The sequence below is a fragment of the Egbenema bharatensis FJBBOT/2019 genome (assembly GCF_048077055.1).
GTDB lineage: Bacteria > Cyanobacteriota > Cyanobacteriia > Elainellales > Elainellaceae > Egbenema > Egbenema bharatensis.
Map to the genome: position 1 here is coordinate 2158358 of NZ_CP182236.1, position 230686 is coordinate 2389043.

At 50.8% G+C, this 230686-nt stretch carries 185 protein-coding genes, 2 tRNA genes, 16 pseudogenes, 1 CRISPR repeat array and 1 riboswitch (2 of these 205 cut by a window edge); of the genes and pseudogenes, 93 read left to right on the plus strand and 110 right to left on the minus strand.

Going from position 1 to position 230686, the window contains the following annotated elements:
- A protein-coding gene (locus tag ACM1PF_RS10110; RefSeq protein WP_416676956.1) for a hypothetical protein crosses the window boundary here: on the plus strand, positions 1-9 show its 3' portion. The gene continues 132 nt to the left of window position 1, outside the view; the window shows 9 of its 141 coding nt (coding positions 133-141); the start codon falls outside the window, past its left edge; its stop codon occupies positions 7-9.
- 39 nt (positions 10-48) lie between these two features.
- Here ACM1PF_RS10110 and ACM1PF_RS10115 read toward each other — a convergent pair whose 3' ends face one another.
- The 9 genes from ACM1PF_RS10115 to ACM1PF_RS10155 all read right to left on the minus strand — a co-directional run bounded on the left by ACM1PF_RS10115 (position 49) and on the right by ACM1PF_RS10155 (position 14296).
- The gene (locus ACM1PF_RS10115; RefSeq protein WP_416674348.1) at positions 49-3186 is read right to left on the minus strand and encodes a response regulator; all 3138 of its coding nucleotides are present in this window, start codon (positions 3184-3186) and stop codon (positions 49-51) included.
- A gap of 50 nt (positions 3187-3236) precedes the next feature.
- Positions 3237-5717 (minus strand): methyl-accepting chemotaxis protein, encoded by a 2481-nt coding sequence (locus ACM1PF_RS10120; RefSeq protein ID WP_416674349.1) that lies wholly within the window; start codon positions 5715-5717, stop codon positions 3237-3239.
- A 61-nt stretch (positions 5718-5778) separates the two neighbouring features.
- Positions 5779-8601 carry a CHASE4 domain-containing protein gene (locus ACM1PF_RS10125; RefSeq protein ID WP_416674350.1) on the minus strand — a complete coding sequence of 941 codons (2823 nt, stop codon included), beginning with the start codon at positions 8599-8601 and terminating at the stop codon, positions 5779-5781.
- Positions 8602-8661: 60 nt separating this feature from the next.
- Positions 8662-9240: a chemotaxis protein CheW gene (locus ACM1PF_RS10130; protein WP_416674351.1), complete on the minus strand. Its 579-nt coding sequence runs from the start codon at positions 9238-9240 to the stop codon at positions 8662-8664.
- A gap of 7 nt (positions 9241-9247) precedes the next feature.
- On the minus strand, positions 9248-9604 hold the full coding sequence (locus ACM1PF_RS10135; protein WP_416674352.1) for a response regulator: 357 nt from the start codon (positions 9602-9604) through the stop codon (positions 9248-9250).
- Between the two features lie 3 nt (positions 9605-9607).
- A complete protein-coding gene (locus ACM1PF_RS10140) occupies positions 9608-10057 on the minus strand; it encodes a response regulator (RefSeq protein ID WP_416674353.1) in 450 nt (149 codons plus the stop codon).
- Between the two features lie 47 nt (positions 10058-10104).
- Positions 10105-10821 carry a hypothetical protein gene (locus ACM1PF_RS10145; RefSeq protein WP_416674354.1) on the minus strand — a complete coding sequence of 239 codons (717 nt, stop codon included), beginning with the start codon at positions 10819-10821 and terminating at the stop codon, positions 10105-10107.
- A 916-nt stretch (positions 10822-11737) separates the two neighbouring features.
- Positions 11738-13681 (minus strand): M48 family metallopeptidase, encoded by a 1944-nt coding sequence (locus ACM1PF_RS10150; protein WP_416674355.1) that lies wholly within the window; start codon positions 13679-13681, stop codon positions 11738-11740.
- Between the two features lie 27 nt (positions 13682-13708).
- Positions 13709-14296 carry a LemA family protein gene (locus ACM1PF_RS10155; protein ID WP_416674356.1) on the minus strand — a complete coding sequence of 196 codons (588 nt, stop codon included), beginning with the start codon at positions 14294-14296 and terminating at the stop codon, positions 13709-13711.
- 277 nt (positions 14297-14573) lie between these two features.
- Between ACM1PF_RS10155 and ACM1PF_RS10160 the strand changes: the two genes are divergently transcribed.
- Positions 14574-15683, plus strand: coding sequence for an S-(hydroxymethyl)glutathione dehydrogenase/class III alcohol dehydrogenase (locus ACM1PF_RS10160; RefSeq protein ID WP_416676614.1), 1110 nt, complete (start codon positions 14574-14576; stop codon positions 15681-15683).
- On the opposite strand, the gene ACM1PF_RS10165 is transcribed toward ACM1PF_RS10160, so the two are convergent.
- Positions 15680-15904, minus strand: coding sequence for a hypothetical protein (locus ACM1PF_RS10165; protein ID WP_416674357.1), 225 nt, complete (start codon positions 15902-15904; stop codon positions 15680-15682). The two genes, ACM1PF_RS10160 and ACM1PF_RS10165, sit on opposite strands and share 4 nt — an antisense overlap.
- Positions 15905-15991: 87 nt before the next feature.
- On the opposite strand from ACM1PF_RS10165, the gene ACM1PF_RS10170 reads away from it, so the two are divergent.
- Entirely contained in the window at positions 15992-16723 is a 732-nt protein-coding gene (locus tag ACM1PF_RS10170) for a hypothetical protein (RefSeq protein WP_416674358.1), read from the plus strand.
- A 155-nt stretch (positions 16724-16878) separates the two neighbouring features.
- On the opposite strand, the gene ACM1PF_RS10175 is transcribed toward ACM1PF_RS10170, so the two are convergent.
- The 3 genes and pseudogenes from ACM1PF_RS10175 to ACM1PF_RS10185 all read right to left on the minus strand — a co-directional run bounded on the left by ACM1PF_RS10175 (position 16879) and on the right by ACM1PF_RS10185 (position 19166).
- Positions 16879-17295: a YidH family protein gene (locus ACM1PF_RS10175; RefSeq protein WP_416674359.1), complete on the minus strand. Its 417-nt coding sequence runs from the start codon at positions 17293-17295 to the stop codon at positions 16879-16881.
- 68 nt (positions 17296-17363) lie between these two features.
- A complete protein-coding gene (locus ACM1PF_RS10180; RefSeq protein WP_416674360.1) occupies positions 17364-17762 on the minus strand; it encodes a YidH family protein in 399 nt (132 codons plus the stop codon).
- Positions 17734-19166: pseudogene (locus ACM1PF_RS10185) on the minus strand (MFS transporter). Before ACM1PF_RS10185 ends, ACM1PF_RS10180 begins: the two are co-directional and overlap by 29 nt.
- Before the next feature lie 204 nt (positions 19167-19370).
- Here ACM1PF_RS10185 and ACM1PF_RS10190 point away from each other — a divergent pair.
- From ACM1PF_RS10190 to ACM1PF_RS10200, 3 genes and pseudogenes are all read left to right on the plus strand, one after another.
- Complete coding sequence (locus ACM1PF_RS10190) at positions 19371-19844, plus strand: TspO/MBR family protein (protein ID WP_416674361.1); 474 nt, start codon at positions 19371-19373, stop codon at positions 19842-19844.
- Between the two features lie 537 nt (positions 19845-20381).
- Positions 20382-21562: pseudogene (locus tag ACM1PF_RS10195) on the plus strand (RtcB family protein).
- A gap of 355 nt (positions 21563-21917) precedes the next feature.
- Positions 21918-22118, plus strand: a complete 201-nt coding sequence (locus ACM1PF_RS10200; RefSeq protein ID WP_416674362.1) for a hypothetical protein — start codon at positions 21918-21920, stop codon at positions 22116-22118.
- A gap of 228 nt (positions 22119-22346) precedes the next feature.
- Here ACM1PF_RS10200 and ACM1PF_RS10205 read toward each other — a convergent pair.
- A pseudogene (locus tag ACM1PF_RS10205) lies at positions 22347-23038 on the minus strand (acyltransferase).
- 1067 nt (positions 23039-24105) lie between these two features.
- Entirely contained in the window at positions 24106-24843 is a 738-nt protein-coding gene (locus ACM1PF_RS10210) for an ABC transporter ATP-binding protein (protein ID WP_416674363.1), read from the minus strand.
- A gap of 577 nt (positions 24844-25420) precedes the next feature.
- On the opposite strand from ACM1PF_RS10210, the gene ACM1PF_RS10215 reads away from it, so the two are divergent.
- From ACM1PF_RS10215 to ACM1PF_RS10225, 3 genes are all read left to right on the plus strand, one after another.
- On the plus strand, positions 25421-25669 hold the full coding sequence (locus tag ACM1PF_RS10215; RefSeq protein WP_416674364.1) for a hypothetical protein: 249 nt from the start codon (positions 25421-25423) through the stop codon (positions 25667-25669).
- 372 nt (positions 25670-26041) lie between these two features.
- Complete coding sequence (locus tag ACM1PF_RS10220; RefSeq protein ID WP_416674365.1) at positions 26042-26515, plus strand: type II toxin-antitoxin system VapC family toxin; 474 nt, start codon at positions 26042-26044, stop codon at positions 26513-26515.
- A gap of 3 nt (positions 26516-26518) precedes the next feature.
- Positions 26519-26746, plus strand: coding sequence for a hypothetical protein (locus tag ACM1PF_RS10225; RefSeq protein WP_416674366.1), 228 nt, complete (start codon positions 26519-26521; stop codon positions 26744-26746).
- Between the two features lie 145 nt (positions 26747-26891).
- Here ACM1PF_RS10225 and ACM1PF_RS10230 read toward each other — a convergent pair.
- The 4 genes and pseudogenes from ACM1PF_RS10230 to ACM1PF_RS10245 all read right to left on the minus strand — a co-directional run bounded on the left by ACM1PF_RS10230 (position 26892) and on the right by ACM1PF_RS10245 (position 35453).
- Positions 26892-29296, minus strand: a pseudogene (locus ACM1PF_RS10230) (single-stranded-DNA-specific exonuclease RecJ).
- Entirely contained in the window at positions 29289-30668 is a 1380-nt protein-coding gene (locus tag ACM1PF_RS10235; RefSeq protein ID WP_416674367.1) for a cytochrome P450, read from the minus strand. The pseudogene ACM1PF_RS10230 and the gene ACM1PF_RS10235 overlap by 8 nt, the downstream one beginning before the upstream one ends.
- A gap of 93 nt (positions 30669-30761) precedes the next feature.
- Positions 30762-34133, minus strand: coding sequence for an efflux RND transporter permease subunit (locus tag ACM1PF_RS10240; protein ID WP_416674368.1), 3372 nt, complete (start codon positions 34131-34133; stop codon positions 30762-30764).
- 54 nt (positions 34134-34187) lie between these two features.
- Positions 34188-35453, minus strand: coding sequence for an efflux RND transporter periplasmic adaptor subunit (locus ACM1PF_RS10245; RefSeq protein WP_416674370.1), 1266 nt, complete (start codon positions 35451-35453; stop codon positions 34188-34190).
- Between the two features lie 242 nt (positions 35454-35695).
- On the opposite strand from ACM1PF_RS10245, the pseudogene ACM1PF_RS10250 reads away from it, so the two are divergent.
- A pseudogene (locus ACM1PF_RS10250) lies at positions 35696-36579 on the plus strand (LysR family transcriptional regulator).
- 70 nt (positions 36580-36649) lie between these two features.
- On the opposite strand, the gene ACM1PF_RS10255 reads toward ACM1PF_RS10250, so the two are convergent.
- Positions 36650-37120 (minus strand): DUF29 domain-containing protein, encoded by a 471-nt coding sequence (locus ACM1PF_RS10255; protein ID WP_416674371.1) that lies wholly within the window; start codon positions 37118-37120, stop codon positions 36650-36652.
- A gap of 61 nt (positions 37121-37181) precedes the next feature.
- A complete protein-coding gene (locus tag ACM1PF_RS10260; RefSeq protein WP_416674372.1) occupies positions 37182-37655 on the minus strand; it encodes a DUF29 domain-containing protein in 474 nt (157 codons plus the stop codon).
- Positions 37656-37761: 106 nt separating this feature from the next.
- Here ACM1PF_RS10260 and menD point away from each other — a divergent pair, with 106 nt between their 5' ends.
- From menD to ACM1PF_RS10280, 4 genes and pseudogenes are all read left to right on the plus strand, one after another.
- Positions 37762-39537 (plus strand): 2-succinyl-5-enolpyruvyl-6-hydroxy-3-cyclohexene-1-carboxylic-acid synthase, encoded by a 1776-nt coding sequence (menD, locus tag ACM1PF_RS10265; RefSeq protein ID WP_416674373.1) that lies wholly within the window; start codon positions 37762-37764, stop codon positions 39535-39537.
- A gap of 305 nt (positions 39538-39842) precedes the next feature.
- Positions 39843-40298 (plus strand): RrF2 family transcriptional regulator, encoded by a 456-nt coding sequence (locus tag ACM1PF_RS10270; protein ID WP_416674374.1) that lies wholly within the window; start codon positions 39843-39845, stop codon positions 40296-40298.
- A 100-nt stretch (positions 40299-40398) separates the two neighbouring features.
- Positions 40399-41361: a cysteine synthase A gene (gene cysK / locus ACM1PF_RS10275; protein WP_416674375.1), complete on the plus strand. Its 963-nt coding sequence runs from the start codon at positions 40399-40401 to the stop codon at positions 41359-41361.
- Between the two features lie 36 nt (positions 41362-41397).
- Positions 41398-41580: pseudogene (locus ACM1PF_RS10280) on the plus strand (LysR family transcriptional regulator); the annotation flags it as partial.
- On the opposite strand, the gene ACM1PF_RS10285 reads toward ACM1PF_RS10280, so the two are convergent.
- Positions 41545-41706: an SDR family NAD(P)-dependent oxidoreductase gene (locus ACM1PF_RS10285; protein WP_416676615.1), complete on the minus strand. Its 162-nt coding sequence runs from the start codon at positions 41704-41706 to the stop codon at positions 41545-41547. The pseudogene ACM1PF_RS10280 and the gene ACM1PF_RS10285 sit on opposite strands and share 36 nt — an antisense overlap.
- A 494-nt stretch (positions 41707-42200) precedes the next feature.
- Here ACM1PF_RS10285 and ACM1PF_RS10290 point away from each other — a divergent pair, with 494 nt between their 5' ends.
- The gene (locus ACM1PF_RS10290) at positions 42201-42401 is read left to right on the plus strand and encodes a hypothetical protein (protein WP_416674376.1); all 201 of its coding nucleotides are present in this window, start codon (positions 42201-42203) and stop codon (positions 42399-42401) included.
- 137 nt (positions 42402-42538) lie between these two features.
- Here the strand turns inward: ACM1PF_RS10290 and ACM1PF_RS10295 are convergent, their stop codons facing one another.
- The 10 genes from ACM1PF_RS10295 to ACM1PF_RS10340 form a co-directional block, all read right to left on the minus strand.
- On the minus strand, positions 42539-42835 hold the full coding sequence (locus ACM1PF_RS10295; RefSeq protein ID WP_416674377.1) for a type II toxin-antitoxin system RelE/ParE family toxin: 297 nt from the start codon (positions 42833-42835) through the stop codon (positions 42539-42541).
- Positions 42820-43005 (minus strand): hypothetical protein, encoded by a 186-nt coding sequence (locus ACM1PF_RS10300; protein WP_416674378.1) that lies wholly within the window; start codon positions 43003-43005, stop codon positions 42820-42822. The genes ACM1PF_RS10295 and ACM1PF_RS10300 overlap by 16 nt, the downstream gene beginning before the upstream one ends.
- 330 nt (positions 43006-43335) lie before the next feature.
- The gene (locus ACM1PF_RS10305) at positions 43336-43629 is read right to left on the minus strand and encodes a hypothetical protein (RefSeq protein ID WP_416674379.1); all 294 of its coding nucleotides are present in this window, start codon (positions 43627-43629) and stop codon (positions 43336-43338) included.
- 853 nt (positions 43630-44482) lie between these two features.
- A CRISPR array of direct repeats spans positions 44483-47445; the repeat unit is 36 nt; unit sequence GTTTCCATTAATTCGACTTCCGAAGAAGTCCGCGAC.
- A 280-nt stretch (positions 47446-47725) separates the two neighbouring features.
- The gene (locus ACM1PF_RS10310; protein WP_416674380.1) at positions 47726-48547 is read right to left on the minus strand and encodes a hypothetical protein; all 822 of its coding nucleotides are present in this window, start codon (positions 48545-48547) and stop codon (positions 47726-47728) included.
- 239 nt (positions 48548-48786) lie between these two features.
- Entirely contained in the window at positions 48787-50775 is a 1989-nt protein-coding gene (locus ACM1PF_RS10315) for an RAMP superfamily CRISPR-associated protein (protein WP_416674381.1), read from the minus strand.
- Positions 50723-51349, minus strand: a complete 627-nt coding sequence (locus ACM1PF_RS10320; RefSeq protein WP_416674382.1) for a hypothetical protein — start codon at positions 51347-51349, stop codon at positions 50723-50725. Before ACM1PF_RS10320 ends, ACM1PF_RS10315 begins: the two co-directional genes overlap by 53 nt.
- Before the next feature lies 1 nt (position 51350).
- A complete protein-coding gene (locus ACM1PF_RS10325; RefSeq protein WP_416674383.1) occupies positions 51351-52307 on the minus strand; it encodes an RAMP superfamily CRISPR-associated protein in 957 nt (318 codons plus the stop codon).
- Positions 52304-53494 (minus strand): type III-B CRISPR module-associated Cmr3 family protein, encoded by a 1191-nt coding sequence (locus ACM1PF_RS10330; RefSeq protein WP_416674384.1) that lies wholly within the window; start codon positions 53492-53494, stop codon positions 52304-52306. Before ACM1PF_RS10330 ends, ACM1PF_RS10325 begins: the two co-directional genes overlap by 4 nt.
- Before the next feature lie 3 nt (positions 53495-53497).
- Positions 53498-56107 carry a type III-B CRISPR-associated protein Cas10/Cmr2 gene (gene cas10 / locus ACM1PF_RS10335; protein ID WP_416674385.1) on the minus strand — a complete coding sequence of 870 codons (2610 nt, stop codon included), beginning with the start codon at positions 56105-56107 and terminating at the stop codon, positions 53498-53500.
- 58 nt (positions 56108-56165) lie between these two features.
- On the minus strand, positions 56166-56729 hold the full coding sequence (locus ACM1PF_RS10340) for a hypothetical protein (protein ID WP_416674386.1): 564 nt from the start codon (positions 56727-56729) through the stop codon (positions 56166-56168).
- Between the two features lie 149 nt (positions 56730-56878).
- Here ACM1PF_RS10340 and ACM1PF_RS10345 point away from each other — a divergent pair.
- A pseudogene (locus tag ACM1PF_RS10345) lies at positions 56879-57417 on the plus strand (Uma2 family endonuclease).
- Between the two features lie 37 nt (positions 57418-57454).
- On the opposite strand, the gene ACM1PF_RS10350 reads toward ACM1PF_RS10345, so the two are convergent.
- Positions 57455-57760, minus strand: a complete 306-nt coding sequence (locus ACM1PF_RS10350; protein WP_416674387.1) for a hypothetical protein — start codon at positions 57758-57760, stop codon at positions 57455-57457.
- A 92-nt stretch (positions 57761-57852) separates the two neighbouring features.
- On the minus strand, positions 57853-58584 hold the full coding sequence (locus tag ACM1PF_RS10355; protein ID WP_416674388.1) for an alpha/beta fold hydrolase: 732 nt from the start codon (positions 58582-58584) through the stop codon (positions 57853-57855).
- Positions 58585-58601: 17 nt separating this feature from the next.
- On the opposite strand from ACM1PF_RS10355, the gene ACM1PF_RS10360 reads away from it, so the two are divergent.
- Positions 58602-58730 carry a hypothetical protein gene (locus ACM1PF_RS10360; RefSeq protein ID WP_416674389.1) on the plus strand — a complete coding sequence of 43 codons (129 nt, stop codon included), beginning with the start codon at positions 58602-58604 and terminating at the stop codon, positions 58728-58730.
- Between the two features lie 32 nt (positions 58731-58762).
- On the opposite strand, the gene fldA is transcribed toward ACM1PF_RS10360, so the two are convergent.
- The gene (fldA, locus tag ACM1PF_RS10365; protein ID WP_416674390.1) at positions 58763-59278 is read right to left on the minus strand and encodes a flavodoxin FldA; all 516 of its coding nucleotides are present in this window, start codon (positions 59276-59278) and stop codon (positions 58763-58765) included.
- Between the two features lie 615 nt (positions 59279-59893).
- Positions 59894-61162, minus strand: coding sequence for an RNA polymerase sigma factor (locus ACM1PF_RS10370; protein WP_416674391.1), 1269 nt, complete (start codon positions 61160-61162; stop codon positions 59894-59896).
- Between the two features lie 259 nt (positions 61163-61421).
- On the opposite strand from ACM1PF_RS10370, the gene ACM1PF_RS10375 reads away from it, so the two are divergent.
- The 6 genes from ACM1PF_RS10375 to ACM1PF_RS10400 all read left to right on the plus strand — a co-directional run bounded on the left by ACM1PF_RS10375 (position 61422) and on the right by ACM1PF_RS10400 (position 64597).
- On the plus strand, positions 61422-61778 hold the full coding sequence (locus ACM1PF_RS10375; protein WP_416674392.1) for a YciI family protein: 357 nt from the start codon (positions 61422-61424) through the stop codon (positions 61776-61778).
- 17 nt (positions 61779-61795) lie between these two features.
- The gene (locus tag ACM1PF_RS10380) at positions 61796-62296 is read left to right on the plus strand and encodes a VOC family protein (protein WP_416674393.1); all 501 of its coding nucleotides are present in this window, start codon (positions 61796-61798) and stop codon (positions 62294-62296) included.
- Between the two features lie 51 nt (positions 62297-62347).
- Complete coding sequence (locus tag ACM1PF_RS10385; RefSeq protein ID WP_416674394.1) at positions 62348-62779, plus strand: YciI family protein; 432 nt, start codon at positions 62348-62350, stop codon at positions 62777-62779.
- Between the two features lie 59 nt (positions 62780-62838).
- Positions 62839-63249, plus strand: a complete 411-nt coding sequence (locus ACM1PF_RS10390; RefSeq protein ID WP_416674395.1) for a VOC family protein — start codon at positions 62839-62841, stop codon at positions 63247-63249.
- 27 nt (positions 63250-63276) lie between these two features.
- A complete protein-coding gene (locus ACM1PF_RS10395) occupies positions 63277-64005 on the plus strand; it encodes a DUF899 domain-containing protein (protein WP_416674397.1) in 729 nt (242 codons plus the stop codon).
- A 76-nt stretch (positions 64006-64081) separates the two neighbouring features.
- Positions 64082-64597: a DUF1579 domain-containing protein gene (locus ACM1PF_RS10400; protein WP_416676616.1), complete on the plus strand. Its 516-nt coding sequence runs from the start codon at positions 64082-64084 to the stop codon at positions 64595-64597.
- Between the two features lie 61 nt (positions 64598-64658).
- On the opposite strand, the gene ACM1PF_RS10405 is transcribed toward ACM1PF_RS10400, so the two are convergent.
- The 4 genes from ACM1PF_RS10405 to ACM1PF_RS10420 form a co-directional block, all read right to left on the minus strand.
- Positions 64659-65060, minus strand: a complete 402-nt coding sequence (locus tag ACM1PF_RS10405) for a WxcM-like domain-containing protein (RefSeq protein ID WP_416674398.1) — start codon at positions 65058-65060, stop codon at positions 64659-64661.
- 28 nt (positions 65061-65088) lie between these two features.
- Complete coding sequence (locus ACM1PF_RS10410; protein WP_416674399.1) at positions 65089-65493, minus strand: VOC family protein; 405 nt, start codon at positions 65491-65493, stop codon at positions 65089-65091.
- Between the two features lie 149 nt (positions 65494-65642).
- Entirely contained in the window at positions 65643-66140 is a 498-nt protein-coding gene (locus ACM1PF_RS10415) for an anthrone oxygenase family protein (protein ID WP_416674400.1), read from the minus strand.
- A 17-nt stretch (positions 66141-66157) separates the two neighbouring features.
- Positions 66158-66790, minus strand: coding sequence for an FMN-dependent NADH-azoreductase (locus tag ACM1PF_RS10420; RefSeq protein ID WP_416674401.1), 633 nt, complete (start codon positions 66788-66790; stop codon positions 66158-66160).
- 355 nt (positions 66791-67145) lie between these two features.
- On the opposite strand from ACM1PF_RS10420, the gene ACM1PF_RS10425 reads away from it, so the two are divergent.
- From ACM1PF_RS10425 to ACM1PF_RS10435, 3 genes are all read left to right on the plus strand, one after another.
- Positions 67146-70772, plus strand: a complete 3627-nt coding sequence (locus ACM1PF_RS10425) for a PAS domain-containing sensor histidine kinase (protein WP_416674402.1) — start codon at positions 67146-67148, stop codon at positions 70770-70772.
- Entirely contained in the window at positions 70769-71215 is a 447-nt protein-coding gene (locus tag ACM1PF_RS10430; RefSeq protein WP_416674403.1) for a response regulator, read from the plus strand. Before ACM1PF_RS10425 ends, ACM1PF_RS10430 begins: the two co-directional genes overlap by 4 nt.
- A 311-nt stretch (positions 71216-71526) precedes the next feature.
- Positions 71527-73065, plus strand: a complete 1539-nt coding sequence (locus ACM1PF_RS10435; protein ID WP_416674404.1) for a hybrid sensor histidine kinase/response regulator — start codon at positions 71527-71529, stop codon at positions 73063-73065.
- A gap of 63 nt (positions 73066-73128) precedes the next feature.
- Here the strand turns inward: ACM1PF_RS10435 and ACM1PF_RS10440 are convergent, their stop codons facing one another.
- The 3 genes and pseudogenes from ACM1PF_RS10440 to ACM1PF_RS10450 all read right to left on the minus strand — a co-directional run bounded on the left by ACM1PF_RS10440 (position 73129) and on the right by ACM1PF_RS10450 (position 77618).
- Positions 73129-73569 (minus strand): MAPEG family protein, encoded by a 441-nt coding sequence (locus tag ACM1PF_RS10440; protein WP_416674405.1) that lies wholly within the window; start codon positions 73567-73569, stop codon positions 73129-73131.
- Between the two features lie 83 nt (positions 73570-73652).
- On the minus strand, positions 73653-74579 hold the full coding sequence (locus ACM1PF_RS10445; RefSeq protein WP_416674406.1) for a helix-turn-helix domain-containing protein: 927 nt from the start codon (positions 74577-74579) through the stop codon (positions 73653-73655).
- Positions 74580-74633: 54 nt separating this feature from the next.
- A pseudogene (locus tag ACM1PF_RS10450) lies at positions 74634-77618 on the minus strand (cation-translocating P-type ATPase).
- Positions 77619-78063: 445 nt separating this feature from the next.
- Here ACM1PF_RS10450 and ACM1PF_RS10455 point away from each other — a divergent pair.
- Positions 78064-78297 (plus strand): hypothetical protein, encoded by a 234-nt coding sequence (locus ACM1PF_RS10455; RefSeq protein ID WP_416674407.1) that lies wholly within the window; start codon positions 78064-78066, stop codon positions 78295-78297.
- Positions 78298-78309: 12 nt separating this feature from the next.
- Here the strand turns inward: ACM1PF_RS10455 and ACM1PF_RS10460 are convergent, their stop codons facing one another.
- On the minus strand, positions 78310-78459 hold the full coding sequence (locus ACM1PF_RS10460; protein ID WP_416674408.1) for a hypothetical protein: 150 nt from the start codon (positions 78457-78459) through the stop codon (positions 78310-78312).
- A gap of 137 nt (positions 78460-78596) precedes the next feature.
- On the opposite strand from ACM1PF_RS10460, the gene ACM1PF_RS10465 reads away from it, so the two are divergent.
- Positions 78597-79577 (plus strand): ABC transporter ATP-binding protein, encoded by a 981-nt coding sequence (locus tag ACM1PF_RS10465; RefSeq protein WP_416674409.1) that lies wholly within the window; start codon positions 78597-78599, stop codon positions 79575-79577.
- A 21-nt stretch (positions 79578-79598) separates the two neighbouring features.
- Here the strand turns inward: ACM1PF_RS10465 and ACM1PF_RS10470 are convergent, their stop codons facing one another.
- Positions 79599-79910, minus strand: a complete 312-nt coding sequence (locus tag ACM1PF_RS10470) for a hypothetical protein (RefSeq protein ID WP_416674410.1) — start codon at positions 79908-79910, stop codon at positions 79599-79601.
- Between the two features lie 664 nt (positions 79911-80574).
- Positions 80575-81438, minus strand: coding sequence for a type I methionyl aminopeptidase (map, locus tag ACM1PF_RS10475; protein WP_416674411.1), 864 nt, complete (start codon positions 81436-81438; stop codon positions 80575-80577).
- 151 nt (positions 81439-81589) lie between these two features.
- Between map (ACM1PF_RS10475) and ACM1PF_RS10480 the strand changes: the two genes are divergently transcribed.
- Together ACM1PF_RS10480 and ruvA are read left to right on the plus strand one after the other, a co-directional pair.
- Positions 81590-81754, plus strand: coding sequence for a ribbon-helix-helix domain-containing protein (locus ACM1PF_RS10480; RefSeq protein WP_416674412.1), 165 nt, complete (start codon positions 81590-81592; stop codon positions 81752-81754).
- A 206-nt stretch (positions 81755-81960) separates the two neighbouring features.
- Positions 81961-82587: a Holliday junction branch migration protein RuvA gene (gene ruvA / locus ACM1PF_RS10485; protein WP_416674413.1), complete on the plus strand. Its 627-nt coding sequence runs from the start codon at positions 81961-81963 to the stop codon at positions 82585-82587.
- A 109-nt stretch (positions 82588-82696) separates the two neighbouring features.
- Here ruvA and ACM1PF_RS10490 read toward each other — a convergent pair whose 3' ends face one another.
- Entirely contained in the window at positions 82697-83548 is an 852-nt protein-coding gene (locus ACM1PF_RS10490; protein WP_416674414.1) for a superoxide dismutase, read from the minus strand.
- A 616-nt stretch (positions 83549-84164) separates the two neighbouring features.
- Here ACM1PF_RS10490 and ACM1PF_RS10495 point away from each other — a divergent pair.
- A complete protein-coding gene (locus ACM1PF_RS10495) occupies positions 84165-84392 on the plus strand; it encodes an excalibur calcium-binding domain-containing protein (protein ID WP_416674415.1) in 228 nt (75 codons plus the stop codon).
- A gap of 37 nt (positions 84393-84429) precedes the next feature.
- On the opposite strand, the gene ACM1PF_RS10500 is transcribed toward ACM1PF_RS10495, so the two are convergent.
- Complete coding sequence (locus ACM1PF_RS10500; RefSeq protein ID WP_416674416.1) at positions 84430-85704, minus strand: DUF389 domain-containing protein; 1275 nt, start codon at positions 85702-85704, stop codon at positions 84430-84432.
- A gap of 135 nt (positions 85705-85839) precedes the next feature.
- On the opposite strand from ACM1PF_RS10500, the gene petN reads away from it, so the two are divergent.
- Positions 85840-85929 (plus strand): cytochrome b6-f complex subunit PetN, encoded by a 90-nt coding sequence (petN, locus tag ACM1PF_RS10505; RefSeq protein ID WP_416674417.1) that lies wholly within the window; start codon positions 85840-85842, stop codon positions 85927-85929.
- 49 nt (positions 85930-85978) lie between these two features.
- Positions 85979-86125: a hypothetical protein gene (locus ACM1PF_RS10510; protein WP_416674418.1), complete on the plus strand. Its 147-nt coding sequence runs from the start codon at positions 85979-85981 to the stop codon at positions 86123-86125.
- Between the two features lie 149 nt (positions 86126-86274).
- Here the strand turns inward: ACM1PF_RS10510 and ACM1PF_RS10515 are convergent, their stop codons facing one another.
- Positions 86275-87939, minus strand: a complete 1665-nt coding sequence (locus ACM1PF_RS10515) for a DUF2079 domain-containing protein (RefSeq protein ID WP_416676617.1) — start codon at positions 87937-87939, stop codon at positions 86275-86277.
- A gap of 107 nt (positions 87940-88046) precedes the next feature.
- A pseudogene (locus ACM1PF_RS10520) lies at positions 88047-89098 on the minus strand (dipeptide epimerase).
- Between the two features lie 340 nt (positions 89099-89438).
- On the opposite strand from ACM1PF_RS10520, the gene ACM1PF_RS10525 reads away from it, so the two are divergent.
- The 4 genes and pseudogenes from ACM1PF_RS10525 to ACM1PF_RS10540 all read left to right on the plus strand — a co-directional run bounded on the left by ACM1PF_RS10525 (position 89439) and on the right by ACM1PF_RS10540 (position 95469).
- Positions 89439-91379: a hypothetical protein gene (locus ACM1PF_RS10525; protein ID WP_416674419.1), complete on the plus strand. Its 1941-nt coding sequence runs from the start codon at positions 89439-89441 to the stop codon at positions 91377-91379.
- Positions 91380-91500: 121 nt separating this feature from the next.
- A pseudogene (locus tag ACM1PF_RS10530) lies at positions 91501-93080 on the plus strand (NAD(P)H-hydrate dehydratase).
- A 191-nt stretch (positions 93081-93271) separates the two neighbouring features.
- Positions 93272-93862: a hypothetical protein gene (locus ACM1PF_RS10535; RefSeq protein WP_416674420.1), complete on the plus strand. Its 591-nt coding sequence runs from the start codon at positions 93272-93274 to the stop codon at positions 93860-93862.
- Positions 93863-94275: 413 nt separating this feature from the next.
- Positions 94276-95469: a DegT/DnrJ/EryC1/StrS family aminotransferase gene (locus tag ACM1PF_RS10540; protein WP_416674421.1), complete on the plus strand. Its 1194-nt coding sequence runs from the start codon at positions 94276-94278 to the stop codon at positions 95467-95469.
- Here the strand turns inward: ACM1PF_RS10540 and ACM1PF_RS10545 are convergent.
- Positions 95442-95762, minus strand: a complete 321-nt coding sequence (locus ACM1PF_RS10545; RefSeq protein ID WP_416674422.1) for a hypothetical protein — start codon at positions 95760-95762, stop codon at positions 95442-95444. The genes ACM1PF_RS10540 and ACM1PF_RS10545 overlap by 28 nt on opposite strands.
- On the opposite strand from ACM1PF_RS10545, the gene crtB reads away from it, so the two are divergent.
- From crtB to ACM1PF_RS10565, 4 genes are all read left to right on the plus strand, one after another.
- Positions 95757-96656 (plus strand): cyanoexosortase B, encoded by a 900-nt coding sequence (crtB, locus tag ACM1PF_RS10550; protein ID WP_416674423.1) that lies wholly within the window; start codon positions 95757-95759, stop codon positions 96654-96656. The genes ACM1PF_RS10545 and crtB overlap by 6 nt on opposite strands.
- Positions 96657-96877: 221 nt before the next feature.
- Positions 96878-97279 carry a photosystem II protein Psb27 gene (psb27, locus tag ACM1PF_RS10555; RefSeq protein WP_416674424.1) on the plus strand — a complete coding sequence of 134 codons (402 nt, stop codon included), beginning with the start codon at positions 96878-96880 and terminating at the stop codon, positions 97277-97279.
- 233 nt (positions 97280-97512) lie between these two features.
- A tRNA-Gly gene (locus ACM1PF_RS10560) sits at positions 97513-97583 on the plus strand.
- 79 nt (positions 97584-97662) lie between these two features.
- Complete coding sequence (locus tag ACM1PF_RS10565; protein ID WP_416674425.1) at positions 97663-97977, plus strand: hypothetical protein; 315 nt, start codon at positions 97663-97665, stop codon at positions 97975-97977.
- A 146-nt stretch (positions 97978-98123) separates the two neighbouring features.
- Here ACM1PF_RS10565 and ACM1PF_RS10570 read toward each other — a convergent pair whose 3' ends face one another.
- Positions 98124-99098 carry an SDR family oxidoreductase gene (locus ACM1PF_RS10570; protein WP_416674426.1) on the minus strand — a complete coding sequence of 325 codons (975 nt, stop codon included), beginning with the start codon at positions 99096-99098 and terminating at the stop codon, positions 98124-98126.
- 190 nt (positions 99099-99288) lie between these two features.
- Between ACM1PF_RS10570 and ACM1PF_RS10575 the strand changes: the two genes are divergently transcribed.
- Entirely contained in the window at positions 99289-99687 is a 399-nt protein-coding gene (locus ACM1PF_RS10575) for an ArsR/SmtB family transcription factor (protein WP_416674427.1), read from the plus strand.
- Positions 99688-99709: 22 nt separating this feature from the next.
- Here the strand turns inward: ACM1PF_RS10575 and ACM1PF_RS10580 are convergent, their stop codons facing one another.
- Positions 99710-99814 carry a cytochrome b6-f complex subunit PetM gene (locus ACM1PF_RS10580; RefSeq protein WP_416674428.1) on the minus strand — a complete coding sequence of 35 codons (105 nt, stop codon included), beginning with the start codon at positions 99812-99814 and terminating at the stop codon, positions 99710-99712.
- Positions 99815-99928: 114 nt separating this feature from the next.
- On the opposite strand from ACM1PF_RS10580, the gene pdxA reads away from it, so the two are divergent.
- From pdxA to ACM1PF_RS10595, 3 genes are read left to right on the plus strand one after another with little or no spacing between them, the layout of a single operon-like run.
- Positions 99929-100993 carry a 4-hydroxythreonine-4-phosphate dehydrogenase PdxA gene (gene pdxA, locus ACM1PF_RS10585; RefSeq protein ID WP_416674429.1) on the plus strand — a complete coding sequence of 355 codons (1065 nt, stop codon included), beginning with the start codon at positions 99929-99931 and terminating at the stop codon, positions 100991-100993.
- A gap of 32 nt (positions 100994-101025) precedes the next feature.
- Positions 101026-101238, plus strand: coding sequence for a hypothetical protein (locus ACM1PF_RS10590; protein ID WP_416674430.1), 213 nt, complete (start codon positions 101026-101028; stop codon positions 101236-101238).
- A gap of 38 nt (positions 101239-101276) precedes the next feature.
- Positions 101277-102161 carry a DUF4382 domain-containing protein gene (locus ACM1PF_RS10595; protein WP_416674432.1) on the plus strand — a complete coding sequence of 295 codons (885 nt, stop codon included), beginning with the start codon at positions 101277-101279 and terminating at the stop codon, positions 102159-102161.
- 138 nt (positions 102162-102299) lie between these two features.
- Here the strand turns inward: ACM1PF_RS10595 and ACM1PF_RS10600 are convergent, their stop codons facing one another.
- The 7 genes from ACM1PF_RS10600 to ACM1PF_RS10630 form a co-directional block, all read right to left on the minus strand.
- Positions 102300-103970, minus strand: coding sequence for an FAD-binding domain-containing protein (locus ACM1PF_RS10600; RefSeq protein ID WP_416674433.1), 1671 nt, complete (start codon positions 103968-103970; stop codon positions 102300-102302).
- A gap of 125 nt (positions 103971-104095) precedes the next feature.
- A complete protein-coding gene (gene cysW, locus ACM1PF_RS10605) occupies positions 104096-104908 on the minus strand; it encodes a sulfate ABC transporter permease subunit CysW (RefSeq protein ID WP_416676618.1) in 813 nt (270 codons plus the stop codon).
- Positions 104909-104972: 64 nt separating this feature from the next.
- A complete protein-coding gene (gene cysT, locus ACM1PF_RS10610) occupies positions 104973-105815 on the minus strand; it encodes a sulfate ABC transporter permease subunit CysT (protein WP_416676619.1) in 843 nt (280 codons plus the stop codon).
- Between the two features lie 278 nt (positions 105816-106093).
- The gene (locus tag ACM1PF_RS10615) at positions 106094-107143 is read right to left on the minus strand and encodes a sulfate ABC transporter substrate-binding protein (protein ID WP_416674434.1); all 1050 of its coding nucleotides are present in this window, start codon (positions 107141-107143) and stop codon (positions 106094-106096) included.
- Positions 107144-107401: 258 nt separating this feature from the next.
- A complete protein-coding gene (locus ACM1PF_RS10620; protein ID WP_416674436.1) occupies positions 107402-108328 on the minus strand; it encodes an alpha/beta fold hydrolase in 927 nt (308 codons plus the stop codon).
- A gap of 48 nt (positions 108329-108376) precedes the next feature.
- A complete protein-coding gene (locus ACM1PF_RS10625; RefSeq protein ID WP_416676620.1) occupies positions 108377-109996 on the minus strand; it encodes a sensor histidine kinase in 1620 nt (539 codons plus the stop codon).
- Positions 109897-110859: an MASE1 domain-containing protein gene (locus ACM1PF_RS10630; RefSeq protein WP_416674437.1), complete on the minus strand. Its 963-nt coding sequence runs from the start codon at positions 110857-110859 to the stop codon at positions 109897-109899. Before ACM1PF_RS10630 ends, ACM1PF_RS10625 begins: the two co-directional genes overlap by 100 nt.
- A gap of 299 nt (positions 110860-111158) precedes the next feature.
- Between ACM1PF_RS10630 and ACM1PF_RS10635 the strand changes: the two are divergent.
- Positions 111159-112777: pseudogene (locus ACM1PF_RS10635) on the plus strand (bifunctional pantoate--beta-alanine ligase/(d)CMP kinase).
- A gap of 332 nt (positions 112778-113109) precedes the next feature.
- Positions 113110-113856: a GDSL-type esterase/lipase family protein gene (locus tag ACM1PF_RS10640; protein WP_416674438.1), complete on the plus strand. Its 747-nt coding sequence runs from the start codon at positions 113110-113112 to the stop codon at positions 113854-113856.
- Positions 113857-114088: 232 nt separating this feature from the next.
- Here the strand turns inward: ACM1PF_RS10640 and ACM1PF_RS10645 are convergent, their stop codons facing one another.
- The 10 genes from ACM1PF_RS10645 to ACM1PF_RS10690 all read right to left on the minus strand — a co-directional run bounded on the left by ACM1PF_RS10645 (position 114089) and on the right by ACM1PF_RS10690 (position 124175).
- Positions 114089-115045, minus strand: a complete 957-nt coding sequence (locus ACM1PF_RS10645; RefSeq protein WP_416674439.1) for an SPFH domain-containing protein — start codon at positions 115043-115045, stop codon at positions 114089-114091.
- 176 nt (positions 115046-115221) lie between these two features.
- Positions 115222-116157 (minus strand): ornithine carbamoyltransferase, encoded by a 936-nt coding sequence (gene argF / locus ACM1PF_RS10650; protein WP_416674440.1) that lies wholly within the window; start codon positions 116155-116157, stop codon positions 115222-115224.
- Positions 116158-116289: 132 nt separating this feature from the next.
- On the minus strand, positions 116290-116982 hold the full coding sequence (locus ACM1PF_RS10655; protein ID WP_416674441.1) for a hypothetical protein: 693 nt from the start codon (positions 116980-116982) through the stop codon (positions 116290-116292).
- A 12-nt stretch (positions 116983-116994) separates the two neighbouring features.
- Positions 116995-119595, minus strand: a complete 2601-nt coding sequence (leuS, locus tag ACM1PF_RS10660) for a leucine--tRNA ligase (RefSeq protein ID WP_416674442.1) — start codon at positions 119593-119595, stop codon at positions 116995-116997.
- 357 nt (positions 119596-119952) lie between these two features.
- Complete coding sequence (locus tag ACM1PF_RS10665; RefSeq protein WP_416674443.1) at positions 119953-120534, minus strand: Uma2 family endonuclease; 582 nt, start codon at positions 120532-120534, stop codon at positions 119953-119955.
- A 96-nt stretch (positions 120535-120630) separates the two neighbouring features.
- Positions 120631-121830 (minus strand): sodium:solute symporter family transporter, encoded by a 1200-nt coding sequence (locus tag ACM1PF_RS10670; protein ID WP_416674444.1) that lies wholly within the window; start codon positions 121828-121830, stop codon positions 120631-120633.
- Positions 121830-122132, minus strand: a complete 303-nt coding sequence (locus ACM1PF_RS10675) for a hypothetical protein (RefSeq protein WP_416674445.1) — start codon at positions 122130-122132, stop codon at positions 121830-121832. The genes ACM1PF_RS10670 and ACM1PF_RS10675 overlap by 1 nt, the downstream gene beginning before the upstream one ends.
- A 64-nt stretch (positions 122133-122196) precedes the next feature.
- Positions 122197-122296, minus strand: a riboswitch (TPP riboswitch).
- 104 nt (positions 122297-122400) lie between these two features.
- Complete coding sequence (locus ACM1PF_RS10680) at positions 122401-122988, minus strand: Uma2 family endonuclease (protein ID WP_416674446.1); 588 nt, start codon at positions 122986-122988, stop codon at positions 122401-122403.
- A gap of 159 nt (positions 122989-123147) precedes the next feature.
- A complete protein-coding gene (locus tag ACM1PF_RS10685) occupies positions 123148-123750 on the minus strand; it encodes a Uma2 family endonuclease (protein WP_416674447.1) in 603 nt (200 codons plus the stop codon).
- 337 nt (positions 123751-124087) lie between these two features.
- Positions 124088-124175: transfer RNA gene (locus tag ACM1PF_RS10690), tRNA-Ser, on the minus strand.
- Positions 124176-124442: 267 nt separating this feature from the next.
- On the opposite strand from ACM1PF_RS10690, the gene ACM1PF_RS10695 reads away from it, so the two are divergent.
- The 3 genes from ACM1PF_RS10695 to ACM1PF_RS10705 all read left to right on the plus strand — a co-directional run bounded on the left by ACM1PF_RS10695 (position 124443) and on the right by ACM1PF_RS10705 (position 126519).
- On the plus strand, positions 124443-124811 hold the full coding sequence (locus tag ACM1PF_RS10695) for a 2Fe-2S iron-sulfur cluster-binding protein (protein WP_416674448.1): 369 nt from the start codon (positions 124443-124445) through the stop codon (positions 124809-124811).
- Positions 124812-124875: 64 nt separating this feature from the next.
- Positions 124876-125436, plus strand: a complete 561-nt coding sequence (locus ACM1PF_RS10700; protein ID WP_416674449.1) for a thermonuclease family protein — start codon at positions 124876-124878, stop codon at positions 125434-125436.
- A gap of 147 nt (positions 125437-125583) precedes the next feature.
- Positions 125584-126519, plus strand: a complete 936-nt coding sequence (locus ACM1PF_RS10705) for a serine hydrolase (protein WP_416674450.1) — start codon at positions 125584-125586, stop codon at positions 126517-126519.
- Between the two features lie 107 nt (positions 126520-126626).
- Here ACM1PF_RS10705 and ACM1PF_RS10710 read toward each other — a convergent pair whose 3' ends face one another.
- Both ACM1PF_RS10710 and ACM1PF_RS10715 read right to left on the minus strand, forming a co-directional pair.
- On the minus strand, positions 126627-127265 hold the full coding sequence (locus ACM1PF_RS10710; RefSeq protein WP_416674451.1) for a hypothetical protein: 639 nt from the start codon (positions 127263-127265) through the stop codon (positions 126627-126629).
- A 367-nt stretch (positions 127266-127632) separates the two neighbouring features.
- Entirely contained in the window at positions 127633-129621 is a 1989-nt protein-coding gene (locus ACM1PF_RS10715) for a protein kinase domain-containing protein (RefSeq protein WP_416674452.1), read from the minus strand.
- 568 nt (positions 129622-130189) lie between these two features.
- On the opposite strand from ACM1PF_RS10715, the gene ACM1PF_RS10720 reads away from it, so the two are divergent.
- Positions 130190-130540, plus strand: a complete 351-nt coding sequence (locus ACM1PF_RS10720) for a hypothetical protein (RefSeq protein ID WP_416674453.1) — start codon at positions 130190-130192, stop codon at positions 130538-130540.
- A 60-nt stretch (positions 130541-130600) separates the two neighbouring features.
- Complete coding sequence (locus tag ACM1PF_RS10725) at positions 130601-131890, plus strand: metallophosphoesterase family protein (protein WP_416674454.1); 1290 nt, start codon at positions 130601-130603, stop codon at positions 131888-131890.
- 407 nt (positions 131891-132297) lie between these two features.
- Here the strand turns inward: ACM1PF_RS10725 and ACM1PF_RS10730 are convergent, their stop codons facing one another.
- The 3 genes and pseudogenes from ACM1PF_RS10730 to ACM1PF_RS10740 form a co-directional block, all read right to left on the minus strand.
- Complete coding sequence (locus ACM1PF_RS10730; protein ID WP_416674455.1) at positions 132298-132639, minus strand: ribulose bisphosphate carboxylase small subunit; 342 nt, start codon at positions 132637-132639, stop codon at positions 132298-132300.
- A gap of 74 nt (positions 132640-132713) precedes the next feature.
- Entirely contained in the window at positions 132714-133127 is a 414-nt protein-coding gene (gene rcbX / locus ACM1PF_RS10735) for a RuBisCO chaperone RbcX (RefSeq protein WP_416674456.1), read from the minus strand.
- A 124-nt stretch (positions 133128-133251) separates the two neighbouring features.
- Positions 133252-134681, minus strand: a pseudogene (locus ACM1PF_RS10740) (form I ribulose bisphosphate carboxylase large subunit).
- Between the two features lie 1330 nt (positions 134682-136011).
- Here ACM1PF_RS10740 and ACM1PF_RS10745 point away from each other — a divergent pair.
- The 4 genes from ACM1PF_RS10745 (at position 136012) to ACM1PF_RS10760 (ending at position 140754) form a co-directional block, all read left to right on the plus strand.
- Positions 136012-137274, plus strand: coding sequence for a hypothetical protein (locus ACM1PF_RS10745; RefSeq protein ID WP_416674457.1), 1263 nt, complete (start codon positions 136012-136014; stop codon positions 137272-137274).
- A gap of 256 nt (positions 137275-137530) precedes the next feature.
- Positions 137531-137710, plus strand: coding sequence for a 30S ribosomal protein S21 (gene rpsU / locus ACM1PF_RS10750; protein WP_190504446.1), 180 nt, complete (start codon positions 137531-137533; stop codon positions 137708-137710).
- Between the two features lie 335 nt (positions 137711-138045).
- Positions 138046-138474, plus strand: a complete 429-nt coding sequence (locus tag ACM1PF_RS10755; protein WP_416674458.1) for a photosystem I reaction center subunit II PsaD — start codon at positions 138046-138048, stop codon at positions 138472-138474.
- 111 nt (positions 138475-138585) lie between these two features.
- Positions 138586-140754, plus strand: a complete 2169-nt coding sequence (locus tag ACM1PF_RS10760) for an Eco57I restriction-modification methylase domain-containing protein (RefSeq protein WP_416674459.1) — start codon at positions 138586-138588, stop codon at positions 140752-140754.
- A gap of 140 nt (positions 140755-140894) precedes the next feature.
- On the opposite strand, the gene ACM1PF_RS10765 is transcribed toward ACM1PF_RS10760, so the two are convergent.
- Complete coding sequence (locus ACM1PF_RS10765; RefSeq protein ID WP_416674460.1) at positions 140895-141131, minus strand: hypothetical protein; 237 nt, start codon at positions 141129-141131, stop codon at positions 140895-140897.
- Between the two features lie 439 nt (positions 141132-141570).
- On the opposite strand from ACM1PF_RS10765, the gene ACM1PF_RS10770 reads away from it, so the two are divergent.
- The 4 genes from ACM1PF_RS10770 to ACM1PF_RS10785 all read left to right on the plus strand — a co-directional run bounded on the left by ACM1PF_RS10770 (position 141571) and on the right by ACM1PF_RS10785 (position 145287).
- Complete coding sequence (locus ACM1PF_RS10770) at positions 141571-142977, plus strand: DUF2157 domain-containing protein (protein ID WP_416674461.1); 1407 nt, start codon at positions 141571-141573, stop codon at positions 142975-142977.
- Between the two features lie 57 nt (positions 142978-143034).
- On the plus strand, positions 143035-143703 hold the full coding sequence (locus ACM1PF_RS10775; RefSeq protein WP_416674462.1) for a GDYXXLXY domain-containing protein: 669 nt from the start codon (positions 143035-143037) through the stop codon (positions 143701-143703).
- A gap of 118 nt (positions 143704-143821) precedes the next feature.
- Complete coding sequence (locus ACM1PF_RS10780; RefSeq protein WP_416674463.1) at positions 143822-144619, plus strand: radical SAM protein; 798 nt, start codon at positions 143822-143824, stop codon at positions 144617-144619.
- Between the two features lie 41 nt (positions 144620-144660).
- Positions 144661-145287, plus strand: a complete 627-nt coding sequence (locus tag ACM1PF_RS10785) for a 4Fe-4S single cluster domain-containing protein (protein WP_416674464.1) — start codon at positions 144661-144663, stop codon at positions 145285-145287.
- Here ACM1PF_RS10785 and ACM1PF_RS10790 read toward each other — a convergent pair.
- Both ACM1PF_RS10790 and ACM1PF_RS10795 read right to left on the minus strand, forming a co-directional pair.
- A complete protein-coding gene (locus ACM1PF_RS10790) occupies positions 145250-149176 on the minus strand; it encodes a PAS domain S-box protein (protein WP_416674465.1) in 3927 nt (1308 codons plus the stop codon). The genes ACM1PF_RS10785 and ACM1PF_RS10790 overlap by 38 nt on opposite strands.
- A 124-nt stretch (positions 149177-149300) precedes the next feature.
- Positions 149301-149432: a hypothetical protein gene (locus tag ACM1PF_RS10795; protein WP_416674466.1), complete on the minus strand. Its 132-nt coding sequence runs from the start codon at positions 149430-149432 to the stop codon at positions 149301-149303.
- A gap of 128 nt (positions 149433-149560) precedes the next feature.
- On the opposite strand from ACM1PF_RS10795, the gene ACM1PF_RS10800 reads away from it, so the two are divergent.
- The 3 genes from ACM1PF_RS10800 to ACM1PF_RS10810 all read left to right on the plus strand — a co-directional run bounded on the left by ACM1PF_RS10800 (position 149561) and on the right by ACM1PF_RS10810 (position 153694).
- Positions 149561-149866: a hypothetical protein gene (locus tag ACM1PF_RS10800; protein ID WP_416674467.1), complete on the plus strand. Its 306-nt coding sequence runs from the start codon at positions 149561-149563 to the stop codon at positions 149864-149866.
- 5 nt (positions 149867-149871) lie between these two features.
- Positions 149872-150612, plus strand: a complete 741-nt coding sequence (locus tag ACM1PF_RS10805; protein ID WP_416674468.1) for a class F sortase — start codon at positions 149872-149874, stop codon at positions 150610-150612.
- 535 nt (positions 150613-151147) lie between these two features.
- The gene (locus ACM1PF_RS10810) at positions 151148-153694 is read left to right on the plus strand and encodes an HD family phosphohydrolase (RefSeq protein ID WP_416674469.1); all 2547 of its coding nucleotides are present in this window, start codon (positions 151148-151150) and stop codon (positions 153692-153694) included.
- 194 nt (positions 153695-153888) lie between these two features.
- Here ACM1PF_RS10810 and ACM1PF_RS10815 read toward each other — a convergent pair whose 3' ends face one another.
- The gene (locus tag ACM1PF_RS10815) at positions 153889-155214 is read right to left on the minus strand and encodes a trypsin-like peptidase domain-containing protein (RefSeq protein WP_416674470.1); all 1326 of its coding nucleotides are present in this window, start codon (positions 155212-155214) and stop codon (positions 153889-153891) included.
- A gap of 484 nt (positions 155215-155698) precedes the next feature.
- On the opposite strand from ACM1PF_RS10815, the gene ACM1PF_RS10820 reads away from it, so the two are divergent.
- Together ACM1PF_RS10820 and ACM1PF_RS10825 are read left to right on the plus strand one after the other, a co-directional pair.
- Complete coding sequence (locus tag ACM1PF_RS10820) at positions 155699-156853, plus strand: pentapeptide repeat-containing protein (RefSeq protein WP_416674471.1); 1155 nt, start codon at positions 155699-155701, stop codon at positions 156851-156853.
- A 181-nt stretch (positions 156854-157034) separates the two neighbouring features.
- The gene (locus ACM1PF_RS10825) at positions 157035-157832 is read left to right on the plus strand and encodes a hypothetical protein (protein ID WP_416674472.1); all 798 of its coding nucleotides are present in this window, start codon (positions 157035-157037) and stop codon (positions 157830-157832) included.
- Here the strand turns inward: ACM1PF_RS10825 and ACM1PF_RS10830 are convergent.
- Positions 157750-158619, minus strand: coding sequence for a class I SAM-dependent methyltransferase (locus ACM1PF_RS10830; protein WP_416674473.1), 870 nt, complete (start codon positions 158617-158619; stop codon positions 157750-157752). The two genes, ACM1PF_RS10825 and ACM1PF_RS10830, sit on opposite strands and share 83 nt — an antisense overlap.
- A 399-nt stretch (positions 158620-159018) precedes the next feature.
- On the opposite strand from ACM1PF_RS10830, the gene rsgA reads away from it, so the two are divergent.
- Both rsgA and ACM1PF_RS10840 read left to right on the plus strand, forming a co-directional pair.
- On the plus strand, positions 159019-160086 hold the full coding sequence (rsgA, locus tag ACM1PF_RS10835) for a ribosome small subunit-dependent GTPase A (protein WP_416674474.1): 1068 nt from the start codon (positions 159019-159021) through the stop codon (positions 160084-160086).
- 63 nt (positions 160087-160149) lie between these two features.
- Complete coding sequence (locus ACM1PF_RS10840) at positions 160150-161571, plus strand: bifunctional folylpolyglutamate synthase/dihydrofolate synthase (RefSeq protein ID WP_416674475.1); 1422 nt, start codon at positions 160150-160152, stop codon at positions 161569-161571.
- Between the two features lie 23 nt (positions 161572-161594).
- Here the strand turns inward: ACM1PF_RS10840 and psb35 are convergent, their stop codons facing one another.
- The 4 genes from psb35 to ACM1PF_RS10860 form a co-directional block, all read right to left on the minus strand.
- Positions 161595-161786, minus strand: a complete 192-nt coding sequence (gene psb35 / locus ACM1PF_RS10845; protein WP_416674476.1) for a photosystem II assembly protein Psb35 — start codon at positions 161784-161786, stop codon at positions 161595-161597.
- Positions 161787-161910: 124 nt separating this feature from the next.
- Positions 161911-164241 (minus strand): transglycosylase domain-containing protein, encoded by a 2331-nt coding sequence (locus ACM1PF_RS10850; RefSeq protein ID WP_416674477.1) that lies wholly within the window; start codon positions 164239-164241, stop codon positions 161911-161913.
- 488 nt (positions 164242-164729) lie between these two features.
- The gene (gene chlG, locus ACM1PF_RS10855; protein WP_416674478.1) at positions 164730-165728 is read right to left on the minus strand and encodes a chlorophyll synthase ChlG; all 999 of its coding nucleotides are present in this window, start codon (positions 165726-165728) and stop codon (positions 164730-164732) included.
- 211 nt (positions 165729-165939) lie between these two features.
- Complete coding sequence (locus tag ACM1PF_RS10860) at positions 165940-166428, minus strand: hypothetical protein (protein ID WP_416674479.1); 489 nt, start codon at positions 166426-166428, stop codon at positions 165940-165942.
- 82 nt (positions 166429-166510) lie between these two features.
- On the opposite strand from ACM1PF_RS10860, the gene aroA reads away from it, so the two are divergent.
- Entirely contained in the window at positions 166511-167857 is a 1347-nt protein-coding gene (gene aroA / locus ACM1PF_RS10865) for a 3-phosphoshikimate 1-carboxyvinyltransferase (RefSeq protein ID WP_416676621.1), read from the plus strand.
- Positions 167858-167955: 98 nt separating this feature from the next.
- Here aroA and ACM1PF_RS10870 read toward each other — a convergent pair whose 3' ends face one another.
- A complete protein-coding gene (locus tag ACM1PF_RS10870; protein ID WP_416674480.1) occupies positions 167956-168129 on the minus strand; it encodes an HNH endonuclease in 174 nt (57 codons plus the stop codon).
- A gap of 189 nt (positions 168130-168318) precedes the next feature.
- Between ACM1PF_RS10870 and ACM1PF_RS10875 the strand changes: the two genes are divergently transcribed.
- Positions 168319-168843 carry a DoxX family protein gene (locus tag ACM1PF_RS10875; protein WP_416674481.1) on the plus strand — a complete coding sequence of 175 codons (525 nt, stop codon included), beginning with the start codon at positions 168319-168321 and terminating at the stop codon, positions 168841-168843.
- Position 168844: 1 nt separating this feature from the next.
- Here the strand turns inward: ACM1PF_RS10875 and ACM1PF_RS10880 are convergent, their stop codons facing one another.
- A complete protein-coding gene (locus ACM1PF_RS10880; protein WP_416674482.1) occupies positions 168845-169156 on the minus strand; it encodes a hypothetical protein in 312 nt (103 codons plus the stop codon).
- Between the two features lie 403 nt (positions 169157-169559).
- Here ACM1PF_RS10880 and ACM1PF_RS10885 point away from each other — a divergent pair.
- A pseudogene (locus tag ACM1PF_RS10885) lies at positions 169560-170334 on the plus strand (ABC transporter permease).
- A 4-nt stretch (positions 170335-170338) separates the two neighbouring features.
- Complete coding sequence (locus tag ACM1PF_RS10890; protein ID WP_416674483.1) at positions 170339-171241, plus strand: ABC transporter ATP-binding protein; 903 nt, start codon at positions 170339-170341, stop codon at positions 171239-171241.
- A gap of 228 nt (positions 171242-171469) precedes the next feature.
- On the opposite strand, the gene ACM1PF_RS10895 is transcribed toward ACM1PF_RS10890, so the two are convergent.
- Positions 171470-173551 (minus strand): S-layer homology domain-containing protein, encoded by a 2082-nt coding sequence (locus tag ACM1PF_RS10895; RefSeq protein ID WP_416674484.1) that lies wholly within the window; start codon positions 173549-173551, stop codon positions 171470-171472.
- 133 nt (positions 173552-173684) lie between these two features.
- On the opposite strand from ACM1PF_RS10895, the gene ACM1PF_RS10900 reads away from it, so the two are divergent.
- Positions 173685-173879 carry a hypothetical protein gene (locus tag ACM1PF_RS10900; protein WP_416674485.1) on the plus strand — a complete coding sequence of 65 codons (195 nt, stop codon included), beginning with the start codon at positions 173685-173687 and terminating at the stop codon, positions 173877-173879.
- On the opposite strand, the gene ACM1PF_RS10905 is transcribed toward ACM1PF_RS10900, so the two are convergent.
- Entirely contained in the window at positions 173860-175287 is a 1428-nt protein-coding gene (locus tag ACM1PF_RS10905) for an NADP-dependent isocitrate dehydrogenase (RefSeq protein WP_416674486.1), read from the minus strand. The genes ACM1PF_RS10900 and ACM1PF_RS10905 overlap by 20 nt on opposite strands.
- Positions 175288-175584: 297 nt before the next feature.
- On the opposite strand from ACM1PF_RS10905, the gene ACM1PF_RS10910 reads away from it, so the two are divergent.
- A complete protein-coding gene (locus tag ACM1PF_RS10910) occupies positions 175585-176250 on the plus strand; it encodes a response regulator transcription factor (RefSeq protein WP_416674487.1) in 666 nt (221 codons plus the stop codon).
- A gap of 94 nt (positions 176251-176344) precedes the next feature.
- On the opposite strand, the gene map (ACM1PF_RS10915) is transcribed toward ACM1PF_RS10910, so the two are convergent.
- A complete protein-coding gene (map, locus tag ACM1PF_RS10915; RefSeq protein ID WP_416674488.1) occupies positions 176345-177169 on the minus strand; it encodes a type I methionyl aminopeptidase in 825 nt (274 codons plus the stop codon).
- A gap of 936 nt (positions 177170-178105) precedes the next feature.
- Between map (ACM1PF_RS10915) and ACM1PF_RS10920 the strand changes: the two genes are divergently transcribed.
- Positions 178106-178507, plus strand: coding sequence for a hypothetical protein (locus ACM1PF_RS10920; RefSeq protein ID WP_416674489.1), 402 nt, complete (start codon positions 178106-178108; stop codon positions 178505-178507).
- Positions 178508-178627: 120 nt separating this feature from the next.
- On the opposite strand, the gene ACM1PF_RS10925 is transcribed toward ACM1PF_RS10920, so the two are convergent.
- A complete protein-coding gene (locus tag ACM1PF_RS10925; protein ID WP_416674490.1) occupies positions 178628-179062 on the minus strand; it encodes a DUF2188 domain-containing protein in 435 nt (144 codons plus the stop codon).
- Positions 179063-179290: 228 nt separating this feature from the next.
- Between ACM1PF_RS10925 and ACM1PF_RS10930 the strand changes: the two genes are divergently transcribed.
- The gene (locus ACM1PF_RS10930) at positions 179291-179875 is read left to right on the plus strand and encodes a Uma2 family endonuclease (RefSeq protein WP_416674491.1); all 585 of its coding nucleotides are present in this window, start codon (positions 179291-179293) and stop codon (positions 179873-179875) included.
- Positions 179876-179886: 11 nt separating this feature from the next.
- Here the strand turns inward: ACM1PF_RS10930 and ACM1PF_RS10935 are convergent, their stop codons facing one another.
- The 9 genes and pseudogenes from ACM1PF_RS10935 to ACM1PF_RS10975 form a co-directional block, all read right to left on the minus strand.
- Positions 179887-182166, minus strand: a complete 2280-nt coding sequence (locus tag ACM1PF_RS10935; RefSeq protein WP_416674492.1) for an amino acid permease — start codon at positions 182164-182166, stop codon at positions 179887-179889.
- Positions 182167-182237: 71 nt separating this feature from the next.
- The gene (locus ACM1PF_RS10940; protein WP_416674493.1) at positions 182238-183779 is read right to left on the minus strand and encodes an Nramp family divalent metal transporter; all 1542 of its coding nucleotides are present in this window, start codon (positions 183777-183779) and stop codon (positions 182238-182240) included.
- 893 nt (positions 183780-184672) lie between these two features.
- On the minus strand, positions 184673-187348 hold the full coding sequence (locus ACM1PF_RS10945; protein ID WP_416674494.1) for a condensation domain-containing protein: 2676 nt from the start codon (positions 187346-187348) through the stop codon (positions 184673-184675).
- Between the two features lie 287 nt (positions 187349-187635).
- Positions 187636-188631, minus strand: coding sequence for an NAD(+) synthase (gene nadE / locus ACM1PF_RS10950; RefSeq protein WP_416674495.1), 996 nt, complete (start codon positions 188629-188631; stop codon positions 187636-187638).
- Positions 188632-188751: 120 nt separating this feature from the next.
- On the minus strand, positions 188752-190737 hold the full coding sequence (gene asnB, locus ACM1PF_RS10955) for an asparagine synthase (glutamine-hydrolyzing) (protein ID WP_416674496.1): 1986 nt from the start codon (positions 190735-190737) through the stop codon (positions 188752-188754).
- A 30-nt stretch (positions 190738-190767) separates the two neighbouring features.
- Complete coding sequence (locus tag ACM1PF_RS10960) at positions 190768-192285, minus strand: class I adenylate-forming enzyme family protein (protein ID WP_416674497.1); 1518 nt, start codon at positions 192283-192285, stop codon at positions 190768-190770.
- A 38-nt stretch (positions 192286-192323) separates the two neighbouring features.
- A complete protein-coding gene (locus ACM1PF_RS10965) occupies positions 192324-192593 on the minus strand; it encodes a phosphopantetheine-binding protein (protein ID WP_416674498.1) in 270 nt (89 codons plus the stop codon).
- 213 nt (positions 192594-192806) lie between these two features.
- A pseudogene (locus ACM1PF_RS10970) lies at positions 192807-193789 on the minus strand (glycosyltransferase family 2 protein).
- Between the two features lie 177 nt (positions 193790-193966).
- Complete coding sequence (locus ACM1PF_RS10975; RefSeq protein WP_416674499.1) at positions 193967-196684, minus strand: condensation domain-containing protein; 2718 nt, start codon at positions 196682-196684, stop codon at positions 193967-193969.
- 1312 nt (positions 196685-197996) lie between these two features.
- Here ACM1PF_RS10975 and ACM1PF_RS10980 point away from each other — a divergent pair.
- The 5 genes from ACM1PF_RS10980 to ACM1PF_RS11000 all read left to right on the plus strand — a co-directional run bounded on the left by ACM1PF_RS10980 (position 197997) and on the right by ACM1PF_RS11000 (position 203121).
- Positions 197997-198998: a helix-turn-helix transcriptional regulator gene (locus tag ACM1PF_RS10980; RefSeq protein WP_416674500.1), complete on the plus strand. Its 1002-nt coding sequence runs from the start codon at positions 197997-197999 to the stop codon at positions 198996-198998.
- 20 nt (positions 198999-199018) lie between these two features.
- The gene (locus ACM1PF_RS10985; RefSeq protein WP_416674501.1) at positions 199019-201655 is read left to right on the plus strand and encodes a TonB-dependent siderophore receptor; all 2637 of its coding nucleotides are present in this window, start codon (positions 199019-199021) and stop codon (positions 201653-201655) included.
- Between the two features lie 68 nt (positions 201656-201723).
- Complete coding sequence (locus ACM1PF_RS10990) at positions 201724-202113, plus strand: hypothetical protein (RefSeq protein ID WP_416674502.1); 390 nt, start codon at positions 201724-201726, stop codon at positions 202111-202113.
- Positions 202067-202738: an iron-siderophore ABC transporter substrate-binding protein gene (locus tag ACM1PF_RS10995; protein WP_416674503.1), complete on the plus strand. Its 672-nt coding sequence runs from the start codon at positions 202067-202069 to the stop codon at positions 202736-202738. Before ACM1PF_RS10990 ends, ACM1PF_RS10995 begins: the two co-directional genes overlap by 47 nt.
- Positions 202735-203121 carry a DUF1636 family protein gene (locus ACM1PF_RS11000; protein WP_416674504.1) on the plus strand — a complete coding sequence of 129 codons (387 nt, stop codon included), beginning with the start codon at positions 202735-202737 and terminating at the stop codon, positions 203119-203121. The genes ACM1PF_RS10995 and ACM1PF_RS11000 overlap by 4 nt, the downstream gene beginning before the upstream one ends.
- Positions 203122-203214: 93 nt before the next feature.
- Here the strand turns inward: ACM1PF_RS11000 and ACM1PF_RS11005 are convergent, their stop codons facing one another.
- Positions 203215-203817 carry a Uma2 family endonuclease gene (locus ACM1PF_RS11005; RefSeq protein WP_416676622.1) on the minus strand — a complete coding sequence of 201 codons (603 nt, stop codon included), beginning with the start codon at positions 203815-203817 and terminating at the stop codon, positions 203215-203217.
- Between the two features lie 543 nt (positions 203818-204360).
- On the opposite strand from ACM1PF_RS11005, the gene ACM1PF_RS11010 reads away from it, so the two are divergent.
- The 10 genes from ACM1PF_RS11010 (at position 204361) to ACM1PF_RS11055 (ending at position 216182) form a co-directional block, all read left to right on the plus strand.
- Positions 204361-205032 carry a hypothetical protein gene (locus ACM1PF_RS11010; protein WP_416674505.1) on the plus strand — a complete coding sequence of 224 codons (672 nt, stop codon included), beginning with the start codon at positions 204361-204363 and terminating at the stop codon, positions 205030-205032.
- Positions 205033-205095: 63 nt separating this feature from the next.
- Positions 205096-207069: an ATP-binding protein gene (locus ACM1PF_RS11015; protein WP_416674506.1), complete on the plus strand. Its 1974-nt coding sequence runs from the start codon at positions 205096-205098 to the stop codon at positions 207067-207069.
- Entirely contained in the window at positions 207062-208579 is a 1518-nt protein-coding gene (locus ACM1PF_RS11020; RefSeq protein ID WP_416674508.1) for a DUF1802 family protein, read from the plus strand. Before ACM1PF_RS11015 ends, ACM1PF_RS11020 begins: the two co-directional genes overlap by 8 nt.
- A 101-nt stretch (positions 208580-208680) precedes the next feature.
- Complete coding sequence (locus tag ACM1PF_RS11025; RefSeq protein WP_416674509.1) at positions 208681-209490, plus strand: Uma2 family endonuclease; 810 nt, start codon at positions 208681-208683, stop codon at positions 209488-209490.
- Between the two features lie 128 nt (positions 209491-209618).
- Positions 209619-210185, plus strand: coding sequence for a Uma2 family endonuclease (locus ACM1PF_RS11030; protein WP_416674510.1), 567 nt, complete (start codon positions 209619-209621; stop codon positions 210183-210185).
- A 203-nt stretch (positions 210186-210388) separates the two neighbouring features.
- Positions 210389-210664: a hypothetical protein gene (locus ACM1PF_RS11035; RefSeq protein WP_416674511.1), complete on the plus strand. Its 276-nt coding sequence runs from the start codon at positions 210389-210391 to the stop codon at positions 210662-210664.
- Between the two features lie 17 nt (positions 210665-210681).
- Positions 210682-211425 (plus strand): AraC family transcriptional regulator, encoded by a 744-nt coding sequence (locus ACM1PF_RS11040; protein ID WP_416674512.1) that lies wholly within the window; start codon positions 210682-210684, stop codon positions 211423-211425.
- A 106-nt stretch (positions 211426-211531) separates the two neighbouring features.
- Positions 211532-214078: a TonB-dependent siderophore receptor gene (locus tag ACM1PF_RS11045; protein ID WP_416674513.1), complete on the plus strand. Its 2547-nt coding sequence runs from the start codon at positions 211532-211534 to the stop codon at positions 214076-214078.
- Between the two features lie 4 nt (positions 214079-214082).
- On the plus strand, positions 214083-215114 hold the full coding sequence (locus tag ACM1PF_RS11050; RefSeq protein ID WP_416674515.1) for an ABC transporter substrate-binding protein: 1032 nt from the start codon (positions 214083-214085) through the stop codon (positions 215112-215114).
- Between the two features lie 69 nt (positions 215115-215183).
- On the plus strand, positions 215184-216182 hold the full coding sequence (locus ACM1PF_RS11055) for a sucrase ferredoxin (RefSeq protein WP_416674516.1): 999 nt from the start codon (positions 215184-215186) through the stop codon (positions 216180-216182).
- A 53-nt stretch (positions 216183-216235) separates the two neighbouring features.
- On the opposite strand, the gene ACM1PF_RS11060 is transcribed toward ACM1PF_RS11055, so the two are convergent.
- From ACM1PF_RS11060 to ACM1PF_RS11070, 3 genes are all read right to left on the minus strand, one after another.
- A complete protein-coding gene (locus tag ACM1PF_RS11060) occupies positions 216236-216670 on the minus strand; it encodes a hypothetical protein (protein WP_416674517.1) in 435 nt (144 codons plus the stop codon).
- Between the two features lie 119 nt (positions 216671-216789).
- Positions 216790-218142 (minus strand): cytochrome P450, encoded by a 1353-nt coding sequence (locus ACM1PF_RS11065; protein WP_416674518.1) that lies wholly within the window; start codon positions 218140-218142, stop codon positions 216790-216792.
- Positions 218139-218840, minus strand: coding sequence for an HAD family hydrolase (locus ACM1PF_RS11070; protein WP_416674519.1), 702 nt, complete (start codon positions 218838-218840; stop codon positions 218139-218141). The genes ACM1PF_RS11065 and ACM1PF_RS11070 overlap by 4 nt, the downstream gene beginning before the upstream one ends.
- Before the next feature lie 262 nt (positions 218841-219102).
- Between ACM1PF_RS11070 and ACM1PF_RS11075 the strand changes: the two genes are divergently transcribed.
- Entirely contained in the window at positions 219103-219747 is a 645-nt protein-coding gene (locus ACM1PF_RS11075; RefSeq protein WP_416674520.1) for an L-threonylcarbamoyladenylate synthase, read from the plus strand.
- Between the two features lie 44 nt (positions 219748-219791).
- Here the strand turns inward: ACM1PF_RS11075 and ACM1PF_RS11080 are convergent, their stop codons facing one another.
- From ACM1PF_RS11080 to phoU, 4 genes and pseudogenes are all read right to left on the minus strand, one after another.
- Positions 219792-221036 carry an S-layer homology domain-containing protein gene (locus ACM1PF_RS11080; protein ID WP_416674521.1) on the minus strand — a complete coding sequence of 415 codons (1245 nt, stop codon included), beginning with the start codon at positions 221034-221036 and terminating at the stop codon, positions 219792-219794.
- Positions 221037-221225: 189 nt separating this feature from the next.
- Positions 221226-221876 carry a flavin prenyltransferase UbiX gene (locus ACM1PF_RS11085; RefSeq protein WP_416674522.1) on the minus strand — a complete coding sequence of 217 codons (651 nt, stop codon included), beginning with the start codon at positions 221874-221876 and terminating at the stop codon, positions 221226-221228.
- Between the two features lie 73 nt (positions 221877-221949).
- Positions 221950-224385 (minus strand): ribonuclease R family protein, encoded by a 2436-nt coding sequence (locus ACM1PF_RS11090; protein WP_416676623.1) that lies wholly within the window; start codon positions 224383-224385, stop codon positions 221950-221952.
- Positions 224386-224855: 470 nt separating this feature from the next.
- Positions 224856-225508: pseudogene (phoU, locus tag ACM1PF_RS11095) on the minus strand (phosphate signaling complex protein PhoU).
- 296 nt (positions 225509-225804) lie between these two features.
- On the opposite strand from phoU, the gene psaM reads away from it, so the two are divergent.
- Positions 225805-225912 carry a photosystem I reaction center subunit XII gene (gene psaM / locus ACM1PF_RS11100; protein ID WP_416676624.1) on the plus strand — a complete coding sequence of 36 codons (108 nt, stop codon included), beginning with the start codon at positions 225805-225807 and terminating at the stop codon, positions 225910-225912.
- Between the two features lie 330 nt (positions 225913-226242).
- Positions 226243-226836 (plus strand): slr1601 family putative cell division protein, encoded by a 594-nt coding sequence (locus tag ACM1PF_RS11105; RefSeq protein ID WP_416674523.1) that lies wholly within the window; start codon positions 226243-226245, stop codon positions 226834-226836.
- A 109-nt stretch (positions 226837-226945) separates the two neighbouring features.
- On the opposite strand, the pseudogene ACM1PF_RS11110 reads toward ACM1PF_RS11105, so the two are convergent.
- The 3 genes and pseudogenes from ACM1PF_RS11110 to ACM1PF_RS11120 all read right to left on the minus strand — a co-directional run.
- Positions 226946-227970 (minus strand): annotated as a pseudogene (locus ACM1PF_RS11110) (ABC transporter permease).
- 419 nt (positions 227971-228389) lie between these two features.
- A complete protein-coding gene (locus ACM1PF_RS11115; protein ID WP_416674525.1) occupies positions 228390-230060 on the minus strand; it encodes an ABC transporter substrate-binding protein in 1671 nt (556 codons plus the stop codon).
- 330 nt (positions 230061-230390) lie between these two features.
- Positions 230391-230686 carry the end of an SDR family NAD(P)-dependent oxidoreductase gene (locus ACM1PF_RS11120; protein WP_416674526.1) on the minus strand. Its footprint extends 517 nt past the window's final position, so the window shows 296 of its 813 coding nt (coding positions 518-813); its start codon lies beyond the right edge, outside the window; its stop codon occupies positions 230391-230393.

Below are 230686 nucleotides of genomic sequence, written 5' to 3' on the forward strand. Positions count from 1 at the left end.
GAGGGTTGAAATGCTTCTTTTTCGGCTTCATTAAGCCATACAAATCCATCAATTGCTCTGTTGAGTCAGCAGTTCTACTTTGTTGATTAACTCTACAGTCGAAAACCCTTTCGTTAAGTAATCCGTTGCGCCAAGCCGCTTTGCTTCCGAAAACCATTCCTCTGATAACCGTGATGAAACCACTAGAATGGGCATTTTCATTTCAGCCTGACGACAGCGATCGGTTAACGTGAACCCATCCATGTTGGGCATTTCAATATCGGTAATGATCAGGGTTGGTGTATGTTTTTGTAGCCAGTTCCAGGCTTCTAGCCCGTCTGAGCAGGTGTGGGTCGTATAACCATAGGCAGTCAGGCTGGCTTCAATGCGGCGACGGATCAGGGCGGCATCATCCACAATCAAGATCGCGGATACGGTCTCTTCGGCTTTGGGAAGAGCAGGGGATAGCGTACGCAAATGAGAGGGAACTGACCTGGGTTTGAGAACGCGATCGGCAATGGTGGCAGCATTCAGGACGGGTATCAGGGTGCCATTTGCCTGCAAGCTGACCCCAATCAGTCCCTCTGGAGCAATTAAGGGAGACGGGATTGGGCTGATTAATAAATTTGACTGACCGAGCAGTTCATCTGCAACCAGCCACAAGCTCTGCGCACTGTCTGTGGGAGTAACGGCGACACAAACTGCTGTATCAGGAAGCGATCGTGGTGCAGTGTGAGGCTGCCAGTACTCTAATAAATCCAGGGCAGGAGCTGAACCGCTTTGATCCGTTACCATCCAGGTGGCGGCGATCGGCACTTCGCTGGGCGTATCGGAGGTGGCTTGAATCGACAGGGTATCGAATAGAGTGGTGGTTTTAATTTCCTCCGTCGGCAGGGCGAAGGTGCGGTTTCCGGCTTGCAACAGCAGACAGGAGACAAGTAAGTGAGGCACAGGAACCTGGAGATTAAAGGTGGTGCCCTGCCCAGGTACGGTATCCAGGCTCAATTTCCCTCCCAGGCGATCGATTTGGGCGGCGATGACATCCATGCCGACCCCCCGTCCTGCCACCTCCGTCACCTGCGTTTCAGAGCTAAACCCTGGCTGACAAATCACTGCCAGCAATTCAGAGGGAGTTTGGGTTTGGGTCAGGCGGAGTCCCAGGGATTTGGCTCTGGCGCAAATTGCCTCCGGGTTCATGCCCCGTCCATCATCCCGAATTGAGAGTTGAAACGCATTCCCCCGCCGCTGAAGGGCAATCCAGATTGTTCCCTGTTCCGGTTTCCCCTGGGCAAGGCGTACTTCGGGAGATTCCAGCCCATGGGCATAGGCATTGCGAATGAAGTGTAGTAGGGCAGGTTCCAGGTGGCGAAGGGTGCTGACATCCAGTTCGATCGATTCTCCTTCGATCTGCAATTGGGCAGGTTTACCAAATCGAGTGATCAGGTCGCGTAGAATGGCTCTTGCCCGGAATCCGAGGCGTTGGAAAGGCAACCGCCGAGAATCTTCCACCGTTGTTTGCAGCTTGAGGAGATTAGTATCCAATTGCAGCAAACCTTCCGCCGTTTGTTGAGCCGTTTTTTCAGCTTCCGCTCCCAGTTCTGCCAGGCGCAGGCTGGTCTCCAGGAGCCGATTCAGGGTTGTATAACCCTGGCGATAACGTTCTGGAACGGGCCCCTTTCGGGTTCGCCGCAGATCATCCAGAAGGGCATAATCATCTTGAAGTTGTCGCAGACTGGTGATGTACTGTGATCCTTCCTGGGCCAGCGTGACAAGCTGCATAATTTGAGTTTGCAGGGTTTGGTAAAATCCCCTGGCGATGCGGCTAGCCAGTAGTGTCTCAACCAGGTGCTGGGCAGACTGATCCAACTTTTGCAGGGTTACGGGAATCTGTACGGAATCTGCTGGAGTCGTGGGTTGCGGCGGGGCAGAAGTCTGCTGGCGTAGGGGTTGTGCCTCAGCGTTTAGCCAGTTGGGATTGCTGAAGTCCGGTAAGTTGGACGATGCTTCTATTGATGCAGATAAAAATTCAGAGCCAGGGGTTGATTCCGATTCATGGAAACGTGCAAAGAGAAATTCAGAGCCTTCAACAGATGTTGACTGGAATAGGTCTTCAACAGCATCAAACTCAGGGTCGATCGACGGTTCTGCTACAATCAACTCATCCACTGCGGGTAACTTATCCAAAAAAGACCCGATCGCAGATAACGGGTCTGTCTCTAATGCAGAACTGAATTCAATCAATGAGTTCTCTAAACTGGAGTATTCCGGTTCGATCGCTCCTTCCTGTTCGGGTTCAGAAAGGAGTAAGTTGAAATGATTTGTACCGGAATCATGCCAGTCTGAAGTTTGGGTGATTGAATTGGTTTCCCCTTGGATAGCTGTATCCGATTCTGTCTCATTCTCAGGAACGTCCAGCAGCTCAAACTCAAACGCTACGGCTTGTCCCCCTTCCCTGGCGCAGTCCTTCAGGGCATGAAAAAAACGTAGCCATTGCGATCGCCAAATTTGGTTATAGGGACAATCCAATAGGATGGTGGTTTGCTCAAGCAAATCTGCCCAACCTGCGGCCAACTTCAGGTCATTGCCGATTGTTTGTAGTTGGCTGATAGTTTGCTGCGCTGTATTGAATAGCAGGTCTGTCACTTTGCCCTGGTCAGGGGTGCGCTCCAGCGCAATTTCCAGATCCAGAACCACCAGATCCAACCCTTGTTCCGCAAATTCTTGATGGAGTTGATTTTGGGCATTCCAGGTGGGGAGATATTGCGCTCGAATGTGTTGATGCAGAACTTGAATGCGGTTGAGGGTGGGTTCAATGGGAGCGATCGGCAGTTCATCGCTAGAAAGTTCCAGAGTTCCAGATAGCAACTCTCCCGCCTCCAGCAAAATCTGACTCAGTTGGCCATCGCTCAGGGAGGGCGCAGGATGAAGATAGCGCAGATCGGACAACACATCTTCTAATGCTGTGGATACTGCCACAATCGTCTCTGCTGCGATCGTCACAGCCCCCCCCTTAATGGTATGGATACAGCGATAAAGTTCCTGAATATCTTCTGCCCAGGCAGAGGGTTGGAGGGCTTGAGCAAACTGGCTATATCGCTGTAGATAGTGCTGGACATCGATCGCAAACAGTCCGCGTAGCTCTTTTTGTAATTCAGCATCCGCGATAATATCTGGGTGCTGAGGAGGATCAACGTCTGGAATTGTCATGGTAGATCTATTAGGTCTGACTTAAGGACTGAACGGATAAGGGCGGGATATCAGGCGGAATTCAAAGGAGTCTGGTTGGACAATGTCCCATTCATCAGCAGAGGAGGAAATTCCTCAGGAGCAAGATCCTGTTCTAAATCTTGTTCTAAATCTTGGGTTTGAATCACGGCAGGTGGCACCTTGAAGAAAGCAATCTTTTGCAGCAGTAATTGAGCCAGTTGCTCCATCACCTGGGCTTGTTCTCTGGTGATGTTGGACTGGCTGGACGTTTCTGCCGCGATCGCTGAGATGGTTTGAATCGATTGTAAGGTCGCCTGTACCATTTCCACGATCGCCTGACTGGACTGGGTCACTTGTTGGCCCATCTGAGCAACTTCCTGGGTCGCAGCCTGAATTTTTTGGAACACCTGACGCGACTGATCAACCCCAGCCGTAAAGCCATTTGCCTGGGCCGCAATGGTTTGGGCATCGTATTCCAGACCTGATACTACGGTTTCAACCTGATTGGTACGTTGCTGCAACTGAATCAGGTTTTGATTGGTTTGGGAGGCTAGATCATTAACCTGAATGGCAATCTGTTCAAATTCGCGGGTAATGCTCATAAACTGAGCTGGATCCTGTTGCATGGAAGCCCGATTGGCGAGCATCGTGGCATTGACTGCTAATACACGGGTCATCGCCGCGACGCGCTTCTGATCTTTCGTAAATTGGGCAGCCTGTTCCATATAGCTGTCCAGGGTTTGGGTGCGTCGGAGGATTTGGTTTGCCCCCTGCTGAAGAACTTGAATCCCTGCGGCAATGGTGGTAATTTCCTGGTTCCCCTGGGTCAGCTCCATCTGAGTAGACTGCATGGTGTCATTGGCGATCGCTGCCTGCGCGACCGTATCCTGGGCCAGGACATTCACCCTTTCCATCAAATGCTGAACCTGGGCCACCGATCGATTTTGCTGCTGGGCATTATCAGCCACGATCACCGCTAGCTGTTCCAGTTGGGTCGCCCCCTGGGTGACTCGTTCAGTACCAGCCCAAACGATCGCCATCACCTGTCCGAGCCGTTCAATCAGGCGGTTGAGCGTATCCCCCAGCAAACCAGTGACATTGGGGTTAACCTCCGCCGACACAGTCAGATCTCCCTCTTCCACCGCTGCTACAACCTGCAACAGGTGAGAAACTTCTGCCTGCAAGGTACGGCTTTCTTGCTCGGCAATTTTGGCCTGTTTAACCTGCTCCTCGGCTTTCACCGTGCGGATCACCTCCTGGCGCATGCGGGCTTCATTCGCTTGCAGTTGGGAGAGCAAGTTGAAGAAAGCCACCGTCACCTGATCGATTTCGTCCTGATGGGACTGCATGGCCAGCGTTTGGTCTGTCTCAGCTAATCGATTGCACTCATGGAGAATCGGGCGAAGCCGTCGATTGAGCGATCGAACGGTCAGTATCACAATCAGGGCAATGAACAAACCCGCTCCTAAAACGCCGCTGGCAATAATCAGGGCGATGGAGCGAAATACAGCCTGGTACGGCACATAGGCAACGGCAATCCAATCGTTCTGGTTTAACCGTTCATAAGCCCAATAGCCCTGCTCTCCCTCAATGAAGCCCGATGGTTCAGTCATTTGTTCCCAAACAGCCGCTAATCCTGGGATGGATTGCAGGCTCGTATTGTTTTGATCTGCCAGAGTTTCCCCTGCCAGGTTTTGATCTGCCATTTCCTCGGCCAGAGTTTCTGGAGCGGAAACCACCTGCCCCGCCTCAGTCAACAAGACCATATATCCGGCACCATACAAAACCGGGTCGTTGATTTGAGCATCAAAAGCCGTATCATTTATCTCAACAAACACCGTCCCTAACCACCTTTGAGCAGTGGCGATCGGCGTATAGTAAGTGGCTTGCAAAGCTCCCTCTGGCTCAGGGGATGCCCAGGTAGCTTGTTGAGCCAGAAAATAGGTTTGATAGCGATCGGTTTCTGGATAAAAGGAATCGGGCTGAGTTTCGTTGATGAAGCGGATATCCTCGTAGGGTGGCGATAGTTGTAAGCCAGGTTCGCCCGGCGCTCCAGAGTGCAGTTGATAATGGGTAAAAAACCACTGTTCCCCGGACAAGAGGCCGTTTTCACTTTGTCCCATTCCTACCCCCACCACAAAATCAGGACGCTCCTTAAATGCTTCAAAGAGCAACCGCCGATAGGTATCCGGGTTTTCTACATTGCGGGCATGGAGCGTTAATGTGCTGGTGCGGAGGGTATTTGCAAAGATTTCTGCCTGTGCCAGGGTGCCATCAAAGCTATGCACATTGTCCGTTAAGACCTGCCGAATCTGTTCCTCCGATTGATATTTCACCGTTTCGCCAAACAGGAACGCAGTTCCTCCAATCCCAGCCAGCACTCCACCCATGATGGCAATGAACAACTTGGTGCCAAAGGAATTGAATCGAAGCCGTCCCAGATGCGGCGATCGCTGTACCGGGGCAGAATCTCCTTGGCCTGAAATTGAATTCGAGGTAGATAATTTTGGATCTTGGGGTGTGGACATCATAAGCAAGCCAGCATGGATGGTAGAAATCTACAGTTGAGCGGTGAATCGAAGCCATGAACGATCAGGCATGGGAGAAAGGAATTGAGTTGGATTGAGGATCTTCCAGAGTGGGGTGATCTTCGTACAGGGGTTCAGTGTGATTAATTAATTTGGTTTCTACAGAGTTCATTTCCGGTTCGGGTGGTGAGTCAAAGTCTTGAATCGATTCAATTTCAATCGTCGCAGTTTCGATCGGAGATGAATCAATCCAATCTTGTTCGCTGTAATCTTCGGGATAATCTTGTCTAAGCTGCATTTTTCCATTCCGATCGCCAATCTGGGGGAGTTGGAAAAACTGCACTGTTTGCAGGAGTTGGGTGGTTAATTCATCAATCCGCTGGGATTGCTCCTGGGAAATTAAGGTTAGGTCAGCCGTATCGGTAACGGTCTCTGCGATCGCCCGTACCACCTGGGCAGTAGACTGAGCGGATGCCACAATGCGCTGGCTAAATTCAGCGACCGCTTCCCCCGTTTGAACCGTATCTGCGGTGACGGACTGCACCGTACCAAACACCCGATAGGACTGTTGCACCCCCTGGGTAAACTGGCTGACCAGTTCCCCTAGCCCCTGCACACTCTTGTCGATGACTGAGAAGACCGTATGAATTTGACTGCTGCGCTGTTCCAGGGTGGATAATCCCTCGTTTGTCTGTTCTGCCAATCGTCGGACTTGCTCGGCGATCGCTTCAAATTCGCGGGCAACCACCACAAACTGCCGGGGATCACGTTGTTCAGAGGCACGGGCAGCCACCAGGGATGCATTGAGCGATAGGGTTTGAATTAAAAAGGCCACCTGGCCCTGATCCTGGACAAATTGATCCGTCAGTCCGACAAATTCCCCCAACGTCTTCATTTGCTGCATGATCTGATCCGTGCCGTCTTGCAGGACATCAATCCGCTGGGTCAGGTTCGTGATCGCAGTTTGTTCCTGCTCGATCGTTTTTGCCGCAGTTCGCAATGCTGCGTTGGAGGACTGCACCTTAGCCGCAGATTCTTGGGCCGTTTGTTCGACTCGCTCAACCTCCAGGAGAATCTGACTCACTGCCTGAGCCTGCTGTTCAGCATTTGTGGCGATCGTGGCCGCTAACTCTTTCTGTTGGTTGGTACTGCTGGCAACCTGTTGAGAGGCATCGAGTACCTGATTCAGCACCTCAGCCAATCGTTCAATCAACTGATTCAGGATGTCCGATACTAATCCCGTAACCCGATCGCTCACCTGCGCCTGTACCGTCAGATCCCCCGATTCCACCAGCGATACCGTATCCAAAATTTGTCCTACTTCCGACTGTAACGTTTCGCTTTCCAAGGTCAGAGCCATTAAGTTAGCGATCGAATAAACGAAGGTTCGTTCTTCCGGCTGCCAATCGCGTCTTGTTCCAGTTTGCTCGCAGCGAATCATGCCGACTCTGCGTCCAGCAATTTGAATTGGGACATCCAAAACTGATTCCGACGATGTGATCGAGTGATGATTAATTGCGGGATCATTAACTGCATCATCCTGAGTCGCCTCGAAGGATTGGAGCGTCTCTGCCTCGGAGAGGAGCATTCCAGTGGTGTGCTGCTGAGTGACCCGATCGTACGAGTCTAAACAGGTCAACTGAGGCTGATTGTCGTTGGATAACCAGACGCTTACCCGATCGATATTCAGGGTGTCTGCTGTGGCTTCTACAACAATTTTGACCGCCTGGACGAAATTGCCCTGAACGAGCGATTCATCATGGGACAGTTCAGCGATGGTGCGGTTTTGTCGCTGGAGCTGCGCCGCATTTTCCTGAAGCGTGGTTTGGAATTGCTGGAGCTGATCCAGGACAGAATTAAAGGTAATGGCTAACCCGGCCAGTTCATCTTCGCCCTCCAGAGTCACCCGCGTGGATAAGTCGCGACTGCTCCCGGCTTCGCTGACTCCTTGATTCAGGCGCGCCAGTCGAGAGAGTACCGATTTTTCCAGAAACAGCAGGATGAAAAAACTGAAGGCAGCACCTGTCAGCCCGATCGCCAGGATGAGATAGCGCAGACTCGTCTTTCCCTGAAGATAAATCGATCGGGGTTCAGCGACCTGCACCAGGGAAATTGGTTCTCCATGCAGATCCTCCAGCAAAGCATAGCCTGCAATGTGCTCTCGGCTGGAAGGACGAACAAAAACAGACGATGCGGCATTTGAATCAGACAGAGCCTGGTAGGCCCGTTGCAAATCCTCCGTGAGTTGAGGTGCATTCACGGGTTCAATGCTGATTCTGGGCAGTCGGGTCAATTCAGAAATCTCTTGAATATAGGATGGATTAATGTAGCGTCCCACAATCAAGCTGCCGCGAATTGAGCCTGTCGGGACACTTCTTGTAATGGGGTTAGAAGTGATCAACATCAGACCTTCAGGAAGTTGAATCAGCCCCATCACTCGGCTGGATGAGTCAGGGTGAGTGGTCAATGGGCCAGGTTTCTGAAGCTGTCTGAGTAATTCGGCAGAAACAGGGACTTCTTGCCGCTGATCTAAATCTGCTCCCTGGGCGTACACGATCTCACCTGAGGAGTCAACGTATACGATCGCATTCAGTTCCAGGTCAGCAATGTGCAAATTGACAAAGTTGGCTTCAATATAGTCCGGGTTGCGATCGACAATGAACTCGTAGGTATCATCCCAACGTCCATAATCAAGGGCCTGGCGGGACAGGCTGTTGAGCTTTCCCGATAGAGTATCCAACACGCGCTGAACACTCTGATTCATCTGCTGGTTCTCCAGTTCGGCATAACTGCGGTTGAACAGCACATTAGAGACAGCATAAAAACTTGCAGATAGACCCACAAGCCCCACACCCAGAATCGAGAGGATTTTATTTCGTAGTTTCATGGGATACCCCAACCATTACTTGACTTAATCTAAAGATCTGAAACGGTTCTTCTTCCCTGTTTAATCCAGTCGCATGGTTTCACCTTCTCGCGGTTGCCAGACGGTGGGTGGAATATCGTCTGGTTGAAAAGGACGAATGGGTCGATCGAATCGAGCGGCAGCCTCATGGTTCAGTTGATTCTGGGGCAGGCTACCGATGACCCGATCAACCACCATTCCTACGTTGGCCAAGGGTTGAACGGTCGTGTTCAGGTGCACCACTGAGAGGGATTCTTTCATCAGTCTGGGAGACGGTGCAGCAGACTGTTCTATAATTCCCCCTTGGGGCGTTTGGAGCAGGGGAATGATTTTGCCCTGGTGATGCACAATCCCTAAAACCATAGAGCCGTAGAAAGGCAGGGGCAACACAGTCGATCGCTCAATCACCAGGATTTCAGCCACCCACTGCACAGGAAAGATAATGGGCTGAGGGCCGACTTTGGTCAGGATATAGCGATCTTGCAAATATGATGCTGAATCCGCACCAGAGCCAGTTCCAGAGCCAGTTCCAGAGCCAGTTCCAGAACCAGTTCCAGAACCAGTTTCAGAATCATCTGGCGTTATGGGTAAGTTGAGCGGTGTCGTGGTCGGTATATCCATTCCAGGTCTAGATCCTCTGTAAAGCTTGCTCAAGACGATCGCGGTTAATGGGTTTGGTTAGGTATTCATTGGCTCCGGCTCGTTTTAGCCCATAGTTGATTTCCACAGACGTGCGCTTGCTGGAGTAGAAGATCACGTGCTGTGTGGCAGTGCGCTGATTCGATCGCAGTTCGCGCAGAAACTTATAACCATCCTGGTTTGGCATCACAATATCCAGGAAAACAGAGGCATAGTCGCCCGTTGCCAGCTTCTCCAGTGCGCCCGTCGTACTCTCGCAGGAGTCAACCTGATGCCCCATCTCTTCCAGAACTGATTCTAAAAACCGTCGATCGACTGCACTGTCGTCAACAATCAGAAATCGCATGATTTACCTCTCTTCCGTGAAACTTGTTTTCTGTTGGTTGTGCATTGGCAATGGCGCTAACTCCTCCAGCAGCATCCGTAGTTCCATTTGAAACTGCGGCACTTCCTGGGGCGTTAAAGGTTTGGTCAAAAACTTGCAGCCGCTCCACTGAGCCCGCCAGTTGTTGGAAAGAGTTTTCTCCCCAGTTAACATAATCAAGGGCACTGCTGCTAATCCGGGTTGACGACGAATTTGCTTAACTAACTCAAATCCATTAATGTTAGGCATATTAATATCCAGAAAGATCAGAGCTGGATTCGCACAAAGCATCATCTGCAATGCCGTTTTCGGATTTTGCGACAGTTCCACTTGATACCCCCAATGGGTCACTAGGCTCTTGAATTGCTTCAGAATCAGGGGGGAATCATCCACAATCACAATTTTGGGAGCGGTATTGCCTTCAGGCTCTTTCAAGGAAACCAGTCTGTTACTAATTAGTTGGGCAAATCCTTTAGCAACCTCTAAACGATCTTGGCCAGGAATGCGGCAATCTCATTCAGGTTTTTTGTACCGGGAACCAGTTCTTCTAAACGCTGCTTCTGTTCAACGGAGAGATAAGACTGGGCGATCGCCTCTGAGTTCAGAACTGGAATAGAGTCCATCGAAGGAATTTGGCTGCGCAATCTTCTCCAGAGATGATGTCGCCTTTGAGCTTCTGCCAGTAATTCCTGCAACTCAAATCCCGTATTCAATACAAATCCATCCAATTGAACTGAGGGTAAAAATTGTGCCTGCCCCGGATATTCAAACAAATAGGTATCAAAGTCCGCCAAAATTTTTAGGCGTAGGGACTGGGTCACTTCCTCAAGGGTGATCAGGTTCAACTGGTATAGTGCATTGAGCAACTCTTGGGGGATAGAAAGTTTGGAGTCAGAAGCTTTAAAGATTAATTGCTGCTCTAATCTAGCAACGCTGTGTTTAGCACCATTGCTGCGTAATCGGGGAACGTACCGCTGAAATACCTTCAGCAGGCTTTGCCAGGACAGCGGTTTATCTCCCGAAAAAATGACCTGACCTTGCTGCACTGACAGATACAGGGAATTAGCCTGATGCAGTGGGTTCGTCGCAAGAAATTCAAATAGCCAGTAGCCGGTCAGCATTCCCTGGGAAACCTGACTGAGTTTATGAGATAGCTCCTGCGCTTGAAAAACAAAGCGTTCTGTAATTGGCGCTTGCATAGTTGTATAACTGGGGAGAGGCAATAATGAATATAAAAACACCTAAGCAGCAACATGCCCTTCCCAAGGAAGCCCTAGAGAGTTAGAAAACTATTTCTGAATAGCCAATCCGAAAACCCGCGAGAGTTTTCAAGAAACCTGAACCCTGCATCAGGTGAAATTAGGTAGGTGAAATTTTAACAGATAGGTAACTTTACTCTATAAAACAGCCATTAGTAGCCAACTAAAAAACAGTAGCTTACAGTTAGTTGTTCAATAGAGACTACTTTTTATAACTAATTAATCTAGGCTCTCCTGGAATCTTTGGGATCAGGAAATGGAATCTCCTTGGAGGGTGAGCAGCTTGCCCGCGCAGGCTGGACGCCTGCAACACGGTTTCCACCATCATTCTGGGAGGAGCTTAATCTAGGGATAGTTGCTTTGCGGAAAACTCGAGAGCGGTAGTGCACAATCGCAGGAGATGCATTAACCCTAAATTTTGATGATTTAGATGCGTTAACCCTGAATTTCAGCGATTTAGCTAAGTTTGCTCATTCTCTGCAATCGTACCTCCAAACAGGTGTAAAAGCTAGTAACGAACTTGTGGTTCAAGAAAACTTTAAAATGGTCTGTGACTTCTGCTTGGACTGATACTAATTTTCTATAAAGTTGCACAAAAATTGCACAAGAATTGCACATTTTGCCAAACCCTCCTAAGGAATGCGAATTTAATAATCTGGAATTCTTGTGGGGTGGGCATCTTGCCCGCCCAGTCAGCGAAGTAAAACATTGCACAGGTTATTTAATTCATGATCTAAGGGATCTGCTATTAAATGGCATCCCAATTTTTGAAAAAACGGTTATAAGGGTACACTACTTTGCGCCCCTAACGAGTATGTTATTTTGCCGCATCCCCCTAACCTCTAGATGATTGCTTTTAAACACGGAGAAAAGGCGGAATGGGACAGTCCAACGTAATCACGATCGCCCTCAGTAAATCAGCTTCCTGAACCGTGACTTTTTGATCGAGTAAAACCGTGTGGGCGCAGGCATCAACGATCGCTTGTTTGAGTTTTGGGGAAGCCGTACTCAGGCGTTGGAGACTCTGGTTCAGTGTACTGAAATTACAGGCGGGTGGAGCATCTGGTAATTCAAGTTTGCCCGCACCGGGCAGCCGATACAGCCCCGATCGAAAGGCGTAGGTAATGGCATCTTGACCCGTTTGACCGACCTGGGCCAGGGCAGACAGCAGCAGCAGGCAATCTGTCCAGATGGATTCCAGTTTTGTATGCTGCATTGAATGGGTTGCTTTTGAGTGGCACGGTTTGAGCCGATGGAACAAAACCAGATACACCACAAAATCATTCAGCGACCAGCGACCCGCCGCTTTCGCCAATGCATTCATGCACTTGAATAGTTTTTGACCGTCTGCAACAGAGGATTGACGCAGTGCAGGAACGGTGAGATCCAGCAAGGGCAACCGCATTCGAGTATCTAAACTGCGAATAATTTGGCTGAACTTCAACACATCTTCAACCATCTGAGCTGATTCAAATTGTAGTAACCAATTTTTCTGTTTTTCCTGAATTTCTGAATCTTCCAGGTTCATTAAAAGGGCATAGACGATCGCCGTTGCCTGATATTGATTGTGTAATCCAGTGCGAATTTGATCTGGCAATTGATTTAACCAGACCTGGGTTTGGGCAAACTGTTCTGGCGTAACGGTTCCCACCCTGGCTAACATCTGTTCCGGTGTCACCTGAATCAGGTTCGATCGCGGCTGTTTTGAAGATACCGAGGATTGAGCCGATCGGACTGTAGGACTCCCTGTGGCCAATCCCATCACAGCCGAAGCTCCCGCCTCATTCAAAAGTGAGCTGACGGTAGGGGCTGATGCTGCATAGCGTCCTTCCAGGGATTGCAGCTTGCGAATGCGCTGGCTTAAGGGGGGATGGGTGGCGAAGAATTCACCCAGAAAATTGAATTTAATCGCACTACCGAAGAATAAATGGCTATTCGCTTCGGCATAGGGAGAATGAATTAAGGCACCGCCCGCATGGTTGGAAATTTTTAATAAGGCTCCGGCAATTCCGGCTGGGTTGCGCGTAAACTGCACGGCTGAGGCATCGGCTAAAAATTCGCGCTGACGAGACACTGCACTTTTGATCAGGCGACCGCAAACTAAGCCAATCCCTCCAATCACAATCAAGGCACATCCAAAGGCCAGCAGTGGGTTCCCCTTTTCCTTCGATCGAGAGCTTCTACTACTGCGAAACAAGATCCGCCCGATCACGTAAATCATCAAAATTCCATGCAGTAAACCTACCAGATGCAAGTTCAACCGCATATCACCATTCAGAACATGGCTAAACTCATGCCCAATCACGCCTTGCAGTTCATCCCGATTCAGCAAGTCCAGCGTGCCACGAGTCACACCAATCACAGCATCATTGGCCGTAAATCCAGCCGCAAAGGCATTAATTCCCGCTTCGTGATCCAGAACGTATACCGCCGGAACTGAAATTCCAGCCGCGATCGCCATTTCTTCAACTACATTCAGGAGTTGCTGCTCTGCCGGATCAACCGTACCAGGAACCACCAATCGCCCCCCTAAATCCTGGGCAATTACCTTTCCCCCTTGCCGCAGGGAGACTAGCTTGTAGAAGCTGCCACAGCCAATTACAGCGATCGTGGGAACGGCAACCAGCACAAAAATGTCAAGATACCAGAGAAACGGCATATTTCCCTGGAATGCAACACCGAATGCGAATAGGGCTGCAATATAGATGGTAATAACCATGCCCACGACCGCGACGATAAACAGCCCCAACAACACTTTAGTGTTCTGACGAGCGCGATCTTGATGCTCGAAGAAGTTCATAGGTGAATGACTGGTGAATAGCAATATTTAGAACGATACGCGAGGATTCGATCGCACTTCTGGGGAGGCTGCCTCTAGCAGATCTGCGATTGTAAAGTTGAACATTCCAGCGATGATATTACTGGGAAACACTTCGCGCTTGGTGTTGTACAGCGTGACTGCATCGTTGAATGCCTGACGTGCAAAGGCAATCCGGTTTTCGGTAGAAGTCAATTCTTCCATCAACTGGGTCATGGTGCGATCGGCTTTCAGGTCGGGATAGGCTTCCGACAGTACAAACAACCGCCCCAATGCGCCAGTCAAAGTCGCTTCCGCCGATTCCAACTGCTGCATTGCATCCGCATCTCCTGGACGCTGAGCCGCCCGACTGCTAGCCGCTAAGGCCGTATTTCGCGCGGTAATGACTGCTTCCAGGGTTTCCCGTTCGTGCTTCATGTATCCCTTAGCGGTCTCAACCAGGTTAGGGATGAGATCGTAGCGTCGCTGAAGCTGAACATCGATTTGAGTATAGGCATTTTTATATCGGTTTCGCAGCGTTACCAACCTGTTATATGCATCGATCGCAATGAAACCGATCACCAGTACCAACGCGATTAAAAAAATGACAAGTCCCATCGTGCTCCATCCTGAATATCAATTGAGAAAACTAGGGTGCGTGTTACGACTGATCGCTCAACCTGTTTCCAGCAGCAGTGATGCGATCGCATCAGCTCAAGCGAGCAATCCTTTGTCCCTTAGTGTGCCCGAACAGGTTGCCAATCTAACTCAGGTAGCTCCGGCTCCTACTCTTACATTTCAATTAAGACTGCCCAATATCTCTGGCAAATGTGGGATAGTCAAAATCTAAAGTACCTGATCAATTGTTCAGAGAATTTGAGGACGGAGCGAAATGATGGATGTTAAAGCAGCCGTTGCCTTTGAAGCCGGAAAGCCATTGAGCCTGGAGACCGTGCAGTTAGAAGGGCCGCAAGCCGGGGAAGTGATGGTGGAAATTAAGGCAACCGGAGTCTGCCATACCGATGCCTATACCCTGTCGGGACGTGACCCAGAAGGACTGTTTCCCGCCATTTTAGGCCATGAAGGAGCCGGAGTCGTGGTGGAAGTGGGAGCCGATGTTAAGTCGGTCAAACCGGGTGATCATGTGATTCCGCTCTACACGCCAGAATGCCGCAACTGTAAGTTTTGTCTCAGCCAAAAAACGAATTTGTGCCAGGCAATTCGATCGACTCAAGGTAAGGGACTGATGCCCGATGGAACCAGCCGGTTTTCCTTCAACGGCTCGATGATTCATCACTACATGGGCACCTCCACCTTCGCCAACTACACGGTTCTGCCGGAAATTGCCGTCGCCAAAATCCGCGAAGATGCCCCGTTTGAAAAGGTTTGCTACATCGGCTGTGGCGTGACAACCGGAGTGGGAGCGGTGGTGAACACAGCTAAGGTAGAACCCGGTGCGAATGTGGTGGTGTTTGGGCTGGGGGGCATTGGGCTAAATGTGATTCAGGCTTGCCGCATGGTCGGAGCGAACAAAATTGTCGGAGTGGATATTAACCCGAAAAAGCAACCCCTGGCGGAAAAGCTGGGCATGACTCACTTTGTTAATCCCAAGGAGGTAGAAAGCGATCTGGTTCCCTATCTAGTGGAACTTACCGATGGCGGAGCTGATTACAGCTTTGAATGTATTGGCAATGTCAAGGTGATGCGCCAGGCTCTGGAATGTTGCCACAAAGGCTGGGGAGAAAGCATCATTATCGGCGTGGCAGGCGGCGGCGAAGAAATCAGCACTCGTCCCTTTCAACTGGTGACGGGTCGCGTCTGGAAGGGATCCGCCTTTGGGGGAGCCAGAGGCCGCACCGATGTTCCCCAGATCGTGGACTGGTACATGGACGGCAAAATCAACATTGATGACTTGATTACCAATGTGATGCCGATCGAACAGGTGAATGAAGCTTTTGATTTAATGCATGATGGAGAGGCGATTCGGACGGTATTGACGTTTTAGAGGGTGAGGAGTGAGGAGTGAGGAGTGAGGAGTAGGGAGTGGGGAGTGGGGAGTGGGAAGTGAGGAGTGGGGAGTGGGGGGTGGGGTGAGACTGTTCTCTTGTGGGGTGGGCATCTTGCCTGCCCAGTCCATGCCCGTAGCGCAGGCATCTTGCCTGCCAGTAAGCTGTTGTGAGGTAGGTCTTGCTTGCCCAGTCTTTCATTTCTAAGCTCTGGTGACAAGATTCGATCGAGATGCGAGATGATAGGAAGGAATCGGCAAGATCACCATCCCGCGAGAAAAAATCCAGCAGCCAAATTTGTATCCCCATGTCTACTACCCCATTCCTGATTCCACCGATCGATCGCCTTAGGTTTACTGCCCTGTATGGAGTACTGACGATCGGACTTTGGGTAGTGTTAGGAACACTGTTTTCGGTGCCGCCCCTCAGCCTGATTCCAAATCCAGCCATTCAGGTCGCCGTTCATGCGTTGGTGACAGGATTGGGGGTGGGTGTGGGGCAGTGGTGGGTGTTGCGATCGTATCTTTCTGATTGGAAGTGGATCATTGCAACGGCGATCGGTTCCAGTCTAGCGGCTTTGACCCAGAACCTCTGGTATACGGCCCTACTGCAAACGTTGGAACAGCCGGAGTCAGAAAGTTTTTTAGACATTTTCGTTAATTCTCCCCTGGGCATTCTAGTTCCCTTACAGGGAGTAACGATTCTGGCGTTCTGTCTGTGGTTAGCAGGGGCGCAATGGTTAGTTCTCCGCCGTTACGTCCGATCGTCCCTCTGGTGGGTGATAACGCCTCTGATTAGTATGGTGTTGACGTGGTTGATTTTGTTGATTGCGTTAATCTTCTATGCAGTTGTAGGAGGACAGTTTTTATCCGATCGGGTGCTGTTTCCAGGTCTGTTGGGAGCGGTTCAAGCTTTGATGTTGTGTCGTTTTCACTATCAGGAAGCAGTCCTCCCGGAGCAGGCAGCCGCAGACTATGAACAGGAAGGGGTAGAGAAGCCCCCTACCCTTTTGGGGTTTATCCTGCATCACGTTATTTAGCGTTGTCCTGTTGAGTATTTCCATGCAAGGCTTCCTATCCTGGTTTGGGGTTTAAATATCCTATCTTGTGGGATGGGCATCTTGCCTGTCTTACCTCTATTCGATCGAAACTTGACTACTATTCTTGTGGGATGGGCATCTTGCCTGTCTTACCTCTATTCGATTGACACAATGGCGAAAATTGCCGCGATCGTTACAATCCCAAACAAAATCACTGAACTGGCCATAATCAAGAATAAATCGGTGAATCGTTCAGCACGATATAAATAATTTTCTCGCTCCAGGTATCGAATGGTTCTGTAATAAGTAATCACCGCCATACTCAACATAAATAACCCAAAACCGATCGCCCCTAAACCAATCGTCTCCGAGACGAGTTCATTCACAATCGGCGCATTCTGAGGGAACGTTTCGCTGATGGCGTTAAAGATACGCTCAAAGGCAATTCCAAATCCGATGAGAACGATCGAATTCTGAATCCAGCTTGTAATCGTGCGTTCGGCAGCAGCCCGGTTTCGTTCCTTGGCTAGCTCATTGGTGGGGTTAATCGGGCGATCGGGTTGCAGAGACATGGAACAGGTTTGAATTTAAGACTGGTATGGGGGAAACGATGATTGCAAAAGGTGGGCAATGCCTAACCCTACTGAAAAATTGCTCTGAGTAGAATGCCGATGAAGGCATAGATACCAATGCAGCCCAGGGCGATCGCTACGATTACGCCGAGGGAAGGACGAGATTTGTAAATGTAAATTTCGTTGCGCTGGAGCCGACGTAATTCCTGTTGATGCTGGATGACCGCCATGATCATCGCATAGGTTCCCAGGGCAACAAAGGCTAACCCCAGGATGCGGGAAAACCGGATAGGATTAATGGTTTCATCAATTTGTAAATCCCGAATTGCAGTGACGATGCTCTCAATCCCGAAGCCAAAACTAATCAGAGCCAGACAGGTGCGAATCCAGGCCATCAAAGTGCGTTCAGCAGCAGCTCGATTGCGCTCTTTGGCTAATTCAGCTTGAATGTTGGGCGGGTTGCTCATGGTGAGGCGGGTTGGTTTCCACTCGAAAAGTATAGGTGATTCCAGCGGCAATCACACAGGAAATGGCTAACAGGAGCAACAGAGCCAATGCACCGATCGCCTGCTGTACTAAAGGTAAGGCAAATGCACCCAAAACGGCTCCAGCTTTGGCAAAGGCAGCCGCAAATCCCGCTCCGCTAGCTCGAATGGAAGTAGGAAACACTTCTCCTGAGAGCAAAAATGTAGTGGCATTGGGGCCGGCATTCATGGTGAGATTGAAAATGAAAAATCCGGCAAACACCAGGGGAATTGTCCAACCTATGTCTGCAATGCTAGAAATCGCCAGAACACTCAGTCCGATCGCCATGCCCAGAAAGCCAGCAATCTGAAGCCGAATTCGCCCCACCCGATCGATCAACAGCACGGCCATTAGAAATCCCAGGATCAAAAACACATCCACGATCGCTGACCCCTTCGCTGAAGCCATTTCCTTAACGATAAAGTTTTCCTGGCTAGCAAAGGCAAGGGTGCCAATAATCGCAGGGGTAAAAATGCCAATGCCGTAGGTCGAAATATCCTGAAGAAACCAGGGGACAGACGCAAAGATCGTATTGCGGCGATATCGGGCTGAAAACAGCGCACCGTAGGACAGGCTGGGTTCTTCCTCTGGTGGGTCGGTTTCCGGCGTGAGGGCGATCGGTTCATTCAGCAAAATCGAGGCAGCTTTGGAGGCTTCATCGTAGTCCCCTCTGGCAATGTAGTAACGCGGACTTTCCAGGAGAAAGCTAAACCGCAGCATCGCCACACCGATCGCCAAAATCAGCCCCACCCCCAACATCCACCGCCAAGCATAGGCGATCGCCATCTGGGTTGAATCGGGGTAAGCCACCTGAAACCAATGAATCACGGTGAGTCCTGTGATTGCTCCCAACAGGGCCCCAACCGCCTGAAAGGTAAAGGCACCAATCACCATTCGTCCCCGCAACCGCGCCGGAACATTTTCAGTAATGTAAGCCACGCTGATGGGATAGTCTGCGCCAATCCCAATTCCCACCAAAAATCGGAACGCAATCAACGAAGCTGCATTCCAGGCGAAGGCCGTTCCTGCGGTGGCAATGACAAAAATCGCCACATCCACCAGCAGCATTTTCTGCCGTCCCACGCGATCGGTAATGGGGCCCAGGGTCAGGGAACCCACTAATGATCCAGCAATGGCCGCCACTGCCACTGCTCCGATCGCCGCTGATCCTAAATGAAAATCGCGCTGAAGGAAGGGCAGGGCCACACCAATGATGAAAAAGTCAAACCCATCCAGGGCAATCAACCCAGCGGACAGGCCCAGAGAAACCACATGGGACGGGTAATCTCTGAGGCATCGAGTCGCTGCGTAAACGATCGGGAAGCATCCATCGGTGCGGCAGTCATTTCCGGTGTCCTTCAACATACTACAGGTTGGTCAAAACCAATCTCTCAAAACGGAGACATAAATTGTTAACTGGGTTACTCAATCTGCCTTTTATTGTTAACGATGAAATCTACCTCAGGTTGCATCATGATAGTAATTCTGATCGCTATTATGGGAGAAATACCTCCTCTAAGCGTTAAATGCAGTCTGTGCCGGAGTGAGCCATGCTAAATCCCTGGATCGTCATCGGCGGAATCACATTACTGGTTGCCCTGGGCAGCTTCTTGATTCGACCGCGTGACCTTCCCTGGGCTGCAAAACTCGATCGCCCCGGCTGGCTGTTTTTTGAGCCTGCAATTCCCTTCATCTGGACAGTCATTTTCATTTGTGGAGCCTGGTCTGCCGTTTTGGTTTGGCAAGCAGAACCCGGCAGTCTCAAAACCTGGGCTTTAATGGGATTATATTTGCTGGTTGAAATCATTACGGTGGCGTATATTCCCGCTACGCTGAGATTTCGTAGCCTTAGTGTGGGCACGGGGTTGGGCGGCTTGGGTGTGCTGCTGGGATTCATTCTGACCTTTCTGGTTTGGCCAGTTTCTCAACCTGCGGCTCTACTGCTTTTACCCTATCTGCTCTGGAGTCCGATCGGCACCTACACCACAGGTCGGATGATTGATCTCAATCCAGAGGAAAGTTAACTGCCGTGAAATGGCAATGACATCAGCAATTTTGCATCGCTGAGAGCCTTGATTGATCGTAGATTGCTCGTAGGGTGGGGTGCCCATCAGCCTTAACTCAGCGACATTCCACCGTAACTTTATCCCTCAAGAGCATCCTTTTTGCGTCTTAGGATGACTCAGATCTTGCACCGGATTATCCCACCCGCTCTGCAATAAGTTGCGGGACAATGACTCAAACCCATTGAAATGGGTTGAAAGCCTCCTTTGTTAATGGTTTGAGTCCGTTTAAACGGACTTCAGCGATTAGCCCTGAATTGATTCGAGGGCGAGGGATTGGGAAAGCAGCAAAATGTGAGATTGCCTATTTGGCTTGTCCAGACCATCCATTGATTAAGGGTGGACAATGCCATACTACAATTGTAGTATATCAATAGGTGTTTTTGTAGTATGGTCTGACTTTCATGAACCGCTTCCCGCCTCCAGTGCCATGCTGTATCGATAGCATGATTAACTTCCGCAAAATGTTGTAAAAACCTTGTCAAAGGATACGAAACAATGCCTTACCAACCCTTGCCTCTATCCACTTCTGTTCCAGTTTTGTCCTGGGCTGGCCATGAGTTGGGCCTGAAGAAATGAAAATGGCGAAGAACGTTGCCTCTCTGCCCTTCGTCCACAAACACGTTGCCCTGATGCCGGATGTTCACCTGGGTAAAGGCGCGTTAGTTGGATCTGTCATCGCCACGAAGGAAGCGATCGTCCCCGCAGCGGTTGGGGTGGATATTGGTTGCGGGATGTGTGCAATCAAGACTCCCTATCACGCCGATCGACTTGACGGGAAGCTGAAGCAAATTCGTTTGGATATCGAAAAACAGATTCCGGTGGGATTCAACGAAAATAAGGCGATCGACAAAGAAGTCACCCACTGGCAAAACTGGAACCAGTTTAAAGATTTGCATCCAGGGGTGCAGCATCTGGAGTCGAAAGCTCTGAAACAAATGGGTTCTCTGGGAGGTGGGAATCACTTTATTGAATGCTGCGTTGATGCCGATGATCAGGTCTGGCTCATGCTGCATTCTGGTTCTCGCAACATTGGGAATATGCTGGCCCAACGCCATATTGAAACGGCTAAAAATCTGGCGAAATTGGCTGGATTGAAATTGCCCGATCCAGACTTGGCGCACTTCGTTCAGGGCACACCAGAATTCGCTGCCTACTGGCGAGATCTGCAATGGGCCCAGGATTATGCCCTGTACAACCGGGTGGTGATGATGAATCGGTTCAAGCGGATTGTGGAACAGCATTTGGCTGGAGGTAAGCCCTTCAAGCCCGCGATTCAGGTGAACTGTCACCACAACTATGCGGAACGAGAAGTCCATTTCGATGAGTCAGTTTATGTGACGCGGAAAGGCGCAGTGCGGGCCCAGGAAAATGATTACGGGATCATTCCGGGTTCAATGGGGGCAAAATCCTTCATCGTTAAAGGTAAAGGAAATGCTGCCAGCTATTGCTCTTGCTCCCACGGAGCGGGACGGTTGATGTCTCGTGCCAAAGCCAAGAAAACCTATAGCCTGGACGATCTAATTCAGCAAACCGCAGGGGTGGAGTGCCGCAAGGATGCTGGAGTTCTGGACGAAATTCCAGCTGCCTACAAACCGATCGAACAGGTGATGGATAATCAGTCTGATTTGGTGGAGGTGGTGGCCACCCTGAAGCAAGTGCTGTGCGTTAAGGGCTGAGGTTGTTGATATTACAGCTTTCCATTAGAACAGCAAAAAATTACCGGGATACGCTTGATATTTTCCAGGCGTATCCCTTATGCTATTGCGATGCTGGTTTTTCTGCCGAAGAGGAGCCAGTTCATCCACCCGCTTAAGGTGAGGTCTTGACGCTGATTAGGGAAGTGTCCAGCAACCCTAACCAGCTAACCTGACTCTCTGCAATACCAGAGAGCTAGGCTGTGCTGATTGTAGATCATCGTATCGAAAATCGATCGCCTCGCTGTTTCAGTAAGGAGTCTGGGGGCTGTTCCTGGAACGATTCCCCACACCTTAAGCTTTTCTTCCCTTACATCATCTCAGCGAGGAACTAAATATGTCTTCAGAGTTCAACGAACTGCTGCCCATCGCGCAAGGCGATCGGGTACAAATTTGGATTATCGGCACAAGAGATCAGGTCATTTTCACCATGAACGAGTGCTATGTCAGAAAACTGGCAACCGATCGAGTTCAGTTCACCCCAATCATCCCCGCACCCTTCGCCACCGGAAAATACATGACGGTTCTGGTGCGATAATTCCCATTCCTGAACAATTCCAACACAACACGGGCGATTCACGAATCGCCCCTACATCTCTTGTGGGGTGGGCATCTTGCCCGCCCATTCAACAACCTCTTGTGGGGTGCCCGCCCATTCAACAACCTCTTGTGGGGTGCCCGCCCATTCAACAACCTCTTGTGGGGTGAGCATCTTGCCCGCCCATTCCCCTACCCTTCCTGTAGGATAGGCATCTTGACTACCCCTTCAACCAACCTGGTGAGGATTGATCGGTTTCTCCTGATCATGGGTTGACTTGATCACCTTAGCGGGCACGCCTACAGCAACAGAATGAGGTGGAATACTTTTAGTCACAACGGCTCCAGCCCCAACGATGCTACCCTGTCCGATCGTCACTCCATCTAAAACTCTAACCCCACTCCCCAACCAACAATCATCTTCAATCACAATTCCTTCCCGACTTAAACCATAGGAGCGGTGATTGTTAGCATAAATTCCAGTATGAGCAGCAATCAAACAATTTTTGCCAATGGAAATATGCCCTGGGCCTGCCATACAAACATAGGGACCTAAATAGGCTCCATCTCCAATTTCAATCCGGCAATCTGGGCGGCTGTTCTAATATCTACACCTCGATCGAGGCAAACGTCACGCCCGATGTGAAGCACACTATCAGGGTCATAAATATTAAGCACAACATCACGAAGAATCTTTGATCTATCCCCAATCTCAATGGATTTGGCCCCTAATACATCTACTCCGGATTGGATGTACACTGATTTGCCTAAATGAGCAAAGATGGGGCGATATATTTGCCCCCGTAACAAACAACCCAAAGGACGCGGAATCCATCCGATTAGATTGACTAAGCTTTGTTCTACCAGACGAGACTGGCGAGACAACGTTTTCTCCGGGGCAGGGGCTTCTACGGTATTCATCATTTAATAGTTCCTAATTATTAGATAGCGAAATTTTGGAGAATGAACCCGGTATGGTGAATTGATTACAAATTAAGAAAGACTGGTTTGGGCACTGAAGAATAAAACTTCTTAGAATCAATGGCAAGGTAATCAGCTAAATACAAGCTGTTTAACCCGTTGTTTCTAGTTGATTTACAGAATGGATACAGTCCAGTACTTCTAATTAGGTAACGCTTGCTTTCGGGATATAGTGGAAACTGAGCCAAACCGATATAAAACTACTGAAATCCAATTTTTAATTCGGTAGTTAGAAAGTCAAAGAACTTGTCTAGCTCAAAATAGAAGAACAAACTGGCGATCCCAATGTTTCTTCGATCCTGTTTAGGATAAAACAGGTGAAAGTTCAATTTTGTGCAAGCGTTAAGAGGATGTTTTAAAAGTCCTGCTGTTGGAAGCAAACTGTTTTAGATCTCCCTAAATCCCCCTTAATAAGGAGGACTTTGAGTCCGGTTCCCCCTTTTTAAGGGAGCTAGTAGACCTCGGCAGCAATACGCCCCCCTTTCGTAGTGCAGGCTTCCAGCCTGCGCGGGCAAGATGCCCGCTCTACGGTTGCTCAATTCACGCTCGCTTCTACTAGGAGGATCAATGTGCCTAAAGACAAACAGATAACTTATTCAAGCATCCTGTAGTAATGAGAGAAAAGCGACCCTACCAAACTCATTTCATATCATCAGCTTTCCATGAAATGAATTCCGCTTTCTCGAAATGCCAAAAATGACTAAAAAGCCTATGGTGGTGTTTCACCTACTTCAGCCATAACGTTGAAATTGACCATAGGAGCAAACAAATAAGCACTACCTCGGTCAAGCCACCGTAACTCCTGTGTCCAGTTTTTTCTATAACACTTCATAGCTGTGGGTCAACTGGAGCATTTCAAAACGTTTTTGAACCCTGGCAATCAAGGATTGAACAGAGATCTCTTCGGATCATAACTCGAAACCACTAGCCTGGGGGTAAATTTTATGTGAAGCAACCCAGACTGCACGCGGTAGTTCGTTCCCTGAAAAACAATTTTGATGAAACTTTCAACAAAGCCTGCCCTCTTCCAGATGCAAGACCCGATCGGCCAACTGAGTGAATCTCGCATCGTGGGTTGCCATTAAAACAGTGGACTGGTGCTGGTGAGCCAATTCCTTCAGGTGCTCTACTACGGTAAACCCGTTGCGGCTATCCAGGGCAGAGGTGGGTTCATCAGCAAACAAAATCCGGGGTCGTCCCGCCAACCCACGGGCGATCGCCACCCTCTGCTTCTCACCGCCCGACAAACTGCGGGGTAGCTTGGCTGCCTTACTGGACAGACCCACTTGATCCAGCAATTGTCGAGCTTCGCGGCGAGCCGTCGCACGGGTGAAGCCCTTCATTCTTAACGCCAGTTCTACATTTTCCAGGGTAGTCAATGCTGATAACAGGTTGAGATCCTGAAAAATGAATCCGACCTGCTGAAGGCGCAGTTTGGCTGTATTCCCTTTCGCGCTGTGGAGGATGTCCTGCCCCAGAAGGTAAACCTGCCCCGCAGTGGGAGTCAGAATTCCCGCCAGAATGAATAACAGTGTCGTTTTGCCGACCCCAGACGGCCCCATCAAAAACTGGAGGGTGCCCTGTTCCAACTGCAAATCAACCCCGTTTAGAACCCGAAATGTCTCCCCTCCCGTCTGAAACTCCATCACAATCCCTTGAGCCACGATCGGATAGCGCAGGCGATCGGATGGGTTCAGAACGAGAGATGATTCAGATTGAATTGGGCTTTGCGGATTTACTAGCATGGCTCAACCCGCCCATTTAGATACTGATTTGATGTTGATTTGTTGTAGCCCAAGATCTTAGACAACTAACACAAAACAACCGATCATTAAGGGCAAAATGCCTCTAACTCCAGCTTACAGCGATTTTCACTAAACGAACCTCTCTCCTCAATTCCGCCAACAATTCTCAGCATGAGAATGATTATTACTCAGGCATCTGTTGTCAGACCGTTGTTTAGATCATCGGGCTTAAACGCTTCAAACGGTCATAACCTCAGTACAAGTATTTCAAAATGAAAATTGCTGACCGTAACAATTGTGACTTGATTTGCTCGATCGATTAATGCTACGCTCATCGGCTATAGCTATCTTTTGGGTTGCACAAACCTGGGGGATAGCTGGACGACCTGGAGACGAAATTCTCTAACGGAGGTCAAGCGCGCCTCGCAAGCAAAACGCTTAACCTCCTGACCCAGACTACCGAGGCTAGTCCAGGCTAGGGTGTATGATAACACCCGATACCTGTCGCTTGCCCTGTCTGAACGAGGGCTAGTCTCTGGGGTTTCTTCAAACCCTGGAATAAGGAGATTTACAAACCATGTCCGACAAACTGTTCGGTCTGCCTCCCGCAGGCGATCGGCTGATTTCCCCTGCCCGGCGATCGGTCAAAATCCTGATGATTGGGCAACCCAATGATGTGGAAATCACGATCGCGCGTCTGTATCAGTGTGACTTCTGCCGCGTCGAAGATTGGTCACGTCCCCTACCCTTCTCGCAAATCCAACAGGCTACCACCAAAGAACCCGGAGAGATTATGAGGATTTATGTGCGATCGATGACGCTCTAAGCCAGGGCGCACAGCGGTGCAGCCCCTACCATTTTTATTGCACTCTTGTGGGGTGGGCAGCGTTTCGACTGGGCTCAAGCCGAAGTCTTGCCCGCCCTGTCAGCAAAGTGAAGCGATCGCACCCATGATTCAATCTGCATTCCTGAAGTTATCCTGTTTGTGTTCTCAAGGGCGATCGGATTTTGGGTGATCGTTAAGTAGTGCTTATGTCTTAAGTGCTATATCTTTTGCCTACGTGCTGACCCTGAAGATTTACTGAGGCGATCGGCATAACACCCCTCTACGGCAGCGTACATGTACTATAACGCCATGAGTTCAGCCCGATGGTAACTTTTTCGGATAAAAGCAAATGTAGTTGTGAGTTAAATGAATATGAGCGAGACTGTCTACATTGAAACCAGTATCTTGGGATACCTTACTGCTAGGTCAACCAAAAACCTGATCCTGGCTGCAAATATGGAGATAACCAAAGATTGGTGGGAATTTCGCCGAAACACTTTCATTCTTTACACCTCGGAGGCTGTTCTAGATGAAGTGGCACAGGGGGACGCGGGGATTGCTGCTCAACGACTGGAGATTCTGCGTGATTTTCCCTTGCTGGCATTGAACCAGGCAGTACAAGATTTAGCTGCACAATTTCTCGCTCGAAGTAGCCTTCCTCCAAAGGCAAAGGTAGACGCGATTCACATTGCCGCTGCTACCATACACGGCATGGATTACCTGCTAACCTGGAATTGCAAACATATTGCCAATGCCCAAATCCAGGGAAAGTTGGCGGAGATTAGTCTCGATTTCGGCTATGTGTTGCCTGTTCTCTGCACGCCAAACGAACTGATGGGAGATTAGATTATGTGGAAAGATGAAATTGTTGAAGAAATTCACCAAATCCGCGAAGCATATGCAAAGTCTTTCAATTATGACCTAGATGCAATATTTGAAGATTTACGCAGGAAGGAAGCTGAAAGCGGTAGAGAAGTTGTGAGTTTGTCGCGGAAGCGCGGTCTAACAACACGTTGGAGCGGACGGGCGAGAGATCTTGGTGGCGATGCGGAGAGTGCTAGCCGCCGCTCAACTTAGCCGTTAAGCAGCATCAGCGATCGCATGGGTACAGAATACGGGTTCCAAACGTTTGAAGTGCTGAGACTGGATGTTTGAGTAAGAATTATTCTCATACTGAGAACTGCTGTCTTCATCCTCCCTCCTCCCTCCTCCCTCCTCCCTCCTAAAACCTACCCAATATTGCCTGAAGCGTTCTAACCGGGGCTTCGTAAAAATATCGCTGTTGAAACTGTTCTTCCTGGATCACCTGGAGAAATTGTTCGATCGCCTCATTTTGGGGTGTTGCCATTACTCCCTCGATCGGTTGCCAGGTGATTAAAATCTCGGTATCGGCATCAGTGGTATCCGTCACTTGAAATCCGAGGGACTGTAATGCCTGAAATCCCACCTGAAGCGATCGATCGCCAATGCTGAGTTTATCCTGAAGTTGCATTCGCATTACTGATTTTCCAGTACGGCTGAGATACTTGGCGATTCCAACCAACTCTTGCCACACATCGGTCGGAGCGATGGCGATCGGTGAAGGATAGGCAAGTACCAACGGTTGGTTGGGCTGAATCTGCTGCATCCAGGTTTGTAGATCCCGCCAGCTTCCAGGGCATTGTTTCACCACTAAAGCGTCCTGAGTCGGTACAACCGGATCGACCTGACCCCGGCAATCAATCATCCAATTCCCTGGGGGAGTGATGGGCATTATTCCCGATTCAACCGATCGCAGGGCAATAAGCCGCACTTCATAGCGTTTTTTGTAGGTATTGAAATCCAGTTCCACGATCGCATCACAGGATCCGTCTGGCAATTCATCCCGGTAATGTTCCCACCACACCCCCGGAAATCCTTGAGACACCGACTCATCCCACAGTTCAAACTCGGTTTTGATGTAGCGAACTTTTCGCCCCTTCCAGTCCTGAATATTGCGGTTCCCGGCATTTTTAAACCAGCAATTCTGAATCAGCAACCTGGGAACCGGATTCCCCATGCCATAGGGTTCCAGCAGTTTTAACTCCCGAAACAAATCCTGTCCCAACTCTGCTACCGTTACCGTCAGATCTACCGATCGCATGGCCCCTGGAGCCAGTCCCATCTGGCTCTCCAACTCCCGCAACTGCCGATCGATCGCCTCTGTGAACAGGGACAGGTTCTCCTGGGGTAAGCTCAATCCCATTGCCATCGGATGTCCGCCAAAACGGTGGAGCAGGTGGGACTGTTGGGCCACGAGCTGGTAGAGGTCGATCGGGAAGATGGAGCGGGCGGAACCTTTTAGGAGTGAGGAGTGAGGAGTGAGGAGTGAGGAGTGAGGGGGGAGGGGGGAGGAAGTAAGGGTAGGGGCGATTTGCAAATCGCCCTCGGAGGGAAGGGGGGAGTCGAGGGTGAGGAGGAGGGTAGGGCGACCGTATTCCTGGGCGATCTGTCCGGCGACGAGTCCCAGAATGCCGATCGACCATTGGGGATCGAAGAGGACGATGACGTGGGTGGTGGAGAGATCCTGTTGGTTGAGCTGGGTTTTGACCTGTTGGACGACTTCTCGCTGGAGGGATTTGCGGCGGGCGTTGGCCAGTTCGGTGTCTTCGGCCAGTTTGCGGCAGCGATCGGCATCCTGACTGGTGAGGAGTTCCACACAGAAATGGGCATCGCCATGAATCCGGCTGATGGCGTTGATCCGGGGGCCAATGCCAAAGGAAATGTCGGTGGGTCGATCGCCAGTGCGTTTGCAGAGCTCCAGGAGTTTGGCGATACCGGGACGGGGGGAGGCTTCCGGGTTTGATTCTGTTGTAATACCTGAATGCCCCTTTGGGCTAAGTAACGACAGTCGCTCGTCAGATTAACCAGATCCGCAATCAAGCCGATCGCCACTAAGTCCAATAAGCTTTCCAGGGGACGATCGGGGACATCGGGCAGGGTGGTATAGAGGGCTTCCACCAGCTTGTAGGCGACTGCTACACCGGACAGGTGCGCCAAAGGATGGTCTGAGGGTAAGGCGCGAGGGTTAATGATCGCTGTGACGGGAGGGCGAGTTGGGGATAGGGTGTGGTGATCGGTGATGATCACGTCAATCCCTAACGTCTGGGCGTAGGTCAGCTCTTCCAGGTTGGTGCTGCCCGTGTCGCAGGTGACGATCAGGGAGCAGTTCTGAGCGGACAGGCGATCGAGTCCTGAAATCGATAACCCGTGGGATTCGCTGAGGCGGTTGGGAATAAAGTAGGTCAGATCTGGCTGGGGAAAGAATTGGCCCAGTCCATCCCACAGGACGGCAGTGGACGTGATCCCATCGGCATCAAAATCTCCCCAAATGGCGATCGTTTCTGCGGTCTGGTAAGCCTGAACTAATCTTTTGACTGCCCACTGCATCTCTTCCCCAAATTCAAAGGGGCTGGCGGGTTGATACAGGTCGGGATTCAGAAATCCGGGCAGTTGGTTTACCGCTCGAATGCCTCGCTGCCAGAGGAGTTGCGCCGTATAGGTTCCGATCGTGGTTAGCCCTAAACATTGGCACTGTTGTTGAACTGCCTGCAAGAAAGCCTCAGGCGGTTGGGCGGGCGGATAAATTTGCCATTGTGGTTCAACCATAGGCCGGTTCAGCCAGTGCTTTGGGTTGAGAACAAACTCCCTGCATTACCATTCTGACTCCCCTTGCTGGAGCCAGCGTTACCCCTCGACGACGGGGCACTTCCGGCTGTTGATCGGCTAATTTCAGCTCATAGTTCAGGGCGATCGTTGCCAGTGCCAACTTCAGTTCGTAGAGTGCCAGGGCTTCCCCCATACATCGCCGCACACCATTGCCAAACGGGATAAATTCATAGGGGGAATATTTGCGTTCCAGGAAACGGTCTGGGCGAAATTCCTGGGGGTTTGGATAGAGATCGGCTCGTTGGTGGGTCAGGTACATGCAGCCCATAAACAGCGTTCCCGCATCAAATGAGTAGCCCATCATTTCTACAGGTTCCTGGGCCTTGCGGGGAAAGGTCAGCATGGCTACCGGCGATCGGCGCAGGGTTTCCTGGCAAACTGCGGTGAGGTAGGGCAACTGGGCCAGGGCGATCGGCTCCAGGGTTCCGGCACGGTGCAATTCATCCAGTAGTTTCGCTTTGACCTCCGGTAGACGGTGTATCCAGTACAATCCCCATGCTAATGCTGTTGCCGTAGTTTCGTGCCCAGCCAGCAGCAGCGTCATCAACTCATCGCGCAATTCCTGCTCACTGAGGGATTCACCGTCTTCATCCCGCGCTTCTATCAGCAGGGAAAGCATGTCGGTGCGATCGGGGTCTGGCTTGGCCCGACGATCGCGGATTTCCGCATAGAGCAACTCATCCAACTGATTTCGCAACCGCAAAAACCGCCCCCAGGGACTCCAGGCTCCCCAGTCTTTCTGGAACCCCTGGAAAAACAGCAGTCCAGAGGTCAGCGGCGAACTAAACTGATCGGTCATAGGGATCAGCAGTTCCCGAATCGCATCCGCGCGATCGCCCGTTGACAGCCCAAACACCACCTCAAAGATGACCTGTAGTGAAATCGCCTGGGTCATTTTCCGAGCGGTAAAGGTAGAACCCATCGGCACCTGGGACATTACCTCCTGGGCAATCTGACAGATAGACTCGCCATAGGTACGGAGCCGATCGCCGTGGAACGCAGGCATGACTAACTGACGGCGTTTTTTGTGGTTTGTACCATCCAGCATGATCGATGAGTTGGCCCCAATCATCGGCTCTAAAATGCAATTGGTGTCCCCTGGAGCAGTGAATAACTTGCGATCGTTCGACAAAATGAACTGCATTGCCTGGGGATGGCTGGTCAGAACGACTTCATTACCAAAGCCGACTCCCTGGCTTTTAAAAAAATCAGGATAGCCGTGATGGTTTTTCTCCAGGTAGCCGACGGGATCAAACACCCACTGGAGGCACTGGACAAACACGGGAGTTTTGGGTTCCTCAATTCGTTTCATGGTTCTTCTCGCCGAAGATAGGGTTAGAGCGATCAGGGAACTATAGATACTAGTGTATTCCTATCCCGATGGGCCGCAATTATCCCTACCTGATCATCGCTTCACCAGATCAGACGATCGACTCTGCTGCACCCGTGCCAACAGCTTCCGGCGATAGCCCGTCCAGCGCGGATCGTGGAACAGGGTATAGAAACAGGGAATCAGGAACAGCGTCAGTACAGTAGCCAGGGATAATCCAGAGAAGACCACCACCCCCAACGGCTGCAAGAATTCTGAGCCTTCACCAATACCCAACGCCAGGGGAAACATCCCTAAAACTGTGGTGATTGTCGTCATCAAAATCGGCTGGAGTCGTTCGGGAGCCGCCTTGAGAATGGCCGTCTGGTGATCCACCTGCTCCTGCTGCCGGATTTGATTAGCTAATTCCACCATAATGATGGCGTTGTTGACAACAATTCCTACCAGCAGCACCGCCCCCACCAGCACCGTTGCCCCGATCGCCGTCTGGGTGATAAACAAACCGAGAATTCCGCCTGCCAGCGCGAAAGGAACCGTCACCATAATCACCAGGGGATCGACCAGCGAGTTGTACTGTACCGCCATCACCACGAACACCAGAAAGGCCGCCAACCCGCCCAACACGACGATCGCCGACTGAATCTCCCGATTACTCTCCGCACTGGAACTGGGTAGCACCGTCACCCCCTCCGGCAATTCGATCGCCTCCAACACCTCCTCCACTTCATCCAGAGCCGCCCCCAGACTGGCTCCATCCACCAAATTTCCTGCAATCAAAAACACCTGCCGTTGATTAATCCGCTGAATTTCTCCGGGTGCTTCCCCCGTTTCAATCTGGGCTACATCCCCCAGCCGGACTAAGCGATTGCCATTGGTGAACAGCGGGAGTTGACGCAGTTGAGTCGGACGCTCGATCGTCTGTTCCGGTAAGCGCACCCGGATATCCACCAGGCGATCGCCCCGCTGAAGTTGGGTGGGAACCGACCCTTGAATCGCCGTCTGAACCGTATCGCCAATGTCCTGAGCCGTCAGCCCCAGGGTGGAAGCCCGTTCCCAATCGGGACGAATCTGTACCTCTGGTTGGGGTTGGTCGGCATCGGGACGATATCGGGCTAAACTCGCTTGCTCATCCAGGGCAGACAGCAGTTGGAATCCGGCTCTCCGTAAAGTTTGCTCATCTTGACCTTGCAGGGCTAAATCGATCTCAGCTCCCCGAATCGGCGAGTTGTTCAACACCAGTCCCCGCACCGATTCAGGAATCAGTCGTAATCGAGTCTCAACTAAATTAAGCTGATTCAGTTCACGGCTCATGCGATCGACAAACGAAGTGACGTTGGTTCCCGGTTGGAGGGTAATCGTACTGGAACCGCGCAGGGGATTTTCCGTGGTGTTGCTGCCAAACAGAAAGCCGCCTGCCGTAGAGAAGACATATTCCACCTCCGGCTGTTCCACCAGGAGTTGATCCACGGAATCCATCACCCTGCGGTTTTCTGCCAGCGTGGTTCCCGGCGGAAATTGGGCAAACAGGCGAGCCTGTCCCGTATTAATGCTGGGCAAAATTTCCTGGGGAACCTGATTGACCATCAACAAACTGCCCCCCCCCAGAATCAACACCGCCAGACCAATCACCCAGACTCGTCGCTGAATCACCCTTGCCAGTAATCCGGCATAGTTGCGCCGCAAACCCTCCAGCCGTTGCCGAAACTGTCGCAGTAGCCAGAACTCGCTGACTCCACTCGACCAGCGCACCGCCAGTAAGCGGGAGGTCAACATCGGCACAACCGACAGGGCAACCACCAGGGAGGCCGCAACGGCAAAGCTGATGGTGAGAATTAGTTCGTTAAACAGCAGGGACACAAAACCGCCGATTAACAGGAAGGGCAGAACCGCCACCAGGTTAGTTGTCGTAGAGGCAACGAGGGCTGATTCGAGTTCCTGGCTGCTTTGTTCAGCGGTTTGAAGGAGAGAGGCGGGAAATTCGGTAGGGGCGATTCGCGTTCGCATAGCGTCTCCGAAGGAGTTATCGCCCCTACGAGAGGTCGAATGGGAGTGGTTGCCATTGTTACCGTTCATCCCATTACCGTTTGTGCCATTACCGTTCGTCCCGTTGCCGTTCGTTCCGCCGTTTGTGCCATTCCCATTGCTAAGGCGATCGGTTTGGACTCCCATCACAATACTTTCCAGCATCACGATCGAGTTATCCACCACAATCCCCACACCCAGAGCTAATCCACCCAGACTAAAGACGTTGAGCGACAAGCCGAATACTCCCATCAGAAGAATAGCAATCAGAATGGCTAGAGGAATGGAAATGACAATAATTAAAGTCTGACGCAGCGAACCGAGAAAGAGAAGAACTGCGATCGCCGCTAATCCAGCTCCCATCAGCCCCGCCGTTGCCACGTTAGCAATGGAACTTTGGATAAACCGCGATTCATCCAACGTCGGAATTAGGGTGATTTCCTGGGGAACATTGCCCGCACGTCTCAGTTCTTCAATGCGACGCTTCACCCCTTCCACCACCTCGATCGTATTGGCATCGGGTTGTTTCTGCACGCTGACTTTCACCGCAGGTTCGCCATTTAAGGACACAAACACCTGCTCCTCTTCCGTGCCGTCCACCACCTGGGCAAAGTCCCGCAGATACACCCGCTGTGGATTCGTTGCCCCAGCCGTTCCCTGATTGCTATTCACCTCAAAGGACAGATTACGAATCTCATCGGCGGACTGGAAGCGTCCCACGGTGCGGGTCAGGGACTCGGAATCACTGCCCCGAATCCGTCCCCCCGACACATCCACATTGCGATCGCGCAGTTCATTTAAAACATCGGTCAGTCCCACGCCCAGGGCTTGCAGGCGGTTCAGATCCAGATTCACCTGAACTTCCTCCTGGACTCCCCCCGATACATCCACACTGGCAACTCCAGAAACGACTAAGAGTTCCCGCGCCAGTTCCTCATCGGCAAACACCCGCAGGTCTACTCCTCGTAGGGCTGGAGAGGTCAGAGCAAACTCATATACCGGAAGCTGCGACGGGTCAAACTTGAATAGTCTCGGTTGTTCGATCGTGCTGGGTAAATTGCCTCTGGCTCGGTTCAGCGTTGCCGTTGCATCGTTTAGAGCCTGATCCACATCTCCGCCCGGACGGAAGAATAGGTCAATGCTGATTTGCCCTTCTCGCGTTTGGGAATAGATTTGCTCCACGCCATCGGTGGCCGCCAGGGCCTGTTCCAATGGCCGGGTCACTTCATCCACCGCCACCTCCGGGGAGACTCCCGGTGCATCCACCCGTACTCCTATTCGGGGATAGGTGATGGAGGGTAGGAGATCAACGGGTAGGCGCGACAGAAAAAAGACACCCAGCACAATGGCGGTTAGAGTCAGCATCAGGGTGCCAATGTGCCGACGGATTGCGATCGAACTGACACTTACTCTGGAGGAGGTCATAGGAAGTAGGAAGAGGGAAGAGGGAAATAGGAGTCGGGAGTCGGGAGTCAGGGGTCAGGGGTCAGAAGACAAAATGCTGGTGCGAATGGGTTCTCCGTCTTCCAGGGGTCTACCACTCCGGGCGATGTAGGTTTCACCTGGTTCTAAGCCCGATCGAATTTCGACACGACCGTTGGAACGATCGCCCACCTGTACCGATCGGGCCACTGCAATGGTTTCCTCGCCGTTTTGCTCCAGGACGAACAGGGTGGAGTTTTGCTCGCCTGCGGCAGGTTGTGAACGATCGCCTGCGGCTCTGAGGGCAGATTCGGGGATGACGATTCGGGCTGCCTGATCGGATTGAAATTGCACTCTGGCTAATAACCCGCTTCCCAGTTGCGCGCCAGGGTTGGGTAGGGTAATTTCGACGGGAATTAGACGGGCAGTCGGATCGGCAGCTGGGGAAATCCGCGTCACCTGACCGCGAAATTCTTGATTGGGGAAGGCATCAAACTGGACTTGCACCAACTGTCCGGCTCGCACGGCCGATCGCTCCAGTTCCGATACCTGAACGATCACTTTCACCTCGCTAAAATCCCCCAGCTTCAGGACTTCATCCCCTGGCTGCACCAGGTTTCCCGGTTCCGAGGTGCGCTCCAGTACCACACCGTTGATGGGGGAGATTAAGGCACTAAAATCTCGTCGTTCCAGTCCTTCAGAAACGGCGGCCTGCTGGGCTGAAACCCGTCGCTGGGCTGCCGTTACGGACTGCTGGCGGGTTCGCACTCGTTCTTCCGCCGATCGCAGGATCTGTTCCGCCGATCGCACGGCCGTTTGGGCTTGTTCGGTTTCCTGTTCCGTTACGGCCCCCTCATCCAACAATCGCTGTAATCGATCGGCATCGGCTTGAGCCTGTTCTAACCGAACTCGCGCTTCTTCCACCTGGGCCTGGGCATCGCTGACTTCCGCCTCCGCTCTGGCCACCTCAGACTCCAGGGCCGCTAATTCTGATTCCGATTGACTCAGCAAAATCGTCAGCAGCCGATCGTCTAATTGTCCCAATACCTCACCCTGACTGACCGGATCGCCCACATCTACGTTCAGGTTGATTAAGCGTCCTTCTGCCTGGGAACGCAAAGCCACCGATCGCACGGGTTCGGTGGTTCCGGTATAGCTCAATGGTTCATCCAGGGAACCCGTTTCAGCCACCGCAGTTTCCACGGCAACGGCTCCTCCACCCCGTTCTCCACTGGTACTCTGGGATTGAGCCTGTACTTCTCGATCGGGTAACAGGGCACAACCCGTTGTGGTGATGAATCCCACCGTAGCTAACCCAGCCATGACTACTGAAAATCCACGATCGGATCTCCGCCAGGGGAAGCGGAAATGCGGCAATCGCCAGCGTGAAATCTGAAAATCTGGTTTAAGCATTAACTTTTGTTAAGCTGCCTTCAGCTTAGTATTAACAGGACTTCGGGTAGAAAGCAAATCACACTTAGGGTAGAGTTTCTAAAGTCTTGCTTAAATTTTAAGGGTCATTGCAAAAAATGCACTAGCAAACAGTGAGCTAACCACGGGTGATGATCGAACTCCGGCATTTACGTTACTTTATCGCTGTGGCTGAAGAATTGCACTTTGGGCGAGCCGCGGAAAAGCTGCATATGGCTCAACCGCCCCTGAGTCAGCAGATTCGGCAGTTGGAGAATGAGTTGGGCTTTCAACTGTTCTATCGCACGAAGCGGAGTGTGGCGCTGACGGAAGCGGGGCAGGTATTTTTAGGAGAATGTCAGCGGATTTTTCGCCAGTTGGAGCAGGCGATTCAGACTGGACGACAGGTAAGCCGGGGAGAAGTGGGGCAGTTGGTGATTGGGTTTGTCAGTTCCGCCACCTACAATGTGCTGCCGGAAATCCTGCGATCGTTTCGTCTGGACGTTCCCGATGTGCGGCTGGAACTCCATGAGTTGACCACCGATCAGCAGGTGCAGTGGCTCCTGGAGGGACGGATGGATGTAGGATTTATTCGTCCGCCGGTGGATGAGTCGCGGTTGAGCCTGCTCCCGGTGATTCAGGAACCCCTGGTCGTTGCCCTGTCAGAGTTCCATCCTCTGGCAAACCAGGACACCGTTTCCCTATCCAGCCTGCTGCATCAACCGTTCGTCCTGTTTCCCCGCCCCTTGCGCCTGGATTGTACGACCAGATCATCAGCCTCTGTCATCAGGGTGGATTCAGCCCCAATGTGGTGCAGGAAGCCATTCAGATGCAAACGATCGTCAGTCTGGTGGCGGCGGAAATGGGCATTGCCATCGTCCCTGTGTCTCTGCAAAACCTCCAGCGGACGGGTGTAGTCTACAAACCCTTGCAGGAACCAACCCCCCAGGCGGCGATCGCCTTAGTTTGGCGACAGGAAGATACCTCGCCAACGGTGAATCGATTTCTGGCGATCGTGCAGGAGTTAGTGGAGGAGTAAGGGAGGACTGAGGGAGGAACAGTCTGGCGATCGACTGAGTGGACTGCCAAGAAAAGTGGGGGGATGGGAGCTATTTCGGTTGCCAGGGGAGCCAATCTTCATCCAGGGCTTGTTCCAGGGTAAACTCAGGCTCCTGGGGAATGAAAGCGGGTAACTCGATCGCCCGAAGCAGATTTTTTCTGGCTTTTTGATAGGAAGACAAAAACGTCTCGCTTAAAAACGGCTGGAGGCTAGGGCTATCTTTAAGAATCAACTCAATTTCTGAACGAAAATTATTAATTTCCAAGATCCAGCCTCTGAAACAGCGTTCCCGCTCAGATTCCCAGTATTTAAGCTTGAGAAGATGCTCACAGAGTCGTAGCAGATAACTTGATATCGCCCGCCTGTCGCTTTTACCCAAACTTTCGATCTCCTCAATTAAATTTTCCAGGTCAAGATTGTTGAAATCCTTTTCCCGTAGCTGCGCCACCGTTTGTTCTAGCCAAAGTTGGTAATCAGTGTCATACAACGAGGCTGATTTTAGGTTAACTTCTGACTGCATGATCAATCCTCCTTGGATTGGCGATCGCCCCACTCACAAGAAATATACGCCCACCTTGAATCTATTCTGGTTGCCAGGGAAGCCAATCTTCATCCAGGGCTTGTTCCAGGGTAAACTCAGGCTCCTGGGGAATCAAATGGGCATCCAACTCACTCGCAGCGAGGAAGAGCTTTCTACCATTTTTGTATTGTTTAGTGAAAACATCTGGCAAAAATGACTTCAAGCTGGGACTCGCTTCCAACTCTTCCTGAATTTGGAGTCTGAAGTTAATGATTTCCCGTTTCCATCCTCGCAAGCACATCTCTCGTTCCGATTCCCAGTATTGGATCTTGAGCAAATGTTCACACAATCGCATGAGGTAGCTGGAAACTGCATGTTTTTGGCTCCTTCCCAAACTTTCGATCTCCTCAATTAAATTTTCCAGGTCAAGGTTGCTGAAATCCTGGGCTTTCAACTGGGCAACGGTTTGATTGAGCCAGAGTTGATAGTCTGTGTCATATAATGCGACGGATTGGGGTTTGACTTCAGGTTGCATGATGGGATGCCTCTAATCGGGATCTCCTAAACTCTATTGAAATATCGCTATTGCAATATCGCTACACTCATCGAAAAAACTGTGCCTGTGCCACGCTTCAACTGCTATGTCAATTCAGTTTACTAACGTCAATTCAGTTTGGGCATCCATTCTAGTAGAAACCCTGTATCGCTTAGGGTTAACCACCGCGATCGTCTGCCCTGGTTCCCGTTCTGCTCCGTTGACCATTGCCTTGGCCCAACATCCTCAGATTGAAGCAATTCCGGTTTTAGATGAGCGATCGGCCGCATTTTTTGCCCTGGGAATGGCCCGTCAAACTCATCGGCCTGTGGCTTTGATCTGTACCTCTGGAACGGCAGGTGCGAACTTTTACCCGGCTGTGATTGAAGCGAAGGAAAGCGGTGTGCCCTTGCTGGTGCTGACGGCCGATCGTCCTCCAGAGTTGCGGGCCTGTAATGCAGGGCAGGCGATCGATCAGCAAAAGCTCTATGGTTCCTATGTCAATCATTACAGCGAACTAGCTCTGCCCGATCTTGCGCCAGATTTACTAGGCTACCTGCGCCAAACGGTGATTCAAGCCTGGGAACGATCGCTCTATCCAACTCCGGGCTGTGTGCATCTCAATATTCCATTCCGTGAACCCTTAGCCCCCATTCCCCAGGCAGAAGCTCAGGCATTGGGCGATCGGTTTGATGAGTCAGAATTTTTTGCAGCGATCGAAGATGGGTTGACCCAGGAACGGGCTGAGTGGCAGGAAACGGCAAAGCTTCAGGCTCTGGTGTCTCAAGTGGAACAATCCGATCGCGGGATTGTGATTGCGGGAGTGGCTCAATCTGGATCGCCGCAAGCCTACTGTCAGGCGATCGCCCATCTGGCCAAATCCTTGGGAGTGCCAGTCTTGGCGGAGGGACTGTCTCCGGTGCGGAACTATGCCAATCTTAATCCCTACTTGATTTCCACCTATGACTTAATTTTGCGCAATGAAGGCTGGGCGGAATCCCTCGCACCGGATTGGGTGATTCGAGTCGGGGAAATGCCCACCAGTAAAGAGCTACGGCAATGGTTGAGCCGAACGCTGCCCCGACAGTGGGTCATTGATCCGGGCGATCGCAACCTGGATCCGCTCCACGGTAAAACGATCCACCTGCGGCGATCGGTGATGCAACTGGCCGAGGATCTATCGCTTCAGGTGCAAACTCCCAGCCCCTATCTCACCCACTGGTGTGATGCAGAAGCTCACGTCCGTCAGGCGATCGACCCGACCTTTCAGGAGCTAGAATCCCTGGTGGAAAGTAAAGTGGCGTGGTTACTTTCCCAGCATCTACCCACCGGAACCCCCCTGTGGATTGCCAACAGTACCCCAGTGCGGGATGTGGAATGGTTCTGGAAACCTGGAAATACGCAGGTGCAACCGTTTTTTAATCGGGGAGCCAACGGGATTGATGGGACGCTCTCCAGCGCATTAGGCATGGCTCACTATCGTAGTGGCGTATTGCTCACCGGGGATCTGGCTCTGCTGCACGATACCAACGGTTTTTTGCTGCGCCCTCAGTTTCAGGGCCATCTGACCATTGTTTTAATCAACAACAACGGCGGCGGGATTTTTGAGCTATTGCCCATCGCTCAGTTCGAGCCCCCCTTTGAAGAATTTTTTGCCACTCCCCAGGCGATCGACTTTGCCCAACTCTGTGCCACCTACGGCGTGACCCACGAAGAAATTCAGTCCTGGAAACAGTTGATCCAACGGCTGAACCCGCTTCCGACCAATGGCATTCGGGTTCTGGAAGTTCGGTGCGATCGCAAGGCCGATGCGGGGTGGCGCAAAACCGCTTTGAAGCAATTTGCCCAGAATTCAATCCAGAATATTAATTCAGGATATTAATCCATTGCCGATCCCCTGGCTCAACTCGCTGCCGCAAATTTTTCTTCATCCTTTACAAAAAGCACCACCAGCAACCTGCACTGTCCTCTACCATTGCAGCTAGAAAATAATTATCACCATTTAGTCAATCAAGTTACCGTATTTTCCAATTTAGATGGCATAATAATTAAGTTCCTTCTAAAGAACTTAAAACCGATCGACAAATCGTACTTAAGGTAAAGATCCCAATTGTTCAGACCCATAGAGGCGACTTGCTCTGCACACCCAGGTGGATTCGTTGCTGTGACTATCCGCTTGCGGTTCTAATGATTGACTTTCCAGTGGATACTATTGCCGTGGAACTCTCAGCCCGAATTGAGTATGCCCTGCTTGCCCTCCTGGAAATGGCAAGCCGTCCCGATCGCAGAGAACCAATCAAAATCAACGAAATCACTGCGAATCAACCGATTCCTGACCGCTACCTGGAACAGATCCTCACCAGTTTGCGGCGCGGTGGCATTGTCCAGAGCCAGCGAGGAGCCAGGGGTGGCTATATCCTGACGCGGGAACCCTGGCAAATTACCCTGCTGGAAGTGGTCAGTTCCATTGAAGGCGATCGCAAGGAGAAAGGCTCGAATTCCAGCATTGAGCGAGATTTGGTCAATGAAGTCTGGCAACAGGCGGATGATGCCTTTAAAGCTATCCTCAGTCGGTACACGCTGGAGGATCTTTGTCAGCGACGCAATGACCAACTGCAAGTCAACCCGATGTACCACATTTAGAACGGGTTAAGAATCGGCTTTTGTCCGGGAGATTGGTCTATAAGTTTTGCATTGGAACATGGGAAACCCAAACGAAACTCAGAAGAAAAGGAAAACTGTGATGAAAATTGCCAATGATATTACAGAGCTGATTGGACACACGCCCCTGGTTCGGCTCAACCGCATTCCCCAGGCAGAAGGTAGCGTCGCGCAAATTGTGGTGAAGCTGGAAAGTATGAATCCGGCGGCTTCGGTGAAAGATCGGATTGGGGTCAGCATGGTGCTGGAAGCAGAACGGACAGGGCAAATTCAACCGGGAAAAACCATCCTGGTGGAGCCAACGTCGGGGAACACGGGAATCGCTCTGGCAATGGTGGCTGCGGCACGGGGCTATCGGCTGATTTTGACCATGCCCGATACGATGAGTTTGGAACGGCGGGCCATGCTGAAGGGGTACGGGGCAGAACTGGAACTCACCCCTGGCATGGAAGGGATGCGGGGAGCAATCCGGCGGGCGGAAGAGATTGCAGCCAAAGCACCCCATGCCTTGATGCTGCAACAGTTTAGCAATCCGGCTAATCCGAAAATTCACCGGGAAACGACGGCTGAGGAGATCTGGCAGGACACCGATGGCCAGGTGGATATTTTGATTTCAGGAGTCGGAACGGGGGGAACCCTGACGGGTGTAGCAGAGGTTTTAAAGTCCCGCAAACCCTCGTTTCAGGCGATCGCCGTTGAACCCGCTAGCAGTCCGATTCTCTCTGGCGGACAACCCGGATCCCACAAGATTCAGGGGATTGGAGCCGGATTTGTACCGAAGGTGCTGCGGACAGACTTGATTGATGAAGTGGTGCAGGTCACGGATGAAGAAGCGATCGCCTTTGGACGACGGTTAGCCAGGGAAGAGGGGTTACTCTCTGGAATTTCCTCTGGGGCAGCATTGGCAGCAGCGATTCGAGTTGGTCAACGACCGGAGAACGAAGGGAAGCTAATTGTCATGGTGCAGCCCAGCTTTGGCGAACGCTACCTCAGTACGCCCTTGTTTAAGGATCTGGAAACACCGGAGCCAGCCTTGGCGCGGTAAACCATCCAATTAACAGCGGGAACGATCGCAGTCTAAATGTCTTTAGAACAGTTGCGGATTTTTTGCGGTGGTAGGGCATCAACCCTTTACCCGTGCGGCTGAAGAACTGTATATCACTCAACCTGCTGTCAGTGCGGCGATCCAGAGTTTAGAAAGAGTTTGGAAAAGGAATACAGCATCAAGCTATTCCATCGGGTGGGTCGTCGCATTGAAATCACTTTTGATGTCTGTAATTGCAACCTTTGCCCCTTCTTTAGCCAACAGTGTGCAAGTGGCTTTACCAATACCAACTGCACCACCCGTAACAATCACGATTTTATTCTTAACTCGATTCATGACAATCATCCGTTATTTATGTACATAACTAATGCTGCTGCATACAGTTTGTTTTTCTTAAATGCTTGAACTAACGACTGTAAGTCTCATCCGTCTTTAGCATGATTTGAGTAAGGGCTTTCTTGCGGTCTCAAGAAGCTTAAAGGGTGTTTTGCGAACCAATCTCTCTACAAAGTTTCATCAAAAAGTATTGGGATACGCTTGATCTTCTCCCGGCATATCCCTTATGCTATTGCGATGCTGGTTGTTTCGACGAGAAGGAGCCAGTGAACCCATCCGGCTTAAGGTGAGGTCTGCGCTGATTAGGGAAGCTAGCAACAACCCTAACCAGCTAACCTGACTCTCTGGTACAAGCAGAGAGCTAGGCTGTGCTGATTGTAGATCATGTATCGACAATCGATCGCCTCGCTGTTTCAGTAAGGAGTCTGGGGGGCTGTTCCTGGAACGATTCCCCACGCCTTAAGCTTTTCTTCCCTTACGCCATTTACAGCGAGGAACTAAATATGTCTTCAGAGTTCAATGAACTGCTGCCCGTCGCTCAAGACGATCGGGCCCAACTTTGGATTATCGGCACCCGCGATCAGGTGATTTTCACCATGAATGAGCTTTACGTCCGACGAGTCGCAACCGATCGGGTTCAGTTTACCCCCATCATTCCGGCTCCCTTTGCGGCTGGAAAGTACATGACGGTGTTGGTGCGTTAGTGCAAGGAGGGAAAAACCTAAAAGATAGGTGAGGCATGAAAATCAAATAACCGGAAACTCCTGTGGGGCGGGCAGCGTTTCGTCTAAGCTCAAGCCGAAGCCTTGCCTGCCCAGATTCAGAACGGTTAATAAACAGACTAAAGTTCAAGGCTCTGTTGAGATGAATGCCAAAAGCGCACAATACTGATAAGCTTCTTGTCTTCGTCAACTCTGTAAACAATTCGATATGGCTTCAGAATCAGTTGCCGAATATTGGGATTGTCGAACTCAGGCACTTTCTGCCCCCTAAACGGGAACTGACTCAACTCCTTAGTCTTTGCAAGCAGACTTTGCCCTACCTTCCTTGCAGAATTTGGATTGTCCAAAGCAATATATCGGACAATTGATTCCAGATCTCCAACCGCTTTTGGAGAAAATATTATGGTGTAGTCCACGCTTCTATCATGCCCTCAACCGCCTCGACGGACACCCCTTGTCCCTGATCAATCTCATCCAAGCCCTCTTTAACCGCAGCGATGAACTCGATTTCCTGAAGAATTTCACGGAGCGTTACTTCGGAGGGCAAACGGTTCAGAAGTTCAATGACTGCTTCTTTATCACTCATTGCAATTCACGGTCTTGGTGGATGGATAGTCCAAATTTTAGCGCACTTCTCGTATAGCTTGCAGAAGTAACCCGATCGCCTTCAGTCCGTGTATCACAATTTTTGTATCATTCTCTGTCGGCTTCGATTTTCCGATCGCCCGCAGATCGATCGCGGGCTACCTGAACAAGTCTGAGCAATCAGACTGAGGCAGGGTTTCAGTCCATTTGAATGGACTTGATTTTATAGCCCGCCATTCATTCGCGGGTGGTGTGGCGGGTCAGCCAACACAGTGAAATTTACAGATCGCTACAAGTTATTTGATCCGTGATCCCTGTGGTCTGGCTCACATCAGGCTACTGGCGTTACAGATTCATAAAGCTCTTTCCCTGCTTCTCCCTCAAACCATTCATCTTCGTTTACTTCCTCAATCCATTCCGCCAAGGCTTCATCCTCCAGCCATTCCATTAACGCTTCAGGGGTAGTGTTAAGTAAATTCGCCAAGGTAAAGACTGAAACCTTTGGCTGGGCATCAAAAAACAAGACCCCAGGAATCTGCTCGCGCTGGATAAATTGCAGCAGTAATTCAGGTTCAGTTCCTAAAAGCGATGCGGAGGTTGTTAAATCCAGTGTCAGACGAGGCATGGGAAGGGTTTGGGTATGGATATGCTTAAAAACTATTGTAGTTGATGCTTAGAGGGAAGGAGGAAGAGAGAAGAGGGAAGAGGGAAAGAAGAATGAACCCGATCGCCTTCAGTCCGTCTGTCACAATTTTTGTGTCATTTCCCTGTCAGCTTCGATTTTCCGATCGCCACAGATCAATCGCAGGCTACCTGAACCAGTCTGATCAATCAGGCTGAGAGGGAGTTTGAGTCCATTTCAATGGACTTGCTTTCATAGCCCGCCATTCATTCGCGGGTGGTGTGGCGGGTCAACAGGCACAGTAAAATTTACAGTTCCTCCGATCGCCCATTCACTTCTCCATTCCAAATCCGATCGCTGTTCGTTCTTTAGAAGATGTTTTAAAAGTCCTGCTGTTGGTAGCAAAACGGTTTGGATCCCCCTAAATCCCCCTTAATAAGGGGGACTTTGAGTTCGGTTCCCCCCTTTTTAAGGGGGGTTAGGGGGGATCTAAGGTGCCCAAAAGCACAACAGAAAACTTTTCAAACACCCTCTTATTCTAAAACCGATCGCCCATTCACTTCTGGATTCCAGACTCGATCGCCTAATTATCCTTCTTTTTTCTTTTCTTCCGACCTCCCTCTTCAATCTTCACACTTTCAAAGCGTTTCCATTAAGTCAACTTCCGAAGAAGTTTTGAGAGGCAAACCCTGTAACAGGTGCCAAGAACGGAGTGTTTCCATTAAGTCAACTTCCGAAGAAGTTTTGAGGTTCCTTCACTCGTTGACGTGATGCTTAGCCTTCTGGGGTTTCCATTAAGTCAACTTCCGAAGAAGTTTTGAGAAGTGGTCGATTTTGCAAACGAGAACAACATCACGTTTCCATTAATTCGACTTCCGAAGAAGTCCGCGACTTGAACGAAATAAAAAAATCACAGCGCAGAGAAAGCAACAACGGGTTTCCATTAATTCGACTTCCGAAGAAGTCCGCGACAGTGGTAGCACTCAGTTATCATCCAGGAGTATTGGTAACGTTTCCATTAATTCGACTTCCGAAGAAGTCCGCGACCCTAGTAGAGAACGCGGCAAGTTTCGCCAATGGTAATACGTTTCCATTAATTCGACTTCCGAAGAAGTCCGCGACGTGATCAGTTCCTTAGGGAGAGTTAACCCTTTATTGCGTTTCCATTAATTCGACTTCCGAAGAAGTCCGCGACTCAAGCGTGACCCATCGGGCGGAACCATCCTGCTCAGTTTCCATTAATTCGACTTCCGAAGAAGTCCGCGACAGAGGTAAACGTAACCGACCAAGAGGCACAGTATGGACTTGTTTCCATTAATTCGACTTCCGAAGAAGTCCGCGACTTCATCAATGGACAGGAACAAATGCACGAGCAACAGTGTTTCCATTAATTCGACTTCCGAAGAAGTCCGCGACTTGTTTGTAGAGATTCCAGAGAACAGTCAAGGTAGATTGTTTCCATTAATTCGACTTCCGAAGAAGTCCGCGACTTGTTGTTCCTAGAATTTCTCAGGGAGAACGCACATAAAGTTTCCATTAATTCGACTTCCGAAGAAGTCCGCGACTGGCATCGTCAAACAGTTGACCCGAACGCTCGTACTCATGTTTCCATTAATTCGACTTCCGAAGAAGTCCGCGACAGGTGATTGAGTACGGTGTTCGTTCGTCCGGTGCTGGGTTTCCATTAATTCGACTTCCGAAGAAGTCCGCGACACAGGCAAGGACAAAGCTCTTAGCCGCGCTGAACGTGCCGTTTCCATTAATTCGACTTCCGAAGAAGTCCGCGACTTGGGGTTGTCAACACCTGCCGCCGATACTTTGTCACGAAGTTTCCATTAATTCGACTTCCGAAGAAGTCCGCGACCCTGTATCTATACAATCTTGCATTACAGGGTTAGAGGAGGTTTCCATTAATTCGACTTCCGAAGAAGTCCGCGACGAATCGCTGTATGAGTTGGCGATCGAGTTATTTGTTGAGTTTCCATTAATTCGACTTCCGAAGAAGTCCGCGACGAGTTTATCGGGCGGAAATGTAGGCAAGTCGTGTGTTTTGGCTGGTTTCCATTAATTCGACTTCCGAAGAAGTCCGCGACCGAGGTACACATTGGGAAGATATGGGATATTACCGGTTTCCATTAATTCGACTTCCGAAGAAGTCCGCGACGGCTTCTATGGACGATTGGGCGGACTGGATGAACCGCAGGTTTCCATTAATTCGACTTCCGAAGAAGTCCGCGACTCAAGACCTACGGCTCTGGTGTGCTGGGCACTAACCGAGTTTCCATTAATTCGACTTCCGAAGAAGTCCGCGACTCTTCCGTAATGACCCTAATGCGGATCTATACGTTATTGATGTGTTTCCATTAATTCGACTTCCGAAGAAGTCCGCGACAAGGGGCGAAGAAGTACGGTGAGTACAACTACCTACTCGTTTCCATTAATTCGACTTCCGAAGAAGTCCGCGACCAATCAGTTCTAACCTGGATGTTATGTGTGATTGGGGTTTCCATTAATTCGACTTCCGAAGAAGTCCGCGACTGAGGTTGAAGCCGTCCGGCAAACCCATTGCGCGAATCAGTTTCCATTAATTCGACTTCCGAAGAAGTCCGCGACCCCTTCATCACTCCAGTAACCGATGCATGGTGTCATGCTGTTTCCATTAATTCGACTTCCGAAGAAGTCCGCGACAGAGAAGATGCCCTACTGTGGGCGCAACGTCAACACATAATGTTTCCATTAATTCGACTTCCGAAGAAGTCCGCGACGAACTATTACCCAACGGACACCCTCCAGCCAAGTACTGTTTCCATTAATTCGACTTCCGAAGAAGTCCGCGACGGAACCATACAATCATGCCAGCTATAAATAACCCCTTGGTTTCCATTAATTCGACTTCCGAAGAAGTCCGCGACTTCTAGGGGATATCCTGACCGAGACTATGCAAGAACTCAGTTTCCATTAATTCGACTTCCGAAGAAGTCCGCGACGCTTCAGCCAAGGAGCTGTACTTGGCGCAGCAGATCTCGTTTCCATTAATTCGACTTCCGAAGAAGTCCGCGACAGTTGGGGTCGATGTTGTATGAGGAAGTTGAGGAAGGAGCGTTTCCATTAATTCGACTTCCGAAGAAGTCCGCGACCCTCAAATCAGTGTTTTGTATGATGTCCGCCCCCAGGTCGGTTTCCATTAATTCGACTTCCGAAGAAGTCCGCGACTAGAAGGCATGGTTTTTACGTTTGTATAAGTTGAGTTGATAGTGGTTTCCATTAATTCGACTTCCGAAGAAGTCCGCGACTTTATCTAGGGAAGATACCTGGACAGAAAACACTTTTGTTAGTGTGTGTTTCCATTAATTCGACTTCCGAAGAAGTCCGCGACCCGGACTATATACGCACGCGCTTCCCCCCGTCGCCGCTTCACAGTTTCCATTAATTCGACTTCCGAAGAAGTCCGCGACTCAGCATCCTGATGGGGCGCACAACCCAAACAACTGGAGTTTCCATTAATTCGACTTCCGAAGAAGTCCGCGACAAGTGTGGTGAGCCAAAGGTGGGCGTGATCAGTATGGTTTCCATTAATTCGACTTCCGAAGAAGTCCGCGACAACAAATCCCCGCATTGTTTGACGTTGAGTCTGATTTGTTTCCATTAATTCGACTTCCGAAGAAGTCCGCGACGATGGTCTAGATGTCAAAGTGTTTCGACTACTCAAAAGTTTCCATTAATTCGACTTCCGAAGAAGTCCGCGACATCCTCATGTCAAGCACTACTGATCCTCTCATCCCAGTTTCCATTAATTCGACTTCCGAAGAAGTCCGCGACCCCTGGCTCCAGGAGCCTGGCCACCCCTACATTCTAGACCCGGTTTGCGAGGCTCATTTATCCATTCGCAATAAGCCCGGTTTTTTTCCAACAAGCCCACCCCCCGATCGCCCAAAACCCTTGATTCATCAGGCATCGAGGCTCCCGACGAAACAATCAGCCTTTCAGCCATTTTGCTTGAGCCTCGCAAAGCGATCGACTTTTCCCGGTCTAACCCTCGATCCGTTCCTTCCCAAACCATCTGCTTCCTGGCTCCCCTCATCCTCACAGGTGCGATCGGTTAGTACTGCGATCGACTGGGATTGCGATCGGCACTCGCAACAAAGGCTCCGTTTGCCGCATGACCTAAAAGCGTTACCTGATTGTTCGCAGGTAGTACATATACAGACTCAAACTTTGGATCATTCAAATAACCGACAATGCCACGTACATATACTACCAAAACTGCATAATTCGGCAATATTTTTCGCAATTCATCAATTTGCTGTTTAACTTGTTTTTCGCTCTCATCAACTAACCAACCTTTTTCTGTTAGCTTGACGACACGCTCCCCCTGATCATTTTCCCAGTTTTGGGCATCAAAAATCACCACATCAGATGCGGTTTCAGAACGCCTTACTTCCCTGAGTCGGCTACAAAATGATACCTGACGAAACCCACGATTTCTGACCAGAAAAAATTCAGGTGGTTCCTGACTGCCATTCGGCAAATAGTAGTCCACCAGCGTTTGCCCAATCACCCGCTCCGTCCGCAAACTCAGCTCCCAGAAGCGAAACTCCTCCTGAATTTTCGCTTGAATATGGCGATCGAGTTCCTCCCTCACCATAGTGCTGGCCACCACCTTCGCATCCTCAAGATTATTCTTAAAAAACCAAACCAACAGCGCACCAATAATCCCTAGAAAACCTAGAAAAGCACTGTTCATTCTGAGGATAAACTCTAGCTGTCGGGCCAACACCTCCGAATCAATCTGTCCCACTTGATTAGACGCTGGAGTTAATCTTACCGAAACAATAATGACCGCCACAGAAGCAAAAATGACCAAACCAAGCGTAAACCACTTCAGCCAATCAGGAATCGTTGCTTGATTCTTTGTACGCATAGAAAAAACCTATTAAATCAACTATTTTGTCAACATTTTGCTAAGGAACGCGAATCAAATGACCTGACCTTCTTGTGGGGTGGGCATCCTGCCCGCCCAGTCAACCAGTTGGCGAATGACCTGACACTCTTGTGGGGTGGGCATCCTGCCCGCCCAGTCAACCAGTTGGCATGATTGCCCAGATGACTTCATCCACAATCCCCAATCTCAAGTTGTGACTTCATCCACATTCCTCAGTCTCAAGTTTGAGCAGGAGCAGGAACACCAAATAAATGCTGAGAACCTTCTATCCCCCCTAAATCCCTGAGAAATTGATAGCGATCGGGATGATAGCCCTGAGCCGTTTGTCCACCCAAAAACAAACACACCACCTCTTGAGTCTCGGTTTCCACCGTTGGATGAGGGACATCGACTCGTCGAATGCTGACCCAGGAACAAAAAGATGACTTTGATCCACCAGCCGCCGCTTTACCCCCCACATCAGGATTGCGTTTGTAGTTTCTGGGTGGCTTAGATTCCGAAGTCTTGTAAACAAGATCCAAACCTTTTCCCCGCGTTTTCTCAGAAGAAGTCACCGTCCACTGAATGACAGACGAGCGTTGTGCTTCACCGCTGGAACTTGGGTTAGACTGCTGCTGCCCTGGACGTGCTCCCCGTGCAAAAGCCATTGAACGGCTCATCTGCTGATTTCCCCGGCTTGAGCGTGTGCCATCAAAATCGATCGGCTCCTCAGTTGGCCCTGGCACTGCAAAAACCGCGCAAGTCTTGGGTGAAAACACTTCAGCAGCTAGATTGTCCGGCTCACCCCGATCGCCCCACTTTGCCCGCACTGCCTCAACCCATCGATCATAAAGCGCCTTCCATTGATCCTGGTTGAGTCGCAATTCATCAAGGTGGGAGTCACCAACTTTGCTGAAAACCAAGTGGGTTCCCCTGGAATATTTCTTAGAATTCCCGTTTCTATCTTTTCCCATGAAAAAGTGTAGGGGTCTACGCCACCCGCGCCCCACCCCCCCTACACTCATTGCGATCTGCACGATCGGCAATAAAACCGATTCCAAAATATCCGCAGGCGCACTCATCTGAATCTGCCCTTTCCAGATATAAAAATCAGGGTTGGGTTGCTTTGAGCTTGATCCGCCCGACGATTTTGACTCCTCCAGTTTTGACGACTCCCCCCAAGGCGCTCCCGGTTTCCTGGGCAACAACTGAATCCGCACACAGCCCTGACGATGTTTGCCATCTTCGGTTGATTCAAGCGTGCCAAACAAACCCTCCAAAATCACCTTGGCATTCCTTTCCGCCATCACCCCCAGCAAAAAGCGCAACGTCCACGATCGCAGCCATCCCCGCCAATGGGAAGGTCGCAGTTCTATCTGTCTTGGAATTGCCCCTTCAACCCCCTGGGAGTACAGCGTAAAATCAAAACGTTGAACCGGATGAGTGGGATCAGGCGCAGAGGTTGTGTCCTGTGCAGATTCCAGCATCCCGTATCCTGATGCCGTGCGTCCTCCCAATCCATGCTCCGCCAATGCTTGCTCAATCCATCCCCAGACCGTATTTACCGCTTCAGGACTGGCTTTCCCAGGAATTCCACGAATCGCAACCGTGAAGGGAACAGGGGTTAATCCATCACCCAGGGCATACAGCGCATGGGGCGCAGGCTGTTCACTATTATCGTGATAAACCTGAAATTTCTCCTGAGGATTCACCACATCAATGGTTAAAGGGTGGGTTTGATCGGGCCAGGCATCCAGAAACACAATCTTTCCAGGCATGATCTGATCATTCACCTGCTGTCCCAAAAGCCGGATCGCCTCCCTGCGAAGTTCAGGACGCTGCATCGCCCACGCCCGCACAATGCCCCGAATGGCTGACCCTGGAATGTACCCATTGAGCTTTAATGTCCTGTGCTTCTTCACCAGATCGTTCAAATCACCAAAATATTCTGGAACCGCTTCAGACTTTTCATTGATAGGTGGCGGTAGATGATACTGAAATCGATCCACATTGTTTTGCGATCGCCAATCAAACCGTCCACAGGGTTCAGCCGCCGAAACGATCGTTTCCAGATTAGGAAACGGAAACGAACCCACCTTCGCCCGCCACGCCAGCGTAAACGTACCTCGCTTAAACAGATGGGGCGATCGGTCTTGATGCTGTTGCTGAAGTAACTCAACCAGCAGAGTTTCCGTCTTCGGTGCCTTGTTTCTCGGGGGGTTGTTCATCCGTCTCCTCCTGACAGGCTCTCGCCCAAAAATTCCAATGATTCGCTAGCTTCATTCCCTGTCGCCACTTCACCATGTATCCCTTCGGGTCTTCTGTAGACAAGGTATAGGTCACATTCATCAACGCCTGGCGAGCTGCTTTCTCCTGTTTAGGTCTTACTTCATCCCCACAGACTAACCGCCACAGCAGCGGAGTCCACATCGGTCGAATCCGCTCCCGAATTTTGCCCTCTCTCGCGTGTCTGACATAACCCACCGCTGAAAGCAACCCAAACACCCGCAAATGTTGAGCCAGTTGCACTACAGCCGTGACATCTTCCTTTTTAAGAAACTCAACCTGTTTATCCTTCAAACACTCCTGAATATGACCATAGGCTGCCAGGCTCATCTGTTCCGGTTGCAACGGTTGCAATGCTGGAGCCGCTTCGGGAGCAGGGGTCGTCGGATGGGGAGGCTGAGGTGGAGTCGCGCCAGCAGGGGTTGGCACAGGTGTTGCAGCACTCGATAATTTGTCCGTCATGCGGTTGCTGGGTGTGGGTGAATTTCCTTGCTTATACTTATTTTTCTTGCCCATCTCAACTCCCTGCTACCGTTGGCATCGATCGCTCCACTGCTGAACCCGCTTCAGTTTGCCCCTCAATCCCCTGGCTATTTTCAGGACGACTCTGATCCGTCACCCAGCCCTGCACCCAACCGCGCCCAATATTAGCCTGGCCACCCACTTGAAATAGCGCATTCACCACAGACATCAAGACCTCATGATCGCTTTGCCGCACAGGCGTATCTTTGCGGTAGCCCCAGGCAAAATACAGAATGGCATCTCTGGGAATGCAGATATCCGTCCAAAACACCTCGGCTGATCCAGGCTGAGTTTTACCGTTTGTGCTGTCCTCTGGGGTTAGCTTATTGCGGATTTGCGTCCACAGCGCGTGTTCCATCAACACATCAAAATCATCATCCGGCAAAATAATCCGACACTCATCCCAGGTGGATTTTACTTCCCCCTCCAGCGATGAGGCCCATTGAGGCAGATTTGTTGCTTCACGCAAACCATTCGGCATTGCTCCCACTGTAATTTGAGAATCCGCCACCCAATAAGTCCCTGTGCGCGTTCCAACTGGCGTGTTCGGCAACGTGGGTAAAGCCTTTCCCTGACCCGACAGCAACGCATGATCTCGAATCAGCGTATGACAACTGACCCAGGTAAAGGCATCCCCCTTCCCCTGCAACTCCATCGTCCGCATCGGCACCCAGAGCAACCGCGCATCCCCAAACCAAACCTGATGAACCCCCATATTCCCAGTGCTAGTATCTAACTCTTTCCCAAACAGCCGATCGGCGATCGTCCTTGCCTCTGGATCTCCACTGAAATTGACCTCATCCCGCAAACACCCCCGCAGCGATGAACCCGGCAGATAGGGAAAATTGGTATGCGTTTCTCGCACAATATCCAAAATATTGCCTAAATCCCCCTCACCACCGGGATGAAGTGGTGACAACGCATACAAATAACCTAATCGCAATCTACTCATGATTTTCTAGTTCCCCACAACAATTTTCCATAATTCAGCGTTTCAAACATCTCCCTCTGCCGACTCTGACCTGGCAACAATCGCCGCACTTCCGGCAACTCCTCCCCAAACACATACACCGTCCCTGGCGGCACAAACGCCCGTTGCGGCAACAGCCCAAACTCCGCCACAGCCTGCGCTGGATCATCCGGATTGCGTCGTCGCCACACCTGCCGCACCCCACCCCACAACAGTTGCTTATCCCCCACATACCCCTGCACCAATCCCTGCCACTCGTGAGGACAAAGCCCATAGATCGGATGATCCGCCTCCACCTGAGCCAAACCCGGAGTCAGCACATAGGCAAAAGATGAACTCGGATCAGGCTGCTCATAGGCTTGCAACCGCCGCCACGGCTCCGGCTCCGAAATGGGAGACACGATCGCCCGATGTCCCTCTCCCCCCAACCGGACGATCGCCGCTGCATCCTGACTCAGTTCACTGATCTGCCTTGCCCGTTCCGGCTTCAGTCCCTCCAGCCCCACCATAAACCCCCACCCCGAACGCAGCCGCACCGCCACTTCTGTAAAATAACCATCCGCATCCAACACCTGCCGCCGATCGGATTCCATTTGAATGTGAGGCAGAATTTGCCCATCCCACGGATCACCACAGACCCAGCAAGACTGATCACAATCCGCCGTTTTACCCAGCTCCGCACCCGCCAAATAATCCGCCAGTCGATCGGCCCGCATCCAGGGCTGAGGCTTACCGCACACCACTTGTTCCCTCGGTAGTAACGGTGGCCCCATCGGAGCCACTCCACCCCCAAATCCCAACGATTGCTCCTGGGTTCCATTCCACGCCTGCAACCGCACCAGCGACTCCCACGGAGCCGATGCCCGCTTCTGATCTGGCTTAGGTTCCGCCTCTCCCTCCCGCCGCGACTGCACCCCGATCAAATCCTTGGGAGTGGCCAACCAGAGCTGCTCATTGCCATCGCAGAGAAACGGCCCCAAAAACCTTAAATCCTGCTGTTTGTCTGGCTTCTTGTCACCATAATCCGGCAGGAGCGATCGCATCGCCTGAAACACCGTAATCGGCATCGGTGGAAACAATCCCTTAGCCCAGGAACCCTCCCCCGGACGAAACGGCTTGGCTTCCCGAAACAACAGCACATCAATGGGCGTAATCCGAAACCACTGCATCCCCTATTCTCCTTCTGCGATCGGTTGTTCTGAAGGGTCACTGCCTGTCTGGAAAGCCTTCACCCAGCCTTGCCGCTGCACCCGCTTATCCACCCAAAACGCCGTAAACCGCAAGATTTTTCCCAGATCCGCTGCCGTTGCCCCGATCGGTTCCGCGTCAGGTTGGGACACAGAATTCGCCCACTCAGCCCAGTCCGTCAGCCAGTCTTGAATTGGGGCTTCCAACTCCTTAATTTTCAGGTCTTCATCCCGTCGCGCCATAATCACCTTAGCTGCCTCGGCAAACAGGTGGGGATGCTGCACATCGACTCGATTTGGGAGTTCCTCCGACAGGCGATAGAGTACCGGACTGAGGGCTTTCTGGTAATGTTGTGCAAAGGCCCACCATCGCTCCAGCAAAGTCCCCTTCATCAACGCTTCCAGCACATTGCCGCTGCCATAAATCACCCGAAAACAGATACCATCCTTCCCCGGCATCTCCTTCGCTCGATCGCCCTCCGCCGTCCACAAATTCTCCAGCACCGTCGGCAGGGGCACACTCTTATGAGCAATCACCACCCCCATACTCATCGTGGCGGTATTTCCCATCGTGAACAGCGGTCGTTTCGGCACACCTTCCAGAGGGGGGGCAACCCTGCGTCGCCAGTAGCCATCCCCATGATCAAATTCATCAAAAGGATCTGCTGCACCACTCCAGGCTGCCCGCAGCGATCGCAAATAGTCCGGCAAATCCTCCAGGGGCAATACCGCCATCACATCATCCCCACCGCTGTAGATCACCTTGCCACAACAGCGTTTTTCTGTGAGGTAGGGGACCAGGCGATTGGAAAAGTCCAGCAAAGCCCGATTCAAACCAATGTGCGTTGCAGGGCCCATCCGCTTCTGGGTTCGTTCCAACTCTCGATAGGCCTGGGCGATCGGCCCATCGAATCCAGCCGTATCCACATTCACCAGATACTTTTCATACTTCTCCAACTTGCTGCCAGAGATATACTGCCCCATCCCATCCCCATCCGCCAGCACAATCACCCACCAGTCCGACGGACTGCCTTCACCGAAATGATGCTTTTGATGGGTGCGCTCCACTAATCCCCGCAAGACCTGCGTTTGAGAACGGTCTAACCCCAAATCCTCAGCCAGCCACTTACTGGAAAACATAACGCCATTGAGATAACCTCGTTTCTGCCGATCAGGATTAACCTGTTGATCGGTCTTGGGAATGTTCCCCAGACTAATGCAGGCAATACGCCGAAAAATTCGCCTGTAGCGATCGCCGAATTGATTGTGGATAGCTGACTCCAGATCAGAACAATACCTACGAGTCATCTCAGAATTCTCATGAATGAACCGGGCCGCCGCGATCGAACTGAGGTTAGGAAACCGGACAAAGCGATCGTAGAGAAACCGCTCCACATGGTCAATTTGTACACGCTCCAATAGTTTTGGGTGGGTTTTGAGGCGTTTAATCGTTTGGCTAACTGGAATTCCCAATGACTCTGCGGCATCCCCATAAATCCACGCCATTCGCTTGGTCAGTTCCAGCGCATTCAACCGCTCCGAACCGCTGAACAACCCTGAATACGCCCTCGCCATTAACAACCAAAACAACCGCATCGACCCTTCCGGAACCCCTGCCCCCTCCCGGAAATCCTGCTCTGCTCCGCGCCGCGCCAGCTTGCGATAGGTCAAATTAGGATGCACCGCACTGTACTGTCCCGAAATCGTCGATCGCTCCCCCGGTGCAACAGGAATCTGCCAGACGCGGGTATTCTTCACCGTTTGGATGCAAACCCGTAATCGCTGCTGAAAACTGCCCCACCAGGTTCCCACATTCAGTTGGTCAAAAGCCACTTCTTCTGCTGAGTTGGGAATCTCTAACCAGGCTTGAGAAAGTTCCGTTTGCGCCTGTTTCCAGTTCGAATCAAATTTAGTCCCATTTTCTTCAGCCCCATTTTTGCAGATTGCCAGCGGTTGCGCCGGATCACCCAGAGGCACTGCTGCCCAGTAGGGTTCCCAGGCGTGCTGAAGCTGCATTTCCCACAGCTTGCACCATTCCCAACCGGGATAAGTAGCGTGATCAAATTGATTCCGCCGCGATCGCCACTTTTCTAAATCCTTTCTGTACGGGGCTTCGCGTTCATCTTCGCGCAATCCGTCCTTAATCTCATTCCAAAATTTCTCCCACTGCCCCTCCAAAATCTTCTCCGCTTCCTGGCTCACCGTTTCCCGAATGTGATCGCGGACTTTTCTGCCGATCGTCTTCCATTCTTTTTTCAGTTCCTCAGCCAGTTGATTTCCCAATTCCTCAGCCTTCTCCTTCCCTGGGATCAAAGCCGTAATCACATTCGGAAAACCTGCGGTACTGAGGCTGGTAGAAACCTTTTCGTTGAACCGTTCTACTGGCGTTCTCTGATGCTCATCAATCCCTTGGAAACTTTCCCGCAACACCGTTGCAAAATCAGTATCACCTTCCGCTACCTGTTTCAGCCAAAACGCATCCAGAATATCCTGCCCCCACAGCGACGGCACGATCACCGCATCCGGCCCATACGCCTGGGCAATGTGCCAGCACAACCGGGCACTGAGGTAGTGCAGCAGATAAGATCCAGCCAAAAGTCAAGAAATTTGCGAGAGGCTTTGATAAAATCCTGGATGGGTGAAAAGGTGAAAATCAGCAAGTAAGGATGGGCAGGAGCTTCCTCCTCTGTCCAATTTTCCGGAAAGCGGGCCCCGTCAGGGCAGAAACCGTAGCCTGATAGCTGTGGAGCGGGCAGTCCGGCAAGACCAAATGGGCAGGATACAGTAAGCCATCGGATAACTCACCGGATTGAGCCTTCAGCCCCAATTCCGGGAAAAACCGCCAGAACCACCAGAAAACCTTTTGCGCGTCGGATTCCTGGCGAATTTCGTCTGGAATCTGTTCCAGGCTGAGAGATTGCATCGATCCAACCTTTCCCACCTGCCCACTAATGGGATGGCGAATCGGGATTTCTGCACCCTCGCCCTCTGAGGAACTGCCACAAGCATGAAGATTCACGCGATCGCTGGAAGCAGCAATGTCTTTGGACAATCCTGCACCATTCTGCGCCTGCCACCATTGATCCAACTCAGCCAGAACATCAGTGTTCTCATCCTGGAAACAGGCTAACTGACTCAACCCATCCAGAGAAAATTCATAATCCGTCAGAACTTGAAGCAGGGCATAGAGCTTACGCTGATAGACAGATAAGGGCATGACAAACCAACAGGAACCGAAACAGCAGGATTCGCCAGAATCTTTCCCGTTGTAGGACTAGAATATGAAAAAGTGGAGAATTCTTAAGGCTATATTTACATCCACCGCCAGCCCAGACACAAACAGTAACGTTTCCTGGAGATGACACCATGCAATCCCTCTCCGCATCCCCCCTCGCAGCGTTTCTCTCCCAACCCAACATTGAAGCATCTCCAGCCTGGGAATTCATTAATGGACGAGCCGTCCAAAAGCCCATGCCCACCCTATTTCACTCCCGTCTTCAGCGAAATTTGGTGAATTACATCAATCACTATACAGATGCGTTTGAAGCGATCCAGGAGTTACGCTGTCTGGTTTCCTCCGATTCCCCCGTTTCGGATATTTCGATTCCATCGATCGGCTTCCCGATGAAGATGGGCCTCTAAATGGCGCACCCGATTGGCTGATTGAGATTCGTTCGCCTAATCAAAGTACGCTGGACTTGCAAACCAAAATCCTCCACTGTCTCAGCAATGGCACTCAACTGGCCTGGTTAATTGACATCGATCGCCAACAGGTTTGGGTTTGGCAGGAAGATGACTTGCCGATCGTTTACGCAGGAGACAGTCCGTTACCGATGCTGGGAATTCCTGCTCTGACCGTAGATGCGGTGATAGAGATGACAACCAGAAAAGCATGGCGACTTTAAATGACTTCTTTAGTGAACGTGAAACAATTGAGTTCTACTAAGAAGGTGGATACACTTGCTTACAAGATTTAGAACAGCTTGGAACGGGATGAAGGGATGGCTCAAAATCACGACAGTCGATCGCCGTTTCCGTCAGAGCCGTATGGGGATGAACCGTACATTTTAGATGATAATTTCCCGTGAAATAGACACAGCGATGGCAGGGAACCCGATGGAGTCGTTTAAGTTGTTCCACTCCCGCCTGACAGGTTCTCCAGAATCGCCAGACGGATGCGATCAGCAACGACCAGGCACAAATCATCAGGATTCCCGCCGGAATCGGTTGAGATACCTGTAACAGCATTGGAGTCACCAAAATGTCATTCTCCCAAGTGAATGGATTGCTTGTGTTACTACGAATCGGTCAGCTTTAAACCGGGCTAACGTTGAGTCAGGTTAGCTTTGAGCAGGCACCAGAGCCGGAGACAGACCGATCGACTGCCAGAAATCTAGAAGTTGCTGGGCAACCTGTTGCGGTTGAAAATAGTGAAAAAAGTAATAACCATTTGGACATTGCCAGAGCCGATCGCCATCCTTCAGCCAGCTCCACCATTCATTAAACTGATTTAGTCCAGCGATCGCATCATTCGCGCCCCCACAAACAATTAAGGGAACAGGCGCATTCATGGGGGGAATGCTGACTCGTTGCCAGAGGCTATGGGGTGATAGGGAGGTCGCCAGGGCCTGATCCAGAATTTTTGCAAGCACATCCGTCATGACTTTAGATTGTTTGCCAAATAGCGTATAGACCATTTGGGCCAGCAAAACTTCTCGGCCACAGGGCATCATTTCCCTCTGAACATAATAGTGAGCCTGCCAGTCTACCGCCGGATGGACTCCAACGGAAAGTAAGGAAAGCGATCGGATCTTTTCAGGATATTTTCGAGCATACATTAAGCCCAATAATCCACCTGTGCCATGTCCTACTAAGTGGATAGGAGATGTTTCCTGGGAAAGATAATCATCCAATAAATTAAGTGCATTTCGCAGCGAACAGGCTTCATCCAAAGTTTGCCGATACTGCCACTCAGCCACAGTCGTCTGTTGGGACAAAACCCGCAATAGAGGTTGATCAAATCCTCTCAAGTTGGGACTAACACTTAACCAAAGTACATCAGGCGCAGTCATTCATTACTCCTTCCAGTATGAAAATTGCGATCGAATCGCATTCAGTTCTTTCCACTTCCCATTCCCTGACTGAATGGGCAGGCAAGATGCCTACCCCACAAGACCCTACCCCACTCCCCACTCCCCACTCCCCACTCCCTGACTGAATGGGCAGGCAAGATGCCTACCCCACAAGACCCTACCCGACTCCAAATTCCTGCTTCAACTGCGCCACCCAGGTTTTAACGCGCTCATCGGTTAGATCGGATTGGTTATCTTCATCGATCGCCAGTCCCACAAACTTGCCGTTGCGTACTGCTTTCGATTCGTTGAAATCGTAGCCATCCGTTGACCAGTATCCAACCGTTTTGCCACCCAGTTCGGAGATTTTTTCTTCCAAAATTCCCATTGCATCCTGGAAATTATCGGCATAGCCAATCTGATCGCCTGCGCCAAAATAAGCAACTTTCTTGCCGCTAAAGTCGATCGCATCTAGCTCCTCATACAAGCCTTCCCAGTCGCTTTGGAGTTCCCCAATGTTCCAGGTGGGACAACCGACGATGATGCAGTCGTATTCGCTAAAGTCATCGGTATCGGCACTTGAAACATCATGGAGTGTGACTACGCCATCTCCCCCAAATTCCTGTTGAATTTGCTCGGCAACGGTTTCTGTGTTGCCAGTTTGAGTTCCGAAAAATAATCCAATCTTAGACATTTCAACGCTCTCTTTCTGAATAATTGATCATTCGTCCTGGACTTCTCATCTTCCAAAATGGGCATCTCCTGCCGACAATCTGGACAGAACCAGTAAACTCGCCCCTGGCTGGCGTGGCGTAAAAGTTTGGCTGAACAGCAAGGACATTGACTCATGATGATCTGGCTCATGATAATTTTTGCCCTCCTCAACACCCCGATCGCCCGAATGCATCCCTGAAATCACCATTATTTTGTCCATATCCTGCCAGCGATCGCCGCCGCAGGGAAATTGGACTCCAGGATTCCTCAGACTTTCACGATATGGAAAATGCTATAGATTCCCAAGAAGGTGAGTCAGACACGCACTATCAGCCCACTGGAGGATCTTTGCCTCCCAGATAGTGGGTGAAGCGATGGTATGGGTCATATCAGTCTTACCTCATTTTCATAGAACCCTCGAAGATGCTTTCCGAAACCTTTGTTGAAAATAATTGTCATTAAAATCGACGCAAATGTAAAGGGGTAAATGAAAATATTTTTCATCTAATGCGCAGTTCACCTGAGAATACCTGAATAGTTGTTCATATCGAACAATGGAGTGAGGGCGATCGATGCATCTTCTGCAAAAGAGGAGCTATGACTCCTGATTCAATGGCATTACTTCACGTAATCGACGTTCCAAAAAGCGACGCTCACTATCATTCGTCACCAGGGCTAATGCTCGTTTGTAGTTCTGGGACGCTGCCGTGAATGCTCCAACCCGCCGCAGTAAATCCGCACGGGTCGCGTGAAACAGGTGATAACTGTCCAGTTCTGGAGCAAGTTGATCAATTAATCCCAATGCTGCTTGAGGACTCTCTGCCATTGCGATCGCCACAGCTCGATTTAAGGTGACGATGGGCGAAGGCTGTAACTGTTCCAGTACGGCATAGAGCTGCACAATTTGTGCCCAGTCTGTTTCTTCGGCTCGGGTTGTCTGACAGTGGAGGGCGGCGATCGCCGCTTGTAGCGCATACACTCCCGTTCCACCTCGCAATGCTTCTTCCACCAGGGGCAACGCCTCGGCAATTTGGGGGTGGTTCCAGCGACTCCGATCCTGATCTTCCAGCAAGATCAGATCGCCTGCCTGATCCAGACGGGCATCGCGCCGTGAGTCGTGGAGTAACATCAACGCCACCAGGGCGGTCACTTCTGAGGGGGGCTGGGGTGCCAGCAATTGCCGCATCAACTGCCCCAGACGAATCGCTTCGGTGCAGAGATCCGCCCGCACGATCGACTCTCCTTTGGTTGCCGCATAACCTTCGTTAAAGATGAGGTAGATTACCGCCAGCACTGCCTCAATTCGAGGAGCGAGATCGGTTGTTTCTGGCACTTTGTAGGGAATGCCTGCATCTCGAATTTTGCGCTTAGCCCGGACTAACCGCTGGGCCATTGTTGCAGTCGGAACGAGAAAGGCACGGGCAATTTCGTCGGTTTCCAGTCCACCCAGCATTCGCAGGGTCAACGCCACCTGAGTTTCGATCGCCAGTGCGGGATGGCAGCAGGTAAAGATCAACCGCAGGCGATCGTCGGGAATGTCGTCGCCCTCGTAGGTGGGTGCTTCGCTGGAGGGAATCAACCCCGATGTGGCGTACCACTCCAGTTTTTCAGTTAGTCGCGTTCGTCGTCGCAGGCGATCGATCGCCTTATACCTTGCAGTGCGGATAATCCAGGCGCGGGGCAGATCGGGAATACCGCTGGTTTGCCACTGATTGACTGCTGCTGTAAAGGCTTCCTGGGCTGCTTCCTCCGCCAGATCAAAATCTCCGACCAGCCGAATCAGGATAGCGACAATGCGCCCCCATTCAGCCCGATACACCGAGGCGATAGCCTGAGCCACATCTGATTTTGGGGTTGAAGTCATTGTCATAAAACGACATAAAAAATCTTGGACAGGGTGTCGATTGGGGCGGTTCCCGTTCGACTCACTTACAAAGGGAATACAATGATCATAATTAAGTACAGAAGTACTAAAGGTTAAGTTTTTTAAGCGGTGTCGATTGGAGCCGTTTCCATTCGACTCATAGATAGAGAAAGCAAAGCTCGATCGAACTCAACAAAAAATTTTCAGTCACGTGTCGATTTGAGTGATTCCCATTCGACTAACTCACAAAGGAGGCCACATGAAATATTTGCTGCTGATCTATATGAACGAAAACGCCATGAACGACACCGAGCGGGAGCATTGCTATGGAGAATCGACCCAACTCGCCCAGGAACTCCACACCAAAGGACAGTTTCTGGCATCGGCTCCCCTCCATCCCGTGGCAACGGCAACCAGTGTTCGCGTTCGTGAGGGTAAATCGCTTGTAACCGATGGACCCTTTGCCGAAACCCGTGAACAGTTGGGCGGATTCTATCTGGTCAATGCCCAGGATTTGGATGAAGCCATTGCGATCGCCGCCCGCATCCCCGGTGCAAAAGTTGGCACCGTTGAAATTCGCCCTGTGCTTGAAATTGCGGGTTTGCCAGAGCATTGAACATAAGGAGAACCTTCATGCAAAACCATCACATGATTACACCCTGTTTATGGTTTGACGATCAAGCCGAAGCCGCCGCTCAGTTTTATACGTCGGTTTTTCGCAACTCAAAGATTCTAAACATCTCCCGTTATGGGGAAGCTGGACAGGAGATTCACGGCAAACCCGCCGGAACCGTCATGACTGTTAGCTTTGAACTCAATGGTCAGCCATTTACAGCCCTGAACGGAGGGCCGACCTTCAAATTTAACGAGGCGATTTCCTTCCAGATCTTTTGCGACACCCAGGAGGAAGTGGACGATTACTGGCAAAAACTGTCTGCGGGTGGAGATGAAACCGCCCAACAATGCGGCTGGCTCAAAGACCAGTACGGGGTTTCGTGGCAAATTATTCCTCGCATTCTGATTGAGTTGCTCAACCACTCCGATGCAGCAACCGCTCAAAGGGTGACAACTGCCATGCTGCAAATGAAAAAGATCGACATTGATGAACTCAAGCAGGTCGCTGCGAGTCAGTGATCAGCACACCAGAGCCATCCAACATACAACTACGCAATAGGAGATTTCACAATGAAAGTCATGGTCTTTGTTAAAGCAACCCAGGACTCCGAAACTGGAGCCATGCCCAGCGAACAGCTTTTGACTGAAATGGGACAGTACAACGAAGAGTTAGTCAGGGCAGGTATCATGCTTGCTGGTGAGGGACTTCACCCTAGCTCAAAAGGGGTGCGAGTTCACTTTTCAGGAAGGGATCGCACTGTCATCCAGGGGCCCTTCACGCCAGCGCAGGAGCTAGTTGCAGGGTACTGGCTGTGGGAGGTGGACTCCCTGGAAGAGGCGATCGCCTGGGTGAAACGCTGCCCCAACCCAATGCCAGGAGACTCCGAAATTGAAATCCGTCCCGTCTTTGAAGCAGAGGATTTTGGTGAAGCCCTGACCCCCGAATTAAGGGAGCAGGAAGACCGCATTCGCGCCCAGGTTGAAACACGATCGCAAGAATAATTTCATCTGCAAATGATCCGCTCATCAAAACGCAGAGTTGATGACTCAAGGAGAACCCCATGCAACTCAATTCTTACCTGATGTTCAACGGCAACTGTGAGGCTGCATTCAAATTCTACGAACGATGTCTGGGTGGCAAAATCACCATGATGATGACGCACAAAGAAGCACCTTCCGCAGAAGATGTCTCACCGGAATGGCATGACAAAATCATGCACGCCTGTCTTGAACTGGAAGATCGCCTCCTGATGGGATCGGACTGTCCACCAGGTTATTTTGAACCACCCCAAGGTTTTTATGTGCAGGTGAGCGTACCCGAACCAGATGAGGCAGAACGCATTTTTCACGCCCTGGCAGAAAACGGCAACGTAAAAATGGCGATCGCGCAAACCTTCTGGTCTGTTCGCTTTGGCATGTTAATTGATCAGTTCGGGATACCGTGGATGGTCAACTGTGAGCAAGTCGTTTGAGCCTTTTATGATTCATGGAGATTTACAATGATTCAGAACGCAATTGCCCATCCAAAAGTCGTTGAAAGAGATGAGTGGCTGACGGCTCGTAAAGCATTACTGGAACACGAAAAAGAGTTGACTAAGCAGCGCGATCGCATTAACGCCGAACGACGCAGGCTACCGATGGTCAAACTTGAAAAGGAATACACCTTTGCAGGATCAAACGGTTCTGCCAAGCTCACTGATTTGTTTGAAGGACGAACCCAGCTGATCATCTATCACTTCATGTTTGCGCCAGAGTGGGAGAAGGGCTGTATGGGCTGCACAGGCTTTGTGCAATCCCTGGGCGATCTTTCCATGCTGAATCAACGTGACACGACCTTTGCGTTAGTTTCCCGTGCTCCGCTGCCCAAACTGGAAGCCTACAAGACGCTGAATGAATGGACGCTTCCCTGGTATTCCTCCTTTGGCAGCGATTTTAACTACGATTTCCACGTCACCCTAGACGAAACCATTGCGCCCATTGAATACAACTATCGAGACAAAGCAGAGTTAGAGCAACGCAATGGCCCGAATGTGATGCAGGGTGAGAGCCACGGACTCAGCGTTTTCTTCCGTGTGGGTGACGATCTGTTCCACACCTACTCAACCTATGGTCGTGGCGTTGAATCCCTCACCGACAGTTATAGCCTGCTGGATATGACTCCCTACGGACGGCAGGAAGACTTTGAAGATTCACCCCCTGGGTATCCGCAGAAGCCAACGTATGGGTAGAAAACCTGATCCAGCCCCTTTTAAGTTAACTCTACTGCGATCGCAATCCTCCATTATTCACTCCAAGGAGATCAAAATGGAAACGATTCAAACCGAACAAACTTCAACCATGCCTGCTCAACCGCAAAAAGCACATCACTGGCTCCAGAAACTCGTCGGTGAGTGGATTTATGAAACCGAAGCGCTGATGGGCCCCGATCAACCTCCGGTCAAATCAACCGGAACAGAAACGGTACGTTCCCTGGGTGGACTCTGGATTCTGGCGGAAGGACAGGGTGAAATGCCCTGCACTGGGACTGCAACAACGCTGATGACCCTGGGTTACGATCCCCAGAAACAGCGATATGTCGGCACCTGGATTGGGTCAATGATGACGCATCTCTGGATATATGATGGTGAACTGGATGCGTCTGAAACGGTGCTAACCCTGCACAATGAAGGGCCAGCCATGTCAGGTGAAGACAAGATGGCAAAATACAAAGATGTGATTGAGTTCAAGAGTGACGATCATCGAGTGATGACCTCCTACATGTTGCGCGATGATGGGCAGTGGCAGCACTTTATGACCGCTCATTACCGACGACAGCAATAAGACGGAATCGTTGCTGCTCCTTGAAGATGCGATCGCTCAACGAGTCAATCAATGACTTGGCTCAGGAGAGCGATCGCGTCTGGGTTCCTTCACCGGGCGTGATAAATAACACTGAACTGGGAGTATAAACCTTTGCCGTATGCCATACTCCGCGTGGCACCAAAACATACTGACCAGGGGTGTTGAGAGACACGATTTCTTCACCTCCATCCTGCTCCAGGACGAAATCAATTTGTCCAGATAAAAGGCACACAAATTCCTCTCCAGCAGGGTGTCTTTCCCAACTATCCCAGTCCTGCTCAAATGTGTAGTGGGAAATCAACCGCTTTCCCTTAAAGTCTCCAAATTGCTGTTCTAGCTTCTCATAGAAGCGATCGCTGACTGCAATTGGAATTGCATTGTTGGCATCATCAATCACAACAAAAGTTGAGTTGATATGTTGTGGAGTTAGTTCACTCATCATTCGATAACTCTGTTGCAGTAATAAACAGCTAGCCGTTGGTTAAATCAAAATGAGGATTCCACGCGATTTCCCATAGATACCCATCTGGATCAGCAAAATAGCCAGAGTAGCCACCCCAATCGGTATTTTGCCCTGGTTTAAGAATAGCGGCTCCTGCGGATTCTGCCTGTTGCAGAATGCGATCGACTGCTTCTTTTGATTTCACATTGTGTGCCAGAGTAAACCCAGGAAAACCATTGCCTGCATCTGAAACGTGAGCATCGGCTGCAAGTGCCTCACGGGGATAGAGAGCCAGCCAGGTTCCTCTCAGATTTAAAAACGTCACGCCCTCAAACTCTTCTTTCGTTGGTAAACCCAACCCCTGCTTGTAAAAGGCAGTGGAACGAACAAGGTCAGATACTCCCAGCGTAATCAGGCTGATGTAGGGTTCCATAAATCATGCCATCGCTTTATTTGATACGTTACCTTCAGCTAAGCCCAATGTTATTCTCCTTCATCCAGCAATGGCTAACGACAATCGATGAATGGCAATTAAATTAGTATGCGCCCAAAAATCGTATGTTCAGGTGAACTCATCGAACGCTACAGGTTTGGTGGGGCGTTAGTTGCCATTGTAAATAAGGCGGCTGCGATAAATGCAGCGATCGTCCGCACATGGTTCCAAAACGTCCAGTCGGTCAGGTATCTGGCCCACAGATCTGCACCTTCTGGACTGTCGGGGTTGGCAACAGCCAGCGCATCGTTGAGCGGGACATTAAACACCATTGTCACTCCAAAACAACCCATCAAGTAGAACAAAGCACCGACCAGCAAATAGACCGTACCGGGTTGTTGCCACCGAAGGAGTGAAGAAACCATTAAAACCAGACAAACGACACCCGTACCTAAAAATGCAGCCATAAACCAGGGGTTAATCACCGTGATGTTGATGGATTGCATCGCAGCAATTCCCTGGGCGGATTGTTGTTGCGCCAGAGCCTTCATCACAAAGGTTGAGAAGGCAAAGAATACTCCTGCGATTAGTCCACATCCAAGGGCTGCAAGCAGTTTCAAAACATACAGGTATTCAATCATTACCATACTCGGTCTTTACTCCTTTATGCCGCAACCAATTCAGTAATTTTGTGATGAGCCTTGGCGATCGACTCTGCTAACTTGTTCTCGCCATATTCACTCTTCTCAATGTGAATGAAGGTAATATCCGTGATGCCAATGAATCCAAAAACTGCCCTGAGGTAAGGATCATGATGATTCATCTTCTCGTATCGTCCACCGGGTTCAAAACCTGAATCTCCCCGTGCTTCAATGACAAACATTTTCTTGCCCAGCACCAAAGGTTTGTAAACATGGGCAGCGTCATTGGGTTCAAAGTCAACGGTACGCCCAATGCGGACAATCTGATCGATATACGCCTTAAAACCACTGGGAACGCTGAAGTTATACATCGGCACCCCAATGACGTAAATATCCGCTGCCAGAAATTCATCGACCAGTTGATCACTGAGGCGAATCGCTTCCTGAAGTTGAGGCGTATATTGTTCGGGAGATGAAAAGGCGGCTGCAATCCAGGTTTCATCGACATGGGGAATGGGATTGCGCCCCACATCCCGGTAGGCGATCGTATCGTTGGGATGGTGCTGTTGCCACTGTTGGACAAACTCACGAGTCATACGGCGAGAATGGGAACGTTCCCCACGCGGACTTGCATCGATGTGTAGTAAGTGTGCCATTTGTTCCTCCTAATTCATCAATTGATTCCTCCAGACACTTTTAGATTAGGAAAACACACGCACGCTTCGCTATCTAATTCTTGCTGCACTATCACATTCTTGAGATGAGTTACAAGCAGCAACAGTCCAAGGATTTGTCCTGCGATCGCCCGGATACACAATATCAGTATCCTCATGCTCACGAGTTGCTTTGCATGATCAGTAGATCTAAAATGGGTTCATTTCACAGTGAACCCTGGGGTTGATCCCCCTTTTTCAAGGGAGGCTAGGGGGGATCTAAACAAGGTTTGTGATCGACTGAAATTAGCATTGATATTGCGATCGACCCTCCATTACTCCTTCTGCAAATCCCATCATGGCCAGTACCCCTTTCCCAACCGACCAGATCAACTTGCTGGATAAAATTCTAGCGGCTTCAACGGATCACATCTACATTTTCGATCGGGCAGGACGATACCTCTATGCCAGTCCAACAGGGCTGGCCGTCCTGGGGCTACAGGCGGAGGAGATGCAGGGAAAAACCTGGCGCGAACTGAACTTTCCGGCGGAGGTGATGGAACGCCATGATGCTCAGCGGGAATCCGTTTTCCAGACTGGTATTCCAATTACAGGAGAAACCTATTTTCCGACGGTGCAGGGGCTAAGGTACTACGAATATGTCCTCTCTCCCGTGCTAGAAAACGGTGGCCAGATCGATGCCGTTTCGAGTCTGGTTCGAGATATCACCCAACGCAAACAGTCCGAAGCAGCATTGCGCCAATTGACTGAAGCGTTAGAAGCCAGAGTCACGGCAAGAACGGAAGAGTTAATGACACTGAATCAGTTGCTTCAGGAGGAAATTGCGGAACGTCAGAAGGTAGAGCAGGCATTACAGGAAAGCGAGATGCGCTTTCGAGCCTTAATCGAAGCTATATTTGAGGGCATTATCGTTCAGGAAAACGGCCAGATTTTGGATGCTAATCCGGGGTTTGCTGTCATGTTCGGCTATTCCCTGGAAGACGTGATCGGCAAATCAGCCGTTGATTTTCTCACGCCTGAATCCCTGGAACTGGTTCTGCACCATACCGCAATTCACTACGAGTCTCCCTATGAAGTGACTGGAATAAAACAGGATGGCACCCGCATCTATCTGGAGGTCGTTGGCAAGCAGAGCCTCTATCAGGGACGGAGTGTGCGCGTTTCGGCATTGCGAGATATTACAGAACGGAAACAGGCAGAACAAGCGTTGCGGGAAAGTCAGAAGCAGGTGCAACGGCAATTAGCGGAAATTGAAACGATCTATCAATCCGCACCGATCGGGTTAAATGTCTTAGACACAGAACTTCGCTTTGTTCGGATTAATCAACGGTTGGCTGAAATCAATGGATTACCTGTTGAAGCCCACATTGGTCGCAGTGTTCGAGAGGTATTACCCGATTTAGCAGATACCGCAGAACAACTGTTACGCCCAATTTTGGAAACGGGAACCCCGCTCCTGAAGGTCGAAATTACGGGGGAGACTCCTGCCCAACCGGGGGTACAGCGGGTCTGGTTAGAGAGCTTTTTACCGATTAAGGATGGCGATCGCATCATCGGCATCAATACCGTTTGTGAGGAAATTACAGAGCGCAAGCAGGCTGAAATTGCTCTGAGAGAAAAAGAACAACAGTTGCAGCAACTCAGCGACTCAATGCCGCAAATGGTCTGGATCAGCAATGCCCAGGGTGAGACGGAGTACGTCAATCGCCAGTGGCTTGAGTATTCGGGGTTAACGCTGGAACAAAGTTGCGATGCCCAAAAGTTGGCGGAATTTCACCATCCTGACGAAGTTCAGACGGTATTTGAACAATGGGCGATCGCCCGTGCAGCCCAACAACCCTTTGAGATAGAAGCCCGATTGAGGCGAGCCGCTGATGGTGTCTACCGCTGGTTCCTGATGCGAACCGTACCCGTGTTGGATGATCAGGGGCAGGTGCTGCGCTGGTATGGGACTTCCACCGATATTCACGATCGCAAACAAGCAGAACAGGCATTACGCCATAGCGAGCAACAGTTGCAGATCGCATTGCAGGCAGCAAAAGCCGGAGCCTGGATCTGGGAACTGGAAACCCAGCGTTTGTACTGGTCAGAGGAATGTTACCGGGTGTTTGGTCTGGAACCCGGAAGTGTCGAACCATCCTATGAGAAAGCGATGAGCCAATTGCACCCCGACGATCGGGAATGGGTTGAGCGAGAAACGGCAGAAGCGATCGCTCAGGGCAAAAATACCAATATGGAGTACCGAATTCTGCGGACAGATGGCACCGTCCGATGGGTGACTGAAATCGGGCAAATGTTTTTTGATGAATCGAACCAGCCCGATCGCATGGCAGGGATCGTAATTGATACGACGGAACGCAAGCAGATAGAGGCTGAACTGCGTCAACGAGAAGAACTCTATCGTGCCCTTGCCCACAACTTTCCCAATGGGGCGGTTCACATTTTTGATCACGACCTGCGATACTTGCTGTCAGACGGAACCGAAATGCGAAAGGTGGGTCTGAGTCAGGAACAACTGGAGGGGCATCTGCTCTGGGACGTTCTCCCCCCGGAAACCAGTGCCGTTTTAGAACCCCTCTACCGGGCAGCGTTGGCAGGGGAACCCACCTGTACAGAGTTGTCCTTCGCCAATCAAATCTATCAACTCTACACCCTGCCCCTGCGGGATGAGACAGGTGAGATCTTTGCCGGTTTAGCAATGACTCAGAACATAACACTGCTGAAGCAAGCAGAGCAGACCCTCCGCACCGCCCGAGATGAACTGGAACGGCGCACCCAGGAGTTAGAGGAAGCGAATCGGCTCCTGACCCAACGGGAGCGGGAATTCCGGACATTGGTGGAAAATACACCGGATGTGATTACTCGCCACGATCGGCAATACCGTTATCTCTATGTTAATCCCGCCAGTATCCGAGTGACTGGCATCGCGCCCCAGTTTCTCCTGGGCAAAAAACCGTCTGAGTTGGGCTACCCCCAAGCCATGACTCGATTGTGGGAGGATTCCCTGGAGAACGTGTTTGTTACGGGAGAGATGCGAATTGATGAATTTACGGTCACGAGCCGGAATGAACCGAAAAGTTACCAGGTCTATTTCGTTCCAGAACGGGAAGCTGGCTATTCGATTGCCTCCGTCATTGCGATCGCCCGCGACATCACCCAACTCAGACAAGCTGAAGCATCAGCCCGACAATTGGCAGAAGAGTTACGGCGTTCTAATCAGGAGCTAGAACAGTTTGCCTATGTTGCCTCCCACGATTTACAGGAACCGCTAAGAGCCGTTGCAAGTTTTACCCAACTCCTGGCGAACGAATACAAAGAACAACTCGATGACGATGCTGAGATGTACATCGAGTTTATTGTGGATGGCGCAACCCGGATGCAGCAATTGATCAGAGATTTGCTTGCCTACTCCAGGGTTGGTCGTTATGAACTGCGACTCCAAGCTGTCGATTGCAATGTCATACTGGAACGAGTCAAAAAAGATTTACAGGTAGTGATTTCTGAGCATCAAGCCACGATCACCGCAGATCCTCTACCCACCCTGACGGCAGACCCCAACCAAATGGCGAATCTCCTACAAAACTTGATTAGCAATTCCCTGAAGTACCGCAGTGAAGCAGATCCACGGATTCATATTTCAGCCAGAAGCTATACCGTAGAAGCAACCAGTGATTTGAGCGATCCTGGCTCTTCGCGCTTGACAATCGAACCTGTAGACCCTGAAGTATGGTTATTCTCTGTTCAGGATAACGGCATTGGGATTGAGCCTCAGTATGCGAAGCGTATCTTTGGTATCTTTCAACGCCTGCATGCTAGCGATGAATATTCTGGCACCGGACTAGGATTAGCCATTTGCCAAAAAATTATCGAACGACACCAGGGACGCATTTGGGTTGAGTCCCAACTGGGGCAGGGAGCAACCTTCTTCTTCACAATTCCCCGCGCTATGAAGGACTCACGATGACAACCCACGTCCGATTACTCACAATTCTGCTCGTTGAAGACTCTAGAAGCGATGCCGTTCTGATTCGGAGAACGTTAAGAGGCAGTAAGTTTTTAAACGAATTGCATCTAGTGCGAGATGGGGTTGAAGCCAGCGACTTTCTGCACCAAAGAGGGAAATATGTGGATGCTCCTCGCCCTGATATAATTCTGCTGGATTTAAACTTGCCAAAGAAAAACGGTCGTGAGCTTCTGGCTGAAATCAAAGCAGATGAGAATTTGATGACGATCCCCGTCGTTATTCTGACCACCTCCTCGGACGAAGCCGACATCCTGAGAAGCTATCAACTTCGCGCTAACTGCTACCTGGTGAAGCCCGTCAATTTGGAACAGTTTGTTGAGGTAGTCAAATCCATTGAGCATTTCTGGTTTGCTTTGGTTGAATTTCCCGTTGAGCAAAGTTAATACTTCTTTGACTTTGCGTTATCCCTATAATCTGGGGGAAAGATAACGAAAGGTCTGTAATTATTTAATTTATATTCAGAGAAATGTACTATTTAAAATGGACAGTAGATAAATAGTTTGTACTATTTTGTAAAGAATGAAGAAAAATTCGATGCAGGAGGTTAAACAACCGTAGCGTAGGCATCTTGCTTGCGTAGACTGGCAGTCGAAACAATGGTTCTACGGTTTTTCTCTACCCTTTTGAAACAGGGTTACATTAAACAATCTTAATTTTTCGGCTTAATTTATTTACATACATAGGTAGTCAATTCATGAATACTGATGTGATTTCTGCTCTATTAGTGGAAGATAATCCTGCAGATGTTGCTTTATTGATGAAATTGCTGCAACACAATGATGCAAAATCCTGGCAAATCACCCATGCCAAACGCCTGACATCGGCACTGGAGCATTTGCATAACACTGAATTTGATGTGATTCTCCTTGACCTTTCGCTTCCAGATTCTCAAGGCTTTGAAACCGTTACCCAGGTGCAAACTGCCTTTCCTCATCTCCCCATCATTGTGCTCACAGGGTTACAGGATGAAGCGTTTGCTCGCCAGGCCGTGGCTCAGGGTGCCCAGGATTATCTGGTTAAAGGGCAAGTCTCGGCAGACCTGCTATTGAAGTCAGTCAGCTATGCGATCGAACGGGCCCAGAACCTGAGACGGCTTCAGGAGAGTGAAAATCGGTTTCGTGAAGTCTTTAACCAGTCCTTTCAGTTCATGGGGTTGCTCAGTCCCGATGGGGTAGTTTTAGACATTAATCAGGTGGCTGAAGAAAGTGATTTTGAACCTGAGCGTATTCTCAACCATCCTATTTGGGAAGCCCCCTGTTGGCGATCGAGTGAAAAATCCCAGTCCTGGTTGCAAGAAGCGGTGCTGAGAGCCTCGCAGGGTGAAACGGTGCATTCAGAGCTTCAGGCTTACACATCAAAAGGTAATGTATGGTGGTTCGATATTTCCATCAAACCCTTGAAAAATCAGCATGGTTGTATTGCTTTGTTAATTGCAGAAGGACGAGACATCAGCCAACTCAAGCGAGCCGAGGCAGAAATTCGGCGTTCCCTTGAGAAAGAAAAAGAACTGAACCAGATGAAAAATTGTTTTATTTCAATGGTTTCCCATGAGTTTCGTAATCCCATAGCAGCAATCAAATTTGGGGTTGATTTTTTGGAAGGTTATGATCTACCAGCAGAGCAAAAAGCACGCTGTTTTGAACGGATTCATGATGCGATTGATCAAACGCTTCATTTACTTGATGAAGTTCTCTTACTCGGTCGCACGGAATCTGGACGGGTTGAAGTTGAATGGACTCGGCTTGAACTCAAAGAGTTCTGCCATGAAATTGTCGAAGCTTTTCAACTCACCGAAAATTCCTCTCACCAAATCCTTTTTTCATCCCAAAGCGATTGTACTCAAGCCAAAGTAGATGCGGGTCTATTGCGGCATATTCTGGACAACTTACTCTCCAATGCGATCAAATATTCCAGTGCAGGCAGTGTAATTCGTTTCACATTAGATTGCCAGGGCAACCAGGCTCAGTTTTGTATTCAAGACCAGGGGATCGGTATTCCCCAGCAAGACCAATCAAAGTTGTTTGAGGCATTTCATCGGGCTGCAAATGTCTCTGGAATTCAGGGAACTGGATTAGGTCTAGCGATCGTTAAACGATGTGTAGACCTGCAAAAAGGGCAAATTTATTTTGAAAGTCAGGAAGGGATTGGCACGACTTTCACCGTCATTCTCCCACGCAACTTGATACAACTGGAACACGAGGGTGTGAAAGAAGCTGTTTGCGAGGCAGAATGAGAGCGGATACAGGCAAATTGCCTCGCTGATACCTGGAATTTGCGGATTGTAGAGTTAGGCTGATTACAAGATTGTCAGAATGAGCAAACTGATCAAGCAACTAAATTGAACTGCCAGGCTGAATACTCGCAGCCTTGGATCTGCACCGATAATATGAACAATAGAGTGCAAAAGCCGGAACGTGATATAGAGGCTGACCAGCAAATCAACGCGACCTCCAGATGCCCCGCGTATGACCAGGAGAAAAACGACTCCCAGATACAGCGGCAAATTTTCAACCAGGTTAGCCTGAACCCGAAACAACCGCCACATCAGATTGTTATCGTCGATCGTTCCAAAATCTTTAGGACTGCCTCCTGCCGCTAAATGCCGGATTCTCACAGCCAGTAAAAAAACCACCACTGCGATCGTCCAGAGCATAAAAATCACTAATCCCCATAGTGGAACAGTCATGGGGGAAATGGATAATGGCTGGGCGATCGCAAAACTTTGTTCAAATAGCATCTCTCTTTCCTCATCGAATCTGCTTCTACTGTAGGAAGTGGGTGCCGCAAGACTCTAGAAAAAAGTTGCGCAGGTTTGGAAGATTATTGCGATCTTTCTGAAACCGATCGAGCCTGTACGAGTTGCCTGGGCGTAACACCGATAATGCGTTTGCAGTAGCGTGTTAAATGACTTTGATCACAAAATCCGGTTCTGATAGCGATTTCAGCAATACTGAGATTGCTATATTGCAATAAGTTTTTTGCTTGATTTAACCGACACTGCAAAATGTATTGATGGGGTGTGATTCCCATACTCTGCTTAAACAAGCGGAGGAAGTGGTAAGGACTGATCTGGGCGATCGCTGCGATCTCATCCAATTTCAAATCTTGATGCAACTGCTCGCTAATATACTCCTTCACCCGTGTTAACGTCCCTTGAGGCAAACCACCGGAGAAATTGGAGCGTTGGGGTCGAGTCACACAATAGTTTCTCAATAAGTGAACAGCCAGTGCTGTTTTCAAGCTATCGATCAGCAAATGACTGCCCATGCCTCCGATCTCGGCTTCTGCTTTGAGAGTCAACAAAATACTTTGAATGAACGGATCCGACTCACTCATAAACTGGGGTTCTAATTCGATGTGGTCAGGATTGACCCAGTCCTGTCCAATCTGTTTGAGCAGAACCGGGTCAACAGCCAGAACCATAAATTGAGCGGGAGTGTCCCAACTACAGGAATGGTTGATTCCAGCGGGAATAATTGCAATGTCTCCCGTCCCCCGGCGTTCGCGCGATCGTTTGCCATCTAGCGATCGCATTCCCGGTGCATTTTGATGACCAGCTACCCCACAAGCCAGTACATGCAGAGTGTGATGGTGCTCATCGGTGGCAAAGGTCGGTTGCTGGTGCAGTTCAAGGTGCAACCCATTCCAACCCAAACTCCTCAAAACAGCAGGTTGAGGAACGATCTGATCCGATGCACGCTCCTGGTAATAATCCAGCCGTTTGACCGATAGCTTGTGTGCGCTCATGACCTGCCCCAGCTAAAGGATGTTTCCATTCTGCCTGATTTTTACCATCGCCAGTCAGGTTTTCGTCCTGGCGAACACAACCGCTTTCCGCAGTTCCTCAGCCCCCAGGATCAGGGGTGGACAGACCAGCAAGACTAACCATTGCCAGGGAGCTAAAGGCGCAGTCGAAAAAATATGATTCAGAGCCGTGCTATTGATAATGAGCAAGACTAAAATCCATTCGATCGCAATTCCTAGCCAGATCTGCGGATTGGAAAAGAAGCCAGTTTGGAGAATGGCAGTTCGTTCTGAGCGGCAGGCAAAGACATTCCCCGTTTGACAGGCCACCACCGCTGCCAGGGTCATGGTTGTCGCCTGTAGATAAATTGCTAGCGTTGCAGCATCTGCGGCATGGGTCAGAATACTGGGAGTCACGGCTTGTAATTCAGTCAATCCATACCCGTTGCTCCACCACACCCCAAAAAAAGCAGCCATTGCCAACATAGCTTCTAGAGGGCCTAAAAAGCCGTAGGCGTGAAGGAGAAGTGGAGTATCGAGCAGGGGCTGGGATTTTTTGCGGGGAGACTGCTGCATGGTTCCGGGTTCTGCGGATTCTGCCCCCAGGGCCAAAGCTGGGATCATATCAGTTCCTAAATCGATCGCCAGAATTTGCATGATCACTAAAGCGGGCGGAATTTTGAGGGCCACCATGAACAGGAACGGAACCAGTTCTGGAAGATTGGATGCCAGGATATACGTCATGAACTTGCGAATGTTCTGATACACAGCCCGGCCCTGTTCAATGGCAGTGACGATCGAGGCAAAATTGTCATCCGTCAAGACAATATCCGCCGCTTCCCGTGCCACATCCGTTCCGTTCATTCCCATCGCCACCCCAATATGGGCTGCCCTCAGTGCTGGTGCATCGTTGACTCCATCCCCCGTGACTGCCACCACCTCCCCAATATCCTTGTAAGCTTGAACCAGTCGCAGCTTGTGTTCAGGTGACATCCGGGCAAACACCAGACCCGATCGATACTTCACAATCTGGCGCAGTTGAGCATCGGACAAATGCCCCATCCCTTCCCCCGTTACCACCCGCACTGAGTTTGTGACCAGCCCAATCTTTCGGGCGATCGCCTCTGCGGTCAGTCCATAATCCCCCGTCACCATCGTCACCTTAATTCCTGCCGAATGGCACTGGGCAAGGGCAGATTCCACCTCTGGACGGGGTGGATCAAACATCGCCACTAAGCCAATGAAGGTCAGGTTTTGCTCCAATTCCTGCGATCGCCACTCCAGCATTTCACTGCCTCCTGGACGCACCGCTACCCCAAGTACCCGAAATCCCTGTTGAGCCAGCCCATCATTGGCCGCTACAATTTCTTGACGATCGCTGGGAGTCAGGGTGGACAGGGTGCCATTCCGCACAATCGCCGTACAGTGGCGCAACACTTCCAGGGGTGCCCCTTTGGTAAATGCCAGGTTGAACCATGCCTCGCGCCACAGGTCAGCCGGGAGATCTAACAGCCGCTTCCCCGATCGCCCGTCCAGCACTACGGTCATCATTCGTCGTCGGGAATCGAAGGGTACTTCCCGCAGTCGGGGCAGTTGAGCCTGCAATATTTCCAGATTGAGTCTCGCTTTGGCCGCTGCCACCAGTAAAGCCGCTTCGGTGGGGTCGCCAATTTCCTGCCAGCGACTGGGGGTAGTCAGGTGAATCAGGCGGGCATTGGAGCAAAGGGCTGCTCCGGTGAGCAGGAATTTCACCTTCCAGGCGGCTGTGAAGTCTTCTGGGATCTGCACCCGTCCGATCGTTGGATCATAGCCTGCCCCGGTCACTTCAATCAGGGTGGGGGCGATGCTGGGGTGGCTTGGGGGGATTGGCGGGAACGATGTTTCGTGGCCATCGACATTCCCTCGATCACCCCCTCGATCGTCTGAAGGGAGCCAGGGCAACCAGAGATACTGCACCGTCATTTCATTTTTGGTTAATGTTCCGGTTTTGTCTGTACAAATGACAGTGGTGGCACTCAGGGTTTCTACCGCCGACAGCCGACGCACGAGGGCATTGTGTCGCACCATCCGCCGCACGCCGATCGCCAGGGATAAGGTAACAGTCGGCAACAAACCTTCTGGAACCAGAGCTACAATAATCCCGATCGCAAAAATGAAGCTTTCTCAAACCTCCATACCCACCAGAAAGGATGTGAGCAGGAACACCAAAATTCCCATACTGAGGGCGATCGCAGTAATGACTCGAACCAGGTGAGCCACCTGTATTTCTAATGTACTGGGTTCCCGTTTCACCACCATAGTCAGATGGGCAACATGACCGAACTCCGTTTGGGCACCTGTGGCATACACCACGGCAACACCGCGCCCGGAGGAGACCGTGGAACCGGCCAATACAAGATTGGGAATTTCTGCTAAATTCACGGGTTCCTGTAGCGCATGTTCCCCCGACGGAATCGTCTGGCCCGATCGGATGGCAGCCACTTTACGGATACTCACGGGATGGGCGTTGCGGGCTACGGGCAGGGATTCTCCAGTCAGCACTGATACATCCAGGTACAGGCTTTCAGCGGATACTAAACGGGCATCTGCCGAAACGCGATCGCCCTCCTCCAGTTGTATTACGTCCCCACGAACCAGTTCTCGTGCCGGAAGCTGTTTCAGTTCCCCATCCCGGTACACCTTCACCTGCATCGGCAAGACATTTTTGAGGGCAGACAATGCCTGCTCCGCCTGATACTCCTGCCAAAAGCTGAATAGGGCATTAATCCAGATCACCGCCCAGATCGCCCAGCCCAACTGGGGGGTGCCCGAAACAAACGCCAGAATTCCCGCTACCCACAGGAGTAAGGCCATAAAGTGGCGCAGTTGATCGGTAAACCTCAACCAGAGGGGACGATGGGGTGGTTCGGGCAGTTCATTTGCGCCAAACTGAACGAAACGTTGATAGGACTCGTGTTCTGATAATCCCTTCGAGCGGGTGCCCAGAACTGAAAAAACAGCTTCAGCGGCCAGCGTCCAAATTGGTTGATGGGATAATTCCATAGATTCCTGCCTTAGATAGCAGTGCTCCAAATGAGTTAATTTAATGGTTTAATCTGTGGTTCTGGCTTTTACGGGATGCAGCCGTTACGTTTTGATTCAGGGGATTTAACCTGGCGATCTGATTGAATCGGCATATGCGATCGCTCCGGAGTAAAAACAATAAATGATTTTTGTAAGTTAATAGGGGATGAGCAGCCAACAGTGACTCATGAAGTGCTGTCCCAGCTTTGATATTTGAACGCTAGCAGAAGAATTTGAGGTTTTGGTGAAGTTCTCAAAATTCGTCACGGGTGGCACTAAACCATTCAGCTTCATGTAATGGATTCTTGCCCTGATGTTGATTCTCACCCTGACGTAAATTTATGCAAACTTCTGACGATCAGCCGAGCACTTTGTAACAATGAATACAGAATAATCTTGAGCAACTCAGTTGGGAGCTGACGTAATGGGACGATACCTGACCCCAATCCAGCCTGAACCTTATCCTGAGGGTCGATCGCCCCACCCGAACCCATCCGCAATCTGGGTCAAGTTAGCAGTATTACCCAATTCCTATAGCCACGATCGCGCCCTGCTGTTGTGCCGTCATGGAGAGGATGAGTGGTATGCCTGGGTTCCCGATCACGGTGAAATTATTCTGCACCGCAGCGAGTTTTTTGTAGAAGCGGATTGGAATTGAGGGGGCTGAGTGCTAGAAGAGAGTCAACAAATAGGACAAATCCTGCGGGGCGGGAATCATTTCGCCTCGAAAGTCTAAAATCTGGACAAGCAAAAGGTAGGCAATCCCCAAAAACAGGGCAATCACCCCAGTAATTACTGCTACCAGTTTTGAACGATCCATATCTGACAGCCTCCTGACCGTGCCTTGCTCAATCTTTCTTGACCTTCCTATGCTCTACACTGACACAAAATTGGGCAAGATTTGGATAAAAGAGTGGTAGTCTCTAGAGACTTTTGAGCATTGACCTTAAATTACCCATGAACATTGCACCTCAATCCTCAACCAACTTTACCAAAGCCGATCGCCCGCTCCTGGTGCAAACATCTCACTTGAAGAAGGTTTACCGTACCGGATTCTGGCTGAATCAAAAAGTGGAGACGCTTCAGGACTGTTCGCTACAAGTCCATCAGGGCGAAACCTTTGGGTTATTGGGCCCCAATGGGGCTGGTAAAACAACGCTATTGAAAATTTTATTGGGTATTGTTCGTCCCACGTCAGGGAGTGGGCTACTTCTGGGAAAACCCCTGGGCGATCGCCAGGTGAAGCAGAAGGTGGGATATCTGCCGGAGAACCCTTATTTTTATGATTATTTAACGGGCTGGGAGTTTTTGCGCTACGCGGCGGATTTGTTTCAGATTCCCTCCGAAGTCCAGCGACGACGCATTCCAGAGTTATTAGAACTAGTGGGGCTAGCCCAGTCTGCCGCCAAACGCAAGCAGCTCCGCCAATACTCCAAGGGGATGTTGCAGCGAGTCGGGATGGCCCAGGCCCTGATTAATGATCCAGAGTTGGTATTTTTAGATGAGCCGATGTCGGGGTTGGATCCCCTGGGGCGATACCAGATTCGAGAAATTATCCTGTCGCTGAAAGGGCAGGGCAAAACGATTTTCTTCAACAGTCATGTGCTGTCGGATGTGGAGAAAATTTGCGATCGCGTCGCTATCCTGGCTAGGGGAGAATTGCTTTGTGTCGGTTCCTTGAATGAATTGCTGGGAACGGCTGACCTGTACCAAGTTCGGGTAAAGGGGGGAAATCCCGATATTCTTCAGCGATGGGTTCCCGATGGAGAATACATAGACACCCACTGGCAGGGACATCTTCAGGGCGATCCCCAGGATTTTCTGGCCAGTCTGGAATTAATGGGTGCAGAGTTACTCAGCATGAATTTGGCTCGAACTTCGCTGGAAGAATTTTTTGTGCAGCAGTTGCGGCAACGGGGGATCTTTACGAGTCGATAGGGATTGGTGAAATCAAAACAACTAAAGACCCAGCCAGAGCAAACCCACTAACCCCATCAATCCCAGCGATCGTCGGAAATAGTTCACCCCCTGAAAGAGTTCTTGCCAGGCCCAGGTAAACAAAGTACCAAAGGCGATCAAACCGAATGCCGTCTGAACGGTTCCACTGGGGAGGATGAAGTAAATCAAGGTTGCAAATGATCCCACTAAAACGGGTAAGTTGGGCGGTTGAACGATGACAATATGGCCTTCACTGTCCCGAAAAAAGCGATCGAACAGCGTCGTTTGCCGCGCTTCAAGTTTTTCCAGATCACGATTTAATTGAGATGACATTGGCTCTTCCTGAAAGACGATTATTACTTTGCGGCAAAAATTGCCGACCCCGTTTGCCTCTTGCCCCTTGACTGCTGATTCCCTTTGAAGGGTGGTTGAACGGATGCCAGAAGCTACTGAAAGCTAATGTTAAGATCGTCCCGTCCGACAGCGCATATACCGGGCGTTAGATTCAGTTTGAGCGAATGTGCCCTTGATAACAATAGTGCAGAAATAGTGCAAAAATAGCGCACGTTTTAAGCGGGAAAATAGTGCAAAAATAGTGCACGTTTTAAGCGGTAAATGGGTCAATACTCTGTCTAATCTAGTTCCGATGGGCGATCGCAATCCATTCTGTGCCGGAGTGAATTGTTGAGTTTGGATGAAGTTTTCCCTAGGTTAGAAAACCCCAGTGAAATACCTGCTATTCTAACTTTAGATAGATGACCGATATACCGAACCCCATATACCGAACCTCCCCTGCGCTTCCCCTTATTAAGCAGGGGATTATTATTTGTGCTCCAGAGCATGTGCGCCCGTCCCTAGCATCACTTGCCGATAATGGGATTCAACTGAATGATGGGATCGTTCTCCGCCCCTATTCAAGGGGTAATGCCGTAAGTCCTGATGCAGGGTACTGGTATCCACAGTCAGCCCCTGATCCCGATCGACGATGGGCTGACCCTTAATCCACACCGCTTCCACTCCGTCTGTGGGTCATCTCAGCACCAACAGTTGTATGCGTCAAAATTTCAGCTCCTTCTTCCGTCACCGCGATCGTGTGCTCAAACTGGGCAGACCATTTCCGGTCTTTTGTGATCACCGTCCAGCGATCGGGTAAAAACCGCAGCTCATGGGTTCCCTGATTCAGCATTGGTTCAATGGTGAAAACCATGCCAGGACGCAATTTTAGCCCTCGTCCGCGGGTGCCGTAGTGGGGCACAGAGGGTTCCATGTGAAACTGTTTGCCAATCCCATGACCCACCATATCGCGCACAACGGAAAATCCATTCGCTTCGGCGTGGGCTTGAATCGCTGCACCAATATCCCCCAAACGTGCTCCAGCCTTCACTTGAGCAATGCCCCGCATCAGGCATTCCTGGGTTACGTTGACGAGCTTGCGAGCGGCGGCTGAAGGGTTGCCCACCAGGAACGTCCGAGAGGTGTCGCCATAGTAACCCTCCAAAATCAGAGTGACATCAAGATTGACAATGTCTCCATTCTGGAGGATTTGTTTGCGGTGGGGAATCCCATGACAAACCACTTCGTTGACGCTGGTGCAAATGGAAGCCGGAAAGGGAGGATGTCCGGGTGGGGTATAGCCCAGTTGAGCACTGATCGCTCCGTGGGACTGCGTCCATCGTTCTGCTTCGTCGTTTAATTCCAGAGTGCTAATGCCCGGTTGCACCAGGGATTCCAGGTGGTTAAGCAAGGCTGCTGCCAGTTTTCCTACCCGGCGCATTTTCTCCAGTTCTCTGCCAGAAAGTAGCACGATCCCTCTTGGGGCAGTGTCAGGCTTGAGGTCAGCCAGGGAAGGCGATCGATCCATAACCAACTCCTACGGTTCGCAGTGATTTGCTAGCACAGCATAGCACAGCATGATACTAAATAGTACAGCATGGTACAGCGTGGATCGTGCTACCCCATTCTTCGTATACTGGTAGCAGTAGGCTGTTCAAACCATAGGACTGGCAGGCGGTATGGGTGGAAAAACAGAACTCGATCGAGTGGTCGCTTATGTTCCTCCAGAATGGAAGCAGGAGCTAGAGAATTGGGCGGATGCGGAAGAGCGATCGGTTTCCTGGTTGGTGGCAAAGTTGATTGATAAGGCGTTGAAAGAGCGTCGGGTTAGGGTGGAGGACTGAGTGCTGAGGACTGAGGACTGAGGACTGAGGACTGAGGGCTGAGGGTGGAGGGCTGAGGGTGGAGGGTGGAGGGCGCGGTGGAGGTGAGGTTTACAGGGCTGAGGAATTGAGTTTCTGTAGTGCAGGCAGCGTTTTGACTGAGTGCTCAAGCCGAGGTCTTTTCTGCCTGAGGGATTGGGGACGAACTTTTTATTAAGCTGGCTTTCATGATTAGTTATCTCAAAGGGAATGTTGCCGGAATTTATCGAGCCAGCAGCAGTCGAGTCATTTTGACCCTGGATGTGAATCAGGTGGGCTACGATTTGCAAATTACGCCGCGTCTGATGCAGGAACTTCCGGCGATCGGTGAAACAGTCCAGGTGTTTACCCATCTGCAAGTTCGGGAAGATCAGATGGTGCTGTTTGGCTTTGGCGCAATGGCGGAGCGAGATTTGTTTCGGCAACTGGTCAGCGTCAGTGGTGTGGGGCCGCAGTTAGCCATGGCCTTGTTGGATGCCCTGGGGCTTCAGGATGTGGTGCAGGCGATCGTTTCTAGTAACACGCGGCTGTTGTCTAAAACCCCTGGAGTCGGGGCGAAAACCGCAGAACGAATTGCCCTGGAACTGAAAACCAAACTGGCAGAATGGCGAGTCCAATCAGGTCTGAGCACGGCTCCTGATGCCGCTCCCATGAGCAACGTTCAGGAAGATGTGGAGATGACTCTGCTGGCGTTAGGCTACACCAATAGCGAAATTACCAAAGCATTAAGAGCCGTCGGACAACAAACGGCTCTAGCGAAAACTGCGGATGCAGAAGATTGGATTCGGGAAGCGATCGCCTGGTTAAGTCAATAGGAAAATTGAACCTGGCATTCCTGTGGGGTGGGCAGCGTTTCGACTAAGCTCAAGCGTTCGACTGATCTCACGCCGAAGTCCGAAGTCTTGCCCGCCCAGTCAGTGATCCTTAACTCCCCTGTCCCTGCTCATAGCGACGGTTGATTTCTTCCCAGTTGGCCACATTCCACCAATTGCTCAGGTACTCACCCCGCTGATTACGATAGCTGAGGTAATAGGCGTGTTCCCAGACATCATTTCCCATAATCGGATAATCCCCCTCCATGATGGGCGGATCCTGATTCGGAGTACTGGTAATTTCCAGTTCATTCGCATCGTTAAGAACCAGCCAGACCCAACCACTGCCAAAGCGATCGGCTCCTTCTTCCTCAAAGGCTTCCTGAAATTCTGCAAAACTGCCAAAGGTTTGGTTGATGGCTTCCGCTAAGGCTCCCGTAGGCTCTCCGCCGCCCTCTGGACTCATGATTTGCCAGAACAGGGTGTGATTAACGTGACCACCCCCATTGTTGCGAACATCCTCACGAATCTCTTCAGGAACGGCATCTAAATCTCGCAGCATTGCTTCTACCGTTTGATTTTGCAGATTGGGATAATCCGCCAGGGCTTCGTTCAGGTTATCCACATAGGTTGCATGATGGCGATCGTGGTGTAGCTCCATCGTTTCGGCATCAATGTAAGGCTCCAGAGCATCATAGCTGTAGGGTAGAGGCGGCAATTCCGCAGGGGATGCGCTCAGTCCTCCTTCAGGGGTTTCGGTTGGAGCGGGTTGCGTCTGAGGCGTGGGAGTCGGTTGCTGTTGAGCGGTTGTGACGGGCTGGCAGGAGAGGATGAATAATGTGAAGATGCCCCCAATTCCCAGCAATGTCAGCGATCGGCGTAGAAAGCGAGATAAATGGTACCACCCACTTCGTCCTACGGAGATTCCAAGCAGGGAAGGTTGGGCTTGTCGTTTTCTGGTCATAGGTTATCCGTCTTAATTCATGATTTTGATTACTGTTGGTTACTACTGGTTGCTACAGATGATTACCAGAGAACCAATCCTGGAATCGATCGTCATGCAGTGTAGCTCATCAGAATCAATAATAAGGATCAGCGATCAGAATGCCTGAGGAAACTAGAACAGACACCTTCAGGAACATAAATTACCAGTCTAATGACCAGCTAAATTCCCAAACGTTTCTGAAATTAATCTGAAATGAAACTATCCGACAGTTGGTAAATTTGCTGATCAGGTTTAGGGCTAATGGATGCTTGAAATAAGTTCGTTACAGCGAACGTTTTGTAAGTAAAGAATAAACTCTTGAGTAGACAGCCTGATCAGCAGAGCTAACCCATGATTTAACAGACTGATTGTCCGACAAATCAATAAGTTGGACTCTAGAAAATGATTCCTTAAACTCCGTTATCGAGCGTTGTTGAATCATCTTACTTTTCTCAAGCTAACGTATCCCATCGCCGGAGCTATATATCCTAAGAAGGAAATCATTGATCGTGCTCAAGGCTACATCTCTGTGTAGAGGTAATGGACGATTGCGCACATTGAGTTAATATGCACATTAAATAACTTTTCTCCGCCTATGCGCTTTTTGATTGGATTCCTGGTATCACTTCTGATCTCTGGACTGGTTGTTGTACTGCCCACTCAGGCTCAGAGCAATTGTAGCCCTGCCTACCCTGATGTCTGTATTGCCCCTCCCCCGCCGGATCTGAATTGTCCTGATATTCCTTATCGCAACTTCCGAGTCCTTCCCCCCGATCCCCATCGTTTCGATCGCGATCGAGATGGAATTGGCTGTGAAACATAAATTACGGCAGCTTCTTGACAGCAGCATTCTTTACCCGCTATGAATTGCCTTCCAGAACCGTCACATTTACCAACGGCATCACATTAAAATCTGCCTGCAATTGCTGTTGAACCGCTTGAGTAATGCGACTCTGAATTTCGGCATCCGGCAGGGTAACGTCAGGGCGACGTTGCACATAAATCACGCACAGCAGCGTATTTTGTCCTTCAATCTCCGGTCGCGTGAATCGCACATTGGCTTCCACCAGGTCTGCAACTCCAACCTCCTCGATCACATTCTGCACTTCTGCATTGGCCCGTTGAGCCTGACTTGATCGCTGAAGATCGGGAGAATGGGAAAACTGCCAGACCAGCATTCCCGCAAGGGCGATCGTACTGAGGGTAAGGGCAAGCTTAAATACCCCTGGCTTACCCCGTTGGTAGCGGGTTCCCTGCGAGGTCAATCCAAACAGGCGAAACAGCAATGTGGCAGCGACATTAATGCCAAACAGTTGCAGCAGCAGCAGAAACACGCCATTTACCACCATATCCCAGCGGCCGATCGCCCCTGCCATGCCAATAATTCCGGCTGGAGGAGCCAACGAAGCTGCTACCAACATTCCCGTTGCTGCCCCGGATACCAGACTGCTGCGATCGGATTGGACTAAATTAATCGCTCCGGCGGCTCCGGCGGCTAAGGGTAACAGGACTGCAACCGCAGAAATCTGGCTCTGCTCAATCATCAAGCTGGTGGGAATCTCCTGCTGCAAAATCAGGCTCAGTCCCGCCGCCACCAGAGTTGTCAACAACAGTGCGGCTCCGTAGCGCAGCAAACTTCGCCAGAGATGCCGATAATCCCCTCGCGCTGTTGCGATCGCCACATTCATGGCTGGCCCGGCAAAGGGAGCAATTAGCATGGCCGCTACTAAAAGGTATTGTGTATTGGTAAACAGTCCAATCCAGACGACCACCCCAGCCAATGCTGCATACCCCAAAAAGCCTTTCCAGGAGCCAACGCTCTGCAATCCCGACAGAAATACCTCGATCGGGCTGCGTTCCTCCACATTTTTGACCTGGTGAGGGGCAGAATCAGCAGGCGGATAAAGTGCCATGATTCCCGTCGGCAAAAACGAAACGTGCAAGTTGGGCAAGTCCTCCAGTTCAGCCAGGAGCGACTCAACCTTGCCATTAGAAACATGGATCAATACCAGATCGATCGCATCCTCGGCATCTGTCCCTTCCAACTGAGCTAAATTAATCCCGTCGCAGGATTTAGCAATTTTCAGAACCGTTTTTCCGTATCCCTGAGGCACTTGAACAAATAGTTGACGCATTTTCCGACTCTGATTGCTGCATGGTCAGACCTTCCTTTCTCTCCTATAATGCGCCTCTAATCGACCGTTCTCCTCCCCCTTTTGCTCTATCATTAGTTTTGTAGCGATTGAATCATCACGTTTTAGCAACAACCTATGGATATTTTGACGCTTGGCTGGGTCGGACTTTTAGTGGTTTTCACCTTCTCCATTTCCCTGGTCGTATGGGCCCGCAACGGCTTCTAGGAATCTCTGATTTTTTCCCATTTCTTAGCACTGAGCACTCAATCCCGCTATGGAAAGCACCTTCTTGAGCATCCTGGCAATGCTCGCTCTGGGGCTGTTAGTTGCAGTTTCAGGGGGAGTTGCCTACTTAACCGCAGTCGAATGGCGCGATCGACGCAGACGCGATCGGGAAAGTAAAGAAGCTCGTCGTCGATAGGTTTGATGAACGGGTAGGGGCGAATTGCGATTCGCCCTTACAAAAAGTCGGGAGTTAAAAACGTTCGATCGATTGTGATTGTCTTCTAACTCTTAACTCTTGATTGCTGACTCCTGACTCCTGACTTCTGACTTCCTACTCCTCACTCCTCACCCCTCACTCCTCACTTCCAACTGCTGCTCCACTTCCTGCCGAAACGCAGTCCATTCAGCCAGTGCGGCTGGATCAGACTCTGCTTGGAGCTGAAGCAGAACGACCCCATCATTAAATCCCACAATGCCGTAGCGTCGATCGCTCATGCGGGTTACATCGGCAATGCCGCGTCGTAAGCTTTCCCGATAGTCCGCAAAGGCTGCCTCATGCTGCTGGAGATACCACAGGTCGGCGATGGCATACTCCACCCGCACATCTTCCCCTTCATCGTTAATCAGGCGAATCCGCGGAAAGCGCAACACCTCCCGGCGGTTCGATACATGGGCAACAATGTGATCGGTGGCGGTAATACTGGCGTTGTCCGGAACCTGAGCCAGGAGCGATCGAATGGCCTGGCTGTGCTGCCACTGGCGTGGCGGAGAGACATAAACCCAGGGCTGAAACGAGTCAGGAATGGCCCAGGATAGAGCACGATTGGGATTGGCTGTCACCGTGAAGAACAGGGACAGAATCAGGCAAATTGTCCAGATCCGGCGAAAGGGGCGATCGAAGCGGTGAGGATGGGCGGCCCACCAGAGAATCGTGCCGTAGAACAGGGCCGGCACCAGCGTCAGGGCATAGCGCAAGTGGAGGGAGAGGGCCACAAAATCCTGCTGGCGAATCAAAATTTTCAGTAACGGAAAGCATACCAGCGCCCAGGCACTCCCTGAAATCATGGGAATAAACGCCAGGGGAACCCACTGCCCCAACAGGTAGCGAACGGTTTTGCCAAAGGGCGTAAAGATTGAGACAAGCAACTGGACTGGATTGGTCAAAATGCCCCAGATCACATCCAGCGTTGAGGCTTCTTCCCCCTCGACAAAATGCCCAAATTCCTCAATCATGAACCGCTGCGACACATCATCTGAAAACAGCGGCATGATCAAATTCGTCAATGCCAGCATGTAGCCCAGACTCAAGCCACACAAGCCCAAGCCCAACCAGGGAAAGCGACGGCTGATGAGAAAATAAAAGCCAATGCCAAACAGCACCACGCCACTATCTTCCCGGACAACCAGAGTCAAAATCGCAAATAGCCCCACCCACCCCCATTTCCGCTTCTCCAACGCCAGCAGCAGGGCAAAGATATAGAGCGGAATTTGGCAAATGTCATGGAAATTCGCCAGCGTAGGACTGATCACTGCGATCGCCGCAAAGTAGCTGACCGTAATCCAGGCGGAGAGGCGAGGAGGATGATAGTGTCGGGCCAGGGCGTAGAGGACAAATCCGGCTGCGGTCACCAACGTCACCTGAAGGATCGAGAGTCCTGCGGGAGAGGGAAATAGGGCATAGAAGGGTAGCCACAGCATCAAAGCGGGCGTAAAATGCTGTCCCAGCCGGTGATAGAACACCTCCGCCACCTCTCCCTGGCGCACCGCGATCGATTCCGTGGAAGACAGCGAACTTTCAAACCATCGCCCATGCAGGCTGTTCCAGAACACCTGATTAAAAATGCCCTGGTCAAAGGACACGAAGGTGGGAAAAAAGTTATAGAACCGATATAGTGCCAATCCGCAGCAGATGACCCAAAACAGCACCGCCACTTTAATTACCCACCGCAGTTCCGGTTCCTTCAGGGCAGGCTTCAGGGCAGATTGTTTGAGGACATTTTGCAAAAACATGGGCAAGAATTTAAAGAAAGGTTGCAGCAGGCAGATTTTAAAGTAAAGAATAAGCGATCGGTTCCTTCTTGCCTAGCGGCGGTTATCCAGTTTCACGACTTGAAGCTTCACGATTCCTGGCGTAATTCAACGCCCAGACCCGGCAATGCATTGGGCATCAAGCATCCCGCCTGCATTGTTGCCCCTGTAAACGGATCATCCTTGAGGTTCAGGTGGCTATCGAGATCCAGATGGTGGGCGAAGGGGGCAAGCTGGGCAGCAGCCGTGTTGGATAGGGCCGTATCCGAGTAACAGCCAAACATAATTTGCAGCCCGCAGGCCTGGGCCGTATGGATCATCCGCAATGCCTCCGTGAGTCCACCGGATTTCATTAACTTGATATTGATACCATGCACCCGATCGGCGAGCTGAGGAATATCCTGACTGGTAAAGCAGCTTTCATCCACAAACAGCGGTAAGGGAGATTGACGATAGAGGGTGGGCAAATCCGCCTCCTGTCCCTGGGGCAGGGGTTGCTCAATGTAGGTCATTCCCTGTTCCGCCAACCAGTGGCTCATGGTGATTGCATCCGCCAGCGACCAACCCCCATTGGCATCAACGCTAAACTTGGCATCGTTCGGCGCAACTTCTTGCACCGCCCGGAGCATCGCCTGATCTGCCGCAATTCCCGCTGGACTGCCCAACTTCACCTTGACTGCTTTTACGGTTGTCACGTCCAACCATTGCTGCATTCGCCGTTGGGCCGCTTCCGGGGAACTAATGCCGATCGTCACAGAAGTCGGCCAATCTGCTGGCGATCGAGTCCCCACAGTTGCCATAAGGGTAGACCCACTCGTTTTCCCATCCAGTCATGCAAAGCCAGATCCAACGCTGTATGAACCGCAGAGAGTAGGGGAACATCCTGCAAGCGGCGATCGATGGCCTGGCGATCGAAGGGAGTCAGATCAGATAACTTTGGGGCGAGGGGCTGGAGTTGGGCCAGCAAATCCTCAGTGGTTTGGGGCGTACCCCCCACGGAAAAGGGGGAGGCTTCCCCCCAGCCTTCAATCCCATCCTGTTCCAGCCGCAGCCACAAATTAGTGGAATGGGATGAAGTGCCCCGGCTAATCGTCAGGGGAACCTGTTTGTGAACCGTGAACGTCTGAATGTTAATTTGCATAGCGGCTATTTTAGATGGAAGTTGTTCGGGCTGCACGCAAAGCAAGGGAACCGGCATGGAGTCGGGTATAGCTCTAAATCCGGTATGGTATGATCGCTGCGATTTATCTATTCACATCTTGCAGCTTTCCCAATCCCCCGCCCTCGAATGAATTCGGGGCTAATCACTGAAGTCCGTTTAAACGGACTAAAACCCTTAATAAAGAAGGCTTTCAACCCATTTCAATGGGTTTGGGCCATTAGCCCGCAATTCATTGCAGGGCAGGTGGGATAACCCGGTGCAAGATCTGAGTCTAATTATCTATCGCTGATTCATTAACAGGTGACAGAGTGAGGAGTGCATGAAGCTAAATGTTCGCTACCTACAAAATCGGCTGGTAAAACAGCCCGATCGCACTGCCTGTGTGCTGATCTTCATCACCTGTCTTCTGGTTTATTTAGCCAATGGACACTTTTTTCTTGGCTCAAATGATAATGTGCCCCATACGCTGCTGGCTTTTAATTGGTTAGAAAACCAGACGCTGACCTTTGATAATTTTCGGGATAGCTATTTGTTTGGCGGGACTCGCCCTTATTACTTTGCAGAGGGAATTAATGGTCAATTGACTTCCCGCTATCCGATCGGCACCTCCCTGCTTTCCTTCCCGCTTTATGTTGGGTTTTACCTGTACCTCAAGCTGGTCAGCTTGGTAGATACTCTGGCATCGGGTGTGCCTGGCGATCTGCTAGATGTCACCAGCCAGGAATTTTCCAGGTATCGCACTGGCTTTAGTAAATTGGCTGGAGCCATATTGACAGCTCTGGCTACCGTTTTGTTTTACCTCAGTGTTCGGCTGAAATTTAGTGGGATAGTCTCCTCGATCGCCACCTTTACCTTTGCCTTTGCGACGGCCAGTTGGGCGTTAAATTCTCAAGATTTACGCCAGCATACTGTTTCTAACCTCGTTGTTATTATTATCATTTTGTGTTTGTTGAAGGCGAATCGAACCGTTGGCAAACATCGCAGAATTCTGTTATTTTTAGCGGGAATATTTTGTGGTTTGTTACCCGGCGTACGGATTACCAGTGGCATCTTCTCAGCCGCTGCCTTTTTCTATACCCTTTTCATCTTTCGTAAGGAATCCATTTTCTTTCTGCTGGGGCTGCCGACCGCTTTAATTAGCTTTGCCTGGAATGCGTACTTTTTTGGCATCGACAACATGATTACGGGAGGGTATGTTTCCCAGTTGGAAATTCGCCCGTCCCCCTACCGCTTTGAACTGGGCCATTTTTTGGAAGCCTTTTTTGGCATGACGATCAGCCCCAGTGAGGGATTTTTTGTTTATTCACCCGTCCTCCTCTTTGCATTGCCGGGAGCCTATCAGGTCTTTAAACGGCGATCGCACCCCGATGAATTACTGCTGTGGGGAATGACCCTAGCTAGTCTGGGTCTATTCATTCATTTCTGCTTTTATGGTTCCTGGATGGGGGGAAGCGGTTCCTATGGCAGTCGGTTTCTGACCGATACGATCCCAGTCGTCAGCTTTCTGGTGGCTTACCCCCTGGCAACCATCACCCGCCGCTTGATTGAACGCCCCAATCCCGTCACCAAAGCCGTTTTTGTCACCTTCCTGGTCAGCCTGCTGGTTTCCACCCTGATCCAGGCGATCGGCGTATTCAGCAACACCGACTGGGGGATGTCCCCAATTCCCCTAGGAACCGATCAAAGCCGCATCTGGCATGTTCGAGATAGCCGCATTGAACGTCATACCAGAAATTTGCTGGCTCGCATCCACAATCCCATTCAAGATCGAGATGCCTATGTTGAGAATTTGTCAGGAAATCTAGAAGACCTGGAAATGGCGATCGGTAATCGTCCATTTGGTGACATTGACGAACCCATTGAAATTCGGAGCCGCCAACGCCGACTGTTTAAAGCCACCCTGACCAATACTGGGGCATTCAACTGGTATGGCTATCAAACGGGAATGTCAGGTCTTGGAGAAACCAAACTCAGAGTTCGTTTTATCGAACAGGGCAGCGGAGAAGTGCGCGGTGTGCTAGGAAGAACCCTCGGTCTTTCCGGAGTGACTCAGCCGGGTGAGCAAACGACAGCGATCGGTCGCATCACCTTCCCCAACCGTCCAGGCAACTACGAAATGCAGTTTGGCTTGATCGCTGCTGGTTTGAATAATCGCCTGATCGAAGACCGTCCCCCACTCTACACGGTAGATGTTGTCGTGTCTCCCAGGGATGGAGAGCAACCGGCAACCGTTGAGGGTGAGGAAATTGGGGAGGAGTAAATTTCCAATCCGGGAATCCTAATCCTTAACTCATCCTTTTCCCCGATGCGAACCCAAAATTAATCAGGAAAATGGGAGGAAGAATACCAACCAGCAGTTTAATCAGGCAAATTCAGCAATGATGTCCCAAGTTCATCTGTCCCCTCTTGTCAACGTCCAAACTCGATCGCAATGGCTCCAACGATTTGTCGTGACCGCAGAGCAAATGGGCCGCATTGAGGAACAGGTTTTTGAGGCGGGAATGCCCGTGGCTGCGTTGATGGAGAAGGTGGCAGGGTTATTGACCCAACGAATTCAAGCTCTATATCCTCGATCGCAAGCTCCTCGTGTGGGAATTCTGGTTGGCCCAGGACATAACGGCGGAGATGCGTTGGTGGTGGCGCGAGAACTTCATTTCCAGGGTTATGCGGTCAAGATTCATCAGCCATTGCATAAAGCCAAAACTTTGACGGAGAGCCATGCCCAGTATGCCGCCAGCCTCTCCATTCCGTTTGTCGATAAAATTGATGCGCTGGAAGACTGCAATCTGTTGATTGACGGACTATTTGGCTTTGGCTTGACTCGACCCCTGGAAGGAGAAATGGCGGCAATGGTCGATCGCCTCAATCAGGGGTCAATACCAGTCATCAGCATTGATTTACCCTCTGGGATCCATACCGATACAGGAGCCGTATTAGGAACTGCAATCTGTGCCACCCATACCCTGTGTCTGGGTCTGTGGAAGAAAGCATTTCTCCAGGAGCAGGCCTTATCCTACCTGGGGCGCTCGGAATTAATTGACTTTGGCTTGCCCCTGGCAGATATCAATGCCGTTCTTGGAGAAATGCCTGCCCTCCAGCGGATTACGCCAGAATTTGCGCTCCAAACCTTGCCGCTATCCCGTTCTCCCAGCACTCACAAATACAAGCAAGGGCACTTACTGTTAATCTGTGGTTCCCGTGCCTACATGGGAGCAGCCCTGTTAGCTGGACTTTCTGCCCGATCGAGCGGTGTAGGAATGTTGTCGATCGCAGTTCCCGAATCCCTGCGGCTGTTGCTGATTGGTCAATTGCCGGATGCCTTAGTGATCGGTTGTCCAGAAGATGAAAAAGGAGCGATCGCCCAATTACCAGCGGACGTGGATCTGAGTAAATACACCGTAATTGCGGCTGGGTGTGGCTTAACTCAGGGCGCAACGGCAGTAATCAAGCAAATTCTGGCCAGCGATCGTCCCCTACTATTGGATGCCGATGGACTGAATATTCTTGCTCAGTCAAACACCATTCCAACCCTACAAAAACGCCAGGCTCCTACGGTTCTCACACCCCACCAGGGTGAATTCAAGCGATTATTTCCTGACTTAGCGGAAATAGACGATCGAATCACAATGGTTCAGAGGGCAGCCAAGCACAGTGGCGCGATCGTATTGCTGAAGGGAGCCAGAACCATCATTGCCAGCCCTGAAGGGAAGACCTGGCTGAACCCTGAAAGTACCCGGCCCTGGCGCGGGGCGGGAGTGGTGATGTTTTGACGGGGCTAACGGGGGGCTTGCTGGCTCAAGGGATGATGGAAGAACTGCACCCCGAAGCAATGGTTGTCAGCGCAGCATGGTGGCATTCCCAGGCGGCAATTCTGGCGGCAAAGGAACGATCGGAAATCGGCGTGGATGCTTCAACCTTGATTGATTATTTGATTCCAGGATTACCAAAGCACACTCACTAACAGAAAAAACAGAAAAAACAGAAAAATTTGGCAGGACAAAATCCCTACCCTCAAATCCCGACTTGGGGAACGGGGAGTTCTGCTTTATTATTTAGTCATAGGAAAAATTGCATCTCAGTTGATTCGTGTCACACTTGTAACCGATTTGACCTGGGATGGGCACACTCAGTAAGACGATCGGTGGGTGAGTGATGAATAAACTCAAGTTTTGGGCCAGTATCGTATTAGGAGTCGGATTGCTTTGCCCGGGACAATCTGCCTCTGCGCTGCCTGGACAAACCATTGAAGAAGTTGCTGCCTGGATTCAAGCCCATCCCACGCTGCAACCCGCCAGTGGTGAAACCCTTCTGGTACGAAAATCGGATACTCCGGCCCGGCGCTTTGTGTTTGAAGCCCTGACCGTTTCCCCCGGTCGAGCCGAACCGGACAGAAGTGGCTTGATTCGGATGGAGCAAATGCTGTTTTTCGATCGCATTAACGGAGTCAGCCGATCGCGCCTGGAAAACTCCCTCCAGGTGATTTACGATGCCGATGTGTTTGAAGATTATCAGCGGGCCAGGGTCGTCTACCGCTACCCCACCCCTGAACATTTCAACGCGGCCCAAAATCGGCGTAGCCCTCTCCTCGAATCCCTCCAGGGGGAAGTCCGTCGAGGTGAACGGTTTGCCTACTGGTTGGAAATCGCTCAAATTGAAGCCGACACTGCCTACAGCGGTCAGATTACTGTGTTTTTAATCGAAGACATCGAGAAGTTGGTTTTAGAGTTGCAGAGTCGGGAATAGGCGAGGGCTGAACCAAAGCGAGTTCACGGAAGTTGGACAATTTGCATCAATGGGATGCTTTCTTGAAAAACTCAGTCAGTCAGCATTTGTTTTACAAACTCTTTATTGATCACCCATGCAAAAGTTTAGAGTCGATCGCCCATACTAAAATAGCCCCTTCAAGTTACGGATTGCTGAGCCATTGGAGAAGTTAGATCTGCTTTTGCAATCGGTAATCGGTAATTGGTAATTGGTGATTGGTAATCGGTAATTGGTAATCGGTAATTGGTAATTGGTGATTGGTAATTGGTGATTGGTAATTGGTGATCCAGTATCAGCGATCATCACCTTCTCGCAATTTTTTGCCTTATCCTCCCGATCGACTTCCTCCGCCCCCGCCCCCATCCCCACCTTAATTTGAGGGCCTTTTTCCTATGACAAATTCAGATATGATCCATTCCAATCCTGTTCCGTTTGTAGATATGGCGGCACAGCATCAACCGATTCAAGCGGAATTAGAGCAAGCGATTCAAACCGTTGTCCAACGCGGTGACTATGTTCTGGGGCGAGAGGTGGCTGAGTTTGAGTCACTCTTTGCTAAAGCCTGCGGTGTATCTCAGGGAGTGGGAGTGGCCTGTGGCACCGATGCGATCGCCCTGGGGTTACAAGCCTGCGGGATTGGTCAAGGCGATCAGGTGATTTTGCCTGCCAATACGTTTGTCGCAACCTTGATTGGGGTTCTCCGCACTGGGGCAACTCCTGTATTAGTGGACTGCGATCCTCAAACCGCCTTAATTGATTTAGCGGCTGCCGAACGAGCGATTACCCCCTATACTCGCGCCATTGTTCCCGTCCACTTATACGGACAAATGGTTTCTCCGTCCCACTTACTGGAGTTAGCGGAAACCTATAACCTGCTGATTTTTGAAGATGCGGCTCAAGCGCACCTGGCGGAACGAGAGGGTTATAAAGCCGGATCGATCGGTACGGCTGCGGCCTTTAGCTTCTATCCCAGCAAGAACTTAGGCGCGTTTGGCGATGGCGGCATGGTTGTCACCAGCGAAGAAATTGTGGCTCAAACCGTTCGATCGCTCCGCAACTATGGCGCAACCCGCAAATATTTCCATACCGATTACGGCACCAATAGCCGCTTAGACACCTTACAGGCTGCCATCTTAAAGACAAAATTACCCCATTTAGCAGGTTGGAACGCCGATCGCAATCGTGCTGCCCAACTCTACGATCGTTGGTTGGAACCCCTGGCGGAATACGGCATTTTCCCGATCGAAAATCATTGTGGGTCAGGGCACGTTTATCATCTTTATGTGATTCGCGTGAGCGACTTTTGTGGGTGCGATCGGCTGCGCTTACAGTCCGGTTTAGCAGATATGGGAATTCATACCGGCATTCACTACCCCATTCCCTGCCACTTACAACCCGCGTTTCAGCATCTCGGCTATCAGCCAGGCGACTTTCCCTATGCTGAAGCCCTGTGCGAAGAAATCCTGTCTCTACCCATGTATCCCGGCATTACCGAAGAACAGATCACGCGAGTCGTTTTTGCCATTCAAACCATAGTGAAATCCTCCATTGGACAAGCTTATCCCCCCGCGATCGATGCAGCGTAAGCAACACCTGTGAGGTGAGACTCTTGTTGCCCCAACCTCTTGTGGGGTGGGCATCTTGCCCGCCCAGCCAGCAAGGCAGAATGATTAACCCAGCCTGCTTTGCGACCGATCGGCTTCCCCTGGGAATTCTGTAGATAGGGCTTTGACAAAGATGAAGTGTGGGTCAATCCTGCTGCGGTTCGCCTTAAACGAGGGACATTTTCCCGTCCGCTCTCAGTCAGGGTTGAATGCTGCACTTTTCCTGGATGAATCGGGTCATCGTCCTGCTGTCCTCTATTCTTTGATCTATGCACATCCTTCCCAAACGGTTCTTCCTATCCGATCGCCATCTGCCTTATTGGATCATCCTGGGATTATTGATGCTCCTCTATACGCCATTGTTGCTGCACTGGAGCGAGGGTTGGCTGAACAAAAGCATTAGCATTGAACATGAATATTTTAGTCATGGGCTGATTGGCTTACCCTTCGCAGTTTACCTGAGCTGGCTGAACCGTGAACGCTGGCAGCAGTTATCCCACCAAGTTTCCCCGATAGAGTCGATCGCCGGACTCCTGCTGGTGCTGGTGGGACTGTTGCTGTACCGGGGCAACCTGCCCGACTTAATTAATTTATCCCTGCCTGTGATCCTGACTGGACTCTGCCTCTGGTTCAAAGGATTACCCGGACTCCGCCTCGAGGCTTTCCCCCTGCTGCTGGTTTTCCTGGCTGCACCCAACTCAATTCCCTACCTGCTGGCTCCCTACACCCTGCCCCTTCAGCAATTCATCGCGGGCATGGCTGGATTTATCTTGCTGCAATTGGGGATGGAAGTGCGAGTTGAACAGATCTATTTGTTTGTCAACGATCGCATTGTAGAAGTTGCGCCCTACTGTGCTGGGTTGAAAATGCTGTTCACCAGCTTTTATGTTGGTCTGATGCTGCTCTACTGGACGGGCGTTTGGCAAAATCGATCGAAAACCAATATTTTCCTTGCCGGAATTCTCATCATCAGCATCACTGCCAACATTCTTCGCAACACGCTCCTCACCTTCTTCCACGGCACGGAAATGGATCAAGCCTTCCACTGGCTCCACGATGGCTGGGGCGGCGATCTCTATTCTGCGGGAATGCTGGGGCTTTTAATAGTGCTGATTCAGGCGATCGATCGCTGGCAGTCTCCCATAGAGGCAGAACCCGAACCCGATTAACACCCCTGACTCCCGACTCCCCATTCCTCACTCCCCATTCCCCACTCCTCACTCCCCACTCCCCACTCCTCACTCCCCACTCCCCACTCCCCACTCCCCAAAATCTTCCTACCCTGCCTGTCCCCCGAACACGATACAATTTGCAATAAATCCTTGATCCCCGACAGCAAATCATGCTGGGATCAATGGAAACTCTGGTCACGCTCCCTTGCTGAGGTTATATGAAAAAGATTTTGTCACGGGTATTTGCCCTGGTGCTAGTGGTAGTGGTGGGTTTGACAGGATGCTCTGCCACAACTGAAGCTGGTTTAACTGGAAATTACCGTCAAGACACTTTGACCCTGATCGAAACCCTTAGAGGCGCGATCGAACTTCCAGATGACTCGCCTGATAAGGCCTTTGCCCAGTCAGAAGCCAAACAGCAAATCAACGACTTCATCTCGCGGTATCGCCGTGATGGCTCGCTCCTGAAGCTCAGTTCGTTCACTACCATGCGAACGGCACTGAATTCCCTGGCAGGACACTACACCTCCTATCCCAACCGCCCTGTTCCTGAAAAGCTTAAAGTGCGGTTAGAGCAAGAGTTTCGACGAGTTGAATCGGCTTTGCAGAGAGAAGTATAGCCCTTTCGCAGTGAGTGGTTTGTCGATCGAGATTCAATGGGTCAGACGGTTGGAGTATCCCTATCCAGGCTCTGATGCATTGGTTGAACGTTGGCAAGCCACTGGTTTTTAGAAAGTGCAGGTTTTTAGAAAGTGCGAGAAAAAAATTTTGGCTTTAGGGTAAAGCTATGCTATTCTAGGTAAGGCTTGATTCGATTGAGTGGATAGCTCAGTTGAACGGTCGTATCAGTGATGCGGGCATAGTTTAGTGGTAAAACCTTAGCCTTCCAAGCTAATGATCGCGGTTCGATTCCGCGTGCCCGCTTAAAAAATCTTTAAGAGCAAGCACCCAATGGTGAAGTAGGATGGCGGTATCTATAATACCCCGGCGTATCCAGTGACAGATGCCGCTCGGTATCTGCGTATCCCGATTGGTACTTTGCGTTCCTGGCTTAACTCGATCGGGTCAGCTTGCCATGCGGGAAACCTTGAAACGCTTGCTTACCCATGTTGACTGGAACGCCGAAGGGATTGCGAGCCGCTTTTTTCCTGTGATTGAGTTAGTGCCTCAACCCGGAAGCGACAGGATCATTCTCCTTGACCCCTCCATCCAGTTTGGTAAACCTGTGAGTGCTGGGCAAAACCTCACCCGTCAGCAAATGGCAGACTTGTTTGTGAATGTTCTGGAAAAGTTGGAGAAGCGTACTCAAGGTAATTAGCCCCCCTTCATTGCCAAAATCTATAAAAACGGTAGGGTAACAGTCTGGAGAAATCGGACTCAACGGCTGAAATTTCTCAAATGACAAGACTGAACCCTCCGAGTCTTAAGCCGGTTTCTGAGCAATTTTGAGTACAGCTTATTCAACTATTTAAACAAACTGCGCTTTTTGGCTTTCTTCTTGGCCTTTTCCCGCTCGTACTCTAGCTCCTTCAGTTTCTTCATAATTCGCCCAAAGTACTCTTGCAGGTATTCCTCCAGGGTGGTGGTGTCGTTGGGATCCAGACCAAACACCGCATAGGTTTCATCCATAGACGCTGTGAGCGGCCGACCCGATGCCACTACTTCACTAAAGGCCAACCGATCGGCCAAATTCCAGCCCCACTGGAAGAAGCGGGCAATCTTTTCCACCGATCGCAGCAAGCCCGTCGGCATGCGGGTCATTTTTGCATCCTGCCCAGACAGACGTTGACAGAGCCGAATAATTTCCTGAGCACTCCACGCCCGGGAGCCCACCACAGGAAACGATCGATTCACCGTTTCAGGAACCTTGAGTGCTTGAATGGCAAACTTCGCAATGTCCTGGGTATCCATGTAGGCGATCGGCGAACTTTCCCCCATGACCCAGACGGCCTGCTTCTCCAGAATCGGAATTGCGTACTGCCCGATTAGCCCCTGCATAAAGCCGCACGGTCTGAGGATGGTGTAATTTAGCCCAGATTCCATCAGAAACAGCTCGGTACACCGCTTGATTTCCATCAGGGGAACTTTGGGATATTGTTCTGCATCCAAAATTGAGATGAAGATATAGCGATCGACACCAGCCGCCTTTGCGGCCTGAATTAGAGACACCTTTCCTTCCCAATCCACCTGTTTAATACTCAGGGAATCGGTTGGACGGGTTGTTGCAGCATCGATCACTGCCGTGACTCCCTTGAGGGCAGGCGGTAATGTGTCAGGTTCGCAAAGATCGCCCAGCACCAACTCGGCTCCCCACTCCTTCAAAAAAGCTGCCTTACGCGAACTCCGCACCAGACATCGCACACGGTATCCCTCGTCCAGAGCGCGACGAGCAATCTGCCTTCCTAACGTCCCAGTGGCTCCAACTACGAGTATTGTCATGAGGGATTCCGTAACAATTTATTAACTTTATTAAGATATACCAGAAATGGGGCTGTTCTTCGACCCTTCCAGGAATAGTTACATAAAAAATTGTTACTCTGGGAATGGCTGCGCTCCGATTTTCGCAACGAATATTCGATCGCTGGACGCTTCCCATTACCCTTTTTGTTGTCGCTATGTTTGATTTCCTATGACTTCTGCCCCTTTACCCAACCATAAACGCAGCGAACAATCGCCTAATTGCGAAGTACAGCATCCGGTTGACATTAACAGTGTGAGGCAGCTTCACGGGGAAATTCTGAGCGTTAACAAAGCACAACGGATGGCGGAGTTCTTTAGCCTCTTAGGAGATGCAAACCGCCTGCGGATCTTGTCTGCGCTGGCCAAACAAGAATTGTGTGTATGCGATCTGGCTGCTGTCGTCAGAATGAGCGAATCTGCCGTGTCTCACCAGCTTCGGGCTTTGCGGGCATTACGGCTCGTGAGCTATCGCAAGCAGGGGCGAAATGTGTTCTACTACCTAAAAGACAGCCACGTTCTCAACTTGTATCGAGAAGTGGCTGAACATTTAGATGAACCGGAAGATTAGATCAGCCAGCAAGGGCTTTAGTTTACTCTTCGCCGCCTTGAACTTTTAACATCACAAATCCCACTCCCAATCCAATCAGGACGAGCACAAAGGATAAAACGGCTGTACTAAAAATTTCTCCACCCATTACGCGATCCTCTACAAACGTTAATCAGTACAAGACAAACCAATACAAGCAAACCAAATAAACTCAACGAGTCTGTATAAATCTTAAAGCAGTTTGGTCTTCTCCTCATCGCAAATGACAACAACTCAAACTGGATTTCGTTCGCAGCTAGCGATCACCGTGGGTGATCCAGCAGGCATTGGTGCAGAAGTTATCTTGAAGGCTCTTGCGGATCCTGCCTTGATGGCAGTCTGTGATTTCACGGTCGTAGGTAGCCGATCGGTTCTGGAGCAAACCTATCAGCATCTCAGTGACCAGGATTTATCGTTGGTTCATCCTGCCCATCTGAATGTGCTGGATATTCCCATCGATTTATCCATGATTCAGGTGGGGCGAGGGAATGCTGCCAGTGGGGAAGCGAGTTTTCGTTACCTGGAAACTGCGATCGACGGAACGCTGGCAGGTCAATTTCAGGGCATTATCACGGCTCCGATCGCCAAGTCTTCCTGGAAAGCGGCTGGGCATGAGTATCCGGGGCAAACGGAGTTACTGGCGCAGAAGGCGGGTGTAGAGCGATTTGGGATGTTGTTTGTGGCGCAATCACCCTACACAGGATGGATGCTGCGAACCCTGTTGGCGACGACCCATATTCCCCTGCGGCAGGTTGCAGACGCTCTGACCCCTGAATTAATGCAGAATAAGCTGGAATTGTTGCTGGACTCTTTGCGGCAAGACTTTGGGATTACTGAACCGCGAATTGCGATTGCTGGATTAAACCCCCATAGCGGTGAACTGGGGCAACTGGGCCGCGAAGAAGTAGACTGGCTGCTGCCCTGGTTGGAGGCGGTGCGCCAACTGTTTCCCCAGGCTCAGTTAGATGGATTGACTCCTCCCGATACGCTGTGGGTTCGTCCGGGGCAAGCCTGGTACGGTACAGCAAACCATCCACCGGCCCATGATGCTTACCTGGCGCTATACCACGATCAGGGATTAATTCCAGTGAAGCTGATGGCGTTCGATCGCGCAGTGAATACCACGATCGGTTTGCCCTTTGTCCGCACCTCCCCGGATCATGGCACGGCCTTCGATATTGCCGGACAGGGGATTGCTGATGCTACGAGCTTCAAAGCGGCTCTGCAACTAGCGATCGACCTGGTGCAGTATCGAGTTGGACAGGAACGTCCCCTGGTTCCCTCTTAAAGGCGATCGTCGTTTCCCGTAGCGTAGGCATCTTGCCTGCCAGTCAAAGGATTGCCCAACCCAGAACCTTTGTACGGCAAGAACCCTTGCGGGGCACAGAACTTTTGCACAACATAGAACCCTTGCCAGATATTGAACCCTCGATCGCCCTATCCCCCCCAAGAGCATTGAATCTCTGGGAGAAACGCGGTTTACTAACCTATGGCTTTAACCTCCCAGGTGAAACGGAACCCAGTAAAAGTTAGGGTTTGGGAGCCTTGTTGTCGTTTTAAAGTTAAGACGAATGAAAAAGCAAATTTTTCAAGCAAGTTTGGCCATTGCCATGCCTGCTCTACTCATCGGCTGTGGCCCCACTCAGGACACTGCAACAACGGATACGACGGAGCCGGATGTTGCCCAGACTGAAGTAACAGAAACCGCAGAAACAGCTGACACTGGTGATTTACAAGCCTACGCCAACGGAGAAGAACGGCCTCAGGTCGGCTTTACCTCAGCCGATGGATGGGATCTCACCTTTGACCATATTTACGTTCATCTTTCGGACATAAGTGCCTATCAGATGGATCCGCCCTACGACTACACCTCGCAGGAAGCAATCCAGGATGCCGAAGTAGAGGTCAGTTGGGAACCTACCACCGTTGATCTGGTAACGGGGGATGAGGATGATCCAACGGTGCGGGTCGGTGAGGTAAGTAACGCCCAACCCGGGCACTACAACGCAATTTCCTGGCGGATGGCTCCGGCTCCCGATGGCCCTGCTGAAGGCTATTCCATGGTGATTATCGGCACGGGGGAACGAGATGGGGAAACCGTTGATTTTGTCTTGAACATCGATCGAGAATTTGCCTACTCCTGCGGTGATTTTGTTGGGGATGAGCGCAAGGGCTTTCTGGAAGCAGGCGAAACGGCTGATGTGGAAGCGACCTTTCACTTTGATCATCTCTTTGGGGAAGGCTCTCGATCGCCCGATGATGCACTGAACGTTTCAGCCTTTGGGTTTGAACCCCTGGCCGCTCTGGCAACCGATGGTCGGATTGAAGCCGATCTAGATACCCTGCAAGCGGCTCTCCCGGTTGAGGATTTTGCCCGACTGGAATCTTCGCTCGTCGAGTTGGGTCATGCGGGGGAAGGTCACTGCTACGAAGCCATTTCTGGACAGACCAGCTAACTGCAACCTGGCGTTAGGGTTGTACTCTATTGGATTCCTGAGGATTGTGAATTCATAACCTGTCAATCATTCTGCTTTGTGGACTGGGCGGGCAAGATGCCCACCCCACAAGAATTTCAGATGGTTCAATTGGCATTCCTAAGGGTTCAGCAGATCCAACTGGATAAAAGGCGACTCGGATTTCTGCCGCTTAGAGGAGCGGGAACGGGTAGATTTCTGGGTATTCCCCTTGCGAGGGGGGATATTCACATGGGCCACAAACCACGATCGCAGGTTTTTGGCTGGTTCACCCTCCAGTCCATCCAGATCCAGCGGAGGCGGAAACAAATCAGGCTGCGAAACCGTTGCCCAGCCGACTTCGCTCTGAAAGCGATCGGCCCCAAAAGGGGTTAACTCATCGGGAATTCGGGCTAAATAGGGCAGAATGTTTTCCTGGTGGAGGAATGGCTGACGCTGGTGCTCTAATTGCTGAACGCGACGCTGGCGGGCGGTGCGGTAGGTCAGAATGGGGGAAGAATAGTCCTTCAGGGGTGGGGGAGAACCCAGTTGTTCGGGCGGTAAATGGGCAACTTCGGGAACCCATTGTTTGATGAATAAACCATCGGGATCACAGCGATCGACTGCGACCTGCTCCGGGTTGTAAATCCGCGTCCAGGTTTTATCCACACAATGGGTGACTCCCGCCTGCATGGCCCACTGGTAGTGATCGATCGGACAATCGCCATCAATCAGGTGACGCATGAAGTGCAACGCCCCGTACCGCCAGTCCATGCCGAGTAAATTGCTGAGAAAGCTCGCATAGAGAGCCCGAGTCCGAAAGTTAAGCTGCTTCCAGCCGCCAGTTGCTTGCAAGCATCGGGCCGCTGCATCCACGATCGGAAATCCGGTTTGCCCGGTCTGCCAGGCTTGATAAAGCGCTTCATCAAAGTCCCAGCCCTCTTCATCAAACACTGAGTACAGCGATCGTAATTCTAGCTGCGGCAGGTAACGAAACCGTTGAGCAAAACCACTGCCCCAGCGCAACCGGGAAATTAACTGTTTTCGACTGAGTTCTGCTTTGGCGGTGGGTAATTCTTGATTCTGAGCGATGTGAACGCATTCTCGCACGGAAATCGCGCCGAACTTAATGTAGGGACTTAGCCCAGTGGTGGCCTCCGCGATCGGATAGGACAGTTGCCAGTAGTAGCGATCGACTTTTTCAGTCAGAAACTCCGCCAAACACTGCCGCGCTGCCTCTGCACCCCCCGTTGGAATGGCCTTGCGATCGGCGATTAAACCCAGTTCAGTCAGCGTCGGCAATAGTTGACTGGGCAGGTCGGGCGGAACATGGATTTGCTGGGGAGAGGGAATCAACGGGGACTGCATTTCGTTGAACCAAAAGCTGCGGTAGTCGGGATAGGGCAAAAGCTCCCCTGTCCCTGCCGTCGGTTCAAACCAGCGAATTTTTATCTGCCGTTCTGCTAAAGCTCGATTTAACCGCGCATCCCGGACTCGTCCATAAATCCGCTCATAGTCGAGATAGGCATAAATCCCCTCGGCTTCGGTTTCCTGCACCAACTCCGGCAACACCTCCACCGGATCGCCCGATCGCAAAATCAGCCGTCCACCCCGCGACTGCAACGCCCGATCGAGGGCTGCCAGACAGTCCAGCATGAAGGCAACTCGCGCCGAAGCCGTCTCTGGATGATGCAGCAGGGCCCGATCGAAGATAAATACCGGAATCACCGCTCCCCGCAGGGCAGCCCGATACAGCGGTGCGTGATCCGTAATCCGCAAATCTCGACGAAACCAGACGACGGTGCGATTCATCAATGGGGGCGATCGAGGCAGTCCATGAGAGGGTCATGAACTAATGTAACGCTTTTGGCATTGGGATGGAGAAGGCGGGTCTGTGGGGTGGGCATCCTGCCTGCTGATTCCATCCAAAACGATCGCTACTTGCTGTCTTTCTTGCTGTCTTTCTTGATGCCCGTTTTTCGTTCCAAAACTTCCTTCAATACCAGGGTAATGACGGCTAAACAAGCCAGCAAAACAGCAGCCGTATAGGCAGACTGAGTATGGTACTGCTTATAGGCTTCCTCGACAAATAGCGGGAGCGTTTGAGTTCTCCCCGCAATACTGCCTGACACCACCATCACCGCTCCAAACTCACCCATCGCCCGCGCATTGGTCAGAATCACCCCATAGAGCAAGCCCCAGCGAATGGTGGGTAACGTTACCTGCCAGAAAGTTTGCCAGTCGTTTGCTCCGAGCGTTTTAGCCGCTTCCTCCTGCTCCGGCCCCATTTCCTCTAATACCGGAATCACTTCCCTGGCAACAAAGGGCAGAGACACAAAGGCCGTCGCCAGCACCATCCCCGGTAACGCAAAAATCACCCGAATATCCATCGCCTGAAGCAACGGCCCAAACCAGCCATTGCGACCATAGAGCAAGACCAGCATCAGTCCAGCCACCACGGGCGAAACGGAGAAGGGGAGGTCAATCAGGCTAAGCAGCAACGTCCGACCCGGAAATTTGTGACGCGCGATCGCCCAGGCAGCACAGAGTCCAAATACGGTGTTAATCGGGACGGTGATTGCAGCCAGGATTAAAGTGAGCCGCACCGCCTGAAGAAACGTTCGATCGGTAAAGGTGCTGAGAAATCCGCCTAACCCACCCTGAAACGCCTGCACAAACACATTGACTGCCGGAATCAGCAGTACCAAACTCATGTACAGCACCGTAAACCCGATCAGAACCGACTTCATCCAGGGACGGGCTTTCACTTTCTTCAGCCGTCCTGCGGGTGTAGAGGCTGGAATTGGAGGAGTGCTAAGAGCCATATCGTCGTCCCCACGCTTGCAGTAAATTAATCGCCAACAACATCAACAACGACACCAGGAGCATGACCGAACCAATCACCGTTGCCCCAGCGTAGTCATATTGCTCCAACCGCTGAAACACCAGTACCGGAGCAATCAAGTCTCGAAAGGGAATATTAGAAGCCACAATCACGATCGAGCCATACTCCCCCACTGCCCGCGCAAACCCCAGTGCCACCCCAGTCAGAACCGCAGGCAGCAACGGCGGCAGCACCACCCGCCAGAAGGTTTGAAACTGGGATGCACCCAACGACCAGGCCGCTTCCTCCACATCCACTTCCGTTTCCTGCAACACGGGCTGCACCGTCCGCACCACAAACGGCAGGGAAATAAACAACATCGCCACAAACACCCCCAACCGCGTGAAGGCAATTCTCACCCCAAACGGGGCAAACAACGAACCAATCCAGCCCGTTTCACTGTACACCGTGGCGATCGTCAAACCCGCAACAGCCGTTGGCAGGGCAAAGGGCAGATCCAAAATCGCATCCAGAAACCGCTTCAAGGGAAAGTCGTAGCGAACCAGCACCCAGGCAATGATCATCCCAGCCACCCCATTCATCCCCGCTGCCAAAGTCGCCGTTACAAACGTTACATTGTAGGCAGAAAGGGCGATCGGGCTAGTGGCAATACTCCAGATCTCCGTTGCACTGAGCTGACTGGCTCGCAGGGCCAGGGCAATAATCGGCAAAAACAGCATCACCGTTAAGTAAATCCAGGTGACCCGCCAGGGCCAGGAGGGCAATTTGAATTTAGACGATCGGGTTTGACGAACGGGTTGGGTTGGAGTCATGGGCAGTAGGGAATGGGGAATGGGTAGGGGCGCATTGCTATGCGCCCGAAGAATGGGTAGGGACAAATAGCCATGCGCCCGAAGGAATGGGAAAGAGACAAATCGCCATGCGCCCGAAGAATGGGGCAGAGACAAATCGCCATGCGCCCGAAGGAATGGGGCAGGGACAAATCGCCATTCATTCATCGAGATTTGCATCTCTTGGGGGGTGGGCATCTTGCCCGCCCAATCATATCCCTGAGAAATAGAATCCAAAATCCAAAATCTAAAATCCCAAATCACGATCGCCCTATTTCTGCCTGAATCTGATCAAAAATACCTTGATCGGCAAAGAATTTCGCCTGTGCTGCATTCCATCCGCCCAGATCCTCGATCGTGAACAGGCGATCGACTTTGGGGTACTGATCGGCGAATTCCTGTTCCACCTGCGGATCAACCGAACGAAAACCGGCACTGGCAAATTCCCGTTGGGCTTCGGGGGTGAACAGGTATTGTAAGAAAGCTTCTGCTACTTCACGGGTGCCGTGGCGATCGACGTTGGCATCCACGACAGCAGCGGGACAGTCGATGGAAATATTGACATCCGTAGGAACGATAAACTCTAAATCAATGCCATTTCGGCGAGCCAGAATCATCTCATTTTCGTAGTTGATCAACACATTGCCCTGACCCTGAGTGAAGAAAGCATCACTGGATTCGCGGGCATCCCGGGTGAGGGCCGGGGCATGGCGAAAGACTTCCTTGGTGAAATCCAATGCCTGCTCCTCAGTTCCTCCAGTCTCAGTAATGGCACCCCACAGTGCCAGGAAATTCCACCTCGCTCCGCCGGAAGTTTTAGGATTTGCCGTGACGATTTGCACATCTTCCCGCGTCAAATCGGCCCAACTCGTAACGGGTTGCGCCATGTTTTCACGGGTCACCAAGGCCACCACCGATCGCTGGGCAACGGAATTGTAGGGGGCTTCCTGCTGCCATCCGGGTTCAATCAAACCAGTCTCCTCAATCCGCTGCACATCCAGCTCCAACGCCAGGGAGACAATATCTGCCGGTAAGCCATCCACCACAGCACGAGACTGCGACCCCGAAGCCCCATAGCTGTAGTTAAAAAATACATCCTGGTTATGCTCCGCCTTCCACTTAGCGGCAAACTGGGGAATGATGTTTTCGTAAGCCGATCGCGTCACCGCATAGGACACCAGGGTTAGCTCCACACTGCGCGGCCCATCTCCTGCTTCCGGCGCACTACAGGCGGCGATCGACCAACACATTCCCAATCCCAATAGAAAAAGGGCGATCGACCGTTGGAGCGATCGTTTGAACACACCCATTCCTTTCAGTAAATTAACCCTTTGCCAACCCATTTTGCCAACCCATACACCAACTCGTTCGACCTACGCCCACATCAACGCCCCGGACTGAATAGGCAAAACGCCTGTTCACCAGTATCCAGCAACCCCACTGGTAGGGTGGGCACTGCCCACCGTTCAGGAAGATGGGACTTCACCATTTCTCTGATCCAGCCTACCTTATGAATTGCGCAAAAGTACAATAACCCCATCAAAAAACCGGGCTTTGCAGAAGATTGCCTAAACCCGATCGCCCACCAGGGATTGTTGGCGAATAAAGCTCAGAATGTAATCTGCGGTTGTCTGAGGTTTCTCTAAGTGGGGCACATGGCCACAGTTCTCAATCCAGATCAGCTCACTCTGGGGAATGGCCTGTTGGAATTTCTCGGCATCGGCGGTGCCTAAAATTCGATCGTTTTGCCCCCAGAGAATCAGGGTTGGGGACTGAAGATGGGCCAGTTTGTCTCGAAACGAGGTATAGCCCCCACTGCGGGTAAAGTTAATCAGTGCTTGCTGCCAGCCCGGTTGCTCCAGGTGAAGGGCCGCACAGTACTGAGCATCCAGGGAGGCCAAGCTGGGATCATGGTAGGCCTTGAGGCTAATGCTTTGACGCACTTTGGGATTGCGCAAAAAGGCCGTGGCCAGGTAGCCCAGGGGCGGAATCAGAAATTTACCCACAGACGGCCCGACGGTAAATCCAGCACTGTCGATTAAAATCAATTGACTGACCGCTTCCGGATAGGTCAGGGCAAAATCGATCGCCGCCGCTCCCCCCATCGATGCTCCCACCAGCACCACAGGTTGTCCGATCAGATGTTCCCAGGTGGCGTAAAGATGGGTTTTGATAGCTGCTGGATCGAGGAGAAGTTGGGGCACTCGTTCGGTGAAGCCAAATCCCAGCAGGTCGATCGCCCAGGTTTCTGTGTGGTCAGCCAGGAGAGGCATAAGCCGTCGAAATTCCAGCATGGAACTGTCGAAGCCGTGGAGGAACAGAATGGGAAGATTCTGGCTCTGATTTTGAAGCTGAGCCGATCCCTGCCGCACAAAGGCCGTGGCGATCGGGTCTGGACTGAGGGAAGTCGAAATCGCTTGCTGCTGAATGGCTTGCACCAGGGCAATGGAGGTGGGTTCAGTCAGGCGATCGGTGGAAAGGGAGAAACGGGTCATAGGTCAATGATGAGGATGCGAGGCTGCGAACTACCACAAAGCAACCTATCACAAAGCGGGGGATGCCAACGGTAGGGTAAACCAGAATTGTGAACCCATGCCGAGCGTACTGTCTACGCCAATCTCACCTCCATGAGCCGCGACAATTTGCTGGCAAAGATATAACCCCAAACTTAATCCAGTCAATTGCCGTTCTTCCGTCGTCCCCATCCGCAATTCAAACAGCCGATCGCACTGGCTGGGACTGATTCCTTTCCCATCATCTTCCACGATGCACCGCAGGCTGTCTCCTTCTATCACTGCCTTTAACGTAACCGTAACTCCCGGCGGATTATGCTTCACGGCATTCACCAGCAGGTGGCGGAAAACCCGTTCCAGTTGCGGGCGATCGCCAGATACCGGGGGTAACGCTTCAGGGAGTTTGTTCACAAAATGGGCTTCATTTAGCTCAAACAGCGGTTTGAGATCAGTGGCAATACTTTCGACAAAGGGCAGCAGATCCAGTTTGCTGGCTTCAACCGTGATCCCTTCCGTTTTATTTTTGTAGGCTTCCAGCAGGGAGTTGAGCTTACAGAGTTGAATTTCTCCAGATTGGGTCATGCGTTCCAGCAAACCGCGCGACATGGCAATGCTGTCACCGGGCTGATTTTGCAGGTTTTTCAGCACCATCAAACTCCCCATGACGGTAGTGCGCAGGTCATGGGCAATGGCATGGATCAACACATCCCGCAGGCGGTTTAACTCCTGCAATTCCGCCATATTTTCTTGCAGTTGCAGGGTTCTTTCAGTGACCTGATTTTCTAAATTGGCATTGAGATTCTGGACTCGCTTATAGAGTTGCCCCTGCTGAATGGCGATCGTCACCTGAGTTCCCAACTGTTCCAATAGCTCCACTTCCAGGGGTTGCCATTGGCGCGTCATGGTACATTGATTCACCACCAGCACACCAAACAGGTGAGGATTTCCCCCGTCAGAATGGACTTCGGGATTCTGCTCCATCAGGCGGTTGAGAGCCGGACAATCGCTAGTGTTCAGAACAATGGGAACGGCAATGCCAGCTTTTACTTGAAAACGATCGTGGTATTGCTTCAGGAAGGGAGAAATAGCGGATTGAGCCGTATCAGTTGCTACGCAGATTGCGTCTTGGGTGAACATTGCCTGCAATTCTTGATAAGCCTGAGTATCCGTCGTCCAGCCGATCGTGGAAGCCCAGCCCGGCACAATCGACTCTGCCACCACGCTACCCTGCCCCTCTCGATCAAAGCAGCTAAAGAAAACGCGATCGGCATGGAGAAATTGCCGCACTTCTTCCACCGTCGTCTGCAAAATGTCTTCCAGATCGAGCGACTGTCGGATCCGCATGGCCATTTCACTTAGCAAATGGTTGCGGGCTGCGGTCAGACGCAATTGGGCTTCGACGGACTGTCGAGTCGCCATGACGGCCGCCAGAATGAGAGCGGTAATCGTAATCACCCCAATGAACGCCTGCAACAGCAACACAACCTGGCTTGAATCAACTGCTTTCGCCACAAAGGGGCCACGCTCCAGAATCGTGCCGCTGATGGCAATCACGGAAAGAATAAAGCTGCTGAGAATGGTTCGGACTTGCCCAAACCGCAGAGCCGCCCAAATAATGAACGGAATCGGCAAATACTCCAGGGGATACATGGCGATCGCCTGCCAGGCTGGGAATGGAACACAATCCAGCTCACGGCGATGAAGGAAGAGAGCCAGATCCATTTTTCTAACGCAGACGGGCGATCGGTTCCTGTGATGAAACCACTGCAATAATCTGCACTCAGACCCGATGCGTACCCTGATTTAACCCATCGAGAATCCAAACCTGCAAACTTAAATTGATATTGATTCGCCCAATGCTGAAGTGCCAGCAGCGAGGGTGTCAGGATCAAAATGCCCATACCGTCCCCCAACCATATCGTCCACCAGTTCTGAATACTCTGCATCCAGCTCAGGTTCGCTACCCAGGAATACGTCGCTGTCCCGATCGTGGCATTGATCATCGGCGTGACAAAAACTGCCAGACCCACAAAACCCAGGACATCCCGCAACCGATCCATTGATAAACAAAATCCGAATCGCTGAAGCAGCGTAACTCCAATTACAACTTGCAGTGCACTACCCAGAGTTGATCCGGCTGACAGCAGCCAGGGCACTCCCAACGCAGCGTTTAAGCTCAATACTCCCAAAGCGACTCCAATTCCTGCCCAGCGTCCCTGCCACAACAATGCAGCAAAGGCAATTCCAGCAGGTGGCCAAACCGGGGAAGCTAATGCTCCCAGTTGCAAGATGGACAGGGATGCTCTCGCGGTTAGAAAATAGGCAAGGGCAATCAAGCCATTCACAAGCAAAAATCGCCAGAGTTGAATTCGGTTCACGGTCTTTCTGGGTGCATCATTCGCAACATGGGTGGAAATGCCAAACTGCATAATATTTCCTACATCCTGCATCCTGCTGGTTTTCGGATTCGCCACAGTAAGCGTGACGGGAGTACATATGAACGGGTGAGCCATCGTTTTCAGGGCAGTAACCCGATATACCTAGGGTGGCGTATGAGCCAGTTTTCTAACGTCCTCCAGTTGGATGAACTGCGGGTGGCAAAGGGGTGAGGAGATGAGGAGGTGAGGAGAAAAGGGGTATGCGGGTATGCGGGTATGCGGGTATCCGGAAAAATAACGTACCTCGTAGGGGCACACAGCAGTGCGCCCTTACTGGACAACGGGACAACGGGACAACGGGATACCAAAGCAGGGAATTTGGGGATTTTGTACACTATCAACGGAGGCTTGTGTCAAATTTGGGGGAAGGTTCGGTGCGCCTATTTACGACGGGGGCTGGGTTGCGCTGCTATCTCAGGCTGAATCGATCGCGCCTGGAACAGTCTGATTCAGCTCAGATGGTGAGCGTGGGGTTAGTGCCAACGATGGGTTCTCTCCATGCTGGTCATTTAAGCTTGATTCATAGAGCCAGGCAAGAAAATGATTGGGTAGTGGTCAGTATTTTTGTCAATCCCTTGCAGTTTGGCCCCAATGAAGATTTTCAAAAATATCCCCGGACGTTGGCAGCCGATCGCGCCCTCTGTGAAGCCGCTCAAGTCGATGCAATTTTTGCCCCAACGACCGCCGAACTCTACGGCACCGACCTCCCTCCAGCTCCAGAAAAAATTACGCAAGTCCTGCCGCCAGCCAGTATGATGGCGGAATTGTGCGGTCGATTTCGCCCAGGACACTTTCCAGGTGTTACAACAGTGGTCATGAAATTATTCGCTGTGGTGCAGCCCGATCGCGCTTACTTTGGTCAAAAAGACGCTCAACAACTGGCAATCTTGAAGCAAATGGTAATGGATTTGAATGTACCGGTGGAAATCATTGTTTGTCCGATCGTCCGGGAGCCGGATGGGCTGGCCATGAGTTCACGCAACCAGTACCTTTCTCCCGAAGAACGATCGCAGGCAACGGTGCTATACCGCAGCCTCAAGCAAGCAGAACAAGCCTTTCAGCAGGGTGCGACTCTCCGCGAAGAGCTAATCGATGCGGTGAAATCTGAACTTTCTACTGTGCCAGCGATTCAACCTCAATACATTGAACTTGTACACCCTGAGACTATGTCCCCTTTAGAGCAGATCGAAGATACCGGACTCCTGGCTGTTGCCGCACATATTGGTTCCACGCGACTCATTGACAACATCCTGCTGAACGCCCGTAAACCAATCCTGGCGATCGATGGCCCGCCGGAGCAGGTAAATCCACTGTGGCTCGGCGAGTGGCCCAGGCATTGGGTTTGCTGTACCTGGATACGGGAGCGATGTATCGGGCAGTCACCTGGCTTGTCCTGGAATCGGGAATTTCCGTAGAGGATGAGGCAGAAATTGCAGAGTTAGTCAGCCAATGCGAGATTATCCTGGCTTCAGATATTGGAACTTCTGATCCCGGAGAACGGCCCCAGAACCCACTCCCCACTCCCCATGTCCGGATCAATGGACACGAAGTGACTCAGGCGATCCGCAGCCATGCCGTTACCGCCCAGGTGTCTAAAATTGCGGCCCAGGCAACGGTTCGTAAAGAGTTGGTGAAACAACAGCAAGCTTACGGACGGAAGGGGGGCATTGTGATGGATGGGCGGGATATCGGTACCCATGTTTTTCCGGATGCGGAGGTCAAGATTTTCTTAACCGCGTCAGTGGCAGAACGGGCCAGACGACGGCAGCAGGATTTACGCAACCAAGGACAGCCTCCGATCGCCCTACCCGAGTTGGAGCGTTCGATTCAGGAGCGGGATTACCTGGACACAACTCGGCCCATCTCCCCCCTGCGGCAGGCTGAAGATGCGATCGAAATTCAAACTGATGACCTGACGATTGATGAAGTTGTCGCTAAGATTGTGCAACTTTATCAGCAGAAACTAGCAACCCTGGCAGGCGATCGGCTATAAAGTCGGAAAGGCCTTGCTTTGAGTCTGTATTCTTGCGGGGTAGTTAATTCGCATTTACAAACCTGAGATTTTTGTCTCGTTTCGTAACGATTACTAAGAATTGCAAAGCTACCCCGGAGAGTGCTACAGTCCGATTTGATGTCATCACACATCTGATCTGAACCCGTCTGACCAAATGCGTCTGATCTGAACTGAATCTGATGCAATCAGCAACCCTAACCAGGTCTGATGCTGTCAGTGAACCTGGCCGAGCGCAACTTTAATGTTGGCTGGAGCAGGTATGTTGGCTGGAACAGGTTAGATACCGATCGTCCTAGATTCTACGGATTGATATGCAAACACTGGCTACTGGCTCTGAACCGCGATTTTCCTCCGGTGAGTCCCGATCGACGGTTATACCCCCTCACCCCTTAAGGCTCCTGGCATTGGGCGACAGCCTGATTTATGGATTTGGCGATCCCGAAGGAGGTGGATGGGTAGAACGATTACGTCGTCGGTGGATGTCGCCAGAGCAGCAGGGCCACGTCTTATATAACCTGGGAGTACGGGGCGATAAGGTAGAGCAGGTTTCCCATCGTCTGGAGCATGAGTTTCGCCATCGGGGAGAGCTACGACACCGGGTTCCCGATGGCATTATTCTCTCGGTGGGTGTGAACGATTCTGCGAGGCTCAGTCGCCCTAATGGTCGCAACTTCACCGACTTTGAAGATTTTCAAACTAATCTGCAAATTCTGCTCGATCGGGCTCAGCAACTCTGTCGAGTGTTGTTTGTGGGCATGACTCCGGTTGATCCGGTTCAAATGCCCTTTTCTGGCTGTCTGTATTACAACCACGACGATCAGTACCGCTACAAAGAAGCGACCCGTTTGGCTTGCCAACAGCGACAGATTCCCTATCTGGATATTTTTGACCTGTGGCTGGCACGGGGGCAGGACTGGTGGCAACCTCGCCTTTCCTCTGATGGCTTACACCCCAATAGTGCTGGGTATGCTGCACTGTTAGAGGATGTGCTGAATTGGGACGCAGTACAGAGATGGATCGAAGGATCTGCTCTAACCACACCGTTGAATGCTGCTTAGGGGCGTTTCGCGCCCCCCCTACCGAATCTGTAAACGTCATTCTGAAGTTGATATCATCTGTGCGATCGTTCAGCCTGGTTGACTGGGCGGGCAAGACTTCGGTTTGAGCTCAGTCGAAACGCTGCCCACCCCACAAGAAGTTCATCCATAAAGGGTCAGTCTAGCCCACAAGGGGCAAGGTGCTTGCCTTACAAGGATTTAAAGATTTTGGGTTAATCATGTTCTCCAGGGTTTAGGACTGTTCGGCTTCGTCGCTGATGATCGATCGAATCCCTTCTACCGTGGCCGGAATGCTGCGGGGATCCATGAACATCACCTTACTGCTGGAGCTGGTGCCGATTGTGGTTCCCATGTCGATGTACTGCTGGGCCATGAGGAACTGAAGGGCTTCCCGGGCATTGGGGTCTTCCTTCAGGGTTTTGGCAATCACTTGCAGCGCTTCTGCGGTGGCCTGGGCCTTCAAGACCTGGGCATGGCGGGCAGCCTGGGCTCGAAGTACTATCGCTTCCTGCTCCGCCTTTGCTTGTAAAATCACTGCCTTTTGCATGGCTTCTGCCTCCAGCACCTGGGCATCGGCTTTCCCTCTGGCACTGTTCACAGCAGAATCTCGATCGCCTTCTGAGGTGAGAATCGAAGCTCGCTTCCGCCGTTCTGCGGACATTTGTAGCTCCATTGATTCCTGAACTGCTTTGGAGGGCACGATGTCCCGCAGCTCAACCCGCGTCACTTTAACGCCCCAGGGATCGGTGGAAATGTCCAGTTCCCGCAGCAAGACTTCATTAATTTCAGAGCGAGCCGTAAAGGTCTGATCCAGTTCTAGCTTGCCCATTTCAGCGCGGATCTGGGTTAGAACCAGGTTAACCATCGCCGCCTGGAGATTTTCGACTTTGTAGTAGGACTTTTCCAGGTCAACAATCCGCCAGTATACGACCGCATCAACCGAGATGGAAACATTATCACGGGTAATGCACTGCTGGGGCGGTACATCCAGCACCCGTTCCCGAATGGTGGCTTGAAAGGCAATCCGTTCGACAAAGGGGACAGTAAATCTCAGTCCAGGTTCCAGCTTGCGATTGTAGCTGCCCAACCGTTCAATCAACGCCTCATTTCCTTGATTAATGACACGAACTGAGCCAGCGAGGCCGGTTCCGCCCAGGACAAGAATCACCAGGGCATAAATAAAGTCCATATAGACCTCCAATAATTAACTTATGGCGATCGGGGGCAGCAGGGGCAGTGGATAGCAGGTTTAAGTCCATCCTAATCCAGTCCACCACAGACCTCCCATCATAAATTTAAGAAACGACTGGAGACTAGTATTCCCATAATTTGCAACAATTAGCCGATCGCCCTATTCCCCAAGCCCTATCCTCCCAGTCCTAAGACACTGGCTAACAGAGCCTTCTGAGCGTGCATTCGATTCTCCGCCTCATCCCAGATCCGGGATTGTGGCCCTTCCATAACGCTATCGGTAATTTCTTCACCCCGATGGGCCGGGAGACAGTGGAGGACGATCGCCTCTGAATCCGCTAAACCCAGGATGTGATCATTAATTTGATAGGGCTGAAATACTTTCATGCGATCGGCGGCTTCCTGCTCCTGGCCCATGCTGGCCCAAACGTCGGTATAGAGAATGTGGGCATCTTTAGCGGCGGCTTCTGGATCGGTCAAGACTTGCACCTCAGTGCAATCGCCTGCAATGGTTTTCGCTTTCGCCACAACTCCAGCATCCGGTTCATAGCCTGCCGGAGCAGCAATTCGGACATTCATTCCGGTCAGGGCACAGCCGAGCAGCAGGGAATTAGCCATATTATTACCATCGCCAATGTAGGTGAGGGTGCGTCCCTTCAGGCTGCCAAACTCTTCCTGAACGGTTTGCAGATCTGCCAAGACCTGACAGGGATGTTCCAAATCGGTGAGGGCATTGATCACAGGAATTTCAGCGTAACTGGCAAAGGTATCCAGTTCAGCCTGCTCAAAGGTGCGAATCGCCAATACATCTACGTAGCGATCGAGGACACGGGCAGTGTCGATGGTGGGTTCACCCCGTCCCACCTGAGTCACGCTCACATTCAGATCAAGCACCTGTCCACCCAGTTGGTACATCGCTACAGAGAAGCTAACGCGGGTGCGAGTTGATGCCTTGGTGAAGAGTAATCCTAATACTTTGACACTCTTACACTGGGGAGCTACCTTGCCAGCCTTCATGTCGGCCGCTAACGTCAGCAAGCCCTGAATTTCATCGGCACTTAGATCCGCCATGCTCAATAGATCTCTGCCGTTTAATGACGCTACGCTCATTCGTCTCTCAGCTTATGAATGGGTTTATGAATGGATAATGTCTTAAAACCCTAGCAGATTTCCCTGACCTGGCGTAGTGCAGTGGGTAACGAACGTTCATTTAAAGCGTTTTCTGAAATGCTTTCCTTCGCCTCAATCTGCAAATTGGAGATTTTCTAAAACAATGCTCGATCGCGGTTCAAACCCATCACCATACTCGATCGGATAATGGGTGACGACATAGAAGGTGTAATCCCCCTCTTGCCCGATATAGATCGAACCGACCGACATCTCTGAATTTTGATCCCTATGCTGGTAAATCAGCTTTTCCGTTGCCCAGGGATAGCTGACGATGTTGGTGCGATCGACCAATTCCCACTGATTGTTCACCAGTAGCCCCTGCTCACCTAATACTAAGTCCTGGATCGCTTCCAGACTCACCGAGCGATGGGGGAAGAAAACCTTGACATACGCTTCGTCATCTTTGGTTCCAGTCGGGCTGAAGTAAAATTGTGCGATCGTGGATTGATGAGATTCCGATTGAGCCACCTCTGGGGTAAATCCGGACACCGGATAGTAGGTCGTAAACGGCAGTGCATCCTGCTGAAACAGTTGCAGCTCCATCTGGGTTGCCTGTCCTTCTAGATTGACGGTGACAATTTTGCGGCTGGAGCGGGCCCTGCCGCCATGAGGACTGGAGCCATTGGACTGCCCAGGATTTGAGACGATCGGCTCGGTTGAGCTAATCGGAGGATACAATTTGCCATTCTGAAGCGACACGCAAGCCGTTGTGGCAGTCAGCATCGCGCCAAATAATAGAGCATGTCTAGTATTGCGGGATTTCATTTTACGTCTCCGCTATCCCTCAATCACAAAGTTCACCAACTTGCCGGGAACCACAATCACCTTCTTGATTGCTTTTCCAGCAATGTAACGCTGGGCCAGGTCAGATTCCCGCGCATACTGCTCTAGTTCCTGACGAGAAGACTGAGCCGGAACCTGAATTGTTCCCCGTGTCTTACCCATGATCTGAATCACCAGCGAGATCTCATCCACCACCAGGGCTTCTGGATCGGCCAGACACCAGGGCTGTTGATGCACCGAATCAGCATGACCCAAACTATGCCACAATTCCTCGGACAGGTGGGGTGCGAAGGGAGCCAATAGTTTCAGCAGGGTTTCAATGCCTTCAGCGTAGACCGGGGAATCCTTACAGGGCGCATCAGTTAGGGCATTACTCAGCTTCATCAACTCGGAAACAGCCGTGTTGAACTGGTAATCCCCTTCAATGTCCTCCGTGATTTGCTGAATCGCATCGTGAATGGCATAGCGCAATACCTTCTCTGGCTTCGACAGCTTTGCCTGAGCCACCTTCGCTTTTGCCGAAGATTGAGCCGCCTGGGAGTCAGAGAATTCCGTCACCAGCCGCCACACCCGATTCAGGAAGCGGAATTGACCTTCCACATCCGCATCATCCCATTCCAGATCCTTCTCGGGCGGAGCTTTGAACAGAATAAACATCCGAGCAGTATCAACCCCGTATTTACTAATCACTTCCTCCGGAGTTACGCCATTGCCTTTCGATTTCGACATGGTGGCATAGATCCGCTCCAGGGGTTCACCCGTTTCAGGATCGCGGGGATCGTTGGGATCGGTCACCAAATGGGAGGGAATCCACTTGTCCTTGCCCCCCTTATTGGGGTTCATGTAGGTCAAGCCCTGCACCATGCCCTGGGTCAGAAGCCGGCTGAACGGCTCATCAAAATTCAACCAGCCTCGATCGCGCAGAACTTTGACAAAGAAACGGGAGTAGAGCAGGTGCAGAATTGCGTGTTCCACGCCCCCCACATACTGATCCACCGGCATCCAATCGTTTGCCTTAGCCGGATCAAAGACCTGTTTGGGATTACGGGCATCAGTAAACCGGAGAAAATACCAGGACGAATCAATAAAGGTGTCCATCGTATCGGTTTCCCGTTTGGCAGGCGTACCGCAGGCAGGACAGTCCACATTCACCCAGGAATCCAGCTTGGCTAAGGGGGATGGGCCGCGCCCACTCAGTTCAATTTCTTCGGGCAAACATACGGGCAAATCGGATTCTGGCACCGGCACAATCCCGCAGTTCGGACAATGGATCACGGGAATTGGCACCCCCCAGTACCGCTGCCGGGAAATTAACCAATCCCGCAACCGGTAATTCACCATGCGCTTGCCGTGGCCCTGCGCCTCCAGCCAGTCGATCGCCGCTGCCACACTTTGTCCAGTTCCCTTTCCGGCTGCGATCCCATCCAACGGCCCCGAATTCACCATCACGCCATCATTGGGGAAGGCTTCCGTCATGGTGTCCCCATCCAGGGTTTGATCGGCCGGTTGCACCACCACCTGGATCGGCAAATCAAATGTCCTGGCAAATTCAAAGTCCCGCTGATCGTGGGCTGGAACCGCCATAATTGCGCCTGTGCCGTAGCCCATCAGCACGTAATCCGCAATCCAGATCGGAATCTTGGCATCGTTCACTGGATTAATTGCATAGCTGCCCGTCCAAACTCCGGTTTTTTCCCGATCCTCGGCGGTGCGATCGATTTCACTTTTCTCGGATGCGGCGGCTTGATAGTCCTTAACTTTTTTAGATTGCTGTTTCGTGGTCAATTTTTCCACCAGGGGATGCTCCGGCGACAGCACCATGAAGGTAGCTCCCCACAGCGTATCTGGGCGCGTCGTAAAGACCATAATCTCATCGCCCGTTTCCGTTTTGAAGACCACTTCCGCCCCGGTGGACTTGCCGATCCAGTTTTCCTGCATCACCTTGACGCGCTCTGGCCAGCCGTCCAATTGATTCAGGTCATTCAGCAACTGTTCAGCATAGTCGGTAATCTTCAGGAACCATTGCCGCAGCAAGCGTCGTTCCACCTTAGCGCCCGATCGCCACGATCGCCCTTCACTGTCCACCTGCTCATTGGCCAGTACGGTTTGATCGATCGGATCCCAATTCACCGCCGCTTCCCGCTGATAGGCCAAACCCGCCTTAAAGAACTCCAGGAAAATCCACTGCGTCCAGTGATAGTAATCCGGTGAGCAGGTGGCCACTTCCCGCTCCCAGTCGTAGGACAACCCCAACCGCTTCAGTTGTCCCCGCATCTGATCAATATTCTGGTACGTCCACTTGGCTGGATGAACCCCGCGATCGATCGCTGCATTTTCCGCAGGCAAGCCAAAGGCATCCCAGCCCATCGGGTGCAGCACGCGAAACCCCTGCATCCGCCGCACTCTGGCGATCACATCTGTAATGGTGTAATTCCGCACGTGCCCCATGTGGAGACTCCCGGACGGATAGGGAAACATCGACAGGGCATAGAACTTAGGTTTACTGGTATCGTCTGGAGTCAGGTCAACGCCTTGCTCCACCCAGGTTTGCTGCCACTTTTCCTCAATTTCTGCGGGGTTATAACGGGACTCCACCAACGGAACTCCTGTAGCTGATAACAGAGATGACTACACCATTCTAAAGGATGAAGGATGGAAAGAGAGGAGTAAGGAGTGAGGAGTAGGGAGTAGCGCAGGCATCGTTCGACTGAGCTCACGCCGAAGTCTTGTCTGCCAGTCAGATTAAGGGAGTGGGGAGTGGGGAGTGGGGAGTAGCGCAGGCATCCTGCCTGCCAGGGAAGGAAAGCGCAGGCATCCTGGTTTGAAAATGGTGGAGAAATGTGTAACCGGAGAATGATGCTGCGTTGACTGGGCGTGCAAGATGCCCACCCCACAAGAGTTCTAGCTTAGTCCCACAAGAGTTCCAGATTAGTGCCTCCGATGGGATGGTACTCAGGTTCCCCTTGCTGCAAAAATTTGGGTTGCGGTTAGATCCACCTGCCCCAACATCGGAGAGTCGATCGGCTCATTTCCCTGCACCCTGCTTAATTCCCTGTATACCCCTGCCTGCCACTGCAACACCAGCACCGTTTCCGCCTGCGGGTCAACAATCCAATATTCTGGAATTCCCCGATCCTGATACTGAAGCCGTTTGGCAATATAATCTCGTTCTCGCTGAATCTCTCCTGGACTCACCACCTCCACCACCAGCAACGGCGGAGCCATAGACAACCGCACCGTATTGCGCTGCCGTAACTGCTCCACCTGCTCCTGCGATCGCAAAATCGTTAAATCAGGATAGCGATTCTTCGGTTCTCCCCGCACCTCAAGCTCTAACCCGTGTCCCCTCACGCGCAAGTGTCCCAGCATCAGCGCAAAATGGACAAACAGAAAACCCGCAATGCTGGCATTTTCCCCCGACTCTGGCGGCACTTCCACCAACTCCCCATTAAACAATTCATACAGCCGATCTGTCCCATCCTCATAGGACAGGTATTCCTCAAAGCTTTGAAATTGCTGTTTTGCCTGAGTCATAGAATTTCAACTGCTGTATTTCTGATTTTAGTGGTCTTTTGGCATGAATCAGGTTTTAACTTCAGTACTCATCATTCAGCAATGCTCGTTATTCTTCTACCTTCCGCCCTCCGCCTTCACCCTTGCGCCTTCATCCGTATAGGCATGAATCTGGGTGCGGAGTTGGTTGAAGTCAAAGAGTTTGATCTGGTCAGTGTTGGCTGCATAGAAATTCCAGCCAAAGACGATCGCCATTGAAACCAGCAGGGGAACGGTAAAGCTCACCAGTAAGTCTCCCCCCAGGGGAATGGGGAACCAGGGGCTAAAGTCGGGTCTGGGGAAGAATAGAGCCCCAGCAGCAATGCCGACCGCCGCACTCCAGAAGGCAACCGTTCCCGTAAGCCGACGGGAATAGAGTCCGTACAGGATGGGAAAAATGGCTCCGGCACAAACCAGATCCGCCAGCAGGAAGAGGTAGAGAACGTTGTAGCCCTGGGCAGCAATCAGGACGGAAATGGAACCAATCACCACCGCCAGAATCCGCGAGAGTCGTAGAATTCCGTTCGATCGCATTTGGGGAAACAGGCGGATCAAATCCAGGGTGAAAACGCTGGTAATGCCGTTGAGGAGCGTATCCAGACTGCTCATCACCAGAGCCAACGCCAGGATCAGTACAGTGACAATAAACCAGGTGGGCAGGTTTAATTGTTGAATTAAAGAAAAGAAAGCGCGATCGTCATTAAAGCCGAAATTCATGGCGAGAATTCCCAGGAATCCGGCAATAAATAGCATCGGCAGGATTGCCAGAAAGGAGAACAAAAACGATCGTTTGACAATGCGATCGGTGCGGCAGGCATAAATCCGTTGCCAGTTGCCCTGATTAAACATTTCAGCAGCTAAGACCGCAATCACCAGAGTTGCGCCAAACTTGATGCCAGGAACATTGCTAAAAGAGAGGAGTTCAGGGGCAGACTGCTGAAGCGGTTGTAGGGCAGTGCTGAATCCACCTAAACCGATTACCGCCACAATTAAGCAGAGCAAGAGTAATGGCACAATCACGACAAACTGAATCGCATCGGTAAAGATCGTGGTGCCCAAGCCGCCGTAGGTAGTGTACACAAAAACAGCCGCAATCACGACCAGAGCTGTCCATCCCAGGGGAACATCAGCCATAATCTGCACTGCTTTAGAAATGGCAGTCAGTTCAGCCGCCAAATAGATAAACATATAGAACACCACAATGCCAAGGGTCAGCATATACATGGCATTACCAAACCGATATAAAACGTACTCATTCAGCGAATGACCATTGGGCATTAGTTGACGAATTCTGGTGCCACACCAGCAAATACGGCCGCTGGGGTTGCCTGTCCAATGCAATAGCCAATGATGCCGACTAATCCACTGGTGGCCCCCACTTCCGGGGGACTAAACAAAATCCATGCGCCCATCGCTGAAGCGACGATCGTAGCAAAGGCCATCCAGGAGCCGAACTGATTGCGGCTCACCATATAGTCTTCCAAATTAGTTGTGTGTTTACTGGCGTGTAATAATCCCAGCAACGCAAATACGCCTGCCGTGACCAGCGTCACCAACAGGGCGATCGCCCCAATTGACATGATGAATCTCCTCCACTCGATGGGTGTCGTTTGGCTAGAGTGCGGATGGCTCGATCTCGAATCAGTTCTCGAATCAACGCTTCCCTGCGCTGGTATTACCCAGTCTCAGGTTCCGAGGGTGTAATCTCAGCCTGGAATTTGCTCAGGCACCCCTAGCTTGAAGCTGATCATACCACTGGCCCTTCCACAAACATCAAGATAGTGGCTTCCTTTAAAGGGAGCATCAAAGGAATCATCCCAATCAAGGACTCAAACCTGGAGAGTGACCCTACAGCCTGCCTGCCAGAACTTGAGCGGCTGTGAGGTTGAGATCTGGGAAGGTGGGGGATTGGATCAAGTCATCGCCTCGAAATTCTGTGGAATCATAAAACCGATGTTCCAGCATGCAGAGCGTAATTTTTGCTTCCAGAGGATCAACGATCCAATATTCGGAGATTTCTAGCAGCCCGTATTCAGAGCGTTTTGAGCGATAATCATCGGTTTTACTGGAGGGACTAACCACTTCAACCACCAAAATCGGTGGCGGCTCATTGAAATTAATGATGGCTTCTCGATCGCTCATCGCTTCCCATTGAGCAGCGGATAAAACAGCGACATCGGGAATGCGGGAAGTATCCCAACTGCGACCACGCGGAGAACGAATACCAACGAGCATTTGCTTGGAAGTCCAGGGGAGTGCTTGATGTCTAATCTGGTCACGAAACTGATCATTAAGAAATTCGGCAATGCTACCATGCCTGCCAGTTCCCAAACCCATCGGCACCAGTTCTCCATCTACTAATTCGTAACGGGTATCTGTACCATCATCGTAGGCAAGATACTCTTCAAACATAAGTTTTTGAGTGGCGATCGTCATAGCATTGGCTCCTGAACGGGTAGCGACTGGCGTTAGCGGTTTGGGTTAGGAAATAATTTAATAACCTGAAATTCTTGTGGGGTGGGCACCTTGCCCGCCCAGTCAGTCAGGTAGAGCATTGTGCAGGTTATGGAATCCATCATCCTTAGCGACTTATGTCTATGTTAAAGACTGCAGCCGATCGCGGAACTCCATCACTGCATCAAACTGGTCGGCAGGTTTGACATAGCGGGTCAACAGCGAAAAATCTAAATTGGGCAGCAGTTCGCTGCTGGCAATCACTTCATAACCCGTTGAGCGCAAATGATAAATCTGAAACTGTCCATTCTGCCACTGCCAGACTTCCGTAACGCCCAAGCCCTGGTAAATATCGAGCTTGTTCACTAATCCACTGCTGAGGACAATTTCGATCGCAATGTCGGGAAATTCCTTCTTCTGTCCCAGACAGTAGCATTCATCCGGTTCCAGTCCCCGCTGCTTCATCGCTCTACGAAAAGTCGCAGAACCAATACCGTGAAATCGAGTGCGGGTTTCCTGAAAGTAAGCCTCCACGAGCATTCTAATTATCGTTTTCAGTTCCTCATGTTCCGGAGAGGTGGTCATAATCTCTAGCGTGCCTTCCAGGTAGCTGAGCCGCAGATTGGGAAAGTCATCACCGAGGGTTGCCAGCATCGTTTCATACTGCTGCCAACTGACTCCCTCCAGAACCAGACGCTGTTCGGCACTCGGAATTGCTAACTGAGTCAATATTGGAGAACTCATAGGTAGTTTGTTCCTCGCAAACCCATTTCTCTTGCCTGAGAGTTGAACTTGCTGATCTGACCACTGTACCCTGGTTGACGAACAAAACTTCTCAGTCAAGACCCTGAAAGCCCTCACCCTAGCCCTCTCCCGAGGGGAGAGGGAACTAGAAAAGTAAATCGCTCCCCTCTCCCAAAGGGCGAGGGGTTGGGGGTGAGGGTACACAACTTTTGTTAGTCAATCATGTCAGTCAATCAGCCACCTCACCAGGCAAGTAAATCCAGTATAGGTCTTGATCTACAGAACTTGACCGGGGGTCTTCCCACGTTCAAAGGGTTTACTGACCTGGATTTTAGAACGGAGAGGGAGGGATTCGAACCCTCGTTAGACGGTTAGCCTAAACAGCATTTCCAGTGCTGCGCCTTCAACCACTCGGCCACCTCTCCAAATTAGTTGGGCTTGACCTCAATTCTAGCTGTCAAAGCTGTTGAAATTAAGTGTCAGCCACAAGTACGTTATCTTAGCAGAGTTCATGTCATTCTGGAAACAATTGCAAGAATTTTCGTTAAAACGCCACCCTGCCCCCTTATCATAGGCGTTGGATGGGGCAGCATAGGTCAGCATCCTAAACTTTACTGCCATCTACACTGCCATCTATAGAATTGACTCGATCGCCCACCAATCCTGCTGAATCAGTCTCGTTTAATCAAATCATGACTCAAATGCATACTGTTCAAATTCACTATCGCCAAAAATCAACTCAGCATACCGTTCAAGTTCCAGACGATCGCTACGTCCTGATGTCGGCGGAATCACAGGGGGTTGATCTCCCTTTCTCCTGCCGCAATGGAGCCTGTACTGCCTGCGCCGTTCGCGTTCTCTCTGGGGAAGTGTACCAGCCAGAAGCTGTCGGTTTATCGCCCAACTTACGGGAACAGGGCTATGCGCTTCTGTGCGTTTGCTACCCGCGATCGGATCTGGAAGTGGAAACCCAGGATGAAGACGAAGTATACGAACTTCAGTTTGGGCAGCACTTTGGTAAAGGCAAAGTGCGTCGGGGTCTGCCATTGGATGAAGAGTAAACGCCCGTGAATCCAATCAGGGATAACCTGGGAAAACTGAAGAAGAATCTATCTTCGGTGGTTTATGGGTGACTGCAATCGAATACAGCGGATTGGCAAACGTTTGATGGGTTGGAGTGTGATTGGCTACATGCTGATGCTGATGGGCTGTCAAGCAACTTTACCCCAGGGGCAACAGGTCAGCGTTACCCAGGTCATTAGTGGACAAACCCTTGAGGTATTAGACAGAGCTGGACAGAATCCCAGGGCTGAACGAGTCCGTCTCCTGGGTATTGATGCTCCCACTGGAAGTCAGGAACCCTGGAGTACGCGAGCGACGGAACGATTGATTGAATTGATTGGAGATGATCGCACCGTTCTGTTAGAGTCCGATATTCAACCGACTCGTGATTCCAATGGCTCTCAATTGAGGTTGGCTTACCTGTGGCGAGAGGACAGGTTATTGAACGAAGTGCTGGTTGAAGAAGGATACGCCCTGGCGCGATCGTCTGCTCCCAATACAAAATACGAACAGCGGCTCACCCACGCCCAGGAAAAGGCCCGTCTCACCGGCGCAGGCATCTGGAATCCCACCCATCCCATGACCCAAACCCCCCAGGAATTCCGTCGTTCCAGCCAGGAGTAACCCTCAACCCAACCCATTTTCCCCAAGTTCATCCCACTCCTCACTCCCCACTCCCTACTCCCTCACTCCCCACTCCCTCACTCTGACTGGCAGGCAAGATGCCTGCGCTACTCCCTCCCCCTCAGTCCTCAGTCCTCAGCACTCCCCATGCCCTTCTTCCACCGCGACGAACAACTCGATAACTGGGGCGATCGGATCCTGGAAGCGACCTGGGCCGAATTCCCAGGATTAACCCAAACTCAGATTGCCCTCACCTGGATCGTTTACGATGAGCCAGTTCCGGTCAACACCGGGGGAGCCTTAACCGCAGCAGAATTTTGGAAGTATCCCGTGCGGGGGTTCACCTATCGAGGCGTTGAGCGGATTTATCCGGCCAGTGTCGTCAAGTTGTTTTATCTAGTCGCGGTACATGAGTGGTTGAATCAGGGCATGATCGCGCCCTCAGAGGAACTCGATCGAGCGGTGCGCGATATGATTGTCGATTCCAGCAACGATGCGACCAGCCTGGTGGTAGATGTGCTGACGGGAACGACCAGCGGCCCGGATCTATCCGGTGGGCCGTTTGAAACCTGGAAGTATCAGCGCAATATTGTCAATCGCTACTTTCAATCCCTGGGCTGGATGGAGTTGGAAGGAGTCAACATCAATCAAAAAACCTGGTGTGATGGAGCCTATGGCCGGGAGCGATCGTTTCTGGGGCCGCAGTTGGAAAATCGCAACAAGCTGACAACGAACGCCGTCGCCCGGTTAATGCACAGCATCATTGGTGGGGTAGCAGTCTCCTCAGAGCGATCGCAGCAGATGATGGCTCTGATGCAGCGCAGCTTAGATCCAGCCGACTTAGCGGCAGATCCCGAAAATCAGGTCGTAGGATTTCTAGGAGAAGGACTACCGCGATCGGCCCAACTCTGGTCTAAGGCAGGACTGATGAGCCAGGTTCGCCATGATGTGGCCTATGTAGAACTACCAGATTGTCGTCCTTATCTACTGGTCGTTTTCACGGAAGGAGCAGCCCACAGTCACAATGAACGCATCTTACCCTTCGTGTCCCAACAGGTGGTTACTGCCACTTCTCAGTTATAGGATGCAAACCTGTAGAGCGTACAGCCTGTCATGAAGAATGCTGAACGGAGATGGGTGGGCATTGCGACCCCACCCTGTGAAGATATTTCATCAATTCCAACCCTCTACTAATAGGCGAAGACCTGACCATTGGGTTGTACGTTCAGAGTCCGCTGGTTTTCACCCAGAGTTGCAGTTCGGTTGAGAGAAACAGAAAGGGTTCCAGCCTCAGCAGCAGCCATCGGCATTGCCCGAATGAATCCACCGTCATTCCGCACCATCGTTACGGTTAAAGGAACCTGCAAACCTCTTAACGTAACGGCTTCACCTGCTCGCAATACTCGCTGTTCCGTCAAACCGATCGCCTGATACGTCACCGTAGTTCCCGTCTCATTGACTAACTGAAGGCTAATCTGTCCCGCAGTAGGAGTCACCGAGGCGATCGCAGGACGCACTGCTTCAGGCAGGGGCGGAGTGACTTCAGAGGTTCCAGGAAAAGTGGCTCCAGGCGATGGGGTTCCAGGGGCAGGGGTAGCAGGTCGAGGCACTTGTTGTCCCTGTTGTTGAAGGAGCCGCTGGGTTGCAGCATTCGGTGGACAACCCTGAGGAACCGCATGGGTGGTATTAAAAGGCTCTTCATAATAAATAGCTGGACATGGATTAAGCGGAAATGCCGAAGCGGACGAAGCAAACAGTCCGGCGGGAGCACCCAAGGCGAGTCCTCCGCAAATCATTCCCAGCATTCTGGCGTTTTTGCGCAAATTCATAGAACCTCCTGAGTATGTAATTGTGTATAGTTTCTCTACCCGAATTCTAGGGGATTGAACGCAACGCATCCTCTGTCATAGGTTGGGAGAAATGTAAACGGTAGTGGTTAAGATAATCTTTGCAGACGGGATTCTGTACTATCTGGTTCCTGAGGTGGATAGCAACGGATGTAACCCAAGTCGCATCTGCATGAGAACTCACTCCCTGGCAGTCCAGATACCTGTGCTATCGGAAATTGACCCATTGACATTAATGAGATCTCCCAATTGCAACTGCTTCCAATTGCAACTGCTTCCAACTGCAACTGCGGAAGCAGCTTCAGGTCACTCAGGCAGAGAGCATGGAGCAAGCCGCTAAAATCGCTCCCTACGGCAGGAGTTCATTCACGCCAACCCGCAAAATGAACCGGGCCGGTTGTTCAGCAATCACGTCAATTTGATAGGCTCCACTTTCAAAAGCTTGTCCCTGCCAGCTTTGCGTCCCGTTGCCTGCTTCCACTACTCGCCCATCCGGATAGCGAATGTCCATCACCACCGAACCCCGTAACACCTGAGCATAGAGTTGCTGTCCGGGCTGAACCTCAACTAGATACCGCCGCACCACTCGATCGCTCGACTCATCCGAGAACTCCAGCGGCACTCCCAGGGGTACTTCCAAAGTCCGGGAGTCAATCACCACATCAGGGTCAGCCTCTGGAGAGGGGGGCGGTTCCGGCTCTGGGCTGGGTTCTGGCTCTGGGCTAGGTTCCGGAGAGGGTTCCGGTTCTGGTTCTGGCTCTGGGCTGGGTTCCGGAGAGGGTTCAACCAGGGCTTGAAGCGCGACATTGAAGCGGTAGTAGCTATTTTCCCGACGGCGAGGCCGAACCTCGATCGCATACTGTCCTGACAGGGGCAATTCTCCCTGCCATCCGCCTCGAAAGCGATTTGCCTCTTCGTTGACAGGTCTGCCATCTGGACGAATCACCGTTAAAACTACGTTTCCGTCAGCCCGCGCCACCGCTAGCACCTGGCCAGCTTCAGCAGAAAAGAGATAATTGTGGGTTTGATCCTGACGAATTGTGCCCTCTACCGGAAGCACCTCTCCAGTGGGCTGAAGATTCATGCGTTGGTTCACCTCACTCGCTCCCGGTGGGTTGGGCGCTGGCTCTGGAGAAGAGTCGGGTTCGGGAGAAACAATGGGGGACGGATCAGGAGAGGCGACGGGTGTTTGGGCCGTATTCAAGATTGCGCTAACGATCGCCCAGGCTGCAATACCGGAAAGGGTTGCCAGCCCAATCGTCGTCAAAATTAAGGCAAATGGGTTTTCCCAGACGGAGCCATCCTGGGAGGAAACGCTGGAAGTCGATCGATAGTCTGGGGCAGCGGTGCGCGTAACCGGGTAAGTGGCTGGATTAGGACGACGACCGACCGCAACGGTTGGAACACGCGATGGGGTACGAGTGGGGGGACGGACGGCAGATTTGGAGGACGGGGGGGGGACTGCCCTGGGGGTAGGCTGGGGGGAAGAGGAGGTGGGTGGGTGGGTCAGGGCGTGGATAGCCTGCATCACCTCACGCGCAGATGGATAGCGATCGCCCGGGCGATAGCTCAACATTCGGTTCAAAATTTGAGCCAATCCCGGACTCACCGATACCCAACGCTGCCACTGCCACGTCAGGTTTTGGTCATCATATAATTCCTGAGGTTCCTTTCCCGTTAGCAAGACGATCGCCGTTACTGCCAGAGCATACAAATCGCTACTCGGATAGGCTCGCCCCGTTTGAATTTGCTCACTGGGAGCATAACCCATTTTGCCTACGGTTGTGGCTTGAGTGGCAGTTTCAGTATGCAACCGAGTGGCAATTTCCTTAACTACGCCAAAATCAATCAATACAGGCAAGTTATCCTGTTGGCGCAGGATGATGTTATCCGGGGCAATATCTCGATGGATGATGCCTTTGCTGTGGAGATGATCGAGCACGGGCAGGAGTTGCTGGATCAGTTGTAGAACTTCAGCTTCCGAAAAGGCGCGTTTTTCAACCTTGCGATCGCTTTGCAGGGTGCGATAGGTTTTGCCCTCTACATAATCCTGAACCAGAAACAGCCGCTGATCTTCCTCAAAGGTGGCCCGAAATTGAGGGATCTGCGGATGCTGAATCTGATAAAGAATAGTTGCTTCCCGCTGAAACAGTTCCTTTGATTTGTTGAGAGCATAGTCGCTGGTTCCTGCCGGACTAAATTCCTTCAGGGCACACAACTCGTTAAACCGCCCCAAATCTTCTGCCAGGTAAGTACGCCCAAAACCACCCTGCCCCAGAACTTTGAGCAGGCGATAGCGATTTTGTAGAACCGTTCCAGGAGGAATGGATGGTTGCATATTTAGCCAACCCTTGCAATAGCGAACAACACGAAAACCCAATCCACCTTCTCGCCAGATGGGATATCCCTGATCTCTGCGGAATATGGGGATGGGCATTGATCCATAACTAAATACATGGCCGACCCTGACAAAATCGGAAGAAGGACAATAAAGACAATAAATATAACAAGCGATCGTCTAAAAGCGATCGGCGGGCAGTCGGGCCCTATAAGGGTATATCCCAATTTTGCATTTGCACGCCAACGATCTCATCGGCAGGCAAGACTTTGGCGTGAGATCAGTCGAACGCTGCCTGGGCTACGGAAGTGAATCAATTTGCACAGATTAGAATGCTCCCCTACTCAACGTTATAGCAAGCCTCTCAATATTCTGTGAAAGTGTCCTTTCATACTGGCTGCGGGAGAGGGCAGTGCGATCGTAAAATGCTTAATCAAGATTTCACAGAAAAAACACAGAATTTTTATGCTAGAAATTCCTGATTTGCGGCATACTCTCAGGACGATTGATCCTTAGGATTGATCCTTAGATCATCAGAAGATTACCAGATCATCTTTGCATCAGAAGCATGATTCATCAACTCATTCGCACAACCCTCATTGCTTCAGCTGTCAGCGTTCTGAGTGTGCCTGTCATGGCCGTTCGTGCCCTTGCAGACAAAGCAGACTTTTGGGTTTATAACAACAGCGAAGCCACGATTACCCGACTTTATGTTTCTGAATCCACCCGAGATACCTGGGAGGAGGACATTTTAGGTGAAGACGTTTTAGTGACGGGGGCTGGCATTCGGATTGCGTTTGAAAATGAATCAGCCAACTCTTGCCACTACGACATTCTAGCGGTCTTCTCCGATGGTCAGGTCGTAGAAGATTACCGGGTGGATGTCTGCTCAAATCGGGGATACACTTTCTACGACTAGTCGCTAGACTCTGAGGGAGGGCAGAGCTAGAATGGCTAATCAGTCGCGCACCTTAAACCTATGGCTCGGTTTTTACATATTGCTGACATTCACCTGGGCTTCGATCGCTACGACAACAAACAGCGAACTCAGGATTTTTTCCATGCTTTGAAGGATGTGATTCAAACCTACGCCATCGATCAACAAGTGGATTTTGTTGTGATCGCTGGAGATTTGTTTGAACATCGTACGATTCAGCCCGCTACGCTGAATCAGGCTCAAATTTGTTTGAAAAAGCTCCAGGAGGCGGGAATTCCCGTACTGGCGATCGAGGGTAATCACGATAACCGTCCCTATGGTACTAAAACGAGTTGGTTGCAATATTTAGCCGATTGGGGCTTACTGATGCTGCTCGAACCGGGGAATGTGTCTCAGGGACAGCCCTTTTACGCTGCCTGGGATGCACGGACACGACGCGGCGGCTATGTTGATCTGGACTGTGGGGTGCGGGTGCTGGGTTCAGTCTGGTACGGGGCTTCAGCTCCTAAGGCGATCGAGCAAATTGCGGCGGCGATTCAGTCCCTCCCCGCCGGGCCAAAGCATACAGTTTTAATGTTTCACCACGGGCTAGAAGGACAGATTGCCCGTTATCAGGGTGCATTGCGCTATGCTGATCTACTGCCCCTCAAGCAGGCAGGGGTGACTTACCTGGCCCTGGGACACATCCACAAAAACTATGCGGTGGAAGACTGGATTTTTAATCCGGGATCCCTGGAGGCCAACTCGATTGAGGAATCTAGCTATCAGCGTGGTGCTTATCTGGTTGAGTTGAACGATTCTGGCGTTCAGGCGAACTTAAAATCCCAGTATCAGCAACGCTCGGTTGTCCGCTTACGCATGACGACTCAGGGGCAAGAAAGTTTAGAAGAGGTTGAGTCCGCTGCCCTGGCAATGGTACAGCAGGCAGTGACTGACGGCACCATCGCGCCCACCGCCCAGCCCATTGTAGAGTTGCGGATTGACGGTCACATCGGTTTCGATCGCCTGGAATTGGACACACGGCAACTTCAGCAGCAGCTTCAGCAGATCAGCAATGCGTTGATCTTTTTACTCAAGTTTGAAGCAGATGCCAGTACCTTTGTCACTCCGATCGCAGAAGATGCAAATCGCTCACAGATAGAACAAGAGGTTTTTCTGGATATTCTGACCGCGAATAATACCTACAAAAAACGCGCCGTTGAACTGGCGCAGGGGTTGACCGCCTTAAAAGACCAGCAGGTTGATGGGCGATCGGAGACGGAACTGTACGCTTTTGTCGAAACCTTACTGACTTCAGAGGCAAATCCGCAGCCGTCTTCAACTCCGGTATAGAGCTTCGGTATCGATCGCCTCGAACTGAATCTGTCCTGATCCGAAATCAGTCTCAGTCCAGTTGTAGATCTCGATATAGCAAAGCGTTAACTGAAACTCTATGAATACCGCCCCTCTGCGATCGGCTTCGTTGAGGGGCTTATAATTTGCGGCAAGCAGCAACGATGCTTAAAAAGCAGATCAGAAAGCAAAAAAGGGAGGCAGATTTTACCTCCCAATTTGCAATAGGGTTCGTTCGGATCACCCGAAGGACTCAAACTCGTTATTCCAGACTTTGAATTCAAGAGCTGGTTTGAGTCAAGGCTATTCAGAATCTCAGATTCAAGATAAATCCGTAATTCAGAGCAGCCGATCGCCCAATCCCCTCAAAAAATCAAAATCTAAAATCCAAAATCTAAAATCCAAAATTAGTAGCGATAGCCACCTGCACCCGGCTTATGCACGATAAAGCTCATTACCTGGCACTGCTTGATGTTGTCGAATGCCACCACGCGGATGTAGCAATCGGGGAATTCAGAGCGGCACTGCTGCACTTCGTTTAGAACCTCCTGGGGAGATCTGGCATTGAACAAAGGCAACTTCCACATCGTCCAGTAGCAAGTTTCAGCCGCAGAATCTTCGTTGAACTCAATACAGGGGAAATAGCCCTGATCGATCGTGTACTGAATCTGCCGAGCAATTTGCGCATCGCTGAGGGCAGGCAGATAGGAAAAAGTTTCGTAACGACGCTCTTTGCGTAGAGTCTTCATGATTAGACTGTTCGGGGTAAAGTTAACAACTTGAACAAGAAAGTTCGATCTACTATCCGACTGATCAACACCTGCTAGCTACCGTCCATTTCCGAATCAGGCGATTCTGTACTGAGTGACTCTTCAGGGTAGGAGTCTGAAACATCCTGACCGATCTGGGTCATCCGTTCCAACTGCTGGCGACGCTGTTCAATATTGGACTGTTGCATCGTCGATCGCAGCATTTCTGGTAAATAATCTGCAATCTCTTCCGCCAGATGTTCTCGAACCGTCAGAATCCGAAAGGCCAGATCCGGCTGTTCTTTAAACAAGGTTTGAACATAGACCTCGCCATCCTGAATGCGTTCCCTGGAAGAAAACTGGTGCAGCCAGAACGATCGGGGTGGGTCAGTTTCCCGCAGTTGACCAATTACGGTGCGAACCGCCTGATAGGTGAGGTAGCTAATCAGCGTCTTGGTCGTATCTTTGGCAATTTGCCGGAGATCCATAGGAAAGAGGATGAAGGATAGGAGAACGGGGATGGAAGATATTCTCTTCTATCCGGTTGAGATGCGGAAGGAAGTCAGGAAAATTACACTTCATCCCTCCGCCTTCCGCCTTCATCCCATTTCATCAGACGGTATCAACCGCCTCAAATTCAAACTTGATTTCCTTCCACAGTTCGCAAGCAGCTTGCAGTTCAGGACTCCAACGGCACGCTTCACGAATGATGTCGCCACCTTCACGCATCAGGTTACGACCTTCGTTCCGAGCTTGAACGCAAGCTTCCAGTGCCACACGGTTTGCCGTTGCACCCGGCGCGTTACCCCAGGGGTGACCCAGCGTACCACCACCGAACTGAAGGACAGAGTCATCACCGAAGATTTCCACCAGCGCAGGCATGTGCCAAACGTGGATACCACCGGAAGCAACCGCCATTACACCCGGCATGGAAGCCCAATCCTGGGTGAAGTAAATTCCCTTAGAACGATCTTGCTCAACGTAGTTTTCCCGCAGCAAATCTACGAAACCGAGGGTAACAGCCTGGTCGCCTTCCAGCTTACCCACAACCGTTCCCGTGTGAATGTGGTCACCACCAGACATCCGCAGACACTTCGCCAAAACGCGGAAGTGCATCCCGTGGTTCTTCTGACGGTCGATCACAGCGTGCATGGCGCGGTGAATGTGCAACAGCACACCATTGTCGCGGCACCACTTGGAGAGGGTGGTGTTGGCGGTGAAACCTGCGGTCAAGAAGTCATGCATAATGATGGGCATGCCCAACTCTTTGGCGTACTCAGCCCGCTTGAGCATTTCTTCGCAGGTGGAGGCAGTCACGTTGAGGTAGTGACCTTTGATTTCACCCGTTTCAGCCTGAGCTTTGTGGATGGCTTCTGCAACGAAGGTGAAGCGATCGCGCCAACGCTGGAAGGGCTGGGAGTTGATGTTCTCGTCGTCTTTGGTGAAGTCCAAACCGCCGCGCAGACACTCGTAGACCGCACGACCGTAGTTCTTCGCAGACAAACCGAGTTTCGGCTTAATCGTACAGCCGAGGAGCGGACGACCATACTTGTTGATCTTGTCGCGCTCAACCTGAATACCGTGAGGGGGCCCTGGAAGGTTTTCAAGTAAGCAACCGGAATCCGCAGGTCTTCCAGACGCAGAGCTTTTAACGCTTTGAAACCGAACACGTTCCCCACAATGGAGGTCAACATGTTGGTGACAGAGCCTTCCTCGAACAGATCCAGCGGATAAGCGATGTAAGCAATAAACTGATTATCTTCACCGGGAACTGGCTCGATGTCATAGCAACGACCTTTGTAGCGATCGAGGTCAGTCAACAGGTCAGTCCACACAGTGGTCCAGGTTCCAGTGGAGGATTCTGCGGCAACAGCAGCCCCAGCTTCTTCATAGGGAACGCCTGGCTGAGGAGTTACCCGGAACGCTGCCAGGATGTCGGTATCCTTGGGAGTGTAGTCCGGCGTGTAGTAGGTGAGGCGGTAATCCTTAACCCCTGCCTCGTACCCAGCCTTGGACTGAGTTTTGGTTTGCGAGTAAGACATATTTTCCCTTCCTGTGAATCACTTCGATCCGAACGTGAAAAACCCCACCCCCAAATCTCAAGGATTTGCGGGGCTAACCATCTCAGACATCGACTTGTACTGAAAATTGAATCAGAAAATTTGAGTCGGTATGAGCAGGGCAGTTGAACTATCAACCTTCAACATTACTTTATCTTTGCCCCGTTAGATGGGTTCAATCAAAATATACCAGGAATGCAATAAGCTTTACTTTGAAAGTTCTTAGCAAAAATATAACCAAGGTTTATTAATCCAACACTCGGTAACGATGCATCTGGTAGTGTAAAATTATCAACTTATTTTGCAATGTTTCGATACTAGATGTTGCTTAGCTGTAAGCTCCCACTTCATTAAGCTGTAAAGATCTAATAAGGCGGTTTCTCGGATCAAGTCACCACTCACTCCGAGCGCATCCCAACTTTTGCCATAGGGTGAGGATTCCCCCATCCCCTGACGGGTATGTTATTTTGCCGCATCCCCTTTAGCAAACCTTTCCTGCCACAGCAATCCGTCCCAATTCCCCTCCTCGGATGCTCTGAAGTGGGCAATCTCCTCCTCAGAGGATCCTGGGGGTAGGCATTCCCTCCTGGAAGGGTCTACGGTGTACCCACAAGTCATCTGCTCTAGCCACGACTGGGTTTGATCCTCCCTAACCCTCCTTAAAAAGGAGGGAACCGGATTAGAAGTCCTTTTTAAGGGGGATTTAGGGGGATCTATCAGGGTTTGAGCCTCTCAGTCAAGATCTGTGTACACGGTAGCCTGGAAGGGGCTGGAGGTGGGTTCCCTCCTGGCTGAGGCTGGGAATAATTTCCTTCTTTCAAGTTGGTTTCTGAAGTTGGTTTCTGACTTCGTAAATCAGTAAATACCGATATAAATAAACGGTGTAGCCGTAACAAACCTGAGCAGTGGATTCAGCAGAATGACTGTAACTGAATTTTGATTCAGCGATCGTTGGTTGTTCTCAAAACCTGAAATCAAGCTCTAAGGATTGCAAATCAAATCATCTATCGATCATTTCACCTGTTTGACTGAGCGGGCAAGATGCCCACTCCATAAGAATTTCAAATTATTTAATTTGCATTCCCAAGAGCTGTCACCCTGATTAGATTTAGGGAATCAACAAAGTCCTTCACCATAGCTCAGATTAAGATTGGCAGTGATTAAGATCACAATTTCTTATCGATCTACTTGGGTATTATATAATACATAGTAAATCCTTTGGTTCAGCCAATCGAAATTATCGAAATTAAAGACGATTTCGGTTTGGGCAATTTGGGAATGATAAAGAGAGCGTAGAAGGAATCAGGAAACGATGAGTCGCTATAACCGACCCATTACCTCAGCAGAGCAAACGTTGTACGATCACCTGCTCTATTGGATAGAGCTTGAATCGCCCAGTGCCATGATTGAGCGGTTCCGCACTCTCTTTATTGATGGGGCAGGTTATCCTGACCCAGAGGTTTCCCAGGCTTTGAAAACGATCGTTGCTGCTGATCCGGCGATCGATGATTTTCGCTACATTCTCAATCGCTGTTGCCATATCCTGATCAACCGATGGCAGTCCCGTCCTCAGTCTCACGGGGCGATTCCTGAACTAGTTCATGTTTTTGAGTCTCCGTTCACAACTCGTCATTCCCTTGCCACCCAACTGCGATCGACTCGGCGGTTGCGCCAGTTAGTTCAGGAATTCACTACCACCGAGCAATTTTTAACGCTCCGACGACTCGCCCAGGTTCTAACCGAAGCTGAAGCGGTCAACATCGGCAATCGCCCGTTGGGAACCTTAATTCGCCGGTATCCCTACCTGTACGAGTACTGCCTGCTGAATGAAGACAGTGCCCAGGAGCAGCAATCTACCGTGCGTCAGGTTCAGGCAACCCTACAGCATCAGTTTGAAATTCACCTGTCCCAATATGTCACCTATCAAATCAGGCAGGCTCAAATGGCACGAAAAGCCGTTCCGGATAGGCAGACTTTCATTCGTCCGGTGTCCAATCCAACCCTGTTGAGCGATCGGGAATTGGGACAGGCGATCAAGCACTACATCGGCAGGGTGGATGGTTCTCGAACTCATAAAGACCTGGCCCAGTCCTTTCTGACCCATACCCATCAGCGCACTTCCTTTGCTGCCTTCAAAGATGATCTGTACGAATACATCACTGCCCCGATCGATCCCGCCTACGGCAAGCGTCAGTTCAATCACCAGCTCTATCGCCATCTGAACGCGATTCTACCCGATCAAGGATCTCAGCGCGTAAATGATTTTTTGATTGTGCGGACTTGCAGCCAACTGCTGAACTTCCTGGTTGCTGATCAGCCTCACCATCCTAACCATTTTGTCTTTATTGACCTGACCACGAACCTGGGGGCGATCGCTACCACGGGGGTTTTGTTGAGAATTGTCCTATTTTGTCGAAAAGTGAAACCGTACCTGGAGCGGCGGTTTTCAATTTTGTTCAATCACTATGAAGCGCACACCAAAGATACGGTACTATGGCTGATTCAGGCTCTGGAAAATCTAAACCTGGCACTAACCACGAACTTTGGCTCCATTAACCTATCCTTCTTGCGATAAGGGATCTGCAATCAAATGGCATCCCAATTTTTGAAAAATCGGCTGTCAGGACGCACAGCAGTGCGCCCCTAACGGGTATGTTATTTTGCCGCATCCCCACCAATGCTCTCGAAAAGTAACCGAAAGACAACTTTTTTGAGAAGAGTGGTCGCACGTTGTCGATAGTGGGTAAAATTTTTAAAATGTTTGGCAACAGTTTTGTGTTAGTGATTATTTTGCAAGTTATATCGCAACCCAGTAAAAGGAGAGTGAACGCATGACCCAAGTGGTCTTAGGTGAGAACGAGGGAATCGAATCTGCACTACGTCGCTTTAAGCGGCAGGTTTCTAAAGCTGGTATTCTGGCAGACGTTAAGAGCCATCGCCACTTTGAAACGCCATTAGAGAAGCGCAAGCGTAAGGCGGTGATGGCTCGGCGCAAGCGTCGGTTCCGGTAAGCGGTTCTTCGCGCCGTCTCACCCACATTTGTGGCTTTTGTGTGGCTTTTTCAAATCGTTGATTTGCGATCGGGGGTACATCATTTGTGCTCCCGTTTAGCTTTTTCAATCGATCCATTTGTATTAATGGGATGCTCCCTTCCGTGGTGCCTCCGTTACAAATGATTACGGGGATCGGTTGAGGAGTTGAAATTCGGTTGTCTGTATGCGTTTGCCCGTTTGCTCTACAAAGCTTTATGGCTCCGCTAAGAACTGTTACAGATCCTCACAAAGTCGAGATTTGTGGCATGACTCGATGATAGGATTCCTGAAAAATGTTCAGAGAATAAAACTGCATGACAGACACTCTTACTGGACAAACTCCTCTGTTCGGTGGCAGCACCGGCGGGCTACTGAGCAAGGCCGACGAAGAAGAAAAATACGCGATTACCTGGACTAGTTCAAAGGAACAGGTGTTTGAAATGCCGACGGGTGGTGCAGCCATCATGCGGCAGGGCGAAAACCTGTTGTACCTTGCCCGCAAAGAGCATTGCATCATTATGGGTGCTCAACTGCGGACGAAGTTCAAACCCAAAATCGAGGATTACAAGATCTACCGGATTTACCCCAACGGCGAGATCCAATATCTGCACCCTGCGGATGGTGTATTCCCCGAAAAGGTTAACCAGGGTCGCGGGCAGGTGAACACCATCGATCGCAACATTGGCAGCAACCCAGAGCCTGCTGCGGTCAAGTTCACTGGCAAGCGTACCTACGATCCCTAGAGCGATCTCCTGGGATTGAAGGTCAAGTCATAACTGATAAACGGCTTTATTTGTACATCAAGCTATTGAGGGTGGATCTTTCTACCCTCTTTTTTTGGTAGCAACTTCAGCATGGTGAGACTAAACAAAGAAATTCACACCTGGCGCAATCAGCTTCTCGCCTACTTCCGCCGACAGTACCCGGAATTAGCTCAGACTGACCTGGATGCGATCGCCCAGGCGGCTATGAATGCTCTGCTGCTCCTGAGGCTCTGCGAGGAACGGGGTATTCAGCCCTGGCACCACTTAGCTGAACGAGTTCAGCCGATCCTCGATCCCCACCTCAGTTCTAAATTGAGCCTGGAAGACGTTTTGCAGAGCCAGAGTGCCGATCGAGGGAGGATCTTGAGGGAGGAAGGGGAAAAGCTGCCGATCGAGCGTTTGGGACAGGTCTATGAGCAATTTCTGGCGAAAGGACGATCGGCTGCCCAAAAAGCGGGCGGAGCTTACTACACGCCGCGATCCGTAGTGGATTATATGGTGCAGCATACAGTGGGCGATCGGCTGATGAAGTCTCAGCAGGGGCGTGATGCTCTTCAGGGGGATTGGGTCACTCTACGGGTACTTGACCCCGCCTGCGGTTCTGGAGCCTTTTTGCTGGGGGTATACCAATTTCTGTTGAACTGGTATCAAACCCACTATGTAGCGGCGATCGATCGCTATCATCATCAGCTTTATCGGAGCAATGGCGAATGGCGGCTGACGTTTGAAACCCGAAAGCAGATTTTACTCCAGCATATTTATGGGGTTGATCTGGATCCACAGGCGATCGAAATCACCAGGCAATCTCTGCTGTTGCAACTCCTGGAAGGGATAACTGAAGAGAAAAGGGAGCGGGACGTAGGATCGGTTCCCGTTGATCCCGCTCTCCTGGATCAAAATATCTGTTGCGGGAATGCCTTGATTGGCTCAGATTTCTATGAGAAGGCGGACGAGAATCTGGGTGAGATTAACGTCTTTGATTGGGAGCAGGCTTTTCCTGAAGTCATGCGATCGGGGGGATTTGATGGGGTGATTGGGAATCCGCCCTGGGTGTTCACCCGAAATGTGAAGTTTGGCGATCGGGTGAAGCAGTACTATCAACGGCAGTACCTGGGGGATTTGCATTCCTTGCAGCAGGGCAAGACTAAACAAACGGGGAAGATTAATTTATTTGTTTTATTTTTAATTCGGTTTATTCAATTAACAAACCAGCAAGGCACAGCAGGCATCATCGTCCCCAATACCCTGCTCAGAACCACGGTGTATGATGTTGCCCGTCAATACATCCTGGAACACTGCGAGATTCAGCGGATCGTTGACTTAGGCAGTGAAGTTTTTGCCGGAGTGACTGCATCCACTGCGATGTTGATTTTAGGTAAGAATCCAGAGCATACGGCGGTGCAGTGCTTTGACGGTATTCGATCGTCTGCACCGAGGCTGCTGGATAAGCGATCGTTTGTAGCCAACCCAGGATATGTTTTTAGTATTTTTGTCGATCAAGCGCAGGAAGCATTATTTCATCGCCTAGAAGAATGCTCGTCGCCTCTATCAAAACTAACAAAAGACATTATTGAAGGCATTGTTTGCCAACGAAATCAAGTTACCAGTGGTCCTCAGCCCGATCGCCACAAAAAGCTGCTGGAGGGCAAGGACATTACTCGCTATACCATTACTTTTAGAGAGAAATATATCCTGTTCGATCGCCAACAATTACATCGGCCTCGACCAGAATATGTCTGGGCTGCGAGTGAGAAACTGGTGTTACGGCGAATTGGGGGCGGACGGTTTCCGTTGATTGCAGCCTTGGATACAAATCATTACTATACGTTTGCTTCAGTGAATAATTTACTCATGCAGGAGCATTGCCCCTACAATATTCGCTACCTGTTAGCCCTCCTGAATTCAAAGCTCCTCAACTACTATTACAGTCAGAAATTCACTAATCGATCGCGGCTCACGGTCAATATCGCTAAAACGTTTGTCCAACAGCTTCCCATTCGCACGATCGATTTTAATTCTCCAATAGAGGTAGAACAGCACGATCGCCTGGTGCATGCGGTTGATACGATTCAAGCCTTATACACCCAATCCGCACTGGTTCATTCCGATCAGCGGCAGTGGATTCATCAGGAAATTGAGCGGGTCGATCGGCAAATTGATGCATGGGTGAACCAGTTGTATGGACTGACGGCAGCAGAAGTTTCCCTGATTCAAGCCGGGTTCCCTGATTCGTTCAGCCGCGATCGGTCATTTTCTTAGGGTCATGGATTCAATCATCGGTGCAATGATTCTGCTTTGTGGACTGGGCGGGCAAGATGCCCACCCCACAAGAATTTCAGATGACTGGGCGGGCAAGATGCCCACCTCACAAGAATTTCAGATGACTCAATTCGCAGTTTTTAGCGCATAATGCGATACTCTGTGCTGATGGACATGAAGATGGCGGGATCGGGAGTCGGTAAGAGGGGACTCCAGCTTTCAATGCGACGGAAGTTTTTCAGATAGAGAGCATGAATGGTGGCGCGAACCACTTCTTTCGAGCCAAAGATGATGATACGAACGCGCTCTCGTCCAGCACTCGGATCATTTTCATCTCCGAATGCAGGATGATCGAACAGGTTAAAATCACCTGTCATGGGAATTCTCCTTGTCGGGTTGTAGTTTTAATGAATGGAAGAAACCCAAAAACCTGGTTTTCCCCCAGCTTTCGACCATTGCAAAGCCAGGGATAGGAGATTGTTCAACAAAAGCGTTAAACTAATCCAAGCCCGACGGACAGCTACGGTCGTCTGTGGGGTTAGAGGTATGTTGTAGGTAGGATCTACTTCATACCTCGCCAGGTTTTGGGAGCCAGGCTACTGCAAGTGCGCACCCTGTAGCCATAAGTTAAAACATTACCAGATCGATCGCCTCAGTCAAGTGTTCTGTTGTACAAATTTACTGGAGGGAACCGGACTGGTCGATTGGGAGAACGATGCAGCTTGCAGACACATTAAGGATTGTCCCTAAATTGCAACCGATCGCCCATCGCCTGAGTATCTTGGAAATACCCATTTCGCTTCATATCACACCACAATGGTTACAGAAACCTTTCGCCGCCAGTTGCGCCACGAATCTGAACAGTGGTGGACTGAAGGGCTAATTACCAGTGAGTTTTATCAAACCTTGGTCGATCGCTACCAGTTAGATGCATTGGAACGCGATGCCAGCAATCGGTTTGTGGCAATTTTGATGGGGCTGGGGGGCATATTGCTGGGGCTTGGCATCATCACCTTTGTTGCAGCCAACTGGCAAGACTGGACGCGATCGTTCCGCGTTATTTTACTACTCAGCTTATTTATTAGCGTTAATGTCACCGGATTTTTCCTGTGGCGACGACCCGCCCATAAACCCGGATTACAGAAGTTGGGGCATGGTTTATTGCTGCTGGGAGCATTGATCCTGGGCGCGAACCTGGCGCTCCTTTCCCAAATGTTTCATCAGAGCGGGAATTTCTATGAACTGCTGCTGGTCTGGAGCCTCGGCGTGTTGGCAATGGCCTGTAGCCTGCGGCTCACCTCCCTGGGCATTATGTCCCTCCTGCTGATGGGATGGGGATATTTTGCAGGTTGGATCGTCTGGTCAAGCGCATTCAGCACCAGTCCGTGGCAGGGGTTCATTCAGCATATGCCCCTGGCAGTGAGTGTGCTATTTATTCCACTGTCCTATTGGTGTCGCTCTCGCGTCCTGTTTGGGTTAAGTGCAATTCTGATTTCAGTGGCAATCGTCTTTAACCTGCGTCCTCTGACGGGATGGGGCTACGGTAATCCCCTAATGCCTGGTTGGATTGCCGCGATCGCCTTTGTCCTTCCCCCCGCCCTCCTCTGGGTTTACCATCGTCATATCTTCACCTTCCGTAAGCCCACAACCCAGCGCCGCTCTACACCTCACCCCTCCCGACCGATCGACCCCTTCCAGCCCATCGCCCGATCCCTCTCTCTCTGGTTCCTCAGCCTTTTGTTTTACTTTTTCTCTTTTCACTGGTTCTGGAACACGAATGGGACAAATAACGGGCAGTCCTACGAATGGATCACTGTGCCCCTTTTAGATGCGATCGTCCTGAGTCTGGTGGCAGCGATCGGTTGGCTAAAAACCGCACAACATCCCCGTCGATCGGGATGGTTTCAGGAGAAAGCCGTGAATACAGGTGTGATTGCTGTTGTTTTGGTTATCACGGCTGCCCTGTTCACAACTCACCTGGAAGGCAACGGGCTTCCTGGTGTTGCGCCCCTCGGCTTCAATATCATGCTGTTTGGTTTGGCGATCGCCTTAATTCGAGATGGATTAGCCCTCACCAGCCGTTCTACTTTTTGGGGGGGGGATGGTCTTACTCGTTGTCAGCATCATGAGCCGAATGCTGGAATACAACACGGGTTTGCTGCTGAAATCGATCGTCTTTATTCTGTGCGGAGTCGGTGTAATCATCGCCGGACTCTGGTTTGAGCGCAATATTCGCCCCAGAAAACATTCTTCCTTACCCCAAGCCTCGGAGGGAACCCCATGACTGCTCAAGATCCCCAACTGCCTTCTCAACCCACTCAACCGCCCATTGAACTCCCGACCCCAGACACTCGGCTCCCAACTCCCTCTTCCCGCCAGCCATTACCCCCCTGGCGACTCTGGATTCCCCTGCTGGTTCAAGTGGTGTTAATTATTGCGGTTCCCGCCAGGGATGCCTACACTTATGTGGCTGGACGGTCTATCACCCTGCAAACGGCTCCGGTTGATCCCTACGACATTCTGCGGGGCTACTATCAAACCCTGAGCTATGATGTCTCCAATGTAGAAACCTTGCGATCGCTTCCGGGGGGGGATTGGTTCAACCAATACCAGGAACAGCCCCTGAGCTTCTATGTCGTGCTGGAACCCCCCGCACAGGCCAATGCCACTCCGCCTCAACCGTGGACACCCGTTCGGATCAGCGGCGATCGCCCCACTGATCTGACACCCAATCAGGTGGCGATGCAGGGACAGTACGACGGTTGGAGCATTACCTATGGGCTGGAAACCTACTATATGCCAGAAAGCCGTCGGGAAGAAATAAATGCCGATATTAATCAGGTGCAGTGGGAAGAGCGGGAAGCCTTTGTGGTGGATGTCAAAGTTGATCGGGGGGGAAATGCCGTGCCGATTAGTTTGTGGGTGCGCGATCGAAATTATCGGTTTTAAGAAATGCTTAAGCTTACCGCTATCCTGGGCTGAAAGTTTTTGTTCTCCATACTTTGGGAATACAATTGGGGTAGTTTCGTTCCGACACGTTTGAGTGAAGGGCTGATTCATAGAGCCAATGGAAACATCAACCTTTTCTTCAGTGTATGGGCCGGTTCAGTCCTGGCGATTTGGGCGATCGTTGGGGGTTGATCCGATCGGGTCAGTCTCCACCTGTTCGTTTAACTGCGTGTACTGCCAACTGGGTGCCATTGAATGTCAGAGTGTCGATCGTCAGGTTTTTGTTTCTACTGAGCAAATTCAGCAAGATTTACAACCCTTTGCCCCGTGGGAGGTGGACATCATTACCCTCAGTGGCAGTGGTGAACCCACTCTGGCGCTGAATTTGGGTGATATTCTGTCCATGCTGAAGTCGGTGACCCGGAAACCCATTGGCGTATTAACCAATGGCAGTTTACTCACGGATCCGCTGGTGCGAGCGGAATTGACGATCGCCGATCGAGTGGCGGTTAAAGTAGATGCTGTTGTGGAGGGACAATTTCGCCGACTGAATCGCCCCTGTACCGATAGCGATCTGACTCAGTTTTGGTCTGGCTTACAGCGGTTTCGCCAATCCTATCCCGGCAAGTTGGCCATTCAAACCATGCTCCTCTCTCCCTGGAGCGATCGAGATCAGATTCTCTATACTGCCCTGATGCATGCCCTGCAACCCGATGAGATTCAACTGAATACCCCCACTCGCCCCAAGCCATTGAATCATCCGCTTGAAGCGCGCAGCAATCATCCACCCGATGCGTTACCCTATCTGGCGCGATGTCTTAAACCTGTTAACGTTGAGGTTCTCAGATCATTCGCTGATCGCATTCAAAGCATTGTTCCGGTTCCAGTTCACTATCCCTATCAATTTCATTCTTGATCACAGTTTTAATCCAACGAACCCTGACTCAAGGAGAATATATGACAGAAGTAAAACATAATCCTTACCTGGAGTTAATTGAAATTCCGGCAGGCTATCTCAATATCATGGGCTATGTCGATGAGTCAGAGGTGAACGGGCCAGGGTGTCGAGCGGTCGTTTGGGTGCAGGGCTGCTTACGCGAATGTCCAGACTGCTTCAACCCAGAGTCCTGGTCGTTTGAAATTAACCAATTGATCTCCGTTGATACCCTGGCTCAAAAAATTCTGAGCAATCCTCGCAATGAAGGCGTTACTTTTTCAGGGGGGGAACCGTTCTGGCAAGCGCCTGCCCTGGCAGAACTAGCGCGGCTGGTGAAGGCGGCTGGGTTAAACGTCATGTCGTTTACGGGGTTCACCCTGGAGAAGCTGCGATCGCCCTATGCGCCGGCGGGGGCGGAAGAATTACTGGAACAGCTTGATTTATTGATCGATGGGGCTTACGTGGAATCGTTGGCGATTAATCAGCCTGACTCTCTGGTGTCTTCCAGTAATCAGCGGGTGCATATTTTTAATCCAGCCCTGGCCGATCGGTTGACCTGGGCTAGTGATCAGATCGAAATTCATATTCTCAAGGACGGCAGCCGGATTGTTACAGGCTATCGAGGTCAGATGAGTCTGTCGGAGTAGGGAGATTGTCGTTGAATTGCCCTTGAGCCAGTCTAGCTACTGCCTGGACGAGTTGATCAATCTCAAGGGGCTTGGTGACATGCTGTTGATAACCGCTGGTGAGGGCCCGCTGATAATCGGCTTCCCGAACATAGGCCGTCAGGGCAATGGCTGGAGTCTGGCCACCCTGATCCGGGGGTAAAGACCGCACCTTTTGGATCAGGGCATAACCGTCTACGCTGGGCATACCAATGTCGCTGATCAATACGTGCGGCCGGAAGGACTGCAAAATTGAGAGGGCCTCCGCTGCCGAAGCAACAGTCAGGACGTTGGCTCCATACTCCGTTAACAATGTCGTGAGTAATTCGCGGGCATCGGGTTCATCATCGACCGCCAGGACTCGCACTCCCGCAAGATTGAGTTCAGACAAAGGTTGCTGTCGGCTGGGCTGAATTGCGACGGCTTCCGTATTTAGCAAAGGCAATTGCACGGTAAATTCGGCTCCCAACCCTTCCCCCGGACTTTCTGCCAGAATTGTGCCTCCGTGGGCTTCCACCAACTGACGGACGATCGCCAATCCTAGCCCCAACCCTCCGTGTTTGCGTGTGGTGGAAACATCTTCCTGCCGAAATGACTCAAAGATGTGAGGCAAAAAGGCGGCGCTAATCCCTTTCCCAGTATCACTGACGATCACTTGCACCTGATGTTCTACCTGTTCCACCTTAACTTCAACCCGCCCCCCTTCCGGGGTAAATTTAATCGCGTTAGATAATAAATTCCAGACGATTTGTTGCAGACGGGCCGTATCCCCGGAAACCTGTCCAACGTCAGGTAATTCCAGATGCAGTGAGATTGATTTTGCTTCGGCTGCCGTTCTGACGGTATCAATTGCAGCTTCAATCACTGCGGTCAGATTCACTGGGGTTACATGCAGGCTGAGTTTGCCGCGCAAAATTTTGGCAACATCCAGCAGGTCATCAATCAGTTGCGTTTGCAATTTAGCATTTCGCTCAATCGTAGCCAGGGCCTGAGCCGTGGTTTCTGCATCAAACTGACGGGACTGCAATAACTTCGTCCAACCCAGAATCGGGTTCAGGGGCGATCGCAACTCGTGGGAGAGAATCGCCAAAAATTCATCTTTGATGCGATTGGCCCGTTCAGCTTCTTCTCGCGCCGCTTGCTCTCGCTGAAACAACCGCTCTCGTTCGGCTTCCACCTGTTTCTGCTCAGTGATGTCCAGCACTGTACCAATGAAGCGTTGCGGATGTTCATTGGCATCAAAATAAACCTGTCCTTTAGCGGCAATCCAGCGTTCGCTGCCCGCCTGAGTATCAATGATGCGATACTCTACCTCATATTTGCCGCCGCTAGCCGGGTTACAAGACCATTGCACCACCTGTTCCAGGCGATCGCGGTCTTCCGGATGTAGCCTCCTGAAAAATTCCTCAATGCTGATTTCAACCTGGGAGGGAACACCAAACATTGCCTTACAACCGTCATCCCACGCCAGTTGGTTCGTTTTGAGGTTCCAGTCCCAGGTGCCCAACTGGGCAGACTCGATCGCCATCCGCAGTCGGTCTTCACTCTGGCGCAGGGACTCCGCTACTTGTTTGCGATCGGCTTCCAGCTTTGCCTTTTCACTGATATCCACCGCAGCACAGGTCACGCCCACGATCGCATTTTGGCTGTCGCGCAGGGGATCAATGACTAAATCATAGTAGGCAACATTTCCATCCTGATAAGTCAGCTTCACCTCTTGCCTCAAGCCTGATCCAGTCTTCAGTACCTCTCGCTTCAGCTGATTAAGGCGCGCGGCAGACTCGGGAGTAGTAAAATCTTCATCTCGCCGACCCATCACCTCTGCCGTTGAATAATGGTTGGTGGGGTTGTAAATCCAGGTATAGCGGAGATCGAGATCCTGGTTAAACAGCGTCAGGGGAGCACTCTTGAGCGCAATGTTCAATCGATCCGTAGCTTGCTGTAGAGCCATTTCAGTTTGGCGCAGTTCGGTAATATCCGTGTTCGTGCCAAACCAGCGCAACACCCTACCCTGCTCACCTTGAATGGGAATAGCGCGGGAGAGAAACCAGCGATACTGGCCCTCTTTGCCCCGTAAGGGAAAAATATCTTCCCAGGCTTCACCCGCTTCCAGATGTTGCCGAAACTTTTTGAGTACCCGCTCTAGATGATCTGGATGATGAACCTGCTGCCAGCCCCAGCCCTGCATCTGTTCCAGGGATGTGCCAGTGTAATCAAACCAGCGCTGGTTGTACCAAAAAATATATCCTGTTTCATCCGCCATCCAGGCAAACTGGGAAATGTTATCTGCTAACGTCCGGAACCGGGTCTGGCTCTCCTGGCGTTCGTGTTCAGCTTGCTTCCGTTTACTGATGTCTTTGAACAGGATGGCTACTTTTCGGCTTTCCGGCGATCCCAGGTGAAAGGCAGACACCTCAAACCAGCGATTCATTGCATCAGACCGATGTTCAAAGCGGATAGGTTCACCGCTGAGGGCCACGTTACCGTACAGTTCAAACCAATGTTGTTCCAGATTGGGCAGAAGTTGCCGGGCGGTTTTACCTTCTGCCCGGTAGAGTCCCGTTTGGTGCTCAAAGGCTGGATTGATTTCCAGAAACCGATAATCGTAGGGGCAGTTGTGTTGATCGAACAGCATTTCAACCACGCAAAACCCCTCATTCATTGACTCAAACAGGGTGCGATAGCGGGTTTCCGATCGCCGCAAAGCTTCCTCGGCTTGTTTGCGATCGTGAATGTCTACCACTGAGCCGATGTAGCCTTTAAAGGCTCCGTCTTCTCCAAACCAGGGGCTGGCCGCATCGATCGCCCAACGATATTCACCGTCTCTGCGCCGCAGACGGTACTCCAACCGAAAGGCTTCGTGCTGCTTGTTGGCCGTCAAGAAATTCTCTCTAACCCGTTCATAATCCTCTGGATGGATGGTTTTTAACCAACCAAAACCTAGTCCTGTTGCTTCCGTTTGCCCCGTGAACTCGTACCAGCTTTGGCTGAGATAGGTACAGTACCCCGTCGGATCCGTGACCCAGATCACGACGGGGGCATGATCTGCCATCTGGCGAAAGCGTTCTTCACTCTGGCGCAAAAGGGCTTCGCTGTGTTTGATTTCGTCGATGTTCGTCATCGTCCCAATCCAACCCGTGAGTTGATTTTGTTGATCCCGTGTTGGCACCGCCCGGCAGATGAACCAGTGGTAGACTCCATCCCAACGGCGAATTCGGTATTCAATCTCAAAGGGCTGTCCACAGGCAATTGCCTGGTTCCATTGCTCCAGAGTTCGATCGCGCTCCTCAGGGTGAACCGTACTGACTCCCGCCACTCCCAGCGACTCTGCCTGACTCAAACCCGTGTATTCATACCAGCGTTGATTCCAGTAATTGACAGCCCCAGCCGCATCAGCCGTCCAAACGATAGATGGCATTGCTTCAGCCAGATCCTGGCAGCGTTGCAGGCTAGATTGCAGGGATGCGTTTGCCTGGCTTAACTGCTGTTCCAACTGTTCGATCGCACTGAACAGGGTTGAATGCAGATCCTCCGGGGTCATTCGCTCTTGGATCAGGTAATCGGTCGCCCCATGCTTGAAAGCCTGTACCGCTATCTCTGCATCCTCCCCTCCAATCACCACGATCGGCGGGCAGCGATCCCCCATTCCTTTCAGTTGTTTGAGTACATCAAAACGGGCTGCATTGAGAGAATGAACGGGCAACAGGATGCCATCAACCTGGCGGGATTGGGCGAGGGCCAGAATCTTGGTGCAATCTTGCTCACACAGAACCCGGTATGAAAATTCCCCGTCTTGCGGTAATTGATGCTTGTAGTTGTGATCGCCTTGGTCAGAATCAGCAATTACCAGAACAGTCCGGTGGGTTGACATACCTGAAATCCGTCCGCAGAGTTTTCAAAAAAATGTCGAGACTCCTGAGTGCCAATGAGTACCCAACAACAATTCTAGTTCATCCTCAAGTCAGCCCAGATTAATATACTCTTTCCCTATCGACTTAGGAGGGCTTATCAGATTGTACTGGATCACCCGCCAGAGTACTGTCCGATCCTGAACAGACGGCGGCGATCGTCCCCAACTCGCTTTTGGCCAGTGATGCAGCGATGATCAGTTGCTTTGGGTCAATCATAGCGGGTGAGGGGTAAACCCCACTGCATTCAGCTAAACAAAAGTTTATTTGATTTCTATGACGAATTAAGGGATTTTTATTTATAGTCAGAGTATTTACATTTAGGAAAGACCATAAAGGAGATTGCGATGAAACTCGCTCGTCTGACCCAACAAACCCTCAGTTCTTTAGCGGCAACTGCTTTTTTACTGTTGATGCCAGCTTTGGTGGTTAACACCGTCATGCTTGAGCCAGTTGCAGCCCAGGAAAACGGTGAGAATGGTGAGAACGGTGAAAACGGTGAAGCTCCAGTGAACGGCGTTGATGCAGGTGCAGGTGGAGCGTCTCAGAATGAGGTTGATTTCCCATTGCCGATCGCGGTTGTCGGTGGCGTGCTCCTCGTCGGCGCAGGAGTCTTGGGTTATCGTTATTCCCGTAAAAATGTAGCTCAATAATGGGATTGAAGACGCAATTTAAGCACTCAAGCCCTGCGTTACTCGTTCTCTCGTTTTTAAGCGGATTTTTGGGCGGAATTGCAACGGGTTCTGCATACCATCTAGAGTTGACGTTGCAACAAGAGGCGGCTGTCCTGGCTCAAGTTAACAGTGAGGACAGTCAAAGTGAAGCGGCTGTCCTGGCTCAAATCGGCGGTGAGGACAGTCAGGGTGAGTCGATCGTCACTCCAGAACCGTCAGTGGCTCAGGTTTTGGAAGCCGTTCCTGAAGTTGTCCCTCCTGAGGCTCCCCTGCCTCAGGGGGTTGAGCCGCGCCGGATTTATATTCCCGCCATTCAAGTCGATGCCACTGTGATTGATCTGGGGCTGAATTCTGATGGTACGTTGCAGGTTCCCCAGAATTTTGCAGAAACGGGATGGTGGATTGGCGGAGCCCGGCCGGGAGCGCAGGGAGCAGCAGTTATTGTAGGACATTTTGATTCACATACTGGCCCGGCTATTTTTTATCGACTACGGGATTTGCAACCTGGCGATGAAGTGCAGGTATTAGATGCTGCGGGTCAGGTTGTGAAGTTTGAGGTGGAGCATACTCGTCAGGTCAACAAGAATGCGTTCCCCAGAGATGATGTCTACGGCAAAACGGAGCACCCTACCCTACGGTTGATTACCTGTGGTGGCCCTTTTAATCACAGGCAGAGCCAGTACCGAGACAATTTGATTGTGTTTGCTTCCCGGATTGATGGCTAGGGAGTGCTTGAAAGCCTTCTGGTATGGCTGATTCTGATCTCCCTAAATCTCCCTGCAAAAGAATGGGACTTCCGATCTGTTTCCCCATTTGTTAAGGGGTTAGGGGGATCAAATCGCCATTAGGAAGCAATAGAAGACCTGGGTGTGCACCGTCTGAGATTGGGGACGCAATCACCTGGATCAGGGTTTTGCCTGGTGGACTGGCGGGTTGAGTCCTGTCCACTTACCACAAAGCTGGATATTACCATACTACGATTTCAAAGTTTTTCCGGAAGGCACAACTGAGAGGAGCAATGTTTAAATAGAGGGATGGGCGCGCGCCGAAAGAGTCTGAGTCTTTCGATGGATTTTGCCGATGACGCGGTTCTTATACTGTTACTTTTATCGATACCTGTGCTCGTTTCAGTCGGATAGCTGCTAGAACTAAGCTAACTGACCCGTGTTACGAGGCTATAGTATGTATCTCACAAGTTCAGTTCGATGGACTGAGCTTTCCTGCGGTTAACGTTATTGGTATAACCCTCTGGTGTCGCTAATGAATCCTTTTCGAGTGTTGACCCGGCAGTTAGCTCAGTGGCAACGAGAATCCTATTCAGGGCACTCTCTACAACAATCTTCGCTTGATCGGTTAGTGAAGCGGACCGTCAGTCACGTCAAGCGTTGCACGAATGTTGTGCGGACTCAAGCGTTGGATTTTCGCCCCAATGGGTCGCGTCGGAAACCTCGTCATCTCGATCGCCATTCACCAATTTTTTTCCTGATTGCGGTGCTTTCCCTCACCAGCACCATCGGCTACCGTTTGTACAACGAGCCTCAGCTCAGTGTTGGAGTCACGGCCCCTCAAACGGTTCGCGCCCCAGAAACGGCTACGGTGATTGACACGCGGACAACGGAAGCCAATCGGAAAGCGGCGCGGACTGCATCGATCCCGATTTTGATGATTGATCAAACCGTCAATCAAGAAATTTATCATTCTCTCCAGCGACTCCTCGATCGCGGCAATGAGTTACGCCAGGAGGCAGGAACTTTTCCCTTTGTCGAAACTTCGGTGCTATCTACCCGATCGCAGCAGTATCTCCGAAAGGCGCAAGAAAGTGAGTGGCAGCAAGTTCTGGCTGCGGTTGAGGGCAACAGTTCTGCCTATCTGAACTCAGGCTCTACTGCCTCTAATGGGGATGCGGCTCCGGCAGGCGATCGGGGGGCAACTCGGGGACAGGGCAGCCATGCTTCTGAAACGGCCCAACAAGTTGCCGTTCTTGAATTGCGAGCCTATCGTCGGAATGCCTCTTCGGAAGACTTTCAGGCCTTGAAGGATGTCATCAATCGCGCTCGCCAGCGATATGCCCTTACGGTTGAATCCCTCTCAGGTCGGGGGGGTGGGGAAGCCAGTCGTCTGTATAACTTTGCGCTGTTGGAACTGACGGACGAACAATGGGCAGCTACTCGCAATGAGGTACAAACGACTCTCCAGCGCATCCTGGCTCAAGGGGTTGCCCCTGGTTTGCCAGAACCGATACTGCGATCGGCGATCGAGTTGCAGTTACGCGGGGATATTCCCAGCATCACTGCTGACCTGGCCACCCAAATTTTGCTTGCCGTCATTCGTCCCAACCTGATTCAAGATCCCGAACAAACCAAGGTAAGGGCAGAACAGGCCGCCCAAGCTGTAGAAGATGTGATGGTGGAAATTCAGCAGGGAGAGGTCATCATCCGGGCAGGAGAACCTATCACGCAGTCAGATTTTGTGCTTTTAGATTATTTTGGTTTGAGCCGTCGGCAGACCAATTGGGTCGGCTTGCTGGGGTTTGGAGCGTTAATTAGTGGTTGTGTCGGCGTGTTTCTAATCGTTGAACATCAATTTCATCCTGGATTGCGGCGACGCGATCATATTCTGGTGTTGGTGTTGACCTTAAGCGTTTCTGGCGTTGCGGCACTGGGAACCCCTGCGATCGGGCTGTCGGCTTTAGGGTTGCTCGTTGGCAGTTTCTATGGCTCCGTCCTGGGTGTAACCGTCGTTGGTTTACTGAGTCTGGTGCTGCCTGTGGGGATGGAGTTAGTTGGGACGCATCTAGTAGCCAGTTCAGTGGGGGGATTGATTGGGGCAACGATGGCAGGGCGGCTCCGCTCACGCGAAGAATTAGCCATCCTGGGGGGGGTAGTGGGAATCACTCAGGGTGTGGTTTATGCCGTGCTGAGCTTGATGCTGAGTGCTGCCAGTTCTCCCGTCTGGTACATTGTCCTGACTGGGGCTGCCCTACAAAGCCTGTTGGGCGTGGTTTGGAGCATTATTGCCCTGGGGGTCAGTCCTTACTTAGAAAATTTGTTTGACCTGATTACCCCCGTTCGGTTGGCGGAACTCTCTAATCCCAATCGTCCCCTGCTCAAACGGTTGGCTTCTAACGCGCCAGGCACCTTTCAACACACTCTGTTTGTAGCTACCCTGGCAGAGGCAGCGGCCCGGGAACTGGGCTGTAATGTAGAACTGGTCAGGGCTGGAACGCTTTACCACGATATTGGTAAGATGCACGACCCCCTGGGCTTCATCGAAAATCAGATGGGCGGCCCCAATAAGCATGATCTGATCGGGGATCCCTGGCTCAGTGCAGCCATTATCAAAAAGCACGTTACAGAAGGTGTGGTGATGGCTCGAAAGTGCCGATTACCCAAGGCGATTCAAGCCTTTATTCCCGAACACCAGGGCACGATGATGATCTCGTACTTCCACCATCAGGCCCAGCAACGCGCCAAAGCGGATCCCACTATTTTTGTGAATGATGCGGATTTTCGCTATGACGGCCCCATTCCCCAATCCAGGGAGACGGGTATTGTGATGCTGGCCGATTCCTGCGAGGCAGCCCTGCGATCGCTCAAAGATGCGACCCCGGAAGAAGCTCTGGCGATGGTGAACCGGATTCTACGCGCCCGCTGGCAAGATGAACAGTTGATCGATTCGGGTTTAACTCGCGCTGAAATGGGGGGCATTGCTGAGATTTTTGTGAAAGTGTGGCAACAGTTCAACCACCAGCGGATTCCCTATCCCAAAGCGGCGATCGGTGCTCCGGCGGCGGAATCAGGATCGTGAATTACACAACTACCAGATGAGCAAGCCACCGTAGGGGCAGTTCGCGAACTGCCCTTACAGATTTCGGGTGGTCTACCCAAGTGCAAACCGCTGTGAATAACCTGTGCAGCGTTTTACGTTGCTGACTGGGCGGGCAAGATGCCCACCCCACAAGCAGTTCAGGTGATTCAATTCGCAGTCCTCAGCTTTTCCCTTTACGCTCCACGCCCCTCTACATACTGCTGAATCACCTCCACTGGAATACTTACCCCTTCCCCCGTCCGCTGCTGAATCGCCCGGTTCACGCCGATCACCTGCCCGAACGAGTCCAACAAAGGCCCCCCGCTATTGCCTGGTTTCAAGAACCCTTCAGGGGTGCGGAGACAGCGCACATTTGCCAGCCCGCAATCGCTTTGCACCTGAATGATCTGAGCAGTCGTCATCTGCCAGTGGTTTCCCGAAGGAGAGCCGATCGCGTAGACCGTATCGCCCAGGTTGACATGGGTTGAAGCGGGGGCAAATTCGGCAACGGGTAGCCCCTTTACGCCTTCTAGCTGAATCAGCGCTAAGTCTAGACTCGGATCCGCATTGACGATCGTGCCTGTCACATCTCGGCCATCGGCCAGCCGGACAAACTTGAAGTCAGATTGGTTCACTACATGCTGATTCGTCAGAATTAAACCATCTGCCGTTAACACGATGCCGGCCGCCGGAGCCGGAATCCCGCTAGATTCAATCCAGACTTCAACGGTAAAGGGCTTTGCCTGAGCATAAATTTCGTCGGGTGTCCGGGGGGAGTCTGATGGGGAAGTGCGCAGATTGGGACGATCGATCGCTGGAGTCGAGCTATCTCCTGATTGTTCTCCAGACGGTGCAGCCGACTCACCCCCACCCAACCAGCGACGCAGATCCCGACTCAACTCAGTTTGTCGATCGGCAGGGTAGGATTCTGCCAGTTCCGCCAAGGCCCGATCGCGCCGGACACCCTCTGTTAGCAGGTGTTGCCCTCCCCTCATATCGGTGTAGCGTCCTCCTGCCACCTGATAGCGGAAGGACTCCCGCCGCCGAGCCACTTCTAATGCTGCGGACTGGGGATCGACCGGGAGATCCGTCAAAAAGCCTCTGGTATACTCTATGCCAAAGCTCAGAACGCTATCCAGGCAAGCAATATCCAGAGGAGCTGCGTATTGATTACAGTTACCCCGTTGCCAGTAGTGTTGATAGATGGCGCGGACTTCATCTCGATCGATCGCTGCAATGGATTGGTAAGGCTGTTGATTTTCATACCGCCAGGCATCGTAGAGTGCCTGGGAAATTCCATACTTCAGGTTTGTCTCGGAACTTGATCGATCGCCATCCATCTGATTCAACCCAGCCACAGACTGAAAAGCGGTCTCGAAGCCAGGCTGCTGTCCGGAGGATGCCCGTCTGGACGGTTCTTGAAGTAACCGGGGCAGCACTAATCCGGCCGCAACCCACAAAGTCAGGTTGATGCCGATTAGGGCGATCGTTCGAGTTCTAAACCTCTGGATGCAACGCATGGCTTTCTCCAACAGCGCGGGGGTAATCGATGGGGAAATGCAAGATAATTGGGAACAGTGACGCTCTTTGATTATTCTCTCTTAATTGGAAAGGTTACGCTACTGGTAGTGGTGAATCTAGAGGGAGCGGAAATTGGAAATTGGGATGGGATTAGAATGGGATGCTCCCGCAATGATCTGTATCGGGACGTATTTGCTTTACAGAATCTTTTTCCTGAGAATCACCAAGATTCACTGTATTTATTAGTAAAAATCACCGTTGCAACTTTAAGTTGACCCTAAGGATCGTGGATTAAATAACCTATGCACCGTTCTGCTTCTTTGACCGGACGGGCAAGTTGCCCACCTCCCAAGAATTTCAGGTTATTAGATTTGCATTCCTAAGCAGCATTTGAACCCGTCAAAAGGTTTCTGCCCAGGTACGCTTTCCTTTGCCCTTACCCCCGCCTCCCTACCCAACCGTCCCAGTCAGTGACTACGCAAAATGTCTAGGAAAAAACAAGCCTACTCGCCCAGTATTGAACCCTCCTACTCGAAGAAAGCCATCTGGAGTTGGTTGGGCCTGGTGGTAGCGGCAATCGGAGTCGTTCAGCTTCAGGAAATTGTTAATTTTCTCAACGAGAGTATCTCTACAGATTCTCGGTTTCAGCGTTCTGAGTCGGCTCGGCAGGATAGGGAGGATGGCTCGACCAATGCTGTTTCTGCGGCAGGGGAGACGGACGGTGTCGCTTTGGAGGAACAAGCAGCATCGGCTCCTGCGGCATCTACGACTGCACCCGAATCAATTCGGCCGATCGAATTTTCCCAGGATTCTCAGCAAACCATTCTGGATAATTATCAAAACTTGCTGCACGCGCTCGTAGTTGAGGAAAATTTAAAGGAGCTGGAGCAAACGCATCCACTCCGAATTGCGGCCAACCAACAAACCGTTGCCACTTTGAATCAACTCAATGGCTTATTTCGAGAGCGGCTACTTCAGTTTTTAATTGATTCCAATCTCATCCTTGAAGATAATCCAACGCTTTCTTTACAGGGTGCAACCTTCAAGCAGGCAGACTTGAGGGATTTTGAGTTGAGTCAGATGGATCTGAGCCAGGCAAACTTGAGCGAGACCAGTCTGAACCGGGCAAATTTAAGTGGAAGTCAGTTATTGAATACGGCTTTTGATCAAGCTGATCTGAGCTTTGCCGACTTGAGCGGTGCAGAATTGTCTAAAGCCAGCTTTTTCCATGCCAATCTTTTTCTGACCAATGTGAGCAATGCCAATTTGCAAGAAGCTTTCTTGAACTCTGCGGATTTGTTTCTGACTAATTTTCAGAATGCAAACTTGAGTAATGCCAGTATCGCTACTGCCGATTTGTCCTTTGCTAACCTCAGCCAGGCACAGTTAATTTTTACCAACTTAAGCGAGTCAAATTTAGCCTTTGCTAATTTGAGCGCAGCCCGCTTGACCGGAACTGATTTGCGGCGATCGACCTTACGCGGAGCCAATTTGACTGACGCAGATTTGGGCGGTGCAAATTTACAAAGGGCGGATTTGAGTGAGGCGAATTTAACGGGGGCAAATCTAACCGGAGCTGATCTAACGGGAGCCGTCTTTTACAACACCATCATGCCCGATGGCAGTATCCGTAATTAGGCGATCGTCGGACACATCCAGGAACTTTTGACCTCCAATTCTAATCCTGCGCCATACAGTCTGGCTTACCCGCTATGGTTCAACAACTGTAAAAGTTTTCTGAGTCAGCATGAAAATTTTCTAATCAAGTTTCCATCCCTTTTAATGTAAGATTAACCGAAGCTTAATTTTACGAGGGGTGATGTTAAAACGTTTCGCTGTGCCAAACTTCGTTACATTGCTTTTCCTTTCGATCGATACAGCAGTGGTTACTTTTGCGATCGGAGATGCATTACATCTATCCCGCCCGATCGTCAGGCATTTTCACGAAAATGGCATCATCACTCGTCTCTCCTTTCTCCAACTATTAGTCGCCTCGGTGATTGCCTGGATTACGTTTTACGTTCGAGCCGGAAAGTTCAGTTTCAAAAATTGGCGATCGCCTTCTACTTTCTGGTTGATTGTGGCGATCGGGTTTGCTTTTTTGGCAATTGATGAAGGGTTTGAAGTCCACGAAACGTTAATGCAGGGAGCCATCTTTACCGCATTTAATCTGAAACGCAACTTCCTCACCGTTCGGATTAATGATTTGATTATGCTCCTGTATGGCTTGGTGGGGGTGGGACTGGTTTGGCTTTACTGGGCAGAGATTCGGCGCGATCGCAGAATGTTGCGGCACATGGTCATCGGGTTTGTGCTGTTGTTCGTTATGGTATTGGTTGACACCCTGGGGAACAGGCGCGAAATTCCTTTCCTGGCTTCCCTTTTCCCAACCGCCACCAACACCAACCTGCGCTGGACGCTGAAGGTGATTGAAGAAACCATCACGCTATACTCAGAAGCCTTTTTCATTGGTGCATTCTGGGCTGCGTGGCAATCTGCTCGATCGGCCAAAGTGTTTTTACATCAGTGCACCGTCAACCCATTGCCCACTCCTGCTCGATCGTCTGATTCATCTCAGGCGGCTCGAATTGAACCGACTGATAGGGGATTGGCTTAACACCGCGCGTCACCTGATTCAGCAACCAGACTTCTTCCGTCCGGACATCCCCAAATCCGGCTGCACCCATCCAGGCATCCACACTTCCAGCCGCATAGGCTTTAATGTAAGGCTCCTCAAAGATTTCCGTGAGCCAGTCCGCCCACCGCAGGCTAGATTGGTTGCCATCCAAAATCAGCACTTCCCCACCGGCTTGCAACAAGCGAAAACATTCCTGGAGAATTGTGCAGGACACTTCAGGCGGTGTCTCGTGGAACAGCAGAGAAGCCGTTACCAGATCAAAACTGGCATCGGGAAATCCCGTCTGTTCCGCATTGCCCTGGCGAAACTCAATCGCTAAACCCGCTTTTTTCGCCTTTTCATCCGCCACTACCAGCATATAGGGCGACAGATCCAGTCCAATCACTTCAGCCTGAGGAAAGGCTTTTTTCAACAGCAACGTCGTAGAACCCGTACCACAGCCCAGATCCAGAATCCGTCGCGGCTGACAGCGGATGCGATCGATCAATCCCTGGCGAATCCATTCCTCATTGGGTGGCAGCACATACTTTGTCACTGGATCATAGGTGACGGCTGCATCGGCACAAAGATAACCCTGCTCAATACCGTGGAAATGCTGGGAGCTGTAGTATGCGGGATACGCCAGATCGGGCTGACGAAAGCGATCGCCCTCCACCTCCCAATCCTTACTGTTGCGATATCGGAGTAACGCTTCCCGATCCATCAAAAAATTGCTGAAGATGGGAGCCAAAAACTGTTCAAAGATAGTGTCTTTCCGAACTGCCATAGGTTTTCCCTAAACGACTGCATCCAATCCTTAACAAAGTGTAGACAATTTGGCGGGAGTGGGGAGTCGGGAGTCGGGAGTCGGGAGAAATGACCTGACATTCTTGTGGGGTGGGCATCTTGCCCGCCCAATCAACGAAGTAACCTGGTTGCCCAGGTGATTTAATCCACGATCCTTGGGGAAACAAAGGCAGCTTGACAGACAAAATTTCTTGTATTACAAATGTAGTATGAATTCGGAGGTTGAGTATATGGTTCAGTCGGTTCTTGTTTTGGCTACGGCAACTCCCCATCTCAATCAGTAGCAGAGGAACTGACGAACCCCGGTTCGTACACCTTTTCAGGTCAAAGTTTTCCGTTCCTCTGTGAATCTCACTCACGAGTCACATTGAGGAAATCAATGAATTTATCACAATTGGGTTGGAGCGATCGATTCGCTCAACATTTTTCACGGTTTGCTGCACCAGGCTATACCGTTAGTCGGGTGGCGATCGTCCATCCAGATCAGTACCATCTTTATACTGAAACGGGTGAATGCGTTGCGACTCTGAGCGGCAAACTGCGGCATCAGGCAGCCTCACCAGAAGACTTGCCGATCGTGGGAGATTGGGTCGTGATTCGCTTGCGGGAAACCGAGCAACGGGCCACGATTCATCACATCTTGCCCAGACAAAGCCTCTTCTCGCGCAAAGTCGCAGGCAGCCCAACGGCTCCCCAACCGATCGCAGCCAATATTGATACTGTCTTTCTCATCTCAGCGCTGGATCATGATTTCAGTGTGCGCCGGATTGAGCGATATTTGCTGCTGGCTTGGGAGAGTGGGGTGAATCCGGTGATTCTGTTAAATAAAGCGGACTTATGCAAGAACCTGGAACGGTCGATCGCGGCGGTGGAGTCGATCGCGCCAGGAATTCCGATCATTCCCTTAAGTGCAACCCAGCAGACGGGATTGGAAGCCCTGTCTCCTTATCTGCAACCCGGAAAAACGATCGCCCTGCTGGGATCTTCCGGTGTCGGCAAATCGACCCTGACCAACCAACTGCTGGGGCAATCTCGGCAAACCGTGCGATCGGTGCGTCAGGCGGACAGCAAGGGCAAGCATACGACGACGCATCGGGAACTGTTACGCCTGCCCTCGGGTGGTCTGATCATTGACACACCGGGTATGCGGGAGATTCAGGTCTGGGCAGGGGAAGACAGTTTGCAGGAAACCTTTGCAGATATTGAATCCCTGGCTGAAACCTGCCGCTTCCGAGATTGCCAGCACGATCGAGAACCGGGATGTGCAGTGCAGATGGCGATCGAACAGGGAAGGCTCGATCCGTCCCGCCTGTTCAGCTACCAGAAGCTCGATCGTGAACTTAACTACCTGTCCCGGAAACAGGATGTCCGGTTGCAGCTTGAAGAGAAAGCGAAATGGAAAAAAATCCATCAATCACTACGCCAAAAAGGACGGGAGCGGTATTGAGCCTAAGGGTTTCTCCGTAGCAGTCCAGTGCTAAGATGCTGAAGCAATCGATTCGCTGGTTTGATGAGTACGGCTGAAACCCATTCCCATTCCTCTAAAGCTGCCGATCCACTTCAACAGTCGGCGTTAACCCAAATCGATGTCCTCCTCGATCGCTTCACTCACTTTGGCGTGGAGTTAGGGCTGGAGCGGATCCAAAGGCTCCTGGCAGCGTTGGGCAATCCCCAGGAACAAGTGCCGATCGTCCATGTGGCAGGCAGTAATGGCAAAGGGTCAGTCTGTGCGTATCTATCATCGGTACTCACAGAGGCAGGGTATCGGGTGGGGCGGTATACCTCGCCTCATCTGGTGACCTGGTGTGAGCGGATTTGCATTAACCAGAAGGACATTACGGCGATCGAACTGCTCCGGGTTCTCCAAACCGTGATTGCTGCGATTGATCCTGACACATCTTCACCCACCCAGTTTGAAGTGATTACTGCCGCCGCCTGGCTTTACTTTGCCCAACAGCAGGTCGATATTGCGGTGATTGAAGTGGGGTTAGGCGGTCGCTTAGATGCCACCAATGTGTGCGATCGTCCCCTGGTCAGCGTCATTACCTCCCTCAGCCTGGAACACTGCCAAAAACTGGGCCCCACCCTGACTCATATTGCTGGGGAAAAAGCAGGCATCCTCAAGCCCCACTGTCCTGCGGTCATTGCCCCCCAACCGCCAGAAGCCACTACCGCTTTATCTCAGCGACTCACCCACTTCAACTGTCCTACGCTCTGGGTCGAACCGGCCGCCGACCTGGGCAACGGCTGGGCCGAATTCACCTCCACTTTCAATCAACTTTCCCCTCCCCCCATGCCTGGGCAACGGAGCACTCACACCGCAGGCTTACCTACCTCACAACCTGCCGCAGCTCCTGCCTCCCGCCTCCGCTACCCTCTCCCCCTTCCCGGACTGCACCAGCTCACCAACTCTGCGGTGGCGATCGCGGCCCTGCAAATCCTTCAGCAGCAGGGATGGCAGATTACCGAGGAGCATCTGATCCAGGGCATGGACAAAACCGCCTGGCGAGGGCGAATGCAGTGGTTAGAGTGGCAGGGAGAACCCATTTTAATTGATGGGGCCCACAATCCGGCAGGGGCAAAGCTACTGCGGCATTACATTGACCATAGCGATCGGGTGGTTCGTCCCGTCTGTTGGGTGATGGGTTTGCTCACGACGAAGGAACCCAAGGCGATCTTCAACGAACTGTTGCGCCCTGGGGATGCTTTAGTATTGGTTCCAGTTCCCGACCACCTTTCTGCCGACCCGCAGCAATTAGCGGACATCGCCCATACCCTCTGTCCTGACCTGCAAGCCTGCCACCAGGAACCCGATGTGATGACAGGGTTAAAGACTGCGATGACGTTGCGATCGGATCGTCAGCCCAGTTTAGGAACGATCGTCCTGTGCGGCTCACTTTACCTGATCGGAGATTTTTTCAAGCAAATCTAAGGGATTTCAGAATCCCTTAAACCTCACTCTTCCTTGTTATCCACCTCTGGCACGATATCGGGACGGGATTTGTCTTCCCAACCTGGAGGGCGCTTGGAGTTATACCAGGCGATCGAGCCAATCACTACAGCTGCAACAAAGCCAACAGCATAGACCAGGGTAAATGCTAATGGAAACTCCGAAGTCTTGGCAGCCGCCTCCATTAATACCATCATCCTTTACTCCGTAGCGAAATCGAAAATAGTTGAGTCAATCCATTGATCCAATAGGTTTAACCAATAGATTTAACCAACAGTATCCCAGGTTTTGCCCCAACTTGAACTCTGGTTAGGGAAAAAACTACTGTGGGGGAGGCAGAAGGGGGGCAATAGAAGCCTCTGGAGCTGGCTCAGGTAAGAGGAAGGATGGAATGGGATCATTTGCCGGGGGAGGTGGCTCGTCAATCATGGGAGGAGGGGGAGCAGCCTCTTCCACTGGAGCCGACTCAATGGCTGGAGCAGCAATATTCTCAGCAGGAGCCGCTTCTTCCACAGGAGCAACGTAACTCTCCTCTGGTTCAGAGTAATAGTCTGTTCCGCCTCCACCGCCTGAGTAGCCGGAATTCGACCGCGAACCTGAGGAATAGGACGGCTCTGAGGAACCATAGCCCGAATAGCTTGATCCACCGCCTCCCCAACTGTCGCCGGAGGCGGTATCGCTGCTGCCCTCGTGGGGCGAGGAGGCTTCATAGATGCGTCCAGGTTTGACTGGATCCAGCTCGATCGTGGGTTCCCGACCATCAAACGAGTAAGGAATATCAGGAAACTCCTCCACTGGAATTTCTTCGCGGATCGTTCGCACAAAGTCGTACCAGGTTAACGCCGCCGTACTGCTGGCTCCGTAAGTAGGAGTACTGTCATCATTCCCTAACCAAACACCCACCGCAAGCTGGGGAATGTAACCCACAAACCACAGATCTCGACGTTCTTCAGAGGTTCCCGTTTTTCCAGCCACGGAGCGATCGGGCAAGCGAGCGTCCCAGCCCGTACCGTTGTTCACGACACCCTCCAGCATCCAGGTCATGATCGATGCCGTCTCAGCATCCAGGGCCCGTTCCGCGACAAAATCTGCCTCATAGATCAGGTTGCCGAAGCGATCGAACACGCGGGTGATGCCGTGGGGTTCAATGTAATTTCCTTCATTGGCTAACGTTCCATAGGCACTGGTCAATTCCAGCAGGTTCACCTCCGAACTGCCCAATGCCAGGGAGTAGGCGGGGAGTAAATCGGAGCGAATTCCCATGCGGTGAGCCAGTTCCACCACTGGTTCAAACCCGACCTCAATCAAAGCCTTCACTGCTACGACGTTGATCGAGGATATCAATGCATCCCGCATCGAAACACTGCCTCGAAATCGTCTGCCGTAATTTTGCGGCTCGTAGCCATCCACCACCAGCTTTGCATCCAGATAGCTGTTGTAGGGCGATAACCCTCCGGCCACGGCCACTGCATAGACAAAGGTTTTGAAGGTAGAACCGGGTTGACGCTGTGCTTGAGTGGCCCGGTTAAACTGGCTTTCCTCAAAGTCATCTCCACCCACCAGGGCCTTAATCTCCCCCGTCCGTGGATCGATCGCCACCAGGGCCGCCTGTTCAAATCCTTGACCTGGCCCATAGTTACGGATGGCATAGGCGACGGTATCCTGCGCCTGCCGTTGCCATTCCAGGTTCAGGGTCGTTTCAACAGTCAACCCCCCGATTTCAATCTGCTCTGGCGAGACAACTGAAGGAAGTTGCTGTTGCACGTAGGAGGTGAAGTAGGGCACCTCACTAAACATATTCCGGGGGTCACTCGGCTGGAGTGCCAGAGGTTCCGCCATCGCTGCATCCCGCTCCTCAAGCGTAATGAAGCCCGCCACTAACATTCGCTGCAACACAATGTTGCGGCGTTGGGTTGCCAGGTCTGGGTTGATCAGGGGGGAATAAACGCTGGGCGCGGGGGCTGTGCCAGCAATCATGGCGGACTCACTGAGAGTGAGTTCATCGACCGGCTTGCTGAAGTAAATCCAGGCCGCATCCGCAACACCGTAGGCATTTGACCCCAAATACACCAGGTTCAAGTACCGTTCCAAAATCTGATCCTTGGTCAGTTCCCGCTCCATTTTCTGAGCCAATAGAGCTTCCCGGAGCTTCCGTGCCAGGGTGCGATCTTGATCCAGAAACACAACCCGAGCCAACTGCTGAGTGATGGTACTGCCCCCTTGCAGCACTTCCCCTGCTCGGATGTTCTTCAGGGTTGCCCGGAGAATCGCCTGGTAGTTAACCCCGTTGTGCTCATAGAAATCTTCATCTTCTGAGGCGATGAAGGCTTGCACGAGGCGATCGGGCATATCCTGCAAGCTAATATTTTCGCGGGTCGCCGGGCCCATCTGCTGCAAAATTTCACCATCTGCCGATTTGATGGTCAGGGTTCCGCTCTGGTTGTAGGTCAAAACGTCGGTGGTATTGGGCAAATTCTGATCGATCGCCCGCAGGGCCGATTGTCCAGCAACGGCTGCCCCGGTCACACCAAAACCAATGCCAACCAGTCCCCAGGCCCACCAACGTTGATAAAGGGGACGATTCCCCCCTGGAGGCGGATTCGAGCCTGGATCGGCAGGGAATCGTTGCCGTACCGGTGCAGTCCACTTCACCAGCGAGTGTTGCACTTGACGCAAGACCTTGGGGGATTTGCCCCTACCCCGACTTTGGTTTCGACTGCGAGCGTTCGCGGTTTTGATCTTAGTCGGCTGATTAGTCGGTTGATTAGCCGGCTGACTCGATGGGTTCGATGCGGAAGAGGCATCCGAGTTCAGCTTTTCACTGCGATTGGACAATGTTTTGAGTCTAGTCAGAAAATCTGTCACTTGAGTCCTCACAAACCACCACAGGCGAGATCCCTGTCTGTGCTTCAACCAGGTGCTTCAACCAGTGCCAACCCTTGCTGGATGGTCGCAGCTTCCTGTTCAGGAGTTTACGAACCTGCACCAGGATACGTTCGATTCCACAAGGTTAAACGAGATGGCTCAAATTATACTTAACCCACCTTCAATTTAACTTCATCTAAAAGTAGTGCTTTTTCATGCAAAGCACAAGCGAAAGTCAGTAAACCGTGCAATTTACGATTCATCTAAACGATCGCTTAAACACCTGCATGGCCCAGAGCCAGAGCGGTTACCAGCATTCCCAGCACCAGAAACGGTTGAGCACTCGCCTGATATTTCACGTCATTCTCCAGGGGAGCACGCAGGAAGTACATATCCTGGAATGTGATCTGGGGAATGATCAGCAAAATTAATAGCACTGCATACAAGTTCTGGTGAATGCTGATTAGATAGGCGGCCACTCCCGACTGGAAGATATCAATCATCAGGACGCAAATCCAGGCGGCCGTCGTCACCCCAAACATCACGGGTAAGGACTTCAGACCAAGCTGGCGATCGCCTTCCACACTCTTAAAGTCATTCACCACTGCAATGCCCAGTCCGGCCAGGCTGTAGAACAGGGTCAAAACCACGATCGTCCAGTTGAGATCGCCAAACAGGGCATGACCTGCCCACCAGGGTAGGGCAATGTAGCTTGCCCCCAGCGCGTAGTTGCCCAACCAACCATTTTTCTTCAGCTTCAGGGGAGGGGCGGAATAGATGTAGGACAGAAACGAACCGCCGATCGCCAGGGCAGTAATGGTGGGGAATTCATGACCCGCCCACCGATCTAGACCATAGGCCAGGGCAATTCCGGCTCCCAGCAGCACAACGATCTGCGTGATCACCTGGGGAATGGAAATTGCACCAGAGGGAATGGGGCGGTAGGGTTCGTTGATTGCATCCAGCTCTCGATCGTAAAAATCGTTAATGGTTTGGGTGTAGCCCGCCAGGAGAGGCCCCGACAGCAGCATACAGGCCGCCGCAATCAGCACATTTTCGATCGTCCAGGTATAGTTCCCAGAGGATGCGGCACCGCACACCACTCCCCAGATTAGAGGAATCCAGGTAATTGGCTTCATGAGCTGAAGGCGGATTTTCCAGAGATTGGTTTCTCCGGGTTGTGCTCCTTTCATCCCCAAAAGCTGCCGGGTTTTGGCACTGCGATCGGAGGTTAGATTCTCCTCTGGTGAGGACGGGGTTGTGGACTCTGTCATAATGAGCTTGCCTTGATGAGCTTCTTGATGAGCTTGCGGAATTCGCTACCAGCAATAGGGCCGGATCCAGCCTGAATCTAAATCTAAACAGAGGATCTGCGGGATCTAATTAGGGCTAGATTAGGTCTAGATCAGACTAAACCCAATCACAGTCGATCGGTTCTCTAGCCTATCTCTTATTGTGAAGCCTTGTGAAGCAGGAGTTTGCGAATTAATGCAAAATTTCTAAATTCATGACATAGTGACCAATCCGCAACTGCTGGGCCCATAGCTCATATTCAATGCGCAAATGTTCTGGAAAGGGCTGACCGTCCAGGGTGAGCCTACGGGTGAAGTTGCGTAACCGCATTTGATGGCTTCCGGTGAAGGACTCCGTTTGTAGCCAATATCGACTGACTCCGTAGACCCCCTGCTCCCAGAAGTGGCGATAGCTGAATTTTCCATTGCCCTGCATGGTCATGGTGACGCGGTAGGGCGAAATCTCCAACCACAGCAGCCGTGGGGTTGCGGGAACGGAGGGCGACATCACTTGAGATGGGAGCAACGGCAGGGAGTCCTGAATCAGGGGTTCCGTCAGCAGCACATGAAACCGTTCCGAATCTTTTTGATAAAGCGTTGCATCCGTCTCTACCACTGACCAGAGGGGGAGGTCGTAGGACATCAGCGAAAGGCTAATCGGTTTGCGATGTTGGGTCAACATGGGAGGGAAAATGGTCGAGGAAGAGGAGCGAAATGATAGGATGGCTACCACCCTTCGTCTCGTCCTATGCCAGTCTACCCCGATGCCAACAGCAACTATCCTCCTAAATCCTACGGAAACCCATCATTCCCTGACGATCGCCCCTCCCGCCTCCGGTGTTGCTCTGCAAGGGCGAATTCGAGTGCCAGGAGATAAATCGATTTCCCACCGAGCCTTGATGCTGGGGTCGATCGCCCAGGGAGAAACTGAAATCCAGGGCTTGCTGTTGGGGGAAGATCCCCGCAGTACGGCCGAGTGCTTTCAGGCAATGGGTGCCACTATTTCAGCCCTCAACACCGATCGCGTCACGGTGCAGGGGATTGGTCTGGGCAATCTCCAGGAGCCAGTGGATGTATTGAACACGGGCAATTCTGGGACGACGACGCGCCTGATGTTAGGACTGCTGGCTTCCCAACCCGATCGGTTTTTCACGGTGACGGGTGATGCTTCGATTCGATCGCGTCCGATGAAGCGCGTGATTCAGCCGTTGCAGCAAATGGGAGCGCAGATCTGGCATCGAGCCGGGGGATTAGCACCGATTGCGGTACGGGGACAACGCCTCCAGCCGATTCATTACCACTCACCGATCGCTTCTGCTCAGGTCAAGTCCTGTATTCTGCTGGCAGGTTTATTGACGGAGGGGCAAACCACGGTTACGGAACCCTCCCTTTCCCGCGATCACAGTGAACGGATGCTGCGCGCCTTTGGGGCAGAGATTACGGTTGATCCAGAGACTCACAGTGCGACTGTGACGGGGGGGGCAACGCTGCGGGGGCAAACCGTGATTGTGCCTGGGGATATTAGTTCTGCGGCCTTCTGGTTAGTGGCGGGTGCGATCGTCCCTGGTTCAGATCTGGTGATTGAGAATGTGGGAGTGAATCCTACCCGGACGGGGATTCTGGAAGCATTAGCAGCGATGGGGGCAGAGATTACCCTGGAAAATCAGCGGGATGCGGCTGGAGAACCCGTTGCCGATTTGCACGTCCGCCACAGTGCGCTGCAAGCCTGCACGATCGCTGGAGATTTGGTTCCGCGTTTGATTGATGAAATTCCCATTCTGGCAGTGGCAGCCACCGTCGCAGCAGGAACGACCGTCATCAAAGATGCAGCAGAATTGCGGGTTAAGGAAAGCGATCGACTGGCGGTAATGGCGACGCAACTGACCCAGATGGGGGCCAAGGTGACGGAATTACCGGATGGATTGGAGATTACGGGGGGAACGCCTTTAACTGGGACTGCGGTAGACAGTTTTACCGATCACCGGATTGCCATGAGCCTGGCGATCGCTGCTCTGATGGCCCAGGGAACCACAACAATCCAACGAGCCGAAGCTGCGGCTATTTCCTATCCTGATTTTGTGGGAACGCTCCAGGAAATTTGTCGAAGTTAACCTTTGATGCGAATTCTCTTGTCTGGAGTTTGCCGACGCACCCAGGTTAAAAATCGCTGCATTTGCGGGTCATGCTGGAGTCGCTCCAGGGTGTTCAACTATCGGGCGAGGTAGGCATTGTCATAGAGTTTGTGAATTTGGCGATGGCAAGCCGAACAAATCTGAACTGTAGCAGAAGGGGGTAGGTTTTTCCGCTTCGTCTTCTGACGGGGGATCAGGTGGTGTGCGGTCAATTTCGGCATCTCTCGATCGCAGAGTTCGCAGCACAGCATGAGAGTAACTGCTCATTGTAAGTACTTCCACCTTTAACGTTACACAAACCCCTGAAAATAACCACCAGACACGGGGTTGAGCAGGCGAGCGAGGAAAAATCGCCTGGAAATCTTGCCGTTTCTGGTTACATTAATTAATATTTGTTATACTTCGTAACATAATCCTCAATCTTTATTCCAGCGCACAAAATGAATACGGCTCAACAGTTTACCTCTCTCGCTACGGCTGTTTTGAGACCCAATCTGGTTCCAAACTACTGGTCACAAGCAGCTTGGACTGTCCTGCGCGTGGTGGCAGGCGTAGTCATGATTCATAACGGACTCGATAAGTTAGCCAACATTGAAAGCTTTGCCCAGGCCTACGTTGAGGTCATTGGCTTACCCTTCCCCATCTTCTTTAGCTACCTTGCAGCCTACACTGAGCTAATTGGTGCGCCCCTATTGGCGTTGGGCTTTTTGACCCGACCGGCAGCGGCAGGATTGTTCAGCACCATGCTGGTGGCCATGTATCACCATGTTCTGGTTGCGGGCCTGAGTATTCCCTACCTGGAACTCTCCATGCTCTATGCGGCCTGCTTCCTGTTTTTCCTGGTGAATGGTGCTGGGTTGTTTTCTCTGGATGCCCTGATCGGCGGTTGGCTGAATGCGGCCACAGGACAGGCTGCCCCCTCTCTGGAAGCTGTGACTTCAGCGGAGGTAACGGCTACCAAATAGGCTACCAAATCGGAGGCTTCGGCATATTCTGCGTCTTAGGCTTAGAGGTTTGAATCGGCAAGGTCGTGACAACGTTTCCCTGAAGCAAGATCTTAATTTGATGGGCAAGGCGTAATTGGGCGATCGGCTCTCTAATCAGGTCGATCGCTTCCAGTACGGTTTCTACAGCTTGTGGATCCTTACAGTTAATCCGTAGGGTTCCCCAGCGACGAGACACTTTGCAGTCTTGTAAAACTTCCACCTTCTGCCGTAGGGGTTGATCTTCGCGGTAGAAGCTGAGAATGAGTTGACTGAGTTGGGAGTACCAGTTCATTTGGAGTGACACGCTCAAGCAGTAACCACCTCTTCATTGAAGTCTAAGGCCCAGGCAGTTGCGCCAGGACTGCAAGAAGATTTAACTTCTAACCATTTTTCAAAGGCGGAATGAAAACTGCTACAAGCAAGCGAACAAGGGGGTTTTCAGGACTTTCTCACCGTTTTACAGATTAATACTTGGCAACACTCAGCAATGTTTCTTGAATAAATTGGAGGACTCGCAGCCAGGAAAATGCAGATCTGCCAACCCTGCGATTGAAGGTATTTGGGCTGAGTCAATTGAATCTTGGGTAAAGCTGTTGTGAGACTTTAACCGGGAATTGACCAGAGACATCGATCGCGGCATAACTTGTGCAACGATGACAAAGCTAGATTGATTTGGTTTTGATCGGGTGAAGTGAATGAAGTACTGGCGAGAAACCTTTGCCGTTGCACAACGGATCTTGATTGAACTGGGGCGACGACAGCGAAGCCTGCTGTTCTGGTGTATCTTCCCAGTGTTAATTCTGTTGCTCAACGGCATTATTCTGGCGGAACGGGAAAACCTGACCTATGCCAGAGCGTTTGAGCAAGTTGCTCCAACCACGCTTGTCGGGGCGGCATTGTTTTTTAGCTGTTTGGGGGGCAGTGTGGCCACGGTGGTGGCAGAACGAGAACAGCAAACCCTGAAGCGATTGTTCATTTCGCCCCTGAGTGGCATCTCCTACTTTCTGGGAATTTTTGTGGCCCACAGTGCGATCGGCCTGGGTCAGACGCTGTTAATTGGCACGATCGCCGTCCTGGCAGGAGCAGAATATCAGGGGTCGCTGCTGCTGGGGGGAATCATCATTTTGTTAAGTATTCTGACTTATGTGGGGGTCGGCTTCATTTTAGGCACTCAATTTGCTCGCCGCACCGAAGATGTTAATGCCCTGGTGGCAGCCTTTGGTGTGCCACTGCTAATTCTAGGCGGTACGTTTATCCCGACCGCCTTCCTTCCCGATAGGCTGTTAGAGGTAGCCCAATTCAACCCGATCTACCACATGAACGAGGCTCTGTTTAAGGTTGCGGCTGAAGGAGAAGGATTGAGCCGGATCTCTTCCCATTTCTGGTTTCTTGTGGTGCTTGCTGTAGTCATGATTACAGGAGGGTGGTGGTGCCTACTGCCGGATGCTGCACGTCGAAAGGAGATTGTAGGGGAGTGCTACAGATTGAGGAATTGCGAAAAGCCTACGGTCAACGGGTGATTTTAAACAACTTAAATCTACATATCCGGGCTGGGGAAATTTATGGACTCCTGGGGTCAAATGGAGCCGGAAAAACCACTACCATCAATATCCTTTGTCATCTGCTGGTGGCGGATAGTGGGCGCATCCTGATTAAGGATCAGCCGATCTCAGAATCTACCAAGCTATTAATTGGCGTGGTTCCTCAAGAAAACCTGCTCTATAAAAGTCTCACCTGCGAGGAAAATCTCAATTTTTTCGCCCAAATTTACGGACTGTCCAGAGCAGAGCGGAAACAGCGGGTTGAGCAATGCTTAGGAGCAGTGGGTTTGGCCGATCGCGCCAAAAGTCCGGCTGAGATTCTCAGTGGTGGGATGCAGCGGCGGCTGAGTATGGCCATTACTTTGATCCATCAGCCCAAACTGTTGATTTTGGATGAACCGACCACAGGGTTAGATCTGGAAGCCCGCTACGAGATCTGGGATTTAATTCGCAAACTCCAACAGCAGGGCATGACGATTCTGTTGTCCACCCATTTCCTTGATGAAGCAGAGCGACTGTGCCATCGTATCGGCATTCTCAAACAGGGGCAGATTGCAGCAGAAGGCAGCCTGGATGAACTGCGCCAACTGATTCCAGCGTCAGAAATTCTGGTGGTTCAAACCCCTGAAGAGGAACAAGTCATCCAACGAGCCACTGCCCTAGGCTTTCCCATGCGGCGGTATGGTCATGAACTGGCCTTCTGGCTCCCCAAACATCTGGAACTGCGGGATATTATTACTTACTTTGATGGAATTCCCCTGGATTCGATCGCCCGTCAACCAGCCCGCCTGGAACACATCTACCGGGAAATTATTCAGAAGCAAGACAACCCGTAGCCCAATGATCAAACCGAATGTTTCTTTGTCACCCAACCATCGCTAAAGAGATGGGATCGGGATAATCTATTCGCTATCTCATCAGTGCCCAAAACCATAACGGTAAGATCACTGGTCCATTTCAATCTGAAAAGACATCTGAATGTTAATTCACCATTTCGATCGAACAACTTGGTGGCTCAGAAATCGCAGCGATCGGCCATGCCACCGAGAATATTTCTAGCTGCATCAGGCTAGCTCTCGACTGACAATTCGCCGGATAATTTCCGTCACCTCGGCCGCAATCCGGGCATCCAGTTGGCGGGCTTCTTCGTTGCCATCATTCAACCCCCTGGCTCCCAGCAGGGTCAGCGCGATCGTGTATTGAATGGCAGGTTTTCCCTGGCGACGGGGACGGGTATCGGTAAATTGCACCAGGGCCACATAGGAAATTTCAGTGCGGTTGCGAACGCCGCTTCGCCCAAAGCCCAGTTTAGAAATAATCACCGGAGATTCAATCACGGTGTTGAGTCCCAACCGATCGAGGGCCACATCAATATATCGAGCTGTATCGACCCCCATCGCGCGCACCACCGTTTCCAAACTATCCCACTGCGCGGAAGGAAATCTGGCTCCCGGAGCGAGATGGTGATGCCAGCCCAGAATCGTAATGATTCGAGTCAGGTCATAGGCAGAGATGAAATTATTCCCCGTGTGGCTGGGAGAACTGGAATTTAAGAGGATACTCCGCGACGGCTGATGATACAGGTTCGGCGACTGGATAAAGGGGGCTTCCCCATAGCGGCCCCGAAATTCGATGTTGAAATTGCCAGTTGTCTGCTTCAGCCAACCATCCAGTTCTGCTGGCGTTGAAAACTGTTTAAACATGGCCGCGATCGCATTGGAACTGCCGATCGCATTCCCATAGTTAACCAGATCCACTGCCAGATTATAGAACCCATAACCACTCGCACTGCCCGCCGAACGCACCAAACAATCCCGCACCCTCGCCGCAGGCTGTACTGCATTGGCACGGCTCACCACGTTGAGAAGGGGAATGATTTTCGTGGTACTCCAATGCTGAATTCCTCTGGTGGCATCCCGCCCCAGCCAGTGTGCCTGCATTCTGCCATCGACAATACTGCCCACGCAAATACAGGCCTGCTGAATATCGCTGTGGAGAAAACCCAATCCCCCATCGATCTGGGGACGCAGACCCAGGGCCGGATAGGGACTGAATCGAACGACGGTATTGCTGCCCACCAGCGTCACCTGCGTTCCCAGGGATTCTAAGTTTGTCCCATCGGGTCTCTGGGTGAGGCGATTGGGGTAAGCCGCAACATCATTGCGATAGGGGGAGTTTTGAATGCCGCGATCGAGAAATGCGAGTTTACTGGCATCAAATCCAGCTTCCTGCTGCAAAAATTCACTGTAAATCTGCTGTCGATCTCGCGCATTCGCCATGATGAATTCCACCGGATCCGCATTCAGCAACGACCAGGCAAACGGTTCATCCAATATCCCCGTCTGCATATTGGGCAACCCGTAGAAGTTGGAAAACTCAGTCATTGCCCGTTCGGTTTCCCAGTTATAATCCCCATTGATCCGATTGCCCGGATACAGACGAAACGGCACTAAAAGAACCTGAATATCGCGCATCAAACGGGCACTGCCTTTCCAGCTGGGAAAGGTCGCCTTCACTTCTCCCTTCAGGTCATAAATCCCCCAATTCCAGGTTGCGTACTGGGCTGGAACGACATCAGGAATTCGTAAAGTTCGGCAAAGTAAAGCAGAAGCCTCACCCCTCGTTGCGTTTTGATTCGGACGCAGTTGCCGCACCTCTGGATGATTCACGATGATATTGGCCACGATCGCATCGGACACTGCCCGCCGGGCCCAGTCTGGAATCTGGCCCGCATCGGTAAAAAACAGCCGGAGTTGTTCATCTGGGTTGGCTGCATTATCCACCGATTGTGTACTCACTAACACCAGAACCGCTTGCAGCCGAGAAATCGGTCGATTGGGCTGGAACGTCCCCTCAGGAAACCCCGAAAAAAATCCCCGCGTGTAGCCCCATTGAATTGCCTGAAAGGCCCAGTGGCTAGAGGGCACATCTGGAAAGCTGACTGGAGGACGCTGGGCTGGGGCATTCGGAAACGCTGCATACATCAACGCGGCAAACTCGGCCCGAGTCAAGCTGAGATTTGGGCGAAACGTCCCGTCGGGATAGCCATTCACAATATTGCGCTGGGCCAGTGCCAAAATGCAGTCCTTTGCCCAATGAGTAGCAATGTCAGAAAAACTGCGATCGGACGTTGCGCTTGCGGTCATACATGAACTCCTGAGTCCGGGTTTCTTCCACCAGGATACTCAGGAGCAATTGGATTATTCAGTAACCGTAAATAATCTATGGGTTTGGGGGAGGCGGGCGGCAAAAACGGGTGTCTCCCAGTTTTGTAGTTGAATGACCGATCGTTTACTGGCAGGCAAGATGCCTGCGCTACGGCAATCGATCCCTCTGCATCAATGGGATGTCCCAGCAAAAACTTGCCCGCTCACTCCATCAGGCAGAACGATCGCCAACCAGGATTCACCCATCTCGCCACCGCTTCACCCCCTCACTCCTCACCCCTCACTCCTCACTCCTCAAAATGCTTGATAATCGCCGCAGCAAACTCTGAACACTTCAAGGGAGGATTAACTGGCGGTTCCATCAGTCGAGCCAGATCGTAGGTCACCTCACGGTTGGAAATGGCGGCTCCGATCCCCTGTTTGATCAGATCTGCCGCTTCCTGCCAGCCCATATACTCCAGCATCATTACCCCAGAGAGAATCACCGAACCCGGATTAATCCGATCGAGTCCGGCGTGTTTGGGGGCAGTCCCGTGGGTTGCCTCAAAAATGGCGCATTGATCGCCAATGTTGGCTCCGGGGCCCATCCCCAATCCACCCACGATCGCCGCTGCTGCGTCAGACAGGTAATCTCCATTCAGGTTCATGGTGGCCAGAATGGAGTATTCATCGGGGCGCGTCTGGATCTGCTGGAAAATGCTATCGGCAATGCGATCGTTCACCATCACCTTCTGTTTCCACTGTCCGTTGCCGTGAGTCTCCCCAATGCTCTCCAGAACGGCCTTAACTTCTTGAGTAATTTTTTCTTTCTTTTCGATCGTCAGAGAATCATAACCTGGCTCAAGCTGCCGGGCATTGTCTTCAATACTCAGATCCGGGTTGGCTTCCTTATTGCCCAAGATCCACGACTCCCGCTCCGTGATGCACTGCTCCCGAAACTCGCTGACGGCCAGCTCGTAGCCCCAGTCGCGGAAGGCTCCCTCGGTGTACTTCATGATGTTGCCCTTATGAACCAGCGTCACCATTTGTTTTTCCTTGGGCAATCGCAGGGCGTGCTGCATGGCGCGGCGTACCAACCGCTGGGAACCTGTTTTGCTGATGGGTTTAATCCCAATTCCAGCATCCAGGGGAATTTGCTTCTTGCCGTGTTCGGGCGTGGCCGGAATCAAATCTTCGTTGAGGATTTTAATCAGGCGATCGGCGATTTCAGTGCCCTGCTTCCACTCAATGCCCAGATAAATATCCTCTGTATTTTCCCGATAGACAATTACATCTAGCTTTTCAGGGGTTTTGTGGGGAGAAGGCGTGCCCGCGTAGTATTTGCAGGGGCGAATGCAGGCATACAGGTCAAAAATTTGGCGGAGGGCAACGTTGAGCGATCGAATTCCCCCGCCCACGGGAGTTGTCAACGGGCCCTTAATGGCCACCCCATATTGGCGAATGGCGTTCAGGGTATCCTCTGGCAGGTACTGGTATGTCCCATAGACTTCGCAGGCTTCATCTCCGGCATACACCTTAAACCAGACAAGCTTTCGGGTGCCGCCATAGGCTTTGGCAACTGCCGCATCAAAGACCCGTTGAGCAGCGGGCCAAATATCAACGCCTGTTCCATCACCTCGAATAAAGGGAATAATAGGATCGTTGGGAACAACTGGCTCGCCGTTCTTGAAGGTAATTTGTGAACCAGTGGCGGGTGGTGTGATTTTGTCGTACATAGCCTGCGGCAACTCCTAATATTTTGAGCCGTTATGATGGTTGAGCAACTGTACTGCAAAGCAGTATCGTCAAGCAATTGTATTGTTGAGCAGAATGGGGTGTTGAGCAATTAGATTTTCCGTTAGATTAGCGGATTTCGCCATTGAGAAAGTAATTTTAGTGAGCAAAAGCGAAGAAAGTCCGCGAGTTTTTCACTTTTTAGGTGTAACAGTGGAGTAGTTCCTGCCCGGAAATTGCTCTCAGGCTTGCTAGGGAGAGGTCTCAGGGGAAATGTTTAGGATTCAGGTAAGACTCGGATGAAAAGGATTTTGATTGTTGATGACGATATCACGTTAAAAACTGCTTTAATCCGCTATCTCCAGAAGCGAGGCTATTCTGTCCAGGATGCTGCATCAGGAGCGGAAGCTCTGGCAATTTTTGAGCAAAACCCACCAGATGTAGTGGTTTCTGATGTGATGATGCCGGGAATGGATGGGATGGAATTCTGTCGCCGCCTCCGCGCCACTCGATCGGGGCAACTGGTTCCTTTTATCTTTCTATCGGGACGTAAGGAACTGGACACTCGGATTTTAGGCCATCAAATGGGCGCGGATGATTACATCGTTAAACCCTTTGAGCCGAAGGAACTGCTGGCTAAGATTGAAGCTCAGCTAGAACGATCGCGCCGGATCCACTCAGAAATCGTGCGGCTGATGCAGCAGGCTATCGACACAACCCCTCCTCCCTCGCCGGTCACGAGTGATCCTGAACCACTACCATTGACCCCAGCAGAAGAAAAAGTGTTCTGGGAAGTCGTTCAGGGCTACACGAACAAGCAGATTGGCGATCGCCTGTTTGTCAGTCCCCGCACGGTTCAGACTCACCTCAGTAACATCCTCAGCAAGCTCCAGTTGGAAAGCCGCTCACAGTTGATCCGTTATGCCTTTGAAAATGGCTACCATCCACCGACCCGGGAGGAGTAACCTGTTGCCAGGCTGTCTCTTCCGGGTTTCAGTTCGTGAATGGTTCAATCGTGAACGGTTCAAGCAGCAGCCGTTTTCACTTCCCCCATTACCACTACACCCCTGCTCGATCGGTCAGGATTTCATATCCCGCTTCTGTGACTAAAACCGTATGCTCGAACTGGGCAGAAAGGGAGCGATCAACTGTTACCACCGTCCAGCGATCGGCCAGGGTGCGGGTGTGTTTGGAACCTGCATTGAGAATCGGTTCGATCGCCAGGGTCATGCCTGCCTTCAACTTGACATTTGGCATTTCATGGGTTCGTACGTTGAATACTGAGGGTTCTTCGTGGAGATTGCGCCCCACACCATGGCCGGTAAAATCTTCGACCACCTTAAAGCCGTTCGCCTCTGCATAGTCCTGAATGGCTCCAGCGATGTCCATCAAATGATTTCCTGGCTTTACCTGGGCAATGCCCTGATACAGAGTTTCTTCGGCAATCTGGATCAACCTGGCTGCTTCAGGTTTGACTTCTCCTACAGCGATCGTAATGCAAGAATCGCCATGAAATCCCTGGTAATAGGCTCCAGTATCCACCTTCAGGACATCACCCCGCTGGATTACCTTTTTACGGTTGGGAATGCCATGTACCACTTCATCGTTGATACAGGCACAGATGGAAGCCGGAAACCCGTAATATCCCTTGAAACTGGGAGTAGCTCCCATTTCACGAATCCGCTGCTCGGCATAATGATCTAGATCAGCCGTAGTCATGCCAGGTTCGACTCGCTCTGAAATCTCCTGCAGTACGGTTGCCACAATCCGACTCGCCTGCCGCATCGTCTCAATTTCTGACTGAGATTTAATTTCCACCCCCCGCCGCTTGCGTTTGGCGCGTGGGGTCTCAGTTTTGGGAAGCAGGTTTGTCAGGATATTCATGGGAGTAGGGCGGAAACTGTAGAGGTTGCTTTACTTATCTTAGTTCTTGTGCCGGCCCACGGCAGCTTTCTGACGCGATCTAGTTCGCCTTCGCAAGCAGATGAGGCAGATAAGTTTGTCAACTCACCGATCGGGCTGTAACGAGTGTAACGATCTTACTTAACTGGAACTATATCTATTTAAGGACGATGGAATACCTATAAAATGTCTTAATAGATTTAGAACCAGTGCATAAAGCACCTAAGGAACAACGGGTGTGTCCCACTTTTGCATTTGCATGATGGATAGTTCACTGGCAGGCAAGATGCCTGCGCTACGGAAATCGATCAATTTGCATAAACGGGATGCTCCCAGGAACAACTGAGTGCTGTACTTAAGATTCAGTTGGAGTCGCAACTGTAGTCAAAAATTTTGTTGCGATCGCAAAGATTTTTCAATCAACCAGCTAGGAAAAACAAACTTGCAAAACTCGGTTTTCAAGTTTTTGGCTTCAATTTAAAGATTTTAATTTTCAAGTGTGTCAATTAGAGATATGAATGAGAGCAATTTATTCAACCATGAATCCTCAAGGAGATATGTAGAAACGACTACCCATCAAGCTGCTTCAGAACCCGTTGCATTAACCGATACGCATCCATCCACTAACCGGTGGGAAGGCTTCTCTTTAGGCATGATTTTAGTCGTCTGGACTGCCCTTTTCTCAGGAGATTTCTGATTCAGAAAAAACGCTATTCCATCAAGCCGCATGTCTGTCATCAGTCCATCCCCTGTCGTAACTGCCGATTCGCATACCATAACTTTTTCTTGAAATGTGCAGTTCATCCTTCTAAGGCGATGAAGAAAGAGGCGATCGGCTGTTCTGACTATTGGGCAAAAGACAGGGACACGTTCTCTCAATAACTTATTTTCTCAGTAATGAAAACCTAGCCGATCAACATGGACACTATTAACGCCCAAGAACAATTTCAGGAGCAAGGTTCCCTTCAGAGAATGCCGGTAGAAATGGTCGAAATCGGGGAACTTCCGCTCAGGCGAGAGGGAGCGCGACCGGGGGAGCCGTTAGATGAAACAGGTATCTTCAGTGGAATCCTAATTTTCATCTATGCAAGTGTGCTACTGGCCTGGATAGTTTCCGCTTTGGGCGTTAAAAATATTTTGAAAAGTGCCAGAACAAAGCTAACGGCTCCCACCGATTTGGTGCAAATTCCCTGTAAAAGCTGTCGTTACTTTTCCAAGAATTTCTATCTCCAGTGTGCCGTCCGCCCTTCTGATGTTCTGACCTCCCAGGCGATCGGTTGTTCTGATTACTGTTCTCAATCTAAATCATTAGAGAAGTAGTTTCCGTTGCTACTCTTTTTTCTCTACTCAACCATTTGTGAGAAATTTGGATCAAAGCATCCTGATTTCGATCTGATCTCCGTATAAAAGCATCGAGCAGTAACATTTCGGGCAGCAATATCAGGCATAATCGGCTGACTCAACCACCTGATCCTGTTCATCGTGAATATACAGCTCTGTTTTTTGCGCTTTAGCTTTTTCCTGCGCCTTATTGATCACATCTTCCTTTGATGTACCCTGGGCGATGCGTTTTTGATTCTGGGTCGCGTTCCAGCCCTCTCGCTTCGCATCATAAACTACATGGATCGGCTCACCATCTCCCTTTTCCGATTTAGGAGCTACTGCCTGTCCCGTAGAGCCTCCCGTATTTTTCTTGGCAATTTGCTTATTCCGTCGTTTTGCCCATTTCTCTGCCTGAGCCGTCGCAATGGCGATCGATCGTCCCTCTTCATAGCCATCATCTAAGAGGGCATTGGCAATGTCGATCGCCTTTCGCCGCACTTCTGCGGTCAGATTCTTCAGGGAATTTGGGTAGTCATCGTAAGTCCAGGGCATCGTTAGTTATCCAGTCCGGGCAATAAGATAGGCTGTCTCTTTATAAGCTATCAGGATAGAGGAAGCGGATGGTTCCCTCTAAATGGAGAATGTCTATCCGTAGGAAGGCTAATATTTGAGCATTCAGCAGGCAATTTATTGCTGCTTGAGAGAGATACAGCACGATATAGATTTTGGTGAGATAATTAGAGAGTTAACAGAAATCTGAAGGATGGGAGTTAACGCATTGTGATTGCTCAACTTGAAGCGAAAAACTACACCGTTGAAGAATACTTTGAGCTGGAACTGAAATCTGAATCTCGTAACGAATACCGCAGTGGAGAAGTTTTCCCGATGACAGGAGGGACACCAGCCCATAATCGGATTAGTGGAAATCTATATATTGCACTCAGCCTTTCTCTGAGGCGAAAACCATACGAGGCATTTCATGTGGATCAGCGGCTCTGGATTCCAGAGCGGAACCTCTACACTTACCCTGATGTGGTAGTGGTAGAAAAGCCAATACAGCTTCAAACCGGACGAACGGATACGATCGTGAACCCTTGCTTTATTGCCGAAGTCCTATCTAAATCAACGCAAGATTACGATCGAGGTGAAAAGTTTGTCGCATACCGGACGATCGAAAACTTTCAGGAGTATCTCCTCATTGATCAGTACCGAATTCATGTTGAACACTACGTTAAAACGGCGGCGCATCAGTGGCTCCTTTCGGAGTATAACGATCCTGCGGTTACGCTGTCTTTTAATACCTTTGAGTGTCAGGTTCAAATTGCTGATCTCTACGAAAACATTGAATTTGAAGCACCTCAATAAGGAATATAGGTTTATACTCCCCGCAAATGAGCGATCGTTCGTTCTAGCAACAAGAGCGAACGGGGTTCATGTTGTCTGACCAAAAGCACAGAGCAGGGAGCTTTTTCCGCAACCTGATCGGAATTACCGCTAAACAACCAACGTTGCAAAAACCATCGTTTAGAAGCTCCCATAATCACCAGGTCATAGTCCTGTTTAGCTTCGGTGACAATGCCTTTCACCACGGAATCTGCCTGAACCACCTGGACTGAAACGCGATCGCTGGTTTCGGCAAATTCCTGTTCCACCAAGGTTTGAATCCTATTCTCCACTGCATCAATCTTTACTTTCTGGTTCTCCGCAATATGGAGTGCAACAACCTCAGCCTCCGTTCCGCTTTGCAGGTAATGAGCCAGGTGTAATCCCGTTCGTGCATGGGGGCTATCCTCGATCGCCACTAAAATCCGCTGAATGCGATCGAGTTGTCGATTGCGTAATACTGCCACATCACAGGAAGCATTATTGAGTACCGCTCTATCAATCCGGTTTTTCATTCCCTGCTGTGCGTCAGAACCGGGCCAACCTAACAATACCAAGTGGGTTGTCGGTTGGTGTCGAGTGATTTCTACAATTGCCGAAGACACCTCGCGGGCACCCTGGATTTGAGTTTGAATTTCAACGCCTCTACCGTTTGCCGCTTGAATCGATTCTTCCAGGGTGTATTGATGGCGCATGGTCTGGTCTAATCGTTTTTGCCCTTCTGAAAGGGGAAGGTTATAGGGCACCTTGACAATTTTCAGTGCAGTGATTTTTGTCTCCCGTCGTCCCTGCGCCAAAGCAGTTGCCAGATTGATCAACCGTTTACCCGTTTCGGCATCGCCGATCGCCACCAGAATGTCATTAAATTGATTGCCTTGGACGATGTCCACCCGGTTGAGGGTAGAGCGGATGGGATGTTCTCGTCGCAGCCAACCTCGCAATTCTCCAGAAATGGTGGTGCGCTTTCTGGCCCAGAAGTAGTACCAGAGCAAGCTCACAGCAGCAAGTCCCAACCCAGAGAGTTGGGAAAAGCGATCGAGCGTACCAATCACGACGACTGCCGCAATGCCTCCCAGGAGGGGCAACCAGGGATAGAGCGGCACCCGGAACGCGGGCTGATACCACTCAGGGGCAGAGCGCCGCGCCACAATCAGTCCTGCCGTCAGTAACGCATAGGAGATCATGAACAACGCACTAGAAATCTCTGCCAGGGTGGGAGCCTGGTCACTGAGGGCCAGTAAAATGGCCAATCCCCCAGTGAACAAAATCGCGTGGGTAGGAGTCATATGACGGGGATGAATTTCGCCAAACCAGCCTGGTAGAACCCGATCGCGTCCCATCGCAAAATTGATCCGCGAGGAGGCCAGAATCGCCGCATTGGCTGAAGAAGCGGTCGCCAGTAAGGCACCAATGCCAATCACAACGCCGCCAATATTTCCCGCAAACTGCTCGGCTGCTTCGATCAGAGGCGGATCAAAGTCGTTTTCCAGAGCTTCATAGGAGATTACGCCAGTCATGACATACACAACAGCTGCATAAATGATGGTTGCGAACACGACTGAGCCAATAATAGCCCAGGGCAGATTGCGTCCCGGTTTTTTGATTTCCTCTGCCACCGTAGAAACTTTTTCAAAGCCAGTAAAGGAAACAATAATTAAACCGACGGTTCCAAAGGCAGCCCCCCAACCAAAGGGGGCGAAGGGTTCGTGCAGTTCTGGTTCAATATTAAAGAAGCCAAACCCAGCAAAGCTCACCAGAATTACCACCAGGATGGCTACAATGACCGTTTGAGCCATTCCACTCAGCTTTGCCCCCCGATAGTTGAGGAAGATAAACAGAAGTCCTGCGCCGACCTCACTGGTCCAGGTGGGAATGGCAACAAAGTCGGTCACATATTCCGCAAAGCCAATCAGATAAAAGCCAGTGGCAAACATCAATCCTAACCAGTTCGCAGGGCCAACTATCGTAGCAGCGAGCGCACCCAGCGTCCGAGAAATCAAATAATAGCTCCCCCCTTCCTGGGGCATGGCCGTCACCAACTCAGACACGGTCATGGAAATGGGCAGGCAAATTAAGCCCGCGATCGCAAAGGAGACGGCCGCAGCAGGCCCTGCCTCTTGAGCAGCTGTGCCGGATAACACAAAAATTCCGGCTCCCAGCATCGTACCCAAGCCGATCGCCAGGGCATTGAACAGGCCCATTTCCCGGACAAGACCCTGTTGCTGTTGTTCCTGCTGTTCTCGTTGCTGTTGCTGTTGCTGTTGTTGGCTCACAATCGATGCCTGGTTACTATTTCGTTACTGTTTTCGGCGAAAGAGTCTGACTCTTCTGGTTCTGGATCGTTTTAAAGCTCCATGCCAAATAGCTCAATCATGAAGTAGAGAATTGCGACCACCGTAAAAAATATTCCCGATAGCACCATAACTGAGAATGCAAACCAACCCGGTTGTAATGATTTTGGGAGCTTCGTTTTGTTCAAGTACAGCGTTAAACCCACCACAACGGGCGTATGGATAGCAGCGACAATTCCACCTACTTCCAGGATATCTACGGGATCGCGTACCAGAAAAAAGACGATCAAGGGTAAAACCGCTACAGTGACCACTACATACACATCCTTGAGATGCTTGCGATTAGATAACCACCGCTGCCATCCCGATCGCCCACTCGAACGCGGTCGCCTTCTGCCATTGCCGTTTTCACCGTCTCCCTCCTGCAACCGATCGCCTGCCAGAATCAGTGTGGCATCGGCAAACATGCGGGGCCAGCCGTCCTGGTTGGCGATAATGGTTCCACCCAGGGCGATCGAAACGCTAATAATCAGTAGCCAATACCCAAACTCTCCCCAAACCTCCGAGAGTAATCGGGTCAAATCCTCCGCTACGGCAATTCCTTCGGGAATAATTCCTTCTGGACGCAACAGTTCTGCCCCCAGCACCAAAAAGGCAACAATCACTAAGCCACCTCCGATGACCCCGATCGCCGCAGTGGTACTCATCACCTGCATCCATTGCTTCAGGCGATCCCGAAGTCGCTGCTGAAAATCTTCATCGTCGTCGTAGTTGGAGGAGTGACCATTGTGCGATGAGGTATGATTTTGCGATCCATTGTTTGACAATCCACTGTTTGATGATCCACTGTTTGACGATCCACTGTCTGACGCTTCTCCCTCCGACGGTTCTCCCACAGCTCCACCAAATTCTCGGGCAGCCACCCAGTAGGAAAACCACATAATGCCCGCCGCACCAGCCAGGATAAAGCCGAGCCAGGGCAACAGAAACTCAATATCAAAATCTGCGCCAATTCCCGGAACCAGCCCCGTTGCAAATTCTCCTGGATCAGGAAAAACCTGAAGGGCGGCAACTAAAACCGCAACAATCAGAACTCCTGCCATGACGGAAGTAGCTTGCTCGACTTTGCTGTACTGCCCCGATATCACCAGAGCAGCCGACAGGACAATCAGCGCGACCGCATAGATGGCTTGATTCCCCGGAAAACCCAGCATCAGCGTACTGCCCGCCAGGGCTGCAACTCCGGCGATCGTCACCACAGCAGCAATCAGTTGCGGCAGGAAAATGAGCCAGATCGCCCAGTTTTTGGGCCCTGGTAAATCCCGATAGCCCTCCAAGATCGTCTTACCCGACACAACGGTATAGCGACCCACCTCCCGGATCATCATCCACATAAAAAAGATGACGATAAACAATGCCCAGAGGTATTCATAGCCGTAGCGTGACCCGACCCTCGGCGTAAACAAAACCGATCCAGAACCCACGGAGGAGATCATCCACATCAAGCCAGGGCCATACCACTTCAGTTGGTTCCAGCGTTTGGGTGGTTTTGGCGTGCTAGAGCGAATTTCTTTGCGCTCTTGGGTTTCAATCATGTTTGAGTTTCTCCTAATGGGTTTTCAGCGATTAATCAGCGTATGAATGGGCTGCCAGCACGTTTGTTGGAATAAAACCAGGGGCGATCGCATCTCAGAATCAGCCAGGATTGAAGCTGGGTTCAAAGAAGTCAGTAGACTCAAATCTTGCAGCTTTACCAATTCCCTGCCCTCGAATAATTCGGGGCTAATTGCTGAAGTCCGTTTAAACAGACTAAAACCCTTAATAGAGGATGCTTTCAACCCATTTCAATGGGTTTGAGCCATTAGCCCGCAATTTATTGCAGGGTGGGTGGGATAACCCGGTGCAAGATCTGAGTAGACCTGGTTGACCGACGAAAGCTTTTCAATCAATCCAGCAATCTCGTGAATCGCCCCCGCTACCCGGTTCCATCTGGAAATGTCTTCCAGGGTTCCTCACTGGATCGCAATTGCACCCCAAACCGCCAAACAGGACTTTCTGCTGGCGTGGCGAGAGCAATGCTGCCCCAAATTTTAAAGAGTCTTGACCCACTTTTCCTCACACTATAGGTTAGTCAGCAGAGCCGTCTGGAGCTATTCGGCTGGAATCCCTGCCTACAGTGCGATCGAGCAACCTCTGCGGATGGGTATGGGGCAGGCTTCAAGTTATCTTTAATACAAATGGGTTTGAAGTGGAACCCGTTAGCTGGTGTTCAATCAAAGGGACAGGACAACCGCAACTATGAGGAGTCCTGGATTGACTAGCGTTTTACAAGGGAGCATCCCGTTTGTGCAAAGCGTCTTTACCCGCCTATAAATATGACTAAGGGATCTACAATCAAATAGATCCCAATTTTTGAAAAAATCGGCTGTAAGGGCACACAGCAGTGCGCCCGTAACGGGTATGTTATTTTGCCGCATCCCCCTAAACACTAGGAACACATTTTCGTATCCTCAAAGCCAGAGATTTCTCGCAAGTAGTGTTGGTTTTTTCTAGTAGATTCACAGGGAGCATTACAGGTTGCATCAATGTGAGCTTGCAGAATATCAGCCATTATTTGAACATGGGGTTTTTGGAGAATTCCCAAATGATCTCCTGGAACATCAAAGACCTGCAAATCTTCAATGAATTGCCCCCACCCCAGGTCGTGATTTAGATCGATTTCAAAGGGATCCCGTTCCATTGCCCGAAACAACAGGACTTTACCCGAATAGGGCTGAGGAGAATACGCTTGAAGGGCACGAGCACGAACATCCTGGCGAATGTCGTTTAGAGTGGTTTGCTGCAAATTAGAGTGAACAGACGAATTTAATTTTTGGTAGACCTGGAAAAAGCGAACAGAGACTGATTGCCGCAATTTCTGCATCCTTTGCTGGGCCGCCTTCAAAATATAGGGTAGGCCTTGTTTAAGTAACAGTTGCCCATGTAATTTTAATCGGTTTGCTAAGGTGAGATGGGAAAGAGTAGCAGGCATCATGGAATCAAGTAAAGCCACCAAAGCAACTGCTTCTCCTGCATCTTGCAACTGCTGAGCGATTTCCAGCGCAACTGTACCCCCGAACGATTCGCCTGCTAAATAGTAGGGCCCATGAGGCTGAAGCTTACGAATTGCTTGTAAATACCGATTAGCAATGCTGGAAACGCTGGACAAAACAGAGCTTTGCTGAGCCGCATTATTCGATTTGAGGATATCAACTTCCTCCTGAATATACACCCCATAGACGGGCTGATCGGGATCGAGTTGCTCGACTAATTCTCGATAAAGCCAGATACCATAAATACAGAATAGAGGAGGTTTAGTACCACTGCTCCGTAAAGGGACTAAATCTTCTACCGTTTCCTCGGCATGAGTATGAAGTAGATTAGCAATGCCCTCCACCGTTTGAGATTGTAGTAAGGCTGAAATGGGAAGTTTTTTGTTCAGGCGTTCTTCAATCTGAACCCACATTTTTACAGCCGATAAAGACTGTCCACCTAATTCAAAGAAGTTGTCATGAATGCCGATCGGGCTCACTCCTAAAACTTCTTCCCAAATTTGAGCTAACTGCTGCTCTAGCTCATTCCGTGGAGACACATAAGCAGGTCTTCCCACAGTATCGTTTTTCTGTTCAGAATAGTGGATGGAATCGGTCGAATTTCTGAATTTTGGTAATTCTGCAAGGCGTTGCTCTGGATGATTAATCAACTGCTTTAACAGTTGTTCAAAATGTTGTAATAAATCGGCAATGGTTTGGGAGTTGAATAGAGCGGTCTTGTATTGCAGTGCTCCCTCCAACTGCCCCGACTGCTCCTGCATCGACAAACTGATCTCAAAGTCTGCGATCGCCCGAATGACAAACTCAGAGCGCACCTGCAACTCACCCAATTCCAGCGATGGGTTCGGGGTGTTTTGCAACACAAACATCGCTCGGGTCAACGGCACTCTCGCCAGGTTGGCTAACTCCGCCACCCGCTGCAACGGCAGATCCTGGTACTCATAGGCTTGCAAACTCACCTGGCTCACCTGCTGCAACACCTCGCGAACGCTCATCTGACTCGACAAGAGCGTCCGCAGTACCAGCAGATTGTTGAAGTACCCGATCATCCCCTTCGTCTCAGCCCGATGTCGTCCAGCAACAGGGGTACAAACCAGCAAGTCTCTCTGCTGACTGTAGCAATGGAGCAGCAGGTTAAACGCCGAAAACAGCGTCACAAACAATGACACGCCCGCCTGATAGCTCAAAGCCTTCAACCCCTGGCTCACTTCAGGCGAAAGGACAAAGGACTGACACGCCCCCTCATAGCTCGTCATTCCACTCCGAGGGTGGTCAATGGGCAACTCCACTGCTGCCACTGCCCCGCTCAACTGCTGCTGCCAGTAGTCCAACCGCAGGGACAAGTTTTCATCCTTGAGCCACTCGCGTTCGGTGTGGGCAAAGTCAGCATACTGCACAGGCAGTTCCAGTAAAGGGGAGGCTGCTCCTGCTGCCAGTGCTCCGTAGAGCAGACCTAACTCGCGCAGGAAGACGGTGTGAGACCAGCCATCAAAGATGATGTGGTGGATGGTGCGAATCAGGACATGTTCCGTGGGACTCAGTTGCAGCAGTTGAAACCGCCAGAGGGGGCAGTGGGAGAGGTCGAAGGGTTGGTCGGCTTGAGCCAGGGACAGTTGCTGGAGCGCCAGACGTTGCTGCTCAGGAGGAAGAGGTTGGAGGTCGATGATGGGCAGGTTCAGGGCAACTGTAGGTTCAATCGACTGTACGACTTGACCATCGAGTCCGTCTGGGGTTGCAAAGCGAGTGCGAAGAATTTCGTGTCTCTGGATGATGGTCTGCAAGCTCTCCTGGAGTGCGGCATGATTGAGGGTTCCAGAGAGATGGAAGGTGTGGAGGAGGTTTTGGACAGAGCGAGCGGGATGCAGTTGCTCCAGGTTCCAGAGGCGTTGTTGGTTGTGGGAGAGTGGGAGGGGTTGGTCTCGCGGAACCGCCTGGATGGGTGGGCTATGTCGTCGGAGTTTGCTATTGGTACGTGCCGTGCGCCAGAATCCAAGTTCTGTTGGAGGTTCTGGTGTTCTTGCCTGTCTTTGTGCGAAAGATTTTTGAGGTTCTATGGGTGAAGCGGATTGCATTTTTGTATTTTGAATTAAAGCGGGTTAAGTTTTCAGGCGTTCATGCAACAAAATGAATCAAAATAAACCTAAATGCACCCTAATAATGCACCGTAATTTAGTCTCAGGTTTAAAACTGAAGCGATGTAAGTTCTATACCGTTTTGTTGCATAGCAAATCTTGACTTTAAGCTGGGAGGCATGAAGCAGCGGCTCTGGTAAAACTGGGGGGAAACGTCGTACCAGAGCGCGATCGAAATGACTGTTCGCAAAACTGCTTCTTGCAAATGATAGCGAGACTAAATTGACCTAGGTTGAATGGAAGGTAATAGTTGGCATTCTCAGATAGGTCGTGGTTCGCTGCTTACGGATAATGTCGTTCACGACCCGTTCAACCTGCTCAACCGTTAAACCCAACCCCTCAGCAATTTCCTGATTGGGAATGCCCTGGTCATGTCCCAGCCAAATCGTATCCAGGATATCAAAGGGCAAGCGGAAGAAAAATTCCTCCTGAGTGCTTCCCCCCGGATAGGTATCGGAAGTGGGAGGACGCTTTTGAATTTCTTCGGGTACATCTAGATAGCGAGCGAGTTGATAAACTTGAGTTTTAAACAAATGCCCGATCGGGCTAACATCAATCCCGCCATCCCCATGTTTGACGAAGAAGCCGAGCAGATGTTCATTCTTATTGGGTGTGCCAATGACCGCGTAGTTCCGTAGCTCTGCATGATAGTAGAGCATGGACATTCGCGCTCGCTGCTTTAAGTTAGATGCAGCAACGATTTGAGAATATTCGCGGGGTGGTAAACGTTTGGTGAATTCCTGTCCGTTTGGATCAGTGACGGTCAGGTAAAACACATTTAACATTTCCTGCTCTAACAAGTTCCCCGGCAGGGTAATTTTCGCGCCCCAGCCAGAACCAAAATCAGGAAAGAGCTTTTGGATCGCCTCGTTGCGCCGCTGATAGCAGCCAAAGCCTTCCAGTGCGCCCGAAATATCTTCAGTCAGTGTTTGTACGCCGTAATGGTTAGCGAGCATGTGAGCCAGCGTCGCGCTATCAGGACTGGATTCTCCTTCTGGGAGCAGTAGAGCCGTCACCCTTTCTGCCCCAAAGGCGCGAACACATAGAGCCAGCACCACTGAGGAATCAATCCCACCGCTAATGCCCAAGACTGCGCCTCGACGGTTTAATTGGTGAAGTACACTATCCTGTAAGCCCTTAACCAGGCGATCGACTTCAGCTTCAACATTCAAGTCAAGGGAATGCCGACCAAATTTAAGCGGAGTTTTTGTGGTTTGCGTCATTGTTTCTGTGAATTGTATTGTTTATGGATTGTATTGTTTGTGAACTGTACCGTCTGCGAATTATGGCACTATCGTTTTGTGATTCCAGTCGTGGCTTATTTGAGAGTAGAAATTAATTCATCAAGCTGCTACTTCAGAATTCACGCTGCCGTTTACGACTTTGACCCGATCGCTGTCCGTTAAGTGAGATTGACGCGATGAGAATTCTCGCACAAATAAGTGATGAACCAATTGAGCCGAGATGACTCCAGCGATCGCCATATCGTCTACCTCACTCAGTTGGGCACCACTCTGGGCTTTGCGAACCAGTTGGGCAACCGCCAGGGGATTAAACAGGGCAGAATCTTGAAGGGCTGAGTCAGACAGTAAATCAGCAACATAGCTGGGCGAATCTGCATTAAAGAAACTGCGGTGAATGGGAGCACGATAGGGACGCTTACGCCGTTGCCAAATATCAGGAGGTAGCAGTTTACTGGCAAGCTGACGCAGTAACCATTTCTCGTTCAGCCCCCGCAATTTCATCTGAGTAGGCAGACGGTTGCAGAATTCCACAACCCGGTAGTCGAGGAAGGGGAATCGTCCTTCTACTGAATTAGCCATTGCGACCCGATCGCTCTGGGAGGAGAGCAAATAGGGGGATAAGAAAGTAACAATCTCTAGATATTGTGCTTGTCCTAAGGCTGACCAGCTTTCAAACTGTTGAGGTAGAGGCACGAGATCGCTGATCCGCCGCTCTAGAGAGGATTCAGGTTGGTGAAGCAGGAGTCGTTGTAAACGTCCTGTATTTGACCAGCGTAACAGATGGGAATAGAAAGGTGAATCAGTATTAGATAGATTTTTCTTAAAGAATGCCGTCAGGAATGTTTCACTGGAACCACCCAAACGAGCAATCTCTGGATACAACTTCCGCAGCAACAATGGACGAATTTGAGAATCCGGTTGCTTAGCCCAGAAGCGTCGAATCACCATCTCTTTAAAGATATCGTACCCGCCCAGGAACTCATCGGCTCCTTCTCCAGTAATCACCACCTTTAAATCGTGATCATGCACCAGCTTGGAGAGCAAGTACATAGGAGCCGGAGCCGTTCGCAGGGTTGGAATTTCTGTATGCCAGATCACTTCAGGAAACACTTGACCGATCTCAGGTTGGGTACAATAAACCACCTGGTGATCAGTTCCCAGAATACCCGCCATGCGCCGTTGAAATTCGCTTTCATCAAAATCGGGATCCGAAAAGGCGATCGAAAAAGTATCCAGAGGATTTTGCGTGTATTTGCGAATCAGGGCAGTGGTGGTGGACGAATCCAAGCCGCCGCTCAAATAGGCCCCAACTGGTACATCAGCCCGTAAGCGAATCAATGTGGCATCAATCAGCAATTGCTCGAACTCATCCAGATAATCCTGCGGGGTACGGTTGGAAGATTCGACGGTGAAATCTAGCTCCCAATAAGGATTTAGCTTCAGGTTTCCTTCTCGGATGAGCAAGTAATGCGCTGGAGGCAGACTATAGACCTCTTTGAAAATGGTGTGGGGAACTAACGCACTCCAAAAGGTAAATACCTGGGCCAGGGCATCACGATCGATTTCCGCTATGACATTGGGATGGGCCAGCAGGGTTTTGATTTCCGAACCGAAAATCAGTTGACCGTTGCGCACGGTGTAGAACAAGGGACGTACCCCCATTCGATCGCGGGCTAGAAACAAACTGCGCTGGCGAGTATCCCAAATGGCGATCGCAAATTGACCGTTTAAATACTTCAGGCAATCTGGCCCGTATTCCTCATACAAGTGGAGGATGACTTCTGTATCGCAATCGGTCTTAAAGCGATGTCCTTTGGCTTCTAAGTCTGGACGCAGTTCAATGTAGTTAAAAATCTCGCCGTTGAATACAATCCATAACGTGCCATCTTCATTGCAGATGGGTTGCTGTCCGCCGCCCAAATCAATGATGCTGAGACGGGCGTTGCCCAAGTTTGCCCATTCATCACAATAAATGCCAAACTCATCGGGGCCACGATGACGGATCATACTCAACATCTGTCGCAGGATTCCTTCCGGAACGGGCTGCGGCTCCCGTAAATTCAAAACGCCAACTATACCACACATATACTCTCCTCAATAGGATCCGATCGGGCATTATTTCAAATCGGTTTTTTTGATTTTTCCGGTGGAAGTTTTCGGGAGTTCACTACAAAACTCAACGTATTTGGGAACCATGAAATCTTCCAAATGGGTGCGGCAATACAGCAACACCTCCGACTCTGTGAGATCTGGATGGTCTGTGACGACAAAGGCTTTGACCGCCTGACCGAATACCGGATCCGCCACACCAATCACAGCGGCTTCCTTGACCCCATTCAGTCCATAGAGCGCATTCTCCACTTCCTTGGGAGCCACCTTTTCTCCCCGGCTCTTGATCATGTCATCTTGACGTGCCACAAAGTAGAAGTAGCCGTCTTCATCCATACGGAACAGATCCCCCGTATAGCAAAGGCGATCGCCTATTGTATTCAGGCGGAACCGAAGGGCTGTACGGACTGGATCTTGCCAGTACCCCCGCATTACATGCCGCCCTCGCACTACCAGTTCACCAACTGCACCCGGCGGCAGCCGATTGCCCGACTCATCCTCGACCCAGGCTTCTGTGCCTGGAATAGGTAACCCCACGGAGCCCGGACGATGCTCCAGTTGATCTGGAGGTAAATACAGGGTTCGCTTGGTTTCCGTCAAGCCATACATGGAGAACAGCGTGACGGTGGGAAACTTAGCGCGGAGTTCTGCAATGTGAGAGGGAGGCAGAGCCGCAGCAGTATTGGTGATATAGCGCAGGCTGGACAGGTCATAGGGACTTAAATCGAGCTGCAAGAGCACTGTAAAAATGGTGGGAACGGCTGGAAAGCCAGTCACCTTTTCCTCCGTTATCCGTTTCAAAATGGCAGCAGGGAAGGTAAATCCCTTTTCCAAGACTAAGGTGCCACCAAATTTGAAGACCATGAGCAATTGATATAGCCCATAGTCGAACGATAACGGCAGTACCCCCAGGACAATGTCAGATTCAACATTGCCCAGATATTCCGTAATGGAGTTTGCCGCAAACACAACGTTGCTATGATCGGACATCACTCCTTTCGGATCGCCCGTACTGCCAGAGGTATAAATTAAGCAGGCCAAGTCCAGATCAATATTGACTTTGGAGGGACGCTGCTCTGAATAGTCCGCCTGAATTGCGTCATAGCCCAGATAATTAAACGAATTAACCTCGCCCGGTGAGGTGAGGATGACCGTTTTCAGCGAAAGTACGATCGGCAAAAGTTGCTCAACGAGCCGTGCCTGCCGCCCGAGGGTGATCAGTACGCGGGCCTGACAATTGTTCAGGATATAAGCACACTTGTCGAGCTTGGTTGTGTGATTAATGGGTACAAATACAGCTCCCGCTTTCAAAGCGGCAAAAATCCCGATCGCCAACTCTAAGCTATTTGGCAAGAAAAAGGCCACCCGATCGCCCCGCTGTACCCCTTCTGCCCTCAGGGCATTGGCGAGTCGATTGGCCTGGGCTTCCACCTGAGCATAGGAGAGGCGTTGACCATCACTAACCAGCGCAATTTTATCTGGAAGGCGATCGGCACTGCGCTCCAGAAATTCATGAACTAACATGGCAAGACTCCTTAATTTGAGTCGTAAAATTTAAGTCGTTAGGCTGCGATCGCTTGTTTGGCTTTGACGAAATCAGCCAATTTGCTCACAGAATCAAAATTTTCTGGAATGATTTCATGATCTTCAACTTGAATTCCCAAGTTTTCTTCTAAGAACAGCACAAGTTCCATCACATTCATGGAATCAATCACACCATTCTCCAGAAGTGAAGCATCATCTGAATAGGGATAAGTTTTACTAAACAGAATACTTTCAGTAATGTATTGGCGAATTGCAGTTTCGATAGCTTGAGCTTGAGATGCTTGCATGATAAAATCCTCCAAAAATCAAGTAAAAGATTAGGGAATCAGTAGAAGTGAACGCTTCTAGATCCCTGTACCATCCGCTACACACCGAACGGTGCAGGGATCTAGAAACAAATGCTGATGAATACTGTACAAATACTGTATGAATACCGTATGACTGCTATCAGTTGACTAAGCGGATTTAGAAAACCAATATTCTCGAATGGATACAACCTTTCAATTTGCAGCTCGAAATAGGACACTATTCCGCACAAAATCGGTAAAGATTTGTGGGGGTTGAGATTGCGGTTTGCGTTGAATGGTGCGTCGAATTTGCCACACTACGAAGCCAGATAACCAGGCAGATCGGCCAACATGGCATAGAGCCAACCGTGATTTTTAACGAAATATCGTCGTCTCGAATCAAACACATACTGGGGCAATCGTTTAGGAGCACCATGATTGCCGGTGACTCCGGTACTTTGTCCAGAAATATGCATGATGCGGCTCTGGGGCACATACCAGCAGGGCCAACCGGCACGTTTCGCTTGCAGACAAAAATCTGTCTCTTCGTAATAGAGGAAGTAGCCCTCATCCATTAAACCGATCGCCTCGAACACCTGGCGACGAATCATCATGCATGCCCCCGGAACCCAGTCAATTTCCTGGGGAACTGATCCCATTGTTTGAGCAATGCTCCAGCGGGACAACAGCTTGGAAACAAAGCCCAATCGTAACCCTAAGTCCAGTTCACTTAGAATGGATGGAAACCGAAAGGCGATCGACCATAGGCTGCCATCCGGTTGCTCAATCCCACTGCCTGCAATACCGATCTGAGGCTGTTGCTCCATATAGTCCAGTAAGGTTTTCAGGGCTCCGGGGCGTACCTGCGTATCTGGATTGAGCAACAGGACGTAATCAGGCGGAGTTGCGGCATCCAGGGCAGGTCGAATGGCCAGATTATTTCCATAGGCGTATCCGCCGTTATGTTCTGAGGGAATCAGAGTGGCCCAACTGGCCCAACCTTCCGATGCGATCGCAGCCTGTAGTTTGGCAACGGAACCATCCTGGGAATCATTGTCCACGATTTTAACCTGAAGGGCGGGTACGGACTGCACTTCTTGCACCAGCGATCGCAAACAGTCAATGACTAAATCTGCTGTTCGATAGTTCACAATGACGACCAGCAACATTGGGAGAGGTGAGGGAAGGCTAGACATAAGCTATTTCTTAATGTGTAATTCTGATGGGCAGCTTGATTATTGGGTACCAAATAAGAAGAGTGAGTATTCTTCAAACCATCAAATTTTGGAGATTGAGTTAAGGTGATGAAACACAATACTCCTAGAACCGTTGGGTTTCATCCACCCAACCTCCATCGGTCATTCACCGTATCCTCAGGCAACGAATTGATCCGATTGGCTCTTTTGACTCAGTGCTAAATCAAGATAGAACTGCATCTGTTCTGCCATCACCGCTACATAAGGTTCTTGCAGCATACTGGAGTGCCCACCGGGAACATCAAATACCCGGACAGGACAAGTCGATCGCGGTTCCCATCCTAGTAAGGGATCACTGTAAATATTGATATAGGGTTCATCATCAACCCCAGCGGTTGCTGCATCCAAAACTTTTTGAGTGGCGCGGAACAGAAGCAATTCCCCGTCATAGCAACTTTCAGGGGAATAGTCCTGCTCTGCAAACATGAAGACTTCACGAACGGGAATTTGCTGAAGCAAGCGAGGTAATGGCAACCCTTGATCTAGATAGTAGCGAAATAGTTGCAACCGCATTTGTTTGTGAAGGATTTGCACCTTGCTGGTTACTTCGTAGGCAATTAAATTCGTTACCTTTTGTCGAACTTTATTCACAACAAATAAAGCTCGTTGATGCGCACTCATTTGCTCCCCTGCCATGAAGGATTTGGAGAAACTGCTCAACCGCTCTCCGGCCACCCGTCCTGTCCGCTTTGCCGCTTTGACATCAGCCGCATCAATGATGGCTACCATTGCCACTGTCTGTCCCTGCTGCTGAAGTTGTCTGGCAACTTCAAAGGCTAGAATCCCTCCAGCACACAGCCCTCCCAACAAGTAGGGCCCTTGGGGTTGAACTGCCTGAATTTGTTCAATATAGGCATCTGCCATATCACGAATTCGGCTATGGAGAATGGGCTGCTCTGGGGTGCTGCAAGGCTGAATGCCGTAAACCGTTCGCCCTGGCAGGTGATGCGCTAAGTTGCGATAGAGCAGGATTTCACCATCTCCATCATGCAGAAGAAACAGGGGCGGCTCTGCTGTTCCAGCCTGAAGTAGAACCACTGACCCGGATGCCTGGGACTGAGTGCCCTCCAGGACTGCTGCAAGTTGTTCGATGGTCGGAGCTGAAACTAGAGTACTGAGGGGCAAAGTCTTACCCAATACCGCCTCAATCTGCTGGAAGAGGCGTACTGCCAGCAGGGAATATCCCCCCAATTCAAAGAAATTAGCCTTAATGCTGATGGATTGGAGTTCCAGTAAGTCCTGCCAAATTTGCGTCAGTTGCTGTTCGATGGGAGTACGAGGAGCAAGATCGGCGATGGGATCAGCGAAATTTGCTCCAGAAAGGGCGATCGCCGGGTTGAAACCCGCAAACTGAGGCAACTCTGATAGCCGTACATCGGGATTATTCACTAGCTGATTCAAAATAAACTGGAACCGCTCAATGAACTGGGCAATGGTTTGGGAGTTGAATAGAGCGGTCTTGTATTGCAGTGCTCCCTCCAACTGCCCCGACTGCTCCTGCATCGACAAACTGATCTCAAAGTCTGCGATCGCCCGCATGACAAACTCAGAGCGCACCTGCAACTCACCCAACTCCAGCGATGGGTTCGGGGTGTTTTGCAACACAAACATCGCTCGGGTCAACGGTACTCTGGCCAGGTTGGCTAACTCCGCTACCCGCTGCAACGGCAGATCCTGGTACTCATAGGCTTGCAAACTCACCTGGCTCACCTGCTGCAACACCTCGCGAACGCTCATCTGACTCGACAAGAGCGTCCGCAGTACCAGCAGATTGTTGAAGTACCCGATCATCCCCTTCGTCTCAGCCCGATGTCGTCCAGCAACAGGGGTACAAACCAGCAAGTCTCTCTGCTGACTGTAGCAATGGAGCAGCAGGTTAAACGCCGAAAACAGCGTCACAAACAATGACACGCCCGCCTGATAGCTCAAAGCCTTCAACCCCTGGCTCACTTCAGGCGAAAGGACAAAGGACTGACACGCCCCCTCATAGCTCGTCATTCCACTCCGAGGGTGGTCAATGGGCAACTCCACTGCTGCCACTGCCCCGCTCAACTGCTGCTGCCAGTAGTCCAACCGCAGGGACAAGTTTTCATCCTTGAGCCACTCGCGTTCGGTGTGGGCAAAGTCAGCATACTGCACAGGCAGTTCCAGTAAAGGGGAGGCTGCTCCTGCTGCCAGTGCTCCATAGAGCAGACCCAACTCGCGCAGGAAGACGGTGTGAGACCAGCCATCAAAGATGATGTGGTGGATGGTGCGAATCAGGACATGTTCCGTGGGACTCAGTTGCAGCAGTTGAAACCGCCAGAGGGGGCAGTGGGAGAGGTCGAAGGGTTGGTCGGCTTGAGCCAGGGACAGTTGCTGGAGCGCCAGACGTTGCTGCTCAGGAGGAAGAGGTTGGAGGTCGATGATGGGCAGGTTCAGGGCAACTGTAGGTTCAATCGACTGTACGACTTGACCATCGAGTCCGTCTGGGGTTGCAAAGCGAGTGCGAAGAATTTCGTGTCTCTGGATGATGGTCTGCAAGCTCTCCTGGAGTGCGGCATGATTGAGGGTTCCAGAGAGATGGAAGGTGTGGAGGAGGTTTTGGACAGAGCGAGCGGGATGCAGTTGCTCCAGGTTCCAGAGGCGTTGTTGGTTGTGGGAGAGTGGGAGGGGTTGGTCTCGCGGAACCGCCTGGATGGGTGGGCTATGTCGTCGGAGTTTGCTATTGGTACGTGCCGTGCGCCAGAATCCAAGTTCTGTTGGAGATTTCGTTGCTTCTAGTTGAGGTTTTGCTATTTTGGATTGTCCTGGTTCTGCAGACAATCCCTGTTCTTTGATTGAAGAGAATTGCATTTTTAGGCTTTAAGACAAATTGAATAGAAATGAACAGAACGGCACCCTGGTTTGGCTTCAGATTGTAGAGCTGAAGTAAAAAGTTGCTCATTGTTTCACATCAAGCTTTGTCTTCAAGCTCATAGGAGCATTGAAGTACAGGATTACTAAAAGCGAACAACCTGGCTTAGGATCTAGGATAAAGGACGTGAATTAAACTCAAATCAAGCGATTCGGAACTATCCGGAAGGGTAATCCTCCGGTTTTTAGAATGCTGTTGACTGCTTCTACAGTTCGATCGAACGACAGTTGATTCGGTGCAGATTCGTGGAACCTATCAACTCAGTGGACTCAGACATTGAGATTTGACTCAAACTCAAGTTTAGCTGGCTGGCATCTGATCTTAAGATCTGATTTGATGCAATTTTTATGTAATGAAATTAAAGTAAATACGGCCGTTCCTATCGGCACTCTAGAGCTAAAAATTTGTGAATCGTTGAATGAAACTGTACCAGTCTGCTAACGATCGCAATCGATAAATCACCGCTAGATAACAGACTTAATCTATTGTTTGTTTGAATAATAAAAAAAACACTAATCTCATTTTCATCCGGTTTGTAACTGTTAGTGAGATCACTGGCAGTATTTGTCCAAATGGTTTTTATACTGGTTAGCTGATTCAGAAACAGCCGCAACCTCCAGAAGATAAGAACGTTAAGCTCCGGTATTGTTTATCTTTTTGAGTTTTCCCCTTTCGCGTTTTTTATGTTTAGTAGATTACCTCCACATGGATACAAGCTCCATCTGAAGAAAGTATATCTCGTGACAAATTAACTGCAATAGAGAACGAAGATACTTTATGAAACCTTAAAAAAACACAAGGTGACATCCGATGGTTCCGCTCCTACCTTCATAATCGATGTATTGTAAATTTAAACAAATTGGCTAATTTCGCAAAAGTTCGGTTTAAGCGTCAGAAACCCCTTCTAGAAGCCAAAATATGTTCCCATTCAGCAGAATTTACGCTAAATTGCTGAATCTTCCCTCTACCCGAGGTGAAAAATATGTAAAGCCGGGATGAGTTGACTTATAGGCTATTCACCTGGCAGTACGCTATCCATTTTCTGCAAAAATGGGTTCCTGCAAAAATGGGTTCCTGCAAAAATGGGTTCCTGCAAAAATGGGTGGTTTAGCTATAGGGAAAGCGGGAGCAACAAACAGGGCATGGGGCAGGGTGAACGGGGCAGTGGTAATAAGGACATAATTATGCAACAATTTTGAGAATATTTCTCAGCTAGTAGTTGCTTTTTGTTGTGTACTCCTCCAAATTCCTATGCCTACCACCCTATCGCATCGCGCCTACTGGAATCTATTTGAGGAAACCGCAGAGGTTGAACCGCCTGTCTGCACGGATAAGTGTGATGTAACTTGGCAATATCCGTCCCAGTTAGGGCGTGGACTTGTACGACAAATTGAGCTGCGTGAAGGGGTGGATCTGATGATATCTCGGTATCGGCTCCATGATGATATGACTATCAAACTGCCAGAACGCGAACACCCGATTGAGTATAGCTTTCTCCTTTCAGGAGAGGTAAGGGATGCAGTTTATTCAGTTCATGCAGGGCAATATTCTCTTTGGGGGAGCGGCATGGCTCCAGTAGAGCGTACCCAATATCGTGCCACCAAGCAAATTGAGGTAACTGTTCACATTAAACCAGAACGATTTCTGGCTTCCTGGCAGGACAGCTTTGATGAAATTTCACCAGCTCTGCATGATTTAGTTAAACCTACCTCGGAGGTTTACCGTATTTGGACGGGGAGCATGACGGGGGCTATGCAAACTGCTGTGCAGCAAATCCTGAATTGTCCATTTCAAGGTTTAACCAAACGAATGTATTTGGAAAGTAAAGTTTGGGAACTGATGGCGTTGTTAATTGAGCAAGAAGTTGAACGGCAAGCCAGCCGAAACATGAATCATTCGCGTACTCATTTGCTGAAACCCGATGATGTCGATCGCATTCACCATGCCAGGGAAATTTTGTTGCAGCGGTTAGACAATCCACCCTCTTTAATGGACTTGGCCCATCAGGTTGGGCTGAATGACTGCACCCTGAAGCGGGGCTTTCGGCAAGTATTTGGTCAAACGGCCTTTGGGCTGTTGCACGACTACCGCTTAGAGCAAGCTCGTCAACTCCTGGAGGAACGGCGATTGAATGTGACCGAAGTGGCCAGGACGATCGGTTTTTCTAACCGCAGTTACTTTGCGGCGGCCTTTCGCAAAAAGTTTGGTGTTACCCCCAGAGAGTATTTAACAAAACTCAAAAATTCCGCCTAGCGTTCAAACCATTCCGTCCAGTGGTCAAGCCGATCGCCCATGCGCCACCATTTCTCGGTATTTTATTGGGAATAATTCTTACTCATGTTGTATCAATTGTGGTGTGTGGTGTGAATCAAATGCAGCGATCGATTTTGTGGGCGTTCGTTCTATGTCTGGCAACGACTCCAGCCTGGGCAGAGGGACAGGCATCCGGGAGAGAGACTGAACCAGAAGCGGGAGTGACCCCTTCTGAAGTGCCTCATCTCAGGGATGTTGAGCCAACGGCAACCACCCTTGAGGAATGGCGGGCTGACATTGCTCAGGCGTTGGTGCAGGTGACAGGGGTACGGGTGAATGCTACGGAAACCGGGCTGAATCTCACCCTGGAAAGTACGGGGCAATTGGCAGAACCATCTACCTCTGTTGTCGGGAATGCCGTCATCGCTGATCTTCCGAATGCAGTGCTGTCTTTGCCGGAGGGAGATGAGTTTCAACAAGCAAATCCTGTTGAGGGGATTGCCTTGGTTTCCGTCACTGCCCTGCCCGGTAATCGCGTCCGAATTGCCATTACTGGAGTCGATGCCCTGCCGATCGCCCAACTCAATCTCACGGCCCAGGGATTGATACTGGCAGTTACGCCCGGAACGGAGGCAGTCGCTACCGAGGATGAGGCGATTCAAGTCATTGTCACAGGGGAACAGGATGAAGGCTATGCCCCCACGGATGCGACTTCCGCAACGCGCACCGATACGCCCTTAAGAGATACCCCGCGAACGATTCAGGTGATTCCCGAACAAGTTTTACAAGATCAAGCAATTACCCGCGTGACGGATGCCATCCAAAACACAAGCGGCGTAGTACAGGATGGTGGCTTTGGTGGAACCGCCGATCAGCTGAACATTCGCGGATTTTTCATTGATGATGTCTTCGTGGATGGATTTCGATCGACCTTCGGATCAGGCTTTTCAGAAACCGCCAATATTGAGCGCATTGAAGTGCTGCGCGGCCCTGCTGCGGTGCTGTTTGGTAATACTGAACCAAGCGGTGTGATTAACCTGGTGACAAAGCAGCCCTTAGATGAGCCATTTTACGAGATTGAGTTACGAGCCGGAAACTATCGCTTTGTTCGCCCCACGATCGATTTAACGGGGCCGCTCAACGACGATCGCACCATCCTATATCGGCTCAATGTTGCCTATGAATACTCCGATGGCTTCCGGGATTTTGATCAAGATGTCAGCCGAATTTTTCTGGCTCCTTCTCTGGCATTTCGGATTGGCGATGCTACAACGCTGAATCTTGACTTTACCTATCTACAGGATGAACGCCCCTTCGATCGCGGCTTTTTGGCGATCGGACGAGATATTATCGATATTCCCATTACCCGTTTTCTGGGTGAGCCAAATGATGTTCGAGAAATCCAATCGGTGACGGCTGGATATCGTTTAGAACATGAATTGAGCGACAGTTGGCGAATTCGCAATCAGTTTCGGTTGTCATCTAGTGAAGCCCTTGATTTTCGGGCGGAACCGCTGGCTTTAGATGAAGAAACTGGGATCTTATCTCGCAATTTTCGCTCAAATGATGATATCTACGAAACCTATTCTCTACAGACTGATTTGCTCGGTAACTTCTTAACGGGTTCCGTTGAACACAATCTTTTGCTGGGGTTTGATCTCCGACGAGAAACCTCTGTCGGCACCCAAAGGCGGCTACCCGCAGGCTTAACCCCGGATATCGATATCTTCAATCCTGTTTATGATGTAATCGATCGCCCCAGGCTGACTGACCTCACCAATGAAGTTCGCAATAACAATAACCGCACCGATGCATTGGGCGTTTTGGTACAAGACCAAATTCAGCTTCTTGATAACCTGATTCTGGTTCTGAGTGGACGCTTTGATGCGGTTTCACAAAACAACCGCGATATCCTTTCAGGAACCACCTCGGAACAGGATTTGACTGCCTTTACTCCGACCGTTGGCATTGTCTATCAACCGATCGAACCGATTTCGCTGTATGCCAACTATGCCCGATCGTTCCAGCCGAACTTTGGCACAGACGTAAGCGGTGATTTTCTTGATCCAGAGCGAGGCACTCAGTACGAGGTGGGGCTACGGGCTGAGTTAAATAATCGTTTGGCGGCATCGCTGGCTTTCTATGACATCACCAAGTCCAATGTGGCTACCACTGATCCCAACAATCCAGACTTCAGTATTGGCATTGGAGAACAGCGCAGCCGAGGGATTGATCTGAACGTAGCAGGAGAAATCCTTCCAGGTTGGAACCTGATTGCATCCTACGGCTTCATTGACGCAGAAGTGACTGAAAGTAATGATCTACCGGACGGCAGCCGAGTTCAAAACGTGCCGCGCAACACCGCCAGCCTCTGGTCAACCTATGAAATTCAAGACGGTAACTTACAAGGACTCGGTTTTGGATTAGGGCTTTTCTACATTGACGAACGGGCGGGAGATTTTGCAGATACTTTTGATTTACCCAGCTATCTCCGTACTGATGCTGCTGTGTTTTACCGCCGAAACAACTGGCGGGCTGCCATCAATATTCAAAACCTGTTTGATGTGCAGTACTTCCGATCGAACAACTTTGGCAGAGTGGCGATCGAACCCGGCGCGCCCTTTACGATCATCGGTTCTCTAGCCGTTGAATTTTAGAGCAGTTACCCCTTTGTAGGGTGGGCACTGCCCACCTTCTTAAGTAAAACTGGACGAATGATTACAGAATGACTCAGCAACTCTCCTGCATCAATTTACGAATCAAGAATTGGCGATCGATCTTTCTGGGATTGCTCACCTTTCTCTTTGTAATCATCATTAGCAATGCCTGTACGCCAAACATCAACAGTCGTGCGAATCTTGATGCAGAGTGCCATATTGTTCAGCACGCTAGAGGGGAAACCTGTGTGCCCAACAATCCTCAACGAATCGTGGTGCTGGGAGGATTGGATGATGCCCTCAGTTTAGGAGTTAGACCGATCGGTAGTGATAATTTGGGTATCCAGGAGATTCATCTCAGAGACAAACTGGAAGGGATTGAAGATGTTGGTGGGAACAATGCACCAAGCATTGAAAAGATTTTGGTCACTCAAACCGGATCTGATCTTGGGCGGTGATTATGTCAGTGCTGATTACAATATCCTATCGGGCATCGCTCCAACGGTTTTGATTCCCTTTGAACATAGCGGACAGTGGAAAGAAGTTTTCATGCACTATGCCGCAGTACTGGGTAAAACCGCAGAAGCAGAACAGGTGATGAATGACTACTACGCCCGGTTGGAGGAATTTCAGCAACGCATGGGGAATCGTGCTGCTGAAACGGAAGTGTCGATCGTGCGGGTGTATCCAACCCATGTGAATCTTTATCTCAAAGATTCCTTTTGCGGCACAGTTGTAGCTGATGCAGGCTTGTCTCGTCCTCCTGCTCAGAATTTCACAGCAGCAGCAGCGAACACCTTATTTGGGAATTCGATTCAGTACACCGTCAGCCGAGAGAAGATCCAGGATGCAGATGGAGATGTGATTTTCCTGTGGGCGTATGATAGCCAGGATGAAACCGCCGAACAAGCTCAAGCGGAAAAAGCAAGACTAAAAGCTGATCCACTCTGGTCTACTCTAAAAGCTGTGCAGCAAAACCGAGTTTACGAAGTTCCAGGATACTGGATTGGCAGTGGACCGATCGCAGCCAACGCAGTTCTCGATGACTTGTTTAAATACCTGGTAGAAACTCCTGAATTATGACAAAACACACGCTGTTTATTTGCACCTCTTGCAGTGCGTCGATCGCCCACGATGATGTCACGGATGACACGGTGACGGAAGGCGTTCTGTTATTCAACCAATTACAAGTATCTCAACAGAATGAATTTGAGAATAACCAGTTAACAATTCAAAAGGTGGGCTGCCTCTGGACATGCGATCGTCCCTGTTCCGTCACTTTTGCCTGTCCCGGAAAATACACCTATCATTTTGTTGATCTCAGCCATTCTCAAAGCGTTTCTGAATTGCAACAGTTCAGTGAGCTTTATATCAACAGTGCTGATGGTTATGTGAAGCCGCCGAAGATGCCGGGGGAACTGCGATCGCACCTATTAGTCAGAGTTCCACCGTTGCCTGAATCTTGAAGAAAAGAAGCGATCGCTGGTTTGATCAGGCCAGCGTTTGGGGTAAATTCTAAAACATTTGCCACGCAGCGATGGCAATAATTTTGCTATGTTCTACGACAAAATTCCGTCCAGTTGCAGTACAAACCCAGGCAACACCGTCTCGCCAGATAGTTCCGTTGGTGAGTTCAACACTTCAACCGATTGACCCGTTCGATAAATTTCAACCTGCTGATTATAGGGATCAAGCAGCCAGCCCAACTGCATTCCATTCTCCAAATATTCCTGCATTTTGGCTCGTACCGTGTTTAGGTCGTCGCTGGCAGAACGCAACTCAACCGCAAAGTCGGGGCAGAGCGGCAAAAATCGCTCGGGATTGGGGCGGAGTGCTTCTAAACGCTCTCGTTTGACCCAGGCAGCATCGGGCGTTCGCACCGCGCCTCCGCAGGAGGATCGCGTTGCACCATTAGGCAAGATAAATCCGGTAGAAGAGTCAAAAACTAAACCTCTTCCATCCTTGTCTGCCCAGTTACCTAAACGCTGGTTCAATTTAGAGTTACGGTTTCCAGTCTCCCATCCGGTTGGCGGCATGATGATCAGTTTTCCTTCAGCGGTGCGCTCCAGTCGCAAATCTCGGTTGACCTGACAGAGCCGATAAAATTGCTCATCGCTCAGGTGAATATCTGCCGTCTCCATCTCCAACATGAGGGGAATCATCAGCCTGACCTGTTGTTTAATGTGACTCAATTGTAACTTGCAACCCATCCTACAGCTGTACAAATGCGGCATGGTCAAAAGTCTGCAACCCTTCTTGCACCACCGCCAGCACCGTTGCCATATCACCTGCCAGCATCGCTGTTCAAATTCTGGACGAGTCAGGCGTTCACACCGTGTCTCCGAAGGAGAATCGCCACTTTCCAGAACAGATGAAGCATTTTATCTCGTCATGGAGGAATTTGCAGGGTTTTGCCAGAACCATTACGGATCGCTGAAAGTCAGAGTATCCTCTCAAGCCAAATTTGAGATCTGGGCATACAGTGCAAGCCAATCTAATCCTGAAAGAGGCGAGGGCTAACCAATCGCCGCTACGTATATTTACATATCTTTATAAAGTTCTCATGTAGGCTCTGTAAGAACTCTGTTTCAAAGATTACTTTTGGAGTGATCACACAGAAATGTTTGGGTACTCTGAATCTATAAGAGCGACTTCATTGCACTCCTTTTCCTCCAGCCAGTCCAGGATAATCAGGATAATTCAGTATGCCAGCCACGAAAACACAAGTCAATTTGACCGCATTACAAAATACAACTCGTATCCTTCTCACGCTATGGGAATTAGGAGGAGTAGGAGCAGAAGTTAAACGAGGCGAGTTAACAAGGCGAGTTGTTCAGAAGGGCAAGAAAAGTGCGGATTACAAGGTTTTTCTAGATCAATTAGAGAAAGATAACGCGATCGCTGTCACCAAATCTACAGTTTCTCTTTCTCCAGCAGGAGTAGACCTGCTGAACCAAAGTCTGAAGAATGTTGATTTTACCTTTTCGTCTCAGGTTGGGGCAAAAACAGCGAATGCATTGCTGAAATGGATACGTGAAATGGGTACAACCAGTATCAACAGCAAGGCTGATACAAATGGGAAAGCACTGGGAGATACGATCGCATCTTACGAAGCCTTTAAATCGGTTGCGCTAGGAGTATACGATCGGCTCAATCGAGACTATAACTTCGATAACCTGGTTCCAATTTATCGGATTCGTAGAGAAATTGGCGATCGGGTTTCTCGTTCCCAGTTCAATGATTGGATGCTGGAACTGCAAGCAAACGATATTTTGCAACTGATTGGTGGGGAGATGCCCAGTCTCACCCCTGATAAAGCTGAAGATTCCATTGAAACCAAACTGGGTGGGGTACGCTACTACGCAAAGCAGTTGTAAAACCCTACACACCTTCTGCCCTAAACATTTATCAACCTAGTCGCTCCTTCACACAATTTCACCATGACTTCTGCCCCTGTATCACCCTCTCCCCTTGAGGAAATTCATGCTGCTCTAAAAGAGCATAATCCTTTTGCTCAAGCTCCTATCCTTAAAGCTAGCCACGTGTGGGGAAAGGGATTTCCTGATGTTGAATCCCTCAATGCCCATGCTTCTGATGCTGTTTTTCAGGCATTAGGAAAGATTCGTTCGGGTCGTTATTCAACAACTTCTATCTTGATCACCGCTCAAGACGGAACCGGAAAGACCCATATCATTAGCCGTATTCGCCATCGCCTTCAGGCTCAAGGGGGTGCTTTATTTGTTTATGCCAATCAATTTGATGATCTCAATCGAGCCAAACAAGGCTTTCAATCCCTTTTAGCTGATGGCTTAAGCAATATTGGCAGACAGGGAATGACGCAGTGGCAGGAACTTGCAACGATGATGGCGAACGACGCGATTAAAGCTGCGAATCTGCAAGCTCAATTCCTTCCGGCTGAAAGACTCATCAAGAAGTTTGAGGATGCTGATGAAGATCAAGCTAAAAAATGGATCAATCAATTAACTAAAGCATTCCGCAAAGCTAGAAGCGTCAAGAATCCGGATGTTGTCCGAGCCATCTTTTGGACTTTATGCGATGATCAAGCCTCCTACGCATCAAACTGGTTAGGCGGCAAAGAACTGGCTCAATACAAAGCCAATGAATTGAGTTTGCCAACTCAATCTCAATCCTTTGACACCGTTTTACAAGTCTTGGCTTTGATCAGCGAATACAACGAGTTGGTGATTTGCTTTGATGAGCTGGATGTTCCTGAATGTAATGATGGAGGTCTACACAAAGCTCAAGTGATAGCGGGCTTAGTCAAGGAGTTGTTTGAGAACCTGCATCGCGGCGTAATTCTCAGCGTTATGATGCCAGGGATCTGGAACGAGAAGGTTAAGCAGATGCCTGCTGGTGTATGGAGTAGAATGACAGCAATTGGTGAACCATACGACCTGCAATATATGAATGGCGACAATGTCATCGAATTAGTTGCTCGCTTTCTTCAAGAATTTTACGCAGAAAAGCACCTGATTCCCCCGCATGCACTTTATCCATTTGATGAGCACCAATTGAAAGAACTGGGTCGAGAACGGCTAACAGCAAGACGGGTTCTTGTCTGGTGCAGGGAAAATTGCAAGCCGCCTGAAGTAGACATTGGAAATCGCCATCTACCTCATCAAGGAATCACTGAGAGTGAGGAAACCCCCAGTGAAGCTGAATCCAATTTTGATGAAGTTGAACTGGCTTTTAACAATGAAATAGATGGAGAGCTAGGAACACGTCTGGATAACAATTCCGTAATTGCTAATGCGCTTTTCTTTGGCTTCCAGACACTTGTTGATCAAACAGTAGAGCGGGTCAGTGTTGAGAGTGTTAGCACTGGAGTCAAAAAACGAGGAGGCAAAGATAAATATCTCAATTTCAAGATTCTTGGCAAAGAGGATGAAAAAGATGTTTGTATTGGTGTTGCGGTCTTGCAGCATGATGGTGGCAGAGCTTTAGGTGCAGGGCTAAGGCAATTACTTGACGAAGAGAACAATTTTGGTTTAACTAGAGGCTGTTTAGTTCGATCGAAAAATAAATCCATCAGCTCTTTTATCAAGAAAACATACATTGAGCCTCTGTGTAGTAAAGGCGGAGAGTTTGTGGATCTGAAAGAGGAAGAGATCAAACCTCTAATTGCTATTAACGCTGTCTACGAGAAGCGAGAAGTGGACTACAACTTGACAGAGAAACAGATCTTTGATTTCATTGCTCAAAAGGGGGCTGAAAAACTTTTAGGCAGTCATAATCCTCTTTTGCAGGAAATTCTGAGTGATCCTTCCTATCAAGTTCCCTCAATTGAAAGTGAACCAGAAGCTTTAGTTGAAAGCGATGACTCAGAAACGGACTCTGACGAACTACAGACGGCAGACATGGAAAATCTATCAGAACTAACCGTCAATGGATGAGTTGATCTCGATCGATCGGGCATTATGTCTACCTGCCCCTGATATTGCTGCGCTAGTTGAAGGGCAGAATATTGTCGCTATTTCAAAAGTGGCCGTACAGCGAGGATGGACATTTGCTCTATATCCTTGTGAGCTATTAATTAGCTCTTTGCCTATTGAACAGCAATATCATTCCTACTCTCACAAATCTGCCCAGGCAGCTTTAGCTGCTTTAAATGCTTCAACCGTTCAAATCGAAGTGTGGGCAAGATGTGAGTTAAGTACAATGATTCACGATGTAAAGCAATTAGAAGTGTTGGCTTTTTCTACTGTTTGGACGAAAGCAGTTCTGCAAGAAACCCTAGAACAGAGACAACACATCTTTTTGTCTTACTTACAAGTCTATAGGTTAGCTGATCCCATCTCAGTTTCCGCCAGCTCTATCACCTCTGAAAAACATGGGAAGTTTGTCAGCTTGTCGAGTCTTGCTTTAGAGAATAGCCCCCCAACTTCTATCAAAGTTACTGAGACTTTTCCTATTCTAGATGAAACTGTTTTCGCACAGCGTCAGCAACAACTGGAGAAAGGAGAAAAGCCGCTTTCTTTTGAATTAAGAAAATTAGAAGGAACGGTTGCCCCATTGGCTGCTGACAACCCTTCTGCTCAAGAAATCAGACAAGAAGTTAGAGCTTTGCTGGGTTGGCGAGTGAGTAGTGAAAGCAACCATCAATCTGATCTCGATTTAACTTGGATCAAGCAAATTTCTGAAGTTGGTAACTCAAGTGATGGCAACGAATTCGAGAAACTAGTTCGTAGAAGTTTAATCAAATTAGGTTTTAGCAATTCTCACCAAAACCCAAAAGCAAGTCTTGACCCAGAAGCGACAGGTGGTGCTGGTGGAATAGATGTTTGTTGTAGAGAACCTTATCCATTAGTCGGGGAATGTAAAGCTAGCAAAAATCAACATGTACCAACTGATGTTTGCTCTCAACTGACCTACTTGGGGCAAACCCATTTTCCTGAAGAGTATGACAATTCAGTTAAGGTGATATTTGCTGCTGGAATACTAACCAACCCAGCTAATAAAGTCGCAATTGGAAACAAAATGAATGTAATTCGTCCTGAAACACTGCAAAGACTTCTTGAACTTAAGGCAAAATACGAAGGATCGATCGATTTATTAGCTCTAGAACCCTGTTTACGGGAAGCTCCCTTTGGAGAAGATGCAGATACTAAGCTCAATCACTATATCGATGAGATTTTGCAAGATCTAAAGGTTCGATCGCAACTTGTTCAGATCGTCAAAAAGCTAACTCACGCAAACAGCGAACAATCAGAAGTCGCAGAAATCTATGGTGCCTACAGAAGCGCATTTCAAATAAACGATCCAAGCATACAGCTTGATAGACAAGCAGTTTATGAGTTATTGATCGAACTTTCCTCACCCCTGGCAGGTTATTTAGGACGGATGCGAGCAGGTGGTTTGAACCGCGATCGCTTCTATTACTTGCGTGATTTATCCGTGGAGTAGTGTGTTAGTGGCGATCGTATACCCACTTCGCGCAGATTCCAGAGTATTAGAGGATAATAGTTTAAAGGAATAGTAGTCCTGTCCAGATTTCACAGTAGGTCATGACTCAAGAACTTCTCAACACAGACGAATCCTTCGATGAGATTGTCACTGAGCTTGACATCAGCCACCTGACCATTGAAGACGATACACCTGTGGACAACTTTCAATCGGAAGTGCAGCAACGGTTACTGGTAGAGCCGCTCCATAGCTCCAAAGTACTGCCATTGCCCTTTCTGGCGGCTGCCAATGTGGGGCTGTTTTATAAGCTAAAAGGTGATCCGATCGTACCTGATGTGCTTCTGAGCCTGGGAGTACAGCGAGCTGAAGATTTATCCCAGCGGCGCAATCGTTCCTATTTTGTCTGGGAATTTGGCAAAGTTCCTGATATTTGCCTCGAAATTGTCTCCAATCAAGAAGGGGATGAGTTATCCCTCAGCCAAAAATCGCAGCAAAAGGGCAAACCGTCTTGCAAAAAAGAGATTTACGCCCAGATTGGGGTGCCGTACTACGTCGTGTTTGACCCCCTGCGGCAGATCCAGGATGAAACGGAGATGAACGGGGCATTATTGCGCGTCTGGACGCTCACCGCTGGACAATATGATGAATTGACTCCACCAGAGGGAATTGATGTCGTCGAGCAGTCCGTGTGGCTGGAAACGGTGGGATTAGGATTGACGCTGTGGCAAGGTGCATTTGAGGACGACGTACCTCGGCTATGGTTGCGTTGGTGCGACGAGTCAGGACAGGTGATTCCGACGGGGGCAGAACAAGCAGAATCCGAACGTCAACGGGCAGAATCCGAACGTCAACGGGCCGATCGCCTGGCGGAGAAACTGCGAGAGTTGGGCATCAACCCGGATCAGGTTTGAGCGAAATGGCGTAGGGCAGGATGAAGTTGGAGATCAACCTTCTAGGGTGTCTTGCCCCATCGTTCCACAGCGGTAACGGAGTAAGCATCTGTTTAAAATAAGGCTATTGCTTGAGAAGGAGTACCTTTATGAGCCAGTCCGCCACCGATCGAGTCCGCTGGACGAGCGCAGACCTGGATCTGCTGCCTGATAACGGCACTCGCTACGAAATTATTGACGGTGAACTATTTATGACCAGAGCACCCCGTTGGAGCCATCAGAAGATTGCCGACAATATCTGCGCTGAGTTAAACCGTTGGTCTGATGAAACAGGACTGGGAGAAGCAACAACAACGCCCGGAATTATCTTTTCAGATGCGGATAACGTAATTCCCGATGTGGTGTGGGTCAGCAAGGAACGGTTGGCAATGCTGCTGGATGAAGCCGAACATCTGACAGGGGCACCCGAATTGATTGTGGAAGTCCTGTCTCCTGGTGAGGAGAATGAGCGGCGCGATCGAGAGGTCAAACTCAAGCTCTACGCGACTCAGGGAGTGCGGGAGTACTGGATCGTCGATCGCCAGTTGCAGCAAGTTCAGGTGTATCGACGGCAACAAGCCACCCTCCAACTTGCAGCGACTCTGTTTGCCAGTGATGAAATCAGTTCACCCCTTTTACCTGGTTTTGGCTGTCCACTCGATCGCTTCTTTCGCTAAAACTCCAGATAGGGCTCAGAAAAACTCCGGCAAGGGATCAGGGCAATCGCTCAAACTGCCCTTGAAAACCTTACCAGGAGCCATGCGTTAGCGCAGCTTACCGAAGATATCGTCCCTGCTTGACTCAAGGTTCAAATTAATTGAGAATTGATAGCAATAATTTGTAGACCTCCCCAGATGGGTTGGAGTGAGATGCGATCGCCATGCCGTTAGTGCTTTCAGAACAGGATTATAACGACCGTTTGCAGTCGGATCCCTCTAGAAGGGAAACCGTTTGTCATCCGGAAGCATTTGAAACAAAATCGACCTGGTGCAATGTCCTGGATCAGGGATGGTTTCAAGAAATGAACCTGCGGGATTTATGGTTGACGATCGAATCCAATCAAGCGCAGGAAGATGTAATTTATAGAGCAGATTCTGCAAGTTGGGGGCTGCATCAAGTTTCTTCCTTTCAGGAACGATCAAAAGTCAGCATATAGGACTGACGGATGAAAACTTGGAAGTACCCGGTGGGCACTATCTGGAATGCATTCAGGATGGCGTTGAGATTGATCAATGGTTTGCTGAAGAACAGGTGGTTAGAATTCGCTTTGGGCTGAAGCTAGATGTAATTCGACAATTTGCAGCATCTTTGGGTCTACCTCAAGAACTGCAAGCTATCACCAATGGCAAGTCTCCGTCTTCGTTCTATCGGCAAGGAAAAATTACCCCAGATATGCAGGTGATTCTTCATCAAGTGTTGCAATGTCCTTACCAGGGTGCAATTAAGCAAATGTATCTGGAGGGGAAAGTGTTGGAACTGGCTGCACTCCAGTTTGCTCAGTTTGCAGAAGCCGATGTTCTTTCTCGGTCTGAACCGTTACTAAAGCAAGATGACATCGATCGCCTGCACCACGCCAGAGCAATCTTGGTGGCTCAACTGAATCATCCCCCATCAATTTTGAGCCTGGCCCGTCAGGTGGGACTCAATGACTTTAAACTCAAACAAGGGTTTCGTCAGGTTTTCGGCACTACGGTATTTGGCTATTTGCGGGATTATCGCCTGGAGCAAGCTCGGCTGCTGTTGCTTGAAGGACAAATGAGTGTGCAGCAAGTGGCGCGGGCGATCGGCTACATGCATTCTGGGTATTTTGCTAAGGCATTTAAGCAGAAGTTTGGAGTCAGTCCCAAAACCTATCAAGGTCGGGCAACCCTGCATCGGATGATACCTTTGGTTCCTGAAAAATCCAGCGAGTGCTAAAAATAATCCGCCCCGTAGCTAAAAATCCCTTTGCGAGGGGACATCTCTCACCGTATGCTTCTTGCATATCTTTTGCATTTAGATAGTTTGCTTGGTGTGTGGAGTCATGGTAAAACAACTGCGCCGATGGGGATGGGTAGGGGGGATTGTTTCTTTAGTCATTGTTCAGTCTGCATGGGCGCAAGAAGTGGGGAATGAAGCCGATGAAATCGTATCAGCCATTTCTACCCTGGATGAGCTAGAGCAGCCTGCAACGACGGTAGAAGCATGGATGTCGCAAATTCAGGATTCATCGATCGCACAAACAGCGGTGCAAATTACGGGAGTGCGGGTTGAGTCTGTCGCAACTGGAATCGAGATCAGGCTGGAAACAACCGGAGATCTGGGTATTCCAGCCACTTCGATCGTGGGAAATGCATTCATTGCTGAGATTTCTAATGCGGTTCTGGCTCTACCAGAGGGAGAGGAGTTTCAGCAGGCAAATCCGATCGCAGGCATTGCCTTAGTTGCTGTCACAAACCTGCCCAATAATCGAGTCAGAGTGGCGATCACGGGAGTGGATGCGCCGCCAGAGTCTGTATTGAATTCATCCCGCCCAGGGCTGGTGTTCAGCATCACACCGGGAACGGAGGCCGTGGCAACAGACGAAGATGCCATTCAGGTCATCGTGACAGGGGAACAGGAGGATGGATATGCCCCCAGTAATGCAACCACCGCCACCCGAACTGATACGCCCTTGCGAGAGATTCCCCAATCCATCCAGGTGATTCCCCAACAGGTGCTAGAGGATCAGCGAGTGATTCGCTTGCAGGATGCCACCCGGAACGTGAGTGGTGTGCAGTCTGGAGACTCCTTTGGCGGATCACGGGATGAATTTATTATTCGGGGATTTCGTCAGTTCAACACCTTCCGCGATGGCTTCCGCGATAGCCGCAACCTGTTTCGAGACACGGCAAATATCGAACGAATTGAAGTCTTAAAAGGGCCCGCATCGGTACTATTTGGAACGCTGGAACCCGGTGGGGTGATCAACATCATCACAGAACAGCCGTTGGCGGAACCCTTCTATTCCTTTGAGTTGCAAGCGGGCAGTTTTGGTTTCATCCGTCCCGAAATTGATCTATCCGGCCCGGTGTCTCCCGAACTAGATGTGTTCTATCGCTTAAATCTCGCCTATGAACATTCAGACGGTTTCCGTGACTTTGATCAAGACATCGATCGCATTTTTGTGGCTCCTGTCCTGGCGATCGAGTTGAGCGATCGCACAAGGCTGAACCTGGAGTTTGATTACCTACGCGATGAACGTCCCTTCGATCGCGGTGTTGTTGCGATTGGAGATGGCGTGGCAGATATTCCCGTTGAGCGCATTTTGGGTGAACCAGATGACTTCCGGCGTACAGAAGCCTGGAGTGCGGGCTATCGCTTTGAGCATGACTTTAATGAGGATTGGACGGTTCGCAATGCCTTTCGCTTTCAACGGGCAGATACCTTCGACAATCGCATTGATCCCGATACACTGAATGAAGAAACTGGAGAACTGACGCGCTTCTATTCTTCTAATGATGACCTGCGGGAAGTGTATGAATTGCAAACGAATATTGTCGGTAATTTTAATACGGGATCGGTTGAGCATACGCTGCTATTTGGAGTAGATTGGAGTCGTCAAATTGATGATGGATTTAACCAGTCTCCGAAAGATTTTGTGGCTGCTCCGATTAACATTTTTGATCCGGTCTATGGACGGGTGGAAGACCGCGATATTACCGAAGTGCGATTCCGCGATTCCCAACGGCGAACTGAGTCTTGGGGACTCTATATCCAAGATCAAATTGATATTTTGGATAATCTACATTTCCTGATTGGCGGACGTTTCGACTTTGTAGATCAATTGAACATTAATCGGCTGAGCGGTGGCGATCGTTCTAGTCAATCCGACGAAGCCTTTAGCCCGCGTGTGGGACTGGTCTACCGACCGATCGAGCCTCTATCCCTCTATGCCAGCTACAGCCGCTCCTTTTCTCCCAACTCCGGAGAGCAAGTGGATGGAACGTTGCTGGAACCGGAACGGGGCACCCAGTATGAAGTGGGGATTCGGGGTGAAGTGTTGGATGGGCGATTAACTGCCAATTTAGCCGCGTTTCACCTGACGAAAAGCAATGTAGCAACAACTGATCCAGAGAATCCAGATTTTTCGATCGCAGTGGGTGAACAGCGCAGCCAGGGTATTGAGTTGGATGTGATTGGCAGAATTCTACCAGGGTGGAATCTGATTGCCTCCTATGCCTATATTGATGCCGAAGTCACCGAAGATAACTTCATTGAAGAAGGGGTGAGTTTACCCAATGTGCCCTATCACAGTGCCAGCCTTTGGACAACCTATGAAATTCAGCAGGGTGATTTGCAAGGATTGGGATTTGGACTGGGTCTGTTTTTTGTGGGCGATCGAGCAGGTGATTTAGATAACAGCTACGAACTTCCCAGCTTTCTCCGAACCGATGCTGCCCTCTATTACAGACGCGATAATTGGAGAGCAGCCGTCAACGTGCAAAACCTGTTCGGTGTGGATTACTACACTGGCGTTGAATTTGGTAGAACCAGTATTGCAGTAGGTGCCCCTCTAACGGTCATTGGTTCTGTCTCGGTTGAATTCTAAAACGATGATGAGATTGAACAATAACGGTGTTTTTTCTGGGTTCAAACTGCGGCAAATACAACGGATTCTGCTGTGGATTTTGCTGATCGTTGTTTCGGCTGCTTTCGCTTCCGCTTGCAATGGCATTTCCAGTCGTAATTCTGCTTCGAGTAGGAATGAAACTGCATCTCAAACCGAGGTTCGAGTCATTTCCCATGCAGTAGGAACTACTGAAATACCTGCCAACCCTCAGCGCATTGTCACCCTCGATAGCACATCTTTAGAGTCTGCGCTGGCGATCGGAGTGACCCCCATTGGAACAATCAACACCGATTGGACGCACTTACAATCCGACTTAACAGGAGTTGAGAATATCGGCATTACGGGTGAACCGAACTTAGAAAAAACCCTGTCCTTGCGCCCAGATTTAATTCTAGGAAACACCTATCACCAGGCGATTTATCCTCAAGCCTCTCAAATTGCACCAACCGTCCTGGCTCCCTTTGAAAGCAGTGCCGACTGGAAAACCGTCTTTGCGCTGGTGAGTGAAGCCCTCGGTCAATCCGATGCCCATGATCAATTCATGGCGGACTACGAAGCACGTTTAGCAGAATTTAAAGCGAAGATGGGCAATCGCCTGCAAACCCTTGAAGTGTCAGTAATTACAGTTCCAGCCGATGGCCGTATTACGGTTTATCTCGATCAGACCTTTGCCGGAACGATCGTCCGTGATGCCGGATTACAGCGTCCCCCCAGCCAACGCCACTCTGGCTTTTCAGAACGGCTATCGCGGGAACGGATGCAGGACATTGATGCGGATGTGATCTTTCTGTGGAATTCTGCTTTGCCTGGAGAAGATGATCAGGAAATCAACGCGGCAGTGACGCAACTGAAGCAAGATCCGCTCTGGCAACAGCTAAATGCCGTCCAAACCAATCGCGTGTACGAGGTGCCCTACTACTGGATTGGGCCTGGACCGATCGCTGCTAACTTAGTCATCGATGATTTGTTTCAATCCTTGCTGAAAGAGGAAGTAATAGATGAGCAAGAACCGTAGTCAGGAGCGATCATCTTCTCTGGCATAGTTTCACACTCAGCGTTGATTTTTCAGGCTTAAGAGGCAACCATGTCAACGATTACAGCTAGCAATTGTCGTTTTTGTTCCGTCGTGTCGAAAACCAACGGGGAAGATCCGATCGGCACAGCGGATACCTACGATCAATGGCTGATTCTAGAAATGCCCTTACCCTGGGACAAGACGATTTGGATGGAACCGAATCCAGTCCCACCGGATGTTCACGCTGCACTTGCACCCGTATGGGAGCTTAATTTTCGGTTTAGACCCCTGGCAATCGCCCCTGATCGAGACTATTCCCAACCGGGACGTACCCGCGTCTTACATTTCCGTCGTCCTCCTACCCCCTTTGCCCAATTAGAGAAACGGGAATACCTCGTGCCCACTGATGCCGTTGCATCCCTGGTGACGGCTCTGTTCCTCCAGCCGCAGCTCCTTCCCACCTTTGCACCCTATCGTCAGGATACCGATCACGTCCGCGATTTACTGATCTGTACCCACGGGAATGTGGATGTTGCCTGTGCTCGCTTTGGTTATCCCATTTATCGGCAACTTCGCCAACATTATGCGTGCAATCGTCTGCGCGTTTGGCGGGTAAGCCACTTTGGGCAGCATCAGTTTGCCCCTACACTGCTAGATATGCCAGAAGGACGCTGTTGGGGTCATTTAGAATCAAACCAACTGGATTTACTGGTACACCGTAAGGGAGAAATTGATCGGATGCGTTCGTTTTATCAAGGCTGGTGTGTGCTGAATCAATTTGAGCAAATTGCGGAACGGGAAATTTGGCTGCAAGAAGGTTGGGACTGGTTGAGTGATTTGAAATGGGGAGAAACATTAGCGATCGATCCATCCAATGCAGATGCACCAAACTGGGCAGACGTTGAGATTCACTTTACCTCGCCCGATGGTGAGCGATCGGGGGTCTACGAAGCCAGAATTGAAGCTTGTGGTCAGGTCACAACCATGTGGAGTTCAGGAGATGAAACCTCACTAGAAGCCGTGAAGCAGTATCAGGTCAGTCACCTGCATAAAGTTCAAATCCTGTAGTAGTAGGGCATTGCCCACCACTCATAGCTTAACAACCTTCGCGCCTAGCCTTGCTAACCCAATTTCGTGAGAAACGCTGCATGATCCGGAGAATTTATTCCTTCCTGTAATCCAGACAATACCCGCGTCATCTGATTACTTAACAGTGCCTCCACCGCTAACCATAGCCCCGGAAACCTCTGACTGCGAATCATCCCATCAGCATCAGGATATAGCGATCGATACTCCCCCTCCACCAACTGAAACCAGTCCAGCCGATTCTCAAACGCCTGCCAGACAATATATAAGCGGCTGTGGGGTTCGGCATGGGGAGTAAAACGCAGAGGAGATGCCACGTAAACGATTCCTTCGATCAGTTCCGCTTTTTTGATACGAAGGGCTGCTGCATAGCGTCGCTCAAACTCAGGGCGAGTGAGGCGATCGCCACTTTCAAGGGGAGGCAGAGGACTCGCAGGACTGGATCGGGAATGGGGGAGTTGTCTGACCATTGTTCTATCTTCAAAGCTGCCAGATATCGTTCACTGTAGCAAATCTCTAACAGGAGCCATCCCATCGCTACTGTCTTGGCTCAACATTGAATGATGATTGGTTCACCGATCTCCCGGCATCACCCATTTCCATTCGGCATCCCGCGCTTCTCAAACCGAACCCGTAACTCATCTTTGGGATGCGGTGTCGGAATCGTCACCATCTCCAGGCTTTGATCCGGTAATAGTTGCCAATCCGCATAACGAACCAGTTGGGCTGCGAAAATCTTCATTTCCAGGCGAGCAAACTCCTTACCTAAACATTCCCGAATGCCACCCCCAAATGGTAGATACCCATACTTTTGTTGATCCACCGTCTGTGATTGAATCCGATCGGGACTGAATCGATCAGGATCAAAGCGATCGGGATCAGGATAGAGCAAGTCATCTTTATGGGTCGTACCAATCTGATACAGCACACTCCATCCCCTGGGAATTTGATAGCCCTGATACTCGCAATCCTGAACGACCGTACGAAATCCACCTCCCACAGGAGGAACCAGCCGCAACACTTCCTTGAGAACCTGATCCAGGTAAGTCATTTCCCGCAAACTTTCCAACGACAGGGGGCGATCGGCAGGAAACTGCTGCTGTTCCTGACGGATTTTGTCCAGAACTTCTGGATATTGGGCGGTCAACAGGCAAAAGGAAGCCACCGCAGAGGTCAGGGTTTCATGTCCCGCAAACAGAAGCAGCAATACCTGATCCTTCAGTTCCTCTGCACTGAAATGATTGCCCGCCTCATCGGTCGCCTGCACCAGTAATCCCAATGTGTCCGTCCCCGGATCCGATCGTTGCTGCCTTTCTCGAATGATTTGCTCAATCGTTTGTAAGAGTCGATCGCGGCACTGTTTTGCCTGCCCAAACCGAGTCCAGGGCAGCGGCAAGGGAATTGAAAATAACCCTTTACACCAAACCTCAAACTGCTGTCCGAGCGGCGTTTGGGAACCGTGATCCAGTCCCACCAACAGCTTACAAGCCACATCCAGCGTATAGTTTCGCAGTTCTGGATACCAGGTGAGCTGCCCCTGAGTTTCCCACCGTTGCAAATAGCGGTGCGTAATCTCCTCCATCGTGGCAATGTAGCCCGCCAAGGCTCTTGGCATGAACGCCTGGGCTAAGAGTTTCCGCCGATTTTGATGAATGTCTCCCACCTGCAATGCCAGCGATCGTTTGCCCAGCAATGCCCGTGTACTGGGTGGCCAACTGACCACAAAGGTTTGATTTTCACCGGTCAAAATAAACCGATTGGCATCCGCACCCTGAATAAAAATGGTTGGCTTCCCCAGCAGGCGCGTCTTGAAAATTGAGCCATGCTTCTGAAACCGCTTAGTGGCAAAGTTGGCATCACCAAAGAAATCTAGCGTTTCACCGATCAACGGCAAGCCAAAATCACCGGGGGGTAAAGGTAAGGTTGAGGGCGTAGAGGTCATGAAGTTTTGACAAGAGCAAACTGTTCCATCACAATTTCTACCGCTTCACTGAGGTTTGCCACAACCCAATCAGGTTGATGCCGCTGAAGTCGATCGCGGTTCCGAATTCCCGACAGCACTGAAATCATGGGAATGTTGTGAGCCTTAGCGGCCAGAATATCCGCCTCAGTATCCCCAATCATGAACGTCTTGGCGGCAGGGGGGAGTTCTGCCATCGCTTGACCCATTAACCAGGTTTTGTCATCCACATCATTGGTTTTGGGGTAATCATTGCTGAGGCAGTAGCGGCGATCGGCTTGAAAAAATCGTCCCAGGCTGTACTGATTAAGGGCCGCATTAAGTTCCCGAGTGCGGCGCATGGTCATCGTGACCAACTCAACCCTCAACTCGGTCAAGCGTTCCAGCGCATCAATTGCCCCTGGCAAAGGGGTATCGTAAGCCAGATAGGGCAAAGTGTGGACGGTGCGTCGGCGCAATCGAGCAAAGTCCAGGGACTGTTCATCGTTTAGACCAGACCGTCTGCCGATCTCCTGTTCCGGAACCTGTGCCCGCTTCATCTGCCAAAATTCTGCCTTCGTCAAACGGTGAATGGCTTGCCCTGGCTCCTGTACTTGATCCAGGCAAAAGTGGTAAACCCGATAGTATCGTTCAGACACATCCATGATCGGGCCATCGAAGTCAGTGATAATTCTCAGCATTGCTATATCAGGAATTATTGAGGATTGTAACGTGAAATCTCAGAGCTTAAACAAAAATTAAGTTCTACCGAGTCGATAATAGCTTGCGATCGGGCTTTGTTGGAGAATCACTGTGCACAGAAATCCAATCTGCCCAACTGGAACAACCCTAAAATCATGAGTCTGCGCGATTGCTGGACAAAATTTAGTGATTGCCAACATTACGACCAAAGTAATAATCTGATCCCATCTCAGGTGTTCAAACTCCCCACTCCCGACTCCCATGCCCCTCGTACCCCTGACCCAACTCCTCCACGCTGCCCGATCGGGAACTCACCTGATCAGCTTTCCAACTGACACGGTCCCAGCCCTTGCCGTGCGCCCCGATCGCGCTGCCCTGATTTTTGCGGCCAAACAACGCAGTCAAACCAAACCGCTAATTTTAATGGGGGGAGATAGCACCGATTTATGGCCCTATGTCAAAGGCAGTGAAGCGGAACTTGCCCTGTGGCAGCAAGTCGCCGAGCAATACTGGCCCGGAGCCTTAACCCTGGTATTACCCGCCAGCGATCGCCTTCCGCCCGCCATGAATCCGACTGATCCCACAACCATTGGAATTCGCGTTCCCAATCATCCGATCGCCCGCCATCTCCTTTCCCTCACCCAACCCCTTGCCACTACTAGCGTGAATCGATCGGGGGAACCGCCCCTGGAAACCCTCTCGGAAATTAACCAGCACTTCCCAGAGGTATTGACCCTGCACCCTCAGGAACTAGAGAGATTAGAAGAGGAATTAGAACCAGAATCATCCTTACAACCCAACAATAAAACCCCCAAAACAAGTTCGGGGGTTCCCTCAACGGTGGTTAAATGGACTGGACAAGGATGGGAAGTGCTCCGTCAAGGCGGTATAGCGTGGCAAGGATAGTCCCGTCCAAAAGCGCGATCGTCTGGTGATAGATTGCCGATAGATTACCGAACGACATACGGTTCTTCTAGCGTCAGATCCAGATCCACTGCTGGGTCGATCGCAATCAACGTCACCCGGCTGCGTCCCAGGAACAATCCAGCTAAGGCTCCTAAGCCAGCCCCACCCAGAACTTCCTCCGTGGCAATGGCGCGATCGCCGGTCACTGCGGCTACTCCGGCGGCGGCCCCTGCCCCTAAAGCCGCTCCCGCCAAAATCACACCCACATTGGTTCTGCGGTTGATTTCCTGGGTCGTGCGGACAATTCTGGAGGTTGCGTTAATGGGACGACGAGTGTTATCCGGCAAAATTACCTCACGGGCATAGAAGCGAGCACCCCCAGACACGATCCGAATTTCACCCTCAATCCGGCTATTTTCTGGAATCAAAACCTGGTTTGTTTGGGAGACGATATTGCGGGCAACCGTCAGCGTTACCGGAACGGGTTCTGGCTCTTCCGCCGAAACATAGATCCGCTCTGCCTGGGTATACTGCACCGGAATCGTCACTCCGGCTGGAATCTGCACCGCCTGGGGAGGCACCGAAACCTGGCTACCAACAATGTAGGGAGACTGGATTGCAGCAACCTGCCCCGCACTGACGAGCGCCTGATAGATAAAGGCCGCCACTTCAGCCCGTGTCGCAGGACGATTGGGATTCAGGGTACTGACATCGGGATAGTTCACCACGATCTGCCGTTCCGTCGCAGCAGCAATACTGCTTCTGGCCCAATCAGGAATACCATTGGCATCCCGGTAAACCTGTAGCGTAGTGCCCGGTGCGCCAGCAGTGCCATATCCTAAGCCATTTGCTAAGGAAACCAGTACCTGCGCACGAGGAATATTTTGATCTGGACGGAAGAAATTATCGGGATATCCTGACAAGAAACCTGTCGTATAAGCTGCTTGAATGGCTTCAGCCGCCCAGTAGTTAGCAGGTACATCATTAAATCTTGCTGGCCCACGGGTTGCCGATCGGGGGAATGCCTGACGCACCATCGCTGCAAACTGGGCCCGCGTTACGGGATCATTGGGGCGAAATGTCCCATCGGGGAAACCACTGATTACACCCCGATTAGCGAGTTCTTGAATGAAACCTCTTGCCCAATAATCGGAAGAGAGATCTGAGAAAGTAACTTGTGCATAGGCAGGAGCTTGTTGAAAAACAACGATCGGTGTGGCTGCACCCGCTAACATTGTCAAGGCACTAAATACCGCAGTCCCAGACCGCAGGGGACGAAAACTAGACATAGTATCCTCTCTAGACGCAGTAAAAGGTAAGGTTCAAGGCGATGCTGTCTCAGTAATGACACTGGGGGGCGATGGACGATTTAACGCCCAAATTCATGAAAATCGCTCAATTAGACTCCGCATCATTCCGTAAGCTACCTTTTTTGACTTGGGAAAGGACGATCGAGTTCCCAGGGAATTAGCCTAATTTTATACTTCTGAATCTGATGTTTTCTCCAGATGACCTTCCCAGCGTTTGAGGGGAATACAGTCAATGTCAAACTGATCTAAAACCCGCGCAACCACAAAATCCACCAGATCTTCGATCGTCTGGGGATGGTGATACCAGGCGGGAATGGCAGGAACAATTCGGGCTCCAGCTTCCGCCAGGGCAGTTAGATTACGCAGATGAATCAAGCTGAAAGGCGTTTCGCGGGGAACCAGTACGAGTTTGCGTCCTTCCTTAAGTTGCACATCCGCTGCTCGCTCCAGCAGGTCAGAACTCAGCCCAGCCGCCAGTTTCGCCACCGTACTCATACTGCATGGAATCACGACCATACCCAGCGTCCGAAATGATCCACTGGCAACCGTTGCCCCCACATCGCCCCAGGGATGACAGCGGAGTTTCCCGCCCGTTTCCACCCCCGCCTGCTGTCGCCAAAACTGTTCCTGCTGTTCTCCTTCCACGGGCATTCGGATGTTTTGCTCTGCCTGCCACACCATATAGGTGGATTTGGAGGCAACCAGATCGATCGCATAATCCGCTTCTAGCAAAAATTTGAGCATCCGCACGGCGTAAATCAGTCCAGATGCGCCAGAAACGCCAAGGATCAGGGGACGGGGGGAAGAGGGAGAAGTCACGTTTTTTGGAGTGAGGAGTGAGGAGTGAGGAGTGAGGAGTGGATCGATCGATCCATAAAGATGGACTTAAATCCTAATCCTCTTCATCGTACCCGTCCTCTTCCGGCTCATCATTGAGATCTTCGCCCAGATCTTCATTGAGGTCATCCATCGGCAGGGTATCCTCCAGTTCATCTTCCTCCAGGGCTTCGCTACCGCCACCCACAGCCACCAGGTCAATTTGCTGACGGTAGTAGTCTACGCTCTTCACCTGGACTTCTACCCGATCGCCCAGTTTGTACTGCTTGCGGTTTTTCCGCCCCACTAGCTTCTGCTGCCGCGATCGATACTCATACCAGTCATCCTTGAGGGAACTGACATGCACCAGCCCTTCCACCAGCAGTTCTTCAATTTCCACAAAGAAGCCGTAGGACTGTACGCCCGTAATCAACCCATGAAAGACCTTGCCCGTATGCTGCTGCATAAACTCGGCTTTTTTCAGCCCTTCAATGTCTGATTCAGCATCCTGAGATAGCTTTTCCTGTTCAGTCAGATGGACGACCAGAGCCGCAATATCATCCTCCAGTTCAGCATGGAGATCGGTGGGCAACACGTTCCAATTAATCTGCCCATGACAGGAACTACTGCGGAGGTTGACCCGCTCCTTAGACCGAGTCGTCCGACGATCGCGCCCTTCGTTGAAAATGGCGTGAAGCACCCGATGTACCAGCAGATCAGGATAGCGGCGAAGTGGAGAGGTGAAGTGGGTATAGGCATCTTCCAGGGCTAACCCAAAATGGGAGCCGGGCATGGTGCTGTAAATTGCTGGCTTAAAGGTAGCCAACAGTAAATAGGTCAGCACTTTTTCTGTCTTGGACTCGGCAAACTGAGAAACCAATCGCTGATAGTCGCGGGAATGGACGGCATCTTCCTGTTCCAGATAAGCATCAATGCCCATATTGCTGACCAGCTTCAGCAACTCCTGTACATCCCCCGGATCTGGCGTACGATGCACTCGATAAACGCCTGGAACCTGTAGCTCAATCAAATGTTCTGCCACGAGCTGATTGGCCAGCAACATGAACTCCGTCACGATCGATCGGGCGGGCAGGTAGGAAGATACCACCATCGCTCCCAGGGCTCCCTCATCGTCGTACTGAAACTTGGTGGAGAGGAAATTGCTCAGTTCAGGATTGGCCTCCGTTGGGAAGAGCCGCTCGGAAAGGTTCAGGTCAAACGCGCCCCGTTGCAGCCGCTGTTCTCGTACTGTCTGACTCAGCACAAAGAGTCGATCCAGCATATCAAAGGTGGGCTGAAAGTCCTCCAGGTCTTCCAGGGAGGGGAGGGGGTATGCCAGGGGAACTTGGGGATCGGCAACCGCTTCTTCGTGGCGTTGGACGATCGCCTGCACCTGCTGATAGTCCAGCCGATAATCCACCTGAATCACCGTCGGCTGAATTTCGTACTCTACTACCTCGCCATTTTCATCCAGCGTCACCAGCACAGAGACACACAGACGATCGGCATCTTCTACCAGAGAGCAACTGCGGTGTACCTGCTCTGGCAGCATCCGAATCACCGTGTCGCCCAGATAGATCGAAGTACCACGCCGCCGCGCTTCAATGTCCAGGGGAGAATCGGGGGAGACGTAGTAGGACACATCGGCAATGTGAATGCCAACGCGCCAGTGACCAGACTTGGTTTTCTCTAAGGTCAACGCATCATCAATGGCGGGGCCAGTGGCCGTGGCAGGTCCATCGATCGTCACAGTCAGCAGTTTCCGCAGATCGAGCCGTCCCTTGAGATCGGCCTTACGCAACTTAACGGGCAGCTTCTTAGCCGCAGCCAGCACTTCTTCAGGGAAGTCTCGCGGTAAATCATGCTTGCAGCAAACAATGTCAAACTCAGAAGCTGCTTCGGCATCGCTGCCCAAAATCTGCGCCACCCGCCCCAGAGGAGGATACTGTCCCAGGGGGTAGCGCAAAATTTCAACGTGAACCAGCTGATCCACCGCATCGGGCAAACTCGCGCCGTTTGGCTTCAGATCCACCTCAAATAGGAGGCGATCGTCTAAGGGCATCGCTCGGTAGCTCCCTTCCTCCGCTTGCTTCACCCGTGCCAACACTGAGGAATTCGCCCGATCTAAAATCAGCCGTACTTCCCCTTCGGGGCTACGCCGCCGTGTTCCTTCCTTCGTGACCCGTACCAACACGCGATCGCCATTCCACGCTGTATTCAGGTGACTTTCGCGGATGTAGATATCCTCCGAACCTTCAATGTCTTGAATCGCAAAGCAAAACCCCTTACTGGAGCATCGCAGCTTTCCTTCCACCACATCATCTTCGTGTACGCGCCGATATTTGCCTCGTTCTTTGGCCAGAACGCCAACCCGTTCCAGGGCATCCAGGACAATCTGCAACTTACGTAGTCCAGCCTCATCGGTACAACTCAGCTTTTTTTCTAACGCCTTAGGCGCAACCAGTTTATCGTCTGTGAAATTTGCTAATAATTCAGCGATCGAAAAGTCCATGTAGCGATCAATCCTCAAATGGGTTGGCGTAATGCTCCGACTCTGTACCTGACGCTGTAAAAGACTGTCAACCATTCGGAACCAGCCCAATCAGCCCTTCACTCCGTCAGCTTGTAAAGTCTACATCTAGCGAAACCAGCAGCTTTACCTGCTTCGACAGTGCCGGAACAAGTGTTTCTCAGTGGAAATCCCCGAAGACGCTCTCTTTTCGCAATTGCCTGTACGGAATAGACTCAGCTTGGAAGACTTAGCTCGAAGGACTAAGCTCGAAGCGGGCAGACTATTCCCCCAGACAACCAGGCAGTCAGAGATTATGACAAGAACACCGAGTTAGCGAACGATGTCTGAAGGGGATGCAAAAACCACCTAAGTTTCTGCACTCCAATTATTTTAGTTAATAATTTCCCCGTGCAAACATCTATTCAGGAGGTTTTTAAAAAAAGACCCGATCGGGGGAAGACGGTACTTTCTTACCGCTGACCCGTCACGATATACGCTACCCGCTTACCGATGTTAGTGGAATGATCCGCCATGCGTTCAATATGGCGAATGACCAGAACCAGCAGCACATAAGGCTCGATCGACCCCTGAACATCGGTTTGGCGAGCCAGCAAGTTGTAGAGCGATTCATAGTCTGAATCCACGGCATCATCCTTCAGCTTAATCTCCAGCCCGGACTCGGCATCCATGTCTGAAAGTGAAGCCAGACCCATTGCCAGCATTGCTCGACAGCGATCGAACATGATCTGGATTCTGTCCATGCAGGGATTGACGGGATAGGGAAACAGCTTCACGGCAATTTCAGCCAAATCCTCGGCGTAGTCTCCGATTCGCTCTAAATCCCGAATCATTTGCATGATGGCACTGAGCAACCGTAAATCCTGAGTCACCGGGGTTTGTAGAGTAATTAGCCTAACGCAATCTAGTTCAATTTGCCGATAAAGCTGATCGATCTGCTTATCCTGAGGGCGAATGAGTTCGGCAGCTTCTAAATCTTGCTCAAACAGAGCTTTGCGGGCTAACCAGCAAGAGTTCTCAACCAGGCCCCCATCCGTAAAACATCTCGCTGAACGCGCCTCAGTTGTCGTTCAAACTGAATCCGAATCGGTTTAGAGCTTTCCAATGATAGTTTTCCTATAAGTCAAAATCAGACCGTTCAGCCTGAAAATCCACGAAAAAAGTAAGACAATTTATTTTTCCTTCTGTTACATGATGTGACAAAAGATTCCAGAAGGGAGTAATTTAACCGACATTAATGAACGTTGGTGTGTGTCTGCTTCATGAGGGAACCTGTCCAAATTCTACTCAAAAGAAGATGGGTTGGATTCCTCAAGCACCGATCGTCCGTTGGCTATCCGGCAGCGATCGTGGGCCACATCACTTACAAATCATCATGATGACAATAGGAGTTTTCCAGCGATGCTTTTAGCCACGGCTTTATCGAATACGCAAATCTATGTCGCACTTGTCATTGCTCTGATTCCGGCAGTGCTGGCCTTCCGGCTGTCCACTGAGCTATACAAGTAGGACTCAAACTTCTTGTTGATCATGAATCTGGGGCTGTGTACCAGAGGCTAGGTGTCTAAGCAACCCTGTTTAGCGCAATGCCTGGGATCATGGGAAATTTTCCTGATTCTGCACCCGCAGCCCTGGATTTTTTATTGGAGGTTGGATTGATCGGTGGCAGAGGAACCTAGAGATTTTGAGATTTTTCCTGGGGTCTTGTCAGGTTTGAGTAAAGGGTCTATCCTTGGGCTGTTTCTTCTTCTCTACCGCTGAAGTAAACTCCTTAGCATAAAATGTCTTCAAAGGATGAGCTAATCAACTCATTTGGCGAATTGTTTGCTGGGATCGGGTATGCTTCAGGTAACGTCTAACGTTCGTGGTTCCTGTCTGGCCTCAGTTTCACCCTTACATCAGCATCGGGTTTTGATTGATATGAACGCGCTTCAACCCTCTCATCCTCCCACCCCTCCCCCTCGTCAGGCGGCCACCCCCATGAGTCGATCGCCTCAGCGTGTTCCCCGACGCTCTGCCGCTCAAACGCACCGCACAACTCATCGACCGGTTCACCGCACGGCTCATCGTACCGTTCATCAAACGATCGCCCTGGAACTGTCCGCTCGACTGGGGGTGAATCTGCTCCTGGGAATTATTGCAGTTTCTGCCCTGGCGCGGTTGCTGCCCTACAACCTGACTCAGCAAGCGCAGTTAGAGCAATTACAGGCAGAAGTTGCTGAAGTGGAAACGCGCGTCAATCATCTCCGGGCAGAGTTCAATCGCAACTTTGATCCGCAGCAGGCCATGAGCGTCATGCAAGAACAAAGTGCCCGAATGCATCCCAATCAACGTCAGGTGATCTGGATCGCTCCTTCCAGTACGATCGCGGAGGAACCTGTGGAGGAAGAAGTGCGGCAGAATCGACGGCAAACCTGGACTGCCTGGGATTAGATGGCTGGGCAATTGGGATTGTGAAATAACCTGTTCGCATTTCTGCTGCTTTGACTGGGCGGGCAAGATGCCCACCCCACAAGAATTTTGGGTGATTGAATTTGCTTTCTTAGTAGCGGATGCGGGGATCGACGTAGGCGTTGAGGATGTCGATCAGGATGCTGGCGACGGCTACAATCACCGATAGGAAGACCATGATTCCCTGAACAACGGGGTAATCTCGCTGGGAGATCGCCTGGTAAAGACGGTTCGCCAGTCCGGGCCAGGAGAAGGTGACTTCGGTGAGGATGGCTCCGCCGAGCAGGGCTGCAAAGGTGAGTCCTAAAACCGTAATCACAGGAATTAAGGCATTTTTGAGGGCGTGGGCGAGAACAATTCGCCGTTCGGGAATGCCCCTGGCTCTGGCGGCTTCGACGTAATCTGCCTTGAGGGTTTGCTTCAGGTTGACCCGCACCATGCGCTCAAACACGCCACTAATTAACAATCCTAAGGTCAGGCTGGGCAGGGTGAGGTAGTAGAGGGTGGCAAAGAATTGGGATAAATTAGCGTGAAGCAGGCTATCCAGGAGATACAACCCGGTTGGGCCATTGGGACGAGGCAGGGTAATGGGGAACCGTCCTGAGATGGGAAACCAGCGCAGTTGGACGGCAAAGATTAGCTGCAAGATCATGCCAAACCAGTACATCGGCACAGCATAGGTGATGATGCCAAACAGCCGTCCGCCGACATCAAAGCCTGTATTGGGTTTGGAAGCTGAGAGAACCCCTACACCTACGCCCACTACTACAGCCACAATCATGCTAAACAGCGTTAGCTCCACGGTGGCCGGGAAAAAGTTTTGAATAATTTGCCAGACGGTTTGTCCCTGAGTGGCGATCGAGGTTCCCAGGTCAAAGTGCAGCAAATCCCCCATATAGCGAAGGTACTGCACACCCAAAGGTGCATCTAACCCTAATCGTTCTCGCAGGGCTTGTTTGGCGGCTTCTGGCGCGCGGGTCCTAACAAAGCATCGATCGGATCTCCAGGGGTAATTCGCAGCAGCAGAAAGATGATCGAGGTGATCGTCCAGATCATCAAGGGAGCCAGGAGCAGTCGGGAGAGGACGTAGTAGCGGAGGGCGGAGGATCGGGACATGGGGGAGTGAGGAGTGAGGAGTGAGGAGTGGGGAATGAGGAGTGGGGAGTGGGGAGTGTGCTTATGGTGGGGGGCGATCGAACAGGAGTAGGTTATTAGTGAGGGCGAGGATGTTTTAAGAGTCCTGCTGTGGGTGGCAAAGCTTTAGATCCCCCCAAATCCCCCTTAATAAGAGGGACTTTGAGTTCGGGTATCCAACAGTCCAATTCCGAGAGGGGAACCCACCCCTAGCCCCTACCGAAAGGGGCATTCACCCCCGGACTTTCCCAAAAGGTAGAACCCACCCCCAGCCCCTCCCAAGAGGGGAGTAATAGAAGTATCTCCTTTTGAGCTGAGCAAGGGGTTCCCAGTATTTCCCCTGAGCTGAGCAAGGGGTTCCCAGTATTTCCCCTCCTGGGAGGGGTAGGGGTGGGTTACTCCTATTTCTGAATCTGCCAGAACAATACCTGCTGGGTTGGTTGTACTTCTACCCCTTCAACGCCCGATCGCGCAAAGACGTAATCTTTGTTTTGCCAGAGGGGAACGTAGGGGGCATCTTCAGCAGCTAGTTCCTGGAGTTCAATAATCAGGTTATCGCGGTTGGTTTCATCGGTTTCCAGACGCTGTTCTGCCACCAACTCCTTGACCCGATCGCGGTAGTAGAAGGAGCCACCTTCCTGGGTTTGACCGGACTCACATCCTGTGGTTTCTGAACCTTCATCGCAGGCGAGGAAAGGATAAACAAAGGTGTCTTCATCGTAGAAGTCGGGATACCAGTCGAGCAGGACGGAGGGATAGACACCATCGCCTAAATTCCCGAAAAGGGTGGCCGATTCAGCGGTTTGGATGTCTACATTGACAATGCCGGGAAGTTGCTGTTCGATCGAGGCTTTGAGGGTGGAGGCGACCAGTCCGCGGACAGTGGAGGTGGAGGAGTGCCAGATTTCCAGCGTCAGGGGATTGGCCTCGGAAAAACCTGCTTCAGCTAACAGTTCCCCGGCTTTTTCGGTGTTGCCGTCGCCAAATTCTTCCTGAAACACGGGCTTATAGACCGGAAAGGTATTGGGCAGCAGGCTGTAGAGGGGTTCAGCTTGTCCCTGAAACACGCGATCGAGGAGCAGGTTGCGATTGACTAAAGCCGCGATCGCCTGACGGACACGGACATCATCGAACGGTTCGCTCCTCTGGTTCAGCACCAGATAATTCACGGTGTTAGTTCCAGCTTCAATCACCTGCCAGTCATTGTCCTGCGCTCCATCCACTAGCGTCCGGATTTGATCGGGATCAAGGGTTTGATAGGCAATATCCAATCCGCCGGTTCGGAAGGTGTTAAACAGGTTAGCTGGGCTACTGATGATTTGAATGTCTACGCCTTCGTTGGCGGGTGCATCTCCCCAATAGTCTTCGTTAACATCCAGGCTGATGGAGTCGGTACCGAAGGATGCCAGCTTGTAGGGGCCTGTCCCCACAAAGGTATTGGGACTAAAGGAACCTTCACCGATTTCGTAAGCTGCTGGAGAAACAGGCGTGACCCCCCAAAAGGCCAGAATCGAGGTAAATGCCGCAAACGGTTGTTGCAGGGTGATGGTGAGTTCGTATTCCCCGGTGGCTTCCACCGACTCAATTTGATCGGACAGCAGGAAGGAAGGCCGCCCGCCATTTTCCATAAATCGCTGGATGGAGAAGGCCATGGCTTCTGCGTTGAACGGAGTGCCGTCATGGAAGGTGACTCCCTCTCGCAGGGGAATGGTGTAGGTCAAACCATCATCGCTGATCTCTGGCATGGCAGTGGCAAGCTGCGGTTCCAGTTCAGCGGTTCCGGGTGTGTAGGTATACAGCCGATCGCCCATGTTGTAGAGTAAAATGCCAGGAAAGATCTCGTAGGCATCCGCAGGGTCAAGGGTTTCCGCTCTGAGGGTGGTGCCAATGGAAACGCGATTACTATCTGCGACCGCACTGTTAGTTGTGACGGGAGATGTGGATTGTGAGTTGCCCCCACAGCCCACCGTTAGGGCAAAACATAGGCTAAATAAACTCAAAAATTTTAATAACGATCGCCAGGGTTGGGCGATCGGCAGCAGTTTGCGAGAAAGAACGTACCCATTGTTCATGTGACGTACCACCTGAAAGCGTTAAATGATAGAGTTTGATCCCCAACAGTGAATGATGCGGTTAGTGTGATTCATAACTCCACACTTTATACACTGCTAGACACAATAACTCAATCAGTACGTCGTTTCGATTGAAAAAGAAGGGTACAGTTTAGTGCCACCCTTCACTCTGAGAATGAAATCCAAGGAATCTCCTCGGTAGTTCCATCTTCAACAAAGAAGCAACCTGCGTCAAAAGACAGCCTGTCAAATCAGATTTTTCTGTTACTTTTCGCAACAATTGCGGCGTAGTGGCACTACTTTCTGGGTTATACCAGTTTTTTGCTCTCCTTAGTCTTTATTCTTGAAAATGTGCTTTAACACCCACTGCATTAGACCAGGAAAAAAGGAATGGGTTGTGGCAGAGAGTTTCGCGGAACCCACCAGCACTTCATCCTCCTGGTTTTTCACCGCTCTCCAGATGGATCGGGCCACATCATCAGGTTCTTCGATCGTCGGAACGGCTAGAATCTGCTTCACCTGCTGGCGGCGATCGTGGACATCCTGTTCATTTATCCCTCGAAAAATGGCTCGTTCCAGGAAGCTGCTTTTGATCAAGTTTGGATAAACACCGCAAACATGAATTC

Bases quoted from the DNA above. Each gene is read 5' to 3' on its own strand.
- ACM1PF_RS10285 (WP_416676615.1), bottom strand. From the start codon at position 41,706: ATGATTGTCATGAATCGAGTTAAGAATAAAATCGTGATTGTTACGGGT.
- ACM1PF_RS10670 (WP_416674444.1), bottom strand. From the start codon at position 121,830: ATGCCCAATGGTCATTCGCTGAATGAGTACGTTTTATATCGGTTTGGT.
- ACM1PF_RS10775 (WP_416674462.1), top strand. From the start codon at position 143,035: ATGACTGCTCAAGATCCCCAACTGCCTTCTCAACCCACTCAACCGCCC.
- ACM1PF_RS10245 (WP_416674370.1), bottom strand. From the start codon at position 35,453: ATGGCTGGGTTAGCTACGGTGGGATTCATCACCACAACGGGTTGTGCC.
- crtB (WP_416674423.1), top strand. From the start codon at position 95,757: ATGCACATCCTTCCCAAACGGTTCTTCCTATCCGATCGCCATCTGCCT.
- ACM1PF_RS10430 (WP_416674403.1), top strand. From the start codon at position 70,769: ATGACAACCCACGTCCGATTACTCACAATTCTGCTCGTTGAAGACTCT.
- ACM1PF_RS10905 (WP_416674486.1), bottom strand. From the start codon at position 175,287: ATGTACGACAAAATCACACCACCCGCCACTGGTTCACAAATTACCTTC.
- ACM1PF_RS10340 (WP_416674386.1), bottom strand. From the start codon at position 56,729: ATGCCCTTATCTGTCTATCAGCGTAAGCTCTATGCCCTGCTTCAAGTT.
- ACM1PF_RS10615 (WP_416674434.1), bottom strand. From the start codon at position 107,143: ATGGGTGTGTTCAAACGATCGCTCCAACGGTCGATCGCCCTTTTTCTA.
- ACM1PF_RS10220 (WP_416674365.1), top strand. From the start codon at position 26,042: ATGAGCGAGACTGTCTACATTGAAACCAGTATCTTGGGATACCTTACT.
- ACM1PF_RS11060 (WP_416674517.1), bottom strand. From the start codon at position 216,670: ATGGTCAGACAACTCCCCCATTCCCGATCCAGTCCTGCGAGTCCTCTG.
- psb27 (WP_416674424.1), top strand. From the start codon at position 96,878: ATGAAAAAGATTTTGTCACGGGTATTTGCCCTGGTGCTAGTGGTAGTG.
- ACM1PF_RS10175 (WP_416674359.1), bottom strand. From the start codon at position 17,295: ATGTCTCTGCAACCCGATCGCCCGATTAACCCCACCAATGAGCTAGCC.
- ACM1PF_RS11080 (WP_416674521.1), bottom strand. From the start codon at position 221,036: ATGTCTAGTTTTCGTCCCCTGCGGTCTGGGACTGCGGTATTTAGTGCC.
- ACM1PF_RS10480 (WP_416674412.1), top strand. From the start codon at position 81,590: ATGGGTGGAAAAACAGAACTCGATCGAGTGGTCGCTTATGTTCCTCCA.
- ACM1PF_RS10135 (WP_416674352.1), bottom strand. From the start codon at position 9,604: ATGCGATTTCTGATTGTTGACGACAGTGCAGTCGATCGACGGTTTTTA.
- ACM1PF_RS10640 (WP_416674438.1), top strand. From the start codon at position 113,110: ATGCAAACACTGGCTACTGGCTCTGAACCGCGATTTTCCTCCGGTGAG.
- ACM1PF_RS11070 (WP_416674519.1), bottom strand. From the start codon at position 218,840: ATGCTGAGAATTATCACTGACTTCGATGGCCCGATCATGGATGTGTCT.
- ACM1PF_RS10920 (WP_416674489.1), top strand. From the start codon at position 178,106: ATGGACACTATTAACGCCCAAGAACAATTTCAGGAGCAAGGTTCCCTT.
- ACM1PF_RS10170 (WP_416674358.1), top strand. From the start codon at position 15,992: ATGTCTACTACCCCATTCCTGATTCCACCGATCGATCGCCTTAGGTTT.
- ACM1PF_RS10235 (WP_416674367.1), bottom strand. From the start codon at position 30,668: ATGAAACGAATTGAGGAACCCAAAACTCCCGTGTTTGTCCAGTGCCTC.
- menD (WP_416674373.1), top strand. From the start codon at position 37,762: ATGTCAATTCAGTTTACTAACGTCAATTCAGTTTGGGCATCCATTCTA.
- ACM1PF_RS10160 (WP_416676614.1), top strand. From the start codon at position 14,574: ATGGATGTTAAAGCAGCCGTTGCCTTTGAAGCCGGAAAGCCATTGAGC.
- psaM (WP_416676624.1), top strand. From the start codon at position 225,805: ATGCTTTTAGCCACGGCTTTATCGAATACGCAAATCTATGTCGCACTT.
- ACM1PF_RS11115 (WP_416674525.1), bottom strand. From the start codon at position 230,060: ATGAACAATGGGTACGTTCTTTCTCGCAAACTGCTGCCGATCGCCCAA.
- ACM1PF_RS10240 (WP_416674368.1), bottom strand. From the start codon at position 34,133: ATGACCTCCTCCAGAGTAAGTGTCAGTTCGATCGCAATCCGTCGGCAC.
- ACM1PF_RS11010 (WP_416674505.1), top strand. From the start codon at position 204,361: ATGCCAGCCACGAAAACACAAGTCAATTTGACCGCATTACAAAATACA.
- ACM1PF_RS11000 (WP_416674504.1), top strand. From the start codon at position 202,735: ATGACAAAACACACGCTGTTTATTTGCACCTCTTGCAGTGCGTCGATC.
- ACM1PF_RS10300 (WP_416674378.1), bottom strand. From the start codon at position 43,005: ATGAGTGATAAAGAAGCAGTCATTGAACTTCTGAACCGTTTGCCCTCC.
- ACM1PF_RS10710 (WP_416674451.1), bottom strand. From the start codon at position 127,265: ATGAATTTGCGCAAAAACGCCAGAATGCTGGGAATGATTTGCGGAGGA.
- cysT (WP_416676619.1), bottom strand. From the start codon at position 105,815: ATGACTCCAACCCAACCCGTTCGTCAAACCCGATCGTCTAAATTCAAA.
- ACM1PF_RS10270 (WP_416674374.1), top strand. From the start codon at position 39,843: ATGATTGACTTTCCAGTGGATACTATTGCCGTGGAACTCTCAGCCCGA.
- ACM1PF_RS10320 (WP_416674382.1), bottom strand. From the start codon at position 51,349: ATGGGCAAGAAAAATAAGTATAAGCAAGGAAATTCACCCACACCCAGC.
- ACM1PF_RS11050 (WP_416674515.1), top strand. From the start codon at position 214,083: ATGATGAGATTGAACAATAACGGTGTTTTTTCTGGGTTCAAACTGCGG.
- ACM1PF_RS10575 (WP_416674427.1), top strand. From the start codon at position 99,289: ATGACTTCTGCCCCTTTACCCAACCATAAACGCAGCGAACAATCGCCT.
- rpsU (WP_190504446.1), top strand. From the start codon at position 137,531: ATGACCCAAGTGGTCTTAGGTGAGAACGAGGGAATCGAATCTGCACTA.
- ACM1PF_RS10620 (WP_416674436.1), bottom strand. From the start codon at position 108,328: ATGACCCGTTTCTCCCTTTCCACCGATCGCCTGACTGAACCCACCTCC.
- ACM1PF_RS11015 (WP_416674506.1), top strand. From the start codon at position 205,096: ATGACTTCTGCCCCTGTATCACCCTCTCCCCTTGAGGAAATTCATGCT.
- ACM1PF_RS10120 (WP_416674349.1), bottom strand. From the start codon at position 5,717: ATGATGTCCACACCCCAAGATCCAAAATTATCTACCTCGAATTCAATT.
- ACM1PF_RS11005 (WP_416676622.1), bottom strand. From the start codon at position 203,817: ATGATTCCCCTCATGTTGGAGATGGAGACGGCAGATATTCACCTGAGC.
- fldA (WP_416674390.1), bottom strand. From the start codon at position 59,278: ATGTCTAAGATTGGATTATTTTTCGGAACTCAAACTGGCAACACAGAA.
- ACM1PF_RS10795 (WP_416674466.1), bottom strand. From the start codon at position 149,432: ATGATTGACCCAAAGCAACTGATCATCGCTGCATCACTGGCCAAAAGC.
- ACM1PF_RS10800 (WP_416674467.1), top strand. From the start codon at position 149,561: ATGAAACTCGCTCGTCTGACCCAACAAACCCTCAGTTCTTTAGCGGCA.
- ACM1PF_RS10190 (WP_416674361.1), top strand. From the start codon at position 19,371: ATGCTAAATCCCTGGATCGTCATCGGCGGAATCACATTACTGGTTGCC.
- ACM1PF_RS10645 (WP_416674439.1), bottom strand. From the start codon at position 115,045: ATGGACTTTATTTATGCCCTGGTGATTCTTGTCCTGGGCGGAACCGGC.
- ACM1PF_RS10745 (WP_416674457.1), top strand. From the start codon at position 136,012: ATGAGTCGCTATAACCGACCCATTACCTCAGCAGAGCAAACGTTGTAC.
- ACM1PF_RS10700 (WP_416674449.1), top strand. From the start codon at position 124,876: ATGGGTGACTGCAATCGAATACAGCGGATTGGCAAACGTTTGATGGGT.
- ACM1PF_RS10215 (WP_416674364.1), top strand. From the start codon at position 25,421: ATGTCCGACAAACTGTTCGGTCTGCCTCCCGCAGGCGATCGGCTGATT.
- ACM1PF_RS11025 (WP_416674509.1), top strand. From the start codon at position 208,681: ATGACTCAAGAACTTCTCAACACAGACGAATCCTTCGATGAGATTGTC.
- ACM1PF_RS10200 (WP_416674362.1), top strand. From the start codon at position 21,918: ATGTCTTCAGAGTTCAACGAACTGCTGCCCATCGCGCAAGGCGATCGG.
- ACM1PF_RS10980 (WP_416674500.1), top strand. From the start codon at position 197,997: ATGCCTACCACCCTATCGCATCGCGCCTACTGGAATCTATTTGAGGAA.
- ACM1PF_RS10445 (WP_416674406.1), bottom strand. From the start codon at position 74,579: ATGAGCGCACACAAGCTATCGGTCAAACGGCTGGATTATTACCAGGAG.
- ACM1PF_RS10395 (WP_416674397.1), top strand. From the start codon at position 63,277: ATGATTCAGAACGCAATTGCCCATCCAAAAGTCGTTGAAAGAGATGAG.
- ACM1PF_RS10375 (WP_416674392.1), top strand. From the start codon at position 61,422: ATGAAATATTTGCTGCTGATCTATATGAACGAAAACGCCATGAACGAC.
- ACM1PF_RS10685 (WP_416674447.1), bottom strand. From the start codon at position 123,750: ATGAGTTCTCCAATATTGACTCAGTTAGCAATTCCGAGTGCCGAACAG.
- ACM1PF_RS10390 (WP_416674395.1), top strand. From the start codon at position 62,839: ATGCAACTCAATTCTTACCTGATGTTCAACGGCAACTGTGAGGCTGCA.
- ACM1PF_RS10180 (WP_416674360.1), bottom strand. From the start codon at position 17,762: ATGAGCAACCCGCCCAACATTCAAGCTGAATTAGCCAAAGAGCGCAAT.
- ACM1PF_RS10500 (WP_416674416.1), bottom strand. From the start codon at position 85,704: ATGCGTCAACTATTTGTTCAAGTGCCTCAGGGATACGGAAAAACGGTT.
- ACM1PF_RS10780 (WP_416674463.1), top strand. From the start codon at position 143,822: ATGGAAACATCAACCTTTTCTTCAGTGTATGGGCCGGTTCAGTCCTGG.
- ACM1PF_RS10325 (WP_416674383.1), bottom strand. From the start codon at position 52,307: ATGAGTAGATTGCGATTAGGTTATTTGTATGCGTTGTCACCACTTCAT.
- ACM1PF_RS10910 (WP_416674487.1), top strand. From the start codon at position 175,585: ATGAAAAGGATTTTGATTGTTGATGACGATATCACGTTAAAAACTGCT.
- ACM1PF_RS10730 (WP_416674455.1), bottom strand. From the start codon at position 132,639: ATGAAGACTCTACGCAAAGAGCGTCGTTACGAAACTTTTTCCTATCTG.
- ACM1PF_RS10495 (WP_416674415.1), top strand. From the start codon at position 84,165: ATGCGCTTTTTGATTGGATTCCTGGTATCACTTCTGATCTCTGGACTG.
- ACM1PF_RS10470 (WP_416674410.1), bottom strand. From the start codon at position 79,910: ATGTCATCTCAATTAAATCGTGATCTGGAAAAACTTGAAGCGCGGCAA.
- ACM1PF_RS11020 (WP_416674508.1), top strand. From the start codon at position 207,062: ATGGATGAGTTGATCTCGATCGATCGGGCATTATGTCTACCTGCCCCT.
- ACM1PF_RS10410 (WP_416674399.1), bottom strand. From the start codon at position 65,493: ATGGAACCCTACATCAGCCTGATTACGCTGGGAGTATCTGACCTTGTT.
- ACM1PF_RS10570 (WP_416674426.1), bottom strand. From the start codon at position 99,098: ATGACAATACTCGTAGTTGGAGCCACTGGGACGTTAGGAAGGCAGATT.
- ACM1PF_RS10785 (WP_416674464.1), top strand. From the start codon at position 144,661: ATGACAGAAGTAAAACATAATCCTTACCTGGAGTTAATTGAAATTCCG.
- psb35 (WP_416674476.1), bottom strand. From the start codon at position 161,786: ATGATGGTATTAATGGAGGCGGCTGCCAAGACTTCGGAGTTTCCATTA.
- ACM1PF_RS10925 (WP_416674490.1), bottom strand. From the start codon at position 179,062: ATGCCCTGGACTTACGATGACTACCCAAATTCCCTGAAGAATCTGACC.
- ACM1PF_RS10125 (WP_416674350.1), bottom strand. From the start codon at position 8,601: ATGAAACTACGAAATAAAATCCTCTCGATTCTGGGTGTGGGGCTTGTG.
- ACM1PF_RS10695 (WP_416674448.1), top strand. From the start codon at position 124,443: ATGACTCAAATGCATACTGTTCAAATTCACTATCGCCAAAAATCAACT.
- ACM1PF_RS10960 (WP_416674497.1), bottom strand. From the start codon at position 192,285: ATGTTAGTTCATGAATTTCTGGAGCGCAGTGCCGATCGCCTTCCAGAT.
- ACM1PF_RS10310 (WP_416674380.1), bottom strand. From the start codon at position 48,547: ATGCGTACAAAGAATCAAGCAACGATTCCTGATTGGCTGAAGTGGTTT.
- ACM1PF_RS10880 (WP_416674482.1), bottom strand. From the start codon at position 169,156: ATGAACTGGTACTCCCAACTCAGTCAACTCATTCTCAGCTTCTACCGC.
- ACM1PF_RS10405 (WP_416674398.1), bottom strand. From the start codon at position 65,060: ATGATGAGTGAACTAACTCCACAACATATCAACTCAACTTTTGTTGTG.
- ACM1PF_RS10965 (WP_416674498.1), bottom strand. From the start codon at position 192,593: ATGCAAGCATCTCAAGCTCAAGCTATCGAAACTGCAATTCGCCAATAC.
- aroA (WP_416676621.1), top strand. From the start codon at position 166,511: ATGCCAACAGCAACTATCCTCCTAAATCCTACGGAAACCCATCATTCC.
- ACM1PF_RS10900 (WP_416674485.1), top strand. From the start codon at position 173,685: ATGACCGATCGTTTACTGGCAGGCAAGATGCCTGCGCTACGGCAATCG.
- ACM1PF_RS11090 (WP_416676623.1), bottom strand. From the start codon at position 224,385: ATGGACTTTTCGATCGCTGAATTATTAGCAAATTTCACAGACGATAAA.
- ACM1PF_RS10580 (WP_416674428.1), bottom strand. From the start codon at position 99,814: ATGGGTGGAGAAATTTTTAGTACAGCCGTTTTATCCTTTGTGCTCGTC.
- ACM1PF_RS10150 (WP_416674355.1), bottom strand. From the start codon at position 13,681: ATGAACTTCTTCGAGCATCAAGATCGCGCTCGTCAGAACACTAAAGTG.
- ACM1PF_RS10380 (WP_416674393.1), top strand. From the start codon at position 61,796: ATGCAAAACCATCACATGATTACACCCTGTTTATGGTTTGACGATCAA.
- ACM1PF_RS10975 (WP_416674499.1), bottom strand. From the start codon at position 196,684: ATGCAATTCTCTTCAATCAAAGAACAGGGATTGTCTGCAGAACCAGGA.
- ACM1PF_RS10815 (WP_416674470.1), bottom strand. From the start codon at position 155,214: ATGCGTTGCATCCAGAGGTTTAGAACTCGAACGATCGCCCTAATCGGC.
- ACM1PF_RS10565 (WP_416674425.1), top strand. From the start codon at position 97,663: ATGCCGCTCGGTATCTGCGTATCCCGATTGGTACTTTGCGTTCCTGGC.
- pdxA (WP_416674429.1), top strand. From the start codon at position 99,929: ATGACAACAACTCAAACTGGATTTCGTTCGCAGCTAGCGATCACCGTG.
- ACM1PF_RS10630 (WP_416674437.1), bottom strand. From the start codon at position 110,859: ATGGCTCACCCGTTCATATGTACTCCCGTCACGCTTACTGTGGCGAAT.
- ACM1PF_RS10130 (WP_416674351.1), bottom strand. From the start codon at position 9,240: ATGGATATACCGACCACGACACCGCTCAACTTACCCATAACGCCAGAT.
- ACM1PF_RS10425 (WP_416674402.1), top strand. From the start codon at position 67,146: ATGGCCAGTACCCCTTTCCCAACCGACCAGATCAACTTGCTGGATAAA.
- ACM1PF_RS10515 (WP_416676617.1), bottom strand. From the start codon at position 87,939: ATGTTTTTGCAAAATGTCCTCAAACAATCTGCCCTGAAGCCTGCCCTG.
- ACM1PF_RS10330 (WP_416674384.1), bottom strand. From the start codon at position 53,494: ATGCAGTGGTTTCGGATTACGCCCATTGATGTGCTGTTGTTTCGGGAA.
- ACM1PF_RS10655 (WP_416674441.1), bottom strand. From the start codon at position 116,982: ATGAAATCCCGCAATACTAGACATGCTCTATTATTTGGCGCGATGCTG.
- ACM1PF_RS10940 (WP_416674493.1), bottom strand. From the start codon at position 183,779: ATGATTGAAACCCAAGAGCGCAAAGAAATTCGCTCTAGCACGCCAAAA.
- ACM1PF_RS10525 (WP_416674419.1), top strand. From the start codon at position 89,439: ATGAAGCTAAATGTTCGCTACCTACAAAATCGGCTGGTAAAACAGCCC.
- ACM1PF_RS10860 (WP_416674479.1), bottom strand. From the start codon at position 166,428: ATGTTGACCCAACATCGCAAACCGATTAGCCTTTCGCTGATGTCCTAC.
- ACM1PF_RS11075 (WP_416674520.1), top strand. From the start codon at position 219,103: ATGCCCCTCGTACCCCTGACCCAACTCCTCCACGCTGCCCGATCGGGA.
- map (WP_416674488.1), bottom strand. From the start codon at position 177,169: ATGAATATCCTGACAAACCTGCTTCCCAAAACTGAGACCCCACGCGCC.
- ACM1PF_RS10145 (WP_416674354.1), bottom strand. From the start codon at position 10,821: ATGCAAGCGCCAATTACAGAACGCTTTGTTTTTCAAGCGCAGGAGCTA.
- ACM1PF_RS10155 (WP_416674356.1), bottom strand. From the start codon at position 14,296: ATGGGACTTGTCATTTTTTTAATCGCGTTGGTACTGGTGATCGGTTTC.
- ACM1PF_RS10355 (WP_416674388.1), bottom strand. From the start codon at position 58,584: ATGACTGCGCCTGATGTACTTTGGTTAAGTGTTAGTCCCAACTTGAGA.
- ACM1PF_RS10305 (WP_416674379.1), bottom strand. From the start codon at position 43,629: ATGCCTCGTCTGACACTGGATTTAACAACCTCCGCATCGCTTTTAGGA.
- ACM1PF_RS10350 (WP_416674387.1), bottom strand. From the start codon at position 57,760: ATGCTGTTACAGGTATCTCAACCGATTCCGGCGGGAATCCTGATGATT.
- ACM1PF_RS10725 (WP_416674454.1), top strand. From the start codon at position 130,601: ATGGCTCGGTTTTTACATATTGCTGACATTCACCTGGGCTTCGATCGC.
- ACM1PF_RS10315 (WP_416674381.1), bottom strand. From the start codon at position 50,775: ATGAACAACCCCCCGAGAAACAAGGCACCGAAGACGGAAACTCTGCTG.
- ACM1PF_RS10600 (WP_416674433.1), bottom strand. From the start codon at position 103,970: ATGAATCGCACCGTCGTCTGGTTTCGTCGAGATTTGCGGATTACGGAT.
- ACM1PF_RS10465 (WP_416674409.1), top strand. From the start codon at position 78,597: ATGAACATTGCACCTCAATCCTCAACCAACTTTACCAAAGCCGATCGC.
- ACM1PF_RS11105 (WP_416674523.1), top strand. From the start codon at position 226,243: ATGCTTCAGGTAACGTCTAACGTTCGTGGTTCCTGTCTGGCCTCAGTT.
- ACM1PF_RS10455 (WP_416674407.1), top strand. From the start codon at position 78,064: ATGGGACGATACCTGACCCCAATCCAGCCTGAACCTTATCCTGAGGGT.
- ACM1PF_RS10830 (WP_416674473.1), bottom strand. From the start codon at position 158,619: ATGGCAGTTCGGAAAGACACTATCTTTGAACAGTTTTTGGCTCCCATC.
- ACM1PF_RS10810 (WP_416674469.1), top strand. From the start codon at position 151,148: ATGAATCCTTTTCGAGTGTTGACCCGGCAGTTAGCTCAGTGGCAACGA.
- ACM1PF_RS10760 (WP_416674459.1), top strand. From the start codon at position 138,586: ATGGTGAGACTAAACAAAGAAATTCACACCTGGCGCAATCAGCTTCTC.
- ACM1PF_RS10385 (WP_416674394.1), top strand. From the start codon at position 62,348: ATGAAAGTCATGGTCTTTGTTAAAGCAACCCAGGACTCCGAAACTGGA.
- ACM1PF_RS10765 (WP_416674460.1), bottom strand. From the start codon at position 141,131: ATGACAGGTGATTTTAACCTGTTCGATCATCCTGCATTCGGAGATGAA.
- ACM1PF_RS10770 (WP_416674461.1), top strand. From the start codon at position 141,571: ATGGTTACAGAAACCTTTCGCCGCCAGTTGCGCCACGAATCTGAACAG.
- ACM1PF_RS10720 (WP_416674453.1), top strand. From the start codon at position 130,190: ATGATTCATCAACTCATTCGCACAACCCTCATTGCTTCAGCTGTCAGC.
- ACM1PF_RS10595 (WP_416674432.1), top strand. From the start codon at position 101,277: ATGAAAAAGCAAATTTTTCAAGCAAGTTTGGCCATTGCCATGCCTGCT.
- ACM1PF_RS10825 (WP_416674472.1), top strand. From the start codon at position 157,035: ATGTTAAAACGTTTCGCTGTGCCAAACTTCGTTACATTGCTTTTCCTT.
- map (WP_416674411.1), bottom strand. From the start codon at position 81,438: ATGGATCGATCGCCTTCCCTGGCTGACCTCAAGCCTGACACTGCCCCA.
- ACM1PF_RS10415 (WP_416674400.1), bottom strand. From the start codon at position 66,140: ATGGTAATGATTGAATACCTGTATGTTTTGAAACTGCTTGCAGCCCTT.
- ACM1PF_RS10790 (WP_416674465.1), bottom strand. From the start codon at position 149,176: ATGTCAACCCACCGGACTGTTCTGGTAATTGCTGATTCTGACCAAGGC.
- ACM1PF_RS10870 (WP_416674480.1), bottom strand. From the start codon at position 168,129: ATGCTGTGCTGCGAACTCTGCGATCGAGAGATGCCGAAATTGACCGCA.
- ACM1PF_RS10400 (WP_416676616.1), top strand. From the start codon at position 64,082: ATGGAAACGATTCAAACCGAACAAACTTCAACCATGCCTGCTCAACCG.
- cysW (WP_416676618.1), bottom strand. From the start codon at position 104,908: ATGAAGTCGGTTCTGATCGGGTTTACGGTGCTGTACATGAGTTTGGTA.
- ACM1PF_RS11045 (WP_416674513.1), top strand. From the start codon at position 211,532: ATGGTAAAACAACTGCGCCGATGGGGATGGGTAGGGGGGATTGTTTCT.
- ACM1PF_RS11030 (WP_416674510.1), top strand. From the start codon at position 209,619: ATGAGCCAGTCCGCCACCGATCGAGTCCGCTGGACGAGCGCAGACCTG.
- ACM1PF_RS10535 (WP_416674420.1), top strand. From the start codon at position 93,272: ATGAATAAACTCAAGTTTTGGGCCAGTATCGTATTAGGAGTCGGATTG.
- ruvA (WP_416674413.1), top strand. From the start codon at position 81,961: ATGATTAGTTATCTCAAAGGGAATGTTGCCGGAATTTATCGAGCCAGC.
- ACM1PF_RS10625 (WP_416676620.1), bottom strand. From the start codon at position 109,996: ATGTATCCCCTGGAGTATTTGCCGATTCCGTTCATTATTTGGGCGGCT.
- ACM1PF_RS10490 (WP_416674414.1), bottom strand. From the start codon at position 83,548: ATGACCAGAAAACGACAAGCCCAACCTTCCCTGCTTGGAATCTCCGTA.
- petN (WP_416674417.1), top strand. From the start codon at position 85,840: ATGGATATTTTGACGCTTGGCTGGGTCGGACTTTTAGTGGTTTTCACC.
- ACM1PF_RS10435 (WP_416674404.1), top strand. From the start codon at position 71,527: ATGAATACTGATGTGATTTCTGCTCTATTAGTGGAAGATAATCCTGCA.
- ACM1PF_RS10820 (WP_416674471.1), top strand. From the start codon at position 155,699: ATGTCTAGGAAAAAACAAGCCTACTCGCCCAGTATTGAACCCTCCTAC.
- ACM1PF_RS10510 (WP_416674418.1), top strand. From the start codon at position 85,979: ATGGAAAGCACCTTCTTGAGCATCCTGGCAATGCTCGCTCTGGGGCTG.
- ACM1PF_RS10675 (WP_416674445.1), bottom strand. From the start codon at position 122,132: ATGTCAATTGGGGCGATCGCCCTGTTGGTGACGCTGGTCACGGCAGGC.
- rcbX (WP_416674456.1), bottom strand. From the start codon at position 133,127: ATGGATCTCCGGCAAATTGCCAAAGATACGACCAAGACGCTGATTAGC.
- ACM1PF_RS10420 (WP_416674401.1), bottom strand. From the start codon at position 66,790: ATGGCACACTTACTACACATCGATGCAAGTCCGCGTGGGGAACGTTCC.
- ACM1PF_RS10990 (WP_416674502.1), top strand. From the start codon at position 201,724: ATGACTCAGCAACTCTCCTGCATCAATTTACGAATCAAGAATTGGCGA.
- ACM1PF_RS10840 (WP_416674475.1), top strand. From the start codon at position 160,150: ATGAGTACGGCTGAAACCCATTCCCATTCCTCTAAAGCTGCCGATCCA.
- ACM1PF_RS10680 (WP_416674446.1), bottom strand. From the start codon at position 122,988: ATGACGATCGCCACTCAAAAACTTATGTTTGAAGAGTATCTTGCCTAC.
- cysK (WP_416674375.1), top strand. From the start codon at position 40,399: ATGAAAATTGCCAATGATATTACAGAGCTGATTGGACACACGCCCCTG.
- ACM1PF_RS10665 (WP_416674443.1), bottom strand. From the start codon at position 120,534: ATGACTCAGGCAAAACAGCAATTTCAAAGCTTTGAGGAATACCTGTCC.
- ACM1PF_RS10875 (WP_416674481.1), top strand. From the start codon at position 168,319: ATGAATACGGCTCAACAGTTTACCTCTCTCGCTACGGCTGTTTTGAGA.
- ACM1PF_RS11035 (WP_416674511.1), top strand. From the start codon at position 210,389: ATGCCGTTAGTGCTTTCAGAACAGGATTATAACGACCGTTTGCAGTCG.
- ACM1PF_RS10290 (WP_416674376.1), top strand. From the start codon at position 42,201: ATGTCTTCAGAGTTCAATGAACTGCTGCCCGTCGCTCAAGACGATCGG.
- chlG (WP_416674478.1), bottom strand. From the start codon at position 165,728: ATGACAGAGTCCACAACCCCGTCCTCACCAGAGGAGAATCTAACCTCC.
- ACM1PF_RS10370 (WP_416674391.1), bottom strand. From the start codon at position 61,162: ATGACTTCAACCCCAAAATCAGATGTGGCTCAGGCTATCGCCTCGGTG.
- nadE (WP_416674495.1), bottom strand. From the start codon at position 188,631: ATGACGCAAACCACAAAAACTCCGCTTAAATTTGGTCGGCATTCCCTT.
- ACM1PF_RS10440 (WP_416674405.1), bottom strand. From the start codon at position 73,569: ATGCTATTTGAACAAAGTTTTGCGATCGCCCAGCCATTATCCATTTCC.
- ACM1PF_RS10945 (WP_416674494.1), bottom strand. From the start codon at position 187,348: ATGCAATCCGCTTCACCCATAGAACCTCAAAAATCTTTCGCACAAAGA.
- ACM1PF_RS10260 (WP_416674372.1), bottom strand. From the start codon at position 37,655: ATGCAACCTGAAGTCAAACCCCAATCCGTCGCATTATATGACACAGAC.
- ACM1PF_RS10540 (WP_416674421.1), top strand. From the start codon at position 94,276: ATGACAAATTCAGATATGATCCATTCCAATCCTGTTCCGTTTGTAGAT.
- ACM1PF_RS10360 (WP_416674389.1), top strand. From the start codon at position 58,602: ATGAAAATTGCGATCGAATCGCATTCAGTTCTTTCCACTTCCCATTCC.
- ACM1PF_RS10115 (WP_416674348.1), bottom strand. From the start codon at position 3,186: ATGACAATTCCAGACGTTGATCCTCCTCAGCACCCAGATATTATCGCG.
- ACM1PF_RS10255 (WP_416674371.1), bottom strand. From the start codon at position 37,120: ATGCAGTCAGAAGTTAACCTAAAATCAGCCTCGTTGTATGACACTGAT.
- argF (WP_416674440.1), bottom strand. From the start codon at position 116,157: ATGAGCGTAGCGTCATTAAACGGCAGAGATCTATTGAGCATGGCGGAT.
- ACM1PF_RS11055 (WP_416674516.1), top strand. From the start codon at position 215,184: ATGTCAACGATTACAGCTAGCAATTGTCGTTTTTGTTCCGTCGTGTCG.
- ACM1PF_RS10460 (WP_416674408.1), bottom strand. From the start codon at position 78,459: ATGGATCGTTCAAAACTGGTAGCAGTAATTACTGGGGTGATTGCCCTG.
- ACM1PF_RS10705 (WP_416674450.1), top strand. From the start codon at position 125,584: ATGCCCTTCTTCCACCGCGACGAACAACTCGATAACTGGGGCGATCGG.
- ACM1PF_RS10715 (WP_416674452.1), bottom strand. From the start codon at position 129,621: ATGCAACCATCCATTCCTCCTGGAACGGTTCTACAAAATCGCTATCGC.
- rsgA (WP_416674474.1), top strand. From the start codon at position 159,019: ATGAATTTATCACAATTGGGTTGGAGCGATCGATTCGCTCAACATTTT.
- ACM1PF_RS11065 (WP_416674518.1), bottom strand. From the start codon at position 218,142: ATGACCTCTACGCCCTCAACCTTACCTTTACCCCCCGGTGATTTTGGC.
- ACM1PF_RS10895 (WP_416674484.1), bottom strand. From the start codon at position 173,551: ATGACCGCAAGCGCAACGTCCGATCGCAGTTTTTCTGACATTGCTACT.
- ACM1PF_RS10210 (WP_416674363.1), bottom strand. From the start codon at position 24,843: ATGCTAGTAAATCCGCAAAGCCCAATTCAATCTGAATCATCTCTCGTT.
- ACM1PF_RS10755 (WP_416674458.1), top strand. From the start codon at position 138,046: ATGACAGACACTCTTACTGGACAAACTCCTCTGTTCGGTGGCAGCACC.
- asnB (WP_416674496.1), bottom strand. From the start codon at position 190,737: ATGTGTGGTATAGTTGGCGTTTTGAATTTACGGGAGCCGCAGCCCGTT.
- ACM1PF_RS10225 (WP_416674366.1), top strand. From the start codon at position 26,519: ATGTGGAAAGATGAAATTGTTGAAGAAATTCACCAAATCCGCGAAGCA.